Source organism: Streptomyces sp. NPDC045956, assembly GCF_056430705.1.
This window is the reverse complement of record NZ_JBWKKZ010000001.1, coordinates 946,292-1,142,278: the sequence shown is the minus strand read 5'-3', so window position 1 is coordinate 1,142,278 and position 195,987 is coordinate 946,292. Positions and strand designations below refer to the sequence as shown.

Sequence of the window (195,987 nt, the reverse complement as noted above, 5' to 3'; positions counted from 1 at the left end):
CCGTCTCTTCTCCCCCCCACCCCTCTTCATTTCGCCTACCCGCATTCAACCCCAACAAGAGGGGGGGGGGGGAGGGGGGGAGGGGGGTGCTCCCCCCCCCCCCCCCCCCCCGCCCGTCGGACGTTCCGGGGGACAGGTGTTCAGCGCAGGAAGGGGTCCACCGCGATCGCCAGGAACAGCACCGACACGTAGGTGATGGACCAGTGGAAGAGCCGCATCTCCTTGAGCTTGCCGCCCGTCACCTCGGCCTTGGCGCGGTTCTGGAGCCCGTGGGCCTCCCACAGCCACATGCCGCCGGCCAGCAGGGCCACCGCCGTGTAGAACCAGCCCGTGTAGCCGAGCGGCGTCAGCAGCAGGGACACGGCGACCATGACCCAGCTGTAGAGGACGATCTGCCGGGCGACGACCTTGTTGGAGGCCACGACCGGGAGCATCGGCACGCCGACGCGCGCGTAGTCGTCCTTGACCTTCATGGACAGCGGCCAGTAGTGCGGGGGCGTCCAGAAGAACATCACGCCGAAGAGGATGATCGGCGCCCAGGACATCGAGTTGGTCACGGCCGACCAGCCGATGAGCACCGGCAGGCAGCCGGCGATACCGCCCCAGACGATGTTCTGCGAGGTGCGGCGCTTGAGGATCATCGTGTAGACGACCACGTAGAAGAGGAGCGCACCGAGCGAGAGCCAGGCCGACAGCCAGTTGACGGTGAGACCGAACAACAGGGTCGAGACGACGGCCAGGGAGATGCCGAAGGCGAGGCACTCGCGCGGGCTGACCATGCCGGTCACCAGCGGCCGCTGCGAGGTGCGGTCCATCAGCGCGTCGATGTCGCGGTCGATGTACATGTTCAGCGCGTTGGCGCCGCCCGCGGACAGGTAGCCGCCGACGCAGGTCAGCAACACCAGACCCAGGTCCGGAACACCCTGTTCGGCCAGGAACATCACCGGAACGGTGGTGATCAGCAGAAGCTCGATGATCCGCGGCTTGGTCAGCGCCACGAACGCCTTGACACGGGCCCCGAACGGCCGGTGACTCGGGCTCTGGCTCGTCCCGATAACCCCCGCAGGACGGGATTCAACGGCCGTCACGCACACCCCTGACAGAGACATCCCAGCGAGCCCCGCCATGTGAAGTGGCGGTAAAGGCTCGCGCGTACCACGCCACTTTAGACGTTGCCCGTACCTCGGCCTTCGCGGGGGTGGGGTCGTGTTGGCCGGGGCGCTCCGACGTGCGTTCGGAGAGTCGATTGAGCGGTCAGATGAGCGGCTCCGTATTCACTTGCCGAATGCGGTTTCACCCAGTCGACAGGCGGATCGCGAAGAGTCCCGGCAGTCTGGTTTCCAGCGGAAAAACGCACGTACTTACGGGGGTAGGCTCGACAACGGCCGGCCGACTCACGGACGCGCCGGCAGCCGGTGCACCCGTGCACCGGCATCCGACATGTGGAGAGGAGCCCTGACCCAGGGTGAGCACCAAGCCGACCACCACAGACCTCGAGTGGACCGAACTGGACCAGCGGGCGGTGGACACCGCCCGCGTCCTGGCCGCCGATGCCGTACAGAAGGTTGGCAACGGCCATCCCGGTACGGCGATGAGCCTGGCGCCCGCCGCCTACACCCTCTTCCAGAAGGTGATGCGGCACGACCCGGCCGACGCGGACTGGGTCGGGCGCGACCGTTTCGTGCTGTCCGCCGGCCACTCGTCCCTGACCCTCTACACCCAGCTGTACCTGGCCGGCTTCGGCCTGGAGCTGGAGGACCTGCAGTCCTTCCGGACCTGGGGCTCCAAGACCCCCGGCCACCCGGAGTACGGCCACACCACGGGCGTGGAGACGACGACCGGCCCGCTCGGCCAGGGCGTCGCCAACGCGGTGGGCATGGCGATGGCCGCCCGCTACGAGCGCGGCCTGTTCGACCCGGAGGCCGCCGAGGGCACCTCCCCGTTCGACCACTTCGTCTACTGCATCGCCGGTGACGGCTGCCTCCAGGAGGGCATCTCCGCCGAGGCCTCCTCCCTCGCCGGCCACCAGAAGCTCGGCAACCTGGTCCTGCTGTGGGACGACAACCACATCTCGATCGAGGGCGACACCGAGACCGCCGTCTCCGAGGACACCTGCAAGCGGTACGAGGCGTACGGCTGGCACGTGCAGCGCGTCGCCCCGAAGCCGGACGGCGACCTGGACCCGAACGCGCTCTACGACGCGATCGAGGCGGCGAAGAAGGTCACCGACCGCCCCTCCTTCATCGCGATGCGCTCGATCATCGCCTGGCCCGCCCCGAACGCGCAGAACACCGAGGCCGCGCACGGCTCGGCGCTCGGCGACGACGAGGTCGCCGCGACCAAGCGCGTCCTGGGCTTCGACCCGGAGAAGAGCTTCGAGGTCTCCGACGAGGTCATCGGCCACACCCGCAAGGCCCTGGAGAAGGGCCGGGCGGCCCGCGCGGTGTGGGAGAAGGCCTACCAGCAGTGGCGGGACAACAGCCCCGAGCGCGCCGCCGAGTACGACCGCGTCGCCAAGGGCGAGCTGCCCAAGGGCTGGGAGGAGAAGATCCCGGTCTTCGAGACCGGCAAGGGCGTGGCCACGCGTGCCGCCTCCGGCAAGATCCTCCAGGCGCTCGGCGCGGTCGTCCCCGAGCTGTGGGGCGGCTCGGCCGACCTGGCCGGCTCGAACAACACGACGATCGACAAGACGTCGTCCTTCCTCCCGGCGGGCAACCCGCTGCCCGAGGCGGACCCCTACGGCCGCACCATCCACTTCGGCATCCGCGAGCACGCGATGGCCGCGGAGATGAACGGCATCGCGCTGCACGGCAACACCCGCATCTACGGCGGCACCTTCCTGGTGTTCTCCGACTACATGCGCAACGCGGTGCGGCTGTCCGCGCTGATGCACCTTCCGGTGACGTACGTGTGGACGCACGACTCCATCGGCCTGGGTGAGGACGGTCCGACCCACCAGCCGGTCGAGCACCTCGCCTCGCTGCGCGCCATCCCGGGCCTCAACGTGGTCCGTCCGGCCGACGCCAACGAGACCGCCATCGCCTGGCGCGAGATCCTGCGCCGCTGGACCAAGGAGTTCGGCAAGGGCCAGCCGCACGGTCTGGCGCTGACCCGCCAGGGCGTGCCGACGTACGAGGCGAACGAGGACGCGGCCAAGGGCGGCTACGTGCTGTTCGAGGCCGAAGGCGGCGAAGCCCAGGTCGTCCTCATCGCCACCGGTTCCGAGGTGCACGTGGCCGTGGAGGCCCGTGAGGCGCTCCAGGCCGACGGCGTGCCGACGCGGGTGGTCTCCATGCCGTCCGTCGAGTGGTTCGAGCAGCAGGACCAGGGGTACCGGGACAGCGTCCTGCCTCCGTCCGTGAGGGCCCGCGTCGCGGTGGAGGCCGGCATCGGCCTCACCTGGCACAAGTACGTCGGGGACGCCGGCCGGATCGTCTCCCTGGAGCACTTCGGTGCTTCGGCCGACGGCAAGCTGCTCTTCAAGGAGTTCGGCTTCACCGCCGAGAACGTCGCCGCCCAGGCGAGGGAATCGATCGCCGCGGCCCAGCGCTGACGCCCGTACACGACACGTAGGAGATGCATTTTCCATGACAGACGCACTCAAGCGCCTCTCCGATGAAGGCGTCGCGATCTGGCTGGACGACCTGTCGCGCAAGCGGATCACGTCCGGCAACCTCGCCGAGCTGATCGACCAGCAGCACGTCGTGGGCGTCACCACCAACCCGTCGATCTTCCAGAAGGCGATCTCGCAGGGCGACGGCTACGACCAGCAGCTCTCCGACCTGGCCTTCCGCAAGGTCACGGTCGAAGAGGCGATCCGCATGATCACCACGGCGGACGTCCGCGACGCCGCCGACATCCTGCGCCCCGTCTTCGACGCCACCGGCGGCAAGGACGGCCGGGTCTCCATCGAGGTCGACCCGCGCCTCGCGCACAACACCAAGGCGACGGTCGCCGAGGCCAAGCAGCTGGCCTGGCTGGTGGACCGCCCCAACACGCTCATCAAGATCCCGGCGACCGAGGCCGGCATCCCGGCGATCGCCGAGGTCATCGGCCTGGGCATCAGCGTCAACGTCACGCTGATCTTCTCGCTGGAGCGCTACCGCTTGGTCATGGACGCCTTCCTGACCGGCCTGGAGAAGGCCAAGGAGCGCGGCCTGGACCTCTCGCAGATCCACTCCGTGGCGTCCTTCTTCGTGTCCCGTGTGGACACCGAGATCGACAAGCGCCTCGACGCGCTCGGCACCGACGAGGCCAAGGCCGCCCGCGGCAAGGCCGCCGTCGCCAACGCCCGTCTGGCCTACCAGGCGTACGAGGAGGTCTTCTCGACGGACCGCTGGAGCGCCCTGGAGAAGGCCGGCGCCAACAAGCAGCGTCCGCTGTGGGCGTCGACCGGTGTGAAGGACAAGGCGTACAGCGACACCATGTACGTCACCGACCTGGTCGCGCCCAACACGGTGAACACCATGCCGGAGGCCACGCTGCTGGCCACCGAGGACCACGGCGAGATCACCGGGAACACCGTCGCCGGCACCTACGAGCAGGCCCGCGCCGACCTCGACGCCGTCGAGAAGCTCGGGATCGGCTACGACGAGGTGGTCCAGCTGCTGGAGAAGGAGGGCGTCGACAAGTTCGAGGACTCCTGGAACGACCTGCTGAAGTCGACCGAGGCCGAGCTCAAGCGCCTCGCTCCCTCGGAGGGCTAAAAATTGTCAAGCAGCAATCCGCTGCGTGACCCCGCAGACCGACGGCTCCCGCGCATCGCGGGGCCGTCGGGTCTGGTCATCTTCGGCGTCACCGGTGATCTGTCCCGCAAGAAGCTCATGCCCGCCGTGTACGACCTCGCCAACCGTGGTCTGCTGCCGCCGGGCTTCTCGCTCGTCGGTTTCGCCCGCCGCGACTGGGAGCACGAGGACTTCGCCCAGGTCGTGCACGACGCCGTCAAGGAGCACTCCCGTACGCCGTTCCGCGAGGAGGTCTGGCAGCAGCTCATCCAGGGGATGCGCTTCGTCCAGGGCACCTTCGACGACGACGACGCCTTCGAGCGGCTGCGCGCCACCATCGAGGACCTGGACAAGGCGCAGGGCACGGGAGGCAACTTCGCCTTCTACCTGTCGGTGCCGCCGAAATCCTTCCCCGTCGTCATCCAGCAGCTGAAGAAGCACCAGCTGGCCGACCAGACCGACGGCTCCTGGCGCCGCGCGGTGATCGAGAAGCCCTTCGGCCACGACCTGAGGTCGGCCGAGGAGCTGAACGCGATCGTCCACGAGGTCTTCGGCTCCGACCAGGTCTTCCGCATCGACCACTACCTGGGCAAGGAGACCGTCCAGAACATCCTGGCGCTGCGCTTCGCCAACACGATGTTCGAACCGATCTGGAACCGGTCCTACGTGGACCACGTGCAGATCACCATGGCCGAGGACATCGGCATCGGCGGCCGGGCCGGCTACTACGACGGCATCGGCGCCGCCCGCGACGTCATCCAGAACCACCTGCTCCAGCTGCTCGCGCTGACCGCCATGGAGGAGCCCGCATCCTTCGACGCCGACGCGCTGGCCGCCGAGAAGACCAAGGTGCTCGGCGCGGTCCGCCTCCCCAGGGACCTGGGCCGGGACACGGTGCGCGGCCAGTACGCGGCCGGGTGGCAGGGCGGCGCGAAGGCCGTCGGCTACCTGGAGGAGGAGGGCATCGACGCGAAGTCGAAGACCGACACCTACGCCGCGATCAAGGTCGGCATCGACAACCGCCGCTGGGCGGGCGTCCCCTTCTACCTGCGCACCGGCAAGCGGCTGGGCCGCCGGGTCACCGAGATCGCGGTGGTCTTCCAGCGGGCCCCGCACTCCCCCTTCGACACGACGGCCACCGAGGAACTCGGGTCGAATGCGATCGTCGTCCGCGTCCAGCCCGACGAGGGCGTCACCGTCCGCTTCGGCTCCAAGGTGCCGGGCACCTCGATGGAGATCCGGGACGTGTCGATGGACTTCGCGTACGGCGAGTCCTTCACGGAGTCCAGCCCCGAGGCGTACGAGCGCCTCATCCTCGACGTGCTGCTCGGCGACGCGAACCTCTTCCCGCGCACCGAGGAGGTCGAGCTGTCCTGGAAGATCCTCGACCCGATCGAGCAGTACTGGGACCAGCACGGCACCCCGGCGCAGTACCCGGCCGGCACCTGGGGTCCCGTCGAGGCGGACGAAATGCTCGAGCGAGACGGACGGAGCTGGCGCCGGCCATGAAGACAGACCTCACGGACACCACGGCCAGCAAGATCAACAAGGCGCTGGTGCTGGGGCGCCGGGCCATCGGCACGCCCGCCATCGGCATGGTGCTCACGCTGGTCATCGTCACCGACGAGGAGAACGCCTACGACGCGCTGAAGGCCGCGAGCGACGCCGCGCACGAGCACCCCTCGCGCACGCTGGTGGTCATCAAGCGGGTCTCGCGTTCACCCCGGGACCGCACCAAGTCCCGGCTGGACGCCGAGGTGCGCCTCGGTGCCGACGCCGGTACCGGCGAGACGATCGTGCTGCGCCTGTACGGAGACGTCGTCGACCACGCCCAGTCGGTGGTCCTGCCGCTGCTGCTGCCGGACGCGCCGGTCGTGGTGTGGTGGCCGGTGAACGCGCCGCTGGACCCCGCCGGGGACCCGCTGGGCGCGCTGGCCCAGCGCCGGGTCACCGACACCTACGCCTGCGAGGAGCCGGTACGGGAGCTGGCCGCCCGGGCCGACGCCTACACGCCGGGTGACACCGACCTGTCCTGGACCCGCATCACGCCGTGGCGCTCGATGCTGGCGGCGGCCCTGGACCAGGTCGACTGCAAGGTGCAGTCGGTCGAGGTGGAGGGCGAGGAGGACAACCCGAGCTGCGAACTGCTGGCGATGTGGCTGGCCGACCGGCTGGACGTCCCGGTCGAGCGCACCGCGTCCGCCGGTCCCGGTCTGACCGCGGTCCGCATGGACACCGACTGCGGTCCGGTCGTCCTGGACCGGGCCGACGGCTCGCTGGCCAACCTGTCCATCCAGGGTCAGCCGGCCCGTGCGGTGGCGCTCAAGCGCCGCGAGACGGCCGAGCTGATCGCCGAGGAGCTGCGGCGCCTCGACCCGGACGACACGTACGCCTCGGCGCTGCGCTTCGGGGTGGACCGGCTGAACGCGCCGCGCACCGGGAACGCGGGCGGTGACGGGGGCGGGGCCGTCGCGGTCGCCGCTCCCGTCGAGACGGTCGCGAAGGCCCGGGCGAAGGACGCGGCGCAGGAGAAGGCACCGGTGAAGAAGGCGGCGGCGAAGTGAGCACTCCCCAGCTGGTCGTGCACCGCGACAAGGAGCTGATGGCCGAGGCCGCGGCGGCGCGGCTGCTCACGAGGATCGTGGACGCGCAGGCCTCCCGGGGCAGCGCGTCCGTCGTCCTCACCGGCGGCCGCAACGGCAACGGTCTGCTGGCCGCGCTCGCGGGCTCCCCTGCCCGGGACGCCGTCGACTGGGGCCGCCTGGACCTGTGGTGGGGCGACGAGCGCTTCCTGCCGGAGGGCGACCCGGAGCGCAACATCACCCAGGCCCGCGAGGCCCTGCTGGACTCGGTGCCGCTGGACCCGGAGCGGGTGCACGCGATGCCGGCGTCCGACGGTCCCTGCGGCTCGGACGTGGAGGCGGCGGCGGCCGCGTACGCGCGGGAACTGGCCGAGGCGTCGGTCCCCGAGAACCACGCGGCGGTCCCGTCCTTCGACGTCCTCCTCCTGGGCGTCGGCCCGGACACCCACGTCGCGTCGCTCTTCCCCGAGCACCCGGGCGTCCGGGAGACGGAGCGCACGGTGATCGGCGTCCACGGCTCGCCCAAGCCGCCGCCCACCCGCGTCTCACTGACCCTGCCGGCCATCCGCACGGCCCGTGAGGTGTGGCTGCTGGCGGCGGGCGAGGACAAGGCGAACGCGGTCGCGATGGCCCTCTCGGGCGCGGGCGAGATCCAGGCCCCGGCGGCCGGCGCGCGGGGCCGCTCCCGCACCCTGTGGCTGCTGGACACGGCGGCGGCCTCCCAACTGCCGAGGTCGCTGTACCCGCCGGCGTCGGCGTAGCCGGCCCGGGTACGGGACGGGGGCGGGGGCGGCGGGGGCTGGTGGCCCCCCCCGCCCCCGTCCCGTACCGCACCCCGGGCGCGGGGGGGGGGGGGGGGGGGGGGGGGGGGGGGGGGGGGGGGGGGGGCCTTTTTCTCGTGGCTCTTTTTGGGGGGGGAGGGGGGGGGTGGGGGGGGTGGTGGAAGGGGAGAGTCCGCTCCCCCCCCCCCCCCCCCCCCCCCCCCCCCCCCCCCCCCCCCCCCCCCCCCCCCCCCCCCCCCCCCCCCCCCCCCCCCCGGTGCGGCTCATCCCCGTCCGCGCAGCTCCCGGTAGGCGGCGACGAGCGCCGTGGTGGAGGCGTCCAGACCGGGGACCTCGGCGCCTTCCGTGAGGGCGGGCTCGACGCGCTTGGCCAGCACCTTGCCCAGTTCCACGCCCCACTGGTCGAAGGAGTCGATGCCCCAGACGGCCCCCTGCACGAACACCTTGTGCTCGTAGAGGGCGACGAGCTGGCCGAGAACCGAGGGGGTCAGCTCGCGGGCGAGGATCGTGGTCGTCGGGTGGTCGCCCCGGAAGGTCTTGTGCGGGACCAGCTCCTCCGGCACGCCCTCGGCCCGCACCTCGTCGGGCGTCTTGCCGAAGGCGAGTGCCTGGGTCTGCGCGAAGAAGTTGGCCATCAGCAGGTCGTGCTGGGCCTTCAGTTCGTCGCTCAGCTCGGCCACCGGCTCGGCGAACCCGATGAAGTCCGCCGGGATCAGCTTGGTGCCCTGGTGGATCAACTGGTAGTAGGCGTGCTGCCCGTTGGTGCCCGGCGTGCCCCACACGACCGGCCCGGTCTCCCACTCCACCTCGCGCCCGTCCCGGCCGACGTACTTGCCGTTGGACTCCATGTCCAGCTGCTGGAGGTAGGCCGTGAACTTCGACAGGTAGTGCGAGTACGGCAGGACCGCGTGCGACTGGGCGCCCATGAAGTTGCCGTACCAGATGCCCAACAGGCCCATCAGCAGAGGCACGTTGGATTCGGCCGGGGCGGTGCGGAAGTGCTCGTCGACGAGGTGGAAACCGTCGAGCATCTCCCGGAAGCGGTCCGGGCCGATGGCGATCATCAGGGAGAGCCCGATCGCCGAGTCGTACGAGTAGCGGCCGCCGACCCAGTCCCAGAACTCGAACATGTTGGCCGTGTCGATGCCGAACTCGGCGACCTTCTCCGCGTTCGTCGACAGGGCGACGAAGTGCCGGGCGACCGCCTTCTCGTCGCCCAGCTCCTTCAGCAGCCAGGCCCTGGCGGAGGTCGCGTTGGTGACCGTCTCGATGGTGGTGAAGGTCTTGGAGGCGATGACGAAGAGAGTCTCGGCCGGGTCCAGGTCCCGCGTCGCCTCGTGCAGGTCGGCGCCGTCGACGTTGGAGACGAAGCGGACCGTCAACGCGCGGTCGGTGAAGGCGCGCAGGACCTCGTAGGCCATGGCGGGGCCCAGGTCGGAGCCGCCGATGCCGACGTTGACGATGTTCCGGATGCGCTTGCCGGTGTGGCCCGTCCACGCGCCGGAGCGGACCCGCTCGGCGAAGTCCGCCATCTTGTCCAGGACGGCGTGCACCTTCGGCACGACGTTCTCCCCGTCGACCTCGATCACCGCGTCCCGCGGGGCCCGCAGCGCGGTGTGCAGCACCGCCCGGTCCTCGGTGGTGTTGATCCGCTCGCCACGGAACATGGCGTCCCGCAGGCCGAAGACGCCGGTCGCCGCGGCCAGTTCCCGCAGCAGCCGCAGGGTCTCGTCGGTGACGAGGTGCTTGGAGTGGTCGACGTACAGGTCTCCCACGCGGAGCGTGTGGTCGGTGCCCCGCCCGGGGTCGGCGGCGAACAACTCGCGCAGCCGGATCTCGCCGAGTTCGTCGCGGTGCTTGGCCAGCGCGTTCCATTCAGGCGTCTGGTTGAGCCTGGTACGGCCGTCTGCGTTCATCTTCGGACTTCAGCCTTCTTCCCTGGTGTCCCAGCTGTCCCGCTGTTCCAACCTAATGGATCAACGGTGAAGAAGACTGAACCGGACCGAAGTGAACGCGGGAGAAAGGCGCGAAGTCGTCGGGCTAGATCTCGCCGCGGAGTTTGGCGAGCGCCTCGGCGAGAATCGCCTCCCCGTCCGCGTCGCTGCGCCGCTCGCGCACGTAGGCGAGGTGGGTCTTGTAGGGCTCGGTGCGGGGCGGGTCCGGGGGGTTGTCCCGGTCCTGCCCGGCGGGGAATCCGCAGCGCGGGCAGTCCCAGGTATCGGGGACCTGCGCGTCGCTCGCGAAGCTCGGCTGCGTCTCGTGTCCGTTGGAGCACCAGAAGGAGATGCGCAGACGCGGCGCGGACTCGCCGCGCTCGGCCTCGCCCATCGGCCCCGCCCCGACCCGGCTTCCCCGGATCGCGTTGCCACTTGCCACGGTCGTAACTCCCTGCGTGATGGTGCCGCGAAGCGAGTCGGCGTTTCGCCTCGCTGCGAGCGCCTCAGTCTACGTAAGGCCCAACGCGCGTCCAGTGATTCGAGTGACAAGCCCAAGCGCACACAGACGCAAGCCCCATGATAGGCGGCGCCGTGAAGCGCGTACCGAACATGGGGCTTTACGTGCGGAAGTGCGTGATGGGTCAGCTGTTCGCCTTCATCAGCAGGCCGAGCACCATGATGCACGCGAACCACAGGAGACCGACCACCACGGTGATCCGGTCGAGGTTGCGCTCGGCGACCGAGGAGCCGCCGACGGACGACTGCATGCCGCCACCGAACATGTCGGAGAGGCCGCCGCCCTTTCCCTTGTGCATCAGCACCAGCAGCATCAGCAGCAGGCTGAAGACGATCAGGGCGATCGAGAACCCCATAACCACGGCTGGACCAACTTCCTCGGCTTCGGATGAACGACGGGGGCACGATGACGCAGGCCACCATGCCCCCGCAAGGGTACGACGTATCGCCGCTACCGCCTACTCACCGGTCGATCCGCCGGTCCACCGGCCGACCGACCGGGCGGTCTACTGGTCGCGGAAGCGGACGATCCTGACGAACTCGTCCGAGTCCAGCGAGGCACCGCCGACCAGGGCGCCGTCGATGTCGGCCTGCGCCATGATCTCGGCGACGTTGCCGCCCTTGACCGAGCCGCCGTACTGGATGCGGACCTTGTCGGCCAGCTCCTGCGAGTACAGCTCGGCGACCTTGCCGCGGACGGCCGCGCAGACCTCCTGGGCGTCCTCGGCGCCGCAGACCTTGCCGGTGCCGATGGCCCACACCGGCTCGTAGGCGATCACGATGGTCTCGGCCTGCTCGGCGGTGAGGTCCTTCAGGCCGCCCTCGACCTGGGCGAGGGTGTGGGCGACGTGGTTGCCCGCCTCGCGGACGTCCAGCTCCTCGCCGACGCACAGGATCGGGGTCAGGCCGTGCTTGTAGGCGGCCTTGACCTTGGCGTTGACCAGCTCGTCGGTCTCGGCGTGGTACTGCCGGCGCTCGGAGTGGCCGATCGCGACGTAGGTGCAGCGGAGCTTGGCCAGCATCGGGCCGGAGATCTCGCCGGTGTAGGCGCCGCCGTCGTGGGCGGAGACGTCCTGGGCGCCGTACTTGATCTTCAGCTTGTCGTGCTCGACCAGGGTCTGCACCGAGCGCAGGTCGGTGAAGGGGACGAGGACGGCGACCTCGACGGCGTCGTAGTCCTTGTCCGCGAGGGCGAAGGCGAGCTTCTGGACGTGGGCGATGGCCTCGAGGTGGTTGAGGTTCATCTTCCAGTTGCCCGCCATCAGCGGCGTGCGGGTGCTCATTGAGGTCAGTCCTCCAGTGCGGCGAGGCCGGGGAGCGTCTTGCCCTCGAGGTATTCGAGGGAGGCGCCGCCGCCGGTCGAGATGTGGCCGAATGCGTTCTCGTCGAAGCCGAGCGTCCGGACGGCCGCGGCGGAGTCGCCGCCGCCGACCACGGTGAAGCCCGGGGCGTCGACGAGGGCCTGGGCGACCGCTTTGGTGCCCTCGGCGTAGTCGGGGTGCTCGAAGACGCCCATGGGGCCGTTCCAGAAGACGGTGGCGGCGTCGGCGAGCTTCGAGGCGTACAGCTTGCGGGTCTCGGGACCGATGTCCAGACCCTCCTGGTCGGCCGGGATGGCGTCCGCGGCGACGGTGGCGGGGTTCGCCGGGGCCTTCGTCTTCAGGTCCGGGAACTCGGTCGCGACCAGGACGTCGACGGGCAGGACCAGCTCGACGCCGTTCTTCTCGGCGCGCTCGATGTACTCCTTGACGACCGGAGCCTGGTCCTCCTGAAGGAGGGAGATGCCGACCTCGTGGCCCTGGGCCTTGAGGAAGGTGTACGCCATGCCGCCGCCGATGAGGAGCCGGTCGGCCTTGCCGAGCAGCTGGTCGATGACGGCGAGCTTGTCGGAGACCTTGGCACCGCCGAGGGCGACCACGTACGGCCGCCGCACGTCGTCGGTGAGCTTCTTCAGGACGCCGACCTCGGTGGCGATGAGGTACCCGGCGTAGTGCGGGAGCCGCTTCGGCAGGTCGAAGACGGAGGCGTGCTTGCGGTGCACCGCGCCGAAGCCGTCGCCGACGTAGACGTCCGCGAGGCCGGCCAGCCGGTCGGCGAAGGCGGCGCGCTCGGCGTCGTCCTTGCTGGTCTCACCGGCGTTGAAGCGCAGGTTCTCGATGACGGCCACCTGGCCGTCGGCGAGGCCGGACACCGTGGACTCGGCGGACTCGCCGACCGTGTCCTCGGCGAAGGCGACGTCGGCGCCGAGGATCTCACCGAGGCGGGCGGCGGCCGGGGCGAGGGAGAAGACCGGGTCCGGGGCGCCCTTGGGGCGGCCCAGGTGCGAGGCGACGATCACGCGCGCACCCGCGTCGGCGAGGGCCTTGACAGTGGGCACCACGGCGCGGATGCGGCCGTCGTCGGTGATGGTCGTGCCGTCCAGCGGTACGTTCAGGTCGGCGCGGACGAAGACGCGCTTGCCCGCGACGTCTCCGGAGAGCAGTTCGTCGATCGTCTTCAAGAGTGCTCCTGGGTTCTCAGATCGCTCGTGATCCTACGAGGGCTGGTCGCTGCGGACGCGACGCAGGGCTCGGACAGCGCATCCTTGCGCTGCCCGAGCCCTGCCGTCACATCGAGGTGCCTGCTGAATCCGGCTGGATCAGAGCTGGTCGCCGACGAAGACCGTGAGGTCGACGAGGCGGTTCGAGTAGCCCCACTCGTTGTCGTACCAACCGAGGATCTTCACCGTCTTGCCGTCCTGGACCATGGTCAGGGAGGAGTCGAAGGTGCAGGAGGCCGGGTCGCCGGTGATGTCCGAGGAGACGATCTCGTCCTCGGTGTAGAACAGGTAGCCCTTGAGGTCGCCGCCGTCCGCGGCCTTCTTGAACGCGGCGTTGACTTCGTCCTTGGTGACCTCGCGCTGGAGCTCCACGACCAGGTCGGTGGCCGAGCCGGTGGGGACCGGGACGCGCATCGCGATGCCGTCGAGCTTGCCCTTGAGCTGCGGCAGGACCAGCGCGGTGGCCTTGGCGGCGCCCGTGGTGGTCGGGATGATGTTCTCCGCGGCGGCACGGGCGCGGCGCAGGTCCTTGTGCGGGAAGTCCAGGATGCGCTGGTCGTTCGTGTACGCGTGCACCGTCGTCATCAGACCCTTGACGATGCCGAAGTTCTCGTCGAGGACCTTGGCCATCGGCGCCACACAGTTGGTGGTGCAGGAGGCGTTGGAGATGATGTGGTGGTTCGCGGGGTCGTACTTGTCCTGGTTGACGCCCATCACGATGGTGATGTCCTCGTCCTTGGCCGGAGCCGAGATGAGGACCTTCTTCGCGCCACCGGCGATGTGCTTCTCGGCGTCCGCCTTCTTGGTGAAGATGCCGGTCGACTCGATCACGATGTCGACGCCCAGCTCACCCCAGGGGATGTCGGCCGGGTTGCGCTCGGAGAGGACCTTGATGGTCCTGCCGTCGACGGTGATGCTGTCCTCGGTGTGCGTGACCTCCTGCTTGAGGCGCCCGAGGATGGTGTCGTACTTGAGCAGGTGGGCGGTGGTCGCGGTGTCACCCAGGTCGTTGACAGCCACGATCTCGATGTCTGCACCCTGCTCCAGCAGCGCGCGGAAGTAGTTACGACCGATGCGGCCAAAGCCGTTGATGCCTACGCGGATCGTCACGAACCGATCTCCTCGTTGGTACGCCGGCCCGATGTGCCGGCGAGCTGTATTTGGGATGTCCCCGACCACCACCGACCCTACCTCTCCGGGGCCTCGGGGGTGACATCGAGACGCCCCATACCCGGCAGGGCGGTCCGTACCCGCCAGTAGGGGTACGGACCGCCCTGGGGCGTGGGGACCGATCACCCGATTTCGCTACGCCGTGTCAGTCCCCAGCGAACCGGAATTCACTCATCCAGGGCACGCAGCGCCTGGCGGAGCAGGGCCGCGCGGGCGGCAGGCTCCGTGAGGTGCTCCAGGCCGAAGCCCAGCAGCACGGTGTCGTCCGTGGTCACCGCGCCGTACGTCTGGAACAGGGTCCCGGTGCGGGCCCAGTCCTTCAGGACGGCGGGGCTGCCGGCGGGCGGTCCGGCCACCCGCCAGGCGCCGAGGGAGGTCTCGAAGCCCTCGGTCGCCGCGGTGCCGCCGACGACGAGGGAGGCCTCGTCGGCGAGGACGCCGCGGCCGCCGCTGCCCGGGTCGGTGACGTAGGCGATCGACAGCTCGACGGACTTCCCGGCGTAGGCGCTCAGGTCGAACTCGACCTGCCGCCAGCCCCCGGACGATCCGGTGAGGCTGTTCCACTGCCCGGTGGTGCCGGCCGCGGTGCAGCCGTCCTCGGACAGCGTCAGGTAGTGCTCCAGCCAGGGGTGCTCGCTCACGTAGAACCCGGCCGAGCACTCGGCCGGCACGGCCGTGCCGGTGGCGCCGCCGGTCTCGGGCAGCGTGGTCCAGTCGTCCGCGCCGGTGGTGTGCGCCTCGACCAGGGCGTGGTCGTAGCCGCGCTCGGTGTCCCACAGCAGCTGGGTGCGGAGCGTGGGGCGCTCGGAGGCCGTGACACCGGTGAGGTCGACGGTGCGGGTGAGGCGCTTGTAGGCGTCGTCCGTGTGGACGGCGGCCGCCATCCACTCGCCGGCGTAGGGCCCGTACGGGTTGGCCGTCCCGGCGAACTTCCCGGCGCCCGCGCTCGCGAACTGGGGGTAGGTGTCGACGGGCAGCTGGTCCGAGGTCACGCTGTAGGTGCCGGCCGCGTCGAGCGGGTTGCCCAGGGCGCCGCCGAGCGTGCCGGTGGTGCCGCCGAGCTTGCCGGAGCCGGTGAATCCGGTGGCTCCGGGGGTCGAGGTGCGGGTGTAGGCGCCCAGGTAGTACTGGCTGAAGTCGTCGGACAGGGTGCCGCCGCCGAGGTCGACGCTGCCGCCGGCCCGCTCCCCCGCCTCGATCAGCCGGCCGCCCTCGTTGAGGAAGGCGCGCAGCTGGAGCTGGGTGGCGTTGCCGGGCACCGCGGCGCCGGTGTGGTGGACGACGGTGTCGAAGTGGGCGAGCACGCCGAGCGCGTCGGGCGCGCCCTGGGTGGCGACGTCCCAGACGGCCGCCCGCTTGCCGTTGGCCTTGAGCGCGTCCACGTAGGTCTGCGTCTGCGTGGACTTGGCGCCCTCCTCGGCGACGACGAGGACGTCCGCGCGGGGGCGCTCGGCGATCGTGTAGGTGAAGTGCTCGCTCTCGGTCCGCTTGCCGCCGCGGGTCTCGCCGGCGAACCAGACCTCGACCTTGTCACCGCGGTCGCCGTCCTTGACCTCGGCGCGGTACTCGTCGAAGTAGAGGTTGTCCTCGCCGCCGTACCGTTCACCTCCGCGCCACGGCTTGAGGGCCATGTCGTGGACGCGTCCACCGTTGACGCGGTACTTCAGCTCCTTGTCGCGGACGGACTTGCGGACGACGACCGAGACCTCCTGGTCGGCGCCGCGCGAGTAGGACGTGGTGAAGGGGGCGGGGGTGAAGTCGGCGGCCTCCAGGCCGACCGCGGAGGACGGCCGGTCGGGGTGCGCGGCGCTCTCGGCGACGGAGAGGGCGAAGGGGATGTTCTTCGCGAACTCCTGCTGGATCAGTTCCTCGTCGTCGGGGAAGTTGAAGCCCGACTGGCAGTCGCCCGCGTTCCACTCGTCGTCGGGGTCCTGCTCGGAGATGGTCTGGCAGGTGGACATCTCCGGGGTGAACATCGCCGTGCCGTTGACGTTGGCCGCGTGGCCGTCCGCCTCGCCGTTGGTGGTGTACAGCTCCGAGGAGACCTGCGGGTGGTAGCCGGGGATCGCGGAGTTGTCCGGTGTGCCGGCGAGCGCCTTGTAGAGGACGTCGTCCGGGGTGTTCGTGGCCACCTGCCAGCCGACCCCGTAGAGGAGGAGTTCGGCGGCGGAGTGGTAGTTGATGCCGTAGGTGAAGCCGATCCGCTTCTGGAAGGCGTCCAGCGCCTGGGTCTCGGGCTCGGAGTTCGGGCCGTCACCGCGGTAGGTCTGGCTGGTGGGGTTCGGGGACGAGCCCTCGTCGTCGTAGCCCCACTTGTAGGCGAAGTTGCGGTTGAGGTCGACGCCGTCGCCGGTGCCGATGGTGCCGTCGCCGTTGTTGTCGCGCAGGTTCTTGCGCCACAGGCGGTTGTCGGTGTCCTCGAAGGTGTAGTCGTAGCCGTCGGGGTTGGCCGACAGCAGGAACCACATCTCGGTCGAGTCGACGAGCTTCCTGATCCGGCGGTCCTGGTCGTACTTGTCCAGGTAGTGGTGCATCAGCCGGCGGGTCATCTCCGGGGTGATCCACTCACGGGCGTGCTGGTTGGACATGTAGAGGACGGAGGGCTTGGAGCCGTCCTTCGACTTCTTCGCGTTCTTGGTGAGCTTGAGGGCCAGGATGTCCTGGCCCTTCACGGTCTTGCCGATGGAGACGACCTTGGTGAGGCCGGGGTTCTCCTGCGCGGTCCGCAGGATCTCCTCCCGCAGGCCGCCGCTGCCGCTGTACGGGCGGAAGACGCCGTCGGCGGCGGCCTCGACGCGCTTCTCGGCCCGGGCGGAGAGGGTGTGCTCGGCGAGGCCGACGCCCTGCTTCTCCAGTTTCTCGGCCTGCCCGTCGGTCAGGTAGACCTCGACGGTGGCCGTCCCCTTGTCGGGGACCCGCTCGGTGAGTTCGTGGCCGTCCTGTCCGGCGGCCAGCAGCAGGGGCACCTGCTCCTGCGTGACCTCGGCGCGGAAGACCTTCACCTCCTCCGCGTCCGGGGTCGCCGGGTCCGCGGGTTGTGCCTGGGCGATGGGTGCGAAGCTCGCTCCGCCGATCAGGAGCGCGCCGACGGCGAGGATCGCTCTCGCTCTTCGTCTCATGAACCCCCCTAGCTGAAGCCTGTCCGACAGGCTTGAGTCCGCCACAGCAGCGAACAGATGCCAGGCTCATGACAGCTCATGATCGAGTCAAGAGGGCGACAAGGACACGCCGAAGCCGGTGCCGGTCACCCAAGTGGGCTCCGGCACCGGCTTGTTGGCCGCCCGGACGGGCGGTCGGCCCGCGCGTGTGCGTGTGCGCGGGCGTGGTGGTACGCGACCGTCGGTGGGTCGGGGGCGCCCGGGTCAGCCGACGAGGTTGTCCGCCAGCTCCTCCTCGCCGAGGTTGGCGTCCGTTCCGGGGATGCCCAGGTCCGAGGCCCGCTTGTCGGCCATGGCCAGCAGACGCCGGATGCGGCCGGCGACGGCGTCCTTGGTCAGCGGCGGGTCGGCGAGGGCGCCCAGCTCCTCCAGGGAAGCCTGCTTGTGCTCCATCCGGAGGCGGCCCGCGGCGGCGAGGTGCTCGGGCACGTCGTCGGCGAGGATCTCCAGGGCGCGCTGCACCCGGGCGCCGGCGGCGACGGCGGCGCGCGCCGAGCGGCGCAGGTTGGCGTCGTCGAAGTTGGCGAGGCGGTTGGCGGTGGCGCGGACCTCGCGCCGCAGCCGCCGCTCCTCCCAGGCCAGCACCGAGTCGTGGGCACCGAGCCGGGTGAGCAGGGCGCCGATCGCGTCGCCGTCGCGGACGACCACCCGGTCCACGCCGCGCACCTCGCGGGCCTTGGCGGGGATCGACAGCCGGCGGGCGGCGCCGACCAGGGCGAGTGCCGCCTCGGGTCCCGGGCAGGTCACCTCGAGGGAGGAGGACCGGCCGGGCTCCGTCAGCGAGCCGTGCGCCAGGAAGGCCCCGCGCCAGGCGGCCTCGGCGTCGCACGTGGCCCCCGACACCACCTGCGGTGGCAGGCCCCTGATCGGCCGTCCCCGGCCGTCCACCAAGCCGGTCTGACGGGCCAGCTGGTCACCGCCCGCAACCACCCGAACGACGTAACGCGAGCCCCGGCGCAGTCCGCCCGGTGCCATCACGATCAGCTCCGAGCTGTGTCCGAAGATCTCCAGGATGTCCTGCTTGAGCCGGCGGGCCGCTCTCGCGGTGTCCAGCTCGGCCTCGATCACGATGCGCCCGCTCACCAGGTGAAGGCCGCCGGCGAACCGCAGAACGGCGGAGACCTCCGCCTTCCTGCAGCAGGTACGGGTGACGGGGAGCCGGGAGATCTCATCCTTCACCGCTGCCGTCATCGCCATGGGCCGATCCTTCCATGCATCCGAAAAATACGGTCGTACGCGGCGGCCAGCAGCTCCGGGTCGTGCCTCGGGGTCCCGTCGGTCCGGGCGACCGGAGCCAGTTCGACCGCGGCGCCGAACCGTTTCGCGGCGTCGGTGAGCGAGTCACGGTCGGGCACGGCGGCCTCGTCGGCCAGCACCACGTCCAGGGCGAGTTTAGGGGCGTGTCGTCCCAAAACCTCCAAATGACGCTGCGGAGAGAAGCCCTCGGTTTCTCCGGGCTGGGGCGCGAGATTCAGGGAGAGCACCCGGCGCGCCTTGGTCTGGGCGAGCGCGTCGAGCAGATCGGGCACGAGCAGGTGCGGGATGACCGAGGAGAACCAGGAGCCCGGGCCGAGCACCACCCAGTCGGCGTCCAGGACGGCGTCGACCGCCTCGGGGACGGCCGGCGGGTCGTTCGGCACCACGTGGACGGACTGCACCTCGCCGGGGGTGAGCGCCACGGTCGCCTGCCCGCGCACGGTGTCCACCTCGTCGGGCCGCTCCGGGTCGTGCCCCCGGACCAGTGCCTGCAGCTCCAGCGGCACCGCCGACATGGGCAGCACCCGCCCGTGCGCCCCGAGCAGCTTGCCGACCAGGTCCAGCGCCTGGACGTGGTCGCCGAGCTGCTCCCACAGGGCGACGATCAGCAGATTGCCGACCGCGTGCTCGTGCAGGTCGCCATGGGACTGGAAGCGGTGCTGGATGACGCGGGCCCAGGTCTGGCCCCAGTCGTCGTCGCCGCACAGCGCGGCCAGCGCCTTGCGCAGGTCGCCGGGCGGCAGGACGCCCAGCTCGTCGCGGAGGCGCCCGCTGGAGCCCCCGTCGTCAGCCACGGTGACGACGGCGGTGAGGTCGCCGGTGATCCGGCGCAGTGCGGCGAGCGAGGCGGACAGGCCCATGCCGCCACCGAGGGCGACGACCTTGGGCTGGGCGCCCCGGCGGCGCGGCTTGCCGCCGCGTGCCTGTTCGGGCCGGGCGGCGCGGGTCTCGGCGGGCCGGCCGCCGCGTCCCTCGGGCACCACCCGGCGCAGCCTGCTCAGCCGCGGAGTACGTCCTGTCATTCCCGTCCCATGTCCCGGTGGACGACCACCGTCTCCACGCCCTCCGCGGCGAGCCGGGCGGCGAGCTTCTCCGACATGGCCACGGACCGGTGCTTGCCGCCGGTACAGCCGACGGCGACGGTCACATAGCGCTTGCCCTCCCGACGGTAACCCGCGGCGATCATCTGGAGCAGCTCGGTGTAGCGGTCGAGGAACTCCTTGGCCCCGGGCTGGTTGAGAACGTACGAGGACACCTCCTCGTTCAGGCCGGTGAACGGGCGCAGCTCGGGGACCCAGTGCGGATTGGGCAGGAAGCGCATGTCCACGACCAGGTCGGCGTCGACCGGGAGGCCGTACTTGAAGCCGAAGGACATGACGGTGGCCCGCAGCTCGGGCTCCTCGTCGCCGGCGAACTGGGCGTCCATCTTGGCGCGCAGCTCGTGCACGTTCAGGCTGGAGGTGTCGATCACCAGGTCGGCGTCGCCGCGCAGCTCGCGCAGCAGCTCCCGCTCGGCGGCGATGCCGTCGACGATGCGGCCGTCGCCCTGGAGGGGATGCGGGCGGCGCACCGACTCGAAGCGGCGCACCAGTGCCTCGTCGGACGACTCCAGGAAGACGATCCTGCGGGTGACACCGCGCGCGTCCAGGTCCGCGAGGGACTCGCGGAGATTGTCGAAGAAGCGCCGGCCGCGGACGTCGACGACGACCGCGATCCGCGCCACGTTGCCCTGTGACCGCGCGCCGAGCTCCACCATCGTGGGGATCAGCGCGGGCGGGAGGTTGTCGACGACGAACCAGCCGAGGTCCTCCAGACACTTGGCGGCCGTCGAGCGGCCGGCCCCGGACATGCCGGAGATGATCACCAGCTCGGGGATGGCCGCCTCGTGCGCCCCGGCTGCTTCCTTGCCCGTACTCACCTGTGCTCCGTCGTCCTGGCCCGGTGCGGAACCGGCCGTCTGCGGGCCCGGGTCCTCACCGGTCGTGCGGTGGGCCTGTTCTCGTCCCGCTGTGGGCTGTGCCTCGTGCTCGGTCATCTCTCCTGCCCCCGTCGTTCGTCCGGGGTGCCCGCGGTCACGGGCTCCCCAGGGGCATCCGCGGTCGTCTCGGGTGCCCCGTCCTCGTCATCAATGATCTCTCCCGTCGCCGTGTTCACGGCGGGGGCGGCCGGGGTGGCCGCGGCGAGGGCCACGGCGACGGTCTCGGCCGTCTTGCGGCCTATGCCGGGCACCTCGCAGATCTGGTCGATCGTCGCCGACCGCAGCTTCTTCACCGAACCGAAGTGCTTGATCAACGCCTGCTTGCGGGTCTCCCCGAGGCCCGGCACGTCGTCCAGCGGGCTGGAGCGGAAGCGCTTGGCGCGCTTGGCGCGCTGGTAGGTGATCGCGAAGCGGTGGGCCTCGTCGCGGACGCGTTGCAACAGGTACAGGCCCTCGCTGGTGCGGGGCAGGACCACCGGGTCGTCCTCGCGGGGCAGCCACACCTCCTCCAGCCGCTTGGCGAGGCCGCAGACGGCGATGTCGTCGATGCCCAGCTCGTCCAGGGCCCGCTGGGCCGCCGCGACCTGCGGCCGGCCACCGTCGACGACGATGAGCTGGGGCGGGTAGGCGAAACGCTTGGGGCGGCCGTCCTCGTCCTTCAGGGCCGGGCCGTCCGTCGGCGGAGTGTCGCCGCCCGATTCCCCTCCGTCGGTCCCGCTCTCGTCCACCCACTCGCCGGTCCTCTCCTTGTCGGCGAGGTAGCGGCGGAAGCGGCGGGTGACGACCTCGTGCATGGAGCGGACGTCGTCCTGACCGTTGCCGTGCCACAGCTGCGTGTCTCCGGCCCGCCCCTTGATCTGGAAGCGCCGGTACTCGCTCCTGCGCGCGAGACCGTCCTCGAAGACGACCATGGAGGCCACCACGTCGTCGCCCTGGAGGTGCGAGATGTCGTAGCACTCGATGCGCAGCGGGGCGCTGTCCAGGTCCAGGGCCTCGGCGATCTCCTCCAGCGCGCGCGAGCGGGTCGTCAGGTCGGAGGCGCGCTTGGTCTTGTGCAGGACGAGCGCCTGCTGGGCGTTGCGCTGGACGGTCTCCATGAGCGCCTTCTTGTCGCCGCGCTGCGGGATGCGCAGGGACACGCCGGACCCGCGGCGGTCGGTCAGCCACTGCTGGACCGGCTCCACCGGGTCGGGCAGCGCGGGGACCAGGACCTCCTTGGGGACGGCGTCGCCGGTCTCCTCGCCGTACAGCTGCTGGAGGGCGTGCTCGACGAGGGCGCCGGTGGTGATCTCCTCCACCTTGTCCGTGACCCAGCCGCGCTGGCCGCGCACGCGTCCGCCGCGCACGTGGAAGATCTGGACGGCCGCCTCCAGCTCGTCCTCGGCGACCGCGATCAGGTCGGCGTCGGTCGCGTCGGCCAGCACGACCGCGCTCTTCTCCATCGCCTTCTTCAGGGCCCCGATGTCGTCCCGCAGGCGCGCCGCCCGCTCGTACTCCATCTCCTCGGCCGCGTCGGCCATCTGCCGCTCCAGGCGGCGCAGGTAGGTGCCCGTACGGCCGGCCATGAAGTCGCAGAACTCGTCGGCCAGGTCCCAGTGGTCGTCGGGGGAGATCCGGTCGACGCACGGCGCCGAGCACTTGCCGATGTAGCCGAGGAGGCAGGGGCGGCCGGTACGGGTGGCGTTCTTGAAGACCCCCGCGGAGCAGGTGCGCACCGGGAAGACGCGCAGCAGGAGGTCGACCGTGTCGCGGATCGCCCAGGCGTGCCCGTACGGGCCGAAGTAGCGCACGCCCTTCTTCTTCTGGCCGCGCATCACCTGCACGCGCGGGAACTCCTCGTTCATGGTCACCGCGAGGTACGGGTAGCTCTTGTCGTCGCGGTACTTCACGTTGAACCGGGGGTCGTACTCCTTGATCCAGGAGTACTCCAGCTGCAGCGCCTCGACCTCCGTGGACACGACCGTCCATTCCACGGACGCGGCGGTGGTGACCATGGTGCGGGTGCGGGGGTGGAGGTTCGCCAGGTCCTGGAAGTAGCTCGCCAGGCGCTGGCGCAGGCTCTTCGCCTTTCCGACGTAGATCACCCTGCGGTGCTCGTCACGGAACCTGTACACCCCCGGGGTGTCCGGGATCTCTCCCGGTTTGGGGCGGTAGCTGGAGGGGTCGGCCATGACTCACACCCTACTGGCGGGGGCCGACACTCCGACGAGGCTGTGGACGACGGCGCGAGGCCGTGTGGACGACGGCGCTGGGCCCTGGCTGGGCCCTGTGGACGAACGGGTGAGACCTGTGCGGACGACCGGTAGGGCCTCTGCGCACGACCGGGAGGGGCCTCTGCACACGACCGGCCACGGGGCCGAGGGAAGACGGTCCGGGGTCGGGGGGAGAAGACGGTCCCAGGCCGGGGGTAAGACGGTCCCAGGCCCAGGAGGGAGACGGTCCGGGGCCGGGGGAAGACGGTCCGGGGCCGGTCGGTCACACCGTGTGCCCCTGGGGAGCCGGGCCGGTGCGTTCTCGGCCAGGAGCGCGTCGGGGTGGGACGTCAGGTGTTGTCGGGACTAGATCAACACGCTTCAATGCGGGGGGACTCGGGGCCTCGATGCGCGGCGTGCGGATGTGAAGACCTCTGCGCCGCGACCGGGGGGCGGCTCCGGTCGATCCGCGCCGAACGGTCTGACCAGCCGTCGTGAACTTCACAGGAAGGCCCCCGCATGCCGCACGCCACCCAGCCCTTGGACGTCGCCACCGCGGAACTGGACTCGGTCCTGCGCGGTGGCCCCTTCCACGTGGCCCTGCGCGCCGCGATCGCCGCTCGCGGTCTGCCCCTGCAGCGCGTGCAGCACCATCTGTCGCGCCGCGGGGTGAAGGTGGGCGTCACGAGCCTGAGCTACTGGCAGCAGGGTGCCCGGCGCCCGCAGCGCCCGGAGTCGCTGCGGGCCGTGCGGGCACTGGAGGAGATACTCCAGCTGCCCGAGGAGTCGCTGATACGTCTGCTCGCCGAGACGGACGAGGACACCCTGGCGCGGCGGCCCGCGGCCCGCTCCTACCGGGCCCATCTGGAGGCCTCCTGCGTCCTGGACGGGCTGCTGGCCGAGCTGGACCACCTGCGGTCGGACGGCGGCGTGCACAGCCTCGGGCACCACGAGCGCATCCGGGTGGGGTCGCGGCGCGAGCTCGCCGGCCGCGAGTCGCACCACATCGTCCGCGCCCACCGCGACGGTGTCGACCGCTTCGTCGCCGTCCACCACGGTGACCCGGGGTGCGCCCCCGCACGGATGACCGTCCACGCGCTGGAGAACTGCCGCACGGGACGTGTCCGCACCCACCACGACACCGGTGTCCTCGTGACGGAGCTGCTCTTCGACACGCGTCTGCGGGCCGGGGACACCTACCTCTTCCGCTACGGGGTCGAGGACGGCACGGCGGGAGTGTCACGCGAGTACGTCCGGGGGTTCGGCTCGGTCGGCGGGCAGTACGCGTTGCAGGTGCGGTTCGACACCGCGGCTCTGCCGGCCCGCTGCCACCGGTTCACGCAGCACTCGCCGGCGGCTCCGCGCGGCGGCCGACAGGAACTGCGCCTCAGCGGCCCCCACCACTCCGTGCACCTCGTCGAGCCGCGGGTGCGGTCGGGGCTGCTGGGGATCGAGTGGGAGTGGGACTGAGGGGACGGCACCCGCGTGGGCAGCGGCGCGGGCCGGGCGAAGCGGTCACGCGGGGCGGGGCACCTGAGGCGGCCGGGGCCCGGACGGCCCTGGTCGGTCAGGTTCCCGGGCTCACGACGATCCGGCCCTGCTTCACCTCGACCGGCAGCTCGATGAGCGCGACGGTCGCCGGGGCGTGCAGCACCTCGCCGGACCGGGCGTCGAACTCGCTGCCGTGACAGGGGCAGACGAGTTTCGCCCCCTCCAGCTTCTTGATGGGGCACCCCGCGTGCGTGCAGACCGTGCTGAACGCCTTCAGGGCGCCGTCGCCGCCCCGGCTGACGACCACGTTCTCGTCCCGGTAGAGCTTGGTTTCCCCCTCGGCGACCGCCCCCTCCGCACCGAGATCGACGGGCGCGGTCGGCCTGGCGGGCGCCGCGCCGTCGTCGCCCGGCGAGCAGGCGGCGAGACCGAGACCGGCGACGGGCGCGGCGGCCGCCGAGCGCAGGACGGTACGGCGGCTCGGGGCGGGACGGCCGGGCATGGGAGATCTCCACTGGTCGGGGGATGTGCAGGCCGACGATATCCGGCGCCGGACTTCCACCCTCCGGGTGGGTCGTCGGGACGGACGCGGGACGGAACAGGCGCGTAAACGCTTGCGCAAACGTTTACGTGCCTGCGCACGATGGGATACGGTCCCCAGCAGCGCGCCGGGAGGGCAGGCATGGAGGCACCTGGCGGAGCACGCCACGAGGAACCGGGCGCGGCAGACGCCGGGACCGACATGGAGAGGATCCGCCGATGGCGACCATGACCGACGTCGCACGGAGCGCGGGCGTCTCCGTGGCGACCGTCTCGCACGTCCTCAACAACACCCGTCCGGTGCGGCCGCACACCCGCCGGGCGGTCCTGGACGCCATCGAGGAGCTCGGCTACACGCCCAACACCCTCGCCCGCTCCCTGGTCACCTCCCGCACCCGCTCGATCGGGCTCGCCGTGTCGGCGATCAGCAACCCGTACTTCACGGAGATCCTCCAGGGCGTCGAGGCCGCCGCGCTGGAGCACGGTTACAGCCTCCTCATCGCCGATCCGCACGACGACCCGGCGCACGAGCGCAAGGTCGTCCAGTTGCTGCACGAGCGGCGCGTGGACGGCATGATCGTCGCCCCCTCCGCCGACCCGCGCGACCTCCTCGCCTACCTGGGCCGCCACCGCGTGCCGAGCGTGTTCCTCGACCGGGTCGTCGACACCCCCGAGGGCGCCGGCGCGGCGCTCTTCGACCAGGTCTGCGCGGAGAGCGCGGAGCCCACGACCCGGCTGGTCACCCATCTAGCGGGGCTCGGCCACCGCCGGATCGGCCTGGTCGCGGGCCGCCCGGGGCTCAGCACGACGCGCGAGCGGATCACCGGGTACCGGCACGGCCTCGCCGCCGCCGGGCTGCCCTACGACGAACGGCTCCTGGTCCACGGCGACTCCGAGGCCACCGGCGGCGAACGGGCCGCGGCGGCCCTGCTGTCCCTGGCGGTGCCGCCCACCGCCCTGGTCACCGCCAACAACGCGATGACCATCGGCGCGCTGCGTGCCCTGCGGGAGCGCGCCCTGGCCGTCCCCGGTGACCTCGCCCTGTGCTGCTTCGACGACTTCGCCTGGGCGGACCTCTTCTCCCCCCGGCTCACCGCCGTGGCACAGCCCAGCAGGGAGATCGGCGCCCGGGCCGTCCGGTTGCTGCTGGAGCGCCTCGCCGCACCGGAGCGGCCCGCGCGGACCGTCCGGCTGCCCTGCGCCTTCGTGCACCGCACCTCGTGCGGGTGTGCCGAGCGGTCCGAACCCACCGAACAGTCCCCCACCGGGGCCCACGAGAGGAACGCGCAGTGATCGTCGTCGCCGGTGAGGCACTGATCGACCTGGTACCGCAGGGCACGGGCGCCCTCGCCGCGCTACGGCCGGCGCTCGGCGGCGGACCGTACAACACGGCCGTCGCCCTGGGCCGCCTCGGCTCCCCCACCGCCTTCTGCTCCCGCGTGTCGGACGACGCCTTCGGCGAGGCGCTGCTGGACCGGCTGCGCGCGACCGGCGTGGACGTCTCGCCGGTACAGCGCGGCCCCGAGCCGACGACACTCGCCGTGGCCTCGGTGGACCCGGACGGTTCGGCCGCGTACTCGTTCTACGTGGAGGGGTCGGCCGACCGGCTGTTCACCAAGCCCGGCACGCTGCCGGACGGTACTCGCGCGGTGTCGTTCGGCACCTGTTCGCTGGTACTGGAGCCCGGGGCGAGCGCGTACGAGGAGCTGATGCGCGAGACGGCCGAGCGGGGCGTCTTCACCGCGCTGGACCCGAACATCCGGGCCGGCCTGATCCCCGACCCGGACGCCTACCGGGCCCGGTTCCGGAGCTGGCTGCCGTGGGTGTCCCTGCTGAAGCTGTCCGCCGAGGACGCCGAGTGGCTCGGTGGCACCCCGCGGGAGTGGCTGGCCGCGGGCCCGGCAGCCGTCGTGGTGACCCGGGGCGGGGCAGGGCTGACGGCGTTCACCCGCGACGGGGGTGAGCACGCGGTGCCGGGCCGGCGGGTCGAAGTGGTGGACACGATCGGTGCGGGCGACACGGTGAACGCGGCGCTGCTGCACGGCCTCGCGGCCCGGGACGCCCTCGACGGCGACGCCGTGGCCGCCTTGGGGGCGGACGGCTGGGCCGAGTTGCTGGGCTTCGCCGCCCGGGCGGCCGCGGTCACCTGCTCCCGGGCGGGCGCCGAACCTCCGTACGCCCACGAAGTGGCAGGGTGACGGCGGGCCGGAGCCGGTCCCATGGGCGAGGGTGCCGTGTCCGGTCGCGCGGGCGGAATCGGTTGCGGGTCCGGTCGGATGGACGCGCTCTGGACGACGTCCGGGTCAGCCCGCCGGTCGTACCGCGCGCAGGGCGCCGGGCCGACGGCCGTTGAGCCGGTCCAGGGCGGCGGCCGTGGCGTCGTCCGCGGGCAGGTGTACGACGATCCGCTGGCCCTCCTCGGGCAGCGCGAGCGTCTCGTGCAGCAACCGCAGCGGCCCGGCCTCCGGGTGCTCGACGTGCTGCGTCCCCACCCGCCGAGGCGCCACGCCCAGGTCGGCGAACCGGTCGGTGAAGGGCGCTCCGACCGTCACGGTAAGCTCGTCGGCGAGTTCCGTGACGTACGGGTCCCGCAGCGGGGCCTCGTGCCGGAGCTGCGCGACCAGGTCGTCGGCCATGCGGTCCCAGTCCGGGTAGGCGGCGCGGGAGCGCTCGTCGGTGAACAGGTACCGGAGCAGGTTGGGGCGTTCCTCGTCGAGCAGCCCGATCGGGCCGACCAGCCGCGCGTAGCCAGCGGTGTGGGCCAGCACGTCGCCGATCCACTTGAGGACCACGGCGGGGGTGGGCTCCAGACGGTCCAGAACCGCCCGCACGGTGGGGCGCGCGGTCCGGCCGAGCGAGGGGGCCGCGGCACACAGCAGCGGGTCGCCTCCGTCGGCCTCCTTGGTCAGCCGGCGCAGCAGCACCCGGTCCCGCAGGGACAAGTGCAGGGCGTCGGCGAGGGCGCCCAGTACCTGGGCGGACGGGTTGCGGTCCCGCCCCTGTTCCAGCCGGGTGAGGTACTCGACACTGACGCCGGCCAGCGTGGCCAGTTCGGCGCGGCGCAGGCCGGGGGTGCGGCGGCGGGGGCCGGCCGGCAGCCCCACCTCGACCGGGGTGACGGACTCGCGCCAGGTCCGCAGGAACGTGCCCAACTCGTTGTCGCTCACGTCTGGAACGTACCAAGGGGCGGAGTTCCGAGGGTGGCCCTGCGACTACCACGCTCGGGCCGGTCTCCCTGCGAAGGAGCGGTGCGCCCAGGGTGGAGGGCATGACGAATGACACAACCGCTACCGCCCGTACCGTCACCTCTCCCCTGCCCCTCGTCGCCGGTCAGTGGGCCCTGGACCCGCTCCACTCCGCCGTGAACTTCACCATCCGCCACCTCGGCATCGCCAAGGTGCGGGGACGTTTCACCGGTGTGCGGGCCGAACTGTTCGTGGGCGAGCGGGTCGAGGACGTCCGGGTGTCCGCGACGATCGACCTGGCCACCATCGACACCGGGAACACCGACCGGGACGCGCACGTGCGCGCCTCCGACCTGCTCGACGTGGAGAAGCGGCCGACGATGACCTTCCGCTCGTCCCGCGTGTCGGGCGAGGGCGAGGACTGGACCATGGAGGGCGAGCTGACCATCGGCGACGTGACGCGTCCGGTGACGTTCGCCGTGGAGTTCGGAGGGCTGGGAGCCCTGCCCGGCGGCGACGGACGGCACGCCGGGTTCGAGGCGACGGGTGAGATCCGGCGCAGCGAGTTCGGCCTGGACTTCGCCCCGGGACTGCTCGGCGAAGTGGTGAAGATCCAGCTCGACATGCAGTTCGTGGAGCCGGTGGGCGCCTGAGCCGGGAGGCTGCGCGCACGACGCGCCGGGCCCCGCGGAATCGTCCGTGGGACCCGGCGCGTCGCTGTGCCGGAGGGCCGGGCGCACTGCGCGCACCCGGATCGGCGCGGGGTCAGGCCTTGCTCGTCCGCGCCGTCTTCTTCGCGGCGGGCTTGTCCGCCTGGGTCGTGGTCTTCTTGGCCGCCTTGGTGGCGGTCTTCTTCGCCGCCGTACCCGTCACCGCCTTGGTGGCGGTCTTCCTGGCCGCCGTGCCCGTGACCGCCTTGGTGGCGGTCTTCTTCGCGGTGGCCTTCGCTGCCACCGTCTTCGCCGCCGCCTTGCGCGGGGTCTTCACGGGGGCGTCGCTGATCCGGTCGGCGTCGAGGATGTCCCGCAGGAACTTGCCGGTGTGGCTGGCGGGGACGCCCGCGACCTGCTCGGGCGTGCCTTCGGCGACCACCAGACCGCCGCCGGCGCCACCCTCGGGGCCCATGTCGACGACCCAGTCCGCGGTCTTGATCACGTCGAGGTTGTGCTCGATGACGATGACCGTGTTGCCCTTGTCGACCAGGCCGGACAGGACGGTCAGCAGCTTGCTGATGTCCTCGAAGTGCAGGCCCGTGGTCGGCTCGTCCAGGACGTAGACCGTGCGCCCGGTGGAACGGCGCTGCAGCTCGCTGGCGAGCTTGACGCGCTGCGCCTCGCCGCCGGACAGAGTGGTCGCGGACTGGCCGAGCCGGACGTATCCGAGGCCGACGTCCTTGAGGGTCCTCATGTGGCGGGAGATCGCGGGGACCGCCTCGAAGAAGTCGGTCGCCTCCTCGATCGGCATGTTCAGGACGTCGGCGATGGACTTGCCCTTGTAGTGGACCTCCAGGGTCTCCCGGTTGTACCGGGCGCCGTGGCAGACCTCGCACGGTACGTAGACGTCCGGGAGGAAGTTCATCTCGATCTTGATCGTGCCGTCGCCCGCGCAGTTCTCGCAGCGGCCGCCCTTGACGTTGAACGAGAACCGGCCCGGCAGGTAGCCGCGGACCTTGGCCTCGGTCGTCTCGGCGAACAGCTTGCGGACGTGGTCGAAGACGCCGGTGTACGTCGCCGGGTTGGACCGCGGGGTGCGGCCGATGGGCGACTGGTCGACGTGGACGACCTTGTCGACGAGGTCGTCGCCGTCCACGCGCGTGTGCCGGCCGGGGACGCTCCGTGCCCCGTTCAGCTCGCGGGCCAGGTGCGTGTACAGGATGTCGTTGACCAGGGTCGACTTGCCGGAGCCGGAGACGCCGGTGACCGCCGTGAACACGCCGAGCGGGAAGGACACGTCGATGTCCTGGAGGTTGTTCTCCCGGGCGCCGTGCACGGTCAGGCGCCGGGACGGGTCGAGCGGGCGCCGGATCTCGGGCAGCGGGATGGCCTTCCTGCCGGACAGGTAGGCGCCGGTCTGCGACTCGGTGTTGTCGAGCAGCTCCTTGACGGAGCCGCTGTGCACCACCTTGCCGCCGTGCTCACCGGCCCCGGGGCCGATGTCGACGATCCAGTCGGCGACCTTGATGGTGTCCTCGTCGTGCTCGACGACGATGAGCGTGTTGCCCATGTCGCGCAGCCGGACCAGGGTCTCGATCAGCCGGTGGTTGTCGCGCTGGTGCAGGCCGATGGACGGCTCGTCGAGGACGTAGAGCACGCCGACGAGGCCGGAGCCGATCTGGGTGGCCAGGCGGATGCGCTGGGCCTCGCCGCCGGAGAGGGTGCCCGCCGCGCGGTTCAGCGAGAGGTAGTCCAGGCCGACGTCGACCAGGAAGCGCAGCCGTTCGTTGACCTCCTTCAGCACGCGCTCGGCGATCTTCTTGTCGCGGGCGCTGAGCTTCAGCTCGCCCAGGAAGTCCGCGCAGTCGCTGATGGACATCGCCGAGACCTCGGCGATCGACTTGCCCATGACGGTGACCGCGAGGACGAGGGGCTTCAGGCGCGTGCCCTCACAGGTGGGGCAGGGCACCTCGCGCATGTAGCCCTCGAAGCGCTCGCGGCTCGAGTCGCTCTCGGCCTCGCTGTGCCGGCGCTTGACGAAGGGGATCGCGCCTTCGAAGGCCGTGGTGTAGCGGCGCTCGCGGCCGTACCGGTTGCGGTAGCGGACCTCGACCTGGGTCTTGTGGCCGTTGAGCAGGGCCTTGCGGGCGCGCAGCGGGAGACCCGCGAAGGGGATGTCCGTCCGGAAGCCCAGCGCGTCCGCGAGGGCACCGATGAGGCGGCCGAAGTAGTCCTTGGTGTGCCCGTGCGACCAGGGGTGGATGGCGCCCTCGTCGAGCGACTTGTCCTCGTCCGGGACGATCAGCTCGGCGTCGACCTCCATGCGCGTACCGATGCCGGAGCAGTCGGGGCAGGCGCCGAAGGGCGAGTTGAAGGAGAAGGAGCGGGGCTCCAGCTCCTCGAAGGACAGGTCGTCGTACGGGCAGTACAGGTGCTCGGAGTACATGCGCTCGCGCTCGGGGTCGTCCTCGGGGAGGTCGACGAAGTCGAGCACGACCATGCCGCCGGACAGGCCGAGGGCGGTCTCCACGGAGTCGGTGAGGCGGCGCTTGGCGGTGTCCTTCACCGTGAGGCGGTCCACGACCACCTCGATGGTGTGCTTCTCCTGCTTCTTGAGCGTGGGCGGGCTGGAGAGCTGGACGGTCTCGCCGTCCACCCGCGCGCGGGAGTAGCCCTTGGTCTGGAGGTCGGCGAAGAGGTCGACGAACTCGCCCTTGCGCTCGCGCACCAGCGGCGACAGCACCTGGAAGCGGCTGCCCTCCGGCAGCTCCAGGACCCTGTCGACGATGGCCTGCGGAGACTGGCGCGAGATCGGCCGGCTGCACTGCGGGCAGTGCGGCTTGCCGATGCGCGCGAAGAGCAGGCGCAGGTAGTCGTACACCTCGGTGATGGTGCCGACCGTGGAGCGCGGGTTCCGGGAGGTCGACTTCTGGTCGATGGAGACCGCCGGGGAGAGGCCCTCGATGAAGTCGACGTCGGGCTTGTCCATCTGGCCGAGGAACTGCCGGGCGTAGGAGGAGAGCGACTCCACGTAGCGCCGCTGGCCCTCGGCGAAGATGGTGTCGAAGGCCAGGGAGGACTTGCCCGACCCGGACAGGCCCGTGAAGACGATGAGCGAGTCGCGAGGCAGGTCGAGCGAGACGTTCTTCAGGTTGTGCTCGCGCGCGCCACGGACGATGAGACGGTCGGCCACGCCGGTCCGCACCTTTCTTGAGAGTGGTGACAGGGGCGGGGCCCCCGTCTTTCCCAGACTAGGGGGAGCCACTGACAACGCCGGTCGATTCACCAGTCGTCAACAAACCCCGACTGTCCAGCATGCCCGACGCCGCATCCGACCATATAGCACGTGCATTCGATTAGCGGGCGTCGTCCGTCACCTTCACCCGAAGGTGTGGCGCGGTCTAGGGTCAGCACCATGATTGATCACGCGCATGACCTGGCGTCTGTACGTGACGCTACCGAGCGGCTGCTCACCGCGGTCGGGAAACTGGACAACGCGTCCGTGACGGAGTCGTCACGGCTGCCGGGCTGGAGCCGCGGCCACGTCCTCGCCCACCTCGCCCGGAACGCGGACGCCCTCGTCAACGTCTTCGAAGGACGCCCCATGTACGCCTCGGCAGAGGCCCGGGACGCCGACATCGCACGCGACGCCCCGCGCCCCCTCGACGTGCAGCTCGCCGACGTACGCGAGAGCGGGGCCCGCTTCCAGGCGGCAGCGGCCGTGCCCGCCGACTGGTCGCGCACGGTGGCGCTGCGCAACGGGGTCACCGACTCGGCGTCCCGCATCCCGTTCCGGCGGTGGGTCGAGGTGGAGCTGCACCACGTGGACCTGGGCATCGGGTACGAGCTGGAGGATCTCCCGGCGGAGTTCACCGAGCGGGAGACCGCGTTCCTCGCCGACCGGTTCGCCGGGCACCCGGACGTGCCCCCCACCCGGCTCACGGACGGCACGCACGCGTGGAGCACGGGTCGCGAGGCGGGTGCTCCACGGGTGACCGTCGCCGGGCGCCCGGCCGACCTGCTCGGCTGGCTGGCGGGACGTCGCGAGGGGACCGCGCTGACGGTCGAAGGGGGCCGACTGCCGTCGCTGCCTCCCCTGTAGCTCCCGGGAGGCGGTCTTCGGACCGCCTCCCGGCGCTAGGCTGGCGGTCATGACGTACAGCGGAGAGGTGAGGGTCGGCGGACCCGCCGACGTGCACGAGCTCAAGGACCTGATGATCACCAAGGTCGCGGTCGGCCCGATGAACAACAACGCCTATCTGCTGCGCTGCCGGGCCACCGACGAGCAACTGCTGATCGACGCGGCCAACGACGCGCACACCCTGCTGGGGACGATCGGTGCCGACGGCATCGCGTCCGTCGTCACCACGCACCGGCACGGGGACCACTGGCAGGCGCTGGCCGAGGTCGTCGCGGCCACCGGCGCCCGAACCCACGCCGGCCGCCACGACGCCGAGGGCATTCCCGTGCCGACCGACGTCCTGGTCGACGACGGGGACACGATCCGGGTGGGGCAGGTGGAGCTCACCGCGCGCCACCTGGTCGGGCACACGCCGGGGTCCATCGCCCTGGTGTACGACGACCCGCACGGGCACCCCCATGTGTTCACGGGGGACTGCCTCTTCCCGGGCGGTGTGGGCAACACCCACAAGGACGCGAAGGCGTTCGCGAGCCTGATCCACGACGTGGAGACCAAGATCTTCGACGCGCTCCCGGACGAGACCTGGGTCTACCCGGGACACGGCAAGGACACCTCCCTCGGCGCGGAGCGGCCCCGGCTGCCGGAATGGCACGCACGAGGCTGGTGAGCTGCGCGCGTTCCGCGTCCGCCGGCCGTGAGGGTGCGCGCCGCAGGGCCCCGACTCCGGGCGACGGCCCGGCGTCTCAGGTCCGGGCCCGCCCCTCCCCGGCCAGCGCCGCGATCCGCTCCACGCCGAAGACGTAGCCCTGGACGCCGCACCCCGCGATCACTCCGTCCGCGCGCTGGGAGACGTAGGAGTGGTGCCGGAACGACTCGCGCTGGTGGATGTTGGAGATGTGGACCTCCACCACCGGCAGGCCGTCACAGGTGTTGAGCGCATCCAGGATCGCGACGGACGTGTGCGAGTAGGCGGCGGGGTTGATCACGATCCCGCAGTGGTTCGTCCGCGCCTCGTGGATCCAGTCGACCAGTTCGCCCTCGTGGTTGGACTGGCGGAAGTCCACCGTCCCGCCGTGCACCGCCGCCGCCTTCGCGCACAGGGCCTCCACGTCGGCGAGGGTGTCGGAGCCGTAGATCTCGGGCTGCCGCTGACCCAGCAGGTTCAGGTTGGGGCCGTTGAGGATCATGATCGGGGCGTTGGCCAGGGTGCGGGGCACGGTTCCTCCGGTCCGTTCGGGGTACGGCAGCCCTGAAGCGACCGCCGCTCGGCCCCCGGTCTATCACGGTGCACCGGCGACCCGGCCGCCCGTACCCTCCCCGCACGACGCCGATCGCGTACCCGCCCGGCGACCGCGTCGCGGTGACTGCCCTGCCCCCGGCTACCGGAACTCTGCCCGCTCCCCCACGGCGGGGTCCGCCGACGGCCCCGGTCGGCGCGGCACCGTCACCTGCTGAACCGCCGCCCGCCCCCGCCGCTTCCTCCTCGCTCCGAGCCCACGCGTGCCTAGGGGTTGATCGCCAGCTCCAGATACGCCGCGAACAGCACGAGGTGGACGCCTCCCTGCAAGGGCGTCGCACGGCCCGGCACGACGGTCAGCGAGGCCACCACGACCGTCAGGGCGAGCAGCACCATGTGGGTGGAACCCAGGCCCAGCACCAGCGGCCCGGACAGCCACACGGACGCGAGGGCGACCGCCGGGATGGTCAGGCCGATGCTCGCCATCGCCGAGCCGAGGGCCAGGTTGAGACTGGTCTGCACCCGGTCGCGGCGTGCGGACCGCACCGCGGCGATGGTCTCGGGGAGCAGCACCAGCAGGGCGATGATGACGCCGACGACGGCGTGGTGCAGTCCCGCGGCCGCCACGCCCTCCTCGATGGTCGGCGAGACCCCCTTCGCCAGGCCGACGACGCCGATCAGTGCCAGACCCAGCAACCCCAGGCTGAGCAGGGCCGTACGGGCGGAGGGGGCGTCGGCGTGCTCCTCGAAGGTGATCACCTCGCCCTGCCGGGTGATCGGCAGGAAGTAGTCACGATGCCGCACCGTGAGGGTGGCGATGAACAGGCCGTACAGGATCAGCGAGGAGATCGCGGCGAACGTCAGCTGCACGGTGGAGAACTCCGGGCCGGGCGCACTGGTGGTGAACGTCGGCAGCACCAGACTGAGTGTGGCCAGGGTCGCGACCGTCGCGAGGGCGGCGCCGGTGCCCTCCGGATTGAACACCGCGATGCCGTGGCGCAGTGAGGCGACCAGGAGGCTGAGGCCGACCACGCCGTTGCAGGTGATCATGACGGCCGCGAAGACCGTGTCCCTGGCCAGGGTCGCGCCCTTCTCGCCGCCGTCCGCCATGAGGGTCACGATCAGCGCGACCTCGATGACCGTGACGGCGACCGCGAGGACCAGGGACCCGAAGGGTTCTCCCACGCGGTGGGCGACCACCTCCGCGTGGTGCACGGCGGCCAGCACGGCCACCGCGAGTACGACCGTCAGGAGAGCGACGAGCCCGCCGGGCAGATCCCGGCCCCAGGTGAAGGCCAGCAGCACGACCGCGGTCACGGGCACGACGGTCGTCCACTGTGCGAGCAGCTCCCGGGGACTGGTGACCATGCGGCGATCGTCGCAGAGGGCCACCTCTCTCGCACTCGCTGTCACGGGGGACGCGGGGCGCGTCCGCTCGCCCGCCGCACGGCCTCACCCGCCGGCACCCTCCCTGGACGGCCGCCGTTCTCGGCCCACGCGAAAGCGGCGAACGGCTCCTCGCCGCCCGCCGCTCCCGGTGGTGCTCGCTACGCCCGGTCAGGGGCGTGCGCGGTCATGCCTCGATGCTGTCCTTCGGAGCCTCGTCGCTCCCGGCGGCCGCGGCTTCCGCCTCGGCCTGCTTCTTGGAGGCGCGGAGGCTGGTGATCGTGGTGACGACCAGGACGGAGCAGATCACGCCGAGCGAGACCGGAATGCTGATCTCGGGGACGTGGACCCCGGACTCGTGCAGGGCGTGCAGGACCAGCTTGACGCCGATGAAGCCCAGGATGACCGACAGACCGTAGGAGAGGTGCACCAGCTTCCTCAGCAGGCCGCCGAGGAGGAAGTACAGCTGTCGCAGACCCATCAGGGCGAACGCGTTCGCCGTGAACACGATGTACGGGTCCTGGGTCAGGCCGAAGATCGCCGGGATGGAGTCGAGCGCGAAGAGCACGTCGGTGGTGCCGATCGCGAGCATCACGACCAGCATCGGGGTCATGACCCGCTTGCCGTTCTGCTCGATCCACAGCTTGGTGCCGTGGTAGCGGTCGGCGACACCGAAGCGGCGCTCGGCCGCCTTGAGCAGCTTGTTCTCCTCGAACTCCTCGTCCTCCTCGTCGGCACGGGCCTCCTGGATGAGCTTCCAGGCCGTGTAGATGAGGAAGGCGCCGAAGATGTAGAAGACCCAGGCGAAGTTGGCGATGATCGCGGCACCCGCCGCGATGAAGATCGCCCGGAGGACCAGGGCGATGAGGACACCGATGAGGAGCACTCGCTGCTGGTACTGCGAGGGCACCGCGAACTTCGCCATGATCAGGATGAAGACGAAGAGGTTGTCCACGCTCAGGGACTTCTCGGTGATGAAGCCCGCGAAGAACTCGCCGGCGGGCTGGCCGCCGCCGAAAACGAGCAGACCGACACCGAAGAGGCCCGCCAGGGCGATCCAGACGGCCGTCCAGATCCCGGCTTCCTTGATCGATACGTCGTGCGGCTTGCGGCCGATGAAGAAGTCGGCCCCGATCAGGACCGCGAGGCCCACGACAGTCAGGACCCACAGGGTCATGGAAACTTCCACTACTACGCCTCCGGCAGTACGTCACACGGCAGATGTCAGCGTCGTCGCTGCCGGAGGTCTCTTCCACCCGGGTCCGGGACGCTAGACGCGTTCGGAACCCACGGGCCGACGCCCCGGGATCTGGCCTGATCCGTATTGACGGGTACGCCGCACAGACAGGGAGTACTCCCCTCCGTACGGACGACAGTACCCCATTCCCCAAGGGAAGGTAAAGAGATTTGCAAATTACGCTCAAGAGGCCAGGTGGGACGCGGTCACCGGTTCCACGAACGGCGGGCGGCGGCGACCTGTGAGAGCACCTGCCGGAGCACCTGACTGCCGGACGGCACGAGCGGTGGCTCGTACGTCCACGCATGCCCCACCCAGGGGTCGGCGAGGTGGTCGTCGGCCACCGGCGTCAGCCGGAGCAGCGAGCGCCACAGCGGGTCGAGCAGCGGCCCGTACCCGGACGAGTCCTCGCGGTCGGCGACCATCATCAGGTGGACCCCGACGGCGGGCCCCTCGTCCGCGAGGTAACGCAGCTGGTTCACCGCCCGGTCGTCGAAGCCGTGCGGGAAGTCGTTGACGATCAGGAGCTGCTGGGAGGTGTCGAGCCCGGGCGGGAGCGCGTCGGGGGCGCCGCCGCGCAGCGCCATCTGCACCAGGTCGACGCGCTGGGTGAGGCGCGCGAGCACGTCCGCGGTGCCGGCGGCCCCCAGGGCGGGCGGAGCGGCGAGCACTCCGCTCTGTGTCAGGGGTGCCAGTGCCTGCGTCCCCGATCCGGCCGGATCGATGACGTGCACGGTGAACTCGCCCGCCGGGTACACGGCGAGCAGCCGCGCCGCGTGGGCGACCGCCGTCTCCAGACCCAGGCGCCGCATCTCGTGGGAGTCGGCGAACGAACCGTCGAACGAGGCGGTGCGCCCGCTGTCGATCCACAGCCCGCGCTCCAGCGGCAGCCGGACCAGCATCGGGATGCGTATGCGCTCGGCCTCGGGCAGGCGGAGGTCGCCGAGCCGCAGGGCCATGGGTATCTCCATCGGTACGCGGTAGGCGTGCCAGACAGGGCTGTCCCAGCTCGCGTAGGCCGTCGGCAGGGCGGGTTCGACGACCTCCGCCTCGGCGGCGAGCTGAGCGACGTCCCGGTCGAGGGCCTCTTGGGCCTGGGACACGAGCTGACCGTGCCGCGCGCGGGCCGCTTCGCGAGCGGCGTCTCCCTGACCCCCGATGCGGCTGCGCGGGTCGGACAGGACCTGGTCCAGTTCCCTCTCCATCCGGGAGTCGGCGAAGTCCACCGCGCTGCGGTACGCGGCCGTGGACCGGGCCAGGTCCTCGAACATGCCCCACACCTGGTTGTAGAGCCGCTCCTCCATGGACCAGCCCGTGGCGTCGCCCGCTACGGGCGGTGCGGGCCGCCCCGGTGCGGCCGGGGGCGCGGTCGGCGGCGGTGGGGGCGGAGCGGCGTTCTGCCGGCGGGGGTGGCTGTAGTCGACGGGGCCACCGCCCGCGGGCGCGGGTGGTCGGGGGGCCGCGGACGCCTCTCCCGGTCCGCCGGGGTACGGCTGCTGCATCCCCTGCTGCGGTGGGACCCCGGCCGCCCGCGGGCCGGGGGTGCGCTCGGAGTCGTACGGGGAGGCCGGTGGTACGGGGCCCGGGGCACCCTGGGGTGCGGCGGCGCCGGAGTCCGGGCCCTGCGCCGGTGCGGCGGTCTGCCGGGAACGGTCGCCGTCGGCGGTACGCGCCGGGGGTGCCGGCACGGAACGGGCCAGGGCGCCGGCCACCGCCTCCTGGATGCTTCCGGCGAGCTGGTGGGCCTGGGGCAGGTGCTGGTCGGCGAGGAGCTCGGCGAGGCCTCCCGCGTAGCCCTGGCCGACGGCCCGCACCTTCCAGGCGCCCTGCCGTCGGTAGAGCTCCAACGCGACGACGGCGGACTCCGCCTCCAGACCGGTGAGGGTGTAACTGGCGACCTCGCCGCCGTCGAGGTCCGTGACGGAGACGAAGGGGGCGGCGACGGCTCCGAAGCGGGCCGGACCGGTCCCGGCGGCGGGCAGGGCGAGCAGCACGCTGATCCGGTGGACGGCGTCCGGCACGGCGCCAAGGTCCACCGCGAGACGGTGATCGGCGGCCGCCTGCCGGGAGACCTCCAGGCCGGGCAGGGTGGGTGCGCCCGGGTGGGCCACCCACTCCGCACCGTGGACCCTGCCGTTCTCGTCGCCGAGCGTGGCGCCGGCCACGACCGGCGTGCCGGCCGAGACCCGGATCTCCAGCCTGGCCCGGGGAAGCGGGTGGTTCTGTCCCCGCGTCAGCTCAGCCGTCATCGCCTGTCCCCCTGTGTCACTCGTGCGTCACTCGTGATGTCGTCCGGCGTCCGCCCGCCCCGCCCGCCGGTCCGTGTCGGCTGCTAGAGAACCGGCAGGACGGCCGGCATCAGGTCCTGGAAGGTGCGGCCGTTGGCCGGGGAACCGATCGCGGTCATCGCCCAGCCCTGGCCCGCCCGGTGCACCTTGGCCATGATCTGGGCCGTGTAGGCGCCGCCACCGGCCAGCGTGTAGCGGGCGAGCTCCTGGCCGTTGGTCTCGTCGACCAGGCGGCAGAAGGCGTTCTGCACTTCCTGGAAGGTCTGGCCCGTGAAGCTGTTCACGGTGAAGACGATCTGGTCGATGTGGACCGGGACGCGCTGGAGGTCGACGAGGATCGCCTCGTCGTCCCCTCCCTGGCCGACGCCTCCGACGAGGTTGTCCCCGGTGTGCCGCACCGAGCCGTCGTCGCTCACCAGGTGACGGAAGAAGACGACGTCGACGGGCTGCTTGTCGGCGAACAGGACGGCGGAGGCGTCCAGGTCGATCTCCCTTGTGCGCGAGCCGAACAGGCCGCGCCGGGGAGCCGCCTGCCAGCCGAGACCCATGCGCACCGACGTCAGGCTGCCGCCGTCGTTCTTCTGCAGACTGATGGCCTGACCCTTGGTCATATTGACGGTCACGCGCTGATCCCCTCTCGGACTGTCCCCTGTTGCCGCGGCGCCCGCGGTTGGCCAGAAGCCTACGCAGGGGCACTGACAGTGCCCCACCCGGGAACGCACTTTGTGTCGGTCTTGCAACACAGTGCGTGTCGGGCGGGCCGTCAGGCCAGACCGGCCTCCTTCATCTGACGCAGTTCCTTCTTCATCTCGGAGACCTCGTCGCGCAGGCGGGCCGCGATCTCGAACTGGAGGTCCGCGGCGGCCGCCCGCATACGGGTCGTGAGGTCCTCGATCTGCCCGGCGAGCTCCGCCGCGGGGCGGTCGGTCACCGCCGTCTCCTTGCTCCTGCCCTTGCCCTTGCCCTTGCCCTTGGGACCGGCCGCTGCCTGGCCGCCGAGGGCGGGAACGGGTGCCTTGGCACCCTTGCCGTCCTTCGACTGGCGGTAGCCCGAGCCGAGCAGTTGCTCGGTGTCGATGTCCTCCCGGGCGATCTGCGCGACGATGTCGTTGATCTTCTTGCGGAGCGGCTGCGGGTCGATGCCGTTCGCCTTGTTGAACGCGATCTGCTTCTCCCGGCGGCGATTGGTCTCGTCGATGGCCCTCTCCATCGCCGGCGTGATCTTGTCCGCGTACATGTGGACCTGGCCGGAGACATTCCGCGCCGCGCGGCCGATGGTCTGGATCAGGGACGTGCCGGAGCGCAGGAAGCCCTCCTTGTCGGCGTCGAGGATCGCCACCAGGGAGACCTCGGGCAGGTCGAGGCCCTCCCGCAGGAGGTTGATGCCGACCAGGACGTCGTACTCGCCGGCGCGCAGCTCGCGCAGCAGTTCCACGCGGCGCAGCGTGTCGACGTCGCTGTGCAGGTAGCGGACCTGGATGCCGAGCTCGAGGAAGTAGTCGGTGAGGTCCTCGGCCATCTTCTTGGTGAGCGTGGTGACCAGGACGCGCTCGTCCTTCTCGGTCCGCTGGCGGATCTCGTGCACGAGGTCGTCGATCTGGCCCTCGGTGGGCTTGACGACGACCTGCGGGTCGACGAGGCCGGTGGGCCGGATGATCTGCTCGACGGCGCCGTCCGAGCGGGAGAGCTCGTAGGTGCCCGGGGTGGCCGACAGGTAGACGGTCTGCCCGACGCGCCCCTGGAACTCCTCCCACTTCAGTGGCCGGTTGTCGAGGGCGGAGGGTAGCCGGAACCCGTGGTCGACCAGGGTCCGCTTGCGGGAGGCGTCGCCCTCGTACATGGCGCCGATCTGCGGCACGGTGACATGCGACTCGTCGATGACGAGCAGGAAGTCGTCCGGGAAGTAGTCCAGCAGGGTGTTCGGCGGGGAGCCGGGCAGGCGGCCGTCGAAGTGCATCGAGTAGTTCTCGACGCCGGAGCAGGAGCCGATCTGGCGGAGCATCTCGATGTCGTACGTGGTGCGCATGCGCAGGCGCTGGGCCTCCAGGAGCTTGCCCTGCTGCTCCAGCTCGGTCAGACGCTCCGTGAGCTCCTTCTCGATGTCGTTGACGGCCCGCTCCAGGCGCTCGGGACCCGCGACGTAGTGGGAGGCCGGGAAGACGTACAGGTGCTGGTCGTCGCTGATGATCTCGCCGGTGACCGGGTGGAGCGTGGAGAGGGCCTCGATCTCGTCGCCGAACATCTCGATACGGACGGCGAGCTCCTCGTAGACCGGGAAGATCTCGATGGTGTCGCCGCGCACCCGGAAGGTGCCCCGGGTGAAGGCCATGTCGTTGCGCGTGTACTGGATGTCCACGAAGCGGCGCAGCAGCTCGTCCCGGTCGTGCTCCTCGCCGACCCGGAGCGGGACCATGCGGTCCACGTACTCCTGCGGGGTGCCCAGGCCGTAGATGCAGGAGACGGAGGCGACCACGACGACGTCACGGCGGGTGAGCAGCGAGTTGGTCGCGGAGTGGCGCAACCGCTCCACCTCCTCGTTGATCGAGGAGTCCTTCTCGATGTAGGTGTCCGACTGCGGGACGTAGGCCTCGGGCTGGTAGTAGTCGTAGTACGAGACGAAGTACTCGACGGCGTTGTTCGGCAGGAGCTCGCGGAACTCGTTCGCCAGCTGGGCGGCCAGCGTCTTGTTCGGCGCCATCACCAGGGTCGGGCGCTGGAGCTTCTCGATCATCCACGCGGTGGTGGCGGACTTTCCGGTACCGGTGGCGCCGAGCAGGACGACGTCCTTCTCGCCGGCCTGGACACGCCGGGCCAGCTCGGCGATGGCCGCCGGCTGGTCGCCGTTCGGCTGGTAGGGACTGACGACCTCGAAGGGCGCCACCGTGCGTTCGATGTGAGAGACGGGCCGCATGGGTTCCACCGTACGACCCCGCACTGACAACGGGTCGGGATCAGCGGTTCTGCGGGGTGCGGGAGCGTCGGTGGGCGAGGGTGCGGCGGGTGTGGTGCGGGGTGTGGTGGGCCGCGGGGTGACGGGTCCTGTGCGGCGGCTCGGTGTGTGCGGGGACGCCCGGTTTCCGGTCCAGTGGGACGTCGGCGGGCTGCCCGGTGACCATCAGCGGGTCGAACATCACCACGACGCCGGCGAGGAGGAGGAAGGCGAGGGGCCCGATCAGCATGGGGGCCAGCAGTTCGGCGGGCGATCCGCCGGAGGCCGGATCGGTCGTGCCGTGGACGTGGACGTCCATTGCGGCCATTCCGGTGTAGTGCATGCCGGTGACCGCCAGCCCCATGACCAGGCTGGCCCCCACGCTCCACAGGAACCCCCGGACCTGTCCGGCCGCCCACAGGGCGGCCGTGGCGGCGGCCATGGCTATGGCGACGGACACGGCGACGGTGAAGGTGTTGTACGTCAGCTGCCCGTCCAGGCGCATGCCGGCCATGCCCAGGTAGTGCATCGAGGCGATGCCCAGACCCGTGATGGTGCCGCCGGTGAACAGGGCCGTCCCGCGCGCCCCCCGGTACCCGACGATGAAGATCCCGATGCCCACCATGACGATGGCGACGGCCAGACTGGCGAAGGTCATCAGCCAGTCGTAGCGGATCGGCGTGCGGTCGATCGTGAACCCCATCATCGCGATGAAGTGCATCGTCCAGATGCCGGAGCCGATCGCCGCCGAGCCGAGCGCGAGCCACCCGGGGCGCCATGACCGGGTGACCCTCATGGACCTCGTGGTGCAGCGCAGCCCGAGGGCACCGCCGAGGCAGGCCATGAGGTAGGCCACCAGCGGTGTGACGAGTCCGTAGTTGAATCCGTCGACCGTGCCTTGCATGTGCGGCTGCCCTTCCGCCTTCTCACGTTCCGGGGTCATGCCCCGGATGTCCTGATGTGCGCCCCTCCCGGGACCGCGCGAACGATCAGGGTCGAGTGCAGAGAGTATGACTCCCACCGGAATGGTCGAACGATTCTCCGGCAAAGAATCACGGGCCTGCCCCACTTGTGCGGTCCCGGTGAGCGGAGTTGAGCGACTCCATTCAGCCTGTGGCCATTCTGCACCCCTCTCCCGTTGACGCTCCGGTGTCACAGTGATGCTGTCCGTGATCGCTCGACGCGAGGAGTACGCATGCACGCGCGCGCAGTTGCCGTCACGACCACCGCGCTCCTGGGGGTCGCCCTGATCGCCCCCCTCTCTCACGCCCGAGCCGCCCACAGCGGTGACGCCGACGGGCCCTCGGTGATCGCCCACCGGGGCGCCTCCGGATATGCGCCGGAGAACACCCTGGCCGCCGTCGACAAGGCGGCCGAGCTGGGCATCCGCTGGGTGGAGAACGACGTCCAGCGCACCAAGGACGGCCGGCTCGTCGTCCTCCACGACAACAGCCTGCGGCGCACGACCGACGTCGAGGAGGTGTTCCCCGACCGGGCTCCCTGGAACGTGAGGGACTTCACCGCCGCCGAGATCGCGCGACTGGACGCGGGCAGCTGGTTCGGCTCCGAGTACGCGGGGACGCGGGTGCCGACCCTGGAGCAGTTCGTGGACCGCCTGGAGCACCACCACCAGAAGCTGCTGCTGGAGCTGAAGAGTCCGGAACTGTATCCGGGCATCGAGCAGCAGACGCTCAAGGTGCTCGCCAACGAGGGCTGGCTCGACCGGCACCACGTGGCCGGGCGCCTGGTCGTGCAGAGCTTCGACGCCGACAGCATCCGCACCGTCCACGACCTCAAGCCCACCGTGAAGACCGGGTTCCTCGGCACGCCTCCCGTGTCGGACCTGCCCGAGTACGCGGAGTTCACCGACCAGATCAACCCGTCCTACGGCTCGCTGTCGATGAGCTACGTATCGTCCGTCCACGCGTTCACGGGGCCGCACGGCCGGCCGATGGAGGTCCACACCTGGACGGTCGACGCCGCGGACACCGCCCGGCTGGTCGCGGGGTACGGCGTCGACGGGATCATCACGAACAGGCCCGACGTGGTGCGGGAGGCCGTGGGCGGGACGGAGGGCTCCGTCCTCCGGTGATCCCGCGCCCGGCCCGGGTCCCCGGGGCGTTCCCGTCCTCGGGGCTCCGGGCTCTGTCAGTGGCCGGCCGTACGGTGGGCGCATGGACAGCCATGGGCAGTACGCGCAGCAGGTCGTGTGGACCGTCGTCGACACCGGCATCGGTCCGCTGCTGCTGGCCGCCACCCCCGACGGTCTGGTCAACGTCGCGTTCCACGCCACCGGGGCCACGCGCGAGCGGGCGCTCGAACGGCTCGCGGCGCGCTTGGGCGCGGACCCCGTCGAGGCGCCCGGCTCCCCGCTGCTGGCCGAGGCGATACGGCAGATGACGGCGTACCTCGCCGGCACGCGACGTGACTTCGACCTGCCGCTGGACTGGTCGTTGATCTCGGGCTTCAACCGGGAGGTGCTGCGCGAGCTGGCCTCCGGCGTGCCCTACGGCTCGGTCGTCGGTTACGGCGATCTGGCGAGCCGGGTGGGGCAGCCGGCTGCCGCCCAGGCGGTGGGCATGGCCATGGGGGCCAATCCGCTGCCGGTCGTGGTGCCGTGCCACCGGGTCGTCGAGAGCGGTGGCCGCATCGGCGGGTTCGGGGGCGGCGTGGACACCAAGCGGCAGCTTCTCGCCCTGGAGGGCGTGCTGCCCGAGCCGCTGTTCTGAGCTCCGGCCGCGAGGGGCGCCGGCTGGTTCACCCGTAGTGCCGTGCCTCGATGATGTTGCCGTCCGGGTCACCGAAGTAGAAGCTGCGCCGGGCCGGGCCGCGCGCGCCGTAGGAGTCGTAGGAGAGTTCCGAGACCGGGACCGCCTGCTCCTCCAGGCGGGCGCGCAGCGCCTCGAAGTCGTGGGGTGACAGTGCCAGGCAGACGTGGTTGACGGGATGGCCAGCGCTGCTGTCGGCACCGGGTACCACCCTCATGCGATCCGCCAGTGAGTGCGGCGCCAGATCGAGGATGGTCTCGTCGTTGAGGCGCACGGAGGGGAAGCTCACGGTCCCCGCGGCGTACTCGGTGACGCGCAGCGGCTGCGTACCGAGGGTCTTCTCGTAGAAGCCGGCCGCGGCGATCGGGTCACGCACCCAGAGGACGACATGGTCGAGACGTGTCGTGTGGTCCGTCATGGTGTCCAGGCTGGTGCTCCCGCGTGCGGGCCGCAAGGGCCCACCGGGGGTCCGCGAGACGTTTGGCCCGGTCCCCGGCCCGCCAGGGATGAGAGGGAACCGACGGACAGGAGGCGGGCACGTGGTGCTGGTGGTGTCGGAGGAGGTACGGGCGGCGATCGACGCGCGTCGTCCCGTGGTGGCCCTGGAGTCCACGATCATCGCGCACGGGCTGCCGCGCCCGCGCAATCTGCTGGTGGCACGGGAGCTGGAGGAGGCGGTGCGCCGGGAGGGCGCCGTACCGGCGACCATCGCCGTGCTGGACGGACGGCCGCACGTGGGCCTCGACAAGGAGCAGCTGGAGTGCGTCGCGAACGAGGCCGGCATCCGCAAGCTCGGCCACCGTGATCTGCCCCTGGCGGTGGCGGCCGGCGCGAGCGGGGCGACCACCGTGTCGGCGACCGCCCTGCTGGCCGCGCTGGCGGGCGTACGGGTCTTCGCGACCGGTGGGCTCGGCGGCGTTCACCGCCAGTGGACGGCGACGCAGGACGAGTCGGCGGATCTGGGCCTGCTGGCCCGCACCCGGATCACGGTGGTCTGCGCGGGCGTGAAGTCCATCCTGGACGTACCGGCGACCCTGCAACGGCTGGAGACGCTGGGGGTCGCGGTGGCCGGGTACGGCACCGACCGCTTCCCCGGCTTCTACCTGTCCGACTCGGGGCATCCGGTGGACTGGACGCTGGACGACCCGGAGCAGGTGGCGGCGGCCATGCGGGCACAGGACACGCTCGGCGGGCCGCCGTCCGCGCTCGTGGTCGCCCACCCCGTCCCCGAGGAGGCGCAGCTCGACCCCGCGCTGCACGCGCGGGTGCTGGCCGAAGCGCTGGACGCGTGCGAGCGGGAGGGGGTCACGGGACAGGCGGTGACCCCCTTCCTCCTCGACCACCTGGTTCGGCACACGGACGGCGCCTCGCTGAACGCCAACCTGGCGGCGGTACGCGGAAACGTACGTCTGGCGGGACGGATCGCGGCAGCGTGGGCAAGGGCGTGACCGCGGGGCGCGGCGGCGCGCTGCTGGTCGTCGGCGACGTCGTCACCGACGTCGTCGCCCGGCACCGGGGGCCGCTGGCCGTCGGCACGGACACGGCCGCCTCGATCCACCGGCTGCCCGGTGGCGCGGGTGCCAACGTGGCGTGCTGGGCCGCGTACGGAGGCTGCGGGGACGTACGGCTGCTGGGGCGGGTGGGCGCCGACGCGGCGGTCTGGCACGAGCGGGAACTGGTGGCCCGCGGGGTGCGGCCCCTCCTCGTCGTCGACGCGGCGGCGCCGACGAGTACGGTGATCTGTCTCGTCGACCTGGGCGCCGCGGCCGAGCGGACCTTCCTCACGGACAGCGGGGCGTCGCTGCGGATCGGCCCCGACGACTGGTCGGACGCGCTGCTCGACGGCGTGACCCGGCTGCACCTGTCGGGTTATCTCCTGTTCTCCGGGTCGGGCCGCGCCCTGGTGTCGGTCGCCCTGACCGCGGCACGCGCGCGGGGGGTGCCGGTCAGCCTGGATCCGGCGTCGGCGGGATTCCTTGCCAGGCTGGGCGTCGACCGCTTCCTCGGTTTGGTCGAGGGCGTGGAGGTGCTGCTGCCCAGCCGGGACGAGGCATGTCTGCTCACCGGGCTTCCGGGCGCGGCCGACGCGGCGGCGAAGCTCAGCCGGCACGTGCCTTCGGTGATCGTCAAACAGGGCGCGGAGGGGGCCCTGGTGGCCCGGTCCGGCGTCGTGTGTGCGCGCGTGCCCGCCGCGCCCGCGTCGCCGCGGGACAGTACCGGTGCCGGCGACGCGTTCACCGGCGCCTTCCTCGCGGCCCTGATGGCCGGCGCGGGGGCCGAGGAGGCGGCCGCCGCGGGGTGCCGGGCGGGAGCCGAGGCGGTCGCACGGGTGGGCGCGAGACCTCCGCGGTCGTCGGAGTGACGGCCGTGCGCGCCGGGAGGCGGGGCTCCGGGGGGGGGCGGCGGTGTGCCGTCGGCGCCTCCTCGTCCAGGGGCACGGTGGCGGTCGGCCGGACGGCTCCGCGCCGGGAACCGGCCGGTCCGCGGTGCCTCCCCCCACGTCGGCCGAGGACGGGGACGGGGACGGTGGACCCGGGGCCTGCCGCCTACGCCTTGCGCCCCCACGCCGAGATCATCGGCGCCGTCGCGAGGTCCATGGTGCCGGAGGCGACGTTCGCGAGGTGACGGTCGATGTCCTCGTGCGTGGCCACCCCGGCGCCGACCAGTTGGTCGCGGACCTGACGGATCGTCGCCGATTCGAGGGCGGCGCACGCGGGCGAGGTGACCGGGAAGTAGGCGTCGGCCTCCACACGGCGCAACCCGGCCTCCCGGAGCAGGCGCGGGAGGCGTCGGCCGTAGGCGAGGTCGGCGCCGCGTCGGGTCAGCAGGTGGCGGAAGCCGTGCCGCAGCCGGTTGGCCAGCTGCTGCTCGGGGCCGTGCTCGTCGGGGCAGAGCAGTGGCTGGAGAGCGGGGTCGGCGTCCTCGATCAGGAGCCGGCCGCCGGGACGCAGGGCCGCGACCATGGACCGCAGCGCGTGTTCCCGGTCCGGGACGTGCACGAGGACGAGCCGGGCGTGCACCAGGTCGAAGCCCTCCCCCGGCGGCTCCTCCGCACCCACGTCGTGGACGCGCACCTCGACCGGCGGGCGGCCGGCCGGAGCGACCCGCGAGGTGTCGATGTCGGTCGCGAGTACCCGGCCGGTCGGTCCCACCTTCTTGGCCAGCCAGGACACCACCGAGGTGCCGCCGGCTCCGGCCTCCCAGCACCGCCAGCCGGGACCGACGCCGAGCGCCTGGAAATGCCGGAACGTCGTCGGGTCGAAGAGGGTGGCGAAGGCGTCGAAGCGCTCCGCCGCCTCGGCCTGCCGGTTGTCGAGAAGGTATCCGTCGGCTCGCGTCATGCGGCGATCATCCCAGTTGTCCGGTCTGCCGGAAGCGGTCGACGCTCCGACGCGGCCTCCCCCGGGGCGGCAGCGGGCCCGCCCGGACCGATGCCGGACCGGTGCCGGACCGAGGCCGGGCCGGGCTCGGGCGGACCGGGCCCGGACAGGCCCCGGTGTGGTGCGAACGGCCTGTCCACAGCCGGGAACAAAGCGGAACGCTCCCCTTCCACAGGCGCGTCCACCGCTCCCGCCGGCCTGGCAAACTGGCGCATCACGGCGCGGGAAGGCATGGCGCGAGACGACCGACGCGAGGGGGACGCGGATGACGATGGCAGGGAATCTACGGAAGGTCACGGGGCTGGGGAAGGTCGGTGCTCTGCGCAGGGTGGCTCGGCTGGCCCGGCGTCGCCCGCGTGTGGACCTGAGCCATCCCGCCCGCTCCCCACTGGGTTCCTCGGTGGTGAACTGCGTGACGTACCGGGACGGTGTCCGCACCCCCGAGGGCGGTGATCCGGTCGAGGCCGTGACGCGCATGCGCAAGCGGGGGGCCGGCTTCGTCTGGCTGGGGCTGCACGAGCCGACGGACCAGGAGTTCGCGGGCGTCGCGGAGCTCTTCGACCTGCATCCGCTGGCGGTCGAGGATGCCATCGAGGCTCATCAACGCCCCAAGGTGGAGCGGTACGGGGAGACGCTCTTCGCCGTGTTCAAGACGGTCTGCTACGTGGAGCACGAGGAACTCACGGCCACCAGCGAGGTGGTGAGCACCGGCGAGATCATGGTCTTCGTCGGCCAGGACTTCGTGGTCACCGTGCGGCACGGGATGCACGGCTCCCTCGGGCCCCTGCGGGAAGGGCTGGAGGCCGACCCCGCACAGCTCGCCAAGGGTCCGTCCACGGTGCTGCACGCGATCGCGGACCACGTGGTGGACGACTTCCTCAGTGTCATCGAGGCGTTCCAGGCGGACGTCGACCATGTCGAGACGGAGGTGTTCGCGGAGCACGGCGCGCGGGTCGATCCGGGCCGGATCTACCAGCTCAAGCGCGAACTGCTCGAACTGAGGCGGGCCGTGGTGCCGCTCGGCCGGCCGCTGGAGGAGCTGGCCGTACGCCCCTCCCGAGTGGTCCAGCCGGAGATACAGGCCTACTTCCGGGACGTCGCGGATCATCTGCTGCGAGCCACCGAGCAGATCGCCGCCTTCGACGAACTGCTCAACTCCATCCTCCAGGCGCACCTCGCCCGCGTGACGGTCGCGCAGAACGAGGACATGCGGAAGATCACCGCCTGGGCCGCGATCGTCGCGGTGCCCACCATGGTGTGCGGCGTGTACGGCATGAACTTCGACCACATGCCGGAACTGCACTGGCGGTACGGCTACGGTCTGGTCATCGGCGTGATAGCCGCCGCCTGCCTGGCACTCCACCGGGGCTTCCGGCGCAGCGGCTGGCTCTGAGGGCGGTCGGGCCCGCTCAGACCGAGAAGCCCACGATCTTCCGCGGCACGACACGAATGATGACGCGCGTCTCCTCCTCCTTCTCGGCGGGCGGATCGATGCCGAGGTACTTGTGGGACAGCTCGCGCGGAAGCCTCTTCTCGTCGTCGGGGACGATCTCGGCGATGCCGCGGATCTCCACGGAGGTGTACGGGTCGGCGAGGTCGTAGACGGACAGGCTGATCCGGGGGTCGCGGCGGAGGTTGCGCACTTTCTGGCGTGCGTCCACGGAGGAGAAGAGCACGGTGTCCCCCTCGCGTTTGATCCACACCACGGAGTTCTGCGGGGCGCCGTCAGGGCCGAGCGTGGCGACGGAGGCGAAGTTTTTGCCGTCCAGCAGGGCACGGACCGGTTCGTCGAAGGCGAGCGCGGAGGTACGGGCAGCGGTGGCGTCGGCGGAAGCGCCGGAGGAGATCGTCATGGCGACAGCGTAGTTGTATGCGCGCGCATATAAAAGGGGTGGGAGTGCACGGAGTGCAGGGCCGTGTCGGCCGGGCGCTTCAGCCGCTCCAGGCGGGATGGCGTGGATCGTCGGCGCGCACCAGGACGTCGGCGGTGCCGGAGGGATCGGTCTCCTCGTCGTAGCGCTCGAACGCGGGCAGGGTCCACCGCTCGGCCTCGGGGGTGCGGCGGCGCAGGGCGCCGGGACCGAGGCGCACGTGGACGCTCAGATCGAGGGGGAACCAGTGGTGCAGCAGGAAGGGGCCGTGCAGCAGCAGCGCCCCGCCGGGCGGCAGGGTGGCATAGGGGCTGCGGGTGGCGCGATCGGTGACCGGGTCCCACAGGTCGGGCAGGACGCGCCCGTCACCACCGGGCCCGAGCGGGTCGAAGACCTCGCGCCAGAGGGCACCGGTGTCGTGCCAGCCGCTGTAGTAGGAATCGGCGTCCTGACGTCCGTGCTCCAGGCGCAGCGAGGCGGGGCGCAGGAAGCCCTGCGTGCCGACGGCGAGGGCGGGGCGGCCGCGGACGCGCAGCGCCTCGGAGACCCGCTCGGCGAGGTCGCCGGGGCGGGCGGCCGGCGCGCCGTCGAAGGCGACACGCGGCCAGGCGGATCCGTCGACGGGCGCGAGGTCGAGCACGCGCTCGGCGAGCAGGTCGCCGAGCCTGTCCCAGGTGATCGCTTCCAGTCGCACCCGCCCATGATGCGTCAGCCGCCGGTCCTCCCGCCTGGACGCCCGCGTATGCGCACGCGCCGCTGGACCATGGTCGGCGCCACGCGGGCGGAGGTTGACTGGGGTGATCGACGGCCGGCGGTGCCGGGCGGACAACGACTCGACGGGTGGGAGCTGACAGGACATGACCGAGGGACCGTACTTCGTGCTGACGGTGCTGGGTGCGCTCGGGACCGGTATGACGGCCGGCGCCTTCTACGCCTTCTCCGCCTTCGTCATGCGGGGGCTCGCCGCGCTGCCGCCCGCGCAGGGGGTCGCCGCGATGAACGCGGTCAACAGGGCGGCGGTGCGGCCGGCCTTCATGCTGCTGTTCCTCGGGACGGCGGGGCTGGCCGCGGTGATCGCCGTGGTGACGTTCGTGCTGTGGCCGGAGGGAGCCGCGGTGGAGCTGCTGCTGGGCAGCGCGCTGTATCTGGTCGGGTCGTTCGGGGTCACGGCGGCCGTTCATGTGCCGCGCAACACCGCGCTGCTCGGGCTGGATCCCGGCACCGCGGAGGCGGCCCGCCGGTGGCCCGTCTACGTGCGTGAGTGGACGGCGTGGAACCACGTCCGCACGGGCGCCTCCGCGGCGGCGGGGGTGGCGTACGTGCTGGCCCTCACCTGAGCGCGCGGCCGGGGCCCCAGAAGCCGGCGGCACCGGCACCGAGGCAGCGGGCCGCGCGGACCGGAGCGCCGACGCGGGATGAGCGGGGTGAGCCAGGCGGAGTGCACCGGGCGGGGTGCGCCGTGGTGAGGGGCTCGGGCGGCCTGCGGCCGGGGGCGGCGGGACGTATCGTGGGGCGGAAGGACGCCGCACGGCGGCGCGCACGGCCAGCCACCCGGTGAGCAAGGACGACGGCCATGGCCGATCCCAAGGGTTTCATGACCACACCCCGCGAGGAGTGGCCCCGCAGGCCGGCCGAGGAGCGGGTCCGGGACTGGGACGAGGTGTACGTCCCCGGTGCGCTGCTGCCGATCGTCGGCGCCCAGGCCGACCGTTGCATGGACTGCGGCGTTCCGTTCTGTCACGAGGCCTGCCCGCTCGGGAACCTGATCCCGGAGTGGAACGACCTGGTCGCCCGGTCGGACTGGCGGGCGGCGAGCGAGCGGCTGCACGCCACGAACAACTTCCCCGAGTTCACCGGCCGTTTGTGCCCGGCGCCCTGCGAATCGGGTTGCGTGCTCGCCATCAACCAGCCGGCCGTCACCATCAAGAACGTCGAGTGCGCGATCGCCGACAGGGCCTGGGCGGAGGGCTTCACCCCGCCGCGTCCGCCGGACCGGTTGTCCGGGAGGACGGTGGCGGTGATCGGGTCGGGACCCGCCGGGCTGGCGGCGGCGCAGCAGCTGACCCGGGCCGGACACACCGTCGCCGTCTACGATCGGGACGACCGGATCGGCGGGTTGCTGAGGTACGGCATCCCCGCGTTCAAGATGGAGAAGCGCCATCTCGAGCGGCGCATCGACCAGATGCGGGCCGAGGGCACCAGGTTCCGTGCGTCGACGACGGTCGGACGGGACGTGGCCGCCGACGAGCTGCGGACCCGGTACGACGCCTTGGTGATCGCCGTCGGGGCGACCGCCTGGCGCGAACTGCCCGTACCCGGCCGCGAGCTGGCCGGTATCCACCAGGCGATGGAGTACCTGCCGCTGGCCAACCGGGTGTGCGAGGGCGATCTGGAGCGCTCCCCGCTGTCCGCCGCCGGGAAGCACGTGGTCATCGTGGGCGGCGGTGACACGGGCGCGGACTGCCTCGGCACGGCGGTCCGGGAGGGGGCCGCGTCCGTGACTCAGCTCGACATCTACGCGCAACCGGGTGCGGCGCGCAACGAGGAGGCCGAGCCCTGGCCGACGCATCCGAGGCTGTACCGGCTGTCCGCCGCGCACGAGGAGGCGCGGGACCTGCGGTGCGCACCGGCGGCGGACGCTGACGCCAGACTGTTCGCGGCGTCCACGCTCCGCTTCGGCGGCGACGCGGAGGGGCGTGTGCGCTCGCTGCACCTGGTCGGAGTGGACGGGGGGCGCCGTCCGCTGGCCGGTACCGAGCGATCACTCCCCGCCGACCTCGTCCTCCTCGCCCTCGGCTTCTCGGGGCCCGGGCGGGAGGACGGGCTCGTGGACGGGCTGGGGGTGGCGCTGGAGCCCCGCGGCACGATCGCCCGGGACCGGGACTTCGCCACGAACGTGCCGGGCGTCTTCGCCGCCGGGGACGCGGCTCGCGGGCAGTCGCTCATCGTGTGGGCGATCGCGGAGGGACGGGCGGTGGCGGCGGCCGTCGACCGGCACCTGTCGGGCGGCGCCACCCGGCTTCCGTCACCGGTCGGCCCGTACGACCGGCCGATGACGGCCTGAGCCCGCCCGCCGCCCGGGCGGTCCAGGGGTCGTCCCTCGTTCCTCCGCCCCTTCGTTCTTCTGTCCCTCGTTCTTCCTGATGTCGGGTGGTTGACCAGGTGCCAAGCAGTTTAAAAAAGAAGCATCAACAGAGTGCGTCTCAGGACAGCAGGAAGTCCGCCTCTCCCGCCTTCGCTCCCTCGATGAAGGCCGTCATCTCGGCGGACGTGTAGATCAGCGCGGGACCGTCGGGATCGGTGGACTGCCGGACCGCGATGCGGCCGTCGGAGAGCTTCATCGCTTCCAGGCAGTTGCCGCCGTTGCCGCCGCTCCACGGCTTGTGCCAGCCCTCGCTGCCCAGCTCACGGGCGGGCATGCCGTTGTAGATCCGCTCGCCGCGGGTCCGTGGCGAGCGCTGGGGCTCGATGCGATTCATTCACAGCTCCTTGCGGAGATCCCGGAGGATCTCCTTCGTGCGATGTGCCGTGGCGGCCTGCGCCGCCATGCGGTCCATGACCTCGAGATGGGTCGCCACCTCGGCGCGCGCGTCGAGGTAGACGGCGCCGGTCATGTACTCGCTGTAGACCATGTCCGGGAGTTCCGGCACGGCGAATCGGAACAGCACGAAGGGCCCGTAGGTGCCCGGGTGCGGCCCGTTGGAGAACGGGGCGACCTGCAGTGTCACGTTGGGCAGCTTCGTGGCCTCGAGCAGCTTGTCGATCTGCGCACGCATCACCTCCGGGCCCCCCACGGGGCGGCGCAGCGCGGTCTCGTCCATCACGACCCACAGCCTGGGCGCGTCGTCACGGGTGAGCAGTTCCTGGCGTCGCATGCGCAGGTCGACGTGGCGCTCGATGTCGTCGGGCCGGGTCTGCCCGATGGCTCCCGAGCGGAGCACTCCGCGCGCGTAGTCCTCGGTCTGCAGCAGTCCGGGGACGAAGTGGGGCTCGTAGGAGCGGATCAGTGCGGCCGCGCCCTCCAGGCTCACGTACATGGAGAACCAGCCCGGCAGGATGTCGTGGAAGCGCTGCCACCACCCGGGCTTGTTGGCGTCCTCGGCCAGCCGGACGAAGGCGTCGGCCTCCTCGTCGCCGATGCCGTAGGCCTTCAGCAGGAGCTGGAGGTACGGGATCTTGAGGGCGACCTCGGCCATCTCCATGCGGCGGACGGTGGCCGGGGCGACCCGCAGGATGCGGGCGGCCTCCTCACGCTTGAGACCGGCGCGTTCCCGCAGGTCCAGCAGGCGTCGGCCGAGAACGACCTGGCCGACCGTCGGCGCTGACCGCGGCTCGCTCACCGCCCACCTCCAGAAGAGTCCCCGAACATCCATGTGCGGACAGCCCGGCGGCGCCATTCGAAGACCTTTTCGAAAGTCCGGGCAGACCTTCGGTGATCTGAAGTGGCGCCGCTCGACGTGCTGTTGCGAGCAGTGTGCCACGGCCGTCCAGACCGTCACACAGCACTCTGCATTTTTCAGAGTGACACTTGCCAAGTGTTCACGGCGGGGCGATAGTGGCAAGCGTGATTCCGTCCGCGCCCTTAGGAACAGACGCCACCGCGGGCTCCCTGGGCCTCGGTGCCGCCATGGGAGCCGGCCCCTCGGGGACCGCCGCCGCCCCGCGGCGGTTCCGCTTCGAGCTGGCCGCACATCCGGGCTCTCCCGCGCAGGCCAGACGCCTGACACGCGCTCGGCTGAACGGCTGGTCGGTGTGCGAGGACACCTGCGACACCGCGGCCCTGGTGGTCTCCGAACTGGTGACCAACGCGATCGTGCACACGGCGAGCAGACACATAGTGTGCGAGCTGCACGACGGCGCCGACCTGGTCCGCATAGCCGTGCGCGACGAGGGCTGCGCCCCGGGCCGGCCCCGCCCCTCGGCCGATCAGCAGCCGGACGACGAGCACGGCAGGGGGCTGCTCCTCGTCGACGCCCTGTGCGAGGCGTGGGGTGCCCACGAGCACGGTCCCGGGCTGCTGGTCTGGGCCGAGCTGCCGCGCAAGGCCGACGGGCCGCGCGACCCGTCGGAGCCCCACAACGACCTGGGCTGGGGCGCCCGCCCGAAGCCCGGCCCCGCCGACGGCACGGGCGACGACGGCGAGGCGGAGGGACGCCGGCAAGAGGCGCGCCGCGGAACGGGGACCGAATGGCTATGAGGGCTGCGTCCGGCATCCGACCCATCGGGCTGGACACACTGGTCCGCCTCCAGCGCGGACTGCGCGCCCCCGGGACACCCCGGCGGCTGCCCGTGCCGGACGGCATGACGGCCCCGCTGGGCTGCGACGCGGTGGCGGTGCCCGCCCGCCTCGGCCCCCTGGTGCTCCCCCGGCTGCCACGCGTGGGCTGCGTCTACGCCGACGCCGCGCACTGGTGGTGGATCGTCCCGTCCGACTCCGACTACGCCCTGGAGTGGCCCGCGCCCGCGCGCTACGCCACCGGCGCGGTCGTCCCCGACGTCCCGAGCGTCCCCGGCCTCATCCACCGCCCGGACGGCACCGTCCCCTACACCCCGCCCATCCCGCTCTATCTCGCGCTGTGCCGACTGACGAACACGACGCCGACGTGGTCGCGTCCGGTGACCGCCTAGGGAGCCGCGGCGGCCTCCCGTACCCTCCCGCGCCACCGCGCCCGCCCGGATCACCACGCGCGCACACGACACGCCCACCGGGCGACGCCCCTCCCGCACCACGCCCTCCGCCGCACGCCGCCCCTCCCGCACCACGCCCTCCCCCGCACCACGCCCCTCCCGCACCACGCCCTCCGCCGCACGGCGCCACCGCGCCGCCACGCCCTTCCGCGCCACCCCGCCTCATCGCACCTCCGCGCTTCCCGGATTCATCCCGCGCGCCCCTTTCCGGCATCCTCCGGCCGCGCGTGCGCCCGCGCGCCCCGGCCTCCCCGGCTCGCGCCCTGCCCGCAGGCATCCCGCCCCGGCGATAGTGGCCGTCCGTCCACATACGGGGGAGGCCGACGGTGCGCAGGAAGGGCGGCACGGAATCAGCCGGGGTGTCGGATTCGGAGCGGCTGCTCTTCGGCGGTCCGCTCCGCTACGACATGGGCTGGAGCCAGCACGCCGACGCCTTCATGGAGCTGGGCTTCCGGGCGATGCTGACCCGGCTGCCGTCTCTGCTGGCCTCCAGCCTCCGGCTCGCCCGGCAGGCCGACCCGCAGGCGGCGCGGACGGTGCTGGCGGCCGAGGTCGGCCGGGGTCTGGCGCAGGCGGTCAGTCTGCTCGCCGTCAACAGTGTGCTGGCCGGTCTGCTGACCGCAGGCCCGATCGAGGAACGGCTGCGCGAGACCGTCCCGGCCCTGATCACCGTGGCCGCGGCGATGCTCGTCGCGGCACTGCTGAGGGCGGCGTCGACATACGCGACGGGGCGACTGGAGCCCAAGGTGGAGCGGGTGGCCACCGAGCGTTACCTGGAGCGGGCGGCGGCCGTGGAACTGTCCGCCATCGAGGACCACGCCTTCCACAAGCTCCTGGACACCGCCCAGTACGGCGCCGCCTCCGCGCGGCGCATGATCTCGATCGGCACCCGCGTGGTGAACGCGATGATCTCGCTCGTCGCGGCGGCCGGCGTGCTGACCGTGCTGCACCCGGCGCTGCTGCCGCTCATGGTGACGATGACCCTGCCGAGCGCCTGGAGCGCGCTGACCCTCGCCCGCCGCCGGTACCAGTCCTTCCACGCCTGGGTCCAGCACGAGCGGGCGGGACGGCTCCTGGCCAGACTGCTCATCGAACCGGCCGCGGCCCCCGAGATCAGGGTGCACGGAGTGGGGCCCTTCCTGCTGCGGCACTTCCGCGCGATGTCGGAGACCGCCGAGGCGGAGCAGGCCCGGCTGGCCCGCCTCGCGGCCCGTACCGGGCTGATCGCGGCGGCTTGGACGGGGCTGGCGACGGCGGCCACCTACGCCACGCTCGGCGGGCTGCTGCTGGGCGGTGCGATGGCCCTGTCGGTGGCGGGTACGGCCGTGATCGCCGTCCGCACCGGCTCGCAGAGCCTGGGCACCCTGGTCGTGGAGGTCAACGCGCTCCACGAGGAGGCCCTGTTCGTCGGTGACCTGGAACGGCTGCACAGGGAGGCCGCAGCCCGGGCCATCCCGGTGGGCGGTGCCGCGCTGCCCGAGGACCCGAAGGAGATCCGCTTCGAGAACGTCACGTTCCGCTACCCGGGGGACGCGAACCGCCCGGCGCTCGACGACGTGACCCTGTCCCTGCCGCTGGGCCGGATCGTGGCGCTCGTCGGTGAGAACGGCTCGGGCAAGACGACGCTGGTCAAGCTGCTCGCCGGGCTGTACGCGCCGGACGGGGGCCGGATCACCTGGGACGGCGTCGACGCGGCGACGGCCGACCGGCACGGGCTCGCCGAACGCATCGCCATGGTGGCGCAGGACTTCAAGCGCTGGCCGTTCACCGCGCGGGTGAACGTCGCGGTGGGCCGCTCCTCGACGCCGCTCGCTGAGGAACGCCTCGCCGAGGCGATCGCCGAGGCCGGGGCCCGGGACGTGGTCGCGGACCTGCCACGCGGCCTGGACACCTTGCTGGCCCGGGACTTCAGCGGCGGGCACGAGCTGTCCGGCGGCCAGTGGCAGCGCGTCGGGATCGCCCGCGCCGCGTACCGGCGGGGTCACATCCTCATCGTGGACGAGCCGACGGCGGCCCTGGACGCCCGGGCCGAGCTGGAGGTCTTCGAGAAGATCCGCGCCCTGGCCGGCCGCGGGCAGACGGTCGTCCTGATCACCCACCGCCTGGCGTCCGTGCGCCATGCGGACCTGGTGCACGTCCTCGACCAGGGCCGGCTCGTGGAGTCCGGGACGCCGGACGAGCTGCTGGCCACCGGCGGGGTCTACGCGGAGCTGTACTCGCTCCAGGCCGAGCAGTTCGCCAAGGCGCCGGTGCACGCACCGGAGGCGGGCTGACGGCTCGGGAGGGCTCGCAAGGGGCGCGTCAGGGGATCGGGCGCGTCAGGCGGCCGCGTCACCGGCGGCGGGTCCGCCGCGGACGATGACCAGGAACATGTCCGTGGCGAGATCCATGACGACCTCGGCGGGCAGGCCCTCCAGACGTCGCGCGTTCGCGAACTCCTCGGCCGGCCAGGATCCACGCGGTCCGCCGGCGGGAAAGCGTTCGAGCACTGTTCGCCCGTTCACCCCGCACCTCCATGTAGCGCTGTACTCGTAGAGTTAAACGCCAACCATGGAGCCAAAGGCTCGTGCGGTGATGGTACTGAGACATAGTTGACACTCGTTCACCGCAAAGTGTGACCTGCGCCTCAGCCGTTCGGCCGGGTTCGCCACGCTGTGTGTCAGGCCTCGTACTCGTCGTGGTAGCGGACTCTCTCGGCACCCACGGGCGCACCGAAGGTCGACGCGCGCCCCTCGGGTTTCTCCCAGGGCTCCCGCCTGCCGAGCGCGGTCAGGTCGAGGAGGCTGGTGGTCGAGCCGAGTCCGTCGAGGCCGCGCTCGTAGGTCGAGTAGGTGTGGAAGACCCGGTCGCGGTCCCGCAGGAAGCAGCTGAGTCCGGGGCGCTCGACCAGTTCGCCCTCGTGCTCCAGGGTCGCCTCGAAGTCGGTGTTGAAGTCGCTGACGTACGACGAGTACCAGGGCAGGGTCCAGCCCATCCGCGCCTTGAAGGGCAGGATCTTCGGGTACGGGGCCCGGGAGACCGCCGCGAACGACGTACCGCGGGCCTTCAGGTGCGCCAGGTGCCCTGTCTGGTCCAGGAACGCGGAGCAGCCGCGGCAGCCGGCGTCCCACTCCGGAGCGAACATGAAGTGGTGGACGACGAGCTGGTCGCGTCCCTCGAAGAGGTCGAGCAGCGTGGCCTTGCCGTCGCCGCCCTCGAACACGTACTCCTTGTCGACCTCCACCATCGGCAGCCCGCGCCGCTCGGCGTTGAGCGCGTCCCGCGCACGGGTGGCCGCCTTCTCCTTGTCCAGTAAGGCCTCGCGCGCCGCGCGCCACTGGGCGCGGGTGACGATCTCGGGCAGGGACATCGCTGCGACTCCTCCGGTGCGACGATCGGTCGAAGGGTGGTGACCGCCGGGACGAGCGGAACTCATCGCGGCTCGGTGGACTTCTTTTCCGAGCCGCCCTGCGGATGCGGGTCGGCGGCGCGGATCAGGTGCGGATCAGGTGTCGTACTCCTGGACGCGCCGGCCGTGCCCCCGGTCGGTCAGGGCGGGCAGCCGCTCCCCCAACTCCCTTACCACCGCGGGGACATCGAGGGTGAGCAGTTCGCGGTCCCGCATGAGGACCCGCCCGTCGACGATCGTCGTGCGCACGTCGGCGGAGCGCGCGCTGTGCACCAGGGTGGCGGCGAGGTCGTGCACGGGCTGGGTGTGCGGGCCGGTGGGGTCGACGAGGACGAGGTCGGCCCGCAGGCCGGGGGCGATCCGCCCGACGACGTCCCCCAGCCCGACCGCGCGGGCGCTCTGCACGGTGGCGTGGTGCAGGGCCTGGCGGGCGGAGAGCCAGCGGGGGTCGCCCTCGGTTGCCTTCTGGATCAGGGACGTGAGGGCCATCGACTCCCACACGTCGAGCGAGTTGTTGGAGGCGGCGCCGTCGGTGGCGAGGCCGACGGGGACACCGATCTCGCGCAGGGCGCGGACGGGGGTGGTGGTGGGCCAGGCGAACTTGAGGTAGCCGCGGGGCGCGGTCGCCACGGCCGTACGTCCGCCCGCGCGTGCGAGGAGCGGCAGATCGGCCTCGACGATGCCGGTGCCGTGCGCGAGGAGCACGTCGGTGTCGAGGATCCCGGTGCGTTCCAGGATCTCGATCGGCGTGGCGCCGTGCCGGGCGAGGCTGGTGTCGGTCTGGTCGCGGTTCTCCGCGGCGTGCAGGTGCACGGGCAGACGGTGGTCGCGGGCGAGTCCCGCGGTGGCGGCGAGGTCGGCGTCGGTCACGGTGTAGGGGGCGTGCGGCGCGAGGGCGGTCGTGATGCGGCCGTCGGCGGTGTCCCGGTGCCGCAGCGCGAAGTCGAGGGACCGTTCCCGCCCCTCGGTCCCCTGCGAGGAGAAGTAGGCCTGGCCCAGAAGGGCCCGCATCCCGCACTCGGCGACCACGGCGGCGACGGTGTCCATCGCGAAGTAGTGGTCCGCGAAGGAGGTGACGCCCGCGCGGATCATCTCGGCGCAGGCCAGCCGGGCTCCCAGCTCGACGTCGCGTTCGGTGAGGTTGGACTCGACGGGCCAGACGACGTCGTTGAACCATTCCTCGGTGGGCAGGTCCTCCGCCAGCCCGCGCAGGGCGACCATCGGCGCGTGCGTGTGGCAGTTGATCAGCCCGGGGAGGGCGACCTGGCCGCGCGCGTCGATACGGTCGGCGGCGGGAAGGTCCGCCACGGCGGCGGCCGTCGTCACGGAGTCGACGAGCCCGTCCCGTACGACGACGGCCGCGTCCTCCGCGAAACCGATCCGTTCGCGATCGTCGTGCACGAGGACGGTGCAGCCGGTGATGACCAGGTCGGCGGGTCCGGGGGCCCCGGTGGGCTGCTCGTGACTGCCCGTGGACCGGGCACGGGATTCGGTGGGCTGCTCACGGGAGCCGGTGGGCTTCTCATGGGAGGAGGGGGTCATCACGCCAACGTACGGCCCGGGCGGTGAGGTGGAAGCCGTCCGACGGGACGCTCACCCGGCCGGACTCGGTGCGGGCTCGCGCAGTGCCACGGGCCCGCGGCGCGCGGCGAGTTCGCTTCTCAGCTCGGCGAGCCGTGCGGTGTGGCGGGGTGTGAGCCGGCCGGTGTCGTCTAGGTGCACGGCGCACGCGGTGGTGGTGTCGACGAGCCGTTCGAGGAGCGAGGCGACCTCGTCCGCGCCCTCGGAGTGCCGCGCGAGGGCGGGCAGTTCGGCGGCGGCCAGTGCGATCGCGGTACGGGCCTCGGCCAGCGTGCGGTAGGCCTCGCGGCGCAGTGTCCACCGGGTGCCGCGGTCGCCGGACTCGCTCAGTACGTGGGCGAGGTAGGCGTGCGCGGCGGCGTCGGCGGCCTCGATGCGGGTACGGACCCGGCCGCCCCGCTGCCCCGGCATCGGCAGGTGCCCGACGACCAGCACGATCGCGCAGGCCAGCAGGGTCTCCCCGATGCGGCTGACCGAGGCCTGGGGCTCGCCGGCCACCATGATCAGGGCCAGGACGAGGACGGTGACCACGGTCGTCTGGGCGGCGAAGTGCCGTGCGGCGACCGGCACCAGGGCGCCGCAGACGGCGACGAGGACCACGAGGCCCTCCGGGCGCGGCAGCACGGCGGCGAACCCGGCGAAGAGCAGCGCCCCGAGGACCGTCCCGGCCGCCCGGCACAGCACCCGGGACGCCAGCGGTCCGAGGTCGGGCTTCACGAGGAAGACGGCGGTGGCGGGCAGCCAGTACCAGTGCTGGTGGGCGCCGTGCCAGGGTCCGTGGTGCAGGGCCTGGGCGACGGCGGCACTGGCCCCGAAGCAGAGCCCGGCGCGCAGCCCGTACTCGCGTCCGCCGGCGCCGAGCACGGTGCGCAGCAGGGAGGCGGCCGACCGCCTGCGGGTGTGCAGGTCGCGGCCCCGGCCCTGGTCGAAGGCCTCGGCGGCGTGCAGGAGGGCGTCGTCCAGGGCGCGCAGAGCGGGCTCGGTACGGCTGGGCGCGGGCAGCGGACCGGCCGGGGTGTTGCCGCGGACGGCGGCGACGAGCCGCCGGGGGCCCTCAGCGGCCCGCGCCGGGAGGATCCGCTCGGCCCACGCGAGGGCGGTCGCCGCCTCGCCCAGCGGCAGAGCGGCGGCGTACTGGGCGTGCAGCCTCCGTTCGTCGGCGGACGAGGCATGGCGTCGCAGCCGGGGCCCGGTGAGCGCGTCCTGTGCCTGGTCGAGGGCGGCGGTGAGCGCGGCCCTGCGGGTGACGGCGTGCTCGGTGCCCGCGGCGTCCAGGAGCGCGGCGACGGCGTCGTAGACGGCGGCGACCGCGGCCCGCTCCCCGTCGAAGCGGAAGGCGAGGCGGGAGTCCCCGCCGAGGGAACCGGGTGTGGGCAGCGCCAGCCGCAGCACGAGCAGCCACCCGGCGCCGGCGAGAAAGACCGGCGCACTCTGCCAGGCGGGGCCGGGCAGCGGCATCCCGGCCCCTACGGCGGTGGTGACCAGCAACTGCGTCCCGGCTCCGGAAGCCACGGTTCCGGCGGCGCTGAAACCGCCCGCGACCAGTCCGAGGCAGGTCAGCACCAGCGTCAGCGGTACGGCGTCGAGGTGGTCACCGGAGTACGTCCCCACGAGCAGCCCGACCGCTCCGGCGAGCGCGGGCACGCCGATCCGCCGTACGGAGGTGCGGCGGCTGCCCGGCCGGTCGTTGATGCCGGCGAGCATGGCGGCGATGGCGGCGACGACCCCCAGGGGCGCCCGGTCGGCGAGTATCGCGACCAGCAGCAGCGGCCCTCCGGCCAGCGCGCCGCGGACCACCGCGCTCCAGGGCACCGGTCCGCGTTGGGCGCTCAGGGCGTGGGCGAGCCACGGCGGAAGCGTGAGGGCGACGGGACGGGCACGGCGGAGGGTACGGAACACGGGGGGCGGGGCTCCTGTCGTCGGTCGAGGGCGGGGGCGAGCCTTCGGGCGACGGTGGCCGGGCCGGGTGGTGCACGGTCAAGCGTACGGTCGGTTCTCCAGTGGCCGGAAACGGACGGGTTTCGGTGATGTGAAGTCGGGCGGACGGGCCCGGGCAGGATGAGGCCGTCGGGCCTGATGGGCCGAGCCGAGCCGGGTCAGGCCGGGCCGGGTTAGGCCGGGCCGGGTTAGGCCGGGCCGAGCCAGGCCGGGCCGGGCCGAGCCAGGCCGAGCCGAGCCGGGCCTCGGACGCCCTTCCGCGCTCGTCAGCGTCTGCGCTCGGGGGCGTCACCTTTCCGCACTCGCGAGCCGCGTGCGGCTCCGGCCCCGGTACCCGTCGTCGTCAGCGCGCCTCCACTGCCTCGCTCAGTGTCAGCTCGGCCTCGGCCACCGATCGTGACAGGGACCGCGGATCGGGCCGCAGCGTCGCCAGCAGCGCGTTCATCGTGCCCAGCCCTGCCCGTTCGACGAGCCCCTTCTCGTTGGTGACCCACTCCCCCCGCGCCGCCATCACCGCGTGCGCCGTCTGCGTCGTGGCGAGGGCGATCGCGCCGGCGACCTGGGTGAGGGCGCCCTTGGGCGCGTGGCCGGCCTTGGCGTAGGCGAGGGTGGCCGTGGCCGCGCCGTACCAGCGCTCCGGGGCCGTCGCGCGGAGCGCCTCCGGGTAGGAGGGGCGGGGCAGTTCGCCGCGCAGCACCCTGTTGATCGCCAGCTCGGCGACGACCAGGTACGTCGGGATGCCCGCCAGGTGGAACATGAGCGGCTCGATGTCGAAGCGCCCCGCCTGCGCCTCCGCCACCTGGTGCTCGACCACGTCGAGGTCGCGGTAGTGCAGGTCCACCCGGCGTTCGTCGACGGTCAGCCAGGCTCCCCCGTTGAAGACGCCGCCGCCCCAGCCTCCGACCTCGGAGACCTCTCCGGGCCAGCCGAGGGCACGGACGTCGGCCGGGTCGAAAGCGCCGCGGTAGTAGACCGCCAGGTCCCAGTCGCTGTCCGGCCGGTGCGTGCCCTGGGCCCGGGAGCCGCCGAGGGTGACGGCCCGGACGGTGGGCAGAGCGGCCAGTCGGTCGGCGGTGGTGTCGAGGAATGCCTGGTCCGCGAGGAAGGGCACTGCCTGGCTCCTGACAGGAGGGGGCGGTCGGGTGGACGCCGAAGCGTACGCGCGGTCGGTCCGCGGCACGAGGCGATTGTCAGTGGCACGCGTTATCAATGAAAGCGTCACTGAGCGTAGCGGCGGGGGAGGTCGTGTCGTGAGGGCATCGTGGAAGCGCGACGAAGGAAGCCCGGGCCGGCAGGGCAGGCGGGACGACGGCGGCCTCGGGCCGACGGAGAAGAAGAGCGCGGTACGGGCCCGGGAGCCCGGCGGGGGCGAGCCCGGGTCGGGGCGCGGTCACGTGTCGGTGGCGGGGTTGCGGGCCAGGGGCTGGACTGCGGAGATGGTGCGCCGGCTGCTCGGCGAGCCCGATCTGCTGCGCAGCCACCCGCACCTCCGCTCGGCGCCGCCGACGCGCCTGTACGCCGTGGACCGGGTGGAGGCCGTGGAGCGCGGCGCCGCCTTCCGGGCCGCCGCGGCTGCCGCGACGCGCCGGTCCACCGCGGGGCGGGTGGCGGGACGGCTTCGGTTGCGGGAGGTGCGGGCACGGCTCAGCGCACGGCAGGGGGGAGAGGGGGCCGGAAATTCGAGTGCGGAGGCAGACGGGAGAGCGGACGATCGGGAGGCCGATCGCCCACCGCCCCAGGAGTCCACGTGATCCGACGCGTCACCGTGCCCGGCCTGTTCCCGCCGCCCACCTACGCTCATGCCTCGGTCGTCGAGGCCGGGACGAGGCTCGCCTTCCTGGCCGGATCCGTACCGCTCGACGGCGAGGGCCGGCTGGTCGGCGAGGGCGACCCGGTCCGTCAGGCGGAGCAGGTGATCGCGAACCTCACCGAGCAGCTGCGGGCCGTCGGGAGCGGGTTGGATCACGTCCTGTCGACCGAGGTGTACGTCGTGAGCACCGAGCCCGGCACCCTGGCCGCCGTCTGGGAGGTCGTCGAGGCGTCGGGACTCAGTGCGGGCCCGCATTCCTCGACTCTGCTCGGGGTGAGCTGCCTCGGGTATCCAGGGCAGTTGGTGGAGATCACGGCGACGGCGGTGGTGCCGGACGACGTACCTGCCGACGCTACGACCAGCGCCGCGCCGAACGCCGACGTGTCGACCACCGCCGTACCGAACGCCGGCGTGACGAGGCGGGAGCGTCCGTGAGCGGAGAAGCGGACGGGCAAACGGTCGTCCTTCGGCGGGCGACGGCCGCCGATGCCCGCGGCGCCGCCGACGTCTGGTTGCGTTCCTTCGCCGCCGCGCTGCCCACGGTCGTCAGGCCGCGGTCCGACGACGAGGTGCGGGAGTACTTCCACCATGTGGTCGTGCCCCTGCGTGAGACCTGGGTGGCGGAGACGGCGCGCGAAGAGGTCGTCGGCGTGCTGGTGCTGGAGGGCGAGGAGCTGTCGCAGCTGTACCTCGCCCCGGAGTGGCGTGGGCGCGGGATCGGGGACCGGTTCGTCGCGCTGGCCAAGGAACACGCGCCGGGACGGCTCTCCCTGTGGACCTTCCAGGTCAACGCGCCCGCCCACCGCTTCTACGAGCGGCACGGTTTCACCGCCGTGGAGTGGACGGACGGCGCAGGCAACGAGGAGCGGGAGCCGGACGTGCGGTACCTGTGGCAGCCGTAGGGCAGCCACAGGCGGCGACTCGGGCAGGGACGCGGTACGGCAGCGTAGGTCCTTCCGCCGACCTCCGGCCTCCGACCAGGACTCGTCGGGGTCAGCCACCGGCCTCAGTCGAAGGCGGCGTCAGGTGTCCTGCGCGCCCCGCGCCGTGTGTCCGTGCGCGTACCTGTCCGTCGCCGCCACCAGTGCCTGGTCGCCGAGGGTACCGGCGTCGTGCCCGGCCTCGTCCACGACCACCAGTTCGCTGCCCGGCCAGGCGTGGTGGAGCCGCCAGACGATACCGAGGAGGTTGCCGAAGTCGAGGCTGCCCTGCACGAGGGTGCCGGGGATGCCTTTCAGCAGGTGGGCGTCCTGGAGGACCACACCCTGTTCGTTGCCGTCGCCGAGGAAGTGGTCGTTGCCCCAGTAGTGGGTGACGGTGCGCGCGAAGCCGAAGCGGAAATCCGGGTCCTCGAACCGGGCGACCGAGCCCGGCGGCGCGGGAATCGTCGCTGTCTCCCAGTCGGTCCAGGCGCGCGCGGCCCGCTCCCGGACGGCGGCGTCCGGTGACTCCAGCAGGCGGTTGTACGCGGCGGCCGGATCGCCGTCGCGTTCACCCTCGGGCAGCTCGGCCAGGAACCGTTCGTGGGCCTCGGGGAAGATCTTCCCCAACCCGCGGGTCAGCAGGCCGACTTCGGCACCGGAGCCGGTGGCGACTCCGGTCAGCACCAGCTCGGACACCACTCCCGGATGGGTCTGTGCGTACCGCAGCCCCAGTACCGATCCCCACGACACCCCCCACACGAGCCACCGCTCGATGCCGAGGTGGGCGCGGAGCCGCTCGAGGTCGGCCATGACGTGTGCGGTCGTGTTGACGCTCATGTCGGTGTGGTGGTCGCTCGCCGGGGGCACCGAGCGTCCGGCGCCGCGTTGGTCGAGGAGCACGATCCGGTACGCGGCGGGGTCGAAGTACCGCCGGAGGTTGGGACCGGCACTGGACCCCGGCCCTCCGTGGAGGACCAGCGCGGGCTTGCCCTGTGGGTTCCCGCAGGTCTCCCAGTGGACGCGGTTGCCGTCGCCGACGTCGAGCATGCCGTGGTCGTACGGTTCGATCTCCGGATACAGGGCCATCGGTGCACCGTAGCGGTGCCGTGTCTGGCCGCTCAGCCCTTTTCTGCCCGTGCTTCGTTCTCCGTGCTTCGTTCTCCGTGCGCCGTGCGCCGTACGCCGTACGCCGGGACTCACGCCGTGGGCAGCCCTGCGGTGTCGGCCGCCGTGCGGAGCACGTCCCGGAGCATCTCGGGGGTGAGACGTCCGGTGAACGTGTTGCGCTGGCTGACGTGGAAGCAGCCGAAGAGGTCCAGGCCGGGACCGTCGGAGGCATCCAGCCCGACGTGGCTGCCGTGTCCGAAGGCGGGGCGGGGGCGGGGCACGGTCCAGCCCGACTCGGCGAGCGCCGGGAGCGCGGCCTGCCAGCCGAAGGCGCCGAGCACGACCACGGCGCGCAGTGTGGGCTTCAGCAGCCCCAGTTCCCGGATCAGCCAGGGGCGGCAGGTGTCGCGTTCGGCGGGAGTGGGCTTGTTCGCGGGCGGGGCGCAGTGCACCGGCGAGGTGACGCGCACGCCGAGCAGTTCCAGACCGTCGTCCGCGGAGACGGCGGTGGGCTGCGAGGCGAGCCCCACGTCGTACAACGCCTGGTACAGCACGTCCCCGGAGCGGTCCCCGGTGAACATCCGGCCGGTGCGATTGCCTCCGTGGGCCGCGGGGGCGAGCCCGACGATCAGCAGACGCGCGTCGGGCGGACCGAAGCCGGGCACAGGCCGACCCCAGTAGGTCCAGTCGGCGAAGGCCGCCCGCTTGGTCCGGGCCACTTCCTCCCGCCAGTCGACGAGCCGAGGACAGGCCCGGCACTCCTCGATCCGCCGGTCGAGTACGGAGAGGCCGCTGCTGTTCATGCCTCCACCGTAGAACGCCGTCCGCCCACCGCCCCCGTCAGCCCGCTGCGGACAAGGCCACCGGGCCTGCGGCCGCAGGGGAGCCTCGGCGGTGCCGGTCCGCCGCGAATAGAGGTCTCCCTCGTCCGGCCGGACGGTTAAGGTCGAACCATGGCTTGCGAGCATGACGAGGGCAGGAGCGGCGGGGCGGCCGACCCACGGGACGCCGACACGACGAAGGCCAGGACGAGGGCCGACGGCAGCATCGCGGCGAAGGCCGGGACGGCGGCCGACGGCACTGCCACCGGACAGCACTCCGAGGCGGCCGACGGCCAGGACACCGCGCAGCCCGGCCCGGGCGACACGGTCACCGGCGGCCCTCAGCCCCCGGACCCGAAGACCGCCGCCGCGATCGCCGCCGCCGAGGCCGCCGGGCCGAAGAACGGCGAGACCGTCCGTGTGGACAGCTGGATCTGGGCCGTGCGCCTCATCAAGACCCGCTCCCTCGGCTCGACCGCCTGCCGGGGCGGCCATGTCCGGGTGAACGGCGAGCGTGTGAAGCCCGCGTACTCCCTGCGCGTCGGCGACGAGGTGCGCCTGCGGCAGGAGGGCAGGGAACGCGTCGTCGTCGTGAAGCGGCTGATCCGCAAGCGCGTCGGCGCCCCGGTCGCCGCCCAGTGCTACCTCGACAACTCCCCGCCGCCCCCGCCCCGTGAGGCCGTCGCCCCCGCCGGCATCCGCGACCGCGGCGCCGGACGCCCCACCAAGCGCGATCGCCGCGAACTGGAAAGGCTGCGAGGGCTCGAGAGCCTGAGTCGCGCCCGGAGGGATGCGGAGACCAGGCCCTGAGAGCGCGCGCCCCGCTCGCCGGCCCCGCCGCAGGCATCATCCGCGGCGATGTCTGCGCCAGGGCGCCCGGCCCGTCCGGTTCAGACGCGCCGGGGCCGCACCCGACGGAGAAGCTCCTCGTTGCTTCCGCGCCTGGCCCAGGCGATGACCAGGAGCGGCAGCATGAGGATGACCGGAGTAGCGGCGTTCTCCCCGTCGAAGTAGGTGAGCTGGACGACGAACGCGCCGACCATCAGGGCACTGAGGGACGTCGCGGCCACCGACTGAAGCACCGGGACCAACAAAGCGACCGCACCGGCCAGTTCGAGCGCGCCGATGGCGATCATGCCCGCGTTGCCCCAGCCCATCTCGGTGAAGATGTCGGCCGCCGAGGAGTGCGCGATCAGCTTCGGCAGGGCACTCGCCACGGCGAAGAACACCGCGAGGAGCACCTGCACCACGCGCAGGACGGTCCGGGCGCCTCGCCCGCCGCGGTCAGTGGCGGTGGGAGTCGCCGAGGCCGCGGAGGCACCAGGGCTTGAAGGGATGGCGGGAGCGGCGGAGACGGTGGGGGCGACGGGCTGGGACATGTGGGTCTCCTGGGCAGGGGTCCGAAACGCTGTCGGGGAGGTGGACCGCCCGCCGGCCCGGAACTCATCGCGAACCCCTCAGGAAAGGGGCAGCGCCCTCAGCCACGTCCCGTCCTCGGTCAACTGCCGGTCCACCCGGAGCCCCACCTCCTCCAGAGCCCGCTCGAACTGGTCCCCGGTCATGGGCCGGGCCCGGAAGGTCTGCGTCCAGACGGCGTCCGGGAACTCGTACTCCGCGCGCACCGAGTGGACTCCGTCGCCGACCGGCTCCGACGACACGATCCGCACGGTGAATCCGCTGGGGTCGACCCGCTCGCGCGGCAGGTCCGTGTGGTAGTCCGCCCCCTCCCTCTGGATCAGGACGCAGCCGCCCTCCGCGACATGGCGGACGCAGGTGCGCAGCAGTCCTCGCCGCACCTCGGCATCCCCGGCGTGCACGAGGAACGACGCCAGCAGGACCACGTCGAAGCGCTCCCCCAGGTCGAGGTCCTCGATCGGGCTGCATATCGTGCGCGTCCCGCGCACGTGCTCCAGCATCTCGGCGGACTCGTCCACCGCGGTCACCGTGAACCCCCGGTCCAGCAGCGGGTGGGTCATGCGTCCCACGCCGCTGCCCAGCTCCAGGATGTGCGCCCCCTCGGGCACGGCGGCGGCGATGACGTCCGGCTCGGCTCCGGCGGGCAGCCGCGAATAGAGCTCGACCGCGCAGCCGTCCGGGGTGATGGCCCCGGGTCCCGTCCCTTGGTATCCCTCTCGCATTCTCAGCTCCATGTCCGTCCAACGGACCGCAACCGCACGCTCGTTCCCCTCGACGGCCGGTTCACCCGTCCGAGTGAACGTGCCGGTCGCGTCTGAACCGCGCGCCCCAGCACCCGCCCGTGCCGACGGAGCGGGACCGAGCGCCGGCGGGGCGCGACCGGCCGTCGGGCGGAGCAGGGCTGGCCGTCGGCGGAACAGGACCGGCCGTCGGCGGTATCGCCGTAGGTCAGAACGGGAGCCAGCCGTGCCTGACGTACCAGTGGCCGCCCGCCCGCAGATGGTCCCCGACCGCCCGCTCCACCGAGGTGCGCCGCGGCAGGTCGGCGACCGGAAGGGAAGGGTTCCCGAAGACGAAGCGCACGGGTTCCTCGTCGGCGGGTTCGGTGTCCGGCAGAGCCACCCGGAAGCGCTCCTGGAAGCGAAGGATGTTGGAGTCCGCGTCCAGGTGATCCTTCAGCTGCGGGTCGAGGAGCCAGGAGTGGCACGTCGCGGCACGGTACGGCTCCTCGGGGAAGTGCCGGCGGAAGAACCGCTGGGCGAGCGCGAGCGAGCGGTCGCAGGCGGCCGGTGTCAGCGGCCCGCGGAAGTCCGGGACGTGGAGGGCGAGACAGGGCTCGCCCGGCACCGCGTCCATGCCGGCCGCCCTCAGCACCGGCGCCGTGCACTCCCCGACCGTGGTCCGTTGGAACTGCAACCGCCCCAGCTGGTAGAGCTCGCCCCGGAAGTGGTGCACCAGCCACTGCGGGGCACGTACCCCGCCGCTGCCGTACCTCCTGCGATGGCTCGCCATGTTCCGCCCCAGGTCGGCGAGGGTGTGCCGGACGACCTCCGCCGGGACGCCGCGCTCCTCGTGATAGGCGCGTGTCCAGGGCAGCGCGGCGACGAAGACGTAGGCGGCGAAGTACCCGCCCAGCCCTTCCGGGGCCTCGGCCAGCCGCTCCCCGAACCGCCGCGCGCCCTCCGCGTCGCCCGTCACGACCCCGACGTCCCGCACCAGCTCCTCGACGCACTCCTCCAGCAACCGTTCCGTCCCGGCATCGCGGGTGACCGCAGCGCGCCGCCCCACCAGCGCGTTGATGTCCTCGTGCGGAACCGCCAGGTCGAGCAGCACGTCGGGCAGGTCGTCGACATCCGGCAGCACGGGCCGGTCCGGTGTCCCGGATGACGCGGGTCGGTCCGGTAGCACAGCGCGTTTCCCCCTCGTAGGTCTCCCGCAGTACCTTTTCCACAGGAGCGATGATCGATGCGCACCGGCAGTGAACCGGCCACCGCGCGCAGTGCCCTGCGGGCGCGCTTCTGGCTGAGCTTGTGGGGGCTGACCTGGGCCGTCCTCGGGACGGCTGCCTTCGCGATCGTCGGGCGGCCCGGGTGGGCGCTGGCGTGCGGGGGGCTCTTTCTCGTCGCCGCGGTCGATCTCGCGGTGATCGTCCGGCACATCCGGCAGGGCCCGCACTACCAGCCGGGTCCGGACATCCCGCCGTACCGGCCGCCGGGGGACTGACCCGGCCCGCCGCTCGGGTCGGGTCGGATCATGTCAGCGAGGTCCCGGGCGGGCGCCCGCCCCCGTCACGAGTCGAACCGCGCCTGCTCCAGGTACTCCGGGTTCGGATCCAGCGCCGCCGCCAGCCGGAAGTGGCGCCGGGCCTGGTCGGGGCATCCCCGGCGCTCGTAGGTACGCGCGAGCGCGAAGTGCGCGAAGGCGTTGTCCGGCTCGCGCTCCAGGACGATGGTGAACTCCAGCTCGGCCGGTCTCAGTTGCGCCGCCGCGAAGAAGGCGCGCGCACGCAGCAGCCGCGCGGCCGTGTTCTCCGGGTGCACGCCGATGACCCCGTCGAGCAGCTTGACCGCGCCCTGCGGGTCCCGGGCCGCGAGCAGGTGCTCGGCGGCACGGAAGTCGATGACATCCGTCTCCGGAGTACGTCCGGTCGAACCGCTGGTCTCGGGCACGGCAGCATCCTTCCCTCTCTCCAGGGGATCAACGCCCGCGCGGGGACCGCTATTCCAAGAGCGAAAGGAGCCACAGAAGCGAAAGGAGCTACCGAAGCGAAACAGAGCCACAGAAGCGAAAGAGGGAGCCGGGGCGGCTGGGACATGCTCCGGGCACGCCCGGGCGCTCAGCTCGACGCGTGCGCCGCGCGGGCCAGCTCGGCCCACACCTCGCTCACGCGGGCGCGCAGCTCGTCCAGCGGTACGTCGTTGTCGATGACCACGTCCGCGATGTCCCGGCGCTGCTCGCGCGTCGCCTGCGCGGCCATGCGGGCGCGTGCGTCCTGCTCGGTCATGCCCCGCAGCCGGACCAGCCGGTCGAGCTGGGTGGCCGGGTCGGCGTCGACGACGATCACGACGTCGTACAGCGGTGCCAGGCCGTTCTCCGTGAGCAGGGGGACGTCGTGGACGACGACGGCGTCCTCGGCGGCCGCCTCTTCCAGGGCGCGGGAGCGTTCGCCGACCAGGGGGTGCACGATCGAGTTCAGCGCGGCCAGCTTCGCCGGGTCGGCGAACACGATCGAGCCGAGCTTCGGCCGGTCCAGGCTGCCGTCCTCGGTGAGGACGTCCTGGCCGAACGCCTCGACGACCGCGGCCAGCCCCGGGGTGCCCGGCGCCACGACCTCGCGCGCGATCCGGTCCGCGTCGATCAGTACGGCGCCGTGTTCGACGAGCAGCCGCGACACCTCGCTCTTGCCGGCGCCGATCCCGCCGGTCAGGCCCACCTTCAGCATGAGCGGAAGCTTAGGGCCTGCCGACGGCGGCCGTCCCGACAGGGCGGTCGGCGGGGTGCCCGGCCGGCGTCAGCCCTCGCCCTCCCGCTCCGCCAGGAAGCGTTCGAACTCGCGGCCGATCTCGTCCGCCGACGGGATGTCGACGGGCTCGGCGAGCATGTTGCCCCGGGTCTCGGCGCCCGCGACGGCGTCGTACTGGTGCTCCAGGCCCTGGACGAGTGCGGTGAGTTCCTCGTCGCCCTCCTGGACCTGCCGGTCGATCTCCGTCTGCGTGCGGTGCGCCTCCGTCCGCAGGGAGTGCGCGATGCCCGGCAGGACCAGTCCCGTCGCCGCCGTGATGGCCTCCAGGACGGTCAGGGCGGCGTCCGGGTAGGGCGAGCGGGCGATGTAGTGCGGGACGTGCGCGGCGACGCCCAGGACCTCGTGGCCGGCCTGCATGAGCCGGTACTCCACGAGCGCCTCGGCGCTGCCGGGGACCTGGGCCTCCTCGAACGGGCTGGGGTGGCCCGGCACGAGGTCGGTGCGGTTGCCGTGCGGGGTGACGCCGACGGGGCGGGTGTGCGGCACGCCCATCGGGATGCCGTGGAAGTTGACCGAGAGGCGGACACCGAGGCGCTCGACGATCTGCCCGACGGCGGCGGCGAAGCGCTCCCACTCCACGTCCGGCTCGGGCCCGGACAGCAGCAGGAAGGGCGCCCCGGTCGCGTCCTGCACGACCCGCACCTCGATGGCGGGCTCCTCGTAGTCCGTCCAGGTGTCCCGCTTGAAGGTCAGCAGCGGGCGGCGCGCCCGGTAGTCCACGAGCCGGTCGTGGTCGAAGCGGGCGACGAGCTGGTGGGGCAGCGAGTCGAGCACCTGGTCGACGATCTGGTCGCCGGTCTCGCCCGCGTCGATGTATCCGTCGAAGTGGTAGAGCATGACCAGTCCGGCCGACTCCTGGGCGAGTGCCATGTCGACGACGGCCAAGCCCTTCGGCTCCCATGCGTACAAACCCTGCGGATCAAGCACAGTGTCCGCTCCCCTCCTCGTGTCCGTACCTCACAACGTCCGCGCGCGGGCGGGCATTCCCGGGAGGGGCAACGCCATGATCTTGGCGACGGCAGGGGGCCGGACCCGCGTCGTGGCACGGCCGAGGGGCCGCACCTCAAAGGTGCGGCCCCTCGGTCGACTACTGGGCCTCAGTGGCCCGCGATCAGCTCTGGCCGCCGGCCAGCTTCTCGCGCAGCGCGGCCAGCGCCTCGTCCGACGCCAGGGCGCCGGAGTTGTCGCCGCCCTCGGAGGAGTACGAGCCGCCGCCACCGCTGGAGGCGGCCGGAGCCGCACCCGGGGTGTCGACACCCTCGGCAGCGGCCTTCTCGTCCGCCTCGCGGGACTTGATGACCTGAGCCTGGTGCTGCTCGAAGCGCTGCTGCGCCTCGGCGTACTGGGTCTCCCACGCCTCGCGCTGGGTCTCGTAGCCCTCGAGCCAGTCGTTGGTCTCGGGGTCGAAGCCCTCGGGGTAGATGTAGTTGCCCTGGTCGTCGTAGGACGCGGCCATGCCGTACAGGGTCGGGTCGAACTCGACCGCCGACGGGTCGGCACCGAAGGACTCGTTGGCCTGCTTCAGCGAGAGGCTGATGCGACGGCGCTCGAGGTCGATGTCGATGACCTTGACGAAGATCTCGTCGTTGACCTGGACGACCTGCTCCGGGATCTCCACGTGGCGCTCGGCCAGCTCGGAGATGTGGACCAGACCCTCGATGCCCTCGTCCACGCGGACGAACGCACCGAACGGCACCAGCTTCGTGACCTTGCCGGGCACGACCTGGCCGATCTGGTGGGTGCGGGCGAACTGCTGCCACGGGTCTTCCTGGGTCGCCTTCAGCGACAGGGAGACGCGCTCGCGGTCCATGTCCACGTCGAGAACCTCGACGGTGACTTCCTGGCCGACCTCGACAACCTCGGACGGGTGGTCGATGTGCTTCCAGGAGAGCTCGGAGACGTGGACCAGACCGTCGACGCCACCCAGGTCCACGAAGGCACCGAAGTTGACGATCGAGGAGACGACGCCGGAACGGACCTGACCCTTCTGGAGGGTCGTGAGGAACGTCTGGCGGACCTCGGACTGGGTCTGCTCCAGCCAGGCACGGCGGGACAGGACCACGTTGTTGCGGTTCTTGTCCAGCTCGATGATCTTGGCCTCGAGCTCCTTGCCCACGTAGGGCTGGAGGTCGCGGACGCGGCGCATCTCGACCAGGGAGGCCGGGAGGAAGCCACGGAGGCCGATGTCGAGGATGAGACCACCCTTGACGACCTCGATGACGGTACCGGTGACGATCCCGTCCTCTTCCTTGATCTTCTCGATGGTGCCCCAGGCACGCTCGTACTGGGCGCGCTTCTTCGAGAGGATCAGGCGGCCTTCCTTGTCCTCCTTCTGGAGAACAAGGGCCTCGATCTCGTCACCGACGGCGACGACCTCGTTGGGGTCGACGTCGTGCTTGATCGAGAGCTCGCGGCTCGGGATCACACCTTCGGTCTTGTAACCGATGTCGAGCAGGACCTCGTCCCGGTCGACCTTCACGATGACGCCGTCGACGATGTCGCCGTCGTTGAAGTACTTGATCGTCTCGTCGATCGCGGCGAGGAAGGCTTCCTCGTTACCGATGTCGTTGACCGCTACCTGCGGGGTGGTGGCGGTGGTCTCGGTGCTGCTCGTCATGTGGGAAAGGGCTCCGGTACGGACATTGAAGTCGTAGGTACTGCTTACGCCGGGAGCCCGTTTCGCTCTGCCGAAGCCGGACAGCCAAGGAAGCGTCACCGAAACCAGGGGTGACACCTCATGAACCGAGGGGACATACAACAGATGCGAGCGCGACCTGCTACGTCTGAGGTGCGCAGGCCCGCAGCGCAACTTGTAGCATACGGGGGCAGCCGGGCAGGGTCAATGCGCGAAGCCGCACACCCGGGGCGGATCACCGCATACCCGGCACAAAAGCTGCCTCCGGGGCCACCCGCACCCCTGAATTGTCCCTCGCGCGACACGCGGGGCGGGCGGCACGGAGGAGCCCGCAGACTAGTACGAGGGAGCCGGTCATCCAAGAGCCCGTAACGTCCGAGGCAGAAACGGCGGAGCCCGAGGCCACCCGGCGTGCCGCCGGTGTCACGGAGAGCGCCCGCGCCAACCGCGGTTGGTGGGACCGCAACGCGGACGAGTACCAGACCGATCACGGCACCTTCCTCGGCGACGACCGCTTCGTGTGGTGCCCCGAGGGCCTGGACGAGGTCGAGGCCGAGTTGCTCGGCCCGCCCGAGGAGCTGAAGGGCAAGGACGTCCTGGAGATCGGCGCCGGCGCCGCCCAGTGCGCACGCTGGCTGACCGCGCAGGGGGCCCGGCCCGTGGCCCTGGACCTCTCCCACCGCCAGCTCCAGCACGCGCTGCGCATCGGCTCACCCTTCCCCCTGGTCTGCGCCGACGCGGCCGCGCTGCCCTTCGCGGACGGCTCGTTCGACCTGGCGTGCTCGGCGTACGGGGCGCTGCCCTTCGTCGCCGATCCCCGGCTGGTGCTGAGGGAGGTGCGGCGGGTGCTGCGTCCCGGGGGCCGTTTCGTCTTCTCGGTCACGCACCCGCTGCGCTGGGCGTTCCCGGACGAACCCGGCCCCGAGGGGCTCACGGTGTCCGCCTCCTACTTCGACCGCACGCCCTACGTCGAGCAGGACGACGAGGGCCGCGCGGTCTACGTCGAGCACCACAGGACGCTCGGCGACCGAGTCCGGGACGTCGTGACGTCGGGGTTCCGGCTGGTGGACCTGGTCGAGCCGGAGTGGCCGGACTGGAACACCTCCGAGTGGGGCGGCTGGTCGCCGCTGCGCGGGCACCTGATCCCCGGGACGGCCGTCTTCGTGTGCGAGCGGGACTGAGTCCGCGTTCGCTGTCCACCGCGCGCGTGGGGTGTGGTTCCGCCGCCGTACGACACTGGGGGCGTGATCCGTTACGACGCCCTGGACGCCCTGCCCGTACGCGGTGCCCTGCCCGCGCTGCACGACGCCCTGGAGGGGCACGGCACCGCGGTGCTGGTCGCGCCGCCCGGGACCGGCAAGACGACGCTGGTGCCGCTGGAACTGGCCGGCCTGCTCGGCGAGGGCCCCGCGCGGCACGTGGTGGTGGCCGAGCCCCGGCGGATCGCGGCGCGGGCGGCGGCCCGGCGGATGGCGTGGCTGCTGGGCGAGAAGCCCGGCGCGAGCGTCGGGTACAGCGTGCGCGGTGAGCGGGTCGTCGGGCGGCACACGCACGTGGAGGTCGTGACGACCGGCGTCCTGTTGCAGCGGCTCCAACGCGACCAGGAGCTGGCCGGCGTGGACGTGGTGGTGCTCGACGAGTGCCACGAGCGCCATCTGGACGCGGACACGACCGCGGCGTTCCTGTGGGACGTGCGGCAGACACTGCGCCCCGAGCTGCGTCTGGTGGCCGCTTCGGCGACGACCGACGCGGCGGGCTGGGCCCGGCTGCTGGGCGGCGCGCCGGTCGTCGAGGCGGAGGGCGTGTCCCATCCCGTGGAGGTGGTGTGGGCGCCGCCGGCGCGGCCGGTACGGCCGCCGCACGGGATGCGGGTGGACCCGGCCCTGCTCACGCACGTGGCGTCGGTGACGCGGCGGGCGCTGGCCGAGCGCGACGGGGACGTGCTGTGCTTCCTGCCCGGCGTCGGGGAGATCGCCCGGGTGGCCGGGCAGCTGGGAGGCCTCGGTGACGTCGACGTGCTCCAGGTGCACGGGCGTGCGCCCGCGTCGGTGCAGGACGCGGTCCTGGCGCCCGGGACGAGACGCCGGGTGGTGCTGGCGACCTCGGTGGCCGAGTCGTCGCTGACGGTCCCGGGTGTGCGGGTGGTCGTGGACGCGGGGCTGGCGCGGGAGCCGCGGGTGGACCACGGGCGCGGGCTGAGCGCCCTGACGACGGTGCGCGCCTCCCGTGCGGCGGCCCGGCAGCGGGCCGGCCGGGCCGGGCGTGAGGCGCCGGGCGCGGTGTACCGCTGCTGGGCGGAGGCGGAGGACGCCCGTCTGCCGCGTTTCCCGGCACCGGAGATCAAGGTGGCCGACCTGACGGCGTTCGCGCTCCAGGCGGCCTGCTGGGGCGATCCGGACGCCTCCGGGCTGGCGCTGCTCGATCCGCCGCCGGGCGGGGCGATGGCGGCGGCGCGGGAGGTGCTCGCCTTCATCGGCGCCGTGGACCGCGCGGGGCGGGCGACCGCACGCGGCCTGCGGCTGGTTCGGCTGGGGCTGCACCCCCGGCTGGGACGGGCCCTGCTCGACGCCGGGGGCGCGGGGGCGGCCGGTTCCGGGGCGTCCGACGCCGTGGCCGAGGTGGTGGCCCTGCTCAGCGAGGAGCCGCCGCGGGAGTACGGGGACGATCTGACGGCCGCGCTGCGGGCCGCCCGGCGTGGCGGGGACGGCTACGGGGCGCGGTGGCGGGCCGAGGCGCGGCGGCTGCGTACGGCGGTGGAGGGGGCCGGCGGGCGGGCGCGGGACGTCGCGGACGACGCGCTCGCCGGGCTGGTCGCCGCGCTGGCCTTTCCCGAGCGGGTGGCCAGGAAGGACGGCGGCTCGTACCTGATGGTCTCCGGGACCCGGGCCGAACTGCCGGAGGCGTCGGCGCTGCGCGGGGCGCCGTGGATCGCCGTCGCCGTCGCCGACCGGCCGGTGGGCAAGGGGCACGCGCGCGTGCAGCTCGGCGCGGCCGTGGACGAGACGACGGCCCGGCTGGCCGCGGGGGCCCTGCTGGACGAGCGGGACGAGGTGCGCTGGGGCGACGGCGACGTCGTGGCCCGGCGGGTCGAGCGGCTGGGAGCCGTGGAACTCACCGTCCGCCCCCTCGACGACGCCGGCCCCGGCCTCGTACGGGAGGCGCTGCTGGAGGGGTTGCGGCAGGAGGGGCTCGGGCTGCTGCGCTGGCCGGCCGAGGCGCGGGGGCTCCGCGAGCGGCTCGCCTTCCTGCGGAGGCGGGTCGGCGCGCCCTGGCCGGACGTCTCCGACGAGGCGCTGTACGCGCGCGTGGACGAGTGGCTGGAGCCGGAGCTGGGCCGGGCCCGGCGCCGCGCCGACCTGGCCCGCATCGACGCGGGGCAGGCGCTGACACGGCTGCTGCCCTGGTCCTCGGGCGACGCGGCGCGGCTGGACGAGCTGGCCCCGGAGCGGATCGCGGTCCCCAGCGGGTCCCGGGTCCGGATCGACTACTCCGATCCCGGCCGGCCGGTCCTCGCGGTGAAGCTCCAGGAGATGTTCGGGCTCCAGCGTTCGCCCGAGGTGGCCGGGGTGCCGCTCCTCGTCCACCTCCTCTCCCCCGCCGGGCGCCCGGCGGCGGTCACGGCCGACCTGGCCTCCTTCTGGAAGGACGGTTACCGGGGCGTACGCGCGGAGCTGCGCGGCCGGTATCCGAAGCATCCGTGGCCCGAGGACCCGGCCACGGCCGAGCCGACGCGGCACACGAAGAGCCGCCCCGCGAAGTGAGCACCGGGGAGCCTCCGCGCGGTGAACGGGGTGCGCCCCCCGCCGCCGTGGCGGTGGGGGGCGCCCCTCGGTCCGGGCCCGTCGGATCCGTGTCTACGCCGCCGGCGCGGTCGACGGCTCCGTGGAGGGGGTGGGCGAGGTCTCGGGCGCCTCGGTGGACGGGTCCGGCGACGGCTCCGGCGCGGCCTCGGCCACCTTCAGCTGGACGTTGAGCGTGGCGCCGCCCGCGGTGGTGAGGCGGAGCAGGAAGGTGCCGGTGGTGTCGTCCGCGTACAGCTTCGGCAGCTTCAGCAGGCCCTTGGCGTCGGTCTTCAGGCCGGTCAGGGTGCGGACGGTCTTGCCGTCGGCGTCCTTGAAGTAGGGGCCCTTGTCGCTCTCGGTGGGGTCGAGCACCGACTTGATGAGGGTGGCGGTGACGGCGACCTTGTCCGCGGCGGCGCCCTTGTGCGTGGCCTTCACCTCGACCTGGTCGCCGAACTCGCCGCCCGGCGTGCAGGTCAGGGCCGTGTCGCCGGTACGGGCGAGGGCGTCGGCGACGCGCTCGGTGACGGTGGCCCGGTAGTCGAGGCCGGCGACGGTACGGCCGATGACGGTGGCACGGACGGTGAACGCGCCGGTCTTCTCCCCTGCCACCAGCGCGGGCGCGACGGCCACCCCGGAGGCGTTGGTGGTGACGGCGGCGACCTTCTCCCCGCCGGTGAAGGCGGCGTCGGTGTCACCGAGGACGGTGAAGCGGATGCGCACCTTGCCGACGGACTGGCCGGCCTTGGTCTCGGCGCGGGCGCTGATCTTCTGGGCGAAGGTGTCGCCCGCGATCGCGGTGAGCCCCGTGGTGCCGGCGTTCTCCAGGTGGTGCACCGTGTCCGTGGGGGTCTCGGTCGTCGGCGGGGGCGGTGTCGGCTTCGGCGGCGTGGGCGGCTTGGGTGGCGTGGGCGGCTTGGGGCTCGGCGAGCCGTTGCCGGGCGCGGCGGGCGTGCTCGGCTCGGTCGAGCCGGGCGCCGGCGCGCCGGGGGCCCTGGGACCGGTGGTGGCGCCGGACCCGCCGGCGGACGGACCGGGGCCGGGGTCGTCGCTGCGTCCCACGGGCAGGGTGCCGGTGCCGTCGGGGATCTCGTGGGTCCCCTTGCGGTAGTGCTCCAGCCAGGACAGGACCGTGTGGAGGTAGTCCTGCGAGTTGTTGTAGCTGAGGATCGCGCGGTTCAGGTCGGCCTGGACGGACAGGTCCCAGCCGTTGCGGCACAGGTAGTGACCGGCGGAGAGCGCGGCGTCGTAGATGTTGTTGGGGTCGTCCTTGCCGTCGGCGTTGCCGTCGCGTCCCGCCCACGCCCACGTGGAGGGGATGAACTGCATGGGGCCGACGGCGTTGTCGTACCTGCTGTTGCCGTCGTAGACGCCGTTGTCGGTGTCCTTGATGAGCGCGAAGCCGTTGCCGTCAAGCTGCGGGCCGATGATCTTGCCGAGGGTGTTGCCCTGCGCGTCGACCTTGCCGCCGCGTGCCTGACCCGACTCCACCTTGCCGATGGCGGCCAGCAGTTGCCACGGCAGGTTGCAGCCCGGTTTGGCCCGGCGCAGCTCCGACTCGGCCTTCTTGTAGGCGTCGAGCACGGTGGCGGGAATGCCCGCTTCGGCCGGGCCGCGGGAGGCGGGGGTGCCGATGGTCGGTGCGGGGCTCGGGCTCTTGAGCGGCGGAAGGTCCGTGTAGTACGGCGAGTTGCCGGTGGCGCTCTCCTCCGAGGAGGCGTCGGGCGTCGGCCCCTTGTCGGCCGTGGTCTGTCTGCCGTGTGCGTCGGCCGTCACGTCGGGAGCCTGGGACGCGGACAGGGCCGCGACCACGACCGCCGCCACGGTGGTGGTGACCGCCGCCTTGCGGAGCCTCCTGTCGAAATGCGCCGCCATAGAGTGAACCCCTCCCGTGGACGCCCTCGCGTCCCTCTCCGTCGGTCTCCGGCCGTCGCGCCGGCCCGTCCTGCGCGTGCCGCCCGTCCTGATGTGACGATCGGTACGCGTCGTTGGTTGCACCGCAACCTTCCACGTGCGGTGTCCGTCTGTTCGACCAGTACGGTGCCGCAGGCGACCCTACGACAACTTGCTTTGCACGGGCACCCATTCGTGCCCGATATTCACCAGTTGGCCATACGAGGAGTTCCGTTGCCCTTCACCCTCAGTCATGCGGTCGCCGTACTGCCCGCGGTGAGGAGCGACGGGACCGGCCGGGGCCGGCTGGTGCCCGCCGTACTCGTGGCGGGTTCCTTCTCGCCCGACGTCACCTACTACGCGGCGAGTTTCGTGTCCGGGGCGATGGAGTTCGGGGACGTCACGCACTCCTTCGCGGGTGTCCTCACCGTCGACGTGGTCATCGCCTGGGTCCTGGTAACGGTGTGGCTGCTGCTCCGTGAACCGCTGGTGGCCCTGTTGCCGCGGGCCCGGCAGGGCCGTGCCGCCGCCCTGTTGCGCTGCGGGACGCCACGCGCGCGTGTGGACGCGCCCCTCCTGCTGCGGTGGTACGTGTCGGCCGTGCTGGGGGCGCTGACGCACGTGGTGTGGGACGCGTTCACGCACCTCGACCGCTGGGGGATGCGGGTGCTCCCGGTCCTCGGGCGGGAGATCGCGGGCTCGCCGCTCTACTGGTACCTCCAGTACGGCGGTTCCGCCGTGGCCGCCGTCGTCATCGCCGTGTTCCTGGTGCGGGCGCTGCGCCGGGCGCCCCGGGCCGAACCGCTGGGCGTCCCGGTCCTCTCGGCCGGGGACCGGTGGTGGGCCGCGGCGGTGCTCGGCGGGTGCGCCGTGGTCGGGGCGGTGCAGCGGGCGGTCCGCTGGTGGGCCTGCTGGGGAGACGTGGCGAAACCCTGGGAGCTGATCCCGACGGTGTGCTTCGGAGCGGGTGCGGGGCTCGCCCCCGGGCTGCTGCTCTACGCCGTGGGGGTCAGGGTGTGGCGTCCGGCCCCGGTTCCCACCAGCCCGGGAGGCGCCGGTAGGGAGCCGGACCGCCGGGTCGCGCGCTGAGGGTGTCGGCGCTCGCGACGAACACGGTGACGTTGCGGGCGGGCCGGGCGCGCGGCAGCAGGGTGAGGGCGAGCGCCAGGTAGCCGCGGGCCAGGTCGGCCCACAGGTGCCGGGCGAGCGGGCCGGGCGGGGGTACGGGGTTCGCGTCGCGGTCGACGCGGTGGGTGAGCCGGCGGCGGAGGTCCGTCGCGGTACGGCGCAGGGCCGTCGCGGGGCCGGCGGGGGTGCGGCCGGTACTTGCCCCCGGCGCGAAGATCGGGACCGGGACGAGTGGCAGGCGCGCGGGTCGGTCGGTGCTTGCCCGTGCCGGGGTCGTCCGGTGGTGGAGCATGCGTATACCCATGCCCGCATCCTTGCGGGAGACGGGGACGGGGGGCGCTTTGGCGGGGGCCACCTGAGTGACGGCTCCTCGCGGAGCGGGGGCACGGCGGGGACGGGGAGATGTACGGACGGGGGCGGGCGGACCCGGCGGTACGGGACCGGAACCGGACCGAGCCGCCCTGCGCCGTGCGGGGCGGCCCGATATGGGACCGGCCCCGCGCGCGGGCACAGCCACCCGATCGCCCGCTCCGGGCGCCGACCGGTCCTGACCGGTCCCCTGCGGCACCGCTTGCGGCAGCGCACAGGCCGGCCCGCACCCGCCGAGCACGAACCGGCAACCGGCAACCGGCAACCAGCAACCAGCAACCAGCAACCGCCGGAGGCTAGTGCGCCGCCGATTCCCAGTCCGGGCCCGAGCCCACCGAGACACCCAGGGGGACACTCAGCCGCACCGCGTTCGCCATCTCGCGGCGGACCAGCTCCTCCGCCGCCGCGCGCTCGCCGGGAGCGATCTCCAGGACGATTTCGTCGTGGACCTGGAGCAGCATCCGGGAGGCGAGGCCGGCCTCGCGCAGCGCCTTGTCCACGTTGAGCATGGCGATTTTGACGATGTCGGCCGCCGTGCCCTGGATCGGGGCGTTCAGGGCCATGCGCTCGGCCGCCTCACGGCGCTGACGGTTGTCGCTGTTGAGGTCCGGCAGGTAGCGGCGGCGGCCGAAGAGCGTCGCCGTGTACCCCGTCGCCCGCGCCTCGTCGACGACCCGGCGCAGGTAGTCCCGTACACCGCCGAACCGCTCGAAGTAGGCGTCCATCAGGCCGCGGGCTTCGGCCGCCTCGATGTTCAGCTGCTGGGAGAGGCCGAAGGCCGACAGACCGTACGCCAGGCCGTAGGACATGGCCTTGATCTTGCGGCGCATCTCGGCGTCCACCGCGGACTGCTCCACCGAGAAGACCTGCGCGGCGGCGGTGGTGTGCAGGTCCTCGCCGGAGGTGAACGCCTCGGTGAGGCCCTCGTCCTCGGAGAGGTGGGCCATCACCCGCAGCTCGATCTGGCTGTAGTCGGCCGTCATCAGGGACTCGAAGCCCTCGCCGACGACGAACCCGCGCCGGATCGCGCGGCCCTCGTCGGTGCGGACCGGGATGTTCTGGAGGTTCGGGTCCGTGGACGAGAGCCGGCCGGTGGCGGCGACGGTCTGGTTGAACGTGGTGTGGATGCGGCCGTCGGCGGCGATCGTCTTGATCAGGCCTTCCACCGTGACGCGCAGCTTGGCCTGCTCCCGGTGACGGAGCATGATCACCGGCAGTTCGTTGTCCGTCTGGGCCGCCAGCCAGGCCAGGGCGTCGGCGTCCGTGGTGTAGCCGGTCTTGGTCTTCTTGGTCTTCGGCAGGTTCAGCTCGCCGAAGAGGACTTCCTGGAGCTGCTTGGGCGAGCCGAGGTTGAACTCCCGGCCGGCCGCCGCGTGCGCCTCCTTCACCGCCTGCTGCACGGCGCCCGCGAACATCTGCTCCATCGCCTGGAGGTGCTCGCGGTCGGCCGCGATGCCGTGCCGCTCCATGCGGGCCAGCAGCGCGGACGTGGGCAGCTCCATGTCGCGCAGCAGGTCCGCGGCGCCGACGTCCGCCAGGCGTCCCTCGAAGGCCTCGCCCAGGTCGAGGATGGCGCGGGCCTGCACCATGAGCGCCTCGGCCTCGGCACCGTCGTCCGCGCCGAAGGCCAGCTGGCCGTCGGCCGCGGCGGCGGGGGCCAGCTCGCGGTGCAAATACTCCAGGGAGAGGGCGTCCAGGTCGAAGGAGCGTCGGCCCGGCTTGACCAGGTACGCGGCGAGCGCGGTGTCCATGCCGACGCCGGCGACGGTCCAGCCGTGCTCGGCGAAGACACGCATGGCGCCCTTGGCGTTGTGGAGGACCTTCGGCCGGTCGGCGTCGGACAGCCAGGCCGTGAACGCCGTCTCGTCGGCCTCGTCCAGCTCGGTCGGGTCGAACCAGGCGGCCGGACCGCCGGCCGCGGCGAGCGCCACCTCGGCGACCGAGCCGGTGCCCAGCGCCCAGGTGTCGACCGTGGCGACGCCGAGGGTTCCCGTGCCGTGCTCGGCGAGCCAGCCGGCCACCTCACCGGTGCCCAGCACCGTGCCGTCCAGCTCCACGCCGTCGGCGACGACCGGGGTGGCCTCGGCCTCCTCGGCGCCGGGGTCGACGGCGTTCAGCCGCTCCCGCAGCGACGGGTTGCGGATCTCCAGGGTGTCCAGGATCATCGCGACGCCCTTGCGGTCGTACGCCGTGCGCTCCAGGTCGGTGACCGTCCTCGGCAGCTCGACGCGGCGCTCCAGCTCGGTGAGCCGCCGGTTGAGCTTGACCGACTCCAGGTGGTCGCGCAGGTTCTGCCCGGCCTTGCCCTTGACCTCGTCGACCCGCTCGACCAGCTCGGCGAAGGACCCGAACTGGTTGATCCACTTCGCGGCCGTCTTCTCGCCGACGCCGGGGATGCCGGGCAGGTTGTCGGACGGGTCGCCGCGCAGCGCCGCGAAGTCGGGGTACTGGGCGGGCGTCAGCCCGTACTTCTCGAAGACCTTCTCCGGCGTGAAGCGGGTCAGCTCGGAGACGCCCTTCGTCGGGTAGAGGACGGTGGTGCGGTCGCTGACCAGCTGGAAGGAGTCCCGGTCGCCGGTGACGATCAGCACGTCGAAGCCCTCGGCCTCGGCCTGGGTGGCGAGCGTGGCGATGACGTCGTCGGCCTCGAACCCCTCGACGGCGAAGCGCTGCACGTGCATGGCGTCGAGCAGCTCGCCGATCAGCTCGACCTGGCCGCGGAACTCGTCCGGGGTCTTGGAGCGGTTCGCCTTGTACTCGGTGAACTCCTCCGAGCGCCAGGTCTTGCGGGAGACGTCGAACGCCACCGCGAAGTGCGTGGGAGCCTCGTCACGCAGCGTGTTGGCCAGCATGGACGCGAAGCCGTAGATCGCGTTGGTCGGCTGGCCCGTCGCGGTCGTGAAGTTCTCCGCGGGCAGCGCGAAGAACGCGCGGTACGCCAGTGAGTGCCCGTCCATGAGCATCAGGCGCGGGCGGCCGCCGGAGGTGTTGTCGGTCTTCTTCGCTGCTGTCTCTGCCACGTCCCCGATCCTGCCACGGACCACCGACACTCGGCCCCGCGCTCGCCGGTGGCACGGGCCCGGGGCCGGTCGACGGCGACCCCGCGCCCCGGCCTGCCGGGCCCGCCCGGCGGTCGGCGTGCGCCGCCCCACGGCGATCCCGCGCCCCGGCCCGCCCGGCCCGCCCGGCCTGCCGGGCTGTCGGTGGGCCGTGCGAGGATCGGAGACGTACCTCACACGCGTAAGCGAAGGAGCGCGCGATGGCCACCAAGCCGCCCAAGGGTGATCCGGTTCAGGACGCGCCGCGGATCACGGAACCCCAGCACGCGGCGGCGGGCATCCCGGCCATCGGCCACACCCTGCGCATGGCGCAGCGGCAGATGGGCGTGAAGCGGACCGCGCTGACGCTGCTGAGCGTCAACCAGAAGGACGGTTTCGACTGCCCGGGCTGCGCCTGGCCGGAGCCGGACCACCGGCACAAGGCGGAGTTCTGCGAGAACGGCGCCAAGGCCGTGGCGGAGGAAGCCACCCTGCGCCGGGTCACCCCGGAGTTCTTCGCCGCGCACTCCGTCGCCGACCTCGCCACCCGCAGCGGCTACTGGCTGGGGCAGCAGGGGCGGCTCACCCACCCGGTGTACCTGCCGGAGGGCGGCGAGCACTACGAACCGGTCACCTGGGAGCGGGCCTTCGACATCGTGGCCGAGGAGATCGCCGCGCTGGACTCGCCCGACGAGGCGGTCTTCTACACGTCCGGGCGCACCAGCAACGAGGCGGCGTTCCTCTACCAGCTCTTCGCTCGGGAGCTCGGCACCAACAACCTGCCGGACTGCTCCAACATGTGCCACGAGTCGTCCGGCTCGGCCCTGTCGGAGACCATCGGCATCGGCAAGGGCAGCGTCCTCCTCGACGACCTGTACCAGGCCGATCTGATCGTCGTGGCCGGTCAGAACCCGGGCACCAACCACCCCCGCATGCTCTCCGCCCTGGAGCGGGCCAAGGCGAACGGCGCGAAGATCATCAGCGTCAATCCGCTGCCCGAGGCCGGCCTGGAGCGCTTCAAGAACCCCCAGACCCCCAAGGGGCTCACCGCGGGCGCCGCGCTCACCGACCTGTTCCTCCAGATCCGCATCGGCGGCGACCAGGCCCTCTTCCGGCTCCTCAACAAGCTGATCCTCGACACCGAGGGCGCCGTCGACGAGGCCTTCGTCGAGGAACACACCCACGGCTTCGAGCAGTTCGCCGAGGCCGCCCGCGCCGCCGACTGGGACGAGACGCTCACCGCGACCGGCCTCACGCGCGTGGAGATCGAGGAAGCGCTGCGCATGGTGCTCGCGTCGAAGCGCACCATCGTGTGCTGGGCGATGGGCCTGACCCAGCACAAGCACTCCGTGCCGACCATCCGCGAGGTCGTGAACTTCCTCCTCCTGCGCGGCAACATCGGCCGTCCGGGCGCGGGCGTCTGCCCGGTGCGCGGCCACTCCAACGTGCAGGGCGACCGCACGATGGGCATCTTCGAGCGCCCGGCGCCCGCGTTCCTCGACGCCCTGGAGAAGGAGTTCGGCTTCACCCCGCCGCGCGCGCACGGCTACGACGTCGTACGGGCCATCGGCGCGCTGCGCGACGGCGAGGCGAAGGTCTTCTTCGCCATGGGCGGCAACTTCGTCTCCGCCTCCCCCGACACGGAGGTCACCGAGGCGGCCATGCGGCGCGCCCGTCTCACCGTGCACGTGTCGACGAAGCTGAACCGCTCGCACGCCGTCACGGGTGCGCGCGCCCTGATCCTGCCGACCCTCGGCCGCACCGAACGCGATCTCCAGGGCGGCGGCGAGCAGTTCGTCACCGTCGAGGACTCCATGGGCATGGTGCACGCCTCCCGCGGCCGGCTGGAGCCCGCGAGCGCGCACCTGCTGTCCGAGCCGGCGATCGTGTGCCGGCTGGCGCGCCGCGTGCTGGGCGGGCGCAGTGCCACGCCCTGGGAGGAGTTCGAGAAGGACTACGCGACGATCCGGGACCGCATCGGGCGCGTGGTCCCCGGCTTCGAGGACTTCAACGCGCGCGTGGCCGACCCCGCGGGCTTCACCCTCCCGCACGCCCCGCGCGACGAGCGCCGCTTCCCGACGGCCACCGGCAAGGCCAACTTCACGGCCGCACCGGTCGAGTACCCCGAGCTGCCCGAGGGGCGGCTGCTGCTCCAGACCCTTCGCTCGCACGACCAGTACAACACCACGATCTACGGCCTGGACGACCGCTACCGGGGGATCAGGAACGGCCGCCGGGTCGTCCTGGTCAACCCGGAGGACGCCGGCCGGCTGAAGCTCCGGGACGGCGCCTACGTCGACCTCGTCGGCGAGTGGAAGGACGGGGTGGAGCGGCGCGCCCCCGGCTTCCGGGTCGTGCACTACCCGACGGCACGGGGCTGCGCGGCGGCGTACTACCCGGAGACCAACGTCCTGGTGCCGCTGGACGCCACCGCGGACACCAGCAACACCCCGGCCAGCAAGTCCGTGATCGTCCGTCTGGAACAATCGGCGACCGACTGAGCGTTTGCTCAGTCGTGCCGGCGGCCTCCGCGGCCGCACGGCGGACCCCACAGACGGAGCGACGAAACGGAGCCGGGCATGGGCGAGCAGCAGCAGGTGCAGTTCCCGCAGGAGGTCATCGACGAGTACGCCGCGCTCGGCGTCGACCTGCCCGCCCTCTTCTCCGCCGGGCACCTCGGCACGCGCATGGGCGTCCAGATCCTGGAGGCGTCGGCGGACCGGGTCGTCGGCACCATGCCGGTGGAGGGCAACACCCAGCCGTACGGGCTGCTGCACGGCGGCGCTTCGGCGGTGCTGGCCGAGACCCTCGGCTCGGTCGGCTCGATGCTGCACGGCGGCAGCTCAAAGATCGCCGTCGGCGTCGACCTGAACTGCACCCACCACCGCGGGGCCCGCTCCGGCCTGGTCACCGGCGTGGCCACGCCGGTGCACCGGGGCCGGTCGACGGCGACGTACGAGATCGTGATCAGCGACGAGCAGGACCGACGGGTGTGCACCGCCCGCCTGACGTGCATGCTGCGGGACCTGAAGCCGGGCGACGGCGAGCGGGCCGGCAAGGCGGGCTGAGCGGGCCGTCCCGCGCGACGCGGGGGCGGCCACGGCATTGCTCCGGGACCACCCCGCGCCCTAGCTTCGGAGCATGAGGCGGGGAGCAGCGTCCTGGCCGGGGCCGGCTCGGCGTGTCCGGTTCGCACCCGGGCTGCTCACGCTCGCCCTCACCCTGCCGCTCCTCGCCGCGGCGGTCGGCTGCGCGGGCCCCGCCGAGGAGACGGGCGGTCCCGGCCCCTCCGCCCCGGCGCCCGCATCCCGGACGACGCAACCGCCGCTCAGCGGTGCGGAGTTGTGCACGAGCGCCGTCAGCTACCGGGCACGCGAGATGCTGGCCGGCGCGACCCCGTACGGGGACTACCAGTCCATGGGTCTGTCCAACCGGCAGTACGACATCCTGCGGGAGGTCGTGGACGCCGCGCGGGCCGTGGCGCGCACCCAAGGGCCCGGCGCGGCCGACCGGTTGATCGACCGTCGGGTGAGCGCCTCGTGCGCCGCCGACCATCGCGACGGCGGCCCGACCCGGGGCCCGTGGCAGTGAGCGGCACCGGCCCCGTCGAGCCGGGTGAGGGCACCCACGACCGGACCGCCCCGGACGCCCCCCGATCGGCCCTCCGGTGGCGTGGCCGGCCGGTCCGGTACCACGGCCGCCACCGCCGGGCGGTCCTCGCGGCCACCGCGGCCACCGCGGTCCTGACCGGGGGCGGCTACCTGTACGCCACCCGCCCGCACCCACCACCCCCTCCCCCGCCCCCGCACCCCTCCCAGGTGGTCGACATCGACTACCTGGACGCGCTGCCCGGCCCGGACGGCACCTTCCGCTTCGCGGTGCGGCTGAGCGTGCGGTCCGGCCCACCCGTCACCGTGACGCGGCTCGACCAGCCCTACGACGGCATCGCGATGACGGCGTCACCCGCAGCGCCTTTCCGTACAAAGGCGCATTCCGCCCGCAAGATCATCGTCACGCTACGCGTGACGGAATGCGCAAAAGCACCGCGGAACCTCGCCCTCCCTTTTCTGCTTGTAACGCTGCGTAATACGCGCGCAATACAAGCCCACAGTTACATCCTGGGGACGCACTATGCGCGGGACCTCTCAGACGCCCTACAAGTCGCCTGCAGCAACGAATCCCGGTAATCACCAAAACGCCCCAGACACCTGAACCTTGGCGGCCGGTCCTGCGGGTTCTCAGCATGCGGACAGGGCGAATCGGCCTGAATTCCGCCCTTCTTCCCAGCCAGTACCGCTCTGCATTACCCCGTGTCATAACAAGAGCGTCACAGCATGTGTCAGACCCTCCTCCACGTTCCCCACACACGCTTAGAGTCACGGCCAGTCACCGCGCCGTCCGATTGTCACTTCGGCCCAGCGCTCGACTCGGCCGCCTCCACGGGGATGCGGCTGTGCCAGGGAAAGGACTGATCGTGCGTCAACGTTCGCTCATCGCCATCACCGCCGCTCTGGCGGCGGGAGCGCTCACCCTCACCGCCTGCGGCTCGCGCGACGACGACGGCGGCTCGGACTCCGGCAACGGCGGCGGCGGTGGCACCACCGTGGTCATCGGCGTCGACGCCCCGCTGACCGGCGACCTGTCCGCGCTGGGCCTCGGCATCAAGAACTCGGTGGACCTCGCCGCCAAAACGGCCAACAAGGACAACTACGTCGACGGCGTCAAGTTCGAGATACAGGCCCTCGACGACCAGGGCCAGCCCTCCGTCGGCCAGCAGAACGCCACCAAGCTCGTCGCCAACGACGACGTGCTCGGCGTGGTCGGCCCGCTGAACTCCTCGGTCGGCGAGTCCATGCAGAAGGTCTTCGACACCGCGAAGCTGGTCGAGGTCTCCCCCGCCAACACCAACCCCGCCCTCACCCAGGGCGTGGACTGGCAGAAGGAGAAGGTCCGGCCGTACAAGTCGTACTTCCGCACCGCGACCACGGACGCCATCCAGGGCCCGTTCGCCGCGCAGTACGTCTTCAACGACTCGAAGAAGAAGAAGGTCTTCGTCATCGACGACAAGAAGACCTACGGCGCCGGTCTGGCCGCCACCTTCACCGACGAGTTCAAGAAGCTCGGCGGCCAGGTCGTCGGCACCGAGCACATCAACCCGGACACCAAGGACTTCAACGCGGTCGCCACCAAGGTCAAGAACTCGGGCGCCGACGTCGTCTACTACGGCGGCGAGTACCCGCAGGCCGGCCCGCTCAGCAAGCAGATCAAGGCCGCCGGCGCGAAGATCCCGGTGGTCGGCGGTGACGGCATCTACAGCGCCGACTTCATCAAGCTCGCCGGCGCCACCGGCACCGGCGACCTCGCCACCTCCGTCGGCGCCCCGGTCGAGGAACTCCCCTCCGCCAAGGAGTTCGTCGCCAACTACAAGGCCGCGGGCTACAAGGAGGCCTACGAGGCCTACGGCGGCTACTCCTACGACTCCGCCTGGGCGATCATCGAGGCCGTGAAGCAGGTCGTCGAGGACAACGACGGCAAGCTTCCGGACGACGCCCGCGCCAAGGTCGTGGACGCCATGCAGAACGTCTCCTTCGACGGTGTGACCGGCAAGGTCTCCTTCGACGAGTTCGGTGACGCGACCAACAAGCAGCTCACCGTGTACGCCGTCGAGAACGGTGCCTGGAAGTCGGTGAAGTCCGGCACCTACACCGGCTGACCCACCGCACGCACCACTGATCACGTGATCACGAGCCGCGCGGGGCGCTGTTCCACAGGCGCCCCGCGCGGACTCGCATCCGGCCACATCCGTCGATAGTTCCGAAAGTCTCGGAGGACATGCGGTGAACGAACTGCCGCAGCAGCTGGTCAACGGCCTGCTACTGGGATCCATGTACGGGCTGGTCGCCATCGGCTACACAATGGTCTACGGCATTGTCCAGCTCATCAACTTCGCCCACGGCGAGATCTTCATGACCGGCGCCTTCGGCGCGCTCACGGTCTACCTCTACATCCTGCCCGACGGCACCTCCATGCTGATCGCCCTTCCGCTCATGCTCATAGGCGCCATGATGGTCTCCGTCACCGTGGCGGTCGGGGCGGAACGGTTCGCCTACCGTCCCCTGCGCGGCGCACCACGCCTCGCGCCCCTCATCACCGCCATCGGCCTCTCCCTCGCCCTCCAGCAGGCGGTGTGGGCCTGGTACCCCGGCGCCAAGTCGAAGATCAGCTTCCCGCAGATCGACGGCGGCCCCTTCCACATCGGCAGCGTCACCATCCAGACCGGCGACATCTTCCTGCTCATCGCCGCCCCGGTCAGCATGGCGATCCTCGCCTTCTTCGTGATGCGCACCCGCACCGGCCGCGGCATGCAGGCCACCGCTCAGGACCCCGACACCGCCAAGCTGATGGGTGTCAACACCGACCGCATCATCGTGGTCGCCTTCGCCCTCGGTGCCCTCTTCGCCGCCGTCGGCGCCGTCGCCAACGGTCTGAAGTACGGCGACATCGACTTCCGGATGGGCTTCATCCTCGGCCTCAAGGCCTTCACCGCGGCGGTCCTCGGCGGTATCGGCAACATCTACGGCGCCATGATCGGCGGCGTCGTCCTCGGTGTCGCCGAGACCCTGGCCACCGCCTTCATCGCCGACGTGCCCGGTCTCGAGAAGCTCGGCAGCCAGTCCTGGGCCGACGTCTGGGCCTTCATCCTCCTCATCCTCGTACTCCTGTTCAGGCCACAGGGCCTGCTCGGCGAACGCGTTGCGGACAGGGCGTGACACCGATGACCACACAGACCACAGCACCGAAGGCCGCCGGCACCACCGCCGCGGACAACACCTCCGGCCTCATCGGGATCCCCGCCCACATCGGCCGCGCCCTCGCCACCGGCGGCGGCATCCTCACCGTCATCTCCACGTTCCTCGCCTGGACCTGGACCTCCGAGTTCCCCGGCGACCTCACCGTCTACGGCTACCCCGGCGGCCTCCAGGTCCTGGTCCTGATCGCCGGCGCCCTCACCACCCTCTTCGGCCTCGCCTCCTACGGCGTCAAGGGCCTGGGCTGGCTGGCACCCGCCGGAGCGGACGCGGCGCTCAAGTTCGCCGCCCTCGCCGCCTTCGCCACCACCTGGTACACGGTCATCGCGATCAGCGCCCAGCTCGGCGGCGTGGTCAACCTTGAGCCCGGCGGCTACGTCGCGGCCGGCGCCACCCTGCTGGCCCTCCTCGGCGCCCTCGCCCTCCCCTTCGAACGCCCCGCCCCGGACCCGTTCGACCCGGACGACACCGGCTGGGAGCAGTTCAAGCACACCACCTCGCACAACTGGCAGACCGTCCGGGCGGCCTTCGCCACCGGGACCCCGCGCCCCGTGCGGGCCCTGCCGTCCTACGTCGAGATCCTGATCATCGTCGCGATGCTCGCGATCGCCCTGCTCGTCTTCACCTACGGCATCGGCACCGAGTACGACGAACTCTTCGTCGGCTTCCTCATCACCGCCGGCCTCGGCTTCGCCGCCGTCCACAAGGCCGGCCTGATCGCCCACGCCACCGAGATCACCTCCCGGCACCAGAACATCACCGTCTGCGGCGCCTTCATCGCCGCGGCCTGCTTCCCCTTCACCCAGTCCGACGACCAGTACGCCACCCTCGGCGTCTACATCCTCATCTTCGCCACGGTCGCCCTCGGCCTGAACATCGTCGTCGGCCTCGCCGGCCTCCTCGACCTCGGCTACGTCGCCTTCCTCGGCGTCGGCGCCTACGCGGCCGCCCTGGTCTCCGGCTCCCCCAGCTCGCCGTTCGACGTGCACTTCCCCTTCTGGGCCGCGGTCATCGTCGGCGCCATCGCCTCGCTCGTCTTCGGTGTCCTGATCGGCGCCCCCACCCTGCGACTGCGCGGCGACTACCTCGCCATCGTCACCCTCGGCTTCGGCGAGATCTTCCGCATCACCGCCAACAACCTCGACGGCACCTCGGGACCGGACCTCACCAACGGCTCCAACGGCGTCTCCTCCATTCCCGACCTCAACATCCTCGGCCTGGACCTCGGCGTACAGCACGACATCGGCGGCTTCACCATCGGCCGCTTCGCCAACTACTTCTTCCTGATGCTGATCATCACCGCGGTCGTCGTCCTCGTCTTCCGACGCAGCGGCGACTCCCGCATCGGCCGCGCCTGGGTCGCCATCCGCGAGGACGAGACCGCCGCGCTCGCCATGGGCATCAACGGCTTCCGCGTCAAGCTCATCGCCTTCGCCGTCGGCGCCACCCTCGCCGGCCTCGCCGGCACCGTGCAGGCCCACGTCACCTACACCGTCACCCCCGAGCAGTACCTCTTCGCCGGCACCACACCGCCCAACTCGGCCTTCCTCCTCGCGGCGGTCGTCCTCGGCGGCATGGGCACCATCGCAGGCCCGCTCATCGGCGCCTCCCTGCTCTTCCTGATCCCCAACAAGCTCCAGTTCCTCGGCGACTACCAGCTCTTCGCCTTCGGACTCGCGCTCGTCCTGCTCATGCGCTTCCGTCCCGAAGGCCTCATCGCCAACCGGCGCCGCAAACTGGAATTCCACGAAGAGGCCGAAGCGCCCACCACCCTGAGCAAGACAGGGGCCTGACCACATGACCACCGACACCACCACCAAGGACACCGCCCCGGGCACCCCCACCCCCGGCACCACGGTCCTCGACGCGCGCGGCGTCACCATGCGCTTCGGCGGCCTCACCGCGGTCAACAACGTCGACCTCACCGTCAACAGCGGCGAGATCGTCGGCCTCATCGGCCCCAACGGCGCCGGCAAGACCACCTTCTTCAACTGCCTCACCGGCCTCTACATACCGACCGAGGGCGAAGTCCGCTACAAGGGCACCGTCCTGCCCGCCAAGTCCTTCAAGGTCACGGCCGCGGGCATCGCCCGCACCTTCCAGAACATCCGCCTGTTCGCCAACATGACGGTCCTGGAGAACGTCCTCGTCGGCCGCCACACCCGCACCAAGGAAGGCTTCTGGTCGGCCGTCCTGCGCGGCCCCGGCTTCCACAAGGCCGAGGCCACCTCCCGGGAACGCGCCATGGAACTGCTCGAGTTCGTCGGCCTGGCCGCCAAGGCCGACCACCTCTCGCGCAACCTCCCCTACGGCGAGCAGCGCAAACTGGAGATCGCCCGCGCCCTCGCCAGCGAACCCGGCCTGCTGCTCCTGGACGAGCCGACCGCCGGCATGAACCCGCAGGAGACACGGGCCACCGAGGAACTCGTCTTCGCCATCCGCGACAAGGGCATCGCCGTCCTCGTCATCGAGCACGACATGCGCTTCATCTTCAACCTCTGCGACCGCGTCGCCGTCCTCGTGCAGGGCCAGAAACTCGTCGAGGGCGACAGCGCCACCGTGCAGGGCGACGATCGCGTGGTCGCCGCCTACCTCGGCGAGCCCCTCGACAACGACCCCGGCGCCGCGGAGGCCGCCGAGGTCGAGGCCGCGGAGGCCGCCCAGGCCGACACCACCAAGAACACCGCGGCCGGCAAGGAGAACGACCGATGACCGCACTGCTCGAGGTCGAGGACCTCCGCGTCGCCTACGGCAAGATCGAGGCCGTCAAGGGCATCTCCTTCAAGGTCGACGCCGGCGAGGTGGTCACCCTCATCGGCACCAACGGCGCCGGCAAGACCACCACCCTGCGCACCCTCTCGGGCCTCCTCAAGCCGGTCGGCGGCCAGATCAGGTTCGGCGGCAAGTCCCTCAAGAAGGTCCCCGCCCACCAGATCGTCTCGCTGGGACTCGCCCACTCCCCCGAGGGGCGGCACATCTTCCCGCGCATGACGATCGAGGACAACCTCCGCCTCGGCGCCTTCCTCCGCAGCGACAAGCAGGGCATCGAGAAGGACATCCAGCGCGCCTACGACCTCTTCCCGATCCTCGGGGAGCGCCGGAAGCAGGCCGCGGGCACCCTCTCCGGCGGCGAGCAGCAGATGCTCGCCATGGGCCGCGCCCTGATGTCCCAGCCCAAGCTGCTCATGCTGGACGAGCCCTCCATGGGCCTGTCGCCGATCATGATGCAGAAGATCATGGCGACGATCGCCGAGCTGAAGTCCCAGGGCACCACGATCCTGCTCGTCGAGCAGAACGCCCAGGCGGCCCTGTCGCTGGCCGACCACGGCCACGTCATGGAGGTCGGCAACATCGTCCTGTCCGGCAGCGGCCAGGACCTCCTTCACGACGAGTCGGTCCGCAAGGCCTACCTCGGCGAGGACTGAGCCGAGGACGCCACGACGAGGCCCGCGCCCCCACCGGGGACGCGGGCCTCGTGCGCGTGCCGGGGAATCAGCCCTTGGACGCCTTCTTCTCCTCGGCGTCCTGGATGACCGCCTCGGCCACCTGCTGCATAGACATCCGCCGGTCCATCGAGGTCTTCTGGATCCACCGGAACGCGGCCGGCTCGGTCAGGCCGTACTCCGTCTGGAGCACCGACTTGGCCCGGTCGACCAGCTTGCGGGTCTCCAGGCGCTGGCTGAGGTCGGCGACCTCCTTCTCCAGCTCCTTCAGCTCCGTGAACCGCGAGACGGCCATCTCGATCGCCGGGACGACATCACTCTTGCTGAACGGCTTGACCAGGTACGCCATGGCCCCCGCGTCTCGGGCCCGCTCCACCAGGTCGCGCTGCGAGAAGGCGGTCAGCATCAGCACCGGCGCGATGCTCTCCTCGGCGATCTTCTCGGCCGCGGAGATGCCGTCGAGCTTGGGCATCTTCACGTCCAGGATCACCAGGTCGGGGCGGTGCTCCCGGGCCAGCTCCACGGCCTGCTCCCCGTCACCGGCCTCACCGACGACGGAGTACCCCTCCTCCTCCAGCATCTCTTTGAGGTCCAGCCGGATGAGCGCCTCGTCCTCGGCGATGACGACTCGGGTCGTCAGCGGAGGCACGTGCGACTTGTCGTCGTCGTTCACGTCGGCGGGCTGGGGCGACTCGGGGGCGGTCACGTGGGCGCTCCTTGTTCCGGGGCAGGCAGTACTGCTGACAAGAGCGTACCTAGCTGCGATAAGGTGGGGGCACGGCGGGTGACCGCCAACCTTTGTTTTACAGGAAGCCTCGGTAGTCCAGCGGTAGAGACACGGTGCTCAAACCACCGACAGCGTGGGTTCGAATCCCACCCGGGGCACTTTTCCTTCATTTCGAAGGTCGACAGCTCAAGCGGAGGATCACATTCGCGTGATCTTCCGCTCTTTTGTACCTGGAGTGACGACGACTATCGCAGTGTGGCTCCACGGAACAGCACAGTCCTTCGGTCCGCGCACATGCTGTCGCACTCATTAACCAGGGCGTCCCAAACCGCATGGTCGCCGCACAGCTCAACATCCCGCGAGGGACCGTGGGCTGGTGGCGCAGCGAGGACCGCAAAGCGCGCGGCGAAGTGTACGAGCAACCAACCGACTGCCCCCGGTGCACAGGCCGCGAGTTCGACGAGGTTGCGTACGCCTACCTGCTCGGCCTCTACCTCGGCGACGGTCACATCGTCTCGAAGCCCAGCCAGCATCACCTGTCGATCTTCTGCAACGCCACACAGGTCGGCCTGATTGCGGCGGCAGCAGAGTCCATGCGCAGGGTTATGCCGCTCCCCAGTGTCAGCCAGCGTCACACACCCGGATGCGTCGAGGTCAAGTCCTCCACCAAGCACTGGTGCTGTATGTTCCCCCAACACGGCCGAGGCAAGAAGCACGAGCGCAAGATCACCCTCGAACCCTGGCAGCAGTTGATCATCAATGCTCACCCATGGGAGTTCGTCCGCGGACTCATCCATTCCGACGGCTGCCGTGTCACCAACTGGACAACCCGACTCGTCAGCGGCGAACGCAAGCGCTACGAGTACCCGCGCTACTTCTTCACCAACGTCTCAGCCGACATCCGCCGCCTGTACACGGACACTCTCGACAAGCTTGGCATCGAGTGGACGTCCTGCACGCGCCACGGCAACCCGTACAACATCTCCGTGGCCCGCAAAGCCTCCGTGGCCCTCATGGACGCCCACGTGGGCCCGAAGTACTGACCACCGCACTACTCGGGGCTGTCGTCCTCCCCGATGTGGTGGACCCGGACGAGGTTGGTCGAGCCCGAGACCCCGGGCGGGGAGCCGGCCGTGATGACCACGACGTCGCCCTTCTCGCAACGGCCGTAGCGGGTGAGGAGTTCGTCCACCTGGTCGACCATCGCGTCGGTGGAGTCCACGTGCGGGCCGATGAAGGTCTCGACGCCCCAGGTGAGGCTCAGTTGGGAGCGCGTGGCCGGTTCGGGGGTGAAGGCGAGCAGCGGGATGGGTGAGCGGTAGCGGGAGAGGCGGCGTACGGTGTCGCCGGACTGGGTGAAGGCGACGAGGAACTTCGCGCCGAGGAAGTCGCCGATCTCCGCCGCCGCGCGGGCGACCGCGCCGCCCTGGGTGCGGGGCTTGTTGCGGTCGGTCAGCGGGGGCAGGCCCTTGGCGAGGATGTCCTCCTCCGCCGCCTCGACGATCCGGGCCATCGTGCGGACCGTGTCGATGGGGTGTTTGCCGACGCTGGTCTCGCCGGAGAGCATCACCGCGTCGGTGCCGTCGATCACGGCGTTGGCGACGTCGGAGGCCTCGGCGCGGGTCGGGCGGGCGTTGTCGATCATCGAGTCGAGCATCTGGGTGGCGACGATGACGGGTTTGGCGTTGCGCTTGGCGAGCTTGATGGCGCGTTTCTGGACGATCGGGACCTGTTCCAGGGGCATTTCGACGCCGAGGTCGCCCCGGGCGACCATGATGCCGTCGAAGGCGGCGACGATGTCCTCGATGTTCTCGACGGCCTGCGGCTTCTCGACCTTGGCGATGACGGGGAGGCGGCGGCCCTCCTCGTCCATGATGCGGTGGACGTCGAGGACGTCGCGTCCGCTGCGGACGAAGGAGAGGGCGATGACGTCGAATCCGTTGCGCAGGGCCCAGCGGAGGTCGTCCTCGTCCTTCTTGGAGAGGGCGGGGACGGAGACGGCGACGCCGGGGAGGTTGAGGCCCTTGTGGTCGGAGACCATGCCGCCCTCGACCACGGTGGTGCGGATCCTGGGGCCGTCGACGTCGGTGACTTCCAGGCAGACCTTGCCGTCGTCGACGAGGACGCGTTCGCCGGGGGTGACGTCGGTGGCGAGGCCGGCGTAGGTGGTGCCGCAGCCGTGGCGGTCGCCTCGGGCGCCTTCTTCGACGGTGATGGTGAAGGTGTCGTCGCGTTCAAGGAGTACGGGGCCTTCGGCGAAGGTGCCGAGCCGGATCTTCGGGCCTTGAAGGTCGGCGAGGGTGCCGACGCTGCGGCCGGTCTCGTCGGAGGCCTTTCGGACGCGGTGGTAGCGCTCTTCGTGTTCGGCGTGGGTGCCGTGGCTGAAATTGAAGCGGGCGATGTCCATTCCGGCGTCGACCAGGTCCTTGATCTGGTCGTACGAGTCGGTGGCGGGCCCCAGGGTACAGACGATCTTTGCTCGGCGCATGGGTCGAGCCTATGACTTACCGACGGGTAGCGAATTGGCCGCGCATGACTGTCCAACCACGGCTGGGTGAAGGGTTATTGACAAGTGTTGAATTGTGCGGCGGGATGCTCCGATGAGCATTCCGGGCGGTCTTTCTTTCCCTTTTCGGGCATGTGAGCGATCACCTGTTGACACGCGATGTGATCAGGAAGGAATCTACGCGCGTTGCTGTGACGCGTCGTCCGAGGAGAGCCCGCCATGCCGTTGAACCGCCGGAAGTTTTTGAGCAGGTCCGCCGTGACGGGAGCGGGGGTGGCACTGGCCGGTGCGGCGGCTCCGGCGGCCGGGGCGGCCACCGGGCGCGGGGGCCGCGGGAAGCCCAAGCGGTACGCGCTGACCGTGCTGGGCACCACCGACCTGCACGGGCATGTCTTCAACTGGGACTACTTCAAGGATGCCGAGTACTCGGACGCGGCGGGCAACGCCCAGGGGCTGGCCCGCGTGTCCACCCTGGTGGACCGGGTCCGCGAGGAGAAGGGCCGGCGCAACACGCTGCTGCTGGACGCGGGTGACACCATCCAGGGCACCCCGCTGACGTACTACTACGCGAAGGTGGACCCGATCACCGCCGAGGGCGGTCCGGTGCACCCGATGGCGCAGGCGATGAACGCGATCGGGTACGACGCGGTGGCGCTCGGCAACCACGAGTTCAACTACGGCATCGAGACGCTGCGCAAGTTCGAGGAGCAGTGCGACTTCCCGCTGCTGGGCGCCAACGCGGTCGACGCGAAGACGCTGAAGCCGGCGTTCCCGCCGTACTTCATGAAGACGTTCCGGGTGAAGGGCGCGCCGCCGGTGAAGGTGGCGGTGCTGGGGCTGACCAATCCGGGCATCGCGATCTGGGACAAGGCGTACGTGCAGGGGAAGCTGGCCTTCCCGGGGCTGGAGGAGCAGGCCGCCAAGTGGGTGCCGAAGCTGCGTTCGATGGGTGCCGACGTGGTGGTGGTGTCGGCGCACTCGGGGTCGTCGGGCACGTCCTCCTACGGTGACCAGTTGCCGTACGTGGAGAACGCGGCGGCGAACGTGGCCCGGCAGGTGCCGGGCATCGACGCGATCCTCGTCGGGCACGCGCATGTGGAGATCCCGGAGCTGAAGGTGGTCAACGAGAGGACCGGGAGGACGGTCGTCCTGTCGGAGCCGCTGTGCTACGCGGAGCGGCTCACCCTGTTCGATTTCGAGCTGGTCTTCGAGCGCGGCCGGTGGCAGGTGGAGTCGGTCCGGGCGTCGCTGCGGGACGCGAGGACGGTCGAGGACGACCCGCGGATCACCGAGCTGCTCGGCCGGCAGCACGCGGAGGTCGTGGCCTACGTCAACCAGGTGGTCGGCACGGCGACCGAGACGCTGACGACGGTCGAGGCGCGGTACCGGGACGCCCCGGTCATCGACCTGATCACGAGGGTGCAGGAGGACGTGGTCCGGGAGGCGCTGGCCGGTACGGAGTTCGCCTCGCTGCCCGTTCTCGCGCAGGCGTCGCCGTTCTCGCGGACCTCGGAGATTCCCGCGGGGAACGTGACGATCCGGGACCTGTCGAGTCTGTACGTGTACGACAACACGCTGGTCGCGAAGGTGATGACGGGTGCGCAGGTGCGGGCGTACCTGGAGTACTCGGCGGAGTACTACGTGCGGACGGCGGCCGGGGCGCCGGTGGAGGTGGACCGGCTGACCAATGCGAACGGCCGTCCGGACTACAACTACGACTACGTGTCAGGGCTGACGTACGAGATCGACATCGCGCAGGCGCCGGGGTCGCGTATCCGGAACCTGGCGCACGGTGGTGTGCCGTTGGACGACGCGCAGCAGTTCGTGCTGGCGGTGAACAACTACCGGGCCAATGGCGGGGGTGCCTTCCCGCATGTGGCGGCGGCCAGGGAGCTGTGGTCGGAGTCGACGGAGATCCGGACGCGGATCGCCGAGTGGGTGACGGCGAGGGGCGTGCTGGATCCGAAGGACTTCGCGTCCGTGGGCTGGTCGTTGACGCGGGACGGCGTGCCGGTGTTTTGAGCGGGGTGCGGTGCGGCCTCAGATTCCCTCGACCAGCGGGGTCAGTGTCCGGTGGTCGCGTGCGGAGGGGATCTGGGGCTGTCCGCGTTCGAGGCCGAAGGTGGTGAAGGCGGTGCGGGTGGGGAGCGGGTAGGGCTCCTGTCCGGTGAGGTCGTTGAGGATGGTGGCGCTGCGCCAGGCGGCCAGGCCGAGGTCGGGTGTGCCGACGCCGTGGGTGTGGGTCTCGGCGTTCTGGACGTAGACGCGGCCGGTGACGGAGGGGTCGAGGACGAGGCGGAAGCGTTCGTCGACGCGAGGGCGTTCGTGGCTGTCGCGGCGCATGTAGGGGTCGAGGCCGGCGAGGACGTGGCCGAGGGGTCGTTCGCGGTAGCCGGTGGCGAGGACGACGGCGTCGGTGGTGAGGCGGGAGCGGGTCTTCTGCTGTTCGTGTTCGAGGTGCAGTTCGACCTGGGTGGTGGCGATGCGGCCGGCGGTGCGGACGTGGACGCCGGGGGTGAGGACGGTGTCGGGCCAGCCGCCGTCGAGGGTGCGGCGGTAGAGCTCGTCGTGGATGGCGGCGGTGGTGTCGGCGTCGATGCCCTTGTGGAGTTGCCATTGTCCGGCGACGAGGCGGTCGCGGACCGGTTCGGTGAGGGCGTGGAAGTAGCGGGTGTAGTCGGGGGTGAAGTGTTCCAGGCCGAGCTTGGAGTACTCCATGGGGGCGAAGGCCTCGCTGCGGCCGAGCCAGTGCAGTTTCTCGCGGCCGGCGGGGCGGTGGCGGAGCAGGTCGAGGAAGATCTCGGCGCCGGACTGGCCGGTGCCGATGACGGTGACGTGTCCGGCGGCGAGGAGCGCGTCGCGGTGGTCGAGGTAGTCGGCGGCGTGGACGACGGGGACGCCGGGGGCGTCGGCGAGGGGTTTGAGGGGTTCGGGGACGTGGGGTTCGGTGCCGACGCCGAGGACGACGTTGCGGGTGTACGTGCGGCCGAGGGCTTCGGCTTCTCCGCCGGCGTCGAGTTGGGTGTAGTCGACTTCGAAGAGGTCGCGTTCGGGGTTCCAGCGGACGGCGTCGACCTGGTGGTGGAAGCGGAGGGAGGGGAGGGCTTCGGCGACCCAGCGGCAGTAGGCGTCGTACTCGGCGCGCTGGATGTGGAAGCGCTCGGCGAAGTAGAAGGGGAAGAGGCGGTCGCGGGCCCTGAGGTGGTTGAGGAAGGTCCAGGGGCTGGCCGGGTCGGCGAGGGTGACCAGGTCGGCGAGGAAGGGCACTTGGACGCGTGCGCCGTCGATGAGCAGGCCGGGGTGCCAGTGGAAGGCGGGGCGCTGGTCGTAGAAGACGGTGTGGAGGCCGGTGAGGGGGTCGGCGAGGGCGGCGAGGGAGAGGTTGAAGGGGCCGATGCCGATGCCGACGAGGTCGCGGGGGGCGTCGGGGGTGGGGTCGGGGGTGGCGTTCACCGGGGGGTGGGTCCTTCCAGGGCTGTTTCCACGAGGGGCAGGAGGGTGGCCAGGTCGGCGGGCCGGGTGTGGGGGTTGAGGAGGGTGGCCTTGAGCCAGAGCCGGCCGTCGGCGCGGGCCCGGCCGAGGACGGCGGCGCCGGTGGTGAGGAGGGTGCGGCGGACGGTGGCCACGGTGTCGTCGGTGGCGTGCGCGGGCCGGAAGAGGACGGTGCTGATGGTGGGCGGGGCGTGCAGTTCGAACCCGGGGTGGTCGTGGACGAGGGCGGCGAACTCCTCGGCGAGCGCGCAGACGGTGTCGACGAGGGCGCCGAGGCCGGTGCGGCCCAGGGTCTTGAGGGTGACGGCGATCTTGAGGATGTCGGGGCGCCGGCTGGTGCGGGGGGAGCGTCCGAGGAGGTCGGGGAGGCCGGCGTCGGTGTCGTCGTCCGGGTTGAGGTACTCGGCGCGGTGGTGGAGCGCGGCGAGGTCGTCGCCGTCCTTGACCGTGAGGAGGCCGGCGGCGATGGGCTGCCAGCCGAGTTTGTGCAGGTCGAGGGTGACGGTGTGGGCGGCGTCGAGTCCGGCGAGTCGGGGGCGGTGCCGGTCGCTGAAGAGGAGGCCCGCGCCGTAGGCGGCGTCGACGTGGAGGCGGGCGCCGTGGGCGGTGCAGCGGTCGGCGATCTCGGGCAGCGGGTCGATGAGGCCGGCGTCGGTGGTGCCTGCGGTGGCGACGACGAGGTGGGGTCCGGGGATGCGGGTGAGGGCTTCGTCGAGGGAGGCGGGGTCGAGGGTGCCGGCGGGGGCGGGGACGGTGACGGGTTCGGGCAGGCCCAGCAGCCAGGCGGCGCGGGGCACCGAGTGGTGGACGCCGGGGCCGTGGAGCAGTCGTACGTTCGGGCCGTGTGTCTCGCGGGCGAGGAGGGCGGCGAGTTGGTTGGACTCGGTGCCGCCGGTGGTGACGAGGGCGTCGGTGGCGCCGGTCTCCTGGGCCAGGGTGCGGGTGACGAGGGTTTCCAGTGCGGAGGCGGCCGGCGCCTGGTCCCAGGAGTCGAGGGAGGGGTTGAGGACGCTGGCGGCGAGGTCGGCGGCCGCGGCGACGGCGAGGGGCGCGCCGTGCAGGTGGGCGGCGCACAGGGGGTGGGCGGGATCGGCGGCGCCGGCGGCGAGGGCGGTGACCAGGGCGTGGAGGGCCTGGGGGTCGCCCTGGTCGGGCAGGAGGGTGCCGGCTGCCTGGGCGACGCGGTCGGCGACGGCTTCGGGGCCGCCCGCGGGGAGGGGGCCGCCGCGCGCCGCGGCTCCGGTGCGCAGGGCGTCGAGCACGGTGTCGAGCAGGGGCCGCAGGGTGTCGGGGCCGTGCGGGCCCGAGGCGAGGGGCGGCATGCCCATGGGCTGTCCTCCGGGCGTGAGGGGAGTTCCAGCGTGCACGGGGTTGGGTGGATACGCCCGGACAGCCCAACGATCGCAACCCGAAAGGGGTATGTGTGCGGCCGGTCTCCCGTGTGAGGGGGGTCCGGCCGCGTTCCCGGCTCAGTGCGTCCGTGTCTCCCGTACGCGCAGGGCGCGGGCGAGGTCGTCGAGTTGGTCGGCGAGCTTGCGGCGCAGGGCCGGGATGGGTTCGGCGTCGTCGAGGCAGGCCCGGCCGAGGCGCAGGTTGTCGGAGTCGACGGCGTGGGCGGGGAAGGCCCAGCGGCCGGCGGCGTCGGCGATGGCGGGGCCGCGGCGGGCGGCGACGGCGACCGCGTCGGCGTAGTAGCGCGGGACGAAGTCCTGGACGAGGTCGGCCTGTTCGGGTTGCCAGAAGCCCTGGGCGGTGGCGGTGAAGAGGTAGTTGGAGAGGTCGTCGGAGGCGAACATGGCGTCCCAGGCGCGGTTCTTGGCCTCGGGGTCGGGCAGGGCGGCGCGGCAGCGGGCGGCGCCCTCCTGGCCGGTGGCGCTGGGGTCGCGGTCGAGTTCGGCGGCGATGGCGGTCTCGTCGGTGGCGCCGAGGACGGCGAGGCGGGTGAGGATGCGCCAGCGCAGTTCGGGGTCGAGTTCGGGGCCGCCGGGGACGGTGCCGTCGGCGAGCCAGGCGGCGATGGTGTCGGGGTGGGCGGCGGTGGCGATGCGGTGGCGTACGGCGATGAGGCGCAGGCCGGGGTGGTCGCCGTCCTCGGTGCGGCGGATGAGGTCGCGGCAGAGGTCGGTGAGGGTGGCCAGGGCGGCGGGCCGCTGTTCGGGGGTGGCGTAGCGGTCGGCGGCCTGGGTGGAGGCGAAGGCGAGGACGCCGTCGACGAGGGCGAGGTCGGTCTCGTGGGGGAGGTGGGTGCGGGCGATGTCCAGGTAGGCGCCGGTGGTGAGGTCGCCGTCGCGGACGGCGTCGCGCAGGGCGTTCCAGACGACGGCCCGGGTGAGGGGGTCGGGGAGGCCGGAGAGCCGGGCGTGCAGGGTCCGGAAGGAGTCGGCGTCGAAGCGGATCTTGGCGTAGCTCAGGTCGCCGTCGTTGAGGACGACCAGGGCGGGGAGTTTGCCGATGGGCCTCGGTTCGTCCTGGGGGATGTCGAGGTCGAGGCGTTCGCGCAGGGTGAGCCGGCCCTCGTCGGTGAGGTCCTGGTCGTAGAGGCCGACGGCGATGCGGTGGGGTCGGGTGCCCGCGTGGTCGACGGTGAGGGCGCGGCTGCCGTTCTCGCCGGTGAGGCGGGGGGTGAGGGTGTCGACGCCGGTGGTGCGGAGCCAGGCGTCGGCCCAGGCGTGGACGTCGCGGTCGGTGGCGGCGGCGAGGGAGTCGATGAAGTCGGCGAGGGTGGCGTTGGCGAACTTGTGCCGGTCGAAGTGGGTGTTGATGCCGGCCAGGAAGTCCTTCTCGCCGAGCCAGGTGACGAGTTGCCGCAGGGCGGAGGCGCCCTTGGCGTAGGAGATGCCGTCGAAGTTGAGGAGGGCGGAGGCGGTGTCCTGGACGTTCTCGGGGGCTACGGGGTGGGTGGTGGGGCGCTGGTCGGCGTCGTAGCCCCAGGGTTTGCGGGTGACGCCGAAGTCGGTCCAGGTGTCGGTGAAGCGGGTGGCCTCGGCGGTGGTCTGGTAGCCCATGTACTCGGCGAAGGACTCGTTGAGCCAGATGTCGTCCCACCAGCGGAGGGTGACGAGGTCGCCGAACCACATGTGGGCCATCTCGTGGGCGATGACCATGGCGCGGGTCTGCCGCTCGGTGTCGGTGACGGCGGAGCGGAAGACGAACTCGTCGCGGAAGGTGACCAGGCCGGGGTTCTCCATGGCGCCGGCGTTGAACTCGGGGACGAAGGCCTGGTCGTAGGAGTCGAAGGGGTAGGGCTCGGTGAACTTCTCGTGGTAGCGGTCGAAGCAGCCGCGGGTGACCTCGAAGAGCTCGTCGGCGTCGGCGTCCAGGTGGCGGGCGAGGGAGCGGCGGCAGTGCAGGCCGAAGGGCAGGCCGCGGTGCTCGGTGCGCACGGAGTGCCAGGGGCCGGCGGCGACGGCCACGAGGTAGGTGGAGATCGGCGGGGTGGCGGCGGCCTTCCAACGGCCGTCCCCGGTGTGTTCGGTGATGCCGTTGGCGAGGACGGTCCAGCCTTCGGGGGCCGTGACGGTGAGGTCGAAGACGGCCTTGAGGTCGGGCTGGTCGAAGGCGGCGAAGACGCGCTGGACGTCGTCCATGAACAGCTGGGTGTAGACGTAGGTCTCGCCGTCGCTGGGGTCGGTGAAGCGGTGCATGCCCTCACCGGTGCGGGAGTAGTGCATGGCGGCGTCGACGCGCAGTTCGTGCTCGCCCGGGGTGAGGTTCTTCAGCGCGAGCCGGTTGTCGGTCAGGGCGGCGGGGTCGAGAGGGTGTCCGTCGAGGGTGACGGTGCGCAGCTCGGCGGGCTTGACCTCGACGAAGGTGTCCGTGGTGTCCGTCTCGCCGCGGACGGTGAAACGGATGGCGGTGCGGGAGTCGAAGGTCTCGTCCCCACGGGTCAGATCGAGGTCGATCGTGTAGTGGTGGACGTCGAGGAGCCGGGCACGGGTCTGCGCTTCGTCGCGCGTCAGTACGGACATGACGCCATGCTGCCTGATGGGGTGGGCAGGGCACAGAGGCGGATCGCTACGCGGAGTATGTCCGGTCCGTTCCGGCCTGGTGCGCTCCCCGGCGTGCGCCCCCTGGTGGGGGCGCGGGGGCTCGCGGGGTTCAGTCGGAGGCGGCGGGGGCCGTGCCGTTGCCGTTGTCCTCCGCGATGCGCTCGTGGTGGTGGATCACCTCGGCGATGATGAAGTTCAGGAACTTCTCGGCGAACGCCGGGTCCAGCTTGGCGCTTTCGGCCAGGGCGCGCAGCCGGGCGATCTGCTTCGCCTCCCGGGCCGGGTCGGCGGGCGGGAGCTGGTGGCGGGCCTTGAGGTGGCCGACCTGCTGGGTGCACTTGAAGCGCTCGGCGAGCATGTGGACGACGGCCGCGTCGATGTTGTCGATGCTGTCCCGCAGCCGGGCCAGCTCCTCGCGGACGGCGGGGTCGACGGTGTCGGTACCGGTGTTGCTGGTGGTCATGGGCGCCCACCCTACGTGCGGACGCGGGGCGGTCGCAGTCCGTCTCATGGCCCGAGAAGTCGGCGGGTGCCGTCGGGGTCGCCTGCGAGGCGCTTGTGGAAGTAGACGTCCTCGTGGCCACCGGGTACGCCCTCGACGCGGCCCCGTTCGCGGTAGCCGAGCCTCGGGTAGAAGCCGGGGGCCTGGAAGGTGTAGGTGGACACGATCATGTCGGTGCAGCCGCGCCGGGCGGCCTCCTCCTCGGCCGCGCGCATCAGCCGGCTCCCCCAGCCGGCCTGTCGCTGGTCCTCGCGCACCCACAGCAGGTCCACGGAGGCGAGGGTGCCCCAGGTCCAGGCGGTGAGCCCGCCGACGAGGGCGCCGCCCTCGTCGGTGACGCGCACGGTGAGGGGCCGGGTCCGCGCGCCCTGGGCGGCGGCGGTGTTGAAGGCGGTCAGTTCGGCGTCGAGCCGCTGTTCCAGGTCGTCGTCCGCGTCGCCGACGCGCAGGGTGGCGGTGGTGGCGGTGGTGGCGGTGTGCTGTTCGCTGGTCACGGTCCCGGATTGTGCCGCAGGCCGGGGTGCGCGGCGACGGGTTTCCGCCGGGCGGCCCGCGGCCGGCGCTGCGCCGTCCGTCCGGTCGGCGCAGCGCTCCTCGTACGGGCGGAGCGCCACTCGTACAGTGGGAGGAGGGTTCAGGCGTCTTGGGGGTGGGCGTGGCGAACGGCGGACCGGTGGAGCACGGTTTCCCGCATCTGGAGACGGTGCGGGCCGCCGTCACGGCGCTGTACAGGCGGTTGTCGTACGACACCGTCCGGACGTTCTCGGCCAGTGTGGCCCCGGCCGACGTGGCGTTCTGCGACACGGACGACCTGTATCTGGGGGCGCAGCGGGTGGCTCACGAGCTGGTGCGCCATTACCGGCTGCCCGACGCCCGGATGATCGTCTCCTTCCGGGAGATGACGCATGCGGCGAGCGTGGAGCTGGCGGCGGGGCCGGAGTACTTCGTCGAGCTGAACGACCGCTTTCGTACGCATCGCCGCGATATCGGGGCGGCCCTCGCGCACGAGGTGATGCACGTGTACCTGCACCGTCTCGACCTGTCCTTCCCCGGCACCCGGGACAACGAGATCCTCACCGACACGGCGGCGGCGTACCTGGGCGCCGGCTGGCTGCTGCTGGACGCCTTCCGCCAGGACGCGGCGTCCTCGCAGAAGCTGGGGTACCTGACGCCGGAGGAGTTCGGCTATGTCCTGGCCAAGCGGGCGCTGGTCTTCGGGGAGGACCCGTCGGTGTGGTTCACGAGTCCGCAGGCCTACACGGCCTACGGGGAGGGCATGGCCCGGGCCCGTCGGGACGGGCGGCAGCCGCCGTTGACGGCTGCGGGCTGGGCGGGCCGCCGCCGGTACGCGCGCGACCGCCGCCACGCGCAGGATCCGCAGGCCGGCGCCCCGGCGGTGGAGGGGCCGTACGCGTTCACGGGGGGCGGGAGCGGTCCGCTGCGGGTGTCGTTCCCCTGTCCGACGTGTCATCAGCGGATCAGGGTGCCGGTGCGGGGGCGGGTGCGGGCGCGATGCGGGCTGTGCCGGACGGTACTGGAATGCGACACCTAGAACAGGTGAACGATGCTTCAATGCCCGCATGACGGAGACGATCAACGAGCCCTGGGGGCTCAGTGTGTTCGGTGCGGGCAGTGTGCGGGTCGAGCCGCAGCTGGTACGGGTGAAGCTGGCGGTGGACGTGCTGGAGCCCGCGCCGGACCGGGCCTTCGAGGGGGCCGGTACGGCCGTGGCACGGCTGCGGGAGGTGCTGCGCCGGCACGGGGTGCCGGACACCTCGGTCTCGGGCTCCCGGCTCAGGCTCAGCTCGGAGTACAACGGGTACGGCGGCGAGCGGACGTTCCTCGGGTACCGCTGCCAGGCGTCCTACTCGGTGGAGACCGAGGCTCTGGACGGGCTCCAGCAGCTCATCGTGGACGCGGTGGACGCGGGCGCGCACCGGATCGACGACGTCGAGTTCGACGTGCACGACAAGCCGGCGATGCGCGACGAGGCCCGTCGCAAGGCGGTGGCCGCCGCCCGCCGCAAGGCCGAGGTGTACACGGAGGCGGCGGGGGTGCGGCTGGGCCCGGTGGTGCACATCCAGGACGTGGACGCCGAGTCGTTCCGCCAGTACCGGGGCCATGGGGGCGGGGGCGGCAGCTCGGCCGGTGACCTGGCGCCGGGGATGGTGGAGGTGTCGGCGGGTGTGGTGCTGGGCTTCTCCCTGACCCACTGACGCCACCCAGCGACGTGGTCTCAGGCCGGCCGCACGATGCCCTGCGCGCGTGCGGCCGCGAGCCAGGCGGGGAACTCGCCCACCAGGCGGTCGTACAGCTCGGCGTCGGTCACCTGCCGCGGGTCGCGGCCCGCGTGGAAGAACCCGGCGTTGTCGACGACCCGCCGCTCGGGCACCGCCAGGTCGTCGAGCCTGCGCAGGTAGTCGAACTGGCGGCTGTCCGGGTCGCCGAAGCCGACGAACTGCCAGAACATCGGGAGCGGCGCCGCCTTGCACAGGTAGCGTTCCGCGGCGAGCTTGTTGACCGGTCCGCCGTCGGTCTGGAAGACGACCAGGGCGGGGTGGCGGGCGCCGCTGTCGAGGTAGTGGTCGATGACGGCGTCCATGGCCAGGTGATAGCTGGTCTTCCCCATGTGCCCGAGGCCGGCCACGATCCGGTCGATGCGTCCGCGGTGGTCGGCGAGGTCGATCCGGGAGACGGCGTCGACGTCCGTGGAGAAGAAGACCACCGGCACGCTGCCGTCGTCGTCGAGGTGCGCGGACAGCCCGAGCACGCGGTCGGCGAGGCCCTGCACGCTGCCGTCCCGGTAGTACGGCTTCATGGAGCCGGAGTAGTCCACGACCAGGTAGACCGCGGCCCGGGCCCCCTCCAGCCCGTGCTTGGTCAGGGACGCCCCGGCGGTCTTGTACAGGTCGACCAGCGCGGGCGCCGTCTCCTGGACCTTGGTGAGACTGATCGCGGCCATGCGGACTCCCCCGTCACCCGATGCGTACGGCACTCGGCTGCCGAGGCTACGGCACGGTGCACCCCGCCTCTCAGCTCGTCCACAGGCGTTCGCTATTTTGTTCGCCGCCGTCCCCACCGGCTCACCGTCCGTTTCGTCCCGAGGAGCCGGCGTGGATCCCGAGTCCACCGTCACGACCTGTTACCGCCATCCCGCGGTGGAGTGCCACGTCCGGTGCACCCGCTGCGAGCGCCACATCTGCCCGGACTGCATGCGCGAGGCGCCCGTGGGCCACCAGTGCCCCGAGTGCGTGAAGGAGGGGGCACGGTCGGCCCGGCAGGCCCGGACGATCGTCGGCGGGCGGATCTCGGCGACGCCGGTGGTGACGTACGTCCTGTTCGCGGTGAACGTCCTCGCGTATCTGGCGGAGGTGGTGCGGCCCCAGCTCCTGGACCGGTTCTCGATGGTGGGGGCGCGGCTGGTCGGCCCGGACGGGGTCCGCTACGTGCACGACGGCCTGTACTTCGGGGACGTGCGCGTCGAGGGGATCGTGGCCGGCGAGTGGGAGCGGATGCTCACCAGCGCCTTCCTCCACGTCTCTCCCTTCGAGGGGACGTTCGGGATCCTGCACCTCACGATGAACATGGTCGTGCTGTGGCAGCTGGGGCGGGTCGTGGAGCCGATGCTGGGCCGGGTGCGGTTCGCCGTCCTGTACCTGCTGTCGGCGTTCGGCGGGTCCGTCCTGCAACTGGTCTTCGCCGACCCCGGGCAGTCCGCGGTCGGCGCGTCGGGCGCGGTCTTCGGCCTGGCGGCGGCGTACTACGTCCTGCACCGCCGGGTGGGTGCGGACATGGGCGCGGTCAACCGTTTCATGGCCTTCCTGCTGCTGTGGCTGGTGGTGTCCGCCGGGTTCACCTCCTGGCAGGGCCACCTCGGCGGCCTCCTGGTGGGCGGCGCGCTGGCCTTCGCGTACGCGTACGCGCCCCCGGGCGAGCGGCGGACGGCGGTGCAGGCCGGTGCGTGCGCGGGGCTGGTGGTGCTGCTGGCGGTGACGGCGGCGATCAAGGTGTCGGAGATGACAGGCGGAGGTATTCCCCTATGAAACGTGCCGGTGTGCTGCTCCTCGCGGCCGTCCCCGTGGTCGCCACGGGGGTGTACTTCGTCATGCCGTCGGACTCGGCGGACGCCCCGGTGACGCCGCCCGTGTCCACCACCCAGTCGTCCCGCGAGGACGCCAAGAGCCGGGCGGAGGAGGAGCGGGCGGCGGACGACGCGCTCATCGCCGGTCTGCCGCCGGGGCTCGCCGCTCCCGCGAAGAAGGAGCTGGCGCAGCAGCTGGTGTCCAGCGCCGAGAACTCGACCACGAAGTGGCGCACGTCCTACGGCACCATCGAGGACCTCGGCGACGGGTGCGGCTACACGGCGGGCATCATCGGCTTCTGCTCCGGCACGCACGACCTGCTCATGCTGGTGGAGCGCTACACGAAGGACCATCCGGACAACGGCCTGGCGGCCTACCTGCCGGCCCTGCGCGAGGTGGACGGCACCGACTCCCACGAGGGCCTGGACCCCGGCTTCCCGGCCGCCTGGCAGGCGGAGGCGGAGCTTCCCGCGTTCCGCGAGGCGCAGGAGCGGGAGCGGGACCGTGTGTACTTCGAGCCGGCGGTGCGCCTGGCCAAGCTGGACGGGCTCGGCACGCTCGGCCAGTTCGTCTACTTCGACGCGATGGTCTTCCATGGGCCCGACACCGACGCGGAGGGCTTCTACGGGCTGCGGGAGCAGACCCTGCGGAAGGCGAAGACGCCGGGCCAGGGGGGCGGGGAGAAGGCCTATCTGAAGGCGTTCCTGGACGTCCGCGCGCAGGGCATGCGGGCCAAGCGCCCCGGGATCGACACCTCGCGCGTCGACACGGCGCAGCGCCGGTTCCTGGAGGCGGGGAACCTGGGGCTGGACACGCCGCTGGTGTGGGAGATGTACGGGGACACCTACCGGCTGCCGTAGCCGCGGCCCGGAGCATGCGACGGCGCCTGCCCCATGGTCCGGTCGGGGACTGGGCAGGCGCCATCAGTGTTCCGCACGCCTTTGTGCGGGACGTTCTTCGGTTGTTCCGTCCGTCAGACCGCGAGAGCGCGGTCGGTCGGGCGGATCGGGGCCGGCAGTTCGCTGGCTCCGGTCAGGAAGCTGTCGGCGCCGCGGGCGGCCGAGCGGCCCTCCGCGATCGCCCAGACGATGAGCGACTGGCCGCGGCCGGCGTCACCGGCGACGAACACACCCGGCACGTTGGTCTGGAAGTCGGCGTCCCGGGCGATGTTACCGCGTTCGTCGAGTTCCAGGCCGAACTGGTCCACCAGCCCGTTCTCCCGGTCGGTGCCGGTGAAGCCCATGGCGAGGGTGACCAGCTGGGCCGGGATCTTGCGCTCGGTGCCCGGCTTCGGGGTGAGCTTGCCGTCGATGAACTCGACCTCGCTCATGTGCAGCCACTGGACGTTGCCGTCCTCGTCGCCCTCGAAGTGGGTGGTGGAGACGGCGTAGACCCGCTCGCCGCCCTCCTCGTGGGCCGAGGTGACCTTGTAGAGCATGGGGAAGGTCGGCCACGGCTGGCGCACGGCGTCCCGCTCCTCGCCCGGCCGGGGCATGATCTCCAGCTGGGTGACGGAGGCCGCGCCCTGGCGGTGGGCGGTGCCCACGCAGTCGGCGCCGGTGTCGCCGCCGCCGATGACGACGACGTGCTTGCCCTCGGCCGAGATCGGCGGGGCGACGTAGTCACCCTCCTGGACCTTGTTGGCCAGCGGCAGGTACTCCATGGCCTGGTAGATGCCCTGGAGTTCGCGGCCGGGGACCGGCAGGTCGCGGGCGGTGGTGGCGCCGGCGGCGATGACGACGGCGTCGTAGCGCTTCTTCAGGTCGGTGGCCTTGAGGTCGCGGCCGATCTCGACGCCGGTGCGGAAGCGGGTGCCCTCCGCGCGCATCTGCTCGATGCGGCGGTTGATGTGCCGCTTCTCCATCTTGAACTCGGGGATGCCGTAGCGCAGCAGGCCGCCGATGCGGTCCGCGCGCTCGTAGACGGCGACCGTGTGGCCGGCCCGGGTGAGCTGCTGGGCGGCGGCGAGACCGGCCGGGCCCGAGCCGATGACGGCGACGGTCTTGCCGGACAGGCGCTCGGGGATCTGCGGGGCCACGTCCCCGGTCTCCCACGCCTTGTCGATGATCGAGACCTCGACGTTCTTGATGGTGACCGCCGGCTGGTTGATGCCGAGCACGCACGCCGACTCGCACGGCGCCGGGCACAGGCGGCCGGTGAACTCCGGGAAGTTGTTGGTGGCGTGCAGGCGCTCCTGCGCGGCCGACCAGTCCTCGCGGTAGGCGTAGTCGTTCCACTCGGGGATCAGGTTCCCGAGCGGGCAGCCGTTGTGGCAGAACGGGATGCCGCAGTCCATGCAGCGGCTGGCCTGCTTGCTGATGATCGGCAGCAGGGAGCCGGGGACGTAGACCTCGTTCCAGTCCTTGACGCGCTCCGGGACGGGGCGGGTCCTGGCGACCTCGCGCCCGTGGTTGAGAAAGCCCTTGGGATCAGCCATTGGTCGCCGCCTCCATCATCTTCTCGGTGATCTCGGTCTCGGAGAGACCGGCTCGCTCGGCGGCGTCCTTGGCGGCGAGCACTGCCTTGTACGTGCTGGGAATGATCTTGCCGAAGCGCTCGACGGCGGCCGGCCAGTCGGCGAGCAGCTTCTCGGCGACGGTGGAGCCCGTCTCCTCCTGGTGCCGGCGCACCACGTCGTGCAGCCACTGCTTGTCGGCGTCGTCGAGGGCCTCGATCGCGCCCACGTTGCCGACGTTGACGTTGTCCCGGTCGAGGTCGATGACGTAGGCGACGCCACCGGACATGCCGGCCGCGAAGTTGCGCCCGGTCTCGCCGAGGACGACGGCGTGGCCGCCGGTCATGTACTCGCAGCCGTGGTCGCCGACGCCCTCGGAGACGACCAGCGCGCCGGAGTTGCGGACGCAGAAGCGCTCGCCGACCTTGCCGCGCAGGAACATCTCGCCGCCGGTGGCGCCGTAGCCGATGGTGTTGCCGGCGATGGTGGAGTACTCGGCGAGGTGGTCGGCGCCCCGGTCCGGGCGGACGACGATCCGGCCGCCGGAGAGGCCCTTGCCGACGTAGTCGTTGGCGTCGCCCTCCAGGCGCAGTGTGACGCCGCGCGGGACGAAGGCGCCGAAGGACTGGCCGGCGGAGCCGGTGAAGGTGATGTCGACGGTGTCGTCGGGCAGGCCCGCGCCGCCGAACTTCTTCGTCACCTCGTGGCCGAGCATGGTGCCGACCGTGCGGTTGATGTTGCGGATCGGGACCTGGGCGCGCACCGGCGCGGCGTCGGTGGCGCTGGAGGCCGCCAGCGCGTCCGAGGCGAGCTTGATCAGCTGGTTGTCGAGCGCCTTCTCCAGGCCGTGGTCCTGGACGACGGCCTGGTGGCGCACGGCGCCCTCGGGCAGCGCGGGGACGTGGAAGAGCGGCTCCAGGTCGAGGCCCTGGGCCTTCCAGTGGTCGACCGCGCGGGTGACGTCGAGGGTCTCGGCGTGGCCGACGGCCTCCTCGATGGAGCGGTAGCCCAGCTCGGCGAGGATCTCGCGGACCTCTTCGGCGATGAAGCGGAAGAAGTTGACGATGTACTCGGCCTTGCCGGAGAACCTCTCGCGCAGCACCGGGTTCTGGGTGGCGATGCCGACCGGGCAGGTGTCCAGGTGGCAGACGCGCATCATGACGCAGCCGGAGACGACGAGCGGCGCGGTCGCGAAACCGAACTCCTCGGCGCCGAGGAGCGCGGCGATGACGACGTCCCGGCCGGTCTTGAGCTGGCCGTCGGTCTGCACGACGATGCGGTCGCGCAGGCCGTTGAGCAGCAGGGTCTGCTGGGTCTCGGCGAGGCCCAGCTCCCAGGGGCCGCCGGCGTGCTTGAGCGAGGTGAGCGGCGAGGCGCCCGTGCCGCCGTCGTGGCCGGAGATGAGGACGACGTCCGCGTGTGCCTTGGAGACGCCCGCCGCGACCGTGCCGACGCCGACCTCGGAGACCAGCTTCACGTGGATGCGGGCCTGCGGGTTGGCGTTCTTGAGGTCGTGGATCAGCTGGGCCAGGTCCTCGATGGAGTAGATGTCGTGGTGCGGGGGCGGGGAGATCAGGCCGACGCCCGGGGTGGAGTGCCGGGTCTTGGCGACCCAGGGGTAGACCTTGTGGCCGGGCAGCTGGCCGCCCTCGCCGGGCTTGGCGCCCTGGGCCATCTTGATCTGGATGTCGTCCGCGTTGACCAGGTACTCGGAGGTGACGCCGAAGCGGCCCGAGGCGACCTGCTTGATGGACGAGCGCCGCGCCGGGTCGTACAGGCGCTCCGGGTCCTCGCCGCCCTCACCGGTGTTGGACTTGCCGCCCAGCTGGTTCATGGCGATGGCGAGGGTCTCGTGCGCCTCCTGGGAGATGGAGCCGTACGACATGGCGCCGGTGGAGAAGCGCTTGACGATCTCGGAGACCGGCTCGACCTCGTCGAGGGGGATCGGCTGCCGGTCGCTCTTGAAGCCGAACAGGCCGCGCAGCGTCATCAGGCGCTCGGACTGCTCGTTCACGCGCTCGGTGTACTTCTTGAAGATGTCGTACGTGCCCGAGCGCGTGGAGTGCTGGAGGCGGAAGACCGTCTCCGGGTCGAAGAGGTGCGGTTCGCCCTCGCGGCGCCACTGGTACTCGCCGCCGATGTCCAGGGCGCGGTGCGCCGGCGCGATGCCGCTGGCCGGGTAGGCCTTGGCGTGGCGGGCGGCGACCTCCTTGGCGATGACGTCGATGCCGACGCCGCCGATCTTGGTGGCGGTGCCGTTGAAGTACGTGGCGACGAACTCCTCGTCGAGACCGACGGCCTCGAAGACCTGGGCGCCGCGGTAGGAGGCGACGGTGGAGATGCCCATCTTGGACATGACCTTGAGGACGCCCTTGCCGAGGGCGTAGATCAGGTTCCGGATGGCCTGCTCGGGGTCGTTGTCGACGGCCTGGAGGAAGGTGCCCGCGCGGACCAGGTCCTCGACGGACTCCATGGCCAGGTACGGGTTGACGGCCGCGGCTCCGTAGCCGATGAGCAGGGCGACGTGGTGGACCTCGCGGACGTCGCCGGCCTCGATCAGCAGGCCGACCTCGGTGCGCTGCTTGGTGCGGATGAGGTGGTGGTGGACGGCCGCGGTGAGCAGCAGCGACGGGATCGGGGCGTGCTCGGCGTCCGAGTGGCGGTCGGACAGGACGATCAGCCGGGCGCCGTTCTCGATGGCGGCGTCGGTCTCGGCGCAGATCTCCTCTATGCGCGCGGCGAGGGCGTCGCCGCCGCCGTGCACCCGGTAGAGACCGGAGAGGGTCGCGGCCTTGAAGCCGGGCATGTCGCCGTCGGCGTTGATGTGGATGAGCTTGGCCAGCTCGTCGTTGTCGATGACCGGGAAGGGCAGCAGGACGCTGCGGCAGGAGGCGGCCGTCGGCTCCAGCAGGTTGCCCTGCGGGCCGAGCGAGGAGCGCAGGGAGGTGACCAGTTCCTCGCGGATCGCGTCCAGCGGCGGGTTGGTGACCTGGGCGAAGAGCTGGGTGAAGTAGTCGAAGAGCAGCCGCGGGCGGTCGGACAGCGCCGCGATCGGCGAGTCGGTGCCCATGGAGCCGATCGGCTCGGCGCCGGCCTTGGCCATCGGCGCGAGGATGACGCGCAGCTCCTCCTCGGTGTACCCGAAGGTCTGCTGGCGGCGGGTGACCGAGGCGTGGGTGTGCACGATGTGCTCGCGCTCGGGCAGGTCGGACAGCTCGATCTCGCCGGCCTCGATCCACTCGGCGTACGGCTTCTCCGCCGCGAGCTGGGCCTTGATCTCGTCGTCCTCGATGATCCGGTGCTCGGCGGTGTCCACGAGGAACATGCGGCCGGGCTGGAGGCGGCCCTTGCGGACGACCTTGGCCGGGTCGATGTCCAGGACGCCGACCTCGGAGCCGAGGACGACGAGGCCCTCGTCGGTCACCCAGTAGCGGCCGGGGCGCAGACCGTTGCGGTCGAGCACGGCGCCGACCTGGGTGCCGTCGGTGAAGGTGACGCAGGCGGGGCCGTCCCAGGGCTCCATCATCGTGGAGTGGAACTGGTAGAAGGCGCGCCGGGCCGGGTCCATGGAGTCGTGGTTCTCCCACGCCTCCGGGATCATCATCAGCACCGAGTGCGGCAGCGAACGCCCGCCGAGGTGCAGCAGCTCCAGCACCTCGTCGAAGGAGGCGGAGTCGGAGGCGTCCGGCGTGCAGACCGGGAAGATCCGCTCCAGGTCCGAGGACGAGCCGAAGAGGTCCGAGGCGAGCTGGGACTCGCGGGCGCGCATCCAGTTGCGGTTGCCCTTGACCGTGTTGATCTCGCCGTTGTGCGCGACGAAGCGGTACGGGTGGGCGAGCGGCCAGCTCGGGAAGGTGTTGGTGGAGAAGCGGGAGTGCACGAGCGCGATCGCGGAGGCGAAGCGGCGGTCGGACAGGTCCGGGAAGAACGGCTCCAGCTGGCCGGTGGTCAGCATGCCCTTGTAGACGATGGTCCGCGCGGACAGCGACGGGAAGTAGACGCCGACCTCGCGTTCGGCGCGCTTGCGCAGCGCGAAGGCGCGGCGGTCGAGGGCGATGCCCTCGGAGACGCCGTCCGTCACGAAGATCTGGCGGAAGACCGGCATGGTCGACCGCGCGGTGGCACCCAGCATCTGCGGGGCGACCGGGACCTCGCGCCAGCCGAGGACGGTGAGGCCCTCCTCGGCCGCGATCGTCTCGATCGTCGAGACGGCGTCCTCGGTGCCGTCGACCGGCAGGAAGGCGATGCCGACGGCGTACGCCCCGGCCTCGGGCAGCTCGAATTCGGCCACCTCGCGGAAGAAGGCGTCCGGCACCTGGGAGAGGATGCCCGCGCCGTCGCCCGAGTCGGGCTCGGAGCCGGTGGCACCGCGGTGCTCCAGGTTGCGCAGCACGGTGAGCGCCTGGTCGACCAGGGTGTGCGATGCCTCGCCGGTGAGAGTGGCGACGAAACCGACGCCGCAGGCGTCGTGCTCGTTGCGGGGGTCGTACATACCCTGCGCAGCAGGGCGAGCATCCATGAAGGACCAGTTCTGGCCATTCGCGGAGTGCTGGGACGGCTGGCGCGGCGTACGCATCGGCTCTCCCGTCGTCGTCATCTGGCATGTGCAAGTGCCGAGGGACGACGTTGGCCCTCTGCGTGAGATCAAAATTTCGTGCAGGTTACATGATGGAGTGATTCTCGGGAAGCGGGATAATCCGTTCCAACATGCGGACAGCGAGGGTGGCGGCGGGGGTACCGCGACCGGCGGTGTGATCCATGGGGACCGGGGCGGAATCGGGGCGGACAGGTCCATGTCCGTCGATCCGAGGGGGGCGAGGAGAGCTCCGTCGCTCGCTTCGCGGGTGCGCGGCAGGCCTCATTGCTCACAGCGCTTACGGCTCATGCCCGGGGATCACGCGCTCGAAACCAGCGAGTAACGGTTATTTATGCGGGACCCTGCATAGGTTCAAGCCGGGCTATCCTACGGCCGTTCCGAAGAAACTGCCCAGGACGTACGTCACACCGGCCGCCGCGCCGCCGAGGGCGAGCTGCCGCAGCCCGCTGTACCACCAGCTGCGCGCCGTCACCTTGGCGACCACCGCGCCGCACAGGAACAGGCCGACCAGCGCGAGCACGACCGCCGGCCACAGCGCGGTGGCGCCGAGCAGGAAGGGCAGCACGGGGAGCAGGGCGCCCAGCGCGAAGGAGCCGAACGAGGACACGGCCGCGACCAGCGGCGAGGGCAGGTCGCCGGGGTCGATGCCCAGTTCCTCGCGGGCGTGTATCTCCAGCGCCTGCTCGGGGTCGCGGGACAGCTGCCGGGCCACCTCGCGGGCGAGGTCCGGCTCCACGCCGCGGGCCTCGTAGAGCGCGGCCAGCTCGGCCTCCTCGTCCGCCGGGTGCTTCTTCAGCTCGCGGCGCTCCACGTCCAGCTCGGCCTCGACCAGCTCGCGCTGCGAGGCGACGGAGGTGTACTCGCCGGCGGCCATGGAGAAGGCGCCGGCGGCGAGACCGGCCAGGCCGCTCAGCACGACGGTCTGCTGGCCGACGGCGCCGCCCGCGACACCGGTCATCAGGGCGAGGTTGGAGACCAGGCCGTCCATCGCGCCGAAGACGGCGGGGCGCAGCCAGCCGCCGTTCACGTCGCGGTGGGTGTGGTTGTCGCGGTGCGCCTCGTGCAGCGGCGCCTCGGTTTCGATGATGGCCATGCGGATCCCCCGGAAGGCTAGTTTGGATCGGTTCTACTTTTTAACAACACCCAAGCTACGCCGATCATTTCCGCCTCGCCAGCAAGGAAAGGCTGCGCTTACCTGCGGCTTTACCCTTCCCCGCTCATCCGTGATCTTGAGTGCACAGATGTCGTCCGGGTGACGCTGGGGCCCGCGAGGCTGCGGGGCGCGCCGCACCGGGGACACATTCGCAAAGGGAGAGGAGGGGCCGTGGCATCCACCGCCCGCATTCCCCCGGCCCTCGTGCCCGGGGACGCCGTCGGACTCCGCGACCGGGCCCGGGGCGCGCTGCTCGGTCTGGCCGTCGGGGACGCCCTCGGGGCACCGGCCGAGAACATGAAGCCCTCCGAGATCCGCGCCCGCTGGGGCCGGATCACGGGGTACGTGGCCGCGAAGCCGGCGGGCACCGACGACACCGAGTACGCGATCTTCTCGGGACTGCTGCTGGCCCGGTACGGCTCCGCGCTCACCCCGGCCCACGTGGAGACGGCCTGGCACGAGTGGATCGCGGACCGGGAGGAGGGCCCCTTCCGGGGCGCCGGCTTCAGCGAACGCGGCACCCTGGAGAACCTGCGCCGGGGACTGGCCGCGCCCATCTCCGCCCAGCACCGCCACGCCTGGAGCGACGGACTGGCCATGCGGGCCGCGCCCTACGGCGTCTTCGCCGCGGGCCGTCCCGCCGAGGCGGCCCGGCTGGTGGCGATCGACGGCTCGGTCAGCCACGACGGCGAGGGCATCTACGGAGGCCAGGCGGTGGCGGCGGGGGTCGCGGCGGCGATGGCGGGGGCACCGCCCGTCGCCGTGGTGGCCTCCGCGCTGGCCGTCGTCCCGGACGACTCCTGGACGGCCCGTTGTCTGCGCCGCGCCATGACGGCGGCCCACCGCGGCGAACGCGCCGTCCGCTCGGCGGTGGTCATCGGCGGCTACCCCTGGACCGACCTGGCCCCCGAGGCGGTGGCGCTCGCCTTCGGCGCGTACGCGGCGGCCGACGGGGACTTCACGGACGCCGTGCTGACGGCCGTCAACATGGGCCGCGACGCGGACACGACGGCGGCGGTGGCAGGCGCCCTGGCCGGTGCGACGCGGGGCTGCGCCGCCATTCCGGCCGAATGGGCCTCGGCCATCGGCCCGGCCCGCGGCAGCTGTCTGCCGGCGATGGCCGGGCACCATGTGCTGGACGTGGCGGACCTGCTGACGCGGGCCGCGGAGGAGCCCGGCACCCCGCCCCCCGACGACCCGGCACCCGCACCGACGCCGGTGGTCGGTCCGTCCCCGGCGCCGACCGCCGACGACGCGGTCGTGGGGGTGTGGCCGTGACCAGGCCACGCTCGGTGGGTGAGGAGAGCGCCACCACCGCGTACGTCGTCCTGCCCGGTGGTCCGGAGGAGCCCGCGCTCCCCGGAAGCGGGCAGCACCCCGCGCCCGATCCCACCGGCACCCCCACCGCCACCCGCCTCACCCCCGCTCCCGCTCCCACCCCCGCCGACCGCCCCACGGAACCAGCGCCCGCCTCCCTCACCGCCGGGCACCGCCCGGAGGCCGGGGCCACCACCCCGCCCCGGCCCCCGACGCGACGCGACCGTATCGAGGGCCTCCTCCTGGGCCTCGCCGCGGGAGACGCCGCCGGCTGGCCCGCCGCCCGGCACCGGGCCGCGCGGATGCCCGAGTGGACCCGTCGCCTCACCCGCGAACTGGACACCTTCGCGGAGCAGAACGCGACCACCACCCTCCCCGTCCCCATCGCCCTGAACCAGCCCCCGGAACCCCTGCGCCTCGGCCCGTCCGACGACGCCGAGTGGGCGGCGTTCGCGGCGGAGGCGGTGCTGCGGGCCGGGGACGACACCGCGCTCGGGGACCTGAGCCGGGAACGCCGGATGCGCGCGGCGATCGACCTGACCTGGAACGCCGTGGCCAGCGAGGTGGCGGCGGCCACGGAACGCGCCCCGGAGGCCGAGTCGGCGGTGCTGCCGCTGCGGGCCCGGATCTCGGTACGGGCGGGGCTCGGCAACCTCGCCACCGGCCTGCGCCCGCCCGCCACCGGCCACGACAACCCGCACTACTTCGACGACGCCGCCTGCGTCCGGGCCTGCGTCCTCGCCGTCGCCCACCCCGGCGCCCCCCGCGCGGCCGCCGACCTGGCCGAGTTCGACGCCCGCTACACCCAGGACGGCGACGGCGTGCACGGTGCCCGGGCCATGGCGGCGGCCCTGGCGTGCGCCCTCGACGGCGCCGACGTACGCACCTGCGTCACGGCCGCGCTGGCCGAACTCCCCGTGGAGACGGAGATCGGCCGCAACGCCCGCCGGGCGCTGGCGCTGGCGGCGGACGCCGAGAGCACCTTCGCCCTCGTGCCGCTGCTGGAGCACGAGATCGTCGACCACGTCTACAGCTACGGCATCGCCGCCGCCGAGACCGTCCCGGTCGCCCTCGCCCTGGCCACCGCCGCCCACGGCCGGCTCGCGGAGGCCGTACCGGCGGCCGCCTGCCTGTCCCGGGTCGCGGACTCCGCCCCGGCGCTGGCCGGCGCCCTCACCGGCGCGCTGGGCGGCGGCACGGCGATCCCCGCGTCCTGGCGCGACGCCTGCCGCACCCTCCCCGGCTGCGTGCTGCCCCGCCTCACCGGCACCGACCTGGTCGAACTCGCCGGACTCCTGCACGCGACGCAACCGCCCCGACCGGAAGGACGAGACACGGCATGAGGACACCCGGCCCCACGACACCCGGTACGGCGGACGGCGCCACGGCGGCGACCCTCGAGGAACGCGTCACCGGCGCCCTGGTCGGCGCGGCCGTCGGCGACGCGCTCGGCGGCCCGGTCGAGGGCTACTCCCCCGAGCAGATCCTCGAACGCCACGGCGGCCGCGTCCACGGCATCGTCGGCCCGTGGAACGGCGAAGCCTGGCGCACCGCCCGCCCCATCGCCCCGTACCACAAGGGCGACGGCCACGTCACCGACGACACCTTGATGACCCACGCCCTGGTACGGGTGTACGACACGGTCCGCGACCACCTGGACGCCTACGCCGTCGCCGAGCACCTGGTCCCGGACCTGATGACGCACCCGCGCTGGATCCCGGAACTGGAGGCGGAGGCGCTCCCGCTCCAGCGGGTCTTCCTGGCGGAGAAGTGGCTGGCGGCCAGGATCCACTACGGCCACGTGGACCCGCGCGAGGCCGGCACCGGCAACATCGTCAACTGCGGTGCCGCCATGTACATCGCCCCGGTCGGCCTGGTGAACGCCGCCCACCCGGCCGGCGCCTACGCCGAGGCGCTGGACGTCGCGGGCGCGCACCAGTCGTCGTACGGCCGTGAGGCGGCCGGTGTCCTCGCGGCGGCGGTGGCGGCGGCGTGCACGCCCGGGGCGACGCCGGACTCGGTGGTGGCGGCCTGTCTGTCCCTGGCGAAGGACGGCACCCGGACGGCGATCGAGGCGGTCTGCGAGGTGGCCGCCCGGTACACGGACTTCGAGTCGGCGCTCGGGCCGCTGCGGGAGGCGGTCGCCCCCTACGACACGGTGGGCCCCGACTACCGGGCGCCCTCGCTGGCCGCACGGCGCCCGTCCCGCCTGCACGCGATCGAGGAGCTGCCGGTGGCGCTCGGCATGCTGGTCGTCGCGGGCGGCGACTACCGGCACGCGGTCCTCGGCGCCGTCAACTACGGCCGGGACTGCGACTCCATCGCCACGATGGCGGGCGCGCTGGCCGGAGCGCTGGGCTCACCGGTCCCCGAGGACTGGGCGAAGGCCGTCGCGGAGGCGAGCCGTCTGGACCTGTGGCAGCCGGCGGCGACGCTCACCGCGGTGGCCCGGGAGGTCTTCGAGCGGGACATGGCCCGGCGCCGCGCCCACGAGCGGGCGTTCACCGCGATGGGGGGCGCGGGATGCTCCGACTGACCTGGGTCCAGCCCGAGGACCTGATCGGCCACGAGCTGCGCCAGGCGGCGCAGGACGGCCGCGACGCCTCCGCGGTCGCCGCCCGCTGGCGGGCGGCGGGCGGCCACGAGGCGCCCGCCCGGGCCGGCGCGTCCGAGCGTCCGGCCTCCCGCCGCCTCCGTCTCCTCGCGGAGGAGTTGCTGGACGACCTGGCCCACCTGTCGAGCCCGTCGTCGGAGACGGAGCCGACGGACCTGGAGCGCATCCGGGACCTGTGCCCCGACTGGCCCGCGCCCCGGCCCTCGACCGTGTCCCCCGCCCGGCTGGAAGCCGCCTGGCTCGGCCGGGCGGCCGGCTGCCTCCTCGGCAAGCCCGTCGAGAAGCTCCCCCTGACCGGCATCCGCCTGCTGGGCCGCGCCGCCGGGAACTGGCCCCCCACCGGCTACTTCACCGCGCGCGGCGTCCCGGAGCGCCTCACCGCCGCCCACCCCTGGAACCGCCGCTCCGCGACCACCTCCCTCGCCGAGAACATCGACGGCATGCCCGAGGACGACGACCTCAACTACCCACTCCTCAACCTGCTGCTCCTGCGACGCCACGGCAAGGGCTTCACCACCGCCGACGCGGCCCGCCTCTGGCTCGACGAACTCCCCGCCGGCCGCACCTTCACCGCGGAACGCGTCGCCTACCGCAATCTCCTCGACGGCCTGGAGCCCCCGCACACGGCCCGCCACCGCAACCCCTTCCGCGAGTGGATCGGCGCCCTGATCCGCGCCGACGTGCACGGCTGGACCAACCCCGGTGACCCGGCCGCCGCCGCCGAGCAGGCGCACCGCGACGCGACCCTCACCCACACCGCCAACGGCGTCTACGCGGCGATGTTCGCGGCGGCCGTCATCGCCACCGCCGCCACCGGCACCCACGACGTCCACGCCTGTCTCCGCGCCGGCCTCACGGTCGTCCCGCCGGGCTCCCGCCTCGCCGGTGCCGTGCGCCACGCCGTCCGCCTCGCCGAGAGCCACGCCGACTTCGACACGGTGGTCGACGGACTCCACGCCCGGCACTCCCCCGCCCACCACTGGGTCCACGCCGTCCCCAACACCGCCCTGCTCGCCGCCGCCCTCACCCACGCGGACGGCGACTTCACCGGTTCGGTCTCCCGTGCCGTGTCGGGCGGCTGGGACACCGACTCCAACGGCGCCACCGCCGGCAGTGTCGCCGGACTCCTCGCCGGCTCCCCCGCCGCCCTGCCCGAGCACTGGACGGCCCCGCTGAAGAACCGCCTGTCCACCTCGGTCGGCGACTTCGACGGCACCGGCTTCGACGCCCTCGCCCACCTCACCCACAGGGAGGCCACCCGCCCATGACCGTGTCCCCGCCCGCCGCCGCCCCCACCCTCGTCCACGCCCCGCTGACCGGGTTGCGCGTCCTCGACCTCGCCACCCTCTTCGCGGGCCCGCTGGCGGCCACCATGCTCGGCGACTTCGGCGCCGAGGTCGTCAAGGTCGAACACCCCGACCGGCCCGACCCCTCCCGGGGCCACGGCCCGTCCAAGGACGGCATCGGCCTGTGGTGGAAGGTGCTGGGCCGCAACAAGCGCACCATGACCCTGGACCTGTCGAAGCCCGCCGGCCGCACCACCCTGCTCCGGCTCGCCGCGACCGCGGACGTCGTCATCGAGAACTTCCGCCCGGGCACCCTGGAGAAGTGGGACCTCGGCTGGGAGGAACTGTCCGCGGTCAACCCGCGGCTGGTGCTGACCCGGGTCACCGGCTTCGGCCAGTTCGGCCCCTACGCACGCCGGCCCGGCTTCGGCACGCTCGCGGAGGCCATGAGCGGCTTCGCCGCGATGACGGGCGAGCCGGACGCGCCGCCGACACTGCCGCCGTTCGGACTGGCCGACTCGATCGCCGCGCTGGCCACGGCGTACGCCGTGATGACCGCGCTCGCCGCACGCGAGCGAACCGGCGAGGGCCAGGTCGTCGACATGGCGATCATCGAGCCGATCCTGACCGTGCTGGGCCCGCAGCCCACCTGGTACGACCAGCTCGGCCACGTCCAGCCCCGCACCGGCAACCGCTCCCAGAACAACGCCCCGCGCAACACCTACCGCACCGCCGACGGCTCCTGGGTCGCCGTCTCCACCTCGGCCCAGTCGGTCGCCGAGCGCGTGATGCGCCTGGTGGGCCGCCCGGAGCTGATCGACGAGCCCTGGTTCGGGTCGGGCGCCGAGCGTGCCCGGCACGCCGACGTGCTGGACGCCGCGGTCGGCGACTGGATCGCCCGGCACGGGCGCGCCGACGTGCTCGCCGCCTTCGAGAAGGCCGAGGCGGCGGTCGCGCCGGTCCAGGACGTGCGGGACGTGATGGCCGACCCGCAGTACCAGGCCCTCGACACCGTCACCACCGTGCACGATCCCGAGCTGGGCCCGCTGCGCATGCAGAACGTCCTCTTCCGCCTGTCCGCCACCCCCGGGGCGATCCGCTGGGCGGGCCGCCCGCACGGTGCCGACACCGAGGAGGTCCTGACCGAGCTGGGTCTGTCCCTGGCCGATGTGAAAGAGCTGCGTGAGGAGGGCATCGTATGACGGCACCCCCGCTGACCTGGCTGTACGCCCCCGGGGACCGCCCGCGCGTGGTCGCCAGGGCGCTGACCGCCGGCGCCGACGTGGTCGTGGTCGACCTGGAGGACGCGGTCGCCCCCGACCGCAAGCGCTACGCCCGTGAGGCCACCGCCGAGCTGCTCGGCGAGCCGCAGCCGGTGCCCGTCCACGTCCGCGTCAACGCCCTGGACGGACCGCTCGCCGCGGCGGACCTCGCGGCGCTCGCGCACCTGCCGGGGCTGTCCGGACTGCGGCTGCCGAAGGTGACGTCGCCCGAGCAGATCACCGCCGTCGCCGCGGCCACCGGCGGGCCGCCCCTGTACGCCCTCCTGGAGACCGCCCTCGGCGTGGAACGGGCGTACCCGATCGCCGCAGCCCACCCCGCGCTGCGCGGCATCGCCCTCGGCGAGGCGGACCTCCGCGCCGACCTCGGCGTGCGCGGCGACACCGGGCTGGACTGGTCGCGCGCGCGGATCGTCGTGGCCGCGCGCGCGGCGGGGCTGGCGCCGCCGTCGCAGACCGTGCATCCGGACACCAGGGACCTGGAAGGCCTCGCGGCGTCCTGCGCCCACGGCCGCTCGCTCGGCTTCCTCGGCCGGGCCGCGATCCACCCCCGTCAGCTGCCGATCATCGAGCGGGCGTACCTGCCCACCGACCGGGAGCTGGAGGAGGCCGAGACGATCGTGAAGGCCGCCACCGCGCAGCCGGGCGCGCTGGCGCTGCCGGACGGCCGGTTCGTGGACGCGGCCGTGGTGGCGACGGCCCAGCGCACCCTGTCGCTGGCCCGGCGCCCGGTCCTGTCCTGACACGTGCCGAGGGCGCCCGGACCGGATCCGGGCGCCCTCGGCGACGTACTGCGGCGGGACGTCAGCCCTTCTTGGCCGAGTCGGCCCCGTCCTTCACGTGCTTCACGTGCTTCTCGTCCTGCGCGTCCGCCTCGGTGCCGCCGGAGGCGTCGACGTCCTTGACCTCCGCATCGGCATCGGCGTCCGCGGCATCCTTCGCGCCGACCTCGGCGTCACCGTCGGCGGACTCCGCACCCGGCTCGACGACGGCCTCCCGGCCCGGCCGCTTCCGCGCCGAGAGCACCATGTACACCACCGCGAGCAGGAACACGAGGAGCGCGGTCCAGTTGTTCAGGCGCAGGCCCAGGATGTGGTGGGCGTCGTCGACGCGCATGTACTCGATCCAGAACCGGCCCGCGCAGTAGGCGGCGACGTACAGCGCGAACGCCCGCCCGTGGCCCAGCGTGAACCGGCGGTCGGCCCAGATGACGAGCAGGGCCACGCCGAGGCACCACAGCGACTCGTACAGGAACGTCGGGTGGTAGGTGCCCGGCACCCGCCCGTCCGCCGACGAGGTGATCTCCACGGCCCACGGCAGGTCGGTCGCCTTGCCGTACAGCTCCTGGTTGAACCAGTTGCCCCAGCGGCCGATGGCCTGCGCCAGGGCGATGCCCGGGGCGACGGCGTCGGCCCACGCGGGCAGCGGGATGCCCCGGCGCCGGGCACCGATCCAGGCACCCAGCGCGCCGAACGCGATCGCGCCCCAGATGCCGAGGCCGCCCTCCCAGATCTTGAAGGCGTCGACCCAGTCACGGCCCTCGCTGAAGTACAGCTGGTAGTCCGTGATCACGTGGTAGAGCCGGCCGCCGATCAGGCCGAAGGGGACGGCCCAGACCGCGATGTCGGCCACCGTTCCGGGCCGCCCGCCCCGGGCGATCCAGCGCTTGTTGCCGAGCCAGACGGCGACGAAGACACCGATGATGATGCAGAACGCGTAGCCGCGCAGCGGGATGGGACCGAGGTTCAGCACCCCGCGCGACGGGCTGGGAATGAAGGCAAGTTCCATGGCAGGGTCGACGCTACCGTGTCGGACGGTGCCCGCGTCGGGCAGCCCGGCTACGGGTCCGTAACACCGGCCGCTACCGGTTGGCGTCCTGCACCAGTTGCTTCAGCTTCGCCGGTGTCATGGACCTGTCCTGGTAGATGTTCTTGCCGTCGAGCAGGACCGTCGGCGTGCCGCTGAAGCCGCCGTTCCGGAAGGCCTCGTTGGACTTCTCCACCCAGCTGTTGTGCTTGCCGCCCTCGACGCACTCCTGGAAGGGCGCGGAGTCGAGGCCGTCCACCTTGCCCGCCAGGTCGATCAGCGTGTTCTCGTCGGCGAAGGCGTCGTCTGTCTCCGGCGGCTGGTTGGTGAACAGCACGTCGTGGTACGGCGTGAACTTCCCGGCGTCCTGGGCGCAGGCCGCGGCGTTGGCCGCCTTGCGGGAGCCGGTGCCGCCCATGTTGCCGTCGATGATGGTCGCCAGGTGGTACTCGACCTTGAGCTGGCCGGCCTCGGTCAGTTCGTGGACGGTGTCGCGGTACGCCAGCTCGAAGGCCTTGCAGGCGGGGCAGCGGAAGTCCTCCCAGATGACGAGGGTCGACTTGGCGCTCTCCTTGCCGACCGGGATCGCGAGCCCGTCCTTGCCCTGCGCGCCCGAGGGCGCCACGACCGGGCCCGCCGACTCGCTGCCGTCGTCCTTGCCCGCGTTCGCGGCGACCACGCCGATCACCGCCGCGAGGCCGAGGACGCAGACCACGCTCGCGCCGATGATCAGCGCGCGGCGGCGCTTGTCCTTGGACTTCTGCTTCTCGCGCTCGTCCGCCAGCTTCTCCCGGGCGGTGCGCTTTCCCTGTCGGTTCTTCTCGCTCACACCCCGCAGAACGAACCGGGGAGGCGCAGCGCGCCTCCCCGGCCCCAGGTCCACCCGTACGAGGGACCCGTACGACGTTCCGGCGTCACACCTGTCGGCGCACGCCCTTCGCCAGGTCGGCGGCGAGCGCGCGCACGCCCTCCAGGCCGGCCGCGTCGTCGGGGGCGTCCAGCATCCGCTTGACGAACGCCGAGCCGACGATCACGCCGTCGGCGAAGCCGGCCACCTCGGCGGCCTGCGCCGCGTCGGAGACGCCGAGGCCGACGCAGACGGGGATGTCGGTGGTGGCGCGGGTGCGCCGGACCAGGTCCTCGGCCTGCGCGCCGACCGACGCGCGGGTGCCGGTGACGCCCATGAGGGAGGCGGCGTAGACGAAGCCGCTGCCGGCCGCGGTGATCTCGGCGAGCCGCGCGTCCTTGCTGCTGGGCGCGACCACGAAGACGGTGGCGAGCCCGTGCTTCTCCGCGTGCTCCCTCCACAGCGCCGACTCCTGCACCGGCAGGTCGGGCAGGATGCACCCGGCGCCGCCCGCCTCGGCGAGTTCCGCCGTGAAACGCTCCACGCCGTAGCGGTCGATCGGGTTCCAGTACGTCATGACGAGGATCGGCTTGCCGGTCGCCGCGTGGGCCTCCCGGACCGTGCGCATCACGTCGGCGATGCGCACGCCGCCGCGCAGGGCGATGTCGTCGGCGGTCTGGATGACCGGGCCGTCCAGGACCGGGTCGCTGTGCGGCAGGCCGACCTCGACGACGTCGGCGCCGCCGTCGAGCGCGGCCTTGATCGCCGCGATGCCGCCGTCCACGGTCGGGAACCCGGCGGGGAGGTAGGCGATGAGGGCGGAGCGGCCCTCGGCCTTCGCCGCGGCGAGGGTCTCGTCCAGCAGTCGTACGTTCCCGCTCACTTGGCGTCCCCCTCGATCTCGGCGGTGCTGCCGGCCTCGTCGGCGGCGACCTCGGCGTCGGTGTCGTACAGCCCGAAGTAACGGGCGGCGGTGTCCATGTCCTTGTCGCCGCGGCCGGACAGGTTGACGACGATCAGCCCGTCCGGGCCCAGCTCACGGCCGACCTCGAGGGCGCCGGCCAGTGCGTGGGCGCTCTCGATGGCCGGGATGATGCCCTCGGTGCGCGACAGCAGACGCAACGCCTGCATGGCGGCGTCGTCGGTGACCGCGCGGTACTCGCCGCGGCCGGAGTCCTTGAGGTAGGCGTGCTCGGGTCCGATGCCGGGGTAGTCCAGGCCGGCCGAGATGGAGTACGGCTCGGTGATCTGGCCCTCGTCGTCCTGGAGGACGTAGGAGCGGGAGCCGTGCAGGATGCCGGGCTCGCCGGCGGACAGGGTGGCCGCGTGCTCGCCGGTCTCGATGCCGTGTCCGGCGGGCTCGCACCCGATGAGGCGGACGTCGGCGTCGGGGATGAAGGCGTGGAAGAGGCCGATGGCGTTGGAGCCGCCGCCGACGCAGGCGATCGCCGCGTCGGGGAGGCGTCCGGCCTGCTCCAGGAGCTGGCGGCGGGCCTCGACGCCGATCACGCGGTGGAAGTCGCGCACCATCGCCGGGAAGGGGTGGGGTCCGGCGACGGTGCCGAACAGGTAGTGGGTGCGGTCGACGTTGGCGACCCAGTCGCGGAACGCCTCGTTGATGGCGTCCTTGAGGGTGCGGCTGCCGGACTTCACGGCGATGACCTCGGCGCCGAGCATCCGCATCCGGGCCACGTTGAGGGCCTGGCGCTGCGTGTCGATCTCGCCCATGTAGATGGTGCAGTCGAGGCCGAAGAGGGCGCAGGCGGTGGCCGTGGCGACGCCGTGCTGGCCGGCGCCGGTCTCGGCGATCACCCGGGTCTTGCCCATGCGCCTGGTCAGCAGGGCCTGGCCCAGCACGTTGTTGATCTTGTGTGAGCCGGTGTGGTTCAGGTCCTCGCGCTTGAGGAAGATCCGGGCGCCGCCCGCTTCCGCGGCGAACCGGGGGACCTCGGTGAGGGACGAGGGGCGGCCGGTGTAGTGGACGAGGAGGTCGTCCAGTTCCCGGGCGAACTCGGGGTCCGACTTGGCCTTGTCGTACTCGACGGCCACCTCGTCGACGGCGGCGACGAGGGCCTCGGGGATGAACTTGCCGCCGAACGCGCCGAAGTAGCCCTCGGCGGTGGGGACTTGACCCTCCGGGTCGGGGATGAAGAAGTTGCTGGGCATGCGTGAACCTCACGGTGAGTGTCTGATCGGGCAGATTCGCCGTGGGGGCGGGGGGATCAGGCCGCTGAGGGCCGTCCGTGGTCGCTCTGGCACTTCCCCGCGCCCCGCACGGGGCGCTCGAGCCATCGCATGCCGTTGACCTGCCCGGGTTCGTCCCCGATGACGTACCGCACCCGGCGCCCGTGCACCCGGCGGGCGGGCGCGCGGCAGCCACGGGGCCGGCAGCCGCGCGCGAGGCGGGCGTACGGGTCCCGGGAGACCGGAGTGAGGAAGAGCGTCATCGGGGGTCAGCCTACCGGGGTGTCAGCCCCGGCCGTGCCGCAGTGCCGGGTGCTCGCCCGCCGCCACCAGGTCGGAGACCGCGGTCTTCGGGTCCCGGCCGGTGACCAGCGACTCGCCGACCAGGACGGCGTCGGCGCCCTCGTTGGCGTAGGCGATGAGGTCGTGCGGTCCGCGGACGCCGGACTCGGCGATCTTGACGATGTGCGCCGGGATCTCCGGGGCGACCCGCTCGAAGGTGCCGCGGTCGACCTCCAGCGTCTTCAGGTTGCGCGCGTTGACCCCGATGATCTTGGCGCCGGCGTCCACCGCGCGCTCCACCTCGTCCTCGTCGTGCACCTCGACGAGCGGGGTGAGGCCGATGGACTCGGCCCGCTCGATCAGCGACTCCAGCGCCGGCTGGTCGAGGGCGGCGACGATCAGCAGCACGAGGTCGGCGCCGTAGGCACGGGCCTCCCACAGCTGGTAGGAGGTGACGATGAAGTCCTTGCGCAGCACGGGGATGTCGACGCGTGCGCGGACCGCCTCCAGGTCGGCGAGCGAACCGCCGAAGCGGCGCTCCTCGGTGAGGACGGAGATGACGGCCGCGCCACCCGCCTCGTAGTCGGCGGCGAGTCCGGCGGGGTCGGCGATGGCCGCCAGCGCGCCCTTGGACGGGCTGGAGCGCTTGACCTCGCAGATCACCTTCACACCGTCGCCGCGCAGGGCGGACACGCCGTCCTTGGCGGGGCGGGCCTTGGCCGCGCGCTCCTTGAGCTCGTCGAGGCCGACGCGCGCCTGCCGCTCCGCGAGGTCGGCACGGACTCCGTCGATGATCTCGTCGAGCACACTCACGCGAGCGGCCCCCTTCCAGACGGCGAAACCTGTGGTCACTGTGATGGTATCCGGAGCGGGGCGCCGGTCCCGCATCCGGTGGACGCCGGTCCCATTACCTGGACGTCCGTTCCATGATCAAGGGACGAGCCAGCCACCGAACGGAAGGTTCCGGACAACCGTGAAGGCCAGCAGCAACGCCCCCAGCGTCCACAGGTGGACCGGTCCGAGGTCGAGGCGCACGGGACGGCCCCGCGCCACGCGGACCACCCAGACGGTCCACAGCACGGCGAACCCCAGATAGCCGAGGACGGCCGGCGCGTTGGCCTGCAACGCGGCCGGCCAGTCCCCGTGGACGAAGGCGTGGGCGCTGCGCAGGCCGCCGCAGCCGGGGCAGTAGACGCCCGTGAAGCGCAGCAGGGGGCAGACGGGGTAGTGGCCGGGCTCGTGGGGGTCCACGCTGCCCACGTAGGCGAAGGCTCCGGCGACGGCGGCCAGCACCCCGGCGGGGACGGCCAGGCGAGCCGCGGTGGGACGGGGCGCGGGGGGCCGGGGCGCGGCCGAGGGCGGGCGGGCGACCGGGGGCGCGGCCGCTGTCGGCGGCACGGGCGCGTCCCGTGTCACGGTCGGGCTCTGCGTCGGCTTCCCGGTCTCGGCGTCCACGCTCCGCATTGTGCCCCCGACGGCCCGTACCCGCACGCGAGGGGCGGCCCCGGCACCTTCGTGCCGGTCCGCCCCTCGGGGAGTACCGCCGCGGTCGTGCGGTCAGCCCTTGGCGCCGGCCGGCTCGCGCTCGCCGGCGACCTGGTGCACGGGGTGGGTGTGCTTCGGCTGGCCGAGGCCCATCATGCGCATGATGCCGCCCACGACACCGCCGAGGAGCACGACCACCATGCCGGCCCAGAAGCCCACCGGCTGGGCCGCCACCATGAACACGCCCGCGACGCAGAAACCGATGAAGGCGATGATGACACCCGTCCAGGCGGCCGGGGTGTGACCGTGGCTGCTGCCCGACATTGCTTGCTCCTCGTTGCTGTGTGCCAAGTCTGAGCAGGACGCTCGTGCCCATTGTCCCGCACGGACGCGCGCGCCGTGAGCGGGGGTGCTCCTCACGCGCGCGTGGCGGACGCCGCTCGCCCGGGGTGCCGGTGCCGCCCGGCGGGTGCCCGGGCGCCGGGGAGTGCACACCGGGGTCAGGCGCCGGTCGGGTCCTCGCCGCGGTCGAGGGCCTTCCACAGGTCCTCGGGCCGGTCCGGGTCGACGGGCTGCGGCGTGCGGCGCGGTCGCGGCGTGCCGTCGCGCTCGTAGCGGCCGGACATCGCGGGCCACAGGCGGCCGTAGCGCAGGGCGAGCAGCCCGGCCAGCAGGAGCAGGGCGCCGCCCACGGCCGCGACGTACGGCCAGGCCGTGTGGGAGAGGGCGTCCACGGTGGCCGAGGTGTCGCCGGCCGCCTTCGCCGCCTGGTCGTCCAGGGCGGCGCTGTCGGAGGCGCCGGCCAGGGCCGCGGCCATGGTGCCCGCGCCGCTCAGCGCCAGCAGCGCGGCGACGGCGAACCGGCCGGCCCGCCGCACGGCGAAGACGGCGACGAGCGCGGCGAGGCCCACTATGGCGAGCGCCGCGGGCACGCCCGTGACGTCGCTGCCCTTGGCGGTCAGGGGGAACGCGCCGCCGGCCACCGTCGCGGTGCCCTGCGCCCACTCCTGCCGGGTGGCGAGCAGGACGACGGCCGCGCCGAGCGCGCCGCACAGCAGGGCGGCGGCGAGGCTCCGGCGGCCGGCCCGGGAGGGGCCTGCGGCTGGGGTACGGGGGTGAGGAACGGCTGTCACGTACTCCACTATCACCCGAACCCCGGGCGAACCGTCACCCGGGGTTCGGATTGGCGGACGTGATAATCGCCCCACCGCCCCGGACCGTTGGGCCTCCCGGCCGGTGTCAGCGCGCCAGCCGGTTGGCCGTGTGCACCGCGCGCAGCACCGCGGCCGCCTTGTTGCGGCACTCGGTGTCCTCGGCGACCGGGTCGGAGTCGGCGACCACGCCGGCGCCCGCCTGGACGTAGGCCGTGCCGTCGCGCAGCAGCGCCGTGCGGATGGCGATGGCGGTGTCGGAGTCGCCCGCGAAGTCGAGGTAGCCGACGCAGCCGCCGTACAGCCCGCGGCGGGAGGGTTCGAGTTCGTCGATGATCTGGAGGGCGCGCGGCTTGGGCGCGCCGGAGAGGGTGCCCGCCGGGAAGCACGCGGTGAGGACGTCGAAGGCGGTGCGGCCCGGGGCGACGCGGCCGGTGACCGTCGAGACGATGTGCATGACGTGCGAGTACCGCTCGACGGACATGAAGTCGACGACCTCCACCGAGCCGGGCTCGCAGACCCGCCCCAGGTCGTTGCGGCCGAGGTCGACCAGCATGAGGTGCTCGGCGCGCTCCTTGGGGTCGGCGAGCAGCTCGTCGGCGAGCGCCTGGTCCTCCTGCGGGGTGGCGCCCCGGTGGCGGGTCCCGGCGATGGGGTGGACCATGGCCCGCCCGTCCTCGACCTTGACCAGTGCCTCGGGGGACGACCCGACGACGTCGAAGCCGTCGAGGCGCAGCAGGTACATGTACGGGGACGGGTTGGTGGCCCGCAGCACCCGGTACACGTCCAGGGCGCTCGCGGTGCACGGCGTCTCGAAACGCTGGGAGGGGACGACCTGGAAGGCCTCGCCCGCGCGGATGCGCTCCTTGATGTCCTCGACGGCGTCCTGGAAGTCGGGGCCGCCCCACAGCGCGGTGTACTCGGGCAGCTCGGAGGGCGGCAGCGCGGCCGGGGGCTGGGCCACCGCGCGCGTGAGGTCGGCCTCCATGGCGTCCAGGCGGGCGATCGCGTCGGCGTAGGCCTCGTCGACGCCGGTCTCCAGGTCGTTGTGGTTGATCGCGTTGGCGATCAGCAGGACCGAGCCCTCCCAGTGGTCCATGACGGCGAGGTCGCTGGTGAGCAGCATGGTCAGCTCGGGGAGTTTCAGGTCGTCGCGCTCCCCCGGCCCGACCTTCTCCAGGCGGCGCACGATGTCGTAGCCGAGGTAGCCGACCATGCCGCCGGTGAAGGGCGGCAGGCCCAGGTCGTGGGCGAGGTCGCGGGGGGTGTGCAGGGCCTCGACGGTGGCGCGCAGGGCGGCGAGCGGGTCGCCGTCGGTGGGGACGCCGACGGGTGGGGTGCCCTGCCAGTGCGCCTGCCCGTCCTTCTCGGTGAGGGTGGCGGCGCTGCGGACGCCGATGAAGGAGTAGCGGGACCACTGGAACGCCGCCCGGCCGTTCTCCGCGGACTCCAGCAGGAAGGTGCCGGGGCGCTCGGCGGCCAGCTTGCGGTAGAGCGCCACCGGGGTGTCGCCGTCGGCGAGGAGCTTGCGGCCGACCGGGACCACCCGGCGGTCGGCGGCCAGCTTGCGGAAGGTCTCGAGGTCCATGTCGTCCATGGCGGCAGACCCTACTGACCCGTGCCGGGCGCGTCGGCATCCGCGGCGCCGCGGTCGCCGTCGCCGCCGCCGTCGCTGTCGAGGAGCACGTCGGCGTCGAAGCAGGTCCGGGCGCCGGTGTGGCAGGCGGCGCCGACCTGGTCGACCTTGACCAGGACGGTGTCGGCGTCGCAGTCCAGGGCGACGGACTTCACCCACTGGTAGTGCCCCGAGGTGTCGCCCTTGACCCAGTACTCCCGACGACTGCGCGACCAGTAGGTGCAGCGTCCCGTCGTGAGCGTGCGGTGCAGGGCCTCGTCGTCCATCCAGCCGAGCATCAGCACCTCACCGGTGTCGTACTGCTGGGCGATGGCGGGCACGAGACCGTCGGCGCCGCGCTTGAGACGCGCCGCGATCTCCGGGGCGAGCGGGCTGGGCGGTCGGGAGGAGCTGCTGGTCATGCGCCCATTGTGCCGCGCGGGACGGACACGCCCCGGCGCTGTCCACTGGGCGGACCCGCCCGACGGCCGTAGGCTGACCGCATGTCGACTTTCGCCAAGCGTGAACGACTCCTGCTCGCCGACCTGTTGGAGACGGCGGGGCCCGAGGCCCCCACCCTCTGCGACGGCTGGCGGACCCGTGACCTCGCCGCGCACCTGGTGGTGCGCGAGCGCCGGCCGGACGCCGCGGGGGGCACCCTGATCAAGCAGCTCGCGTCCCGGCTGGACCGGGTGATGGAGGAGTACGGCGCGAAGCCGTACGAGGAGCTGCTGCAGCTGATCCGCACCGGCCCTCCCCGGTTCTCGCCCTTCCAGCTCAAACAGGTCGACGAGGCCGCGAACACGGTGGAGTTCTACGTCCACACCGAGGACGTCCGCCGTGCGCAGCCCGACTGGGCGCCGCGGGAGCTGGACCCGGTCTTCCAGGACGCCCTGTGGTCCCGGCTGGAGCGCACCGCCCGCCTGATGGGGCGCGGCATCCCGACCGGCCTGGTGCTGCGCCGCCCGAACGGCCAGACGACGGTCGCGCACCGCGGTACTCCGGTGGTGACGGCCACGGGCGAGCCGTCCGAGCTGCTGCTGTTCGCGTACGGCCGGCAGAGCGCCGCGCAGGTGGAGCTGGAGGGCGATCCGGACGCGATCGCCAAGCTGCACGAGACGAAGCAGCTCGGGATCTGAGGCTGCCGGACGGATCCCGGAGGGACCGGGAGTGGCTGCCGGGCGGCTACCCCGGCAGTTCGGCCTGCCGTACGCCCGGCGCGCACAGGGCGACCACTCCGCCGAGGGCGCAGACCGCGGCGCTGACGGCGAAGACCGGGCCGGTCCCCCAGACGCCGATGGCGGCGGCCGACAGCGGCATGCTCAGCGGCGCGAAGCCGAGGCTGACGATCCCGGCGACGGCGGTGACGCGTCCCAGGTAGGCGGGCTCGGACTGGGTCTGGAGCAGGGCCCCGCACATGGCGCCGCTGAGCCCCGTGAGCAGCCCGACGGCCACGGCGGTGCCGACGGCCACCGGAAGGCCGGGGGCGTGCGCGAGGGCGCCGATCGCCACCGCGCCGGGGATGATGGCGCCGGCGGCGGCGTACCCGGCGCGGGGCACGCGCCCGCGTACGGTCAGCAGCAGGGCGGCGGCCCCCGCCCCGGTACCGAACCCGGCGAGCACCCAGCCCATCCCCGCGGCGCCCCACCCCCGCTCGTCGGCGAGCAGGGTCAGGCCCACGTTGAGCGGGCCGACGAAGCCCAGGTCGCCCAGCGCGATGGCCACCATCAGCGGGCCGAGGACGCGGTGCCGGCGGACGTAGCGGAGTCCGCCCAGGAGATCCCGCCAGGCGGTGGTGTCCCGCGCGGGGGTCATGGCGTCGTCGGGCGGCAGTTCGCGCATCCGTACGGAGATCAGCAGCGGCACGGACACGGCGATCAGCAGCCCCGCGCAGGCGAAGGCCGCCGCCGCGCCGCCCGCCGCGACGCCGAGCCCGCCGAGCGGGGCGCCCACGACCGCGGCGAAGCGGATGCCGAGACCGCGCATGCCCTGGACGCGGGCGAGTTGGTCCTTGCCGGTGATCCGCGCCGGGAGGGCACCCACGGCGGGCATGAACACCGCGTCGACGGTGCCGAAGACCACGGCGAGCAGCGCGAGGAGCCACAGCCCGGGGTCGGCGGTGAAGAGCACGGCGGCGACCGTCAGGACGGTGACGCACCGTACGGCGTCGCTGCCGATGACGACCCTGCGCGGTCCGAACCGGTCGGCGACGACGCCGCCGCCCAGCATGAGCAGCGCCCGCGGCACCGCGCTGACGGCGGTGACGATTCCGGCCTGGGCGGGACTGCCGTTCTGCACGGCGGCCCAGGACAGCGCCAGGAAGAACACAGTGTCCCCGACCATGGACGCGGTGTAGGCGGCGACCCAGCGCAGGACGTTGGGGTCGCGGTGGGCGGGTCGGGAGACGGTGGTGGCCGGGGGTGCGTCCGTCACGGACACGGTCGCCTCAGACACGGAACGGGAACCCGTACACGTGGAGCGCGACGTTCTCGCGCCCCTCGGTGTCGCCGTCGGCCTCCGCGGCCCGGCCCCGTGCCTCGTACTTCCTGGCCAGGACGAGCAGGTCCGCCCGTAGCTCCGCCAGCTCGGCGGCCGTCAGCCGCAGCAGGGACTCGCTGTCGGGCGCGGCGGAGTTCCACTCGGCGCCCCAGGTGGCCCGTTCGTCCAGGTAGCGGCGGTACATGTCGGCGCGCTGGTCGTGGAAGAGCCGCGTGGCCACGAGGTGGGCGGCCACCTCCTCGGGCTCGTCGCGGAAGGCCTCGCCGCGGATGGTCACCCCGTCCGAGGCGGGCTGCCACCACCGCTCCCGGCCGTCCGCGCTCTGCGGCCGGGCCTCCTCGATCAGCCCGTGCTCGGCGAGCTTGCGCAGGTGGTAGCTGACGAGCGAGACGGCCTCGTCGACCTGGTCGGCGAGGTGCGAGGCGGTCGCCGTGCGCGCCACGCACAGCCCGCGGTACAGCCGGATGCGCAGGGGGTGGGCCAGGGCCTTCAGGGTCCCCAGATCGGTGATGGGGCGGTTCTCGTGGCTCGGCATGCCGTCACCGTAGAACGCGAAAGGAAAGTTGCGCAATAAGCATTGCGCAACTTTCCTTTCGCGTTTTTCGCGTTCCTGGCACAGGGCCGCTATCTGACGAGCTGTCCCGCCTCGCGCAGCGTCTCCTTCACCTGGCCGATCCGCAGGTCGCCGAAGTGGAACACGGAGGCCGCGAGGACGGCGTCCGCGCCCGCCTCGACGGCCGGGGGGAAGTCGGTGAGGCGGCCGGCGCCGCCGGAGGCGATCACCGGGACAGTCACGTGCTTCCGGACCGCCGCGATCATCTCCAGGTCGTAGCCGTCCTTGGTGCCGTCCGCGTCCATCGAGTTCAGCAGGATCTCCCCCGCGCCCAGCTCGGCGGCGCGGTGCGCCCACTCCACCGCGTCGATGCCGGTACCGCGCCGGCCGCCGTGGGTGGTCACCTCGAAGGTGCCGGCGTCGGTGCGGCGGGCGTCCACCGACAGGACGAGGACCTGGCGGCCGAAGCGCTCGGCGATCTCGCGGATGAGGTCGGGGCGGGCGATGGCGGCCGTGTTCACGCCCACCTTGTCCGCGCCGGCCCGCAGCAGCCTGTCGACGTCGTCGGCGGTGCGCACGCCGCCGCCGACGGTGAGCGGGATGAACACCTGCTCGGCGGTGCGGCGCACCACGTCGTAGGTCGTCTCGCGGTTGCCCGACGAGGCGGTGATGTCCAGGAACGTCAGCTCGTCGGCGCCCTCGGTGTCGTACACCTTGGCCATCTCGACGGGGTCGCCCGCGTCGCGCAGGTTCTGGAAGTTGACGCCCTTGACGACCCGGCCGTTGTCCACGTCCAGGCAGGGGATGACTCGGACCGCCAGGGTCATGAATCCACGGCTCCTTCGATGCCTCTCACTGTCCTCTGAATGCTTCCAGCTCCACCGACACCAGGACCCGGGAGTCCATGAAGCCCTGCACGACCAGCAGGGTCGTGACCGGGCGTACGGAGTCGAACAGCTCCTTGTGGGCGCGGCCCACTTCCTCGACGTCCCGGGAGTGGGCCAGATACACGCGGGTCCGGGTGACGGAACCGATGCCCAGCCCGAACTCGCCGATCGCCTCCAGCGCGGTGGTGAACGCCACCTTGGCCTGTTCGTAGGGGTCGCCCTCGCCGTACAGCAGGTCGCCCTTGAAGGCGGTCGTGCCCGCCACGATGACCTGATCACCCGCCGCCACGGCCCGTGCGAAACCGAAGGACTCTTCCCAGGGACTTCCGCTCTGCACGCGCCGTACGGCTTCCGTTGTCATGACGACACAGCCTCCAAGGCCTCTTCCAGGGTGAACGCCTTCGCGTACAGGGCCTTCCCGACGATGGCCCCCTCGACACCGGCCGGGACGAGACCGGCGATCGCGCGGAGGTCGTCCAGGGACGACACGCCGCCGGACGCCACGACCGGGCGGTCGGTCGCCGCGCAGACGTTCTTCAGGAGGTCCAGGTTGGGGCCCTGGAGGGTGCCGTCCTTGGCGATGTCGGTGACGACGTACCGGGCGCAGCCCTCCTGGTCGAGGCGGGCCAGGGTCTCGTAGAGGTCGCCGCCGTCCCGGGTCCAGCCGCGGCCGCGGAGCGTGGTGCCGCGTACGTCCAGGCCCACCGCGATCTTGTCGCCGTACTGGGCGATGACCTTGGCGACCCACTCGGGGGTCTCCAGGGCGGCCGTGCCGAGGTTGACGCGCCGGCAGCCGGTCGCGAGCGCGGCGGCGAGGGTGTCGTCGTCGCGGATGCCGCCGGACAGCTCGACCTTGATGTCCATGGCCCCGGCGACCTCGGCGATCAGCTCGCGGTTGTCCCCGGTGCCGAACGCGGCGTCCAGGTCGACCAGGTGCAGCCACTCGGCGCCGGAACGCTGCCAGGCGAGAGCGGCCTCCAGCGGGGAGCCGTAGGAGGTCTCGGAGCCGGACTCGCCGTGCACGAGCCGGACGGCCTGGCCGTCGCGGACGTCGACGGCGGGGAGGAGTTCGAGCTTGCTCATCTCTACAGGGTCTCGATCCAGTTGGTGAGGAGCTGGGCTCCGGCGTCGCCGGACTTCTCGGGGTGGAACTGCGTGGCCCACAGGGCGCCGTTCTCCACGGCGGCCACGAAGGGCCTGCCGTGCGTGGACCAGGTGACCTTGGGGGCGGCGATCAGCGGGTTGTGCTCCTCGAGCGTCCAGTCGTGGACGGCGTAGGAGTGCACGAAGTAGTAGCGGGCGTCGGCGTCCAGGCCGGCGAAGAGCTGGGAGTCGGCCGGTGCCTCGACGGTGTTCCAGCCCATGTGGGGGACGACGTCGGCCTTGAGGGGGCCGACCGTGCCGGGCCACTCGTCCAGGCCCTCCGCCTCGACGCCGTGCTCGATGCCCCGGGCGAACAGGATCTGCATGCCGACGCAGATGCCCATCACGGGGCGTCCGCCCGCCAGGCGACGGTCGACGACCCAGTCGCCGCGAGCGGCCTTCAGGCCGTCCATGCAGGCGGCGAAGGCGCCGACGCCGGGGACCAGCAGCCCGTCGGCGTTCATGGCCTTGTCGTAGTCACCGGTGATCTCGACGTCGGCTCCCGCGCGCGCGAGGGCGCGCTCGGCGGAGCGGACGTTGCCGAAGCCGTAGTCGAAGACGACGACCCGCTTGGTGGCGGCGGTCAATTCCACACCTCCAGCCTCAGGACGCCGGCGAACAGGCACATCGCGGCGCCGATGGAGAGCAGCACGATCAGGCCCTTGGGCATCTGCTGCTTGGCGAACGAGTAGATGCCGCCGAGGAAGAAGAGACCGACGACGATCAGTGCGGTGGACGTACCGTTCATGGGTTAGAGCGCGCCCTTCGTGGAAGGCAGGATGCCGGCCGCGCGCGGGTCGCGCTCGGAGGCGTAGCGCAGGGCCCGGGCCAGCGCCTTGAACTGGCACTCCACGATGTGGTGCGCGTTGCGCCCGTAGGGCACGTGCACGTGCAGGGCGACCTGGGCCTGGGCGACGAAGGACTCCAGGATGTGCCGGGTCATCGTGGTGTCGTACTCGCCGATCATCGGCGCCATCTTCTCGGGCTCGGTGTGCACGAGGTAGGGGCGGCCGGACAGGTCGACGGTGACCTGGGCGAGGGACTCGTCCAGCGGGACCGTGCAGTTGCCGAAGCGGTAGATGCCCACCTTGTCGCCGAGGGCCTGCTTGAAGGCGGCGCCCAGCGCGAGGGCGGTGTCCTCGATGGTGTGGTGGGAGTCGATGTGCAGGTCGCCCTCGGTCTTCACGGTCAGGTCGAACAGACCGTGCCGGCCGAGCTGGTCGAGCATGTGGTCGTAGAAGCCGACGCCGGTGGCGATGTCGGTCTTGCCGGTGCCGTCGAGGTCGATCTCGACGAGGACCGAGGTCTCCTTGGTGGTGCGCTCCACGCGCCCTACGCGGCTCATGCGCTCTGCTCCTTCTTCAGTTCACGGACCGCGTCGAGGAACGCGTCGTTCTCCTGGGGGGTGCCGGCGGTCACCCGCAGCCAGCCCGGTACGCCGTTGTCCCGGACCAGGACGCCCCGGTCGAGGATCTTCCGCCAGACCTCGTGGGAGTCGGCGAAGCGTCCGAACTGGACGAAGTTGGCGTCGGACTCGGTCACCTCGTAGCCGGTCGCGCGCAGTTCGGCGACCAGCCGGTCCCGCTCGGTCTTCAGCTGCTCGACGTAACTGAGCAGCGTGCCCGTGTGCTCCAGGGCGGCCAGCGCGGTCGCCTGGGTGACGGCCGACAGGTGGTACGGCAGCCGGACGAGCTGGACGGCGTCGACGACGGCCGGGTGCGCGGCGAGGTAGCCGAGGCGCAGGCCCGCGGCGCCGAACGCCTTGGACATGGTGCGGGAGATGACCAGGTTCGGCCGTCCGTCCAGCAGCGGCAGCAGCGAGGCGCCGTGGCTGAACTCGATGTAGGCCTCGTCCACGACGACCATCGAGGGCTTCGCGGCCTGGGCCGCGTCGTGGAGCGCGAGGACGGTCTCGGCCGGGACCGCGGTGCCGGTGGGGTTGTTGGGGGTGGTGATGAAGACGACGTCCGGGCGGTGCTCGGCGATCGCCTTCTCGGCGGCGGGGACGTCGATGGTGAAGTCCTCGTGGCGCGGGCCGGAGATCCAGCCGGTGCCGGTACCGCGGGCGATGAGGCCGTGCATCGAGTACGACGGCTCGAAGCCGATGGCGGTACGGCCGGGGCCGCCGAAGGTCTGCAGCAGCTGCTGGATGACCTCGTTGGACCCGTTGGCCGCCCAGATGTTGTGGATGCCCACGGCGTACCCGCAGGTCTCGGTCAGGTACTCGGCGAGCCTGGTGCGCAGCTCGACCGCGTCGCGGTCCGGGTAGCGGTTGAGGTCGCGGGCGGCCTCGCGGACGCGCTCGGCGATCCGCTCGACCAGCGCCTCGGGCAGCGGGTAGGGGTTCTCGTTGGTGTTCAGCCGGACGGGCACGTCGAGCTGGGGCGCGCCGTAGGGGGTCTTGCCGCGCAGCTCGTCCCGTACGGGGAGGTCGTCGATTCCGAACGTCACTTGCTCTCCGGGACCTTCCAGTCGAACCGGGCCTTGATCGCCGCGCCGTGCGCGGGCAGGTCCTCCGCCTCCGCCAGCGTCACCACGTGGTGCGCGACCTCGGCCAGCGCGTCGCGCGTGTAGTCGACGATGTGGATGCCGCGCAGGAACGACTGCACGGACAGCCCCGAGGAGTGGCAGGCGCAGCCGCCGGTGGGCAGGACGTGGTTGGACCCCGCGGCGTAGTCGCCGAGCGAGACGGGTGCCCAGGGGCCGACGAAGACCGCTCCGGCGTTCTTCACGCGGTCGGCGACCGCCGCCGCGTCGGCCGTCTGGATCTCCAGGTGTTCGGCTCCGTAGGCGTCGACCACGCGCAGGCCCTCGTCGATGCCGTCGACCAGGACGATGGCGGACTGGCGGCCGGCGAGGGCCGGGCGGATCCGGTCCTCGATGTGCTTGGTGGCCTCGACCTGCGGCTCCAGCTCCTTCTCGACCGCGTCCGCCAGCTCCTCGGAGTCGGTGACCAGGACGGCGGCCGCCAGCGGGTCGTGCTCGGCCTGGCTGATCAGGTCGGAGGCGACGTGCGCCGGGGCGGCGGTGGAGTCGGCGAGGACGGCGATCTCGGTCGGGCCGGCCTCGGCGTCGATGCCGATCTTCCCGGTGAAGTAGCGCTTGGCGGCGGCGACCCAGATGTTGCCGGGGCCGGTGACCATGTTGGCGGGCGGGCAGGACTCGGTGCCGTACGCGAACATGGCGACGGCGGTGGCGCCGCCGGCCGCGTACACCTCGTCGACGCCGAGGAGGGCGCAGGCGGCGAGGATCGTGGGGTGCGGCAGGCCGCCGAACTCCGCCTGCGCCGGGGAGGCGAGGGCGATCGACTCGACGCCGGCCTCCTGGGCGGGCACGACGTTCATGATCACGGAGGACGGGTAGACCGAGCGACCGCCTGGGGCGTACAGACCGACCCGCTCGACCGGGACCCACTTCTCGGTGACCGAGCCGCCGGGGACGACCTGCGTGGTGTGGGTGGTGCGGCGCTGGGCGCGGTGGACGAGCCGGGCGCGGCGGACGGACTCCTCCAGGGCCGCGCGGACGGCCGGGTCGAGCTGCTCCAGCGCGCGCGTCAGCGCGGCGGCCGGAACACGCACCTGGTCCAGCCGGACACCGTCGAACTGCTCGGCGTAGTCGATCAGCGCCGCGTCGCCACGATGATGCACGGCCTCGCAGATCGGACGCACCTTCTCCAGGGCGGCCGAGACGTCGAAGTCGGCTCGGGGCAGCAGGTCGCGCAGGGCGGGACCCTCGGGGAGGGCATCGCCGCGCAGATCGATTCGGGAGATCACGGAACCAATTCTCTCAGACCCGCGTCGGGGACCGTTCGCGCGTATCAATGGCTGATACAGAAAGCAACGGCCTCTCCCGTCCGGGGCGGAACTCACGTCAACCAGTGCTCACTTTGAGTGTTCAGAGGGTCACTCAGCGGGCATGAACAGTTGTACGAAGAGTGAGCGACCGGCGAGTAGGTGGGAAGGGAGTGAGTGCCGTGACCGAGGGGACGGGCCACCGTGACGGAGAGCTGCCGGACGACCTCACCGCCGCCGAGGCCGGCATGTGGCAGGCGTTCCGCAACGGCAGTGTGTACGACCTGCGCAGCGGCGACTCGCTCGTCGACGATCCGCACGGAGGGCACCCGTGGGGGCCCGAGCGGACGGTGCGCGCCCGCATCATGTGCTGGCTGCTGCTCGACGGCCCCCCGGCGCTCGCCGGCCGGGTCTCCTCGCTCCAGCTCGTGGGCGTGCGGATCAGCGACACGATGGACCTGGCGGGCGGCACGGTGGTGCCGTACGTGGAGCTGCGCGGCTGCCGCTTCGACCGGGAGCTGCTGCTGCCGGAGACGCGTTTCACGACCGTGCGGCTGGTGGACTGCCACGTGCCCCGGCTGGAGGCGGCCCGGTTGCAGACCGAGGGCGACCTGCATCTGCCGAGGTCGCGGTTCCCGGGCGGGATCCGCCTCACGGACGCGCAGATAGGCACCGACCTGCTGCTCAACCAGGCGGTCGTGCACCGGGACCGCAGCGGACGGTCCATCGCCGCGGACGGCCTGAGCGTCGGCCAGGACCTCCAGGCCGAGATGCTGGAGTCGTACGGCGAGGTGAGTCTGCGCAGCGCCCAGGTCGGCGTCTCGCTGAGCCTGCGCGGCGCCCGCCTGCTGAACCCGTACACGCGGCACGCGCTGAACGCCCCGCAGCTGACGGTGGAGCGCACCCTGTACATGACCCCGGCGGGCCTGGGCAGCCCGCTGCTGCGGGGCACGACCCCGGCGCAGGGGACGCGGATCCAGCGCTTCGAGTGCGAGGGCGGGGTGCGGCTGGACGACGGGCGGTTCGGTGACGCCGTCGACCTGGAGCACGCCCGGTTCACCTTCACCGACGACCAGGAGCTGTCGCTGCGCCGGGTGCAGACGCCCGAGCTGCGGTTCCTGGGCGAGCGGCCGGCGCGTGGCCGGGTGGTGCTGTCGGGGGCGCGGGTCGTCAACCTGATGGACCGCGCGGCCAGCTGGCCGGGGCCGGGCCGGCTGCACATGGGCGGCTTCGCCTACGAGAACCTGGTGCCGCGGGGGCCGTTCCCGCTGGAGAAGCGGCTGCGGTGGGTGGGCGCGGCGACCGCCGAGTACAACCCCGAGCCCTACGAGCGCCTCGCCGCGGTCCTGCGGGCGTGCGGCGAGGACGAGGACGCCCGCGAGGTGCTGCTCGCCAAGCACCGCCGGCGCCGCGAGAGCCTGCCCATCGCCGCCAAGCTCGTGGGCTACGCCCAGGACTGGACGGTCGCCTACGGCTACCGGCCGGGCCGGGCCGCGGTGTGGATGGCGGTGCTGTGGGCGGCGGGCTCGCTCGCCTTCGCGCGCGCGGACCCGCCTCCGCTGAAGGGCGGGGAGCATCCGGACTGGAACCCGGCCCTCTTCGCCCTGGACCTGCTCCTGCCCGTCATCGAGCTGGGCCAGGCCGGTTTCTGGCAGCTCCACGACGGCTGGCAATGGCTGGCGACGGCCCTGATCCTCCTCGGCTGGATCCTGGCGACGACGGTGGCAGCGGGCGCGACCCGCCTCCTGCGCCGCAGCTGATCCCGGGGGCTCCTGGGGCTCTTCCAGGGCTCCGGGGGCCGGAACGGCGCGGAGGGCTCCGGGCGACGACGCTGCCACCCCCGGGACGGGCGACGGGCCCCACGGGGCGGGCGACGGGCCCCACGGGCCGGCCGGGTACCACCGCGGCGGTACCCGGCCGGGAGGGCACACGTGGGCACGGGACCGTGCCGAAGAGGCCCGAGAGGCCCGAGAGGCCCAAGAGGCCGAAGAGGGGGACGAGCCGCACAACCATCACGAACCGTCGGCCGTCGTACAGGCCATGCTGCGCGCGTTCCTACGGACGGCGACCCGGGCCCGCTCCCGGGCGTCACGGCTCGTCCCCGACGACGACGTGCTCCTCGACGCGCCCGACGACCGCCTGGCGCCCGCCCTGGTCGCGGCGGCCCGCGGCGAGCACGCTCCCGCGGCCGCCCTCCTGGCCGGCACGCGCGAGCACGCCGAGTGGGAGCACCGCGACCGCTACGCGACCCGGCTCGCCGCCTTCGCCCGCTCACGCGCCGAGTGGCTGGAGCACTGGCGTGCCGCCGACCCGGGCGACCCCGACGCCCGGCTGGTCGGCGCCCGGCTCACGGTGGACCGGTGCGCGGACTCGCCCGACCGCGCCGCACTGCTGCGCCAGGTCGCGCCCGCGGTCACGGCCGCCGCCGAGGCCGCGGGCGCCGACCCGGTGCCGTGGCGGACCGCGCTGGACGCGGCCCGCGGCGCCGGCGCCCCGCACGCCGAGTTCGAGCGGCTGTGGGCCCAGGCCGTCCGCCGCTCCCCGCACCACTACGGGTGCCACGTCGCCGCCCTGGAGTACCTCGCCGCCGCCTCGCCCGGCGCCCACCGCGAGTGCCTGGACTTCGCCGAGCGGGCCGCGCAGGACGCTCCCGAGGACGCGCTCCTACGGGCCCTGCCGCTGCGGGCGGCCTTCACCTGCCTGACGGCGGACGGTGACGGCGCGAGGGGCGTGCCCCGGTCCCGCCTGGACGCGGCGGCCGACCGCGCGATCGTCCTCTCGGCCGCTCATCCGGAGGCCGACCCCTGGCCGGCCGAGCTGCGGAACCTGCTGGCGTACGTCCTGGTGCGCCTCGAACGCCACCAGGACGCGGCCGAGCAACTGCGTCTGACCGGCCCGTACGTCACGTCCTTCCCGTGGGACCGGGACGCGGACGACCCGCTCGGCCGCTTCCTCCACGTGCGCGCCGACGTCCGCGCGCACGTGGCCCGCGGACCGGGTGCGACAGGTGCAGGTCATCCACGAAGTGGGCACGGCCGCCACGTCCGCCCCGGCGACCATTAGGCTTCTGCGTCGTGACCACCGTCCGGCTTCCGCTCTTCCCCCTGAACTCGGTCCTTTTCCCGGGACTGGTGCTCCCGCTCAACATCTTCGAGGAGCGCTATCGCGCCATGATGCGCGAGTTGCTGAAGACCCCCGAGGAGGAATCGCGCCGGTTCGCCGTCGTCGCCATCCGCGACGGCTACGAGGTGGCCCAGAGCGCCCCGGGCCTGCCCGACCCCACGACCACGCTCGAGCGCGGGCCGGCGGCCGGGTTCGGGCCCGACCCGCTCAAGGCGTTCCACAAGGTGGGCTGCGTCGCGGACGCGGCGACGATCCGCGAGAAGGCCGACGGCACCTTCGAGGTGCTGGCCACCGGGACCACCCGGGTGCGGTTGCTCTCGGTGGACGCTTCGGGCCCCTTCCTGACGGCCGAGCTGGAGCCGCTGCCCGAGGAGTCCGGTGACGAGGCGGGGGCGCTGGCCGAAGGGGTGCTGCGCTCCTTCCGGCAGTACCAGAAGCGGCTGGCGGGTGCCCGCGAGCGGTCGCTGGCGACCGGCGCCGACCTGCCGGACGAACCGGGGGTGGTCTCCTACCTGGTCGCCGCCGCGATGATGCACGACACGCCGACGAAGCAGCGCCTGCTCCAGGCCCCGGACACGGCCTCCCGCCTGAGGGACGAGCTGAAACTCCTTCGCGCGGAGACGGCCGTCATCCGTACGCTGCCGTCCCTGCCGGCGTCGGACCTGACGCGCGGCCCGACGAGTCTCAACTGAGGAACCGGCCCGGATGGCGAAGAAGGCGAAGAAGCAGCAGCAGGCCGGTGGCGGTACGCCCGCGACGGTGGCGCTCGCGGCGGCGGGGGTGACGTACACGGTCCACGCGTACGAGCACGACCCCTCGCACCCGTCCTACGGCGAGGAGGCCGCCGAGGCGATGGGCGTCGCCCCGGAGCGGGTCTTCAAGACCCTGGTCGCGGACGTCGACGGCGCGCTGACGGTCGCGGTGGTGCCGGTGGCGGGCCAGCTCGACCTGAAGGCGCTGGCGGCCGCGGTGGGCGGCAAGCGCGCGGCGATGGCCGACCCGGCGCTGGCCGAACGCACCACGGGCTACGTGCGCGGCGGCATCTCCCCGCTGGGCCAGCGCAAGCGGCTGCCGACGGTGCTCGACGCGTCGGCCTCGGGGCATGAGACGGTCTGCGTGTCGGCGGGCCGCCGCGGCCTGGAGGTCGAGCTCTCCCCCGCCGACCTGGCCGGACTGACGGACGCGGTGATCGCCCCCGTAGGCCGGCCCTAGCTCCCGCCGGGCGGACCGCCCCCGTCCGGGGCGGGCAGGGGCCGCAGCGGAACGCGGAGACCCGCCGTCGCGAGGGCCCTCCGAGGAGGCCGGGGCGGCACGGCACGGGCGGCACGGCACGGCACGGGCGGCACGGCACGGGCGGCGCGGCGCGGGCGCGGCGCGGGCGCGGGCGCTGCCGGGCCTACGCCGGCTTCTCCCCCTGGGGTCCCGGCGGGTACTGCTGGGGCGCCGGCCACGGATCGGGCTCCGGATCACGGGGCCCGAAGAGGCCCGTCAACCCGAGGTGGACCACCAGGGCCGCCACCGACCACGCCAGCAGCGCCCCCTTGGCGCCGAGCTTCAGCGGCGCGGAGAAGGTCACGCCCTTGCCCACCTCCCTGGCGTGGGCGATCACGTCCTGCGGGGGCCCCAGCCACACCCCGACCCGCCACGCCAGCAGCGATCCGAGCAGCCCGCCGACGCCGAGCGCCACGACCAGGGGCACGCCGCCGCGCCGGCGCAGCAGGAAGACGACCACCGCACTGAGCGCGCCGAACGCCAGGGCGAGCAGGGTGAACGTTCCGTCCACGCCGACCGCCTGCTCGCTCTCGGACTCCTTGAGGTAGACCACCCAGCCGTCGCCGACCACGTCACCGACGAGCGGCACGGTCGGCGCGAGCTTCCACCACAGCACCCCCAGCAGCGCGCCCGAGAGCACCATCGCCACCACGGCCGCGGCGGCCTGCCGCACTTCGGTCCACATCCCGGGGCCGTCCTGTTCGCCGTGCCGGTCGTCCGGGGCGCCGGACGCGGTGCCCACCGCGTGCGCTCCGACGGGCGGCGGCACCGGCCCGCCCTGGTACGACGAGCGTTCGTTCGGTGGTGGTGGCGGAGTCAGAGGTGCGGTCACCCCGCCATCGTGCCAAACCCGCCTGTGCGGCGCGTCACCGGACGGCGGCCCGGCGGTACGCCCAGGTGGCGACGGCCAGCGAGATCACGCCGACCACGGCGCAGACCGCGAGGTCACCGAGGACGAAGGCCCAGTCGGGCCGCTCCCCGAAGGTGCGCGCAAAAGCCTCCACGCCGTACGTGGAGGGCAGCAGGTCCCGGGCCAGGCGGACCGCCTCGGGCATCCGTTCGGCGGGCAGCACGCCCAGCAGCAGCGCCGCCGACATGCCCAGCTGGCCGAGCAGCGTGGCGAACTCGGGCCGGGGGGCGAGCAGGCCCAGCGCCGCGCCCAGCCCGGCGAGCGCGGCGCCCGCCAGCGGGATCACGGCCACCAGCACCCACAGATGGGTCATCGGCAGCCCGAACAGCAGGCATCCGAACACCGCCGTCACCACGGTCCCCGGCACCGTGAAGGACGCGTACGCGCCCGCCGCGCCCAGCACCACGGCGGCCGGCGGCACCGGCAGCGTCGCGTAGTGGTCGAGTCCGCCGCTGGCCCGGAGCTGGCCGAAGTACTGGGCGAGGAGGTTCAGCGCGACGAAGGCCACCACCAGCACCGCGGACCCGGCGACCACGGCCTGCGCCTCGCCGCCGCCGTCCACGACCCCGCGCATGAGGATCATGATGCCGATCGACTGGAAGGTGGCCACGAACAGCAGCGGGATGCGCGCGACCCGGGCCCGGGACAGCTGGGCCCGGTACACGGCCACCAGAGAGGGCCACAGCCGCGCCTTGGGACCGAGCTCGGCCGCGCCTTCGGCGCCCTGCTCCTCCGCGGCCAGGGCACCGCCCGGCAGGACATCGGCGGGTACGACAGTCACGTCGAGCTGCTCCCCTTCGTCGGGTCCTTGGAGGCTTCGCCGGGGTTCGTTCGAAGCGGTCGCCCTGTCGGGTACGGATGCGGCGGCCGAGGTGCTCACCGTGCGCGTGCTCAAGCCCTCACCAGTCCTTGTCGCGCGGCGCCGCCCAGGGCCAGGTAGACGTCCTCCAGGCTGGGCGTGGCGAGGGTGAAGTCGTCCAGCGCGGCGAAGGCGGCACCGCCGGTGACGGTGGCGACGACCGCGCGGGCCTCCTCGGGGGCCAGCCGCAGCGTCCAGCGGCGGCCCGACTCGGTGACCCGGTCGCGCAGGGCGGCGACCTCGGGCACGTGCAGCGGGGCCGTCTCGCGCCACACCAGGTCGACGCGGACCTCGCCGGCCACCTTCTCCTTGAGCCCGGAGGGCGTGTCGCAGGCGATCACGCGTCCCCGGTCGAGGACGGCGACCCGGTCGAGGACGGTCTCGGCCTCGATCACGTTGTGGGTGACCAGCAGCACGGTCGTGCCGTGCTCGGCGCGCCGCCGGTCGACGGCCGCCCACACCGCGCGCCGGGCCACCGGGTCCATGCCGGTGGTCGGCTCGTCCAGGACGAGCAGCGGGCGCTCCCCCACCAGCGCGGCGGCGAAGCAGGCCAGGCGGCGCTGGCCGCCGGAGAGCTTCTTGATCGGCCGTGCGGCGATCGGGGTGAGGCCCAGTTCGTCGAGGACGGCGTCCCGCTCGGCTCGCGCGTGGCGCGCCTCCAGGCCGCGCAGCCGTCCGGTGGTCTCGGCGGCGAGCGACACGGTCAGCTCGTCCAGGGCGCTGGACTCCTGCCCCAGGTAGGCGAGGATGCGCGCGGCCCGCTCCGGGTGGCGCACGATGTCGTGGCCGAGGATCTCCACGCTGCCGCGGTCGGGCCGCATCAGGCCGGTGAGCTGGCGTACGAGGGTGGACTTGCCCGCGCCGTTCGGCCCGAGCAGTCCGAAGATCTCACCGCGGCGGATACCGAGGGTCACGTCGTCGGTGGCCCGTACCTCGGGAGTGGCGGGTACGCCGCGCCTGCCGCGTACCGCCGGGTAGGTCTTGGTCAGTCCGCGCACGGCGCACACGGCAGCGCCACCGGGTCGAAGTGCCTGTGCCGCGCGCGTACTCACAAGGGACGAGACTACGGGGTCCGCCCCCGCGCCCCGTCCTCGGGTCCGCCCATAAGTGTCGATTCAGCCGGGGAGAGCCGGGCGTCTCACTCCGCCACCGGGGTGCGTTCGGTGGCCGTACGGACGTCGATCTCGCGCCAGAACCCGGCCCGGATGGCGTACCGGTCGTGCTCGTCGATCTGGTCGTCCTTGTGGGCCAGCAGGCCGAAGCGGGCCGCGTAGCGCAGCAGCTCCCCGTCGACGCGGTGCGGGATGCGGGGGTACATCCCGGAGAGTTTCTGCAGGTGGCCGTGGTCGCCGAGGCGCTCCAGCCAGCGACGGGCGAAGACCTGTCCGACCTCGTAGGGGTCGCCGCCGACCGTGGTGATGTCCTCCTCGCGGTCGGCCCAGCGCTGCTCGGCCGTGGTGAGCTGGGCCAGCGTGGGCATCGACGCGGCCTCGGCGGGCTCGGCGGCGGGCCGGTCGACCCAGCCCTTGTCGGAGGACCAGCGCAGGGTGGCGGTCGGCGGGTGCGGGGCCGGGTGGGCGCCGGGGGCGCGCAGGGCGGCCAGGTCCTTCGGGGTCGGGACGCCCTTGGCGGGCGGCACCCGCTCCTCGCTGCCGTTGCGGGCGGCGGGGGCCGCCGTCGTGGGGTGCTCGGGCTCCTCGGCGCGCCGTTCGGCGGCGGCGGTGAGGGCGGACTCGGGCAGCGGCGCGGAGAGGATCGCGGCAATTTCGGGGCGGGGCACGGGCGGCGGGGCGCAGATCCCGCCCAGTTCCTTGGCGCGGACGGCCTTGGTGATCCACACCCGGTCCAGGACGCGCCGCTCGTCGGCCTCGGCGACCAGGTCCTCGGACTGGTTGTAGTCGCCGTCGGCGGCCTGCACGGCCCACAGGTGGACGGCGACGCCGTGCTCCTTTGCCGCCATCATGCCCGGCAGCAGGTCGCCGTCGCCGGTCACCAGGACGACGTCGGAGCAGGCCCGGTTGCGAGCCAGCTCGGTCAGCTCGGCGTGCATCGCGGCGTCGACGCCCTTCTGCGCCCAGCGGCCGTCACTGCGTGTGAGGGCGCCCAGGCGGACGGTGACCCGGGGCATCACGCGCAGCCGGCGGTGCTCGGGCTGAGGGACGCGGTCGGGGGCGCCGTCGAACCAGTAGATGCGCAGCAACGGCTGCTGCGTGTCGGACTCGGCGCGTTCGCGCAGCCCGTGGATGAGGGCGGCGTGGTCGACGGTGATGCGCGAGCGTGAGGGCTCCCCGGCGAGGAGGCTCGCGGCGGCGCCCAGCAGATACCCGGCGTCCACCAGGACGATGCAGCGGTCCACGCGGTCCACCCTCTTTCCGGGAGGTTTGCTTCGGGCTTCCTTGGAGTCTGCCCGACCACACGGAGGTTAACGGCCGGAACTCGATCTTCGGCGTGGCGTTTCGGTGCCCCGCGCGCCCCGGCGAGCCGCGTCACACACGGTAATTGCCCGATATGCGTTCTTTGTTGGGCTATGTAAACCTGAAGTCGGTCCTGGCCCCTAAAGATCCCCCTCAGGAGGTAGATCACCATGGCCAAGAACAAGAACAACCGTGATCGTAAGCAGCCCCAGGCCGACCGTGCCCCGCAGCGCGCCGAGGCGGCGGTGCTGGACCGCGAGGAGCAGCACACCCCGCAGCTGGTGACGCCCGGCGACGCCGGCGCCCGCAAGCGGCAGAAGCGCTTCGGCCACAACTGACATCCGCGGGACGGGCCGTTGCGGCCCCCGCGGAGACGAGGGGCGCACCCGGACTCGGGTGCGCCCCTCGCTCGTCGCGCGCGCTCGGGCCCGCGGGCCTGCTCAGCCCGCCAGGCAGGACGGCCCGAGCAGCACCTTCAAGTCGCCGAAGAGCGCCGGGTCGGGCTTCACCCGGTGCCGGTCCAGGCGCAGCACCGTCGTCTTCGTCGGGCCCTGGAGCTTGATCCGGACCTCGCTGTCGCCCCGGTGGTGGGTGAGGATCTCGCCGAGGCGGCTGACCATCGGCGGGGTGACGCGGGTGGCCGGGATGGTGAGGACCACGGGCGCGTTGGCGCCGGCGTTGGACAGGTCGGGGATCATCAGCTCCATCGCGACCAGCCGCGGCACGTCCTCCCGCTTGTCCAGCCGCCCCTTGACGAACACCACGGCGTCCTCCACGAGTTGGGTGGAGACCAGCTGGTAGGTCGCGGGGAAGAACATGCACTCGATGGAGCCCGCCAGGTCCTCGACGGTCGCGATGGCCCAGGCGTTGCCCTGCTTGGTCATCTTGCGCTGGAGACCCGAGATGATGCCGCCGATGGTGACGACCGCGCCGTCACCGAAGTCACCGCCGGTGAGCTGGGAGATGCCGGCGTCGGCCTTGTCGGAGAGCACGTGCTCCAGGCCGAAGAGCGGGTGGTCGGAGACGTAGAGGCCGAGCATCTCCCGTTCCTGCGCGAGCAGGTAGGTCTTGTCCCACTCGTCCTCGCCGAAGACGACGTCGAGTCCGAAGCCGGGTTCGTCGGTCTGCTCGTCGCCCATGCCGCCGAAGAGGTCGAACTGCCCCTCGGCCTCCTTGCGCTTGACCGCGACCACGTTGTCGATCATCGGCTCGTACTGCGCGGTGAGGCCCTTGCGGGTGTGCCCCATCTCGTCGAAGGCGCCGGCCTTGATCAGGGACTCCGTCGTCCGCTTGTTGCAGACGACCGCCTCGACCTTGTCCAGGTAGTCGGGGAAGGAGCCGTACTTCCCCTTGGCCTTGCGGCACCTGATGATCGACTCGACGACGTTGGTGCCGACGTTGCGGACGGCGGAGAGGCCGAAGAGGATCACGTCGTCGCCCTGCGCGGCGAAGTTCGACATGGACTCGTTGACGTTGGGCGGCAGGACCTTGATGCCCATGCGCCGGCACTCGTTGAGGTAGACGGCCGACTTGTCCTTGTCGTCCTTGACCGAGGTCAGCAGGGCGGCCATGTACTCGGCCGGGTAGTTGGCCTTCAGGTAGCCGGTCCAGTACGAGACCAGCCCGTACGCGGCCGAGTGCGCCTTGTTGAAGGCGTAGCCGGCGAAGGGGACCAGCACGTCCCACAGGGCCTGGATCGCCTCGTCGCTGTAGCCGTTCTTCCGGGCGCCGGCCTGGAACAGGACGAAGTTCTTCGCCAGCTCGTCGGGCTTCTTCTTGCCCATCACGCGGCGCAGGATGTCGGCCTCGCCGAGCGAGTAGCCCGCGATGATCTGGGCGGCCTTCTGGACCTGCTCCTGGTAGACGATCAGGCCGTAGGTGACCGCCAGGACCTCCTGGAGGGGCTCCTCCAGCTCCTTGTGGATCGGCGTGATCTCCTGGAGGCCGTTCTTGCGCAGCGCGTAGTTGGTGTGCGAGTCCATGCCCATGGGGCCGGGACGGTAGAGCGCGGAGACGGCGGAGATGTCCTCGAAGTTGTCGGGCTTCATCAGCCGCAGCAGCGAGCGCATCGGGCCGCCGTCGAACTGGAAGACGCCGAGGGTGTCGCCGCGCTGGAGCAGTTCGAAGGTCGTGGGGTCGTCCAGGGGCAGGGAGAGCAGGTCGAGGTCGACGCCCTTGTTGGACTTCACCATCTTGACGGCGTCGTCCATGATCGTGAGGTTGCGCAGGCCGAGGAAGTCCATCTTCAGCAGGCCGAGCGACTCGCACTGCGGGTAGTCCCACTGCGTGATGGTCACGCCGTCCGTGTGCCGCACCCAGATCGGGGCGTGGTCGACGATCGGCTCACTGGACATGATCACGCCGGCCGCGTGCACGCCCATCTGCCGGACCAGGCCCTCGACGCCCTTGGCGGTGTCGATGACCTTCTTGACGTCCGGCTCGTTCTCGTACATCGCGCGGATCTCGCCGGCCTCGCTGTACCGCGGGTGCGTCGGGTCCGTGATGCCGTTGAGGTCGATGCCCTTGCCGAGGACGTCGGCGGGCATGGCCTTGGTGAGCCGGTCGCCCATCGCGTACGGGTAGCCCAGGACGCGCGCGGAGTCCTTGATGGCGTTCTTCGCCTTGATCTTGCCGTACGTGCCGATCATGGCGACCTTGTCGGCGCCGTACTTCTCCGTCACGTACCTGATCACCTCGACGCGCCGGCGCTCGTCGAAGTCGATGTCGACGTCGGGCATGGAGACGCGCTCGGGGTTGAGGAACCGCTCGAAGATCAGGCCGTGCGGGATCGGGTCGAGGTCGGTGATGCCCATCGCGTAGGCCACGATCGAACCGGCCGCCGAGCCTCGGCCCGGGCCCACCGCGATGCCCTGGTTCTTGGCCCACATGATGAAGTCGGCGACCACGAGGAAGTAGCCCGGGAACCCCATCTGGATGATGACGTCCATCTCGTACTCGGCCTGCTTCTGGCGGTCCTCGGGGACCTGGCCCGAGAAGCGGCGCTCCATGCCGCGGCGGACCTCCTCCTGGAACCAGGTGACCTCGGTGTAGCCGTCGGGGATGTCGAACTTCGGCATGAGGTCGCGCTTCTCGAACATGCCGGTGGTGTCGATCATCTCGGCGATCAGGCGCGTGTTGGCGCAGCCCTCCTGCCAGGCGTCGGAGGAGTCGATGGCGTACATCTCGTCCGTCGACTTCAGGTAGTAGCCGGTGCCGTCGAACCGGAAGCGGTCCGGGTCGGAAAGGTTCTTGCCGGTCTGGATGCACAGCAGCGCGTCGTGGGCGGTCGCCTCGTGCGCGTACGTGTAGTGCGAGTCGTTGGTGACCAGGGGCGGGATGCCGAGCTTCTTCCCGATCTCCAGGAGGCCGTCGCGGACCCGGTGCTCGATCTCGATGCCGTGGTCCATCAGCTCCAGGAAGTAGCGGTCCTTGCCGAAGATGTCCTGGTAGTCGGCGGCCGCCTTGAGTGCCTCGTCGAAGTGGCCGAGGCGCAGCCGGGTCTGCACCTCGCCCGAGGGGCAGCCGGTGGAGGCGACGATGCCCTCGGACCACTGGGAGATGGTCTCCTTGTCCATCCGGGGCCACTTCTGGAGCCAGCCCTCGGCGTACGCGTCGGAGGAGAGCTTGAAGAGGTTGTGCAGGCCCGTCCGGTTCGTCGCCCACATCGTCTTGTGGGTGTAGCCGCCGGAACCGGAGACGTCGTCCCGCTTCTGGTGCGGCTGGCCCCACTGGATCTTGCGCTTGTTGCGGCGCGACTCGGGGGCGACGTACGCCTCGATGCCGATGATCGGGGTGACCCCGGCCTTCTTCGCGGAGTGGAAGAAGTCGTACGCCCCGTGCAGGTTGCCGTGGTCGGACATGGCGATGTGCGACATGCCCATCTCGTTGCAGGCGTCGAACATGTCCTTCAGCCGCGCGGCACCGTCCAGCAGCGAGTACTGGGTGTGGACGTGCAGGTGCGTGAACGGCGGCTTGGACACGTTCGGCCTCCTGTGGGAAACGAGGGGTGACGGGCCGGCGGCGGGCTGCGGTCGGTCCGGGGGGTCAGCGTCGAAGTCTATGCCTCGCCACTGACACTCCGAGGCGTTCCCCGCGTACCTTCGGGGGGCGGGTCCGCGTGTCGGGGCGGGCCCTCGGCTCGGGCACTCCCGCACCCCTCGGAACGTTGGTCCGGGGTGGAGGATCCGCTCCGCCCGTCACGCACCATCCGTACCATCCGCACCAGGAGGCACCAGGCATGTCGGTTCCGCAGCTCAACGAGGAGCGCGGCGAGGAGATCCTCGCCGTCTTCGACACCGCCTTCGGTCAACTGCTGGCCGCGGACCCCGCGGCGTTCCGCGTGAAGTTCCGGAAGATGGCGGCGTCGGCCTTCGCGTTCTACCGCGGCACCGCGAGTCTCTTTTACCACGATTTGACCGTCGACCAGGAGTTCGGTTCGGCGGGCGGCGGCCCCTACCTGGACGAGCGGACCTCCCGGGTGTGGATCCACGGCGATCTGCACGCGGAGAACTTCGGCACGTACATGGACTCCACCGGCCGGCTCATCTTCAACGTCAACGACTTCGACGAGGCCTACGTCGGACCCTTCACCTGGGACCTCAAGCGCTTCGCCGCCTCCGTCGCGCTGATCGGGTACGCGAAGGCGCTCAGCGACGAGCAGATCACCGAGCTGGTGCGGGTCTACGCGGGCGCGTACCGAGAGCGGATCCACGCCCTGGCCACCGGCGCCAAGAGCGACGAGGTGCCGCCGTTCACGCTGGACACCGCCGACGGGCCGCTCCTGGGCGCGCTGCGCGTCGCGCGCTCCCTGACCCGGTTCGGGCTGCTGGAGTCGATGACCGAGATCCGTGACTTCGAGCGCCGCTTCGCCCCGGGCGGCGGCGCCGTCGAGCTGGACGCGGCCACGCGCTACAAGGTGCTCGCGGCCTTCGACGGCTACCTGGAGACGCTCCCCGAGTCGTCCCTGACCCGCCCCGACTCCTACCGGGTGAAGGACGTCGTGGGCCGCCGGGGCATCGGCATCGGATCGGCCGGCCTGCCCTCGTACAACATCCTCCTGGAGGGCAACAGCGACGCCCTGGAGAACGACGTCGTGATCTACATCAAGCAGGCCCAGACCCCGGCGGCCGCCCGGCACATCACGGACCAGGCGATCCGGGACTACTTCCGGCACGAGGGCCACCGCACGGTGATCTCCCAGCGCGCCCTCCAGGCGCACGCCGACCCGTGGCTGGGCTGGACCGAGCTGGACGGGTCGGGCCAGCTGGTCGCCGAGGTCTCGCCGTACGCCGTGGACCTGGACTGGGGCGACATCGACGACCCGGAGGAGATCGGCGAGGTCGTCGCCGACCTGGGCCGGGCCACGGCCGCCATGCACGCGGCGGCGGACGACCAGTCCGGCGAGTCCCTGGTGCCGTTCTCCACCGAGCGGGCCATCGACGCGGCGATCGCGGCCGACGAGGAGGGCTTCGCCCCGCTGCTGGTCGACTTCGCCCACCGGTACGGCGCACGCGCGCGTGCCGACCACCAGACCTTCGTCGACCTCTTCCGCAACGGCCGGATTCCGGGTCTGTAACCGTCGGCTCTCGCACAGGAACCCTTTAGGAGCCCCTTACCGGGGCCCGTGACAGACTCTTCTTTCGCCATGGACATCTCCGGAACCCCCCTCAGAGCCGTGCGCGCGGCGCTCTTCACGGCACTCGCCGTGACGCTCAGCACCGCGTCGCACGTCCTGCTGTCCGGGGTTCCGCTGCCGCTGCCCGCGGTGGCCGCGGTCGCCGCCGTCGTGTTCCTGATCGCGTACGCCCTGGCCGGGCGGCGCGAGCGGGGCTTCGGGCGGATCGCCGCCCTGCTGATCCCGCTGGAGCTGGCCGCCGACACGCTCTTCACCACCGGCCAGCACGTCTGCTACGGCCGGGCGGGCGGCCCGGTCGCGGGCCCGCTGCGCTCCGTCGGCTTCGACGTGCTGTGCGGCGACGGGACCGGCGTGCACGCGGGCGTGACCGCTCCGCTGAGCCGGGTCACCGGTGCCGAGTCCGACCGGCTGGCGACCGTGCTGGCCGACGCCGGACCCGCGAGCGCCTGGCTGCTGCTCGGCGCGCACGTCGGCGTCGGCCTGCTGGCGGCCGCCTGGCTGCGGCGCGGTGAGCGGGCCCTGGCCCAGTTGCTGAGCGCGGTGGCGGCGACCACCTTCCGGCCGCTGCTGCTGGCCGTGGCGGCCGTGAGCGTGCGCCGGACCCCCGCGGCGCGCCGCGCGACCCCCCTGGTCCGCCGCACCGTCGACGCCCGCGAGCGGATCCTCACGCACTCCCTGGGACGGCGCGGACCGCCCTGCCCGGTCGCCCTCGTGTGACACGACCCGAGCGCGCGGCGGGCGCACGACGCGCCGCCGGGCACCGCCAGTCCCCCATCAGCACTCCGCACACCCCGGTGTGCGCGTCCCCGGAGAGATCATCACCATGAGCAAGCGGAACAGTCAGTCGGCGAAGTCGGCGGCCCGCGAGCGCCTGCGCCAGGAGCGCGAGCGCCAGGCCAAGCGCGACAAGGCCAAGCGGCAGGTCATCGTGGCCTGCTCCATCGTCGGCGTGCTGGCGATAGCCGGCGGCATCAGCTACGCCGTCGTGCAGAGCAACAAGCCCTCGGGCTGGGACAAGGCCGCCGAGGCCAAGGTGGTGGCCCCGGCCAACACCTCCGGCAAGGACGGCACCACGGTCACCCTGGGCGAGGCCAAGGGCGACAACGTGGTCCACCTCTACGAGGACCCGCGCTGCCCGGGCTGCGCCTCCTTCGAGCAGTCCATCGGCGAGACCGTCAACAAGGGCATGGAGGACGGCACCTACAAGCTCTCCTTCACGATCGGCACCTTCCTCGACGGGAACCTCGGCGGCGAGGGCTCGAAGAACGCGCTGAGCGCGCTCGGCGCCGCGCTGAACGTCAGCCCGGACGCGTTCATCGACTACAAGACCGCGCTGTACTCGTCCGAGTACCACCCGGAGGAGTCCACCGACGAGTTCGCCAAGGACGACTACCTGATCAAGGTGGCGGACTCGGTCGACGCCCTGAAGGGCAACAAGAAGTTCCAGGACGCCGTGGAGAAGGGCACCTACGACGCCTGGGCGATGAGGATGAGCGACTCCTTCCAGAAGGCGGAGGGCGTCGAGTCCACCCCGACGGTCAAGATCAACGACAAGGTGATCGAGACGCCGAGCACCGACGCCGAGTGGCAGAAGGCGCTCAAGGACGCGGGCGTCACCAAGTAGCGAAGAACGGCGAACGGGCGGGCGAACTTTGCGGAGTTCGCCCGCCCGTTCGCTTACCGATCAGTAATCTGATCGTTCGTGACCAGTCGACACAGATCATCCGAGAGCAGCACCTTCCCGTCGTCCGCCGCACGCACGGACCCCCGCACTCCGAGCCGCCGCACCGTCGTCAAGGCCGCGGCGGCCGGCGCCGTCCTGGCCGCCCCGCTCGCCGCCGCGCTGCCCGCCGGTGCCGCCGGTGCCGCCCCCGCCTTCCTGCACGGCGTCGCCTCCGGTGACCCGCTGCCCGACGGTGTGCTGCTGTGGACCCGGGTCACCCCGACCCCCGAGTCCGTACCGGGGTCGGGTCTCGGCCCGGACACGGAGGTGAGCTGGTCCGTCGCCCTCGACAAGGCGTTCACGAACATCGTCGCCAAGGGGTCCGTCACCGCGACGGCCGCCTCCGACCACACCGTCAAGGCCGACGTCCGGGGCCTCGCCCCCGCCACGGACTACTGGTTCCGCTTCTCCGCCGGGCCCACCGACTCCCCCGCCGCCCGCACCCGCACCGCCCCCGCGGCCGACGCCGCCGTCCGGGGCCTGCGCTTCGGCGTGGTGTCCTGCGCCAACTGGGAGGCCGGCCTCTTCTCCCCGTACCGCCACCTCGCGGCCCGCGGCGACCTGGACGCCTGGCTGCACCTGGGCGACTACCTCTACGAGTACGGCACCGGCCAGTACGGCACCCGCGACACCGTCGTACGGCCGCACGCGCCCGCCCACGAGATCCTCACGCTCGCCGACTACCGCGTCCGGCACGGCCTGTACAAGACCGACCCCGACCTCCAGGCGCTGCACGCCGTCGCGCCGGTCGTGGCGATCTGGGACGACCACGAGATCGCCAACGACACCTGGTCGGGCGGCGCCGAGAACCACACCGAGGGCGCCGAGGGAACCTGGGCGGCACGTCAGGCCGCCGCCAAGCGGGCCTACTTCGAGTGGATGCCGGTGCGCCCCGCGATCGCCGGGACCACCTACCGCAGGCTGCGCTTCGGCAAGCTCGCCGACCTCTCCCTGCTGGACCTGCGCTCCTTCCGCTCGCAGCAGGTGGGGCTCGGCGACGGGGAGGTCGACGACCCGGACCGCACCCTGACCGGGCGCGCCCAGCTGGACTGGCTCAAGGCCGGGCTCAGCTCCTCCGACACCACCTGGCGGCTGGTCGGCAACTCGGTGATGATCTCGCCGTTCGCCGTCGGCTCGATCCCCGCCGAGCTGCTGAAGCCGCTCGCGGAGCTGCTCGGCCTGCCGAAGGAGGGGCTCGCCCTCAACACGGACCAGTGGGACGGGTACACGGACGACCGCCGCGAACTGCTGGCGCACCTGCGCGCGAACGCCGTCCGCAACACGGTGTTCCTGACCGGCGACATCCACATGGCGTGGGCCAACGACGTGCCGCACAACGCCGCCACGTACCCGCTCTCCGCGTCGGCCGCCACGGAGTTCGTCGTCACGTCGGTGACCTCCGACAACCTCGACGACATCGTGAAGGTGCCCGAGGGCACGGTCTCGGCGATCGCGGCCCCGGTCATCCGGGCCGCGAACCGGCACGTCCACTGGGTCGACACCGACCGGCACGGCTACGGCGTGCTGGACGTCACCGCGGAGCGGACGCAGATGGACTACTACGTCGTCTCCGACCGCACCGACCCTGACGCCACGTCGGCCTGGGCCCGCTCGTACCGCACGCGCAGCGGCACGCAGCGGGTCGAGCGCGTCTACGCGCCCGTCTGAGACGCCTCCGCCTCCTGGAGCGAGTCGAGGAAGCCGAGCGCCACCCGCCAGGTGGCCTCGGCCGCCTCCTCGTCGTAGTCCGGCAGCCCCGGGTCGGTGTAGAGGTGGCCGGCCCCCGTGTACCTGTGCACCTCCACGTCGGCGCCGATCCGGCCCATCTGCAGGTACCAGGCGCTGAGCCAGTCGTCCGTCTCGAAGGCGTCCGGCTCGGCGACGTGCAGCTGGACCGGCAGCTCGTCGACCGCGGCGTTCGGCGCGATGTCCGACGTGCCGTGCAGCAGGAGCAGCCCGCGCGCCCGGTGGTCGCCGAGGGCGAGGGTCTGGGCGATGGAGGCGCCGAGCGAGAAGCCCGCGTAGACCAGTCCCCGCTCGGAGTAGGGCGCGGCGGCGAGCACGGCCCGCTTCAGCAGCTCCTCCCTGCCGATCCCCTCCTGGTGGGCCATGCCCTCCTCGACCGTGTCGAAGGTCCGGCCCTCGAAGAGGTCGGGGGTCCACACCTGGTGCCCGGCGTCGCGCAGCCGGTCGGCGGCCTGCCCGACCGCGGGCCGCGGACCGAGGGTCGAGTGAAAGAGCACGATGTTCATGAGGCCATGGTGCCAGCCCGGTGTGACAACGCGGTGACCGGCGATTCCCCGGCCGGGACGCAAGTCACAGGTTCGCGGCGCACCGGGTGCGGTTAGGTTCGAGGGCATGGAGACCATACTCCGGCCGCTGATCGTGGTCGGCGGTTCCGTCCTGTTGACGCTGGTCATCGGATGGGCCACCGACCTGTTGCTGCGCAAGGCCGACGGACGCCACCCCGAGACCCCGCTGTGGGGTCTGCTGCGCCGCGCCCGCATCCCCTACCAGGTCATGCTCTGCGCGGCCCTGCTGAGAGGGTCCTACGTCGAGGCGCAGGTGTTCCCCGACCACCGGTCGGCCGTCGGCCGGCTGCTGACCCTGCTGCTGATCGGCTCCGTGGCCTGGCTGGTGATCCGGATCGCCGCGGCCGTCGTCGAGGCGTCCTACTCCCGCTACGCCCACACCCACGCCGAACGGGCCCCCGCCCGGGTGCGCCGGGTGCGCACCCAGGTGTCGCTGATCATGCGGGTGGTCTCGGCGGTCGTCGGCGTGGTCGCCGTGTCGTCGATGCTGCTGACGTTCCCCGCGATGCGGGCGGCGGGCGCCTCGCTGCTGGCCTCCGCCGGTGTCCTCGGCATCGTGGCGGGCATCGCCGCGCAGTCCACGCTGAGCAACATGTTCGCCGGGTTCCAGATCGCCTTCGGCGACATGGTGCGCATGGGCGACACGGTCGTGGTGGACGGCGAGTGGGGCACCGTCGAGGAGATCACCCTCACGTTCCTGACCGTGCGCACCTGGGACGAGCGCCGCATCACCATGCCGGTGTCGTACTTCACGTCCAAGCCGTTCGAGAACTGGTCGCGCGGCACTCCGCAGATGACCGGGACCGTGTTCTGGCACCTGGACCACACGGCGCCGCTGGAGGCGATGCGCGAACGGCTGCGCGACCTCCTGCGCGAGTGCCCGGCCTGGGACGGCCGCGACTACAACCTGACCGTCACGGACACCACCGCGAACACCATGCAGGTGCGGGCCCTGGTGACGGCGAAGGACGCGGACGACATCTGGACGGTACGGGTCACGGTCCGCGAGGGGATGATCCGCTGGCTCGCCGACGAGCACCCCTACGCCCTGCCCCGGGTCAACACCGCGGACGCGTCCCTGCGCCCGTCCCCCGACGGGCTCCGCCGCCCGCGGCGTTCCGCCGACGGAGTGGGGCGGCGCTTCCCGGACCAGCCCACGAAGAGCCTGTGACGGCGGGGACGGCCGGCCTCACCTGAGGCTGCGCACGTCCAGGTGGCGCAGGACCCGGTCGACGATCTCCGGGTCCGCGCCGGCCTCACTGCGGGCCGCCAGCACCTCGTGGCGGGCGGCGCTCAGCATCTCCCCCTGGATGCGGCGCACGCGCTTGATCCGCCTGGCCCGCTGCTCCTGCGCCTCCCTGCGCTCCTCGTCGCCGAGGTCCGGACTGATGCGCACCCCGATGTCGTAGGCGCGCCGCAGCATCTGCTCGGACAGCTCGTCCGGCAGTTCCTCGACCGACTCGATCTCCTTCAGCCGCCGCTTCGCCGCCCTGGCCGCCCGCACGGCCAGCTCCTTCTCGTACGCCTGCTCGCGTTCGGTGTCCGCCCGTACGCCGAGCCTGCCCACCAGCCAGGGCAGCGTCAGGCCCTGGAGCAGCAGCGTGACCATGATGACCCCGAAGGCGACGAACACGATCTCGTCCCGTTTCGGGAAGGCCGCCCCGTCGTCCGTCGTCAGCGGGATCGCCAGTGCCAGCGCGACGGAGGCGACGCCCCGCATCCCCGCCCACCACATGACGACGGTCTCGCGCCAGCTCGTCGGGATGTCCTCCTCGTGGTCCCGCCGGGCGTGCAGCCGCTGGGTGAGCCAGGTGGCGGGCAGCAGCCACAGCAGCCGGACCACGATGACCACGGCGCTGATCGCCCCCGCCCAGCCGAGCAGCTCCGTCCACCGGCCGGAGGCGGTGCGGATCGCGTTGTGCAGCTCCAGACCGATCAGCCCGAAGGCGACACCGGTGACGAGCGTGTCGACGACGTCCCAGACGGTGTGCCCGGCGAGCCGGCTCATCACGTCGTCGGCGTCGGAGGCGTACTCGGCGAGGAACATCGCGGTGGTGAGCACCGCGAGCACCCCGGAGCCGTGCAGTTCGTCGGCCAGGACGTAGCTCACGAACGGCACCAGCAGGGTCAGGCCGATCTGCAGCGTCGGGTCGCCGAGCAGCGTCAGGAGCTTGTTGGAGCCCCAGCCCAGCGCCAGCCCCACGGCCACCGCGACGACCGCGGAGAGCACCAGGTCGAACCCCGCCTCCCAGGGCGAGAACGTCCCGCTGACCGCGGCGGCGATGGCCACGTGGTACAGCACGATGGCGGTGACGTCGTTGAAGAGTCCCTCGCCCTCCAGGATGGACACCAGCCGGCGCGGCAGCCCCAGCTGCCCGGCGACGGCGGTGGCCGCGACCGGGTCGGGGGGTGCCACCAGCGCGCCCAGTGCGAAGGCGGCGGCGATCGGCAGCCCCGGCACGATCGCGTGGGCCACGGCGGCGACGCAGGCCGTGGTGACGAAGACCAGCGCGACCGCCAGCAGGAAGATCGGGCGGCGGTTGGCCGCGAACTGGCGCCAGGAGGTGCGCCGTACCGCCGCGTACAGCAACGGGGGCAGCAGCGCGGGCAGGATCAGTTCGGGCGGGATGTCGACGTCGGGCACGAAGTCCAGCAGGGCGAGCACGATCCCGAGGAGGGTCATCAGCACCGGCGCCGGAAGCCGCAGCCGGTCCCCGAGCGGAACGCTCAGCAGGGCCCCGAGCAGCAGGACGAACAACAGGGCCAACTGGTCCACGCTCAGCGCTCCGGTGGGGTCTCGGCGTCACACGGCGGACCGCAAGCCTGTCACGCCACCGGGCCCACCGGCCCGTTCGCCGCCCGCGCCTACAGGGCGCGCCGCATCGCGCGGTGGGGTATCCCGGCGTCGGGAAACTCCGGTCCGTAGGCCTTGTACCCCAGCCGCTCGTAGAAACCCAGGGCATGGGTCTGCGCGTGCAGGTCGACCGCGTGCAGCCCCCGCGTGCGGGCCGCCTCCTCGACGGCCCGTACGAGCGCGGCCCCGACACCCAGCCCGCGGGCCTCCCGGGTCACGGCGAGGCGCCCGAGGGAGCCGACGGCCGGGTCGCCGTCCCCGTTCCTCGCCGCGGCGGCCGCCCCGTGCAGCAGCCGGCCGGTGCCCAGCGGCACGCCGTCCTCCCGGACCGCGAGGACGTGCACGGCGTCGGCGTCGTAGGCGTCGTACTCGATGTCCTCGGGGACCTTCTGCTCGGCGACGAAGACGTCCTTGCGCACCGCGAAGCACGCCTGACGGTCACCGGGGTCGTCGGCGACCCGCACCTCGTACGCCGGCACCACGGACGACGGCGCTCCGGGCGACGGCGCTCCGGACGGCGCGGCGCTCATCCGTACGTCTCCTCGCGGACCAGGTCCAAAGCCTGCTGGAGGTCCTCGGGGTAGTCGCTGGCGAACTCGGCCCACTGGCCGTCGCCGGGGTGCTCGAAGCCGAGCCGCACGGCGTGCAGCCACTGCCGGGTGAGGCGCAGCCGCTTGGCGAGCGTCGGGTCCGCGCCGTAGGTGAGGTCGCCGACGCAAGGGTGCCGGTGGGCGGCCATGTGGACCCGGATCTGGTGGGTGCGGCCGGTCTCCAGCTTCACGTCGAGGAGGGAGGCGGCGCGGAAGGCCTCGATGAGGTCGTAGTGCGTGACGGAGGGCTTGCCCTCGGCGGTGACGGCCCACTTGTAGTCGTGCTGGGGGTGCCGGCCGATGGGGGCGTCGATGGTGCCGCTGGTCGGGTCGGGGTGGCCCTGCACGAGCGTGTGGTAGCGCTTGTCGACCGTGCGCTCCTTGAACTGGCGCTTGAGCGAGGTGTAGGCGCGCTCCGACTTGGCCACCACCATCAGGCCGGACGTGCCCACGTCGAGGCGGTGCACGATCCCCTGCCGCTCGGCGGCACCGGACGTGGAGATGCGGTACCCGGCGGCGGCCAGTCCGCCGATGACCGTGGGCCCGGTCCAGCCGGGCGAGGGGTGGGCCGCGACGCCGACCGGCTTGACGATCACCACGACGTCCTCGTCGTCGTGCACGATCTCCATGCCCTCGACGGGCTCGGCGACCACCTGCACGGGCGCGGGCGCCTGTGGCATCTCGACCTCGAGCCAGGCGCCGCCGTGGACGCGCTCGGACTTGCCGACCACCGATCCGTCGACCTGCACCTTGCCCGCCGCGGCGAGCTCCGCGGCCTTGGTACGGGAGAAGCCGAACATGCGGGAGATGGCGGCGTCGACGCGCTCGCCCTCCAGACCGTCGGGCACGGGCAGGGTACGGATCTCGGGAATCGTGCTCACCCCGTCGAGTATGCCGGACGGGTCGGACACCCTCGCACGCCCACCCGGCGACGGGCCTCCCGCCCCCGGCGCCCGGCAGGGGCCTCACGGGCCCCGCCGAACCCTGTGGACGGTTCCGTCAGTCCTTGTGGACGGTCCCGTCCGGGTCCAGTCCCCGGAAGGAGAGGATCACGATCAGGATGCCGCCGCAGACGATCGCCGAGTCGGCGAGGTTGAACACGGCGAAGTGCTTGGGCGCGATGAAGTCCACGACCGCGCCCTCGAAGACGCCCGGCGCCCGGAAGATCCGGTCGGTGAGGTTGCCGAGGGCACCGCCGAGCAGCATGCCGAGGGCGACGGCCCACGGCAGGCTGTAGAGCTTGCGCGCCAGGCGGGCGATCACGACGATCACGGCCGCCGCGATCACCGTGAAGATCACGGTGAAGGCCTCGCCGAAGCCGAAGGCCGCGCCCGCGTTGCGGATCGCCACGAAGCGCAGCCAGTCCCCGACGATCTCGATGGGCTCCTGGTGCTCCAGCTTGGCGACCACGATCATCTTGCTGGTCAGGTCGAGTGCGTACGCCAACGCGGCGACCGCGAAGAGCACGGCGATCCGCCGCCTGCCCCGGGGACGCTCCGGGGACCGTTCCTGCTCGGCGTCGGCCCGCTCCTGGCCGTCCCCCGCCGCGTCCGGGATGTCCGGCGTACCGATGATGCGCTCCGCCTCTGCCACGTGAGTCCCTCAGCCTAGGTACCTGACTTTGGACGAGGGTACGGCACGCCTTCCGTCCCGGCGGCCGGTCAGTACCGGCGCTCCTGCTTCTGCTTGCACTCGACGCACAGGGTGGCCCTCGGGAAGGCCTGCATGCGCGCCTTGCCGATGGGGTTGCCGCAGTTCTCGCACAGGCCGTAGGTGCCCGCGTCCAGGCGCTCCAGGGCGCGCTCGGTCTGGGTGAGCACCTCGCGCGCGGTGGCGGCCAGCGCCAGCTCGTGCTCGCGCGTGATGTTCTTGCTGCCGGTGTCCGCCTCGTCGTCGCCCGCCCCGTCCCCGGAGTCGCGCATCATGCCCTGGAGGGACCGCTCCGAGGAGTCGATCTCGGTGCGCAGCCGGTCGGCCTCGGACTCCAGCCCTCCGCGCGCCTCCTCCACCTCCTCCGAGGTCCAGGGGTCCTCGCCGGGCCGTACCGCGAGGTCGCCGGGGTCCGCGGCGGCGCCGCGCGCCTTGGGGACGGCGGTCTTGGCCGCCGTGGCCGTGCCAGGGGTCTTCTTCGCAACCACCGTCGTGGCTCCCGTCTGCTCCGCGGTCTGCGCCGCGCCCACTTTCTTGGCCGTGCTCTTCTTCGCCGTGCTCTTCTTCTTCGGAGCCCGTTCGGCCGGGGCCCGCTTCGCCTCCGCCTTCCCGGCCGCCTCCGCCGCCTTCCCGGCCTCCGTCGCCTTCCCGGCCGCGCTCTTCTCGGCCGGCGCCCGCCGCGCGGTGCCGCTCTCCGCCGCCGTACCGCCCTCCCCCTCCGCGCCGCCCCCGGCCGCGGCGTCCTGCTCCGCGGCCCCCTTCCCGGCCGTCGTCCTCCTGGCAGCGGACTTCTTCGCAGCCGCCTCGGACTGCTGTACGGCGGTCTTCTTCGCCACCATGGCCGCGGCCCCTTCACATATTGTGATCTTGCTCGCGAATCGTGCTGGGACGATAAATCGACTCGGGTCCCGCGGCAACGGGGCACGCCGCCCGGTTCGCCCGCCCAGCGCCGCCACGCACCGAGCATGCCTGCGTTGTGCCCAGCTCCCCGCCCGGTAATCCGCCGGACCCGGGCCCGGCCGGGCCGCTCCACGGCCGGGGACCGGGCGGCGGCATTCGGGTCAGGGCGAGCCGCCCGGAGCGAGCGCGGGGCCCCTGCCGCCCGGCCCGGAAACCGGTCGGCCGCTGTCGGCCCGGCGCCGTACACTGGGCGGAGCGAAAAGCGTGGATGGGGACGAGTAGCGGCGTACGCAGCCCAGAGCGACCCGGGGACGGTGTGAGCCCGGGGGCGAGCGCGACGTGAAGATCACCCCGGAGCCGCCGGAAGAAAGCCCAGCACCGCCAGGGCGAGTAGACCCGGCCTCGCGCCCCAACGAGGGGGCTCACCGGCGCACAGGACGCACCGGGGGCCAAGGAGGGTGGTACCGCGGGAGCGCAGCTCTCGTCCCTCCGACGGAAGGCAGCACGTCCGCCGGAGGAAGCTCGTTGAATACGCAGCCGCAGTACCGCCAGGTGCCCGCCCAGGTCGACCTGCCCGCGCTCGAACACGCGGTGCTCGACTTCTGGCGCGAGCAGAAGATCTTCGCCAAGAGCCTGGAGCAGTCCGAGGGCCGCCCCGAGTGGGTCTTCTACGAGGGCCCGCCCACCGCCAACGGCATGCCGGGCGCCCACCACATCGAGGCCCGCGTCTTCAAGGACGTCTTCCCCCGCTTCCGCACCATGCGCGGCTACCACGTGGGCCGCAAGGCCGGCTGGGACTGCCACGGCCTGCCGGTCGAGCTGGCGGTGGAGAAGGAGCTGGGCTTTTCCGGCAAGCAGGACATCGAGGCGTACGGCATCGCGGAGTTCAACGCCAAGTGCCGCGAGTCGGTGACCCGCCACACCGACGCCTTCGAGGCGCTCACGACGCGCATGGGCTACTGGGCCGACCTCCAGGACCCGTACCGCACGATGGACCCGGAGTACATCGAGTCCGTCTGGTGGTCGCTGAAGGAGATCTTCGACAAGGGCCTGCTGGTCCAGGACCACCGCGTCGCCCCCTGGTGCCCCCGCTGCGGCACCGGCCTGTCCGACCACGAGCTGGCGCAGGGCTACGAGACGGTCGTCGACCCCTCCGTCTACGTCCGCTTCCCCCTCACCTCCGGCCCGCTGGCCGGCGAGGCCGCGCTCCTGGTGTGGACGACCACCCCCTGGACGCTGGTCTCGAACACCGCCGTGGCCGCGCACCCGGAGGTCACCTACGTCGTCGCGACGAACGGCGACGAGAAGGTCGTCGTCGCCGAGCCCCTGGTCGCCAAGGCGCTCGGGGAGGGCTGGGAGACCACCGGGCGGTCCTTCACCGGCGCCGAGATGGAGCGCTGGACGTACCAGCGCCCCTTCGAGCTGGTCGAGTTCCCGGAGCCGGCGCACTACGTCGTCAACGCCGAGTACGTCACCACCGAGGACGGTACGGGTCTCGTCCACCAGTCCCCCGCCTTCGGTGAGGACGACCTGAAGGTCTGCCGCTCCTACGGCCTGCCCGTCGTGAACCCGGTCCGCCCGGACGGCACCTTCGAGGAGGACGTCCCGCTGGTCGGCGGCGTCTTCTTCAAGAAGGCCGACGAGAAGCTCACCGAGGACCTGGACACCCGGGGCCTGCTCTTCCGGCACATCCCCTACGAGCACAGCTACCCGCACTGCTGGCGTTGCCACACCGCGCTGCTGTACTACGCGCAGCCGTCCTGGTACATCCGCACCACCGCGATCAAGGACCGCCTCCTCCAGGAGAACGAGGGCACCAACTGGTTCCCGGACTCGGTCAAGAACGGCCGCTACGGCGACTGGCTGAACAACAACATCGACTGGGCGCTCTCCCGCAACCGTTACTGGGGCACCCCGCTGCCCATCTGGCGCTGCGAGGACGACCACCTCACGGTCGCCGGCTCCCGCGCGGAACTCACCGAGCTGTCCGGCACCGACCAGTCGGCCCTGGACCCGCACCGCCCGTACATCGACGACGTCACCTTCGCCTGTCCCGAGGAGGGCTGCGGCAAGACCGCCACGCGCGTGCCGGAGGTCATCGACGCCTGGTACGACTCGGGTTCGATGCCGTTCGCGCAGTGGGGCTACCCGCACAAGAACAAGGAGCTGTTCGAGAGCCGGTACCCGGCGCAGTTCATCTGCGAGGCGATCGACCAGACCCGCGGCTGGTTCTACACGCTGATGGCGGTCGGCACCCTGGTCTTCGACAAGTCCTCGTACGAGAACGTGGTCTGCCTCGGCCACATCCTCGCGGAGGACGGCCGCAAGATGTCCAAGCACCTCGGCAACACCCTGGACCCCATCCCGCTGATGGACCGGCACGGCGCGGACGCGGTCCGCTGGTTCATGGCGGCCGGCGGCTCCCCGTGGGCGGCCCGCCGGGTCGGTCACGGCACCATCCAGGAGGTCGTCCGCAAGACGCTCCTCACCTACTGGAACACGGTCGCCTTCCAGGCCCTGTACGCCCGCACCTCGGGCTGGGCGCCGAGCGCGGCCGACCCGGCCCCCGCCGACCGCCCGGTCCTGGACCGCTGGCTCCTCTCCGAGCTGCACGCGCTCACCGACCAGGTCACCCAGGCGCTGGACGCGTACGACACCCAGCGCGCCGGCAAGCTGCTGTCCGCCTTCGTCGACGACCTGTCCAACTGGTACGTCCGCCGCTCCCGCCGCCGCTTCTGGCAGGGCGACAAGGCGGCCCTGCGCACCCTGCACGAGGTCGTCGAGACGGTCACCAAGCTCATGGCCCCGCTGACCCCGTTCATCACCGAGCGGGTCTGGCAGGACCTGGTCGTACCGGTCACCCCGGGCGCCCCGGAGTCGGTCCACCTGTCCTCGTGGCCCGAGGCGGACCTGTCGGCGATCGACCCGGAGCTGTCGAGGCAGATGGTCCTGGTCCGCCGCCTGGTGGAGCTGGGCCGTGCCACGCGCGCGGAGTCGGGCGTCAAGACGCGCCAGCCGCTCAGCCGCGCGCTGATCGCCGTGGCGGGCTTCGACGCGCTCACCCCCGAGCTGCACGCGCAGATCACGGAGGAGCTGAACGTCGAGTCCCTGGCGTCGCTGAGCGAGGTCGGCGGTTCGCTGGTCGACACGACCGCGAAGGCCAACTTCCGTGCGCTGGGCAAGCGGTTCGGCAAGCGCGTCCAGGACGTGGCGAAGGCCGTCGCGAACGCGGACGCCGCGGCGCTCTCCCTCGCCCTGCGCGAAGGCACGGCTTCGGTGGAGGTCGACGGCGAGACGATCGCCCTCGCCCCCGACGAGGTGATCATCACGGAGACGCCCCGCGAGGGCTGGTCGGTCGCCTCGGACTCCGGCGCGACCGTGGCGCTGGACCTGGAGATCACGGAGGAGCTCCGCCGCGCGGGCCTCGCCCGTGACGCGATCCGCCTGATCCAGGAGGCCCGCAAGAACAGCGGCCTCGACGTCGCCGACCGCATCTCCCTGCGCTGGACCGCCTCGGACCCGGCGACGGTGGCGGCCCTGACCGGCCACGCGTCCCTGATCGCGGACGAGGTCCTGGCGTCGGACTTCGCCCAGGGCGAGGCGGACGACACGTACGGGGAGCCGTTCACGGACGAGGGCCTGTCCCTGACGTTCCGCCTGCGCAAGCAGTAGCCGAGCAGCACCCGGGCCCGGCTCCCCCCTCCTCGGGAGGGAGCCGGGCCTTCTCGGCTGCGCACAGCGGTGCCCGCGCCTGAACGCAAAGGGCGGGCCCCGGGTCGAAAACCCGGGGCCCGCCCTTGAACGCTGCCGAAGGCAACGCCGTACTACTTACCGGACGTCGGTCCGAGACGGCTCAGTTGTCGTCCTCGTCGATCAGGAACCCGCGCATCGGCGAGGGCGCCTGCCCCATCGGCGACGGGCCCTGCGGACGCACCGGCGCCATCGGCTGGGTCATCGCCGGCGACATCTGCTGCTGCCCGCCGTAGGACGGCCCGGACTGGCCCGGACCGCCGCCCATCGACTGGTTGCCACCGTAGGACGGGGCACTCGCGCCGGCCGGAGCCATCGAGGGCGCCGGGGACGGCGGCAGGGAGGCCGTGGCGGGCGTACGCGGCGGGGCGAGCGAGTCGTCCGCCTGGGTCTCCAGCTGACGCAGCTGCGACTCCAGGTACGACTTCAGCCGCGTGCGGTACTCGCGCTCGAAGCCGCGCAGGTCCTCGACCTTGCGCTCCAGCGTGGCGCGGGCGGACTCCAGGGAGCCCATCGCGACGCGGTGCTTCTCCTGCGCGTCCCGCTCCAGGGCGTCGGCCTTGGCACGGGCGTCCCGCTCCAGACCCTCGGCACGCGAACGCGCCTCGCCGACGATCTTGTTGGCCTCGGAACGGGCCTCGGCGATCGCCTGGTCGGCGGTCTGCTGGGCCAGCGAGAGGACACGGGCGGCACTGTCGCCACCGGGGCCGCCCTGACCGGGCATGCCACCGGGACCACCGTGCCCCTGCGGGCCGCCCATGGGGCCACCCATCGGGCCGGGGCCCATCTGGCCCTGCATCGGACCGGGACCCTGGCCCATCGGACCCGGACCCTGGCCCATCGGGCCGGGACCCTGCGGCCCACCCTGTCCGCCGGGGCCGGCGGGCAGCTGCGGGGCACCGCTCGGCAGCTGGGGCGGGCCACCCATGGGGCCACCCATCTGCTGCTGCGGCGGGCCCGATATGCCGGCGGGCACCGGAGCGCCGGGACCTCGCATGCCCTGCTGCGGCATACCGCCCTGCTGGGGCATGCCGCCCTGCTGGGGCATACCGCCCTGCTGGGGCGGGCCCTGCTGATGCTGCTGGTCCTGCGGGGGCTCCGGGGGCTTGCGCATGTTCTGCTGGTTCTGCGCGGCCGCGCGCGTCGCCGCGGCCAGCTTGGCGCGCAGGTCCTCGTTCTCGCGGAGCAGCCGGGTCAGTTCGGCTTCGACCTCATCGAGGAAGGCATCGACCTCGTCCTCGTCATAGCCTTCTCGGAGGCGGACGGTCGTGAACTGCTTGTTCCGCACGTCCTCGGGGGTCAACGGCATCTCTTCACCTCAACGTTGTCGTCGGCATTCGGCAAGCCCGTATCTCTCTCATCGATCACAGCCGGCTCACGATCGAGATCAGGATGTAGACGATGATCATCAGTACGAAGAAGGACAGGTCGAGCGCCACGCCCCCGAGACGCAGCGGCGGAATGAACCGCCGCAGAAGCTTCAACGGTGGATCGGTGACAGTGTAGGTGGCCTCCAGAACGACCACCATCGCCTTGCCGGGTTGCCACGAGCGGGCGAACTGGAAGACGTAGTCCATGACCAACCGGAAGATGAGCACGATGAGGAAGCACATCAGCGCGATGTAGACGACATCCAGGACCACGCTCATGACCTGTGCTTCCCTCTCCCCTGAACCATCTCTCGGACCCGGTTCTCGGATCCGTGTTCTTGCTCTGTACCGGTGGTGCGTCTCAGCTCTGGTTGAAGAACCCGCCCTCTGCGATGCGGGCCTTGTCCTCCGCCGTGACATCGACGTTAGCAGGAGACAGCAGGAACACCTTCTGCGTCACCCGCTCGATACTGCCGTGAAGACCAAACACCAAACCGGCCGCAAAGTCGACAAGTCGCTTCGCATCTGTGTCATCCATCTCAGTGAGATTCATGATCACCGGCGTGCCCTCACGGAAGTGTTCCCCGATGGTACGGGCCTCGTTGTAGGTCCGGGGGTGAAGTGTGGTGATCCGGTAGGGCTCTCGTTCGGACACGACCTTGGGCATGATGACCGGTGCGCTCTTTTCCAGGCTTGCGCGTTCTTGTGTGATGGATGCCACGGGCGCGATCCGCGCCGGGCGGCTGGATTCCGCCGCGAGCGAAGGGGAGCGGGGCACCGGCTCGCGCTGCGGGGGCGGTTGTACGACTCGCACCTCTTCGTCCCTTTGGGGCTGATGTGAGCCATGGGGCTGGTGGACGGGCTCGTGCCGCCGGTGGTCCCGCTCGGGCTCCGGGTCCAGCTCGGGTTCGAAGTCGTCGTCGGGGTCGAACCCCCGGCCGTCGTACCCATCGTCCTCCACGAGGCCGAGGTAGACCGCCATCTTGCGCATCGCGCCGGCCATTCTCTGAGTCCTCCGCTCTGTGGTGGATCGGCTGACTGCCAAGTGCCCGCGATCCACGAGGTCGTTGCGTCCGCCTTTCGGCGGTAATGACCATATTTTCTGCTGTGGTCCGACTTCTTGGCGACGTTACCCGAGCCTGGGGCGGACTCCGAGTACCGCGGTGCCGACGCGTACATGTGTCGCTCCGGCGGCCACGGCCTGCTCGAGGTCCGCGCTCATTCCTGCGGAGACCATGTTCGCAGCCGGATGGGTCCGGCGCACGCGGGTCGACAAATCCATGAGGCGTTCGAACGCCGCCTGTTGGCGCCCCGCGTACTCGCCGGTGAGGGGAGCGACGGTCATCAGCCCGTCGAGCCGCAGCCCTTCCGCCCCGGCGACCAGGTCGGCCAACTCCTCGACCCCCGCGGGACCGACGCCGCCGCGCTCGCCCCGACCGCTCTCCCCCGCGTCGAGCGCGACCTGGAGCAGGCAGCCCACCTCGCGCCCGGTGCGTACGGCCTCCCTGGCCAGGGCCGTGACCAGCTTGGGGCGGTCGACGGACTGCACGACGTCCGCGTAGCCGACCACGGAGCGCACCTTGTTGGTCTGCAACTGGCCGACGAAATGCCACGAAAGCGGCAGATCCGAGCACGCCGCGGCCTTGGGGGCCGCGTCCTGGTCGCGGTTCTCGGCGACATGGCGCACGCCGAGGCCGGAGAGAATCCGCACGTCGTCCGCCGGGTAGGTCTTGGTGACCACGATCAGGGTCACCTCGTCGCGCCGGCGGCCTGCGGCCGCACAGGCGGCGGCGATGCGCTCCTCGACGGTGGCCAGGTTCGCGGCGATTTCGTGCTTACGGTCCGTCATGCCCCATCAGTCCAGCCAGACATAGCTCGCGAGCCGCCCGGTGGTGCGGTCGCGTCGGTACGAGAAGTGGTCCTGCGACTCCCGGGTGCACACCGGCGACTGCGCCCGGTCGCGCACCCCGAGTCGCTCGAGCTGCGCGTGCACCCCGGCGCCCACGTCGACCGCCGGCGTACCCCAGCCGGTCACGGCGTGCGCCGCCGGCTCGACGGCACTCACCTCGGCGCGCATCTCCTCGGGCACCTCGTAGCACCGGCCGCACACGGCGGGTCCGGTGCGGGCGACGACGCGGGCGGGGTCGGCGCCGAGTTCCGCCATGGCCCGCACGGCGGCGGGGACGACCCCGGCGACCAGGCCGGGCCGGCCCGCGTGGGCCGCGGCGGCGACACCGGCGACCGGGTCGGCCAGCAGGACGGGGACGCAGTCGGCGGTGAGGACGGCGAGGGCGAGACCCCGTTCGGCGGTGACGATCGCGTCGACCCGCGGGACCGGCCGGTCCCCCCAGGGTCCGTCGACCACGGCGACGTCGGCACCGTGCACCTGGTTCATCCAGACCACCCGGGCCGGGTCGACGCCCAGCGACTTGGCGGCCAGCTCCCGGTTGGCCGTGACGGCGCCGGGGTCGTCGCCGACCGCGCCGCCGAGGTTCAGCTCCTCGTACGGAACGGCGCTCACTCCGCCCCACCGGTCGGTGAAGCCGAAGTGCGCGCCGTTCACGGTGTCGCGCTGTCCTATCACTTCAGGAAGTCCGGCACGTCCAGTTCCTCGGCCGCGCTGTCCGAGTAGGTCCGGGACGGCGGGACCGGCGGCGGGGCGACCGGGGGCAGGTCGCTCACCGGCTCCGGCGCGGGGACCGGCTCCGGCTCCTCCTTCGGCTTGACGCTGCCGAGCGAGCCGAAGGACGGACGGCTCTCGGTCTGCCGGGCCGGGGTCGGCTCCTCGCGCTTGGGCGAGGAGGAGCCGAGGACGTTGTCCCGCTGCTTGGACGGCGGCTGGCCCCCGTCGAAGCCGGCCGCGATCACGGTGACCCGGACCTCGTCACCGAGGGCGTCGTCGATGACCGCGCCGAAGATGATGTTGGCCTCGGGGTGGGCGGCCTCGCTGACCAGCTGGGCGGCCTCGTTGATCTCGAACAGGCCGAGGTCGGAGCCGCCGGAGATGGAGAGCAGCACGCCCCGGGCGCCGTCGATGGACGCCTCCAGGAGCGGCGAGGAGATCGCCATCTCGGCCGCGGCCACCGCGCGGTCGTCGCCGCGGGCCGAGCCGATGCCCATGAGGGCGGACCCCGCCTCGGACATGACCGACTTGACGTCGGCGAAGTCCAGGTTGATCAGGCCCGGGGTGGTGATGAGGTCGGTGATGCCCTGCACACCCGACAGCAGCACCTGGTCGGCGGACTTGAACGCGTCGAGCACGCTGACCTGGCGGTCCGAGATGGACAGCAGCCGGTCGTTGGGGATGACGATGAGGGTGTCGACCTCTTCGCGGAGTTCCGCGATGCCGTCCTCGGCCTGGTTGGCCCGGCGCCGTCCCTCGAAGGTGAACGGGCGGGTGACCACGCCGATGGTGAGGGCGCCCAGCGAGCGGGCGATGTTGGCCACGACGGGCGCGCCGCCGGTGCCGGTGCCGCCGCCTTCGCCGGCTGTCACGAAGACCATGTCGGCCCCCTTGAGGACCTCCTCGATCTCCTCGCGGTGGTCCTCGGCGGCCTTGCGGCCGACGGCCGGGTTGGCTCCGGCGCCGAGTCCGCGGGTGAGTTCACGGCCGACGTCGAGCTTGACGTCGGCGTCGCTCATCAACAGAGCTTGCGCGTCGGTGTTGATGGCGATGAACTCGACGCCCTTGAGACCGACCTCGATCATCCGGTTGATGGCATTGACACCACCGCCGCCGACACCGATGACTTTGATGACTGCGAGGTAGTTCTGCGGTGCTGCCACGTCGAAGGCCTCTCGCCTCGAGTTACGTGTCGTCGGATCGCCGGAGCACTGCTGCCCCGCGACCGACGACTGATGCCGATTGGGACGGTCCGTAGCGCCGACCCGAACCCTAACGCTGAAGTTTAGGGTTACCAGTGTGTCTGTTCCTTGGAGTCTTCTGAACAGGACACTAAGTCGACAAGTGGCGCACGTTCAACGAACACGCCGAACCTCCCGTTTTTCTTTTCACCCTATGTGATCAGCCGTAGCGCTGCCCAACCAGGGTGCTGGCCTGCGCGTATACCCGTCAACTCCCTGATGACGCCGGGGCCGTGGGAACACTCACGTCGAAGTGCCGCGCCCGGGGCGCCGCTTTCATCAGCGCGGTGAGCACGTCGGCCTTGCGCGCCCCCTGCTCCCCGCTCCCCCAGGCGACGGTCCGGCCGCCGCTCAGTTCGACCGAGATGTCGTCGTAGGAAAGCACCTTGACGACCCGTGCGTCCCGGGCGACCGCGTCCGGAAGGCGGCCCGCCGCCCGCACCGCCTCCACCACCAGGCGGTCCTCGTCGAATCGGCGCAGGCTGGCCGCGGCCGAACCGGACCGGGCGGGCTTCAATTCCAGCGCGGGCACGCCTTTCGGGGCCCGGGATACCGTGGCGTAACGGACACCTTCCGCGTCCACTTCCACGAACTTCCGGCCTTTTTCGACCACCAGAACCGGAGTCCGCTCCTTCACTTTCAGCTCGATCCCGTGCGGCCAGGAACGCTCGGCCTCGATCTCGTCGATGCGCGGCAGTTCCTCGCGCAGCCGGGCCTCGATCGCCTCGGTGTCGACGGAGACCAGCGGTTCCCCGACGGGCACGTCGGCGGCCTCGCGCACCTGCGCGGGCGTCAGCACACGGGTTCCGGCGACCGAAACGCGTTCGACACGCGTCCAACTGGAACTGTGGAGCAGCCAGAAGACCCCGCCCGCGACGAGCATCAGGGCGACGGCCAGGATGATGATCGCACGAAGGCGGGGCGGGCCGAACCGGCGCGCACGGGGCGGGCCGGACGACTCCTGTTGACGTTCCCCGCGCTCGGCGGTGGTCGGTCCGGCCACGCTCCCCTGCCTTCCGTCGGTGTCTAGCGGTGCGCGCGGGCGGCGATCGCCTCGTACACCATGCCGACGAGGAGGTCGTCGGCGTCCCGGCGGCCGAACTCGGCGGCGGCGCGGGACATCTCGTACAGCCGGTGCGGATCGGCGAGCACGGGCAGCACGTTCTGCTGGAGCCACTCCGGCGTCAGTTCCGCGTCGTCGACCAGCAGTCCGCCGCCGGCCTTGACCACCGGCTGGGCGTTCAACCGCTGTTCGCCGTTGCCGATGGGCAGCGGGACGTAGGCGGCCGGGAGTCCGACGGCGGAGAGTTCGGCGACGGTCATCGCGCCCGCGCGGCAGAGCATCATGTCGGCCGCGGCGTACGCGAGGTCCATCCGGTCCAGGTAACTTACCGGGATGTACGGGGGCATTCCCGGCATCTGGTGGACCTGCGGCAGTTCGTTCTTGGGACCGACCGCGTGCAGGATCTGGATTCCGGCCTGCTGGAGCCAGGGCGCGACCTGCTGGACGACCTCGTTGAGGCGGCGGGCGCCCTGCGAGCCGCCGGTGACCAGCAGCGTGGGCAGGTTGGGGTCGAGGCCGAACGCCGCGCGGGCCTCGGGGCGGGCGGCGGCCCGGTCCAGGGTGGCGATGGAGCGGCGCAGCGGGATCCCGATGTAGCGGGAGTTGCGCAGCTTGCTGTCCGGGGTCGAGACGGCGACCTGTGCGGCGTAGCGCGAGCCGATCTTGTTGGCCAGGCCCGGACGGGCGTTGGCCTCGTGGACGACGATCGGCACACCGAGCCGCTTGGCCGCGAGGTAGCCGGGCAGGGCGACGTAGCCGCCGAAGCCGACCACGGCGTCCGCCTTGGTGCGTTCCAGGATCTGCTCGGTCGCCTTGATGGTGCCGCGCAGCCGGCCCGGGACGGTGATCAGCTCGGGGGTGGGCTTGCGCGGCAGCGGTACGGCCGGGATCAGCGCCAGTTCGTACCCGCGCTCGGGTACGAGGCGGGTCTCGAGGCCGCGTTCCGTGCCCAGGGCCGTGATCCCCACGGTCGGATCCTGCCTGCGCAGGGCGTCCGCGAGGGCGAGCGCGGGCTCGATGTGGCCCGCGGTTCCTCCGCCGGCGAGTACGACATGCACCGAAATTCACCGCTCTCCGGACGAGCGCGCCGCCGAGGCACGCCGTCGCATCGTGTTCCAACTCCGTGGGCTCCGCTTGGACCCGGTGCCCCCGGCTCCCCGCTTTCTACCAAAGCGAGGTTGCCGCAGCGCGAGCGCCGCCCGCGCACCGGGCTCGTCACGCGCGAAGGCGATCAGCAGACCGATGGCGAACATGGTCGGCAGCAGGGCGGAACCCCCGTAGGAGAACAGCGGGAGCGGGACACCGGCGATCGGCAGCAGCCCGAGGACCGCACCGATGTTGATCACGGCCTGGGCCGTGATCCAGGTGGTCACGCCTCCCGCGGCATACCTCACGAAGGGGTCCTCCGTGCGTCCGGCCACGCGGATACCCGCATAGCCTAGAGCCGCGAAGAGGGCGAGCACCGACAGCGTCCCTGCCAGACCCAGTTCCTCACCGGTGACGGCGAAGATGAAGTCCGTGTGGGCTTCCGGGAGTTGTCCCCATTTCTCCACACTGGCGCCCAGTCCGGAACCGAACAGTCCGCCCGAGGCGAGGGCGTAGATGCCGTGCACGGCCTGCCAGCAGGCGTCGCCCGGCCCGGGGTCGGTGGCGCCGAGGCAGTTCAGCCGGGCCATGCGGTTGGGGCTGGTCTTGATGAGGATGAACCCCAGCAGCACGGCGATCGACAGCACACCGGCGAACAGCCGCGTGGGGGCGCCGGCCAGCCACAACAGGCCGAAGAGGATGGCGGTCAGGATGATCGCGGTGCCCATGTCGCCGCCGATCATGATCAGCCCGAGCAGCATGAAGGCGGCCGGCACCAGCGGCACCAGCATGTGCTTCCACTGCGTCAGCAGCCTCCGGTCCTGCTTGCGGGCCAGCAGGTCCGCGCCCCACAGGACCAGGGCCAGCTTCCCGAACTCGCTGGGCTGGATCTGGAAGGAGCCGCCCAGCGCGATCCAGTTCTGGTTGCCGTTGACCGCCACTCCTATCCCCGGCACCTGGACCAGGATCATGAGGAAGACGGCACCGGCGAGGATCGGGTAGGCCAGAGCGCGGTGCAGCTTCACCGGCATCCGCATGGCGGCCACCAGCAGCCCGGCGCCGATCAGGGCGGCCAGGAACTGCTTGCGGAAGAAGTACGAGCCCGGCAGCGACAGCTGGAGCGCGGTGATCTGGGAGGCCGAGTAGACCATCACCAGGCCGAGCACGGTGATCAGCGCGCTGCCGCCGGAGATCAGGTAGTACGCGGTCAGCGGCCGGTCCCAGGCGCGGCGCAGGCGGTGGTAGAGGCGGAGCACGGGGTTCTCGTGCACCGGCCCCGGCGCGGCGGGTCGCTTGACGGCCCGCTGCACGGGCGGACGCCCGGTACGGCTCTGAGGGCTACCGGGCATCGTGGCCTCCGCTGTACGTCGGCATGGACCGTCCCACGCGTCCCTCCCGAGGTCGCCCGGCGCAGGAGGCGGCCGGGTCAGGCGCCGAGTTCGCGAACGGCCTCCGCGAACGCGTCACCACGCTGGTTGTAGTTGGTGAACATGTCCATGGAGGCACAGGCCGGGGCCAGCAGCACCGTGTCACCGGGCCGGGCGAGTCGCTGGGCCTCCTGGACGGCCTGGAGCATCGCCCCAGTGTCGGTCCGGTCGAGGTCGACCACGGGTACCTCGGGCGCGTGTCGCGCCAGGGCTTCGCGGATCAGGGCGCGGTCGGCGCCGATGAGCACGGCCCCGCGCAGGCGCTTCGCCGCCCCCGCGACCAGCTCGTCGAAGGACGCGCCCTTGGCCAGCCCGCCGGCGATCCAGACGATCGACCCGTACGCCGCCAAGGAGGCCTCGGTGGCGTGGGTGTTGGTCGCCTTGGAGTCGTCCACGTACGCCACCCCGTCGACGTCGGCGACGTGCGCGATGCGGTGGGCGTCGGGCGTGAAGGCCCGCAGTCCGTCCCGTACGGCGGCGGCGGAGACGCCGTAGGCCCGGGCGAGGGCCGCCGCGGCGAGGGCGTTGGCGATGTTGTGCGGGGCCGGCGGGTTCACGTCGGAGATCTCGGCGAGTTCCTGGGCGTTCTTCTGCCGGTCCTCCACGAAGGCCCGGTCGACCAGGAGGCCCTCGACGACGCCGAGTTGGCCCGGCGCCGGGGTGCCGAGGGTGAAGCCGACGGCGCGGCAGCCCTCCTCGACGTCGGCCTCGCGGACCAGGTCCTCGGTCGCCTTGTCGGCCGCGTTGTAGACGCAGGCGACGCGATTGCCCTCGTAGACGCGGCCCTTGTCGGCGGCGTAGGCCTCCATGGAGCCGTGCCAGTCGAGGTGGTCGGGGGCGAGGTTGAGGACGGCGGCCGAGTGGGCGCGCGGCGAGGACGCCCAGTGGAGCTGGTAGCTGGACAGCTCCACCGCGAGGACGTCGTACTCCTCGTCGCCGGTGACCGCGTCCAGCAGCGAGACACCGATGTTGCCGACGGCGGCGGTGCGCAGACCGGCCGCCTTCAGGATCGACGCGAGCATCTGGACGGTGGTGGTCTTGCCGTTGGTGCCGGTGACCGCCAGCCAGGGCGCCGGCTCCCTGCCGTCCAGGCCGCGCAGGCGCCAGGCCAGTTCGACGTCGCCCCAGACGGGGACGCCTGCCTCGCGGGCCGCCGTGAACAGCGGCTTGTCCGGCTTCCAGCCCGGCGCGGTGACGATCAGCTCGGTGCCCTCGGGCAGGACCGCGGCGGAGCCTTCGCCGAGGCGCACGGTGACGCCGAGCGCCTCCAGCTCCGCCGCCTGCGCCCGCGCGCGCTCGTCGTCGCCGTCGTTGACGACCGTGACGCGCGCGCCGAGGCCGTGCAGCACCCTGGCCGCCGGGACGCCGGAGACGCCGAGGCCGGCGACGGTGACGTGCTTGCCCTGGAATTCGGAAGGCACCGAGGAGGAGGTCACTTGTCCGCTGCCCATCCCGCGTAGAAGAGGCCCAGTCCGACGATCACGCAGATGCCCTGGATGATCCAGAAGCGGACCACCACAAGGACTTCGGACCAGCCCTTGAGTTCGAAGTGGTGCTGGAGTGGCGCCATCCGGAAGACGCGTTTGCCGGTGAGGCGGAAGGAGCCGACCTGGATGACCACCGACATGGTGATCAGGACGAACAGACCGCCGAGGATGGCCATCAGCAGCTCGGTGCGCGAGCAGATCGCCAGACCCGCCAGCACGCCGCCGAGCGCGAGCGAACCGGTGTCGCCCATGAAGATCTTGGCCGGCGAGGTGTTCCACCACAGGAAGCCGAGGCAGGCGCCCATCAGCGCGGAGGAGACCACCGCGAGATCGAGCGGGTCGCGCACCTCGTAGCAGGCGCCCGGGTTGGTGAGGGTCAGCGCGTTGGCGCAGGACTCCTGGAACTGCCACACGCCGATGAAGGTGTAGGCGCCGAAGACCAGGACGGAGGCGCCGGTGGCCAGGCCGTCCAGACCGTCGGTCAGGTTCACGCCGTTCGACATCGCGAGGATCATGAACAGCGCCCAGATGACGAACAGCACCGGGCCGATGGACCAGCCGAAGTCGGTGATGAACGACAGCTTGGTGGAGGCCGGGGTGTTGCCGCGGTTGTCCGCGAACTGGAGCGAGAGCACCGCGAACGCGATGCCGACGATCAGCTGGCCGGCCATCTTCGCCTTGGCCCGCAGGCCCAGCGAACGCCTCTTGACGATCTTGATGTAGTCGTCGAGGAAGCCGACCAGGCCCATGCCCACCATCAGGCCGAGCACCAGCAGGCCCGAGAAGGTCGGCGCCGCGTCCGCCTCGGGGTCCAGGTAGCTGGTGATCACCTTGGCCAGGAAGTAGGCGGCGACCGTCGCGAAGATGAAGGCGATACCGCCCATCGTCGGCGTACCGCGCTTGCTGGCGTGCTCGCGCGGTCCGTCGTCGCGGATGTACTGGCCGTAGCCCTTGCGGGCCAGCAGCTTGATCAGCAGCGGGGTGCCGACCAGCGTCAGGAAGAGGCCGATGACGCCCGCGAACAGGATCTGCTTCATCATCGGGCGGCGACCTCACCCTCGGCGCCGGTCTCCAGCAGCGCCGCGGCGACGCTCTCCAGACCCACCGAACGGGACGCCTTCACGAGTACGACGTCTCCCGGGCGCAACTCGCTGCGCAACAGGTCGACCGCCGCCTGTGCGTCGGACACGTGCACCGACTCCTCACCCCACGAACCCTCGTTATATGCGCCCAGTTGCAGCCATTGGGCTTCCCTGCCCCCGACCGCGACGAGCTTGCTGACGTTGAGCCGGACGGCGAGCCGTCCGACCGCGTCGTGCTCGGCGAGCGCCTCGTCCCCGAGCTCGGCCATCTTGCCGAGCACCGCCCACGTACGGCCCCCCTTCGCCTGTGCGGCTTTGCCCATGGCGACCAGCGCACGCAGCGCGGCCTTCATCGACTCGGGGTTCGCGTTGTAGGCGTCGTTGACGACCGTCACGCCGTCCGGGCGCTCGGTGACCTCCATCCGCCAGCGGGAGAGGGAGCCCGCCTCGGAGAGCGCGGTGGCGATCTCGTCTGCGGACATGCCCAACTCGTGGGCGACGGCGGCCGCCGCGAGCGCGTTCGACACGTGGTGCTCACCGTACAGGCGCATGGTCACATCGCTTGCACCGGAGGGTGTGTGAAGCCTGAACGAGGGCTGTCCGCTGTCCGTGAGTCGCACGTTCTCGCCGCGAACGTCCGCTTCGTCGGACTCCCCGAAAAGGACCACCTTCGCCTTCGTCCGGGAGGCCATGGCCCGTACGAGCGGGTCGTCCGCGTTGAGGATCGCGGTGCCCCCCTCCTCGGCCGGCGGCAGCGCCTCGACGAGTTCGCCCTTGGCCTGGGCGATCTGCTCCCGGCCGCCGAACTCGCCGATGTGCGCGGAGCCGACGTTGAGGACGAGGCCGACCTTCGGCGGGGTCAGCTCGCAGAGGTAGCGGATGTGTCCGATGCCGCGGGCGCCCATCTCCAGGACGAGGAACCTGGTCTCGTCGGTGGCGGTGAGCGCGGTGAGCGGCAGTCCGACCTCGTTGTTCATGGAGCCCGGCGTGAACACCGTGGGCGCCTTGCGGCGCAGGACCTGGGCGATGAGGTCCTTGGTGCTGGTCTTGCCGGCCGACCCGGTGAGGGCCACGAGGGTGGTGCCGAGGCGCCGCACGACGTGCCGGGCGAGGGCTCCCAGGGCGGTCTGCACGTCGTCCACGACGATCGCGGGCACGCCGACGGGCCGGGAGCCGAGCACGGCCACCGCGCCCGCCTCGACGACCGGTGCCGCCCAGTCGTGGCCGTCCACCCGCTCGCCGACGAAGGCGACGAACAGGCAGCCGGGGCCCGCTTCCCGCGAGTCCCGGACGACCGGCCCGGTGACCTGCACGGACGCGTCCGGTATGTCATGCATCCGCCCGCCGACGACTTCTGCGATCTCGGCGAGAGAGAGGGCGATCACAAGTTCATCCCCTGGATCATCTGGATCATTCGGGACTTCATCCCTGGGTCTTCTGGACGGGGGTATTCCTGATGGCTTCGCTCAGCACCAGGCGGTCGTCGAAGGGACGGACCACCCCGGCGATGTCCTGGCCCTGCTCGTGGCCCTTGCCCGCCACCAGCACGGTGTCGCCGGGCTCGGCCCGGGCGACGGCGGCGGCGATCGCGGCGGCCCGGTCCTCGAAGACCTGGACCTCGCCGCGCTCGTGCGCGGGCACGGAGGCCGCGCCCTGGAGCATGGTGGCGAGGATCGCGAGGGGGTCCTCGGAGCGGGGGTTGTCGGAGGTCAGCACGGCGGTGTCGGCGAACCGGGCCACGGCGGCGCCCATCGGCTCCCGCTTGGTGGTGTCCCGGTCGCCGCCGCAGCCGAGCACGGCGTGCAGCCTGCCCTCGGTGACCTTGCGCAGGGCGCGCAGCACGGACTCGACGGCGTCGGTCTTGTGGGCGTAGTCGACCACCGCGAGGTACGGCTGGCCCTCGTCCACGCGCTCCAGCCGGCCGGGCACGCCGGGCACCGCGGCGATGCCGTCGGCGGCGGACTGCGGGTCGAGTCCGGCGGCGGCGAGGGCGACGATCGCGGCGAGGGTGTTCGCCACGTTGAACGGGCCGGCCAGGGGCGACCTGGCGGTCACGCGCTCGCCCTTGGGGCCGAGCACGGTGAACGTCGAGTCCAGCGGGCCGACCTCGACCTCGTCGGCGCGCCAGTCGGCGTCGGGGTGGCCCTCCGCGGAGTAGGTGACGACCGGCACGGTGGCCTCGTTCGCGAGGCGGCGCCCGTACTCGTCGTCGACGTTGACCACGCCGAGCCTGCTGCGCTCCGGCGTGAAGAGCTGCGCCTTCGCCTGGAAGTAGTCCTCCATGCCGGAGTGGAACTCCATGTGCTCCGGGCTGAGGTTGGTGAAGACGGCGATGTCGAAGACGCACGCGTCGACCCGGCCCAGCACCAGCGCGTGGCTGGAGACCTCCATCGCGACCGCCTCGGTGCCGCGTTCGCGCATCACCGCGAACAGGGCCTGGAGGTCGGTGGCCTCGGGCGTGGTGCGCTCGGACTTGATGCGCTCGTCGCCGATGCGCATCTCGACCGTGCCGATCAGCCCGGTGGACCTCGCCGTGCGCAGACCGCCCTCGACGAGGTAGGCGGTGGTGGTCTTGCCGGAGGTGCCGGTGATGCCGATCTGGAGGAGGTCGCGGCCGGGGTGGCCGTAGATCGTGGCGGCCAGCTCGCCCATCCGCGCGCGCGGGTCGTCGACGACCAGGGCCGGCAGACCGGCGGCCGCGACGCGCTCCGCGCCGGCCGGGTCGGTCAGCACCGCCGCGGCGCCGAGGCCGGCGGCCTGGGTGGCGAAGTCCGCTCCGTGCAGCCGGGCGCCGGGCAGGGCGGCGTACAGGTCGCCGGGCCGGACGGCGCGCGAGTCATGGGTGATGCCCGTGACGGCGGCGGTGCTGTCGGGCACGGTGACACCCAGTTGACCGGCGAGTTCCGCGAGGGGTGTGGCGGAGTTCCGCACCGGACGGGGCGGTCCCGGGTAGGTCACGGGGTGGCCCTTCTGGGTGGTTTGGGACTGATCAGCGTGTGGCACGGCGGTGAGCGTACCGGGCGTACCCGCTTCCCGGCGAAGTGAGGGGCTGGGGCTGCTCTGGTTCCCGGGCTCGGGGGTGATCGTTGTCACGGGTGGTTCCTGGTGGCTCGGTACTGAAACGGCGCTGGCTCGGTACTGGCTCGGATTCGGGCTCGGTTCCGGCTCGGTCCCGACTGGGATCCGGCTCGGCTCTGGGTCGGTTCGTCAGGGCTTGAAGGCGACCGGGAGTCTCGCGGGGGCGGCCCCGGTCGGCGGGATCTGGAGGGTCTTCAGGGCGAACTCCATGACCTGCTTGTAGATGGGGCCGCAGATCTGGCCGCCGAAGTAGCTGCCCTGGGTGGCGTTCTGGATGGCGCAGTAGACGGTGACACGGGGCTTGTCGGCGGGGGCGAACCCGGCGAAGGACGAGGTGTACCCCTTGTACTGGCCGGTGGCCGGATCCACCCGGTTGGCCGTCCCCGTCTTGCCCGCGACCCGGTAGCCGGGGATGCGGGCCTTGGTGCCGGTGCCTTCCTCGTCGTCGACGACGGACTCCAGCATCCGCGCGAGGGTCTTGGCGGTCTTCGCGCTGATCACCCGGTTCTTCTTGGGCTCGGGGGCCGGCGTGAAGCGGTCGTCGTCGGCCTTGGTGCCGCGTACGAGCGTGGGTTCGACGCGGACGCCGCCGTTGGCGATGGTCGAATAGACGGAGGCCGCCTGCAACGCGTTCACGGACACGCCCTGGCCGAAGGGAATCGTGTACTGCTGCGAGGTCGACCACTGGTCGGGGGGCGCCAGGATGCCCTTGGTCTCCCCGGGGAAGCCGAGCCCGCTGTAGTCGCCGAGGCCGAACTTGCGCAGGTAGGAGTGGAGCACCTTGTTGGCCTCCTGCTGGGTTTTCCCCAGCTCGCCGGTGGCCATGATGGTGCCGATGTTGCTGGACTTGGCGAGCACGCCGTTGAGCGTGAGGTACCAGGTCGGGTGGTCGACGTCGTCCTTGAAGAGCCGGTCGCCGCGCTTGAGCCGGTTCGGGACGGTGATGTGGGTGCCGGGCGTGGCGGCGTTCTCCTCCAGTACGGCCGCCATCGACATCACCTTGGCGGTGGAGCCGGGCTCGAAGGCGTCCTGGAGGGCGGCGTTGCCCAGCGCGTCGGGGTCGGCGTGGGCGAGGTCGGCCGGGTCGAAGCCGGGCGAGTTGGCCATGGCCAGGATCTCGCCGGTGGCCGTGTCCTGGACGATGACGTAGCCCCCGTCCGCCTTGGACTCCTCCACCTGCGCGCTGATCGCCTCCTGGGCGGCCCACTGGATGTCGCGGTCGATGGTCAGCTCGACGTCGCTGCCGGGCACGGCGGGCGTCTCCGTGGAGCCGGCGGTGGGCACCTGGCGGCCGCCGGACTGCACGTAGCGGATCTCGCCGTCCTTGCCGGCCAGCGTGTCGTTCAGCTTCCGTTCGAGGCCGCCGCCGCCCTCGCCGTCGGCGTTGACCCAGCCGAGGATGGAGGCGGCGAGGTCGCCGCCCGGGTACACGCGCTTGCTGCTGGGGTCGGCGAGGACTCCCGCGAGGACGTTGACCACGGACGTGTCGCTCTCCGCCTTCTTGGTGAGCGCGCTCTTCAGGTCCTTGATCTGGTTCCAGACCTGCGGGGTCTGCCGGCGGGCGAGGACGACGTAGCGCAGCTTCCGGTTCTCGGGGCGGAGCCGGTCGACCAGGTCCTCCTGCTCCTCCCCGAGGATCGGTGCGAGGAGCGCCGCCGCCTGCTCGGGGCCGTCGCCGACCTTCAACTGCTCGCGGGTGAACAGCGTCGGGTCGGCGGTGATGTCGTAGGCGTCCACCGTGGACGCGAGGGCGACGCCGTTGCGGTCGGTGATCCCGCCGCGCTCGGAGGGGAGTTTGTGGACGACGTAGTGGTTCTGCTCGGCCTTGGCGGTGTACGTGCCGGCGTCGACGGCCTGTACCTGGAGCAGCCGTACGACGAACGCGGACAGCACCAGGGTCAGCGCGAGGCCGATCAGGCGCAGCCGCGGGCGGGGACTGCCCAGCCGGATGACACGGGGCGCGGCCGGCCGGGGCGGGCCCGGCCGGCGGGCGGGCCGGGCGCCGGGGCCCGGCTGCCGCCGTCCGCCGGGGCGGACGGGCCTGGCGGGTCCGGGCACACGGCGGCGCGGCGGTTCCCTGTCGGACACTTCCGTCACCTGCCGGGGGTCGGGGTCGGGTCGGTCGCTGCCGTGGAGCCGGCCGCCGTGCCGGACGGCGCGGCGGTGGTGGGCGCGGCGGCGGGGGACGTGCCGGTGCCGGACGCGTCCGTCGGGAGCGGGTCGGTGCCGGGTGGCGCGGTCAGTGCCTCGGGGGCGAGGACCAGCGGGGTGGCCGCGGTGGGCGCGGGGCTCGGCGAGCCCTTGACGGAGCCGTCGGGGGCGAGGAAGGCGGGGTCACCGCCGGGCACCATGCCCAGCTCGCGGGCGCGGCGCTGGAGGGCGCGGGGGGCGGAGTAGGCGTCGATGTCCCGCTGGAGCGCCTGCTCCTCGTCGGTGAGCTCCTTCGTCTCCTGCTTCAGGTCGTCCAGCTGGAACGAGCCTTCGCTGAGGGCGGAGTTCAGCAGCAGGAGCCCGATGAGGCCGCCTCCGAGGAGGACGACCACGAGGAGGACGAAGGGGGCGCGGGCCGCCTGGCCGCGTGCGCCACCGGGTGGGAAGAGCTGAGCCAGCCGGGCCGCCCGCCCCTTCAGCTCGGGGTTCCTACCCACTCGCCCTCCCCTCGGACCGGGTGGACCGTCCGCACCCGCACCTGGCCTGCCTCACTCGCTTCACCCGATGGACTCCCTGATCCGCTGGGCTCCGCGCAGCCGGGCCGGCGCCGCCCGCCGGTTCTCGGCGATCTCCTGCTCGGTGGGAAGTTCGGCACCGCGCGTGAGCAGCTTGAGCCGGGGCGCGTAGCGTTCGGGTACGACCGGCAGTCCGGGAGGTGCGGTGTTGGCGGCGCCGGCCGCGAACACCTGCTTGACGAGCCGGTCCTCCAGCGAGTGGTACGAGAGGACCGCGATCCGTCCGCCCACGTCGAGGGCCTCGACGGCGGCCGGGATCGCCCGCTCCAGGACGGACAGCTCACCGTTGACCTCGATGCGCAGGGCCTGGAAGGTGCGCTTGGCCGGGTTGCCGCCGGTGCGCTTGGCGGCCTGCGGCAGGGCGGCGCGGATCAGCTCCACGAGCCGCGCGCTGTTGCTGAACGGCTCCTTGTCGCGCTCCCGCACGATCGCGGACACGATCCGCTTGGCCTGCTTCTCCTCGCCGTACGCCCGCAGGATGCGGACCAGTTCGCCCGGCGGGTAGGTGTTGAGGACCTCGGCGGCGCTCATGCCGGTCGTCTGGTCCATGCGCATGTCGAGCGGGGCGTCCTGGGCGTAGGCGAACCCGCGGTCCGCCTCGTCGAGCTGCATGGAGGAGACGCCGAGGTCGAACAGCACGCCCTGGACGCGCGGGACGCCGAGGCGGTCCAGCACGTCGGGCAGTTCGTCGTACACGGCGTGCACCAGGGTGGCGCGTTCCCCGTACGGGGCGAGCCGCTCTCCGGACAGGCGCAGCGCCTCCTTGTCCCGGTCGAGGGCGACGAGGCGGGCGTCGGGGAAGCGGGTGAGGAGCGCCTCGCTGTGCCCGCCGAGCCCCAGCGTGCAGTCGACGACCACGGCGCCCGGCTCCTGGAGGGCGGGCGCCAGCAGGTCCAGGCACCGCTGGAGCATCACCGGGACGTGTCGACTCTGACTCAAGTGGGGCGGCCTCTCAGGTCCGGCACGGCGTCACGCACCGCCGGGTCCCCTCCCGCTCGCTCGTGAAGGGGAGGCCTGCCGGCGCCGGAGGCGTCGGCCGGCCGGGAGCGGGAGGAGGCCGAGCCGTACGTACGCGCCGCGCACGTGGGGGGATCTGGCGGAACGTCGTCCAGGTCTCCGGGGTTTCAGTCCAGCAGGGAGAGCCTCGCCTCCCGCTTCGCGTCACTTTAGTCCACCCTGTCGCCCGGTCAATCAACCGGCCTGCGCGTCGCGGACGCGGGCGCGCACGAATCGGCGCGAGGTGGCACTTCACCCGCTCGGACGCGCCCGTCCGGGTCTGTGGGGTGGCTCACAACACGCCGCGATGACGTTCTTTGTCCCTCTTCTCAGCGAGTCCGGCGCGGGGGTGACCAGTAACGTCATGCTTATGACGACTTCTGCATCGATCCCCGAGGGCTCCGCATCCGCCGCCACCGGCGCCGGTTCCGCCACCGACCGGCTCGTCGAGGCGAACGCGCGGTACGCCACCGAGTTCGCCGACGCCGAGCTGGCGGGCCGCCCCGCCTTGCAGGCCGCCGTCGTGGCCTGCATGGACGCGCGCCTGGACGTGACCGCCGCGCTCGGTCTGCGCAACGGCGACTGCCACGTCATCCGCAACGCCGGCGGTGCCGTCACCGACGACGTGATCCGCTCCCTCACCATCAGCCAGCGGGCGCTCGGCACCCGCAGCGTCATCCTGGTCCACCACACGGCGTGCGGCATGGAGACCCTCACCGAGGAGTTCCGGCACGAACTGGAGCTGGAGGTGGGTCAGCGCCCCGGCTGGGCGGTGGAGTCGTTCCGCGACGTCGACCAGGACGTACGGCAGTCCATCCGGCGGGTCCGGACCTCGCCGTTCCTGCCGCACACGGACGACGTACGCGGCTTCGTCTACGACGTGAAGACGGGCCTGCTCCGCGAGGTCGAGGCCGCCTGATCCGGTCGCCCTCCCCGACGACCCTCGCCGCACAAGCACCGCGAACACCGTAAGGCCTGACATATCGCGGGCAGTTGTCCACAGGCGAGTGACACGAATCGGTAACGGCAGCAAGAATGCGGGAAGTGATGTCGCGCGGAACTTTTTCCGCGCGATGTCCGTGATTCGGGGTGGGGCCGGTCCGCACGGCAGGGACGGCCCGGCAAGTTGGGGTACCCCCGCTTCCCAGGAAGCGGGGGCAAGGCCGAGGAGGGCCGGGTGACGACCTATGACGAGCAGGCGAGCCATGGGGGTGCCCCCTCGCGAGGGTATTCGAGCGTGGGGGACGATCTGACCGCTGTGGTCGAGCGGGTACGCGGTTCGGTGGAGGCCGTGATCGAGGGCAAGCCCGAGGTCGTACGGCTCTCCCTGACCGTGCTGCTCGCCGAGGGACACCTGCTGATCGAGGATGTCCCCGGCGTCGGCAAGACCATGCTGGCCAAGGCCCTGGCACGGTCGATCGACTGCTCCGTGCGCCGGATCCAGTTCACGCCGGACCTGCTGCCCTCGGACATCACCGGGGTCTCCATCTGGGACCAGCAGCGCCGGGACTTCGAGTTCAAGCCGGGCGCCATCTTCGCGCAGGTGGTGATCGGCGACGAGATCAACCGCGCCTCGCCCAAGACCCAGTCCGCGCTGCTGGAGTCGATGGAGGAGCGCCAGGTCACCATCGACGGGCAGACCTACGAGCTGCCCAGCCCCTTCATGGTGGTGGCGACGCAGAACCCGGTCGAGATGGAGGGCACCTATCCGCTGCCGGAGGCCCAGCGCGACCGCTTCATGGCGCGGGTCTCCATCGGCTACCCGAGCCCGGAGGCCGAGCTGCAGATGCTCGACGTCCACGGCGGGGTGAACCCGCTGGACGACCTCCAGCCGGTGGCGCACGCGCACGAGATCCTCAAGCTGATCGAGACCGTCCGGGGCGTCCACGTCGCGGACCCGGTCCGGCGGTACGCCGTGGACCTGGTCGCCGCCACGCGCACCCACCCGGACCTCAGACTCGGCGCCTCGCCGCGCGCCACGCTGCATCTGCTGCGTGCGGCGAAGGCGTCCGCCGCCCTGAGCGGCCGGGAGTACGCGCTGCCGGACGACGTGCAGGCCCTCGCGGTCGCCGTCCTGGCCCACCGTCTGCTGCCCACCGCCCAGGCCCAGCTGGGCCGCCGCACCGCCGAGCAGGTGGTCCAGGAGATCCTGCAACGCACTCCGGTGCCGGCGGCGCCCCAGCAGCAGACGGGCTTCGGCATGGGCCGCGGCGCGCCGGCGTACGACCAGCAACCGCCGCGGAGGCTGTGATGGACACCGGGGGGACGGACCGGTCGGAGGGCGACCGGGGCGAGGGCGGCGGCATCCGCACCGCCCTGACCGGTCTGACCACCCGCGGGCGTTCCTTCCTGGCCGCCGGCATCGCCGCCGCGATCTGCGCCTACGTCCTCGGCCAGAGCGATCTGCTGCGGGTCGGGCTGCTGCTGAGCGTGCTGCCCCTGCTCTGCGCGACCGTGCTCTACCGCACCCGCTACCGGGTGGCGGGCAGCCGCCGGCTCTCCCCGGGGCGGGTCTCCGCGGGCGCCGAGGCCCGGGTCCACCTGCGCGTCGACAACGTCTCGCGGCTGCCCACCGGTCTGCTGATGCTCCAGGACCGCGTCCCCTACGTGCTGGGGCCGCGCCCCCGCTTCGTCCTCGACCGGGTGGAGCCGGGCGGCCGCCGCGAGGTGTCCTACCGGGTCCGCTCGGACCTGCGGGGCCGCTACCCGCTGGGTCCGCTGCAACTGCGCCTGACCGACCCGTTCGGCCTGTGCGAGCTGACCCGCTCCTTCTCCACGTACGACACCCTGACCGTCGTCCCGCGGGTGGACGCGCTGCCGCCGGTGCGGCTGAGCGGGGAGGCGAGGGGGTACGGCGAGGGCCGGCAGCGCTCGCTCGCGCTGGCCGGCGACGACGACGTGATCCCGCGCGGGTACCGCCACGGCGACGACCTGCGCCGCGTGCACTGGCGCTCCACCGCGCGCTACGGCGAGCTGATGGTGCGCCGCGAGGAGCAGCCCCAACGGGCCCGCTGCACGGTGCTCCTGGACACCCGGGGCCTGGCCTACGACGGCGCGGGCCCCGACTCCGCCTTCGAATGGGCGGTGTCGGGCGCGGCCTCCGTCCTGGTGCACATGCTGGAGCGGGGCTTCTCCGTCCGGTTGCTCACGGACACCGGCGACTCGGTCCCCGGCGAGGGCGCCGACGGCTTCGCGGGCGCGAGCCAGGGCACGGCGGACGCGGCCGGGCTGATGATGGACACCCTCGCCGTGGTCGACCACTCCGACGGCACGGGCCTGTCCCGCGCCTACGACGTGCTGCGGGGCGGGAACGAGGGGCTGCTGGTGGCGTTCTTCGGCGATCTGGACGAGGAGCAGGCCGCGGTGGCCGCCAGGATGCGGCAGCGCAGCGGTGGTGCCGTCGCCTTCGTGCTGGACGGCGGGGTCTGGGCGGGGGAACCGGCCGCGGTCCCCGGCCCGCCGGACGGGGGCGGGGAGCGGCTGCGGACGTTGCGCGAGGCGGGCTGGACCGCCGTGGGTGTCCCCCGGGGCGCCCCCCTGGAGGAAGTGTGGCGCCTGGCGGACCGCGAGCGCAGCGGTCTGACGGCGGCGAGCGGCGGGGAGGGCACGGGATGAACGGGCCGGCGCGGTACACGGGGTCCGGCGGGCCCGACGGGCGGCGGGGACGGGGACGCCTGGGGCGCACCGGTCCCGGGCCGGCCGGCGGCGGGGAGGGTGCGCGATGAGCGGGCGGGCCCGGTTGGCCCTGTGCGCGTGGGCGGCCACCCTGATGACGGCGTGCGCGATGCTGCCGCTGGTCGATCCGGCCACCTGGATCCTTCAGGCCGCGTTCCTCCTGGCGGTGCAGTCCGGGGTGGGTGCGGCGGCGCGCCGGGTGCCGCTGGCCCGGCCGCTGACCGTCGCCGCGCAGGCCCTGGTCACCCTGCTGCTCCTGACGCTGGTCTTCGCCCGGCAGCAGGCGCTCGCCGGGCTGCTGCCCGGCCCGGAGGCCTTCCAGCGCTTCGCCGACCTGCTGCGACAGGGCGGCGACGACATCGCCCGGTACGCGATCCCGGCGCCGCTGGAGTCCGACGGCATCCGGCTGATGCTGGTCGGCGGTGTCCTGGTGATCGGGCTGCTGGTGGACACCCTCGCGGTGACCTTCCGCAGCGCCGCCCCGGCGGGCCTGCCGCTGCTCGCGCTGTACTCGGTGGCCGCGGGGCTGTCCGAGGGAGGCGCGGACTGGCTGTGGTTCCTGGTCGCGGCGGCCGGCTATCTGATGCTGCTGCTGGCCGAGGGGCGCGACCGGCTCTCGCAGTGGGGCCGGGTCTTCGGCGGTGCGCCGCGTACGCCGGGCGGGGAGCCGAGAGGCGCGGTGGCTCCGGTCCGCACGGGGCGGCGCATCGGCGCCTTCGCGCTGGGCATCGCCCTGGTGGTGCCGCTCGCGCTGCCCGCGATGGACGGCGGTCTGCTGGACGGTGCCGGGACGGGTTCCGGTGACGGCACCGGCGGCGGGGGCACGATCTCCGCGGTGAACCCCCTGGTCTCCCTGCGCGACAGTCTCAACGTGGACGAGAACCGGCAGGTCCTCTCCGTCGACACCGACTCGAACGACATCGCCAACCTGTACCTGCGCATCGTGTCCCTGGACGACTTCGACGGGACCACGTGGAAGCCGTCCAAGCGGCAGATCACCGGCGTACCGGAGGGTTCCTTCCCGACGCCGGTCGGCCTCGGCCCCGACATCGAGCGGACGGAGACCCGGGCCACCATCTCGGCCGCGGACTGGTACGCGCAGGACTGGCTGCCGATGCCGTACCCGCCGAGCGGCGTCCGGGTCGCCGGCAACTGGCGCTACGAACCCGTCGGCATGACGCTGGTCGGCGACCACGGCCAGAACACCCGCGGGCTGACGTACGAGGTGCGGGGCCTGAACGTGCAGCCGACGGCGGAGCAGCTCGCCACGGCACCGCAGCCCCCGGGAGCGCTGACGCGGGAGTACACCGAGCTGCCGGACTCCTTGCCCGAAGTGGTCTCCCGGACCGCCCGGGAGGTCACGGCCGACGCGGCGAACCCGTACGAGCAGGCGGTCAGGCTCCAGGAGTACTTCGCGGTCAACGGCGGTTTCGAGTACGACACCCAGGTCAAGGTCGGCAGCGGTTCGGAGGCGATAGCCCGCTTCCTGAGGGACAAGCAGGGCTTCTGCGTCCACTTCTCCTTCGCCATGGCGGCGATGGCCCGTTCCCTGGGCATTCCGGCCAGGGTCGCGGTCGGCTTCGCCCCGGGCTCCCCGCAGGCGGACGGCACGGTGTCGGTGGGCCTGCGGGACGCGCACGCCTGGCCCGAGGTGTACTTCGAGGGCGTGGGCTGGACCCGCTTCGAGCCCACACCGACCCGGGGCTCGACTCCGTCGTACACCCTGACGGACTCGCCGGACAGCTCGGTGCCGGATCCCGCCCTGCCGTCCCGCAACGCGGAGACGGAGCCGTCGGCGGCGCCGTCGGTGAGCGAGTCCTGCTCGGCCCAGGACAAGAAGCTGGAGGCCTGCGCGAGCGAGTCCGCGGCGGCGGCACCGGTCTCGGACGGGAACGGACCGAAGTGGTACACGGTGCCGGCCTGGGTGCTGGCCGGGCTCGCGCTGCTGCTGCTCCCGCTCGCACCGATGCTGTGGCGGTTGCGCACCCGCTCGGCCCGGCTGGGGGCGCACGGCCGCGGCGATGCGGACGCGGGGCCGCACACGCTGGCGGTCTGGCAGGAGCTGACCGACACCGCGTGGGACGTCGGGATCCTGCCGCAGGAGTCGCAGACCCCGCGCAGGGCGGCGGCCCGCATCGTCCGGCTCGGGCAGCTCGATCCGGCGGCCGCGGCGTCGGTGCACCGGGTGGCGGACGCCGTGGAGCAGGCGCTCTACGCGCCGCGCCCGCGCCTGACGGCCGGCCTCGCGGAGGATGCACGCCGGGCGGAGGCCGGCCTGCGGGCCGGGGTCGGCCGGGGCACTCGGCTGCGCGCACGGTTCGCCCCGCGTTCGACCGTGCGGGTGGTCTGGGCGGCGTCGGCGTGGTGGGCGGCCTGGAAACGGCGGGTCGCGGCGGCCCGGCCGACGCTGCGCCGGACGCGGGGACAGCAGGGCTGAGGCGGCGGCCCGTGCGGCGCGGTGGAGCGCCGGGCGGGCCGTGACGAGCGGGGGGCGCTGCGGCGCGGCCCCCGCTCTCGTCGAGCTGGTGCGCGGCGCCCCGGGCGCTCACGGACACGGGTGAGGGGGTGGGGGAACCACCCGGGGGCCCCCCCCCCCCCCCAATGTCCTCTTTGGAAGAAGAACTGGGGTGACTTCCCTCCCTCCCGTCCTCCCTGCAGTGGTTTC

General features: G+C 72.2%; 169 protein-coding genes, 1 tRNA gene and 1 pseudogene. 67 read left to right on the top strand and 104 right to left on the bottom strand.

The genetic code is table 11. The annotated features are described in order from the left end of the window. Positions 1 to 140: 140 nt before the first annotated feature. Positions 141 to 1,094 carry a heme o synthase gene (locus AC07FV_RS05025; protein ID WP_383649822.1) on the bottom strand — a complete coding sequence of 318 codons (954 nt, stop codon included), beginning with the start codon at positions 1,092 to 1,094 and terminating at the stop codon, positions 141 to 143. 371 nt (positions 1,095 to 1,465) lie between these two features. On the opposite strand from AC07FV_RS05025, the gene tkt reads away from it, so the two are divergent. The 5 genes from tkt to pgl are packed head-to-tail and all read left to right on the top strand — an operon-like array spanning position 1,466 to position 8,067. Next, a complete protein-coding gene (gene tkt, locus AC07FV_RS05020) occupies positions 1,466 to 3,553 on the top strand; it encodes a transketolase (protein WP_479084692.1) in 2,088 nt (695 codons plus the stop codon). A 34-nt stretch (positions 3,554 to 3,587) separates the two neighbouring features. Beyond that, positions 3,588 to 4,706 (top strand): transaldolase, encoded by a 1,119-nt coding sequence (gene tal, locus AC07FV_RS05015; RefSeq protein ID WP_356607845.1) that lies wholly within the window; start codon positions 3,588 to 3,590, stop codon positions 4,704 to 4,706. A gap of 3 nt (positions 4,707 to 4,709) precedes the next feature. Then, complete coding sequence (gene zwf / locus AC07FV_RS05010) at positions 4,710 to 6,233, top strand: glucose-6-phosphate dehydrogenase (protein ID WP_479084690.1); 1,524 nt, start codon at positions 4,710 to 4,712, stop codon at positions 6,231 to 6,233. After that, entirely contained in the window at positions 6,230 to 7,288 is a 1,059-nt protein-coding gene (gene opcA / locus AC07FV_RS05005; protein ID WP_479084688.1) for a glucose-6-phosphate dehydrogenase assembly protein OpcA, read from the top strand. Before zwf ends, opcA begins: the two co-directional genes overlap by 4 nt. Next, on the top strand, positions 7,285 to 8,067 hold the full coding sequence (gene pgl / locus AC07FV_RS05000; RefSeq protein ID WP_479084686.1) for a 6-phosphogluconolactonase: 783 nt from the start codon (positions 7,285 to 7,287) through the stop codon (positions 8,065 to 8,067). Before opcA ends, pgl begins: the two co-directional genes overlap by 4 nt. A gap of 284 nt (positions 8,068 to 8,351) precedes the next feature. On the opposite strand, the gene pgi is transcribed toward pgl, so the two are convergent. From pgi to uvrC, 11 genes are all read right to left on the bottom strand, one after another. After that, positions 8,352 to 10,004, bottom strand: coding sequence for a glucose-6-phosphate isomerase (gene pgi, locus AC07FV_RS04995; RefSeq protein ID WP_479084684.1), 1,653 nt, complete (start codon positions 10,002 to 10,004; stop codon positions 8,352 to 8,354). 124 nt (positions 10,005 to 10,128) lie between these two features. After that, positions 10,129 to 10,464, bottom strand: coding sequence for an RNA polymerase-binding protein RbpA (locus AC07FV_RS04990; protein ID WP_003957010.1), 336 nt, complete (start codon positions 10,462 to 10,464; stop codon positions 10,129 to 10,131). Positions 10,465 to 10,666: 202 nt separating this feature from the next. Next, a complete protein-coding gene (gene secG / locus AC07FV_RS04985) occupies positions 10,667 to 10,897 on the bottom strand; it encodes a preprotein translocase subunit SecG (protein ID WP_053128919.1) in 231 nt (76 codons plus the stop codon). A 150-nt stretch (positions 10,898 to 11,047) separates the two neighbouring features. Further along, entirely contained in the window at positions 11,048 to 11,824 is a 777-nt protein-coding gene (tpiA, locus tag AC07FV_RS04980; RefSeq protein ID WP_356607871.1) for a triose-phosphate isomerase, read from the bottom strand. A gap of 5 nt (positions 11,825 to 11,829) precedes the next feature. Continuing rightward, the gene (locus tag AC07FV_RS04975) at positions 11,830 to 13,041 is read right to left on the bottom strand and encodes a phosphoglycerate kinase (protein WP_479084683.1); all 1,212 of its coding nucleotides are present in this window, start codon (positions 13,039 to 13,041) and stop codon (positions 11,830 to 11,832) included. A 138-nt stretch (positions 13,042 to 13,179) separates the two neighbouring features. Next, positions 13,180 to 14,190: a type I glyceraldehyde-3-phosphate dehydrogenase gene (gene gap, locus AC07FV_RS04970; RefSeq protein ID WP_383649709.1), complete on the bottom strand. Its 1,011-nt coding sequence runs from the start codon at positions 14,188 to 14,190 to the stop codon at positions 13,180 to 13,182. A gap of 227 nt (positions 14,191 to 14,417) precedes the next feature. Further along, a complete protein-coding gene (locus AC07FV_RS04965; RefSeq protein ID WP_479084681.1) occupies positions 14,418 to 17,369 on the bottom strand; it encodes a M14 family metallopeptidase in 2,952 nt (983 codons plus the stop codon). Between the two features lie 243 nt (positions 17,370 to 17,612). Continuing rightward, entirely contained in the window at positions 17,613 to 18,605 is a 993-nt protein-coding gene (gene whiA / locus AC07FV_RS04960) for a DNA-binding protein WhiA (protein ID WP_356607877.1), read from the bottom strand. Beyond that, positions 18,596 to 19,687 (bottom strand): gluconeogenesis factor YvcK family protein, encoded by a 1,092-nt coding sequence (locus tag AC07FV_RS04955; protein ID WP_479084679.1) that lies wholly within the window; start codon positions 19,685 to 19,687, stop codon positions 18,596 to 18,598. Before AC07FV_RS04955 ends, whiA begins: the two co-directional genes overlap by 10 nt. Further along, positions 19,684 to 20,700: an RNase adapter RapZ gene (gene rapZ, locus AC07FV_RS04950; protein WP_479084678.1), complete on the bottom strand. Its 1,017-nt coding sequence runs from the start codon at positions 20,698 to 20,700 to the stop codon at positions 19,684 to 19,686. The genes AC07FV_RS04955 and rapZ overlap by 4 nt, the downstream gene beginning before the upstream one ends. Continuing rightward, a complete protein-coding gene (gene uvrC / locus AC07FV_RS04945; RefSeq protein WP_479084677.1) occupies positions 20,697 to 22,814 on the bottom strand; it encodes an excinuclease ABC subunit UvrC in 2,118 nt (705 codons plus the stop codon). Before uvrC ends, rapZ begins: the two co-directional genes overlap by 4 nt. 540 nt (positions 22,815 to 23,354) lie before the next feature. Between uvrC and AC07FV_RS04940 the strand changes: the two genes are divergently transcribed. Continuing rightward, on the top strand, positions 23,355 to 24,305 hold the full coding sequence (locus AC07FV_RS04940; protein ID WP_384693045.1) for a hypothetical protein: 951 nt from the start codon (positions 23,355 to 23,357) through the stop codon (positions 24,303 to 24,305). A gap of 97 nt (positions 24,306 to 24,402) precedes the next feature. On the opposite strand, the gene AC07FV_RS04935 is transcribed toward AC07FV_RS04940, so the two are convergent. Next, on the bottom strand, positions 24,403 to 24,828 hold the full coding sequence (locus AC07FV_RS04935; RefSeq protein ID WP_479084675.1) for a Rieske (2Fe-2S) protein: 426 nt from the start codon (positions 24,826 to 24,828) through the stop codon (positions 24,403 to 24,405). A gap of 257 nt (positions 24,829 to 25,085) precedes the next feature. Here AC07FV_RS04935 and AC07FV_RS04930 point away from each other — a divergent pair, with 257 nt between their 5' ends. Next, positions 25,086 to 26,159 (top strand): LacI family DNA-binding transcriptional regulator, encoded by a 1,074-nt coding sequence (locus tag AC07FV_RS04930; RefSeq protein WP_479084673.1) that lies wholly within the window; start codon positions 25,086 to 25,088, stop codon positions 26,157 to 26,159. Continuing rightward, positions 26,156 to 27,064 (top strand): carbohydrate kinase family protein, encoded by a 909-nt coding sequence (locus AC07FV_RS04925; RefSeq protein ID WP_479084672.1) that lies wholly within the window; start codon positions 26,156 to 26,158, stop codon positions 27,062 to 27,064. The genes AC07FV_RS04930 and AC07FV_RS04925 overlap by 4 nt, the downstream gene beginning before the upstream one ends. A 105-nt stretch (positions 27,065 to 27,169) precedes the next feature. On the opposite strand, the gene AC07FV_RS04920 is transcribed toward AC07FV_RS04925, so the two are convergent. After that, positions 27,170 to 28,033, bottom strand: a complete 864-nt coding sequence (locus AC07FV_RS04920; RefSeq protein ID WP_479084670.1) for a helix-turn-helix domain-containing protein — start codon at positions 28,031 to 28,033, stop codon at positions 27,170 to 27,172. Between the two features lie 101 nt (positions 28,034 to 28,134). On the opposite strand from AC07FV_RS04920, the gene AC07FV_RS04915 reads away from it, so the two are divergent. Then, positions 28,135 to 28,704, top strand: a complete 570-nt coding sequence (locus AC07FV_RS04915; RefSeq protein ID WP_479084669.1) for a YceI family protein — start codon at positions 28,135 to 28,137, stop codon at positions 28,702 to 28,704. 112 nt (positions 28,705 to 28,816) lie between these two features. Here the strand turns inward: AC07FV_RS04915 and uvrA are convergent, their stop codons facing one another. Further along, on the bottom strand, positions 28,817 to 31,897 hold the full coding sequence (gene uvrA, locus AC07FV_RS04910; protein ID WP_479084667.1) for an excinuclease ABC subunit UvrA: 3,081 nt from the start codon (positions 31,895 to 31,897) through the stop codon (positions 28,817 to 28,819). A gap of 222 nt (positions 31,898 to 32,119) precedes the next feature. On the opposite strand from uvrA, the gene AC07FV_RS04905 reads away from it, so the two are divergent. After that, positions 32,120 to 32,806, top strand: coding sequence for a maleylpyruvate isomerase family mycothiol-dependent enzyme (locus AC07FV_RS04905; protein ID WP_479084665.1), 687 nt, complete (start codon positions 32,120 to 32,122; stop codon positions 32,804 to 32,806). A gap of 49 nt (positions 32,807 to 32,855) precedes the next feature. Beyond that, positions 32,856 to 33,512: an MBL fold metallo-hydrolase gene (locus AC07FV_RS04900; protein WP_479084663.1), complete on the top strand. Its 657-nt coding sequence runs from the start codon at positions 32,856 to 32,858 to the stop codon at positions 33,510 to 33,512. A gap of 76 nt (positions 33,513 to 33,588) precedes the next feature. Here the strand turns inward: AC07FV_RS04900 and aroQ are convergent, their stop codons facing one another. The 7 genes from aroQ to AC07FV_RS04865 all read right to left on the bottom strand — a co-directional run bounded on the left by aroQ (position 33,589) and on the right by AC07FV_RS04865 (position 42,826). Further along, the gene (gene aroQ / locus AC07FV_RS04895) at positions 33,589 to 34,062 is read right to left on the bottom strand and encodes a type II 3-dehydroquinate dehydratase (RefSeq protein ID WP_383649736.1); all 474 of its coding nucleotides are present in this window, start codon (positions 34,060 to 34,062) and stop codon (positions 33,589 to 33,591) included. 287 nt (positions 34,063 to 34,349) lie between these two features. Further along, positions 34,350 to 35,450: a calcium:cation antiporter gene (locus tag AC07FV_RS04890; protein WP_479084661.1), complete on the bottom strand. Its 1,101-nt coding sequence runs from the start codon at positions 35,448 to 35,450 to the stop codon at positions 34,350 to 34,352. Between the two features lie 205 nt (positions 35,451 to 35,655). Then, a complete protein-coding gene (locus AC07FV_RS04885) occupies positions 35,656 to 36,657 on the bottom strand; it encodes a TerC/Alx family metal homeostasis membrane protein (protein ID WP_384693018.1) in 1,002 nt (333 codons plus the stop codon). A gap of 254 nt (positions 36,658 to 36,911) precedes the next feature. After that, positions 36,912 to 38,954 carry a TerD family protein gene (locus AC07FV_RS04880; protein WP_479084659.1) on the bottom strand — a complete coding sequence of 681 codons (2,043 nt, stop codon included), beginning with the start codon at positions 38,952 to 38,954 and terminating at the stop codon, positions 36,912 to 36,914. A gap of 83 nt (positions 38,955 to 39,037) precedes the next feature. After that, a complete protein-coding gene (locus AC07FV_RS04875) occupies positions 39,038 to 39,616 on the bottom strand; it encodes a TerD family protein (RefSeq protein ID WP_479084657.1) in 579 nt (192 codons plus the stop codon). 140 nt (positions 39,617 to 39,756) lie between these two features. After that, entirely contained in the window at positions 39,757 to 41,904 is a 2,148-nt protein-coding gene (uvrB, locus tag AC07FV_RS04870) for an excinuclease ABC subunit UvrB (RefSeq protein WP_479084656.1), read from the bottom strand. 40 nt (positions 41,905 to 41,944) lie between these two features. After that, positions 41,945 to 42,826, bottom strand: a complete 882-nt coding sequence (locus AC07FV_RS04865; RefSeq protein ID WP_479084896.1) for an MHYT domain-containing protein — start codon at positions 42,824 to 42,826, stop codon at positions 41,945 to 41,947. A gap of 291 nt (positions 42,827 to 43,117) precedes the next feature. On the opposite strand from AC07FV_RS04865, the gene AC07FV_RS04860 reads away from it, so the two are divergent. Together AC07FV_RS04860 and AC07FV_RS04855 are read left to right on the top strand one after the other, a co-directional pair. After that, positions 43,118 to 44,014, top strand: coding sequence for a glycerophosphodiester phosphodiesterase (locus AC07FV_RS04860; protein ID WP_479084654.1), 897 nt, complete (start codon positions 43,118 to 43,120; stop codon positions 44,012 to 44,014). A gap of 82 nt (positions 44,015 to 44,096) precedes the next feature. Then, positions 44,097 to 44,651 (top strand): methylated-DNA--[protein]-cysteine S-methyltransferase, encoded by a 555-nt coding sequence (locus tag AC07FV_RS04855; protein ID WP_479084652.1) that lies wholly within the window; start codon positions 44,097 to 44,099, stop codon positions 44,649 to 44,651. Positions 44,652 to 44,679: 28 nt separating this feature from the next. Here AC07FV_RS04855 and AC07FV_RS04850 read toward each other — a convergent pair whose 3' ends face one another. Next, a complete protein-coding gene (locus tag AC07FV_RS04850; RefSeq protein ID WP_479084650.1) occupies positions 44,680 to 45,108 on the bottom strand; it encodes a VOC family protein in 429 nt (142 codons plus the stop codon). Positions 45,109 to 45,229: 121 nt separating this feature from the next. Here AC07FV_RS04850 and AC07FV_RS04845 point away from each other — a divergent pair, with 121 nt between their 5' ends. After that, positions 45,230 to 46,138, top strand: coding sequence for a pseudouridine-5'-phosphate glycosidase (locus AC07FV_RS04845; protein WP_479084648.1), 909 nt, complete (start codon positions 45,230 to 45,232; stop codon positions 46,136 to 46,138). Then, entirely contained in the window at positions 46,123 to 47,052 is a 930-nt protein-coding gene (locus tag AC07FV_RS04840; protein ID WP_479084646.1) for a carbohydrate kinase family protein, read from the top strand. The genes AC07FV_RS04845 and AC07FV_RS04840 overlap by 16 nt, the downstream gene beginning before the upstream one ends. A 184-nt stretch (positions 47,053 to 47,236) precedes the next feature. Here AC07FV_RS04840 and AC07FV_RS04835 read toward each other — a convergent pair whose 3' ends face one another. Continuing rightward, entirely contained in the window at positions 47,237 to 48,031 is a 795-nt protein-coding gene (locus AC07FV_RS04835) for a methyltransferase domain-containing protein (RefSeq protein ID WP_479084645.1), read from the bottom strand. A 304-nt stretch (positions 48,032 to 48,335) separates the two neighbouring features. On the opposite strand from AC07FV_RS04835, the gene AC07FV_RS04830 reads away from it, so the two are divergent. Further along, positions 48,336 to 49,463 (top strand): magnesium and cobalt transport protein CorA, encoded by a 1,128-nt coding sequence (locus AC07FV_RS04830; RefSeq protein ID WP_479084643.1) that lies wholly within the window; start codon positions 48,336 to 48,338, stop codon positions 49,461 to 49,463. A gap of 16 nt (positions 49,464 to 49,479) precedes the next feature. On the opposite strand, the gene AC07FV_RS04825 is transcribed toward AC07FV_RS04830, so the two are convergent. Together AC07FV_RS04825 and AC07FV_RS04820 are read right to left on the bottom strand one after the other, a co-directional pair. Next, entirely contained in the window at positions 49,480 to 49,923 is a 444-nt protein-coding gene (locus AC07FV_RS04825; RefSeq protein ID WP_479084642.1) for a PPOX class F420-dependent oxidoreductase, read from the bottom strand. Positions 49,924 to 50,002: 79 nt separating this feature from the next. Then, the gene (locus AC07FV_RS04820; RefSeq protein WP_479084641.1) at positions 50,003 to 50,635 is read right to left on the bottom strand and encodes a nucleoside/nucleotide kinase family protein; all 633 of its coding nucleotides are present in this window, start codon (positions 50,633 to 50,635) and stop codon (positions 50,003 to 50,005) included. A 163-nt stretch (positions 50,636 to 50,798) separates the two neighbouring features. On the opposite strand from AC07FV_RS04820, the gene AC07FV_RS04815 reads away from it, so the two are divergent. After that, positions 50,799 to 51,278 carry an anthrone oxygenase family protein gene (locus tag AC07FV_RS04815; RefSeq protein ID WP_479084639.1) on the top strand — a complete coding sequence of 160 codons (480 nt, stop codon included), beginning with the start codon at positions 50,799 to 50,801 and terminating at the stop codon, positions 51,276 to 51,278. Between the two features lie 236 nt (positions 51,279 to 51,514). Then, positions 51,515 to 53,005, top strand: coding sequence for a glutamate synthase subunit beta (locus AC07FV_RS04810; protein ID WP_479084637.1), 1,491 nt, complete (start codon positions 51,515 to 51,517; stop codon positions 53,003 to 53,005). A 139-nt stretch (positions 53,006 to 53,144) separates the two neighbouring features. Here AC07FV_RS04810 and AC07FV_RS04805 read toward each other — a convergent pair whose 3' ends face one another. Continuing rightward, positions 53,145 to 53,420, bottom strand: coding sequence for a DUF397 domain-containing protein (locus AC07FV_RS04805; RefSeq protein WP_383649772.1), 276 nt, complete (start codon positions 53,418 to 53,420; stop codon positions 53,145 to 53,147). Next, entirely contained in the window at positions 53,421 to 54,281 is an 861-nt protein-coding gene (locus AC07FV_RS04800) for a helix-turn-helix domain-containing protein (protein ID WP_391967572.1), read from the bottom strand. It abuts the gene before it with no gap. A gap of 215 nt (positions 54,282 to 54,496) precedes the next feature. Between AC07FV_RS04800 and AC07FV_RS04795 the strand changes: the two genes are divergently transcribed. The 3 genes from AC07FV_RS04795 (at position 54,497) to AC07FV_RS04785 (ending at position 57,902) form a co-directional block, all read left to right on the top strand. Continuing rightward, positions 54,497 to 55,138, top strand: a complete 642-nt coding sequence (locus AC07FV_RS04795; protein ID WP_479084636.1) for an ATP-binding protein — start codon at positions 54,497 to 54,499, stop codon at positions 55,136 to 55,138. After that, a complete protein-coding gene (locus tag AC07FV_RS04790) occupies positions 55,135 to 55,569 on the top strand; it encodes a hypothetical protein (RefSeq protein ID WP_383649779.1) in 435 nt (144 codons plus the stop codon). Before AC07FV_RS04795 ends, AC07FV_RS04790 begins: the two co-directional genes overlap by 4 nt. A gap of 467 nt (positions 55,570 to 56,036) precedes the next feature. Continuing rightward, a complete protein-coding gene (locus AC07FV_RS04785; protein WP_479084895.1) occupies positions 56,037 to 57,902 on the top strand; it encodes an ABC transporter ATP-binding protein in 1,866 nt (621 codons plus the stop codon). A 45-nt stretch (positions 57,903 to 57,947) separates the two neighbouring features. Here AC07FV_RS04785 and AC07FV_RS04780 read toward each other — a convergent pair whose 3' ends face one another. The 5 genes from AC07FV_RS04780 to AC07FV_RS04760 form a co-directional block, all read right to left on the bottom strand. Continuing rightward, positions 57,948 to 58,133, bottom strand: coding sequence for a hypothetical protein (locus tag AC07FV_RS04780; RefSeq protein ID WP_479084634.1), 186 nt, complete (start codon positions 58,131 to 58,133; stop codon positions 57,948 to 57,950). Positions 58,134 to 58,288: 155 nt separating this feature from the next. After that, on the bottom strand, positions 58,289 to 58,978 hold the full coding sequence (locus tag AC07FV_RS04775; RefSeq protein WP_479084632.1) for a DUF899 domain-containing protein: 690 nt from the start codon (positions 58,976 to 58,978) through the stop codon (positions 58,289 to 58,291). Positions 58,979 to 59,113: 135 nt separating this feature from the next. Continuing rightward, positions 59,114 to 60,559: an amidohydrolase gene (locus tag AC07FV_RS04770; protein WP_479084630.1), complete on the bottom strand. Its 1,446-nt coding sequence runs from the start codon at positions 60,557 to 60,559 to the stop codon at positions 59,114 to 59,116. A 51-nt stretch (positions 60,560 to 60,610) separates the two neighbouring features. Further along, on the bottom strand, positions 60,611 to 62,497 hold the full coding sequence (locus AC07FV_RS04765) for an FUSC family protein (protein WP_479084628.1): 1,887 nt from the start codon (positions 62,495 to 62,497) through the stop codon (positions 60,611 to 60,613). Positions 62,498 to 62,879: 382 nt separating this feature from the next. After that, entirely contained in the window at positions 62,880 to 63,647 is a 768-nt protein-coding gene (locus tag AC07FV_RS04760) for a nucleotidyltransferase domain-containing protein (protein WP_479084626.1), read from the bottom strand. Positions 63,648 to 63,786: 139 nt separating this feature from the next. Here AC07FV_RS04760 and AC07FV_RS04755 point away from each other — a divergent pair, with 139 nt between their 5' ends. The 3 genes and pseudogenes from AC07FV_RS04755 to AC07FV_RS04745 all read left to right on the top strand — a co-directional run bounded on the left by AC07FV_RS04755 (position 63,787) and on the right by AC07FV_RS04745 (position 65,248). Then, positions 63,787 to 64,287, top strand: coding sequence for a hypothetical protein (locus AC07FV_RS04755; RefSeq protein ID WP_479084624.1), 501 nt, complete (start codon positions 63,787 to 63,789; stop codon positions 64,285 to 64,287). Then, positions 64,284 to 64,682 (top strand): annotated as a pseudogene (locus AC07FV_RS04750) (RidA family protein); the annotation flags it as partial. The gene AC07FV_RS04755 and the pseudogene AC07FV_RS04750, both read left to right, overlap by 4 nt. Before the next feature lie 95 nt (positions 64,683 to 64,777). Further along, positions 64,778 to 65,248 carry a GNAT family N-acetyltransferase gene (locus AC07FV_RS04745; RefSeq protein ID WP_479084622.1) on the top strand — a complete coding sequence of 157 codons (471 nt, stop codon included), beginning with the start codon at positions 64,778 to 64,780 and terminating at the stop codon, positions 65,246 to 65,248. A 120-nt stretch (positions 65,249 to 65,368) separates the two neighbouring features. Here the strand turns inward: AC07FV_RS04745 and pip are convergent, their stop codons facing one another. Next, the gene (pip, locus tag AC07FV_RS04740; protein ID WP_479084620.1) at positions 65,369 to 66,355 is read right to left on the bottom strand and encodes a prolyl aminopeptidase; all 987 of its coding nucleotides are present in this window, start codon (positions 66,353 to 66,355) and stop codon (positions 65,369 to 65,371) included. Between the two features lie 110 nt (positions 66,356 to 66,465). Then, positions 66,466 to 67,179: a uracil-DNA glycosylase gene (locus AC07FV_RS04735; RefSeq protein WP_479084619.1), complete on the bottom strand. Its 714-nt coding sequence runs from the start codon at positions 67,177 to 67,179 to the stop codon at positions 66,466 to 66,468. 150 nt (positions 67,180 to 67,329) lie between these two features. Between AC07FV_RS04735 and AC07FV_RS04730 the strand changes: the two genes are divergently transcribed. Continuing rightward, positions 67,330 to 68,007, top strand: coding sequence for an RNA-binding S4 domain-containing protein (locus tag AC07FV_RS04730; RefSeq protein ID WP_479084618.1), 678 nt, complete (start codon positions 67,330 to 67,332; stop codon positions 68,005 to 68,007). An 80-nt stretch (positions 68,008 to 68,087) separates the two neighbouring features. On the opposite strand, the gene AC07FV_RS04725 is transcribed toward AC07FV_RS04730, so the two are convergent. The 3 genes from AC07FV_RS04725 to AC07FV_RS04715 form a co-directional block, all read right to left on the bottom strand. Next, complete coding sequence (locus AC07FV_RS04725) at positions 68,088 to 68,576, bottom strand: DoxX family protein (RefSeq protein ID WP_479084616.1); 489 nt, start codon at positions 68,574 to 68,576, stop codon at positions 68,088 to 68,090. Positions 68,577 to 68,654: 78 nt separating this feature from the next. Further along, entirely contained in the window at positions 68,655 to 69,335 is a 681-nt protein-coding gene (locus AC07FV_RS04720) for a class I SAM-dependent methyltransferase (protein WP_479084615.1), read from the bottom strand. A gap of 226 nt (positions 69,336 to 69,561) precedes the next feature. Beyond that, a complete protein-coding gene (locus AC07FV_RS04715) occupies positions 69,562 to 70,476 on the bottom strand; it encodes an acyltransferase domain-containing protein (protein WP_479084613.1) in 915 nt (304 codons plus the stop codon). Between the two features lie 102 nt (positions 70,477 to 70,578). Here AC07FV_RS04715 and AC07FV_RS04710 point away from each other — a divergent pair, with 102 nt between their 5' ends. Further along, complete coding sequence (locus AC07FV_RS04710) at positions 70,579 to 70,836, top strand: DUF6343 family protein (RefSeq protein ID WP_479084611.1); 258 nt, start codon at positions 70,579 to 70,581, stop codon at positions 70,834 to 70,836. Between the two features lie 65 nt (positions 70,837 to 70,901). Here the strand turns inward: AC07FV_RS04710 and AC07FV_RS04705 are convergent, their stop codons facing one another. From AC07FV_RS04705 to rpsA, 4 genes are all read right to left on the bottom strand, one after another. After that, positions 70,902 to 71,282: a tetratricopeptide repeat protein gene (locus AC07FV_RS04705; RefSeq protein WP_479084609.1), complete on the bottom strand. Its 381-nt coding sequence runs from the start codon at positions 71,280 to 71,282 to the stop codon at positions 70,902 to 70,904. 167 nt (positions 71,283 to 71,449) lie between these two features. Next, entirely contained in the window at positions 71,450 to 72,055 is a 606-nt protein-coding gene (coaE, locus tag AC07FV_RS04700; protein ID WP_479084607.1) for a dephospho-CoA kinase, read from the bottom strand. Between the two features lie 69 nt (positions 72,056 to 72,124). After that, a complete protein-coding gene (locus AC07FV_RS04695) occupies positions 72,125 to 73,063 on the bottom strand; it encodes a PAC2 family protein (protein ID WP_356607974.1) in 939 nt (312 codons plus the stop codon). A gap of 184 nt (positions 73,064 to 73,247) precedes the next feature. Continuing rightward, positions 73,248 to 74,753, bottom strand: a complete 1,506-nt coding sequence (rpsA, locus tag AC07FV_RS04690) for a 30S ribosomal protein S1 (protein ID WP_383649817.1) — start codon at positions 74,751 to 74,753, stop codon at positions 73,248 to 73,250. Positions 74,754 to 75,127: 374 nt separating this feature from the next. Between rpsA and AC07FV_RS04685 the strand changes: the two genes are divergently transcribed. Beyond that, entirely contained in the window at positions 75,128 to 75,952 is an 825-nt protein-coding gene (locus AC07FV_RS04685; protein WP_383649829.1) for a class I SAM-dependent methyltransferase, read from the top strand. Between the two features lie 63 nt (positions 75,953 to 76,015). Next, on the top strand, positions 76,016 to 78,532 hold the full coding sequence (hrpB, locus tag AC07FV_RS04680; protein ID WP_479084605.1) for an ATP-dependent helicase HrpB: 2,517 nt from the start codon (positions 76,016 to 76,018) through the stop codon (positions 78,530 to 78,532). A gap of 93 nt (positions 78,533 to 78,625) precedes the next feature. Here the strand turns inward: hrpB and AC07FV_RS04675 are convergent, their stop codons facing one another. After that, positions 78,626 to 80,428, bottom strand: coding sequence for a lytic transglycosylase domain-containing protein (locus AC07FV_RS04675; RefSeq protein ID WP_479084603.1), 1,803 nt, complete (start codon positions 80,426 to 80,428; stop codon positions 78,626 to 78,628). 252 nt (positions 80,429 to 80,680) lie between these two features. Here AC07FV_RS04675 and AC07FV_RS04670 point away from each other — a divergent pair, with 252 nt between their 5' ends. Then, positions 80,681 to 81,535 carry a DUF4184 family protein gene (locus AC07FV_RS04670; RefSeq protein WP_479084601.1) on the top strand — a complete coding sequence of 285 codons (855 nt, stop codon included), beginning with the start codon at positions 80,681 to 80,683 and terminating at the stop codon, positions 81,533 to 81,535. On the opposite strand, the gene AC07FV_RS04665 is transcribed toward AC07FV_RS04670, so the two are convergent. Both AC07FV_RS04665 and polA read right to left on the bottom strand, forming a co-directional pair. Then, positions 81,456 to 81,878, bottom strand: coding sequence for a hypothetical protein (locus tag AC07FV_RS04665; protein WP_479084599.1), 423 nt, complete (start codon positions 81,876 to 81,878; stop codon positions 81,456 to 81,458). The two genes, AC07FV_RS04670 and AC07FV_RS04665, sit on opposite strands and share 80 nt — an antisense overlap. A 361-nt stretch (positions 81,879 to 82,239) precedes the next feature. Beyond that, positions 82,240 to 84,963, bottom strand: a complete 2,724-nt coding sequence (polA, locus tag AC07FV_RS04660) for a DNA polymerase I (protein WP_479084598.1) — start codon at positions 84,961 to 84,963, stop codon at positions 82,240 to 82,242. A gap of 239 nt (positions 84,964 to 85,202) precedes the next feature. Here polA and AC07FV_RS04655 point away from each other — a divergent pair, with 239 nt between their 5' ends. The 9 genes from AC07FV_RS04655 (at position 85,203) to AC07FV_RS04615 (ending at position 95,215) form a co-directional block, all read left to right on the top strand. Continuing rightward, positions 85,203 to 87,482: an FdhF/YdeP family oxidoreductase gene (locus AC07FV_RS04655; protein WP_479084596.1), complete on the top strand. Its 2,280-nt coding sequence runs from the start codon at positions 85,203 to 85,205 to the stop codon at positions 87,480 to 87,482. 78 nt (positions 87,483 to 87,560) lie between these two features. After that, positions 87,561 to 88,049 carry a PaaI family thioesterase gene (locus AC07FV_RS04650; protein ID WP_479084594.1) on the top strand — a complete coding sequence of 163 codons (489 nt, stop codon included), beginning with the start codon at positions 87,561 to 87,563 and terminating at the stop codon, positions 88,047 to 88,049. Positions 88,050 to 88,122: 73 nt separating this feature from the next. Continuing rightward, positions 88,123 to 88,572, top strand: coding sequence for a hypothetical protein (locus tag AC07FV_RS04645; RefSeq protein WP_479084593.1), 450 nt, complete (start codon positions 88,123 to 88,125; stop codon positions 88,570 to 88,572). Then, a complete protein-coding gene (locus tag AC07FV_RS04640; protein ID WP_479084894.1) occupies positions 88,569 to 89,168 on the top strand; it encodes a Tat pathway signal sequence domain protein in 600 nt (199 codons plus the stop codon). The genes AC07FV_RS04645 and AC07FV_RS04640 overlap by 4 nt, the downstream gene beginning before the upstream one ends. Before the next feature lie 287 nt (positions 89,169 to 89,455). Further along, on the top strand, positions 89,456 to 90,694 hold the full coding sequence (locus AC07FV_RS04635) for a branched-chain amino acid ABC transporter substrate-binding protein (RefSeq protein ID WP_479084591.1): 1,239 nt from the start codon (positions 89,456 to 89,458) through the stop codon (positions 90,692 to 90,694). Between the two features lie 124 nt (positions 90,695 to 90,818). Continuing rightward, complete coding sequence (locus tag AC07FV_RS04630; protein WP_383648827.1) at positions 90,819 to 91,751, top strand: branched-chain amino acid ABC transporter permease; 933 nt, start codon at positions 90,819 to 90,821, stop codon at positions 91,749 to 91,751. Positions 91,752 to 91,756: 5 nt separating this feature from the next. Next, positions 91,757 to 93,583, top strand: a complete 1,827-nt coding sequence (locus tag AC07FV_RS04625) for a branched-chain amino acid ABC transporter permease (RefSeq protein WP_479084589.1) — start codon at positions 91,757 to 91,759, stop codon at positions 93,581 to 93,583. 4 nt (positions 93,584 to 93,587) lie between these two features. Continuing rightward, a complete protein-coding gene (locus AC07FV_RS04620) occupies positions 93,588 to 94,502 on the top strand; it encodes an ABC transporter ATP-binding protein (protein WP_479084587.1) in 915 nt (304 codons plus the stop codon). Beyond that, a complete protein-coding gene (locus AC07FV_RS04615) occupies positions 94,499 to 95,215 on the top strand; it encodes an ABC transporter ATP-binding protein (RefSeq protein WP_383648831.1) in 717 nt (238 codons plus the stop codon). Before AC07FV_RS04620 ends, AC07FV_RS04615 begins: the two co-directional genes overlap by 4 nt. Positions 95,216 to 95,282: 67 nt before the next feature. Here AC07FV_RS04615 and AC07FV_RS04610 read toward each other — a convergent pair whose 3' ends face one another. Further along, positions 95,283 to 95,939 (bottom strand): ANTAR domain-containing response regulator, encoded by a 657-nt coding sequence (locus tag AC07FV_RS04610; protein WP_053129133.1) that lies wholly within the window; start codon positions 95,937 to 95,939, stop codon positions 95,283 to 95,285. 106 nt (positions 95,940 to 96,045) lie between these two features. On the opposite strand from AC07FV_RS04610, the gene AC07FV_RS04605 reads away from it, so the two are divergent. Both AC07FV_RS04605 and AC07FV_RS04600 read left to right on the top strand, forming a co-directional pair. Further along, a tRNA-Leu gene (locus tag AC07FV_RS04605) sits at positions 96,046 to 96,118 on the top strand. A gap of 174 nt (positions 96,119 to 96,292) precedes the next feature. Next, positions 96,293 to 97,003: a helix-turn-helix domain-containing protein gene (locus tag AC07FV_RS04600; protein ID WP_479084585.1), complete on the top strand. Its 711-nt coding sequence runs from the start codon at positions 96,293 to 96,295 to the stop codon at positions 97,001 to 97,003. Between the two features lie 8 nt (positions 97,004 to 97,011). Here the strand turns inward: AC07FV_RS04600 and pyk are convergent, their stop codons facing one another. Next, on the bottom strand, positions 97,012 to 98,448 hold the full coding sequence (gene pyk / locus AC07FV_RS04595; RefSeq protein ID WP_479084583.1) for a pyruvate kinase: 1,437 nt from the start codon (positions 98,446 to 98,448) through the stop codon (positions 97,012 to 97,014). 237 nt (positions 98,449 to 98,685) lie between these two features. On the opposite strand from pyk, the gene AC07FV_RS04590 reads away from it, so the two are divergent. After that, positions 98,686 to 100,488: a bifunctional metallophosphatase/5'-nucleotidase gene (locus AC07FV_RS04590; protein WP_479084582.1), complete on the top strand. Its 1,803-nt coding sequence runs from the start codon at positions 98,686 to 98,688 to the stop codon at positions 100,486 to 100,488. An 18-nt stretch (positions 100,489 to 100,506) separates the two neighbouring features. Here AC07FV_RS04590 and AC07FV_RS04585 read toward each other — a convergent pair whose 3' ends face one another. The 5 genes from AC07FV_RS04585 to AC07FV_RS04565 form a co-directional block, all read right to left on the bottom strand. Continuing rightward, positions 100,507 to 101,919, bottom strand: coding sequence for a lysine N(6)-hydroxylase/L-ornithine N(5)-oxygenase family protein (locus tag AC07FV_RS04585; protein WP_479084581.1), 1,413 nt, complete (start codon positions 101,917 to 101,919; stop codon positions 100,507 to 100,509). Then, a complete protein-coding gene (locus tag AC07FV_RS04580; protein WP_479084579.1) occupies positions 101,916 to 103,286 on the bottom strand; it encodes a pyridoxal phosphate-dependent decarboxylase family protein in 1,371 nt (456 codons plus the stop codon). The genes AC07FV_RS04585 and AC07FV_RS04580 overlap by 4 nt, the downstream gene beginning before the upstream one ends. 141 nt (positions 103,287 to 103,427) lie before the next feature. Next, on the bottom strand, positions 103,428 to 105,926 hold the full coding sequence (pepN, locus tag AC07FV_RS04575) for an aminopeptidase N (protein ID WP_479084577.1): 2,499 nt from the start codon (positions 105,924 to 105,926) through the stop codon (positions 103,428 to 103,430). Between the two features lie 130 nt (positions 105,927 to 106,056). Beyond that, on the bottom strand, positions 106,057 to 106,410 hold the full coding sequence (locus AC07FV_RS04570) for a chorismate mutase (RefSeq protein WP_479084575.1): 354 nt from the start codon (positions 106,408 to 106,410) through the stop codon (positions 106,057 to 106,059). 44 nt (positions 106,411 to 106,454) lie between these two features. Then, complete coding sequence (locus tag AC07FV_RS04565; protein WP_479084574.1) at positions 106,455 to 106,943, bottom strand: GNAT family N-acetyltransferase; 489 nt, start codon at positions 106,941 to 106,943, stop codon at positions 106,455 to 106,457. 161 nt (positions 106,944 to 107,104) lie between these two features. Here AC07FV_RS04565 and AC07FV_RS04560 point away from each other — a divergent pair, with 161 nt between their 5' ends. Together AC07FV_RS04560 and AC07FV_RS04555 are read left to right on the top strand one after the other, a co-directional pair. Further along, the gene (locus AC07FV_RS04560) at positions 107,105 to 108,001 is read left to right on the top strand and encodes a hypothetical protein (RefSeq protein WP_479084572.1); all 897 of its coding nucleotides are present in this window, start codon (positions 107,105 to 107,107) and stop codon (positions 107,999 to 108,001) included. A gap of 28 nt (positions 108,002 to 108,029) precedes the next feature. Continuing rightward, the gene (locus tag AC07FV_RS04555; protein ID WP_479084570.1) at positions 108,030 to 108,665 is read left to right on the top strand and encodes an SIMPL domain-containing protein; all 636 of its coding nucleotides are present in this window, start codon (positions 108,030 to 108,032) and stop codon (positions 108,663 to 108,665) included. 20 nt (positions 108,666 to 108,685) lie between these two features. Here the strand turns inward: AC07FV_RS04555 and AC07FV_RS04550 are convergent, their stop codons facing one another. Continuing rightward, complete coding sequence (locus AC07FV_RS04550) at positions 108,686 to 109,411, bottom strand: VWA domain-containing protein (protein WP_479084569.1); 726 nt, start codon at positions 109,409 to 109,411, stop codon at positions 108,686 to 108,688. 151 nt (positions 109,412 to 109,562) lie between these two features. Here AC07FV_RS04550 and AC07FV_RS04545 point away from each other — a divergent pair, with 151 nt between their 5' ends. Both AC07FV_RS04545 and AC07FV_RS04540 read left to right on the top strand, forming a co-directional pair. Further along, a complete protein-coding gene (locus tag AC07FV_RS04545) occupies positions 109,563 to 110,492 on the top strand; it encodes a rhomboid family intramembrane serine protease (protein WP_479084567.1) in 930 nt (309 codons plus the stop codon). Continuing rightward, positions 110,489 to 111,391, top strand: a complete 903-nt coding sequence (locus tag AC07FV_RS04540; protein WP_479084565.1) for a chitosanase — start codon at positions 110,489 to 110,491, stop codon at positions 111,389 to 111,391. Before AC07FV_RS04545 ends, AC07FV_RS04540 begins: the two co-directional genes overlap by 4 nt. A gap of 113 nt (positions 111,392 to 111,504) precedes the next feature. Here AC07FV_RS04540 and AC07FV_RS04535 read toward each other — a convergent pair whose 3' ends face one another. From AC07FV_RS04535 to AC07FV_RS04525, 3 genes are all read right to left on the bottom strand, one after another. After that, positions 111,505 to 112,968: a glutamate synthase subunit beta gene (locus tag AC07FV_RS04535; protein WP_479084563.1), complete on the bottom strand. Its 1,464-nt coding sequence runs from the start codon at positions 112,966 to 112,968 to the stop codon at positions 111,505 to 111,507. Continuing rightward, positions 112,961 to 117,505: a glutamate synthase large subunit gene (gene gltB, locus AC07FV_RS04530; protein ID WP_479084892.1), complete on the bottom strand. Its 4,545-nt coding sequence runs from the start codon at positions 117,503 to 117,505 to the stop codon at positions 112,961 to 112,963. The genes AC07FV_RS04535 and gltB overlap by 8 nt, the downstream gene beginning before the upstream one ends. 439 nt (positions 117,506 to 117,944) lie before the next feature. After that, positions 117,945 to 118,676 (bottom strand): VIT1/CCC1 transporter family protein, encoded by a 732-nt coding sequence (locus AC07FV_RS04525; RefSeq protein ID WP_479084562.1) that lies wholly within the window; start codon positions 118,674 to 118,676, stop codon positions 117,945 to 117,947. A 231-nt stretch (positions 118,677 to 118,907) separates the two neighbouring features. Here AC07FV_RS04525 and AC07FV_RS04520 point away from each other — a divergent pair, with 231 nt between their 5' ends. The 6 genes from AC07FV_RS04520 to AC07FV_RS04495 are packed head-to-tail and all read left to right on the top strand — an operon-like array spanning position 118,908 to position 125,976. Next, complete coding sequence (locus tag AC07FV_RS04520; protein WP_479084560.1) at positions 118,908 to 120,014, top strand: ADP-ribosylglycohydrolase family protein; 1,107 nt, start codon at positions 118,908 to 118,910, stop codon at positions 120,012 to 120,014. After that, positions 120,011 to 121,396 (top strand): ADP-ribosylglycohydrolase family protein, encoded by a 1,386-nt coding sequence (locus AC07FV_RS04515; protein ID WP_479084559.1) that lies wholly within the window; start codon positions 120,011 to 120,013, stop codon positions 121,394 to 121,396. The genes AC07FV_RS04520 and AC07FV_RS04515 overlap by 4 nt, the downstream gene beginning before the upstream one ends. Beyond that, complete coding sequence (locus tag AC07FV_RS04510; RefSeq protein ID WP_479084557.1) at positions 121,393 to 122,589, top strand: ADP-ribosylglycohydrolase family protein; 1,197 nt, start codon at positions 121,393 to 121,395, stop codon at positions 122,587 to 122,589. Before AC07FV_RS04515 ends, AC07FV_RS04510 begins: the two co-directional genes overlap by 4 nt. Beyond that, positions 122,577 to 123,935 (top strand): ADP-ribosylglycohydrolase family protein, encoded by a 1,359-nt coding sequence (locus tag AC07FV_RS04505; RefSeq protein WP_479084555.1) that lies wholly within the window; start codon positions 122,577 to 122,579, stop codon positions 123,933 to 123,935. The genes AC07FV_RS04510 and AC07FV_RS04505 overlap by 13 nt, the downstream gene beginning before the upstream one ends. Continuing rightward, the gene (locus AC07FV_RS04500; RefSeq protein ID WP_383648855.1) at positions 123,932 to 125,155 is read left to right on the top strand and encodes a CaiB/BaiF CoA transferase family protein; all 1,224 of its coding nucleotides are present in this window, start codon (positions 123,932 to 123,934) and stop codon (positions 125,153 to 125,155) included. The genes AC07FV_RS04505 and AC07FV_RS04500 overlap by 4 nt, the downstream gene beginning before the upstream one ends. Then, the gene (locus tag AC07FV_RS04495; protein ID WP_479084554.1) at positions 125,152 to 125,976 is read left to right on the top strand and encodes an HpcH/HpaI aldolase/citrate lyase family protein; all 825 of its coding nucleotides are present in this window, start codon (positions 125,152 to 125,154) and stop codon (positions 125,974 to 125,976) included. Before AC07FV_RS04500 ends, AC07FV_RS04495 begins: the two co-directional genes overlap by 4 nt. A 61-nt stretch (positions 125,977 to 126,037) precedes the next feature. Here the strand turns inward: AC07FV_RS04495 and lgt are convergent, their stop codons facing one another. From lgt to hisI, 11 genes are all read right to left on the bottom strand, one after another. Then, entirely contained in the window at positions 126,038 to 127,021 is a 984-nt protein-coding gene (gene lgt / locus AC07FV_RS04490) for a prolipoprotein diacylglyceryl transferase (RefSeq protein ID WP_479084552.1), read from the bottom strand. A 73-nt stretch (positions 127,022 to 127,094) separates the two neighbouring features. After that, positions 127,095 to 127,868, bottom strand: coding sequence for a DsbA family protein (locus tag AC07FV_RS04485; RefSeq protein WP_479084550.1), 774 nt, complete (start codon positions 127,866 to 127,868; stop codon positions 127,095 to 127,097). A gap of 85 nt (positions 127,869 to 127,953) precedes the next feature. Beyond that, positions 127,954 to 128,769, bottom strand: coding sequence for a tryptophan synthase subunit alpha (trpA, locus tag AC07FV_RS04480; RefSeq protein WP_479084548.1), 816 nt, complete (start codon positions 128,767 to 128,769; stop codon positions 127,954 to 127,956). Then, complete coding sequence (gene trpB / locus AC07FV_RS04475; RefSeq protein ID WP_479084546.1) at positions 128,766 to 130,052, bottom strand: tryptophan synthase subunit beta; 1,287 nt, start codon at positions 130,050 to 130,052, stop codon at positions 128,766 to 128,768. The genes trpA and trpB overlap by 4 nt, the downstream gene beginning before the upstream one ends. Before the next feature lie 56 nt (positions 130,053 to 130,108). After that, complete coding sequence (gene trpM, locus AC07FV_RS04470) at positions 130,109 to 130,333, bottom strand: tryptophan biosynthesis modulator TrpM (protein WP_383648865.1); 225 nt, start codon at positions 130,331 to 130,333, stop codon at positions 130,109 to 130,111. 22 nt (positions 130,334 to 130,355) lie between these two features. After that, positions 130,356 to 131,165, bottom strand: coding sequence for an indole-3-glycerol phosphate synthase TrpC (gene trpC / locus AC07FV_RS04465; RefSeq protein WP_479084543.1), 810 nt, complete (start codon positions 131,163 to 131,165; stop codon positions 130,356 to 130,358). Between the two features lie 117 nt (positions 131,166 to 131,282). Next, positions 131,283 to 131,816 carry a DUF2752 domain-containing protein gene (locus tag AC07FV_RS04460; RefSeq protein ID WP_479084542.1) on the bottom strand — a complete coding sequence of 178 codons (534 nt, stop codon included), beginning with the start codon at positions 131,814 to 131,816 and terminating at the stop codon, positions 131,283 to 131,285. A gap of 93 nt (positions 131,817 to 131,909) precedes the next feature. Then, on the bottom strand, positions 131,910 to 132,161 hold the full coding sequence (locus AC07FV_RS04455; RefSeq protein WP_479084541.1) for an HGxxPAAW family protein: 252 nt from the start codon (positions 132,159 to 132,161) through the stop codon (positions 131,910 to 131,912). Between the two features lie 176 nt (positions 132,162 to 132,337). Then, positions 132,338 to 132,979, bottom strand: coding sequence for a TIGR02234 family membrane protein (locus tag AC07FV_RS04450; protein ID WP_479084540.1), 642 nt, complete (start codon positions 132,977 to 132,979; stop codon positions 132,338 to 132,340). A gap of 97 nt (positions 132,980 to 133,076) precedes the next feature. After that, entirely contained in the window at positions 133,077 to 134,576 is a 1,500-nt protein-coding gene (locus AC07FV_RS04445; RefSeq protein WP_479084890.1) for an anthranilate synthase component I, read from the bottom strand. A 20-nt stretch (positions 134,577 to 134,596) separates the two neighbouring features. After that, entirely contained in the window at positions 134,597 to 135,025 is a 429-nt protein-coding gene (gene hisI, locus AC07FV_RS04440) for a phosphoribosyl-AMP cyclohydrolase (protein ID WP_479084538.1), read from the bottom strand. An 81-nt stretch (positions 135,026 to 135,106) separates the two neighbouring features. Between hisI and AC07FV_RS04435 the strand changes: the two genes are divergently transcribed. After that, positions 135,107 to 135,742: a TIGR03085 family metal-binding protein gene (locus AC07FV_RS04435; RefSeq protein ID WP_479084536.1), complete on the top strand. Its 636-nt coding sequence runs from the start codon at positions 135,107 to 135,109 to the stop codon at positions 135,740 to 135,742. A gap of 46 nt (positions 135,743 to 135,788) precedes the next feature. Here AC07FV_RS04435 and AC07FV_RS04430 read toward each other — a convergent pair whose 3' ends face one another. From AC07FV_RS04430 to hisD, 10 genes are all read right to left on the bottom strand, one after another. After that, complete coding sequence (locus tag AC07FV_RS04430; RefSeq protein WP_479084534.1) at positions 135,789 to 137,057, bottom strand: MFS transporter; 1,269 nt, start codon at positions 137,055 to 137,057, stop codon at positions 135,789 to 135,791. Continuing rightward, positions 137,050 to 137,637 (bottom strand): ArsR/SmtB family transcription factor, encoded by a 588-nt coding sequence (locus AC07FV_RS04425; RefSeq protein ID WP_479084532.1) that lies wholly within the window; start codon positions 137,635 to 137,637, stop codon positions 137,050 to 137,052. Before AC07FV_RS04425 ends, AC07FV_RS04430 begins: the two co-directional genes overlap by 8 nt. An 89-nt stretch (positions 137,638 to 137,726) precedes the next feature. Next, entirely contained in the window at positions 137,727 to 138,482 is a 756-nt protein-coding gene (hisF, locus tag AC07FV_RS04420; protein ID WP_479084531.1) for an imidazole glycerol phosphate synthase subunit HisF, read from the bottom strand. 25 nt (positions 138,483 to 138,507) lie between these two features. Continuing rightward, positions 138,508 to 138,903 (bottom strand): RidA family protein, encoded by a 396-nt coding sequence (locus AC07FV_RS04415; protein WP_479084530.1) that lies wholly within the window; start codon positions 138,901 to 138,903, stop codon positions 138,508 to 138,510. Further along, the gene (priA, locus tag AC07FV_RS04410; protein ID WP_479084529.1) at positions 138,900 to 139,625 is read right to left on the bottom strand and encodes a bifunctional 1-(5-phosphoribosyl)-5-((5-phosphoribosylamino)methylideneamino)imidazole-4-carboxamide isomerase/phosphoribosylanthranilate isomerase PriA; all 726 of its coding nucleotides are present in this window, start codon (positions 139,623 to 139,625) and stop codon (positions 138,900 to 138,902) included. The genes AC07FV_RS04415 and priA overlap by 4 nt, the downstream gene beginning before the upstream one ends. Positions 139,626 to 139,627: 2 nt before the next feature. After that, positions 139,628 to 140,272: an imidazole glycerol phosphate synthase subunit HisH gene (gene hisH, locus AC07FV_RS04405; RefSeq protein WP_383648943.1), complete on the bottom strand. Its 645-nt coding sequence runs from the start codon at positions 140,270 to 140,272 to the stop codon at positions 139,628 to 139,630. Continuing rightward, positions 140,269 to 140,433: a hypothetical protein gene (locus AC07FV_RS04400; RefSeq protein ID WP_031031034.1), complete on the bottom strand. Its 165-nt coding sequence runs from the start codon at positions 140,431 to 140,433 to the stop codon at positions 140,269 to 140,271. The genes hisH and AC07FV_RS04400 overlap by 4 nt, the downstream gene beginning before the upstream one ends. A 3-nt stretch (positions 140,434 to 140,436) precedes the next feature. Beyond that, positions 140,437 to 141,030, bottom strand: a complete 594-nt coding sequence (gene hisB, locus AC07FV_RS04395; protein WP_384692807.1) for an imidazoleglycerol-phosphate dehydratase HisB — start codon at positions 141,028 to 141,030, stop codon at positions 140,437 to 140,439. Next, complete coding sequence (locus tag AC07FV_RS04390; protein WP_479084527.1) at positions 141,027 to 142,136, bottom strand: histidinol-phosphate transaminase; 1,110 nt, start codon at positions 142,134 to 142,136, stop codon at positions 141,027 to 141,029. Before AC07FV_RS04390 ends, hisB begins: the two co-directional genes overlap by 4 nt. Continuing rightward, complete coding sequence (gene hisD, locus AC07FV_RS04385) at positions 142,133 to 143,458, bottom strand: histidinol dehydrogenase (RefSeq protein WP_479084525.1); 1,326 nt, start codon at positions 143,456 to 143,458, stop codon at positions 142,133 to 142,135. The genes AC07FV_RS04390 and hisD overlap by 4 nt, the downstream gene beginning before the upstream one ends. 200 nt (positions 143,459 to 143,658) lie before the next feature. Between hisD and AC07FV_RS04380 the strand changes: the two genes are divergently transcribed. From AC07FV_RS04380 to ybaK, 4 genes are all read left to right on the top strand, one after another. Then, positions 143,659 to 145,236 carry an oxidoreductase gene (locus AC07FV_RS04380; RefSeq protein ID WP_479084524.1) on the top strand — a complete coding sequence of 526 codons (1,578 nt, stop codon included), beginning with the start codon at positions 143,659 to 143,661 and terminating at the stop codon, positions 145,234 to 145,236. 280 nt (positions 145,237 to 145,516) lie between these two features. Beyond that, positions 145,517 to 146,539, top strand: coding sequence for a hypothetical protein (locus tag AC07FV_RS04375; RefSeq protein WP_479084522.1), 1,023 nt, complete (start codon positions 145,517 to 145,519; stop codon positions 146,537 to 146,539). A gap of 11 nt (positions 146,540 to 146,550) precedes the next feature. Next, complete coding sequence (locus tag AC07FV_RS04370) at positions 146,551 to 147,291, top strand: LON peptidase substrate-binding domain-containing protein (RefSeq protein ID WP_479084520.1); 741 nt, start codon at positions 146,551 to 146,553, stop codon at positions 147,289 to 147,291. 13 nt (positions 147,292 to 147,304) lie between these two features. Then, the gene (gene ybaK / locus AC07FV_RS04365) at positions 147,305 to 147,811 is read left to right on the top strand and encodes a Cys-tRNA(Pro) deacylase (protein WP_479084518.1); all 507 of its coding nucleotides are present in this window, start codon (positions 147,305 to 147,307) and stop codon (positions 147,809 to 147,811) included. 184 nt (positions 147,812 to 147,995) lie between these two features. Here ybaK and AC07FV_RS04360 read toward each other — a convergent pair whose 3' ends face one another. From AC07FV_RS04360 to AC07FV_RS04345, 4 genes are all read right to left on the bottom strand, one after another. Further along, on the bottom strand, positions 147,996 to 148,703 hold the full coding sequence (locus tag AC07FV_RS04360) for an AAA family ATPase (RefSeq protein WP_479084516.1): 708 nt from the start codon (positions 148,701 to 148,703) through the stop codon (positions 147,996 to 147,998). A 34-nt stretch (positions 148,704 to 148,737) separates the two neighbouring features. Next, complete coding sequence (locus AC07FV_RS04355; RefSeq protein ID WP_383648895.1) at positions 148,738 to 149,562, bottom strand: ABC transporter permease; 825 nt, start codon at positions 149,560 to 149,562, stop codon at positions 148,738 to 148,740. 110 nt (positions 149,563 to 149,672) lie between these two features. Continuing rightward, a complete protein-coding gene (locus AC07FV_RS04350; RefSeq protein WP_479084889.1) occupies positions 149,673 to 150,647 on the bottom strand; it encodes an ABC transporter ATP-binding protein in 975 nt (324 codons plus the stop codon). Between the two features lie 131 nt (positions 150,648 to 150,778). Further along, positions 150,779 to 151,996 carry an NYN domain-containing protein gene (locus AC07FV_RS04345; RefSeq protein ID WP_479084514.1) on the bottom strand — a complete coding sequence of 406 codons (1,218 nt, stop codon included), beginning with the start codon at positions 151,994 to 151,996 and terminating at the stop codon, positions 150,779 to 150,781. A 228-nt stretch (positions 151,997 to 152,224) separates the two neighbouring features. On the opposite strand from AC07FV_RS04345, the gene AC07FV_RS04340 reads away from it, so the two are divergent. Then, positions 152,225 to 152,392 carry a hypothetical protein gene (locus AC07FV_RS04340; protein ID WP_479084513.1) on the top strand — a complete coding sequence of 56 codons (168 nt, stop codon included), beginning with the start codon at positions 152,225 to 152,227 and terminating at the stop codon, positions 152,390 to 152,392. A 102-nt stretch (positions 152,393 to 152,494) separates the two neighbouring features. On the opposite strand, the gene dnaE is transcribed toward AC07FV_RS04340, so the two are convergent. Further along, on the bottom strand, positions 152,495 to 156,034 hold the full coding sequence (gene dnaE, locus AC07FV_RS04335; protein ID WP_479084511.1) for a DNA polymerase III subunit alpha: 3,540 nt from the start codon (positions 156,032 to 156,034) through the stop codon (positions 152,495 to 152,497). 257 nt (positions 156,035 to 156,291) lie between these two features. Between dnaE and AC07FV_RS04330 the strand changes: the two genes are divergently transcribed. The 4 genes from AC07FV_RS04330 to AC07FV_RS04315 all read left to right on the top strand — a co-directional run bounded on the left by AC07FV_RS04330 (position 156,292) and on the right by AC07FV_RS04315 (position 161,080). After that, positions 156,292 to 157,629: a DUF2252 domain-containing protein gene (locus AC07FV_RS04330; RefSeq protein ID WP_479084510.1), complete on the top strand. Its 1,338-nt coding sequence runs from the start codon at positions 156,292 to 156,294 to the stop codon at positions 157,627 to 157,629. 69 nt (positions 157,630 to 157,698) lie between these two features. Continuing rightward, complete coding sequence (locus AC07FV_RS04325; RefSeq protein WP_356608174.1) at positions 157,699 to 158,406, top strand: hypothetical protein; 708 nt, start codon at positions 157,699 to 157,701, stop codon at positions 158,404 to 158,406. Positions 158,407 to 158,512: 106 nt separating this feature from the next. After that, positions 158,513 to 159,313: a DsbA family protein gene (locus AC07FV_RS04320; RefSeq protein ID WP_479084508.1), complete on the top strand. Its 801-nt coding sequence runs from the start codon at positions 158,513 to 158,515 to the stop codon at positions 159,311 to 159,313. A gap of 78 nt (positions 159,314 to 159,391) precedes the next feature. After that, the gene (locus AC07FV_RS04315) at positions 159,392 to 161,080 is read left to right on the top strand and encodes an alkaline phosphatase D family protein (protein ID WP_479084506.1); all 1,689 of its coding nucleotides are present in this window, start codon (positions 159,392 to 159,394) and stop codon (positions 161,078 to 161,080) included. Here AC07FV_RS04315 and AC07FV_RS04310 read toward each other — a convergent pair. Further along, on the bottom strand, positions 161,065 to 161,772 hold the full coding sequence (locus AC07FV_RS04310; protein WP_479084505.1) for a dienelactone hydrolase family protein: 708 nt from the start codon (positions 161,770 to 161,772) through the stop codon (positions 161,065 to 161,067). The two genes, AC07FV_RS04315 and AC07FV_RS04310, sit on opposite strands and share 16 nt — an antisense overlap. On the opposite strand from AC07FV_RS04310, the gene AC07FV_RS04305 reads away from it, so the two are divergent. Continuing rightward, positions 161,771 to 162,895: a mechanosensitive ion channel family protein gene (locus AC07FV_RS04305; protein WP_479084504.1), complete on the top strand. Its 1,125-nt coding sequence runs from the start codon at positions 161,771 to 161,773 to the stop codon at positions 162,893 to 162,895. The two genes, AC07FV_RS04310 and AC07FV_RS04305, sit on opposite strands and share 2 nt — an antisense overlap. 18 nt (positions 162,896 to 162,913) lie before the next feature. Here AC07FV_RS04305 and AC07FV_RS04300 read toward each other — a convergent pair whose 3' ends face one another. From AC07FV_RS04300 to AC07FV_RS04280, 5 genes are all read right to left on the bottom strand, one after another. Next, entirely contained in the window at positions 162,914 to 164,500 is a 1,587-nt protein-coding gene (locus AC07FV_RS04300) for a Na+/H+ antiporter (RefSeq protein WP_479084503.1), read from the bottom strand. Positions 164,501 to 164,589: 89 nt separating this feature from the next. Then, positions 164,590 to 165,108, bottom strand: coding sequence for a GNAT family N-acetyltransferase (locus tag AC07FV_RS04295; RefSeq protein ID WP_479084502.1), 519 nt, complete (start codon positions 165,106 to 165,108; stop codon positions 164,590 to 164,592). Then, complete coding sequence (locus tag AC07FV_RS04290; RefSeq protein ID WP_356608105.1) at positions 165,105 to 166,049, bottom strand: RluA family pseudouridine synthase; 945 nt, start codon at positions 166,047 to 166,049, stop codon at positions 165,105 to 165,107. The genes AC07FV_RS04295 and AC07FV_RS04290 overlap by 4 nt, the downstream gene beginning before the upstream one ends. A gap of 118 nt (positions 166,050 to 166,167) precedes the next feature. Next, on the bottom strand, positions 166,168 to 166,761 hold the full coding sequence (lspA, locus tag AC07FV_RS04285) for a signal peptidase II (RefSeq protein ID WP_383648912.1): 594 nt from the start codon (positions 166,759 to 166,761) through the stop codon (positions 166,168 to 166,170). Positions 166,762 to 166,829: 68 nt separating this feature from the next. Further along, positions 166,830 to 167,657, bottom strand: coding sequence for a TraR/DksA family transcriptional regulator (locus AC07FV_RS04280; protein ID WP_479084500.1), 828 nt, complete (start codon positions 167,655 to 167,657; stop codon positions 166,830 to 166,832). A 586-nt stretch (positions 167,658 to 168,243) separates the two neighbouring features. Here AC07FV_RS04280 and ileS point away from each other — a divergent pair. Then, complete coding sequence (ileS, locus tag AC07FV_RS04275) at positions 168,244 to 171,390, top strand: isoleucine--tRNA ligase (protein WP_479084498.1); 3,147 nt, start codon at positions 168,244 to 168,246, stop codon at positions 171,388 to 171,390. A gap of 181 nt (positions 171,391 to 171,571) precedes the next feature. On the opposite strand, the gene divIVA is transcribed toward ileS, so the two are convergent. From divIVA to rsmH, 16 genes are all read right to left on the bottom strand, one after another. Next, positions 171,572 to 172,777 (bottom strand): apical growth/hyphal branching protein DivIVA, encoded by a 1,206-nt coding sequence (gene divIVA, locus AC07FV_RS04270; protein WP_479084496.1) that lies wholly within the window; start codon positions 172,775 to 172,777, stop codon positions 171,572 to 171,574. Positions 172,778 to 172,832: 55 nt separating this feature from the next. Then, positions 172,833 to 173,117, bottom strand: a complete 285-nt coding sequence (locus AC07FV_RS04265) for a YggT family protein (protein ID WP_007448661.1) — start codon at positions 173,115 to 173,117, stop codon at positions 172,833 to 172,835. Positions 173,118 to 173,199: 82 nt separating this feature from the next. Further along, entirely contained in the window at positions 173,200 to 173,841 is a 642-nt protein-coding gene (locus AC07FV_RS04260) for a cell division protein SepF (protein ID WP_356608118.1), read from the bottom strand. Positions 173,842 to 173,967: 126 nt separating this feature from the next. After that, positions 173,968 to 174,687, bottom strand: coding sequence for a YggS family pyridoxal phosphate-dependent enzyme (locus AC07FV_RS04255; RefSeq protein WP_479084495.1), 720 nt, complete (start codon positions 174,685 to 174,687; stop codon positions 173,968 to 173,970). 6 nt (positions 174,688 to 174,693) lie between these two features. After that, complete coding sequence (gene pgeF, locus AC07FV_RS04250; protein WP_479084493.1) at positions 174,694 to 175,422, bottom strand: peptidoglycan editing factor PgeF; 729 nt, start codon at positions 175,420 to 175,422, stop codon at positions 174,694 to 174,696. Continuing rightward, positions 175,419 to 176,624: a cell division protein FtsZ gene (gene ftsZ / locus AC07FV_RS04245; RefSeq protein WP_479084491.1), complete on the bottom strand. Its 1,206-nt coding sequence runs from the start codon at positions 176,622 to 176,624 to the stop codon at positions 175,419 to 175,421. Before ftsZ ends, pgeF begins: the two co-directional genes overlap by 4 nt. A 286-nt stretch (positions 176,625 to 176,910) precedes the next feature. Further along, positions 176,911 to 177,705 (bottom strand): cell division protein FtsQ, encoded by a 795-nt coding sequence (ftsQ, locus tag AC07FV_RS04240; protein ID WP_479084489.1) that lies wholly within the window; start codon positions 177,703 to 177,705, stop codon positions 176,911 to 176,913. A gap of 23 nt (positions 177,706 to 177,728) precedes the next feature. Further along, positions 177,729 to 178,823 carry an undecaprenyldiphospho-muramoylpentapeptide beta-N-acetylglucosaminyltransferase gene (gene murG / locus AC07FV_RS04235; RefSeq protein ID WP_479084488.1) on the bottom strand — a complete coding sequence of 365 codons (1,095 nt, stop codon included), beginning with the start codon at positions 178,821 to 178,823 and terminating at the stop codon, positions 177,729 to 177,731. A gap of 6 nt (positions 178,824 to 178,829) precedes the next feature. Beyond that, positions 178,830 to 180,200, bottom strand: coding sequence for a putative lipid II flippase FtsW (ftsW, locus tag AC07FV_RS04230; protein ID WP_384692745.1), 1,371 nt, complete (start codon positions 180,198 to 180,200; stop codon positions 178,830 to 178,832). 77 nt (positions 180,201 to 180,277) lie between these two features. Further along, entirely contained in the window at positions 180,278 to 181,699 is a 1,422-nt protein-coding gene (gene murD / locus AC07FV_RS04225) for a UDP-N-acetylmuramoyl-L-alanine--D-glutamate ligase (protein ID WP_479084487.1), read from the bottom strand. Positions 181,700 to 181,710: 11 nt separating this feature from the next. Further along, entirely contained in the window at positions 181,711 to 182,802 is a 1,092-nt protein-coding gene (gene mraY, locus AC07FV_RS04220) for a phospho-N-acetylmuramoyl-pentapeptide-transferase (RefSeq protein WP_356608177.1), read from the bottom strand. Then, on the bottom strand, positions 182,802 to 184,232 hold the full coding sequence (locus AC07FV_RS04215) for a UDP-N-acetylmuramoyl-tripeptide--D-alanyl-D-alanine ligase (RefSeq protein WP_479084486.1): 1,431 nt from the start codon (positions 184,230 to 184,232) through the stop codon (positions 182,802 to 182,804). The genes mraY and AC07FV_RS04215 overlap by 1 nt, the downstream gene beginning before the upstream one ends. A gap of 37 nt (positions 184,233 to 184,269) precedes the next feature. Beyond that, on the bottom strand, positions 184,270 to 185,805 hold the full coding sequence (locus AC07FV_RS04210; RefSeq protein ID WP_479084887.1) for a UDP-N-acetylmuramoyl-L-alanyl-D-glutamate--2,6-diaminopimelate ligase: 1,536 nt from the start codon (positions 185,803 to 185,805) through the stop codon (positions 184,270 to 184,272). Positions 185,806 to 186,054: 249 nt separating this feature from the next. After that, the gene (locus AC07FV_RS04205) at positions 186,055 to 188,022 is read right to left on the bottom strand and encodes a peptidoglycan D,D-transpeptidase FtsI family protein (RefSeq protein ID WP_479084485.1); all 1,968 of its coding nucleotides are present in this window, start codon (positions 188,020 to 188,022) and stop codon (positions 186,055 to 186,057) included. Continuing rightward, positions 188,019 to 188,573: a cell division protein FtsL gene (ftsL, locus tag AC07FV_RS04200; RefSeq protein WP_479084483.1), complete on the bottom strand. Its 555-nt coding sequence runs from the start codon at positions 188,571 to 188,573 to the stop codon at positions 188,019 to 188,021. Before ftsL ends, AC07FV_RS04205 begins: the two co-directional genes overlap by 4 nt. 60 nt (positions 188,574 to 188,633) lie before the next feature. After that, on the bottom strand, positions 188,634 to 189,590 hold the full coding sequence (gene rsmH / locus AC07FV_RS04195; RefSeq protein WP_479084481.1) for a 16S rRNA (cytosine(1402)-N(4))-methyltransferase RsmH: 957 nt from the start codon (positions 189,588 to 189,590) through the stop codon (positions 188,634 to 188,636). Between the two features lie 427 nt (positions 189,591 to 190,017). On the opposite strand from rsmH, the gene AC07FV_RS04190 reads away from it, so the two are divergent. From AC07FV_RS04190 to AC07FV_RS04175, 4 genes are all read left to right on the top strand, one after another. Continuing rightward, positions 190,018 to 190,566: a beta-class carbonic anhydrase gene (locus AC07FV_RS04190; protein WP_479084480.1), complete on the top strand. Its 549-nt coding sequence runs from the start codon at positions 190,018 to 190,020 to the stop codon at positions 190,564 to 190,566. Between the two features lie 258 nt (positions 190,567 to 190,824). Further along, a complete protein-coding gene (locus AC07FV_RS04185; RefSeq protein ID WP_479084478.1) occupies positions 190,825 to 191,898 on the top strand; it encodes an AAA family ATPase in 1,074 nt (357 codons plus the stop codon). Further along, a complete protein-coding gene (locus AC07FV_RS04180) occupies positions 191,898 to 193,262 on the top strand; it encodes a DUF58 domain-containing protein (protein WP_479084476.1) in 1,365 nt (454 codons plus the stop codon). Before AC07FV_RS04185 ends, AC07FV_RS04180 begins: the two co-directional genes overlap by 1 nt. Before the next feature lie 106 nt (positions 193,263 to 193,368). After that, positions 193,369 to 195,759: a transglutaminase TgpA family protein gene (locus tag AC07FV_RS04175; protein WP_479084474.1), complete on the top strand. Its 2,391-nt coding sequence runs from the start codon at positions 193,369 to 193,371 to the stop codon at positions 195,757 to 195,759. Positions 195,760 to 195,987 lie beyond the last annotated feature (228 nt).

Bases quoted from the DNA above. Each gene is read 5' to 3' on its own strand.
- AC07FV_RS04555 (WP_479084570.1), top strand. From the start codon at position 108,030: ATGACGGAGACGATCAACGAGCCCTGGGGGCTCAGTGTGTTCGGTGCG.
- mraY (WP_356608177.1), bottom strand. From the start codon at position 182,802: ATGAAGCAGATCCTGTTCGCGGGCGTCATCGGCCTCTTCCTGACGCTG.
- AC07FV_RS04815 (WP_479084639.1), top strand. From the start codon at position 50,799: ATGACCGAGGGACCGTACTTCGTGCTGACGGTGCTGGGTGCGCTCGGG.
- AC07FV_RS04615 (WP_383648831.1), top strand. From the start codon at position 94,499: ATGACCGCACTGCTCGAGGTCGAGGACCTCCGCGTCGCCTACGGCAAG.
- AC07FV_RS04495 (WP_479084554.1), top strand. From the start codon at position 125,152: ATGACGGCACCCCCGCTGACCTGGCTGTACGCCCCCGGGGACCGCCCG.
- trpM (WP_383648865.1), bottom strand. From the start codon at position 130,333: ATGACGCTCTTCCTCACTCCGGTCTCCCGGGACCCGTACGCCCGCCTC.
- AC07FV_RS04460 (WP_479084542.1), bottom strand. From the start codon at position 131,816: ATGCGGAGCGTGGACGCCGAGACCGGGAAGCCGACGCAGAGCCCGACC.
- uvrB (WP_479084656.1), bottom strand. From the start codon at position 41,904: ATGCGGCCCGTCTCTCACATCGAACGCACGGTGGCGCCCTTCGAGGTC.
- AC07FV_RS04265 (WP_007448661.1), bottom strand. From the start codon at position 173,117: ATGAGCGTGGTCCTGGATGTCGTCTACATCGCGCTGATGTGCTTCCTC.
- opcA (WP_479084688.1), top strand. From the start codon at position 6,230: ATGAAGACAGACCTCACGGACACCACGGCCAGCAAGATCAACAAGGCG.
- AC07FV_RS04280 (WP_479084500.1), bottom strand. From the start codon at position 167,657: ATGGTGGCGAAGAAGACCGCCGTACAGCAGTCCGAGGCGGCTGCGAAG.
- AC07FV_RS04540 (WP_479084565.1), top strand. From the start codon at position 110,489: ATGAAACGTGCCGGTGTGCTGCTCCTCGCGGCCGTCCCCGTGGTCGCC.
- hisB (WP_384692807.1), bottom strand. From the start codon at position 141,030: ATGAGCCGCGTAGGGCGCGTGGAGCGCACCACCAAGGAGACCTCGGTC.
- AC07FV_RS04825 (WP_479084642.1), bottom strand. From the start codon at position 49,923: ATGACGATCTCCTCCGGCGCTTCCGCCGACGCCACCGCTGCCCGTACC.
- trpB (WP_479084546.1), bottom strand. From the start codon at position 130,052: ATGCCCAGCAACTTCTTCATCCCCGACCCGGAGGGTCAAGTCCCCACC.
- whiA (WP_356607877.1), bottom strand. From the start codon at position 18,605: ATGGCGATGACGGCAGCGGTGAAGGATGAGATCTCCCGGCTCCCCGTC.
- ftsW (WP_384692745.1), bottom strand. From the start codon at position 180,200: ATGCCCGGTAGCCCTCAGAGCCGTACCGGGCGTCCGCCCGTGCAGCGG.
- AC07FV_RS04455 (WP_479084541.1), bottom strand. From the start codon at position 132,161: ATGTCGGGCAGCAGCCACGGTCACACCCCGGCCGCCTGGACGGGTGTC.
- AC07FV_RS04505 (WP_479084555.1), top strand. From the start codon at position 122,577: ATGCTCCGACTGACCTGGGTCCAGCCCGAGGACCTGATCGGCCACGAG.
- AC07FV_RS04310 (WP_479084505.1), bottom strand. From the start codon at position 161,772: ATGCCCTCGAACCTAACCGCACCCGGTGCGCCGCGAACCTGTGACTTG.
- AC07FV_RS04175 (WP_479084474.1), top strand. From the start codon at position 193,369: ATGAGCGGGCGGGCCCGGTTGGCCCTGTGCGCGTGGGCGGCCACCCTG.
- AC07FV_RS04255 (WP_479084495.1), bottom strand. From the start codon at position 174,687: ATGACGGACCGTAAGCACGAAATCGCCGCGAACCTGGCCACCGTCGAG.
- AC07FV_RS04675 (WP_479084603.1), bottom strand. From the start codon at position 80,428: ATGGCGGCGCATTTCGACAGGAGGCTCCGCAAGGCGGCGGTCACCACC.
- AC07FV_RS04810 (WP_479084637.1), top strand. From the start codon at position 51,515: ATGGCCGATCCCAAGGGTTTCATGACCACACCCCGCGAGGAGTGGCCC.
- AC07FV_RS04735 (WP_479084619.1), bottom strand. From the start codon at position 67,179: ATGAACAGCAGCGGCCTCTCCGTACTCGACCGGCGGATCGAGGAGTGC.
- AC07FV_RS04785 (WP_479084895.1), top strand. From the start codon at position 56,037: ATGGGCTGGAGCCAGCACGCCGACGCCTTCATGGAGCTGGGCTTCCGG.
- pyk (WP_479084583.1), bottom strand. From the start codon at position 98,448: ATGCGCCGAGCAAAGATCGTCTGTACCCTGGGGCCCGCCACCGACTCG.
- AC07FV_RS04510 (WP_479084557.1), top strand. From the start codon at position 121,393: ATGAGGACACCCGGCCCCACGACACCCGGTACGGCGGACGGCGCCACG.
- AC07FV_RS04710 (WP_479084611.1), top strand. From the start codon at position 70,579: ATGCGCACCGGCAGTGAACCGGCCACCGCGCGCAGTGCCCTGCGGGCG.
- AC07FV_RS04400 (WP_031031034.1), bottom strand. From the start codon at position 140,433: ATGAACGGTACGTCCACCGCACTGATCGTCGTCGGTCTCTTCTTCCTC.
- hisI (WP_479084538.1), bottom strand. From the start codon at position 135,025: ATGACCAGCAGCTCCTCCCGACCGCCCAGCCCGCTCGCCCCGGAGATC.
- AC07FV_RS04905 (WP_479084665.1), top strand. From the start codon at position 32,120: ATGATTGATCACGCGCATGACCTGGCGTCTGTACGTGACGCTACCGAG.
- AC07FV_RS04830 (WP_479084643.1), top strand. From the start codon at position 48,336: ATGACGATGGCAGGGAATCTACGGAAGGTCACGGGGCTGGGGAAGGTC.
- divIVA (WP_479084496.1), bottom strand. From the start codon at position 172,777: ATGCCGTTGACCCCCGAGGACGTGCGGAACAAGCAGTTCACGACCGTC.
- AC07FV_RS04570 (WP_479084575.1), bottom strand. From the start codon at position 106,410: ATGACCACCAGCAACACCGGTACCGACACCGTCGACCCCGCCGTCCGC.
- pgi (WP_479084684.1), bottom strand. From the start codon at position 10,004: ATGAACGCAGACGGCCGTACCAGGCTCAACCAGACGCCTGAATGGAAC.
- AC07FV_RS04340 (WP_479084513.1), top strand. From the start codon at position 152,225: ATGGCCAAGAACAAGAACAACCGTGATCGTAAGCAGCCCCAGGCCGAC.
- AC07FV_RS04720 (WP_479084615.1), bottom strand. From the start codon at position 69,335: ATGCGAGAGGGATACCAAGGGACGGGACCCGGGGCCATCACCCCGGAC.
- AC07FV_RS04900 (WP_479084663.1), top strand. From the start codon at position 32,856: ATGACGTACAGCGGAGAGGTGAGGGTCGGCGGACCCGCCGACGTGCAC.
- AC07FV_RS04190 (WP_479084480.1), top strand. From the start codon at position 190,018: ATGACGACTTCTGCATCGATCCCCGAGGGCTCCGCATCCGCCGCCACC.
- AC07FV_RS04425 (WP_479084532.1), bottom strand. From the start codon at position 137,637: ATGCCGAGCCACGAGAACCGCCCCATCACCGATCTGGGGACCCTGAAG.
- AC07FV_RS04550 (WP_479084569.1), bottom strand. From the start codon at position 109,411: ATGGCCGCGATCAGTCTCACCAAGGTCCAGGAGACGGCGCCCGCGCTG.
- AC07FV_RS04850 (WP_479084650.1), bottom strand. From the start codon at position 45,108: ATGACGGACCACACGACACGTCTCGACCATGTCGTCCTCTGGGTGCGT.
- ybaK (WP_479084518.1), top strand. From the start codon at position 147,305: ATGGCGAAGAAGGCGAAGAAGCAGCAGCAGGCCGGTGGCGGTACGCCC.
- AC07FV_RS04305 (WP_479084504.1), top strand. From the start codon at position 161,771: ATGGAGACCATACTCCGGCCGCTGATCGTGGTCGGCGGTTCCGTCCTG.
- pip (WP_479084620.1), bottom strand. From the start codon at position 66,355: ATGGCCCTGTATCCGGAGATCGAACCGTACGACCACGGCATGCTCGAC.
- AC07FV_RS04525 (WP_479084562.1), bottom strand. From the start codon at position 118,676: ATGGCCATCATCGAAACCGAGGCGCCGCTGCACGAGGCGCACCGCGAC.
- AC07FV_RS04665 (WP_479084599.1), bottom strand. From the start codon at position 81,878: ATGGGTATACGCATGCTCCACCACCGGACGACCCCGGCACGGGCAAGC.
- AC07FV_RS04600 (WP_479084585.1), top strand. From the start codon at position 96,293: ATGGTCGCCGCACAGCTCAACATCCCGCGAGGGACCGTGGGCTGGTGG.
- tpiA (WP_356607871.1), bottom strand. From the start codon at position 11,824: ATGAGCACCCGCACGCCGCTGATGGCGGGCAACTGGAAGATGAACCTC.
- AC07FV_RS04645 (WP_479084593.1), top strand. From the start codon at position 88,123: ATGAGGCGGGGAGCAGCGTCCTGGCCGGGGCCGGCTCGGCGTGTCCGG.
- AC07FV_RS04865 (WP_479084896.1), bottom strand. From the start codon at position 42,826: ATGCAAGGCACGGTCGACGGATTCAACTACGGACTCGTCACACCGCTG.
- AC07FV_RS04580 (WP_479084579.1), bottom strand. From the start codon at position 103,286: ATGGGCATGCCGCCCCTCGCCTCGGGCCCGCACGGCCCCGACACCCTG.
- secG (WP_053128919.1), bottom strand. From the start codon at position 10,897: ATGGGGTTCTCGATCGCCCTGATCGTCTTCAGCCTGCTGCTGATGCTG.
- AC07FV_RS04890 (WP_479084661.1), bottom strand. From the start codon at position 35,450: ATGGTCACCAGTCCCCGGGAGCTGCTCGCACAGTGGACGACCGTCGTG.
- AC07FV_RS04620 (WP_479084587.1), top strand. From the start codon at position 93,588: ATGACCACCGACACCACCACCAAGGACACCGCCCCGGGCACCCCCACC.
- AC07FV_RS04930 (WP_479084673.1), top strand. From the start codon at position 25,086: ATGGCGACCATGACCGACGTCGCACGGAGCGCGGGCGTCTCCGTGGCG.
- AC07FV_RS04730 (WP_479084618.1), top strand. From the start codon at position 67,330: ATGGCTTGCGAGCATGACGAGGGCAGGAGCGGCGGGGCGGCCGACCCA.
- AC07FV_RS04325 (WP_356608174.1), top strand. From the start codon at position 157,699: ATGGACATCTCCGGAACCCCCCTCAGAGCCGTGCGCGCGGCGCTCTTC.
- lgt (WP_479084552.1), bottom strand. From the start codon at position 127,021: ATGGAACTTGCCTTCATTCCCAGCCCGTCGCGCGGGGTGCTGAACCTC.
- AC07FV_RS04965 (WP_479084681.1), bottom strand. From the start codon at position 17,369: ATGAGACGAAGAGCGAGAGCGATCCTCGCCGTCGGCGCGCTCCTGATC.
- coaE (WP_479084607.1), bottom strand. From the start codon at position 72,055: ATGCTGAAGGTGGGCCTGACCGGCGGGATCGGCGCCGGCAAGAGCGAG.
- AC07FV_RS04835 (WP_479084645.1), bottom strand. From the start codon at position 48,031: ATGACGCGAGCCGACGGATACCTTCTCGACAACCGGCAGGCCGAGGCG.
- AC07FV_RS04770 (WP_479084630.1), bottom strand. From the start codon at position 60,559: ATGACCCCCTCCTCCCATGAGAAGCCCACCGGCTCCCGTGAGCAGCCC.
- AC07FV_RS04295 (WP_479084502.1), bottom strand. From the start codon at position 165,108: ATGAGCGCCGCGCCGTCCGGAGCGCCGTCGCCCGGAGCGCCGTCGTCC.
- priA (WP_479084529.1), bottom strand. From the start codon at position 139,625: ATGAGCAAGCTCGAACTCCTCCCCGCCGTCGACGTCCGCGACGGCCAG.
- AC07FV_RS04260 (WP_356608118.1), bottom strand. From the start codon at position 173,841: ATGGCCGGCGCGATGCGCAAGATGGCGGTCTACCTCGGCCTCGTGGAG.
- AC07FV_RS04955 (WP_479084679.1), bottom strand. From the start codon at position 19,687: ATGACAGGACGTACTCCGCGGCTGAGCAGGCTGCGCCGGGTGGTGCCC.
- AC07FV_RS04535 (WP_479084563.1), bottom strand. From the start codon at position 112,968: ATGGCTGATCCCAAGGGCTTTCTCAACCACGGGCGCGAGGTCGCCAGG.
- AC07FV_RS04790 (WP_383649779.1), top strand. From the start codon at position 55,135: ATGAGGGCTGCGTCCGGCATCCGACCCATCGGGCTGGACACACTGGTC.
- AC07FV_RS04375 (WP_479084522.1), top strand. From the start codon at position 145,517: ATGCTGCGCGCGTTCCTACGGACGGCGACCCGGGCCCGCTCCCGGGCG.
- gltB (WP_479084892.1), bottom strand. From the start codon at position 117,505: ATGGATGCTCGCCCTGCTGCGCAGGGTATGTACGACCCCCGCAACGAG.
- AC07FV_RS04415 (WP_479084530.1), bottom strand. From the start codon at position 138,903: ATGACAACGGAAGCCGTACGGCGCGTGCAGAGCGGAAGTCCCTGGGAA.
- AC07FV_RS04940 (WP_384693045.1), top strand. From the start codon at position 23,355: ATGCCGCACGCCACCCAGCCCTTGGACGTCGCCACCGCGGAACTGGAC.
- AC07FV_RS04590 (WP_479084582.1), top strand. From the start codon at position 98,686: ATGCCGTTGAACCGCCGGAAGTTTTTGAGCAGGTCCGCCGTGACGGGA.
- AC07FV_RS04655 (WP_479084596.1), top strand. From the start codon at position 85,203: ATGGCCACCAAGCCGCCCAAGGGTGATCCGGTTCAGGACGCGCCGCGG.
- AC07FV_RS04855 (WP_479084652.1), top strand. From the start codon at position 44,097: ATGGACAGCCATGGGCAGTACGCGCAGCAGGTCGTGTGGACCGTCGTC.
- AC07FV_RS04320 (WP_479084508.1), top strand. From the start codon at position 158,513: ATGAGCAAGCGGAACAGTCAGTCGGCGAAGTCGGCGGCCCGCGAGCGC.
- uvrC (WP_479084677.1), bottom strand. From the start codon at position 22,814: ATGGCCGACCCCTCCAGCTACCGCCCCAAACCGGGAGAGATCCCGGAC.
- hisF (WP_479084531.1), bottom strand. From the start codon at position 138,482: ATGACCCTGGCGGTCCGAGTCATCCCCTGCCTGGACGTGGACAACGGC.
- AC07FV_RS04860 (WP_479084654.1), top strand. From the start codon at position 43,118: ATGCACGCGCGCGCAGTTGCCGTCACGACCACCGCGCTCCTGGGGGTC.
- rapZ (WP_479084678.1), bottom strand. From the start codon at position 20,700: ATGACCGAGCACGAGGCACAGCCCACAGCGGGACGAGAACAGGCCCAC.
- AC07FV_RS04725 (WP_479084616.1), bottom strand. From the start codon at position 68,576: ATGTCCCAGCCCGTCGCCCCCACCGTCTCCGCCGCTCCCGCCATCCCT.
- AC07FV_RS04935 (WP_479084675.1), bottom strand. From the start codon at position 24,828: ATGCCCGGCCGTCCCGCCCCGAGCCGCCGTACCGTCCTGCGCTCGGCG.
- AC07FV_RS04435 (WP_479084536.1), top strand. From the start codon at position 135,107: ATGTCGACTTTCGCCAAGCGTGAACGACTCCTGCTCGCCGACCTGTTG.
- pepN (WP_479084577.1), bottom strand. From the start codon at position 105,926: ATGTCCGTACTGACGCGCGACGAAGCGCAGACCCGTGCCCGGCTCCTC.
- AC07FV_RS04880 (WP_479084659.1), bottom strand. From the start codon at position 38,954: ATGACGGCTGAGCTGACGCGGGGACAGAACCACCCGCTTCCCCGGGCC.
- AC07FV_RS04445 (WP_479084890.1), bottom strand. From the start codon at position 134,576: ATGGACCTCGAGACCTTCCGCAAGCTGGCCGCCGACCGCCGGGTGGTC.
- AC07FV_RS04500 (WP_383648855.1), top strand. From the start codon at position 123,932: ATGACCGTGTCCCCGCCCGCCGCCGCCCCCACCCTCGTCCACGCCCCG.
- rpsA (WP_383649817.1), bottom strand. From the start codon at position 74,753: ATGACGAGCAGCACCGAGACCACCGCCACCACCCCGCAGGTAGCGGTC.
- AC07FV_RS04775 (WP_479084632.1), bottom strand. From the start codon at position 58,978: ATGTCCCTGCCCGAGATCGTCACCCGCGCCCAGTGGCGCGCGGCGCGC.
- AC07FV_RS04625 (WP_479084589.1), top strand. From the start codon at position 91,757: ATGACCACACAGACCACAGCACCGAAGGCCGCCGGCACCACCGCCGCG.
- tal (WP_356607845.1), top strand. From the start codon at position 3,588: ATGACAGACGCACTCAAGCGCCTCTCCGATGAAGGCGTCGCGATCTGG.
- AC07FV_RS04180 (WP_479084476.1), top strand. From the start codon at position 191,898: ATGGACACCGGGGGGACGGACCGGTCGGAGGGCGACCGGGGCGAGGGC.
- AC07FV_RS04330 (WP_479084510.1), top strand. From the start codon at position 156,292: ATGTCGGTTCCGCAGCTCAACGAGGAGCGCGGCGAGGAGATCCTCGCC.
- AC07FV_RS04805 (WP_383649772.1), bottom strand. From the start codon at position 53,420: ATGAATCGCATCGAGCCCCAGCGCTCGCCACGGACCCGCGGCGAGCGG.
- AC07FV_RS04650 (WP_479084594.1), top strand. From the start codon at position 87,561: ATGGGCGAGCAGCAGCAGGTGCAGTTCCCGCAGGAGGTCATCGACGAG.
- AC07FV_RS04915 (WP_479084669.1), top strand. From the start codon at position 28,135: ATGACGAATGACACAACCGCTACCGCCCGTACCGTCACCTCTCCCCTG.